The 230,686-nt window shown below is 44.7% G+C and carries 201 protein-coding genes, 1 tRNA gene, 6 pseudogenes and 1 riboswitch (2 of these 209 running past the window's edge); of the genes and pseudogenes, 36 read left to right on the forward strand and 172 right to left on the reverse strand.

Annotation, left to right across the window (positions count from 1 at the left end):
* Positions 1–854 carry the 3' portion of a PucR family transcriptional regulator gene (locus tag MWG26_RS18585; RefSeq protein ID WP_044926905.1) on the forward strand. The gene continues 55 nt to the left of window position 1, outside the view, so 854 of the gene's 909 nt are visible here — the last part of the coding sequence; its start codon lies off the left edge, out of view; its stop codon occupies positions 852–854.
* A gap of 1 nt (position 855) precedes the next feature.
* The gene (locus MWG26_RS18590) at positions 856–1,356 is read left to right on the forward strand and encodes a DUF6106 family protein (protein ID WP_025656129.1); all 501 of its coding nucleotides are present in this window, start codon (positions 856–858) and stop codon (positions 1,354–1,356) included.
* Positions 1,357–1,641: 285 nt separating this feature from the next.
* On the opposite strand, the gene trxB is transcribed toward MWG26_RS18590, so the two are convergent.
* The 9 genes from trxB to MWG26_RS18635 form a co-directional block, all read right to left on the reverse strand.
* Positions 1,642–2,544 carry a thioredoxin-disulfide reductase gene (trxB, locus tag MWG26_RS18595; protein ID WP_025656128.1) on the reverse strand — a complete coding sequence of 301 codons (903 nt, stop codon included), beginning with the start codon at positions 2,542–2,544 and terminating at the stop codon, positions 1,642–1,644.
* Positions 2,545–2,847: 303 nt separating this feature from the next.
* Complete coding sequence (locus MWG26_RS18600; protein WP_117441100.1) at positions 2,848–5,214, reverse strand: ribonucleoside triphosphate reductase; 2,367 nt, start codon at positions 5,212–5,214, stop codon at positions 2,848–2,850.
* Between the two features lie 253 nt (positions 5,215–5,467).
* Positions 5,468–6,163: an anaerobic ribonucleoside-triphosphate reductase activating protein gene (locus MWG26_RS18605; RefSeq protein WP_025656126.1), complete on the reverse strand. Its 696-nt coding sequence runs from the start codon at positions 6,161–6,163 to the stop codon at positions 5,468–5,470.
* A 4-nt stretch (positions 6,164–6,167) separates the two neighbouring features.
* The gene (locus MWG26_RS18610) at positions 6,168–6,761 is read right to left on the reverse strand and encodes a TetR/AcrR family transcriptional regulator (RefSeq protein WP_025656125.1); all 594 of its coding nucleotides are present in this window, start codon (positions 6,759–6,761) and stop codon (positions 6,168–6,170) included.
* 210 nt (positions 6,762–6,971) lie between these two features.
* On the reverse strand, positions 6,972–7,766 hold the full coding sequence (proC, locus tag MWG26_RS18615; protein WP_025656124.1) for a pyrroline-5-carboxylate reductase: 795 nt from the start codon (positions 7,764–7,766) through the stop codon (positions 6,972–6,974).
* A gap of 25 nt (positions 7,767–7,791) precedes the next feature.
* Complete coding sequence (locus MWG26_RS18620; protein ID WP_025656123.1) at positions 7,792–8,091, reverse strand: acylphosphatase; 300 nt, start codon at positions 8,089–8,091, stop codon at positions 7,792–7,794.
* A gap of 120 nt (positions 8,092–8,211) precedes the next feature.
* On the reverse strand, positions 8,212–8,694 hold the full coding sequence (locus tag MWG26_RS18625; protein ID WP_025656122.1) for an ureidoglycolate lyase: 483 nt from the start codon (positions 8,692–8,694) through the stop codon (positions 8,212–8,214).
* 81 nt (positions 8,695–8,775) lie between these two features.
* On the reverse strand, positions 8,776–11,151 hold the full coding sequence (hypD, locus tag MWG26_RS18630; protein ID WP_025656121.1) for a trans-4-hydroxy-L-proline dehydratase: 2,376 nt from the start codon (positions 11,149–11,151) through the stop codon (positions 8,776–8,778).
* Between the two features lies 1 nt (position 11,152).
* Complete coding sequence (locus MWG26_RS18635; RefSeq protein WP_025656120.1) at positions 11,153–12,061, reverse strand: trans-4-hydroxy-L-proline dehydratase activase; 909 nt, start codon at positions 12,059–12,061, stop codon at positions 11,153–11,155.
* 335 nt (positions 12,062–12,396) lie between these two features.
* Between MWG26_RS18635 and MWG26_RS18640 the strand changes: the two genes are divergently transcribed.
* From MWG26_RS18640 to hydF, 4 genes are all read left to right on the forward strand, one after another.
* A complete protein-coding gene (locus MWG26_RS18640; RefSeq protein WP_025656119.1) occupies positions 12,397–12,645 on the forward strand; it encodes a TM1266 family iron-only hydrogenase system putative regulator in 249 nt (82 codons plus the stop codon).
* Between the two features lie 105 nt (positions 12,646–12,750).
* On the forward strand, positions 12,751–13,833 hold the full coding sequence (gene hydE, locus MWG26_RS18645; RefSeq protein ID WP_025656118.1) for a [FeFe] hydrogenase H-cluster radical SAM maturase HydE: 1,083 nt from the start codon (positions 12,751–12,753) through the stop codon (positions 13,831–13,833).
* Between the two features lie 57 nt (positions 13,834–13,890).
* Complete coding sequence (gene hydG, locus MWG26_RS18650) at positions 13,891–15,312, forward strand: [FeFe] hydrogenase H-cluster radical SAM maturase HydG (RefSeq protein ID WP_025656117.1); 1,422 nt, start codon at positions 13,891–13,893, stop codon at positions 15,310–15,312.
* Between the two features lie 23 nt (positions 15,313–15,335).
* Positions 15,336–16,547 (forward strand): [FeFe] hydrogenase H-cluster maturation GTPase HydF, encoded by a 1,212-nt coding sequence (gene hydF / locus MWG26_RS18655; protein WP_025656116.1) that lies wholly within the window; start codon positions 15,336–15,338, stop codon positions 16,545–16,547.
* A 75-nt stretch (positions 16,548–16,622) separates the two neighbouring features.
* Here the strand turns inward: hydF and MWG26_RS18660 are convergent, their stop codons facing one another.
* The 15 genes from MWG26_RS18660 to MWG26_RS18730 all read right to left on the reverse strand — a co-directional run bounded on the left by MWG26_RS18660 (position 16,623) and on the right by MWG26_RS18730 (position 31,061).
* Positions 16,623–17,555: a type II CAAX endopeptidase family protein gene (locus MWG26_RS18660; protein WP_025656115.1), complete on the reverse strand. Its 933-nt coding sequence runs from the start codon at positions 17,553–17,555 to the stop codon at positions 16,623–16,625.
* Positions 17,556–17,678: 123 nt separating this feature from the next.
* Positions 17,679–19,883: a sensor histidine kinase gene (locus MWG26_RS18665; RefSeq protein WP_117441101.1), complete on the reverse strand. Its 2,205-nt coding sequence runs from the start codon at positions 19,881–19,883 to the stop codon at positions 17,679–17,681.
* Complete coding sequence (locus MWG26_RS18670) at positions 19,855–20,553, reverse strand: response regulator transcription factor (RefSeq protein ID WP_025656113.1); 699 nt, start codon at positions 20,551–20,553, stop codon at positions 19,855–19,857. The genes MWG26_RS18665 and MWG26_RS18670 overlap by 29 nt, the downstream gene beginning before the upstream one ends.
* 59 nt (positions 20,554–20,612) lie before the next feature.
* Entirely contained in the window at positions 20,613–21,239 is a 627-nt protein-coding gene (locus tag MWG26_RS18675; protein WP_181969596.1) for a lysophospholipid acyltransferase family protein, read from the reverse strand.
* The gene (locus MWG26_RS18680) at positions 21,172–22,482 is read right to left on the reverse strand and encodes a glycosyltransferase (RefSeq protein WP_025656111.1); all 1,311 of its coding nucleotides are present in this window, start codon (positions 22,480–22,482) and stop codon (positions 21,172–21,174) included. Before MWG26_RS18680 ends, MWG26_RS18675 begins: the two co-directional genes overlap by 68 nt.
* Positions 22,483–22,544: 62 nt before the next feature.
* Entirely contained in the window at positions 22,545–23,054 is a 510-nt protein-coding gene (locus MWG26_RS18685; RefSeq protein ID WP_117441102.1) for a DedA family protein, read from the reverse strand.
* Between the two features lie 95 nt (positions 23,055–23,149).
* On the reverse strand, positions 23,150–23,716 hold the full coding sequence (locus MWG26_RS18690) for a CDP-alcohol phosphatidyltransferase family protein (RefSeq protein WP_117440615.1): 567 nt from the start codon (positions 23,714–23,716) through the stop codon (positions 23,150–23,152).
* 67 nt (positions 23,717–23,783) lie between these two features.
* Positions 23,784–25,190 carry a glutamate synthase-related protein gene (locus MWG26_RS18695; protein ID WP_025656110.1) on the reverse strand — a complete coding sequence of 469 codons (1,407 nt, stop codon included), beginning with the start codon at positions 25,188–25,190 and terminating at the stop codon, positions 23,784–23,786.
* 192 nt (positions 25,191–25,382) lie between these two features.
* A complete protein-coding gene (locus MWG26_RS18700) occupies positions 25,383–26,084 on the reverse strand; it encodes a 3'-5' exonuclease (RefSeq protein WP_025656109.1) in 702 nt (233 codons plus the stop codon).
* Between the two features lie 16 nt (positions 26,085–26,100).
* Positions 26,101–26,727 carry an HAD family hydrolase gene (locus MWG26_RS18705; RefSeq protein WP_173005778.1) on the reverse strand — a complete coding sequence of 209 codons (627 nt, stop codon included), beginning with the start codon at positions 26,725–26,727 and terminating at the stop codon, positions 26,101–26,103.
* A gap of 37 nt (positions 26,728–26,764) precedes the next feature.
* Positions 26,765–26,938, reverse strand: coding sequence for a hypothetical protein (locus tag MWG26_RS18710; RefSeq protein ID WP_173005776.1), 174 nt, complete (start codon positions 26,936–26,938; stop codon positions 26,765–26,767).
* Positions 26,939–27,014: 76 nt separating this feature from the next.
* Positions 27,015–27,596 carry a xanthine phosphoribosyltransferase gene (locus MWG26_RS18715; RefSeq protein ID WP_025656107.1) on the reverse strand — a complete coding sequence of 194 codons (582 nt, stop codon included), beginning with the start codon at positions 27,594–27,596 and terminating at the stop codon, positions 27,015–27,017.
* A 52-nt stretch (positions 27,597–27,648) separates the two neighbouring features.
* Positions 27,649–28,272 (reverse strand): YesL family protein, encoded by a 624-nt coding sequence (locus tag MWG26_RS18720; protein ID WP_025656106.1) that lies wholly within the window; start codon positions 28,270–28,272, stop codon positions 27,649–27,651.
* 414 nt (positions 28,273–28,686) lie between these two features.
* A tRNA-Gly gene (locus MWG26_RS18725) sits at positions 28,687–28,757 on the reverse strand.
* 147 nt (positions 28,758–28,904) lie between these two features.
* Positions 28,905–31,061 carry a sensor domain-containing diguanylate cyclase gene (locus MWG26_RS18730; protein ID WP_025656105.1) on the reverse strand — a complete coding sequence of 719 codons (2,157 nt, stop codon included), beginning with the start codon at positions 31,059–31,061 and terminating at the stop codon, positions 28,905–28,907.
* 350 nt (positions 31,062–31,411) lie between these two features.
* Between MWG26_RS18730 and MWG26_RS18735 the strand changes: the two genes are divergently transcribed.
* Together MWG26_RS18735 and MWG26_RS18740 are read left to right on the forward strand one after the other, a co-directional pair.
* Entirely contained in the window at positions 31,412–31,975 is a 564-nt protein-coding gene (locus MWG26_RS18735) for an NAD(P)H-dependent oxidoreductase (RefSeq protein ID WP_025656104.1), read from the forward strand.
* A gap of 85 nt (positions 31,976–32,060) precedes the next feature.
* Positions 32,061–32,318 (forward strand): DUF6465 family protein, encoded by a 258-nt coding sequence (locus MWG26_RS18740; protein ID WP_025656103.1) that lies wholly within the window; start codon positions 32,061–32,063, stop codon positions 32,316–32,318.
* Between the two features lie 43 nt (positions 32,319–32,361).
* Here the strand turns inward: MWG26_RS18740 and MWG26_RS18745 are convergent, their stop codons facing one another.
* A complete protein-coding gene (locus tag MWG26_RS18745) occupies positions 32,362–33,276 on the reverse strand; it encodes a helix-turn-helix domain-containing protein (protein WP_162149270.1) in 915 nt (304 codons plus the stop codon).
* 201 nt (positions 33,277–33,477) lie between these two features.
* On the opposite strand from MWG26_RS18745, the gene MWG26_RS18750 reads away from it, so the two are divergent.
* The gene (locus tag MWG26_RS18750; RefSeq protein WP_025656101.1) at positions 33,478–34,617 is read left to right on the forward strand and encodes a PTS sugar transporter subunit IIC; all 1,140 of its coding nucleotides are present in this window, start codon (positions 33,478–33,480) and stop codon (positions 34,615–34,617) included.
* 173 nt (positions 34,618–34,790) lie between these two features.
* Here the strand turns inward: MWG26_RS18750 and MWG26_RS18755 are convergent, their stop codons facing one another.
* The 3 genes from MWG26_RS18755 to MWG26_RS18765 all read right to left on the reverse strand — a co-directional run bounded on the left by MWG26_RS18755 (position 34,791) and on the right by MWG26_RS18765 (position 37,884).
* The gene (locus MWG26_RS18755) at positions 34,791–36,200 is read right to left on the reverse strand and encodes an amidophosphoribosyltransferase (protein WP_025656100.1); all 1,410 of its coding nucleotides are present in this window, start codon (positions 36,198–36,200) and stop codon (positions 34,791–34,793) included.
* A gap of 127 nt (positions 36,201–36,327) precedes the next feature.
* Positions 36,328–37,119, reverse strand: a complete 792-nt coding sequence (locus tag MWG26_RS18760; RefSeq protein WP_117440614.1) for a tyrosine-protein phosphatase — start codon at positions 37,117–37,119, stop codon at positions 36,328–36,330.
* Between the two features lie 102 nt (positions 37,120–37,221).
* Positions 37,222–37,884, reverse strand: coding sequence for a Crp/Fnr family transcriptional regulator (locus tag MWG26_RS18765; protein WP_025656099.1), 663 nt, complete (start codon positions 37,882–37,884; stop codon positions 37,222–37,224).
* A 132-nt stretch (positions 37,885–38,016) separates the two neighbouring features.
* Here MWG26_RS18765 and MWG26_RS18770 point away from each other — a divergent pair, with 132 nt between their 5' ends.
* A complete protein-coding gene (locus MWG26_RS18770; RefSeq protein ID WP_025656098.1) occupies positions 38,017–38,718 on the forward strand; it encodes an ATP-binding protein in 702 nt (233 codons plus the stop codon).
* Between the two features lie 150 nt (positions 38,719–38,868).
* Here the strand turns inward: MWG26_RS18770 and MWG26_RS18775 are convergent, their stop codons facing one another.
* A complete protein-coding gene (locus tag MWG26_RS18775) occupies positions 38,869–39,633 on the reverse strand; it encodes a MerR family transcriptional regulator (RefSeq protein ID WP_117440613.1) in 765 nt (254 codons plus the stop codon).
* 501 nt (positions 39,634–40,134) lie between these two features.
* Between MWG26_RS18775 and carB the strand changes: the two genes are divergently transcribed.
* A complete protein-coding gene (gene carB / locus MWG26_RS18780) occupies positions 40,135–43,353 on the forward strand; it encodes a carbamoyl-phosphate synthase large subunit (RefSeq protein ID WP_117440612.1) in 3,219 nt (1,072 codons plus the stop codon).
* A 125-nt stretch (positions 43,354–43,478) separates the two neighbouring features.
* On the opposite strand, the gene MWG26_RS18785 is transcribed toward carB, so the two are convergent.
* From MWG26_RS18785 to MWG26_RS18835, 11 genes are all read right to left on the reverse strand, one after another.
* Positions 43,479–44,399, reverse strand: coding sequence for an aldo/keto reductase (locus MWG26_RS18785; RefSeq protein ID WP_025656096.1), 921 nt, complete (start codon positions 44,397–44,399; stop codon positions 43,479–43,481).
* 315 nt (positions 44,400–44,714) lie between these two features.
* Positions 44,715–45,146 carry a hypothetical protein gene (locus MWG26_RS18790; protein WP_025656095.1) on the reverse strand — a complete coding sequence of 144 codons (432 nt, stop codon included), beginning with the start codon at positions 45,144–45,146 and terminating at the stop codon, positions 44,715–44,717.
* Between the two features lie 194 nt (positions 45,147–45,340).
* Entirely contained in the window at positions 45,341–45,847 is a 507-nt protein-coding gene (locus tag MWG26_RS18795) for a GNAT family N-acetyltransferase (protein WP_025656094.1), read from the reverse strand.
* A gap of 2 nt (positions 45,848–45,849) precedes the next feature.
* Entirely contained in the window at positions 45,850–46,422 is a 573-nt protein-coding gene (locus MWG26_RS18800; RefSeq protein WP_025656093.1) for a TetR/AcrR family transcriptional regulator, read from the reverse strand.
* 208 nt (positions 46,423–46,630) lie between these two features.
* Positions 46,631–47,236 carry a thiamine phosphate synthase gene (locus MWG26_RS18805; RefSeq protein WP_025656092.1) on the reverse strand — a complete coding sequence of 202 codons (606 nt, stop codon included), beginning with the start codon at positions 47,234–47,236 and terminating at the stop codon, positions 46,631–46,633.
* A gap of 18 nt (positions 47,237–47,254) precedes the next feature.
* Positions 47,255–48,472 carry a 2-iminoacetate synthase ThiH gene (thiH, locus tag MWG26_RS18810; RefSeq protein ID WP_025656091.1) on the reverse strand — a complete coding sequence of 406 codons (1,218 nt, stop codon included), beginning with the start codon at positions 48,470–48,472 and terminating at the stop codon, positions 47,255–47,257.
* A gap of 9 nt (positions 48,473–48,481) precedes the next feature.
* Complete coding sequence (locus tag MWG26_RS18815) at positions 48,482–49,261, reverse strand: thiazole synthase (RefSeq protein ID WP_025656090.1); 780 nt, start codon at positions 49,259–49,261, stop codon at positions 48,482–48,484.
* A gap of 48 nt (positions 49,262–49,309) precedes the next feature.
* Positions 49,310–49,930 carry a thiamine biosynthesis protein ThiF gene (thiF, locus tag MWG26_RS18820; protein WP_025656089.1) on the reverse strand — a complete coding sequence of 207 codons (621 nt, stop codon included), beginning with the start codon at positions 49,928–49,930 and terminating at the stop codon, positions 49,310–49,312.
* 7 nt (positions 49,931–49,937) lie between these two features.
* Positions 49,938–50,135: a sulfur carrier protein ThiS gene (gene thiS / locus MWG26_RS18825; protein WP_025656088.1), complete on the reverse strand. Its 198-nt coding sequence runs from the start codon at positions 50,133–50,135 to the stop codon at positions 49,938–49,940.
* A 250-nt stretch (positions 50,136–50,385) separates the two neighbouring features.
* Positions 50,386–50,489: riboswitch (TPP riboswitch) on the reverse strand.
* Between the two features lie 97 nt (positions 50,490–50,586).
* Entirely contained in the window at positions 50,587–51,654 is a 1,068-nt protein-coding gene (locus MWG26_RS18830; RefSeq protein ID WP_025656087.1) for a helix-turn-helix domain-containing protein, read from the reverse strand.
* 185 nt (positions 51,655–51,839) lie between these two features.
* Positions 51,840–52,655 (reverse strand): hypothetical protein, encoded by an 816-nt coding sequence (locus MWG26_RS18835; protein WP_025656086.1) that lies wholly within the window; start codon positions 52,653–52,655, stop codon positions 51,840–51,842.
* 292 nt (positions 52,656–52,947) lie between these two features.
* On the opposite strand from MWG26_RS18835, the gene MWG26_RS18840 reads away from it, so the two are divergent.
* From MWG26_RS18840 to MWG26_RS18850, 3 genes are read left to right on the forward strand one after another with little or no spacing between them, the layout of a single operon-like run.
* The gene (locus MWG26_RS18840; RefSeq protein ID WP_240285537.1) at positions 52,948–53,058 is read left to right on the forward strand and encodes a hypothetical protein; all 111 of its coding nucleotides are present in this window, start codon (positions 52,948–52,950) and stop codon (positions 53,056–53,058) included.
* Positions 53,059–53,098: 40 nt separating this feature from the next.
* Complete coding sequence (locus MWG26_RS18845) at positions 53,099–53,749, forward strand: nitrogenase component 1 (protein ID WP_276519071.1); 651 nt, start codon at positions 53,099–53,101, stop codon at positions 53,747–53,749.
* A complete protein-coding gene (locus MWG26_RS18850) occupies positions 53,638–54,804 on the forward strand; it encodes a nitrogenase component 1 (protein ID WP_025656084.1) in 1,167 nt (388 codons plus the stop codon). Before MWG26_RS18845 ends, MWG26_RS18850 begins: the two co-directional genes overlap by 112 nt.
* Positions 54,805–54,902: 98 nt before the next feature.
* On the opposite strand, the gene MWG26_RS18855 is transcribed toward MWG26_RS18850, so the two are convergent.
* The 3 genes and pseudogenes from MWG26_RS18855 to MWG26_RS18865 form a co-directional block, all read right to left on the reverse strand.
* Positions 54,903–55,778, reverse strand: coding sequence for a D-psicose 3-epimerase (locus MWG26_RS18855; protein WP_025656083.1), 876 nt, complete (start codon positions 55,776–55,778; stop codon positions 54,903–54,905).
* A 53-nt stretch (positions 55,779–55,831) separates the two neighbouring features.
* A complete protein-coding gene (locus MWG26_RS18860; protein ID WP_147324092.1) occupies positions 55,832–56,194 on the reverse strand; it encodes a hypothetical protein in 363 nt (120 codons plus the stop codon).
* Positions 56,195–56,672: 478 nt separating this feature from the next.
* Positions 56,673–56,865, reverse strand: a pseudogene (locus tag MWG26_RS18865) (recombinase family protein); the annotation flags it as partial.
* Positions 56,866–57,029: 164 nt separating this feature from the next.
* Here MWG26_RS18865 and MWG26_RS18870 point away from each other — a divergent pair.
* From MWG26_RS18870 to MWG26_RS18885, 4 genes are all read left to right on the forward strand, one after another.
* Positions 57,030–57,284, forward strand: a complete 255-nt coding sequence (locus MWG26_RS18870) for a hypothetical protein (protein ID WP_025656081.1) — start codon at positions 57,030–57,032, stop codon at positions 57,282–57,284.
* A 204-nt stretch (positions 57,285–57,488) separates the two neighbouring features.
* Positions 57,489–57,926, forward strand: coding sequence for a MarR family winged helix-turn-helix transcriptional regulator (locus MWG26_RS18875; RefSeq protein WP_025656080.1), 438 nt, complete (start codon positions 57,489–57,491; stop codon positions 57,924–57,926).
* A gap of 45 nt (positions 57,927–57,971) precedes the next feature.
* A complete protein-coding gene (locus tag MWG26_RS18880; RefSeq protein ID WP_025656079.1) occupies positions 57,972–59,705 on the forward strand; it encodes an ABC transporter ATP-binding protein in 1,734 nt (577 codons plus the stop codon).
* A complete protein-coding gene (locus MWG26_RS18885) occupies positions 59,698–61,521 on the forward strand; it encodes an ABC transporter ATP-binding protein (protein ID WP_117440611.1) in 1,824 nt (607 codons plus the stop codon). The genes MWG26_RS18880 and MWG26_RS18885 overlap by 8 nt, the downstream gene beginning before the upstream one ends.
* Positions 61,522–62,092: 571 nt before the next feature.
* Here MWG26_RS18885 and asnB (MWG26_RS18890) read toward each other — a convergent pair.
* Positions 62,093–63,631, reverse strand: a complete 1,539-nt coding sequence (asnB, locus tag MWG26_RS18890; protein WP_025656077.1) for an asparagine synthase (glutamine-hydrolyzing) — start codon at positions 63,629–63,631, stop codon at positions 62,093–62,095.
* Positions 63,632–64,190: 559 nt separating this feature from the next.
* Here asnB (MWG26_RS18890) and MWG26_RS18895 point away from each other — a divergent pair.
* From MWG26_RS18895 to MWG26_RS18905, 3 genes are all read left to right on the forward strand, one after another.
* Positions 64,191–65,033: a carbohydrate ABC transporter permease gene (locus MWG26_RS18895; RefSeq protein WP_244062765.1), complete on the forward strand. Its 843-nt coding sequence runs from the start codon at positions 64,191–64,193 to the stop codon at positions 65,031–65,033.
* An 87-nt stretch (positions 65,034–65,120) separates the two neighbouring features.
* Positions 65,121–65,954: a carbohydrate ABC transporter permease gene (locus MWG26_RS18900; RefSeq protein WP_025656075.1), complete on the forward strand. Its 834-nt coding sequence runs from the start codon at positions 65,121–65,123 to the stop codon at positions 65,952–65,954.
* 13 nt (positions 65,955–65,967) lie between these two features.
* The gene (locus MWG26_RS18905; protein ID WP_025656074.1) at positions 65,968–67,260 is read left to right on the forward strand and encodes an ABC transporter substrate-binding protein; all 1,293 of its coding nucleotides are present in this window, start codon (positions 65,968–65,970) and stop codon (positions 67,258–67,260) included.
* A 46-nt stretch (positions 67,261–67,306) separates the two neighbouring features.
* On the opposite strand, the gene MWG26_RS18910 is transcribed toward MWG26_RS18905, so the two are convergent.
* A complete protein-coding gene (locus tag MWG26_RS18910) occupies positions 67,307–68,029 on the reverse strand; it encodes a GntR family transcriptional regulator (RefSeq protein WP_025656073.1) in 723 nt (240 codons plus the stop codon).
* A 233-nt stretch (positions 68,030–68,262) separates the two neighbouring features.
* Here MWG26_RS18910 and MWG26_RS18915 point away from each other — a divergent pair, with 233 nt between their 5' ends.
* From MWG26_RS18915 to MWG26_RS18930, 4 genes are all read left to right on the forward strand, one after another.
* The gene (locus tag MWG26_RS18915; protein WP_025656072.1) at positions 68,263–69,867 is read left to right on the forward strand and encodes an amidohydrolase; all 1,605 of its coding nucleotides are present in this window, start codon (positions 68,263–68,265) and stop codon (positions 69,865–69,867) included.
* A 22-nt stretch (positions 69,868–69,889) separates the two neighbouring features.
* Positions 69,890–71,143, forward strand: a complete 1,254-nt coding sequence (locus MWG26_RS18920) for an MFS transporter (protein WP_025656071.1) — start codon at positions 69,890–69,892, stop codon at positions 71,141–71,143.
* Positions 71,144–71,170: 27 nt separating this feature from the next.
* Positions 71,171–72,154, forward strand: coding sequence for a sugar isomerase (locus MWG26_RS18925; RefSeq protein ID WP_025656070.1), 984 nt, complete (start codon positions 71,171–71,173; stop codon positions 72,152–72,154).
* 143 nt (positions 72,155–72,297) lie between these two features.
* The gene (locus MWG26_RS18930; protein ID WP_025656069.1) at positions 72,298–73,170 is read left to right on the forward strand and encodes a PfkB family carbohydrate kinase; all 873 of its coding nucleotides are present in this window, start codon (positions 72,298–72,300) and stop codon (positions 73,168–73,170) included.
* Between the two features lie 127 nt (positions 73,171–73,297).
* On the opposite strand, the gene MWG26_RS18935 is transcribed toward MWG26_RS18930, so the two are convergent.
* The 28 genes from MWG26_RS18935 to MWG26_RS19070 form a co-directional block, all read right to left on the reverse strand.
* Entirely contained in the window at positions 73,298–74,107 is an 810-nt protein-coding gene (locus tag MWG26_RS18935; protein WP_025656068.1) for an SDR family NAD(P)-dependent oxidoreductase, read from the reverse strand.
* On the reverse strand, positions 74,104–75,027 hold the full coding sequence (gene garR, locus MWG26_RS18940; protein WP_117440610.1) for a 2-hydroxy-3-oxopropionate reductase: 924 nt from the start codon (positions 75,025–75,027) through the stop codon (positions 74,104–74,106). Before garR ends, MWG26_RS18935 begins: the two co-directional genes overlap by 4 nt.
* Before the next feature lie 28 nt (positions 75,028–75,055).
* A complete protein-coding gene (locus tag MWG26_RS18945) occupies positions 75,056–75,994 on the reverse strand; it encodes a transketolase family protein (RefSeq protein ID WP_025656066.1) in 939 nt (312 codons plus the stop codon).
* Positions 75,995–76,006: 12 nt separating this feature from the next.
* Complete coding sequence (locus MWG26_RS18950) at positions 76,007–76,831, reverse strand: transketolase (protein ID WP_025656065.1); 825 nt, start codon at positions 76,829–76,831, stop codon at positions 76,007–76,009.
* A 98-nt stretch (positions 76,832–76,929) separates the two neighbouring features.
* Entirely contained in the window at positions 76,930–78,180 is a 1,251-nt protein-coding gene (locus MWG26_RS18955) for an alpha-L-fucosidase (RefSeq protein ID WP_025656064.1), read from the reverse strand.
* A gap of 15 nt (positions 78,181–78,195) precedes the next feature.
* Positions 78,196–79,026, reverse strand: coding sequence for a carbohydrate ABC transporter permease (locus MWG26_RS18960; RefSeq protein WP_025656063.1), 831 nt, complete (start codon positions 79,024–79,026; stop codon positions 78,196–78,198).
* A gap of 14 nt (positions 79,027–79,040) precedes the next feature.
* The gene (locus MWG26_RS18965) at positions 79,041–79,916 is read right to left on the reverse strand and encodes a carbohydrate ABC transporter permease (protein ID WP_025656062.1); all 876 of its coding nucleotides are present in this window, start codon (positions 79,914–79,916) and stop codon (positions 79,041–79,043) included.
* 128 nt (positions 79,917–80,044) lie between these two features.
* Positions 80,045–81,409, reverse strand: a complete 1,365-nt coding sequence (locus MWG26_RS18970; RefSeq protein ID WP_025656061.1) for an ABC transporter substrate-binding protein — start codon at positions 81,407–81,409, stop codon at positions 80,045–80,047.
* 307 nt (positions 81,410–81,716) lie between these two features.
* Entirely contained in the window at positions 81,717–82,403 is a 687-nt protein-coding gene (locus MWG26_RS18975) for a FadR/GntR family transcriptional regulator (RefSeq protein ID WP_025656060.1), read from the reverse strand.
* 344 nt (positions 82,404–82,747) lie between these two features.
* Entirely contained in the window at positions 82,748–84,661 is a 1,914-nt protein-coding gene (locus MWG26_RS18980; RefSeq protein WP_025656059.1) for a hypothetical protein, read from the reverse strand.
* 32 nt (positions 84,662–84,693) lie between these two features.
* Entirely contained in the window at positions 84,694–87,162 is a 2,469-nt protein-coding gene (locus MWG26_RS18985) for a glycoside hydrolase family 38 N-terminal domain-containing protein (protein ID WP_117440609.1), read from the reverse strand.
* A 79-nt stretch (positions 87,163–87,241) separates the two neighbouring features.
* Positions 87,242–87,925 carry a D-lyxose/D-mannose family sugar isomerase gene (locus MWG26_RS18990; protein WP_117440608.1) on the reverse strand — a complete coding sequence of 228 codons (684 nt, stop codon included), beginning with the start codon at positions 87,923–87,925 and terminating at the stop codon, positions 87,242–87,244.
* A gap of 13 nt (positions 87,926–87,938) precedes the next feature.
* Positions 87,939–89,102, reverse strand: a complete 1,164-nt coding sequence (locus MWG26_RS18995) for a uroporphyrinogen decarboxylase family protein (protein ID WP_025656056.1) — start codon at positions 89,100–89,102, stop codon at positions 87,939–87,941.
* 49 nt (positions 89,103–89,151) lie between these two features.
* Entirely contained in the window at positions 89,152–91,179 is a 2,028-nt protein-coding gene (locus MWG26_RS19000) for a uroporphyrinogen decarboxylase family protein (protein WP_025656055.1), read from the reverse strand.
* Positions 91,180–91,217: 38 nt separating this feature from the next.
* Positions 91,218–92,156 (reverse strand): 3-hydroxyacyl-CoA dehydrogenase family protein, encoded by a 939-nt coding sequence (locus MWG26_RS19005; RefSeq protein ID WP_025656054.1) that lies wholly within the window; start codon positions 92,154–92,156, stop codon positions 91,218–91,220.
* 34 nt (positions 92,157–92,190) lie between these two features.
* Positions 92,191–93,228: a uroporphyrinogen decarboxylase family protein gene (locus tag MWG26_RS19010; RefSeq protein WP_025656053.1), complete on the reverse strand. Its 1,038-nt coding sequence runs from the start codon at positions 93,226–93,228 to the stop codon at positions 92,191–92,193.
* 18 nt (positions 93,229–93,246) lie between these two features.
* Positions 93,247–93,891, reverse strand: a complete 645-nt coding sequence (locus tag MWG26_RS19015) for a carbohydrate ABC transporter permease (RefSeq protein ID WP_243142730.1) — start codon at positions 93,889–93,891, stop codon at positions 93,247–93,249.
* 188 nt (positions 93,892–94,079) lie between these two features.
* On the reverse strand, positions 94,080–95,057 hold the full coding sequence (locus tag MWG26_RS19020) for a carbohydrate ABC transporter permease (protein ID WP_025656051.1): 978 nt from the start codon (positions 95,055–95,057) through the stop codon (positions 94,080–94,082).
* Between the two features lie 11 nt (positions 95,058–95,068).
* A complete protein-coding gene (locus MWG26_RS19025) occupies positions 95,069–96,259 on the reverse strand; it encodes a trans-sulfuration enzyme family protein (RefSeq protein ID WP_373596034.1) in 1,191 nt (396 codons plus the stop codon).
* Positions 96,256–97,308: a uroporphyrinogen decarboxylase family protein gene (locus MWG26_RS19030; RefSeq protein ID WP_025656049.1), complete on the reverse strand. Its 1,053-nt coding sequence runs from the start codon at positions 97,306–97,308 to the stop codon at positions 96,256–96,258. Before MWG26_RS19030 ends, MWG26_RS19025 begins: the two co-directional genes overlap by 4 nt.
* 90 nt (positions 97,309–97,398) lie before the next feature.
* A complete protein-coding gene (locus MWG26_RS19035) occupies positions 97,399–98,874 on the reverse strand; it encodes an ABC transporter substrate-binding protein (protein ID WP_240285541.1) in 1,476 nt (491 codons plus the stop codon).
* Between the two features lie 76 nt (positions 98,875–98,950).
* The gene (locus tag MWG26_RS19040; RefSeq protein WP_025656047.1) at positions 98,951–100,486 is read right to left on the reverse strand and encodes a response regulator transcription factor; all 1,536 of its coding nucleotides are present in this window, start codon (positions 100,484–100,486) and stop codon (positions 98,951–98,953) included.
* A gap of 14 nt (positions 100,487–100,500) precedes the next feature.
* The gene (locus tag MWG26_RS19045) at positions 100,501–102,237 is read right to left on the reverse strand and encodes a sensor histidine kinase (RefSeq protein ID WP_025656046.1); all 1,737 of its coding nucleotides are present in this window, start codon (positions 102,235–102,237) and stop codon (positions 100,501–100,503) included.
* Positions 102,238–102,521: 284 nt separating this feature from the next.
* Positions 102,522–105,350: an ABC transporter permease gene (locus MWG26_RS19050; protein ID WP_240285544.1), complete on the reverse strand. Its 2,829-nt coding sequence runs from the start codon at positions 105,348–105,350 to the stop codon at positions 102,522–102,524.
* 3 nt (positions 105,351–105,353) lie between these two features.
* On the reverse strand, positions 105,354–106,076 hold the full coding sequence (locus MWG26_RS19055; RefSeq protein ID WP_025656045.1) for an ABC transporter ATP-binding protein: 723 nt from the start codon (positions 106,074–106,076) through the stop codon (positions 105,354–105,356).
* Positions 106,077–106,173: 97 nt separating this feature from the next.
* Positions 106,174–107,100, reverse strand: coding sequence for a sensor histidine kinase (locus MWG26_RS19060; protein WP_025656044.1), 927 nt, complete (start codon positions 107,098–107,100; stop codon positions 106,174–106,176).
* Between the two features lies 1 nt (position 107,101).
* Complete coding sequence (locus MWG26_RS19065) at positions 107,102–107,767, reverse strand: response regulator transcription factor (RefSeq protein ID WP_025656043.1); 666 nt, start codon at positions 107,765–107,767, stop codon at positions 107,102–107,104.
* 122 nt (positions 107,768–107,889) lie between these two features.
* A complete protein-coding gene (locus tag MWG26_RS19070; RefSeq protein WP_025656042.1) occupies positions 107,890–109,047 on the reverse strand; it encodes a uroporphyrinogen decarboxylase family protein in 1,158 nt (385 codons plus the stop codon).
* A gap of 272 nt (positions 109,048–109,319) precedes the next feature.
* Here MWG26_RS19070 and MWG26_RS19075 point away from each other — a divergent pair, with 272 nt between their 5' ends.
* The gene (locus MWG26_RS19075) at positions 109,320–110,183 is read left to right on the forward strand and encodes an AraC family transcriptional regulator (RefSeq protein WP_025656041.1); all 864 of its coding nucleotides are present in this window, start codon (positions 109,320–109,322) and stop codon (positions 110,181–110,183) included.
* A gap of 179 nt (positions 110,184–110,362) precedes the next feature.
* Here MWG26_RS19075 and MWG26_RS23090 read toward each other — a convergent pair whose 3' ends face one another.
* From MWG26_RS23090 to MWG26_RS19205, 26 genes and pseudogenes are all read right to left on the reverse strand, one after another.
* The gene (locus tag MWG26_RS23090) at positions 110,363–110,815 is read right to left on the reverse strand and encodes a DUF3795 domain-containing protein (RefSeq protein ID WP_025656040.1); all 453 of its coding nucleotides are present in this window, start codon (positions 110,813–110,815) and stop codon (positions 110,363–110,365) included.
* A 272-nt stretch (positions 110,816–111,087) separates the two neighbouring features.
* Positions 111,088–112,410 carry a sensor histidine kinase gene (locus MWG26_RS19085; RefSeq protein ID WP_025656039.1) on the reverse strand — a complete coding sequence of 441 codons (1,323 nt, stop codon included), beginning with the start codon at positions 112,408–112,410 and terminating at the stop codon, positions 111,088–111,090.
* Positions 112,391–113,107: a response regulator transcription factor gene (locus MWG26_RS19090; protein ID WP_117440607.1), complete on the reverse strand. Its 717-nt coding sequence runs from the start codon at positions 113,105–113,107 to the stop codon at positions 112,391–112,393. The genes MWG26_RS19085 and MWG26_RS19090 overlap by 20 nt, the downstream gene beginning before the upstream one ends.
* Positions 113,100–113,945, reverse strand: coding sequence for a phosphatidylserine decarboxylase (locus tag MWG26_RS19095; protein WP_117440606.1), 846 nt, complete (start codon positions 113,943–113,945; stop codon positions 113,100–113,102). Before MWG26_RS19095 ends, MWG26_RS19090 begins: the two co-directional genes overlap by 8 nt.
* Positions 113,942–114,580 (reverse strand): CDP-alcohol phosphatidyltransferase family protein, encoded by a 639-nt coding sequence (locus MWG26_RS19100; RefSeq protein ID WP_025656038.1) that lies wholly within the window; start codon positions 114,578–114,580, stop codon positions 113,942–113,944. Before MWG26_RS19100 ends, MWG26_RS19095 begins: the two co-directional genes overlap by 4 nt.
* A 103-nt stretch (positions 114,581–114,683) precedes the next feature.
* Positions 114,684–115,271 carry a TVP38/TMEM64 family protein gene (locus tag MWG26_RS19105; protein WP_025656037.1) on the reverse strand — a complete coding sequence of 196 codons (588 nt, stop codon included), beginning with the start codon at positions 115,269–115,271 and terminating at the stop codon, positions 114,684–114,686.
* Positions 115,261–116,259, reverse strand: a complete 999-nt coding sequence (locus tag MWG26_RS19110) for a hypothetical protein (protein ID WP_025656036.1) — start codon at positions 116,257–116,259, stop codon at positions 115,261–115,263. Before MWG26_RS19110 ends, MWG26_RS19105 begins: the two co-directional genes overlap by 11 nt.
* Positions 116,246–117,835 (reverse strand): MBOAT family O-acyltransferase, encoded by a 1,590-nt coding sequence (locus tag MWG26_RS19115; RefSeq protein WP_025656035.1) that lies wholly within the window; start codon positions 117,833–117,835, stop codon positions 116,246–116,248. The genes MWG26_RS19110 and MWG26_RS19115 overlap by 14 nt, the downstream gene beginning before the upstream one ends.
* Before the next feature lies 1 nt (position 117,836).
* Positions 117,837–118,040, reverse strand: a complete 204-nt coding sequence (locus MWG26_RS19120; RefSeq protein ID WP_309295991.1) for an acyl carrier protein — start codon at positions 118,038–118,040, stop codon at positions 117,837–117,839.
* The gene (locus MWG26_RS19125; RefSeq protein ID WP_162149268.1) at positions 118,030–119,241 is read right to left on the reverse strand and encodes a diaminopimelate decarboxylase family protein; all 1,212 of its coding nucleotides are present in this window, start codon (positions 119,239–119,241) and stop codon (positions 118,030–118,032) included. The genes MWG26_RS19120 and MWG26_RS19125 overlap by 11 nt, the downstream gene beginning before the upstream one ends.
* A 10-nt stretch (positions 119,242–119,251) precedes the next feature.
* On the reverse strand, positions 119,252–120,757 hold the full coding sequence (locus tag MWG26_RS19130) for an amino acid adenylation domain-containing protein (RefSeq protein WP_025656032.1): 1,506 nt from the start codon (positions 120,755–120,757) through the stop codon (positions 119,252–119,254).
* 72 nt (positions 120,758–120,829) lie between these two features.
* On the reverse strand, positions 120,830–121,240 hold the full coding sequence (locus tag MWG26_RS19135) for a hypothetical protein (protein ID WP_025656031.1): 411 nt from the start codon (positions 121,238–121,240) through the stop codon (positions 120,830–120,832).
* Between the two features lie 439 nt (positions 121,241–121,679).
* On the reverse strand, positions 121,680–124,304 hold the full coding sequence (locus tag MWG26_RS19140; RefSeq protein WP_117440605.1) for an FtsX-like permease family protein: 2,625 nt from the start codon (positions 124,302–124,304) through the stop codon (positions 121,680–121,682).
* Positions 124,297–124,983: an ABC transporter ATP-binding protein gene (locus tag MWG26_RS19145; protein ID WP_117440604.1), complete on the reverse strand. Its 687-nt coding sequence runs from the start codon at positions 124,981–124,983 to the stop codon at positions 124,297–124,299. Before MWG26_RS19145 ends, MWG26_RS19140 begins: the two co-directional genes overlap by 8 nt.
* A 222-nt stretch (positions 124,984–125,205) precedes the next feature.
* A complete protein-coding gene (locus tag MWG26_RS19150; protein ID WP_117440603.1) occupies positions 125,206–126,054 on the reverse strand; it encodes a sensor histidine kinase in 849 nt (282 codons plus the stop codon).
* Between the two features lie 3 nt (positions 126,055–126,057).
* Complete coding sequence (locus MWG26_RS19155; protein WP_025656028.1) at positions 126,058–126,738, reverse strand: response regulator transcription factor; 681 nt, start codon at positions 126,736–126,738, stop codon at positions 126,058–126,060.
* A 267-nt stretch (positions 126,739–127,005) separates the two neighbouring features.
* Positions 127,006–127,659 (reverse strand): GNAT family N-acetyltransferase, encoded by a 654-nt coding sequence (locus MWG26_RS19160; protein ID WP_025656026.1) that lies wholly within the window; start codon positions 127,657–127,659, stop codon positions 127,006–127,008.
* A 1,091-nt stretch (positions 127,660–128,750) separates the two neighbouring features.
* Positions 128,751–130,688: a glycoside hydrolase family 127 protein gene (locus tag MWG26_RS19165; protein ID WP_117440602.1), complete on the reverse strand. Its 1,938-nt coding sequence runs from the start codon at positions 130,686–130,688 to the stop codon at positions 128,751–128,753.
* A 30-nt stretch (positions 130,689–130,718) separates the two neighbouring features.
* Positions 130,719–131,549: a carbohydrate ABC transporter permease gene (locus MWG26_RS19170; RefSeq protein WP_025656024.1), complete on the reverse strand. Its 831-nt coding sequence runs from the start codon at positions 131,547–131,549 to the stop codon at positions 130,719–130,721.
* 1 nt (position 131,550) lies between these two features.
* Positions 131,551–132,456, reverse strand: a complete 906-nt coding sequence (locus MWG26_RS19175) for a carbohydrate ABC transporter permease (protein ID WP_025656023.1) — start codon at positions 132,454–132,456, stop codon at positions 131,551–131,553.
* Between the two features lie 73 nt (positions 132,457–132,529).
* Positions 132,530–133,807 (reverse strand): annotated as a pseudogene (locus tag MWG26_RS19180) (sugar ABC transporter substrate-binding protein).
* Between the two features lie 149 nt (positions 133,808–133,956).
* Positions 133,957–135,168 carry an ABC transporter substrate-binding protein gene (locus MWG26_RS19185; RefSeq protein WP_117440601.1) on the reverse strand — a complete coding sequence of 404 codons (1,212 nt, stop codon included), beginning with the start codon at positions 135,166–135,168 and terminating at the stop codon, positions 133,957–133,959.
* A gap of 11 nt (positions 135,169–135,179) precedes the next feature.
* Entirely contained in the window at positions 135,180–136,703 is a 1,524-nt protein-coding gene (locus tag MWG26_RS19190) for a response regulator transcription factor (RefSeq protein ID WP_117440600.1), read from the reverse strand.
* Positions 136,700–138,523, reverse strand: coding sequence for a sensor histidine kinase (locus MWG26_RS19195; RefSeq protein ID WP_025656020.1), 1,824 nt, complete (start codon positions 138,521–138,523; stop codon positions 136,700–136,702). Before MWG26_RS19195 ends, MWG26_RS19190 begins: the two co-directional genes overlap by 4 nt.
* Positions 138,524–138,628: 105 nt before the next feature.
* Positions 138,629–139,801, reverse strand: a complete 1,173-nt coding sequence (locus MWG26_RS19200; protein WP_000195429.1) for an IS256-like element IS256 family transposase — start codon at positions 139,799–139,801, stop codon at positions 138,629–138,631.
* 148 nt (positions 139,802–139,949) lie between these two features.
* Entirely contained in the window at positions 139,950–140,258 is a 309-nt protein-coding gene (locus tag MWG26_RS19205; protein ID WP_025656019.1) for a hypothetical protein, read from the reverse strand.
* A 107-nt stretch (positions 140,259–140,365) separates the two neighbouring features.
* On the opposite strand from MWG26_RS19205, the pseudogene MWG26_RS23100 reads away from it, so the two are divergent.
* Positions 140,366–140,624: pseudogene (locus MWG26_RS23100) on the forward strand (transposase); the annotation flags it as partial.
* A gap of 148 nt (positions 140,625–140,772) precedes the next feature.
* On the opposite strand, the gene guaA (MWG26_RS19215) reads toward MWG26_RS23100, so the two are convergent.
* Positions 140,773–142,065, reverse strand: coding sequence for a glutamine-hydrolyzing GMP synthase (gene guaA / locus MWG26_RS19215; RefSeq protein ID WP_025656018.1), 1,293 nt, complete (start codon positions 142,063–142,065; stop codon positions 140,773–140,775).
* 397 nt (positions 142,066–142,462) lie between these two features.
* Between guaA (MWG26_RS19215) and MWG26_RS19220 the strand changes: the two genes are divergently transcribed.
* From MWG26_RS19220 to asnB (MWG26_RS19230), 3 genes are all read left to right on the forward strand, one after another.
* On the forward strand, positions 142,463–143,362 hold the full coding sequence (locus tag MWG26_RS19220; protein ID WP_025656017.1) for a dipicolinate synthase subunit DpsA: 900 nt from the start codon (positions 142,463–142,465) through the stop codon (positions 143,360–143,362).
* A 65-nt stretch (positions 143,363–143,427) separates the two neighbouring features.
* Positions 143,428–144,006: a dipicolinate synthase subunit B gene (locus tag MWG26_RS19225; RefSeq protein WP_025656016.1), complete on the forward strand. Its 579-nt coding sequence runs from the start codon at positions 143,428–143,430 to the stop codon at positions 144,004–144,006.
* Positions 144,007–144,081: 75 nt separating this feature from the next.
* Positions 144,082–145,929 (forward strand): asparagine synthase (glutamine-hydrolyzing), encoded by a 1,848-nt coding sequence (gene asnB, locus MWG26_RS19230; RefSeq protein ID WP_025656015.1) that lies wholly within the window; start codon positions 144,082–144,084, stop codon positions 145,927–145,929.
* A 294-nt stretch (positions 145,930–146,223) separates the two neighbouring features.
* Here the strand turns inward: asnB (MWG26_RS19230) and MWG26_RS19235 are convergent, their stop codons facing one another.
* The 6 genes from MWG26_RS19235 to MWG26_RS19260 form a co-directional block, all read right to left on the reverse strand.
* Complete coding sequence (locus MWG26_RS19235) at positions 146,224–146,892, reverse strand: YoaK family protein (RefSeq protein WP_044926935.1); 669 nt, start codon at positions 146,890–146,892, stop codon at positions 146,224–146,226.
* Between the two features lie 683 nt (positions 146,893–147,575).
* Positions 147,576–150,233: an ABC transporter permease gene (locus MWG26_RS19240; protein ID WP_025656013.1), complete on the reverse strand. Its 2,658-nt coding sequence runs from the start codon at positions 150,231–150,233 to the stop codon at positions 147,576–147,578.
* On the reverse strand, positions 150,230–150,937 hold the full coding sequence (locus MWG26_RS19245; protein ID WP_025656012.1) for an ABC transporter ATP-binding protein: 708 nt from the start codon (positions 150,935–150,937) through the stop codon (positions 150,230–150,232). The genes MWG26_RS19240 and MWG26_RS19245 overlap by 4 nt, the downstream gene beginning before the upstream one ends.
* Positions 150,938–151,032: 95 nt before the next feature.
* Positions 151,033–151,956 carry a sensor histidine kinase gene (locus tag MWG26_RS19250; RefSeq protein WP_309295992.1) on the reverse strand — a complete coding sequence of 308 codons (924 nt, stop codon included), beginning with the start codon at positions 151,954–151,956 and terminating at the stop codon, positions 151,033–151,035.
* Positions 151,957–152,021: 65 nt separating this feature from the next.
* Positions 152,022–152,693 (reverse strand): response regulator transcription factor, encoded by a 672-nt coding sequence (locus tag MWG26_RS19255; protein ID WP_025656010.1) that lies wholly within the window; start codon positions 152,691–152,693, stop codon positions 152,022–152,024.
* 613 nt (positions 152,694–153,306) lie between these two features.
* Positions 153,307–155,838, reverse strand: coding sequence for an FAD-dependent oxidoreductase (locus MWG26_RS19260; RefSeq protein WP_025656009.1), 2,532 nt, complete (start codon positions 155,836–155,838; stop codon positions 153,307–153,309).
* Between the two features lie 153 nt (positions 155,839–155,991).
* Here MWG26_RS19260 and MWG26_RS19265 point away from each other — a divergent pair, with 153 nt between their 5' ends.
* Positions 155,992–157,407 (forward strand): MATE family efflux transporter, encoded by a 1,416-nt coding sequence (locus tag MWG26_RS19265; protein WP_117440599.1) that lies wholly within the window; start codon positions 155,992–155,994, stop codon positions 157,405–157,407.
* Between the two features lie 98 nt (positions 157,408–157,505).
* Here MWG26_RS19265 and MWG26_RS19270 read toward each other — a convergent pair whose 3' ends face one another.
* From MWG26_RS19270 to MWG26_RS19310, 9 genes are all read right to left on the reverse strand, one after another.
* A complete protein-coding gene (locus tag MWG26_RS19270) occupies positions 157,506–158,024 on the reverse strand; it encodes a nitroreductase family protein (RefSeq protein ID WP_025656007.1) in 519 nt (172 codons plus the stop codon).
* A 237-nt stretch (positions 158,025–158,261) separates the two neighbouring features.
* A complete protein-coding gene (locus tag MWG26_RS19275; RefSeq protein ID WP_244062766.1) occupies positions 158,262–158,603 on the reverse strand; it encodes a TipAS antibiotic-recognition domain-containing protein in 342 nt (113 codons plus the stop codon).
* Between the two features lie 67 nt (positions 158,604–158,670).
* Entirely contained in the window at positions 158,671–159,978 is a 1,308-nt protein-coding gene (locus MWG26_RS19280; protein ID WP_025656005.1) for a putative ABC transporter permease, read from the reverse strand.
* Positions 159,979–160,140: 162 nt separating this feature from the next.
* Positions 160,141–161,388 carry an ABC transporter permease subunit gene (locus MWG26_RS19285; RefSeq protein WP_025656004.1) on the reverse strand — a complete coding sequence of 416 codons (1,248 nt, stop codon included), beginning with the start codon at positions 161,386–161,388 and terminating at the stop codon, positions 160,141–160,143.
* A gap of 1 nt (position 161,389) precedes the next feature.
* Positions 161,390–162,277 carry an ABC transporter ATP-binding protein gene (locus tag MWG26_RS19290; RefSeq protein WP_025656003.1) on the reverse strand — a complete coding sequence of 296 codons (888 nt, stop codon included), beginning with the start codon at positions 162,275–162,277 and terminating at the stop codon, positions 161,390–161,392.
* A gap of 45 nt (positions 162,278–162,322) precedes the next feature.
* Entirely contained in the window at positions 162,323–163,120 is a 798-nt protein-coding gene (locus tag MWG26_RS19295) for a hypothetical protein (protein ID WP_025656002.1), read from the reverse strand.
* Positions 163,104–163,685: an RNA polymerase sigma factor gene (locus MWG26_RS19300; RefSeq protein ID WP_025656001.1), complete on the reverse strand. Its 582-nt coding sequence runs from the start codon at positions 163,683–163,685 to the stop codon at positions 163,104–163,106. Before MWG26_RS19300 ends, MWG26_RS19295 begins: the two co-directional genes overlap by 17 nt.
* A 314-nt stretch (positions 163,686–163,999) precedes the next feature.
* Positions 164,000–166,120, reverse strand: a complete 2,121-nt coding sequence (gene recQ / locus MWG26_RS19305) for a DNA helicase RecQ (protein ID WP_025656000.1) — start codon at positions 166,118–166,120, stop codon at positions 164,000–164,002.
* Between the two features lie 48 nt (positions 166,121–166,168).
* Positions 166,169–166,534, reverse strand: a complete 366-nt coding sequence (locus MWG26_RS19310; protein ID WP_025655999.1) for an MGMT family protein — start codon at positions 166,532–166,534, stop codon at positions 166,169–166,171.
* Positions 166,535–166,984: 450 nt separating this feature from the next.
* Between MWG26_RS19310 and MWG26_RS19315 the strand changes: the two genes are divergently transcribed.
* Positions 166,985–168,322 (forward strand): MATE family efflux transporter, encoded by a 1,338-nt coding sequence (locus MWG26_RS19315; protein ID WP_044926929.1) that lies wholly within the window; start codon positions 166,985–166,987, stop codon positions 168,320–168,322.
* 291 nt (positions 168,323–168,613) lie between these two features.
* Positions 168,614–169,909, forward strand: a complete 1,296-nt coding sequence (locus MWG26_RS19320; RefSeq protein ID WP_025655997.1) for an MFS transporter — start codon at positions 168,614–168,616, stop codon at positions 169,907–169,909.
* A 134-nt stretch (positions 169,910–170,043) separates the two neighbouring features.
* On the opposite strand, the gene MWG26_RS19325 is transcribed toward MWG26_RS19320, so the two are convergent.
* The 5 genes from MWG26_RS19325 to MWG26_RS19345 all read right to left on the reverse strand — a co-directional run bounded on the left by MWG26_RS19325 (position 170,044) and on the right by MWG26_RS19345 (position 173,113).
* Positions 170,044–170,235, reverse strand: a complete 192-nt coding sequence (locus MWG26_RS19325; protein ID WP_025655996.1) for a hypothetical protein — start codon at positions 170,233–170,235, stop codon at positions 170,044–170,046.
* A gap of 224 nt (positions 170,236–170,459) precedes the next feature.
* Entirely contained in the window at positions 170,460–171,146 is a 687-nt protein-coding gene (locus MWG26_RS19330) for a DUF2461 domain-containing protein (protein ID WP_025655995.1), read from the reverse strand.
* A gap of 10 nt (positions 171,147–171,156) precedes the next feature.
* A complete protein-coding gene (locus MWG26_RS19335) occupies positions 171,157–172,005 on the reverse strand; it encodes an RNA polymerase sigma factor (RefSeq protein ID WP_025655994.1) in 849 nt (282 codons plus the stop codon).
* Between the two features lie 213 nt (positions 172,006–172,218).
* Complete coding sequence (locus MWG26_RS19340; RefSeq protein ID WP_025655993.1) at positions 172,219–172,437, reverse strand: hypothetical protein; 219 nt, start codon at positions 172,435–172,437, stop codon at positions 172,219–172,221.
* A gap of 193 nt (positions 172,438–172,630) precedes the next feature.
* Positions 172,631–173,113: a hypothetical protein gene (locus MWG26_RS19345; RefSeq protein WP_240285545.1), complete on the reverse strand. Its 483-nt coding sequence runs from the start codon at positions 173,111–173,113 to the stop codon at positions 172,631–172,633.
* A gap of 504 nt (positions 173,114–173,617) precedes the next feature.
* Here MWG26_RS19345 and thrS point away from each other — a divergent pair.
* Positions 173,618–175,579, forward strand: coding sequence for a threonine--tRNA ligase (gene thrS, locus MWG26_RS19350; protein ID WP_025655991.1), 1,962 nt, complete (start codon positions 173,618–173,620; stop codon positions 175,577–175,579).
* Between the two features lie 171 nt (positions 175,580–175,750).
* On the opposite strand, the gene MWG26_RS19355 is transcribed toward thrS, so the two are convergent.
* Complete coding sequence (locus MWG26_RS19355) at positions 175,751–176,242, reverse strand: cysteine hydrolase family protein (protein ID WP_025655990.1); 492 nt, start codon at positions 176,240–176,242, stop codon at positions 175,751–175,753.
* 157 nt (positions 176,243–176,399) lie between these two features.
* Between MWG26_RS19355 and MWG26_RS19360 the strand changes: the two genes are divergently transcribed.
* Complete coding sequence (locus MWG26_RS19360; RefSeq protein ID WP_025655989.1) at positions 176,400–177,332, forward strand: helix-turn-helix transcriptional regulator; 933 nt, start codon at positions 176,400–176,402, stop codon at positions 177,330–177,332.
* A gap of 99 nt (positions 177,333–177,431) precedes the next feature.
* Here the strand turns inward: MWG26_RS19360 and MWG26_RS19365 are convergent, their stop codons facing one another.
* From MWG26_RS19365 to MWG26_RS19490, 26 genes and pseudogenes are all read right to left on the reverse strand, one after another.
* Positions 177,432–177,689 (reverse strand): TfoX/Sxy family protein, encoded by a 258-nt coding sequence (locus tag MWG26_RS19365; protein ID WP_025655988.1) that lies wholly within the window; start codon positions 177,687–177,689, stop codon positions 177,432–177,434.
* Between the two features lie 113 nt (positions 177,690–177,802).
* A complete protein-coding gene (locus MWG26_RS19370) occupies positions 177,803–178,495 on the reverse strand; it encodes an ABC transporter permease (RefSeq protein WP_025655987.1) in 693 nt (230 codons plus the stop codon).
* 77 nt (positions 178,496–178,572) lie between these two features.
* The gene (locus MWG26_RS19375; protein ID WP_117440598.1) at positions 178,573–179,424 is read right to left on the reverse strand and encodes an ABC transporter ATP-binding protein; all 852 of its coding nucleotides are present in this window, start codon (positions 179,422–179,424) and stop codon (positions 178,573–178,575) included.
* Positions 179,408–179,905: a hypothetical protein gene (locus tag MWG26_RS19380; RefSeq protein ID WP_025655985.1), complete on the reverse strand. Its 498-nt coding sequence runs from the start codon at positions 179,903–179,905 to the stop codon at positions 179,408–179,410. The genes MWG26_RS19375 and MWG26_RS19380 overlap by 17 nt, the downstream gene beginning before the upstream one ends.
* Positions 179,906–180,346 (reverse strand): LytTR family DNA-binding domain-containing protein, encoded by a 441-nt coding sequence (locus tag MWG26_RS19385; RefSeq protein ID WP_025655984.1) that lies wholly within the window; start codon positions 180,344–180,346, stop codon positions 179,906–179,908. It abuts the gene before it with no gap.
* A gap of 337 nt (positions 180,347–180,683) precedes the next feature.
* Positions 180,684–181,649, reverse strand: coding sequence for an N-acetylmuramoyl-L-alanine amidase family protein (locus MWG26_RS19390; protein ID WP_025655983.1), 966 nt, complete (start codon positions 181,647–181,649; stop codon positions 180,684–180,686).
* Positions 181,650–181,777: 128 nt separating this feature from the next.
* On the reverse strand, positions 181,778–185,059 hold the full coding sequence (locus MWG26_RS19395; protein WP_025655982.1) for a UvrD-helicase domain-containing protein: 3,282 nt from the start codon (positions 185,057–185,059) through the stop codon (positions 181,778–181,780).
* A 25-nt stretch (positions 185,060–185,084) separates the two neighbouring features.
* The gene (locus MWG26_RS19400; protein WP_025655981.1) at positions 185,085–185,792 is read right to left on the reverse strand and encodes a hypothetical protein; all 708 of its coding nucleotides are present in this window, start codon (positions 185,790–185,792) and stop codon (positions 185,085–185,087) included.
* 63 nt (positions 185,793–185,855) lie between these two features.
* Positions 185,856–186,320, reverse strand: coding sequence for a low molecular weight protein-tyrosine-phosphatase (locus tag MWG26_RS19405; protein ID WP_025655980.1), 465 nt, complete (start codon positions 186,318–186,320; stop codon positions 185,856–185,858).
* 160 nt (positions 186,321–186,480) lie between these two features.
* Positions 186,481–187,374 carry a Fic family protein gene (locus tag MWG26_RS19410; RefSeq protein ID WP_025655979.1) on the reverse strand — a complete coding sequence of 298 codons (894 nt, stop codon included), beginning with the start codon at positions 187,372–187,374 and terminating at the stop codon, positions 186,481–186,483.
* A gap of 280 nt (positions 187,375–187,654) precedes the next feature.
* Positions 187,655–188,076: pseudogene (locus tag MWG26_RS23230) on the reverse strand (IS66 family transposase); the annotation flags it as partial.
* Positions 188,077–188,134: 58 nt separating this feature from the next.
* Positions 188,135–188,331, reverse strand: a pseudogene (locus tag MWG26_RS23110) (transposase domain-containing protein); the annotation flags it as partial.
* Between the two features lie 160 nt (positions 188,332–188,491).
* Positions 188,492–189,379, reverse strand: a complete 888-nt coding sequence (locus MWG26_RS19425; RefSeq protein WP_025655976.1) for a Fic family protein — start codon at positions 189,377–189,379, stop codon at positions 188,492–188,494.
* A 77-nt stretch (positions 189,380–189,456) separates the two neighbouring features.
* Positions 189,457–189,567: pseudogene (locus MWG26_RS19430) on the reverse strand (protein adenylyltransferase Fic); the annotation flags it as partial.
* A gap of 48 nt (positions 189,568–189,615) precedes the next feature.
* On the reverse strand, positions 189,616–190,482 hold the full coding sequence (locus MWG26_RS19435; protein ID WP_025655975.1) for a DUF6615 family protein: 867 nt from the start codon (positions 190,480–190,482) through the stop codon (positions 189,616–189,618).
* Complete coding sequence (locus tag MWG26_RS19440; RefSeq protein WP_025655974.1) at positions 190,482–190,916, reverse strand: UPF0158 family protein; 435 nt, start codon at positions 190,914–190,916, stop codon at positions 190,482–190,484. The genes MWG26_RS19435 and MWG26_RS19440 overlap by 1 nt, the downstream gene beginning before the upstream one ends.
* A 106-nt stretch (positions 190,917–191,022) precedes the next feature.
* Entirely contained in the window at positions 191,023–191,631 is a 609-nt protein-coding gene (locus MWG26_RS19445; RefSeq protein ID WP_025655973.1) for a class I SAM-dependent methyltransferase, read from the reverse strand.
* A 57-nt stretch (positions 191,632–191,688) separates the two neighbouring features.
* A complete protein-coding gene (locus tag MWG26_RS19450; RefSeq protein ID WP_025655972.1) occupies positions 191,689–192,858 on the reverse strand; it encodes an HNH endonuclease domain-containing protein in 1,170 nt (389 codons plus the stop codon).
* A gap of 85 nt (positions 192,859–192,943) precedes the next feature.
* Complete coding sequence (locus MWG26_RS19455; protein WP_025655971.1) at positions 192,944–193,753, reverse strand: DNA-3-methyladenine glycosylase family protein; 810 nt, start codon at positions 193,751–193,753, stop codon at positions 192,944–192,946.
* 20 nt (positions 193,754–193,773) lie between these two features.
* Entirely contained in the window at positions 193,774–194,412 is a 639-nt protein-coding gene (locus MWG26_RS19460) for an endonuclease III domain-containing protein (RefSeq protein ID WP_025655970.1), read from the reverse strand.
* A 624-nt stretch (positions 194,413–195,036) separates the two neighbouring features.
* Positions 195,037–196,302 carry an MFS transporter gene (locus MWG26_RS19465; protein ID WP_025655968.1) on the reverse strand — a complete coding sequence of 422 codons (1,266 nt, stop codon included), beginning with the start codon at positions 196,300–196,302 and terminating at the stop codon, positions 195,037–195,039.
* Positions 196,303–196,399: 97 nt separating this feature from the next.
* The gene (locus MWG26_RS19470) at positions 196,400–197,059 is read right to left on the reverse strand and encodes a TetR/AcrR family transcriptional regulator (protein ID WP_025655967.1); all 660 of its coding nucleotides are present in this window, start codon (positions 197,057–197,059) and stop codon (positions 196,400–196,402) included.
* Between the two features lie 154 nt (positions 197,060–197,213).
* A complete protein-coding gene (locus MWG26_RS19475) occupies positions 197,214–197,576 on the reverse strand; it encodes a nucleotide pyrophosphohydrolase (RefSeq protein WP_025655966.1) in 363 nt (120 codons plus the stop codon).
* 1 nt (position 197,577) lies between these two features.
* Positions 197,578–199,443, reverse strand: a complete 1,866-nt coding sequence (locus MWG26_RS19480) for a DUF2075 domain-containing protein (RefSeq protein WP_025655965.1) — start codon at positions 199,441–199,443, stop codon at positions 197,578–197,580.
* A gap of 12 nt (positions 199,444–199,455) precedes the next feature.
* On the reverse strand, positions 199,456–201,339 hold the full coding sequence (locus tag MWG26_RS19485; RefSeq protein WP_025655964.1) for a DUF2075 domain-containing protein: 1,884 nt from the start codon (positions 201,337–201,339) through the stop codon (positions 199,456–199,458).
* 140 nt (positions 201,340–201,479) lie between these two features.
* On the reverse strand, positions 201,480–201,770 hold the full coding sequence (locus MWG26_RS19490) for a hypothetical protein (RefSeq protein WP_025655963.1): 291 nt from the start codon (positions 201,768–201,770) through the stop codon (positions 201,480–201,482).
* Positions 201,771–201,887: 117 nt separating this feature from the next.
* Here MWG26_RS19490 and MWG26_RS19495 point away from each other — a divergent pair, with 117 nt between their 5' ends.
* Complete coding sequence (locus tag MWG26_RS19495; RefSeq protein ID WP_025655962.1) at positions 201,888–203,087, forward strand: AIPR family protein; 1,200 nt, start codon at positions 201,888–201,890, stop codon at positions 203,085–203,087.
* Positions 203,088–203,150: 63 nt separating this feature from the next.
* On the opposite strand, the gene MWG26_RS19500 is transcribed toward MWG26_RS19495, so the two are convergent.
* The 25 genes from MWG26_RS19500 to MWG26_RS19625 form a co-directional block, all read right to left on the reverse strand.
* On the reverse strand, positions 203,151–203,630 hold the full coding sequence (locus MWG26_RS19500; RefSeq protein WP_025655961.1) for a hypothetical protein: 480 nt from the start codon (positions 203,628–203,630) through the stop codon (positions 203,151–203,153).
* 16 nt (positions 203,631–203,646) lie between these two features.
* Entirely contained in the window at positions 203,647–204,507 is an 861-nt protein-coding gene (locus MWG26_RS19505) for an AraC family transcriptional regulator (RefSeq protein WP_025655960.1), read from the reverse strand.
* A 199-nt stretch (positions 204,508–204,706) separates the two neighbouring features.
* Entirely contained in the window at positions 204,707–205,150 is a 444-nt protein-coding gene (locus MWG26_RS19510; RefSeq protein ID WP_025655959.1) for a TM2 domain-containing protein, read from the reverse strand.
* A 302-nt stretch (positions 205,151–205,452) separates the two neighbouring features.
* Positions 205,453–206,091 (reverse strand): DUF1847 domain-containing protein, encoded by a 639-nt coding sequence (locus MWG26_RS19515; RefSeq protein ID WP_081733098.1) that lies wholly within the window; start codon positions 206,089–206,091, stop codon positions 205,453–205,455.
* A gap of 22 nt (positions 206,092–206,113) precedes the next feature.
* Positions 206,114–206,932, reverse strand: coding sequence for a hypothetical protein (locus MWG26_RS19520; RefSeq protein ID WP_330639508.1), 819 nt, complete (start codon positions 206,930–206,932; stop codon positions 206,114–206,116).
* Between the two features lie 54 nt (positions 206,933–206,986).
* Positions 206,987–207,403, reverse strand: a complete 417-nt coding sequence (locus tag MWG26_RS19525; protein ID WP_025655957.1) for a YjdF family protein — start codon at positions 207,401–207,403, stop codon at positions 206,987–206,989.
* Positions 207,404–207,681: 278 nt separating this feature from the next.
* A complete protein-coding gene (locus tag MWG26_RS19530) occupies positions 207,682–208,869 on the reverse strand; it encodes an ROK family protein (RefSeq protein WP_025655956.1) in 1,188 nt (395 codons plus the stop codon).
* Positions 208,870–208,961: 92 nt separating this feature from the next.
* Positions 208,962–210,416, reverse strand: a complete 1,455-nt coding sequence (locus tag MWG26_RS19535) for a M81 family metallopeptidase (protein ID WP_025655955.1) — start codon at positions 210,414–210,416, stop codon at positions 208,962–208,964.
* A 66-nt stretch (positions 210,417–210,482) separates the two neighbouring features.
* Entirely contained in the window at positions 210,483–211,424 is a 942-nt protein-coding gene (locus MWG26_RS19540; protein ID WP_025655954.1) for an ABC transporter permease, read from the reverse strand.
* Between the two features lie 13 nt (positions 211,425–211,437).
* Positions 211,438–212,421, reverse strand: coding sequence for an ABC transporter permease (locus MWG26_RS19545; protein WP_025655953.1), 984 nt, complete (start codon positions 212,419–212,421; stop codon positions 211,438–211,440).
* Between the two features lie 14 nt (positions 212,422–212,435).
* The gene (locus MWG26_RS19550; protein WP_044926890.1) at positions 212,436–213,923 is read right to left on the reverse strand and encodes a sugar ABC transporter ATP-binding protein; all 1,488 of its coding nucleotides are present in this window, start codon (positions 213,921–213,923) and stop codon (positions 212,436–212,438) included.
* Between the two features lie 302 nt (positions 213,924–214,225).
* Complete coding sequence (locus MWG26_RS19555; RefSeq protein WP_162149267.1) at positions 214,226–215,227, reverse strand: sugar ABC transporter substrate-binding protein; 1,002 nt, start codon at positions 215,225–215,227, stop codon at positions 214,226–214,228.
* A gap of 158 nt (positions 215,228–215,385) precedes the next feature.
* Positions 215,386–216,789 (reverse strand): M24 family metallopeptidase, encoded by a 1,404-nt coding sequence (locus MWG26_RS19560; protein ID WP_025655951.1) that lies wholly within the window; start codon positions 216,787–216,789, stop codon positions 215,386–215,388.
* Positions 216,790–216,813: 24 nt separating this feature from the next.
* Positions 216,814–217,767: an ROK family glucokinase gene (locus tag MWG26_RS19565; RefSeq protein WP_025655950.1), complete on the reverse strand. Its 954-nt coding sequence runs from the start codon at positions 217,765–217,767 to the stop codon at positions 216,814–216,816.
* 339 nt (positions 217,768–218,106) lie between these two features.
* A complete protein-coding gene (locus tag MWG26_RS19570) occupies positions 218,107–218,991 on the reverse strand; it encodes a response regulator (protein WP_162149266.1) in 885 nt (294 codons plus the stop codon).
* 17 nt (positions 218,992–219,008) lie between these two features.
* Complete coding sequence (locus MWG26_RS19575; RefSeq protein ID WP_117440596.1) at positions 219,009–221,036, reverse strand: sensor histidine kinase; 2,028 nt, start codon at positions 221,034–221,036, stop codon at positions 219,009–219,011.
* 3 nt (positions 221,037–221,039) lie between these two features.
* Positions 221,040–221,756, reverse strand: coding sequence for a LuxR family transcriptional regulator (locus tag MWG26_RS22755; RefSeq protein WP_025655946.1), 717 nt, complete (start codon positions 221,754–221,756; stop codon positions 221,040–221,042).
* 121 nt (positions 221,757–221,877) lie between these two features.
* On the reverse strand, positions 221,878–222,843 hold the full coding sequence (gene hpdA, locus MWG26_RS19590) for a 4-hydroxyphenylacetate decarboxylase activase (RefSeq protein ID WP_025655945.1): 966 nt from the start codon (positions 222,841–222,843) through the stop codon (positions 221,878–221,880).
* A 187-nt stretch (positions 222,844–223,030) separates the two neighbouring features.
* Positions 223,031–224,311, reverse strand: a complete 1,281-nt coding sequence (locus MWG26_RS19595; protein WP_244062767.1) for an MFS transporter — start codon at positions 224,309–224,311, stop codon at positions 223,031–223,033.
* Between the two features lie 64 nt (positions 224,312–224,375).
* Positions 224,376–224,630, reverse strand: coding sequence for a 4-hydroxyphenylacetate decarboxylase small subunit (gene hpdC / locus MWG26_RS19600; protein WP_025655943.1), 255 nt, complete (start codon positions 224,628–224,630; stop codon positions 224,376–224,378).
* A 1-nt stretch (position 224,631) separates the two neighbouring features.
* Positions 224,632–227,364, reverse strand: a complete 2,733-nt coding sequence (gene hpdB, locus MWG26_RS19605) for a 4-hydroxyphenylacetate decarboxylase large subunit (RefSeq protein WP_173005626.1) — start codon at positions 227,362–227,364, stop codon at positions 224,632–224,634.
* A gap of 443 nt (positions 227,365–227,807) precedes the next feature.
* On the reverse strand, positions 227,808–228,170 hold the full coding sequence (locus MWG26_RS19610) for a type II toxin-antitoxin system HicB family antitoxin (protein ID WP_025655941.1): 363 nt from the start codon (positions 228,168–228,170) through the stop codon (positions 227,808–227,810).
* Positions 228,154–228,411 (reverse strand): type II toxin-antitoxin system HicA family toxin, encoded by a 258-nt coding sequence (locus MWG26_RS19615; protein WP_025655940.1) that lies wholly within the window; start codon positions 228,409–228,411, stop codon positions 228,154–228,156. Before MWG26_RS19615 ends, MWG26_RS19610 begins: the two co-directional genes overlap by 17 nt.
* A 183-nt stretch (positions 228,412–228,594) precedes the next feature.
* Positions 228,595–230,142: a glutamine-hydrolyzing GMP synthase gene (gene guaA, locus MWG26_RS19620; RefSeq protein ID WP_025655939.1), complete on the reverse strand. Its 1,548-nt coding sequence runs from the start codon at positions 230,140–230,142 to the stop codon at positions 228,595–228,597.
* Between the two features lie 183 nt (positions 230,143–230,325).
* On the reverse strand, positions 230,326–230,686 hold the 3' portion of the coding sequence (locus MWG26_RS19625) for an MATE family efflux transporter (RefSeq protein WP_025655938.1). Its footprint extends 995 nt past the window's final position; 361 of the gene's 1,356 nt are visible here — the last part of the coding sequence; its start codon lies off the right edge, out of view; its stop codon occupies positions 230,326–230,328.

The raw sequence follows: 230,686 nt of genomic DNA on the forward strand, positions 1-230,686 counted from the left end.
GCATGACGCTCGAAGTCCGCGCAGACACGCCGGAAGAGCTTGAAAATGCGCTGACACAAGTCCGCTGTCTCGCCCAGGCATACCGGGAAAAATACAACAAGAATCATTTCCTGCAAAGCCTGATGACGGACAGCATTCCGGCATATGACATCTATGAGCGGGCCATCCGTCTCCACATCGATCCGGAATCTCAGAGGACTCTATTTCTGGTGGAAACCAAAAACGCTCTGGATGATACTGTCATAGAGATTCTTAAGAATTTGTTTCCCTCACAGGCCAAAACTAACCTTGTTTCCATGGGCGAAAAGAACCTCGTGATACTACGCCCACGGAAGTCCTCGGACACCGATGGCGACATCAGCCGGATTGCACACATGATCGTCGACACACTGAATATGGAGGCGCTGACACATGTGCAGGTCGCATACAGTGGAAGTATCAGTACGCTCATGGAACTGCCCGGCGCTTTTAAGGAAGCCAGCCTGGCGCTGCGTGTTGGGAAGCTGTTTTATTCCGAGCAGACCGTATTTCCTCACGATCAGCTCGGCATTGGAAGACTGATCTACCAGCTGCCGGTAAGCTTATGCGAAAATTTTCTGAAAGAGATTTTTGGAAGCGATATTCCGGACGCATTTGATGAGGAGACGACATCTACTATCAACAAGTTTTTCCAAAATAACTTAAACATAGCCGAGACATCCAGACAGCTGCATATGCACAGAAACACCCTCATCTACCGGCTGGAACAGATTGAGAAAAGGACAGGCCTGGACATCCGCAGATTCGAGGATGCCATGACCTTCAAAATTGCTACCATGGTCATTAACTATTTACAAACAGAAAGGAACTCCTGATATGAATGATGCTTTTTATGAACAACTTGTAGCCCGCAAATCCCGCCCGCTGGATACCGTAATCCGTATCCTCATCATCGCGGCCCTCGCCCTGATCCTCGTGTTTTCCATGATGTTCATCGGTTTTCTAGGGGTAATCATCACAGTCGTCCTCGCTTTCCTGGCATACTATTTTGTATTCCCTAAGCTAAGCGTGGAATACGAATACACACTGCTGAACCACGATATGGAAGTAGATGCCATCTACAGCAAATCTAAGAGAAAAAAACTGCTCACATTTGACATCCAGCAGGCCGAAATCATAGCGCCAAAAGGATCACCGCGCTTGAACTCCCAGCACCCGGAAAAGACCCTGGATTTTTCCTCACAGGATGCCAAAGCAAAAGCTTACTCCATCATGATCCAGCTGAACCAGAAAAACACATGCATCATCATAGAACCAGATGAAACCATGCTGAACCACATGAAATCCTGGATGGGGATGAAGCTTTATTTGGATTGAGACGGATAGGTGTGGCTAAAAGGGGCGCTGTATGGGGGCGCGGCAGGGCTCTCTGGGATGCGTATTGCGGCTGTAACACCGCAAAAGAGCATCCCAGAGAGCCCTGCCGCGCCCCCATACAGCTCGGTTCATCCAATCGGTAGATAATACTCCAAATAAGAGGGGGCTTCCTGTAACGGTGTGCGGTGTATATTTAGTTGCTGCACGGGATCTTTCTTGCCACTGGCGTCTACCGCCAGGATGCACCCGGCCTGCGCCGCATACAACATCCAAGACAGGCGGACATCAAACCAAATACTTACAAGCCGCTAAAGCCGCTACCGCCCCATCTGCCGCCGCTGTTGTGAGCTGGCGCACTTCTTTTGTACGGCAGTCTCCTGCTGCGAACACACCTGGCCGGGAGGTCATGCAGTCCTCGGAAGCCAGTATGAATCCATCCGCATCCAGTTTTACGAATTCGGCAAATACCTGGTTCTGGGGGATCTGTCCGATTGCCACAAATACTCCTGCTACGTCTATTTTGAAATCTTCTCCGGTCTTTTTGTTGTTCAGGGTCAGGCCCTCTACCATGGTCTCTCCTATGATATCTTTCACTGTAGCACTGAGCACGAATTCTACGTTATCTCTTGCCTTCAGTGCGTCTACCAGACTGCTGTCACCGCGGAATTCATCTCTTCTGTGTACCAGATATACCTTTTTGCAGTAGTTGGAAAGAAACTCCGCATCCTGAAGCGCCGTATTTCCGCCTCCTATGACCGCAACATCACGGCCTTTGAAAAATGCACCGTCACAGGTGGCACAATAAGATATGCCTGCGCCGGTGAGCTGGATCTCTTTTTCCAGTCCTAAGTGCCGGTGCGTGACTCCTGTGGCGATAATCACGGTTCTGCATGGGTATTCTTTTCCTGCAGTCTCTATGATCTTTAAGCCGTCCTCATCCCGGATACCCGTGACCTGTTCCATCACGGTCTCTGTTCCCAACTTCATCGCCTGATCCAGCAGATTCATGGAAAATTCACTGCCGCTTACACTTGCAATCCCAGGGTAATTCTCTACATTGTGGGAAGAAGTAATCTGCCCTCCGAAATTCATACTTTCAATAATTAATGTACGTTTCCCGGCTCTCTGTCCATATATTGCCGCAGTCATGCCTGCCGTACCGCCGCCGATAATTCCGATATCATACATAATCAGCCCTCCTTGTTATTTCAATACACGCCCGGTAATTTCACAGAATACGCCTACATCCTATCATGATGCGTAGATTGAACTCATGTCAGTGGGGGATACCGATTCCTCTCCGCCCGCCACTGCCGTTTATCTGTTATACTCTAGTACATCGTAAAATAAGTAACTGACTCATAAGCTGAGATAAATTCTCGAGAGTGCTGCTCCACAAACGCAGGCGTAGTGGGTTACGCTGAGGCTTGGGGAGCAGTGCTATCGGAAATTTAGGTCGGCTTATGTGGCAGTTAATTATTATATAATGTACTAGTGTGCCTCGGCATACGCTTTTATATTCGAAGCATTTGCCATTTTCTGCACGCCATCCTCACCGACTACAACCAGTGTCGGAGCCTGCATTACACCGTATTTTTTCACAAGTTCTTCATTTTCCTCTGCATCTACAATCTCATAGGCTATATTTGCTTTTTCCAGAGAACTGGTTGCAATCTTACAGTTCGGACAGGTCTTGGTTGTAAAGAGGAGAGTTTTCATTTCTCCCGCCGGAACAGCCACTTCTTCTGCCGCCTTCTGTGCCTCATGTGTCCGTATGCTCATCTTGGAATTGCTGATATCGTACACCTTGCGGTCCTTGAATTCCTGTGTCTTACCATCGTTCCAGTTCTTTACAGGACGGTAGTACCCCGTAATACGGCTGTATACTTCCGTTTCCTCTCCGCAGTGCGGGCATTTGTATTGTTCTCCGGAAATATATCCATGGTTCTTACAGATGGAATAGGTCGGTGACATTGTATAATATGGCATTTTGTAGTTCTCTGCGATCTTCTTAACCAATGATGCCGCTGCTTTCCAGCCCGGCAGTTTTTCTCCAAGGAAGGTATGGAATACAGTCCCAGATGTATAGAGTGTCTGAAGCTCATCCTGAATGTCAAGTGCTTCAAATACATCTTCGGTATAGCCAACCGGCAAATGTGAGCTGTTTGTATAATACGGTGTTCCGTCTCCCTCAGCAGCAGTAATGATATCCGGGAACTGTTCCACGTCATGTTTTGCCAGACGGTAGGTGGTTGACTCTGCAGGAGTTGCCTCCAGGTTAAACAGCTCTCCGTACATTTCCTGATAATCAGACAGTCTTTCCCTCATATGGTTCAGTACATCTTTGGTAAACTGCTGGGTCTCTGCGCTTGTCATGTCTTTTCGGATCCATTTTGCATTCAGGCCGGCCTCATTCATGCCGATCAGCCCAATTGTGGAGAAATGATTCTCAAAGGAACCAAGATATCTCTTTGTGTAAGGATACAGCCCTTCCTCCATAAGCTTTGATATGACAATACGCTTTGTATGAAGGGAACTTGCTGCAATATCCATCATTTTATCCAGGTGTTTATAGAATCCTGCCTCATCCTCGGCCAGATATGCAATACGCGGCATGTTGATGGTAACTACGCCAATAGAGCCTGTACTCTCTCCGCTTCCGAAGAAACCGCCGGATTTCTTGCGCAGTTCACGCAGATCCAGGCGCAGACGACAGCACATACTTCTGACATCGCTCGGTTCCATATCGCTGTTTATATAATTTGAAAAATAAGGAGTTCCGTACTTCGCTGTCATTTCAAAAAGGAGACGGTTATTCTCTGTATCAGACCAGTCAAAATCATTTGTAATGGAATAAGTCGGGATCGGATACTGGAATCCTCTGCCCTCGGCATCCCCCTCAATCATCGTCTCGATAAATGCCTTATTGATCATATCCATCTCTGCTTTACAGTCACCATAGGTGAAATCCTGCTGAACGCCTCCTACTATAGCAGGAAGATTTGCCAAATCCCCCGGTACTGTCCAGTCCAGTGTAATATTGGAGAACGGAGCCTGAGTCCCCCAGCGTGACGGTATATTTACGCCGTATATGAAGGATTCGATACATTTCTTTACTTCCGGATATGTCAGATTGTCTTTCTTGACAAAGGGCGCCAGATAGGTGTCAAAGGATGAAAATGCCTGTGCCCCTGCCCATTCATTCTGCATGATTCCCAGAAAGTTAACCATCTGGTTGCAGAGTACGCTCAGATGCTTGGCCGGTGCCGACGTGATCCTGCCCGTAATGCCGCCCAGGCCATCCTGGATCAGCTGTTTCAGGGACCATCCTGCACAGTAACCGGTAAGCATGGACAGATCATGAATGTGAATGTCCGCATTCTTGTGCGCTCTCCCCACTTCATCGTCATAAATCTCAGACAGCCAGTAATTCGCTGTGATAGCGCCGGAGTTGCTGAGAATCAGACCGCCGACAGAATAGGTCACTGTTGAATTCTCTTTTACACGCCAGTCGGTAATCTTCACATAACTGTCCACAATTTCTTTGTAATCCAGCAGGGTTGAATTCAGATTCCGAATCTTCTCCCTCTGTTTTCTGTATAAAATGTAACCTTTCGCAACATCTGCATATCCTGCCTTTATCAGCACGGACTCCACACTGTCCTGAATATCCTCCACGGATACCATGCCTTTTTTAATCTTTGGTTCAAAATCTGCCGTAACCTTCAGCGCCAGCAGATCGATTATGTCCTGATTGTATTGCTTTTCCTGGGCTTCGAATGCCTTCCTGATCGCCTCCCCTATCTTGGCAAGATTGAAGTCAGCTACCTTCCCATCTCTTTTTGTAACCTGATACATATTGTACGGTCGCCCCTTTCTCTAAATCAAAGTCAGATAATTTTTGCCCAACCGGATCCAGTTGGGCATCTGAAAATATTCTATCACCATATTTTTCACTTGTCAACAAAGAACAACAATATCTAGTATGCAACTTTTTCGTTTCCAACTAGATATAGATACAATTTCCTATGTAAGGATCTGACCTTTCAAGCTGCATACTCCGTCCCGCGCTACTTTAACATCCCATACAGCCTGCCTGAGGCGGTAGACTTCACTCAACTCCTCTGAGTTCAGCATTGGGAATATTTCTTTTTACAATCTCCAGAGCCTGTTCCATAATCTCTTTTGTATAAGCGCGCAGCCCCGGCCTGATCAGATCTCCGGAATCCACAAATCCCTGCAGATAATATTTTTCAGCTCCCCGAAGCCAACGTCCAATAGCTGCAAAATCTTCCCTTTTATGAAATTCCCTGACAACCGTAGTTCGAAATTCGCAGGGCACCGCTCCTGACATCAGGAAATCCACGCTCTGCAGAATATCTTCCAAATGATAACCCTCGATCCCGATCGTCATACCATATTTATTTGGAGCATTTTTTATATCCATCGCCACATAGTCAACCAGGCGCTGATCTACGAGCCGCTTCAGACGGGCGGCACTGCTTCCATTTGTATCCAGTTTTACCGCGTATCCCAGGTCCTTTACCGCTTTTATAAAGTCCTCTATATCCGGCTGTAACAATGGCTCCCCGCCCGTGATGCATACGCCGTCCAGAACCCCCTGGCGTTTCTTAAGAAAAGAAAATACTTCTTCCTCTGGTATGTTATGATTCACATCCACGTGGGTAACCAGCGAAGCATTATGGCAAAAAGGACACCGGAAGTTACACCCTGCGGTAAAAATCGTACACGCCACTTTCTCCGGATAATCCAAAAGTGTCAGTTTTTGCAAACCCTGAATATTCATCTGCTTACTCCTCAATTTTAAAATATTCCATCATGACCGGCATATATTCCCGGCTGTATTCTCCCAGTGAATAGTCCCCCCTGCTCAGGCACCAGTCTGAAATCAGCGCACGCTCACACAGAGAGTAATACTTGGTAATCTCAGTGATAGACTTATCCTGGCGGATCTCACCATTTTTCTGGCCCTCCTCCACGATACCTGTGATCAGCCGGTAATACACTCTGTTCCTGTCCAGAAGGTGTCTCTGCCCCTTAGCGGTCAGCTGCGTGGAATACAAAGATGCCAGCAGGTCTATATTGATCTTCTCCTCGATCATAGAATGTGCTCTGTAATTCAGGTACAAAAGCTTATCGTAATTATTCATATCCGGATCTATCTCCGCAGAAAGCTCTTCGTAAAAATCATCCAGCACTGTAGATAACGTGCTGAGCAATTCATCCTTTGTGTCAAAATAATAATAAAATGAACCTTTGGAAGTACCCGAAAGTTCAATGATATCGTCTACCGTTGTTTGGTCATATCCCTTATCGTGGAACAGCTGCCATGCAGCGGATACAAGCCTTGCTTTCACGCCCTTATTTTCTTTAGATTTCGCCATAATCTCCAGCCCTTCTTTGATAGAATTCTTAATAACTATTTTAACACAAAATTCAATAAGTGGAAAGAAAACCTCAAAGTTAACTCGACAGAGTCTGCAGAGGGGTCTGACCCCTCTGATGCTGATTGTTAGTTATTTCACAAAGAGCCGGATTCTTTTTACTGAATCCGGCCCTTTACAGATGCTTTAAGCAAATCTATAAAATAAAGCTCACATATTTTTTGATATCTCCGTGCAGGCTTTCATTGCCTCAATTACCGCGCTTCTGAATCCATTCTTTTCCAGGACTCTGACTGCTTCTATCGTAGTTCCTGCAGGAGAGCACACCATATCTTTAAGTTCTCCAGGATGTTTTCCCGTCTCCAGTACCATCTTGGCGCTGCCGTATACGGCCTGTGCAGCGAACTTATATGCCTGTGCCCTCGGCATGCCATCGGCAACTGCAGCGTCTGCCATTGCTTCAATAAACATAAATACATAGGCCGGTGAACTTCCGCTTGTAGAAACAACAACATCCATCAGTCTCTCCGGTACTACTTCCACTTTTCCAAACGCACTTAAGATACTGACTGTATACTTCAGTTCCTCTTCTGTCACGTACTCATTCGGACAGGCAGCCGTCATCCCCTCTCCTACCATTGCCGGCGTATTCGGCATAGTACGGACTATTTTTACCTTTTTGCCAAACTGTTCCTCCAGCCAAGCCAGTGTTTTTCCCGGCGCAATCGTAATTATGATCTGGTCATCCCTGACGATCTCTTTGATTTCCTCAATTGCAGATGCATAAAACTGTGGTTTTACAGAAAGGACAACTACCTCTGACTTCTCAACAACTTCCTTGTTATCTGCTGTTACGTTAATTCCATATAAAGATCTGGCCTTTTCTCTTCCCGGTTCAAAGACATCCGAACCGATAATCTCTTCAGCACTGAAAATCCCCTCTTTAATAATGCCGCCCATAATAGCGCCTGCCATATTGCCTGTTCCAATAAATCCTAATTTCATAGTTGTCCTCCTCGTTTAATTTTTATCAATCATGGTCAAAGGGGTCAGACCCCTTTGACCGCACGGTGAAACCGCTTTCTTTCTCTGTAGGAATTTCTTCCGTATCCATCCATTCTATTGTTATGAAATGTCCCTGGTTCAATCCCACCAACAATTTGTTTATCATTGGTTCCCGCCCCTGGATTTCCATGGTTACCGTGCCGTCCCATTCATTTTTCACCCATCCAGTCAGCTGCAGTGACTGTGCAAGATACTTGGCTGTATAACGGAAGCCTACACCCTGGACACGGCCATAAAATACGATGCGCTTTCTAACTTCTGACATATTCCCACCTTTTTACTTTCCTCTTATCTGATACAAAGGTCAGGCCCCTTTACAGCCGGAAAAGAGACTGCACCGGAAAACCAGACAGTCTCTCTTTTATCCATGGCTGCCTGCTGTTTTCTACAGTTCAATCTCAATCCAGTCTTCCTCCGGATAATCCACCACGCAGCAGTCATTCGCATAAACCCTTTCCGGCAGAACAATCAGTACATGCACCACCTCTTCTTCTACCGGCATCGGTGCGAGGTGCCATACGCCCGTATTCAGCTTCACCACGGTTCCCTTCGGCACAACAAAGGCTTCTGTCAGCTGCGGTACCGGGTCTTTTGTCGGAGGCGCTGCATGAATCACAACATCTCCGTCCAGCGGGAGGATTCCTTCCCCCGTGTAATTATGATACTCTGCAGAATTAACGATCATCTTGTCTGCTTTTTCTGTGACAAGAGATGAGAAGGTGACCGGGACCCTTCCGGAAACAGGGAGCGCTACCTTGTCATTATAGAATGCCCCAAGTGCGTTCCCCTCCGGCTCCACCAGGTTATAAAACTCTCCATACTTTGAAAATGCTTCCGCTGTCAGTTTCTGTGCTTTGATTGTTCTCATCTTATACCTCCAAGGATCTTATATTTTTCTTATATCTTACCACTTAATCCTCAAAAGTGAAACCTGTCATCAGACGAAATATCAGTGAAAATTCTGTTCCGTCCTTTCAATAATCTCATCCTGCAGCGCTTTACTCAGATTTCTGAAATGGTCGCTATAGCCTGCCACACGCACAATCAGATCCTTGTAATCATCGGGATGCTTCTGTGCCTGGATCAGGGTTTCTCTGTCAATCACATTGAACTGTATATGGTGTCCATCCATGTTGAAATACGTGCGCACTAGATTTGCCATCTGCTCCAGCCCCTCTTCTCCCGACACCACGCTTGGAGTGAACTTCTGGTTCAGCAGTGTCCCCCCTGTCTGCAGGTGGTCCATCTTCGCGCAGGACTTCACGACAGCTGTCGGTCCGTTGGTATCCGCTCCCTTCTCCGGAGAAATTCCTTCGGATACCGGTTTGTGCGCCAGACGCCCGTTTGCGCTCGCCATCATCACATCACCAAAATACACATGGCAGGTCGTCGGCAGCATATTAATCCTGTACATTCCCCCCAGCATATTGGGACGCCCCGTTACCTGGCTCCTGTAATACTCAAACACAGAGCGCATAATATCATCCGCATAGTCATCGTCATTCCCGTATTTTGGGGCCTTATTGCGCACCAGATTCGCAATACGGTCATGCCCCTCGAAGTTATCATCCAGCGCCTGCATCAATTCTTCCATGGTAAATGTTTTATTATCATAAACATGGTATTTCACAGCGGAAAGGCAGTCTGTAATCGTACCGATGCCCACACCCTGCAGGTACTTCGTATTGTACCTTGCACCGCCGCCATTATAATCTTTTCCCTTGGAAATACAGTCATTCGTAATAATTGAAAGAAACGGCACGGGCATATATTCGGCGTAAATCTTTTCGATCACATTGCTTCCCTTAATCTTGATATCAATGAAATACTTCATCTGCTTCTTAAATGCTTCAAACAACTCGTCATATGAAGCAAAATCTGCCGCATGGCCCAGCGTTAACCCCAGCTGCTTACCGGTCATCTTGTCAAACCCATTATTCAATGTCAGCTCGAATACCTTCGGTATGTTAAAATATCCGGTCAGAATATAAGCCTCATTTCCAAAAGCGCCCGTCTCCACACAGCCGCTGGTTCCTCCGCGTCTTGCATCCTCAAGTGATTTTCCTGCGTTGAGAAGCTCCTGAACGATAGCTTCCGTATTATAAAATGCGGGCTGTCCCCAGCCTTTTCTGGAGATCTCACAGGCACGCTTCAGAAACTTCTGAGGCGTTTTTCTACTGATCTGTACATTGGAACTTGGCTGCAGCAGCTTCATCTCGTCCATACAGTCCAGAATCAGATAGCTGACATTATTCACCCCATTTTCTCCGTTCGGTGTAATGCCGCCCGTATTCAGATTTGCAAAATCTGTATAAGTGCTGCTCTCCTTCAATGTGATCCCCACTTTTGGAGGAGCAGGCTGGTTGTTGAACTTCACCCAAAGGCACTCTAAAAGTTCCAGCGCCCTGTCATCATCCAGAATTCCTGACTCCACATCCTTTTCGTAGAACGGATTCAGATGCTGATCCAGGCGTCCCGGGCTGTATGCATCCCAGGGATTCAGTTCGCTTGTCACGCCAAGATGCACAAACCAGTACATTTGGATTGCCTGCCAGTAAGTCTTTGGCTTGTGGGCGGGAACTACATCACAGTTGGCTGCAATCTGAAGAAGCTCTTCTCTGCGCCCTGCATCCTCCTCCTTTGCTGCCAGTTCACGTGCATATGCAGCATATCTTTCCCCAAGTATCATGATTGCATCGCAGGCCAGCTTCATGCCTTCCAGTTCATTCTTCTTATCAAATGCTTCCGTATCGTTCATAAAATCCAGCTTGTCGATCGCATTCTGAATATCTTCTTTGTAATCCAGAAAACCTTTTTCATAAATTTTCACAGAGCCAACCGTATGTCCCGGCCCTCTCTGCTCCATAAATTCTGTAAAAATGCCGGCCTCATAGGCGTCTTTCCACTCCGGTGTCATCTGGCGGAGAATACGGCTCCTCATAGAACGCTTTTCCCAGTATGGAATCATGACTTCTTCCTGTACTTTATAGTCTGTTTCCTTTACCCTAAAGTTAATCAGGTCTCTGTCGTTCATGACATGCATATCTTCCACTGTATGACAGCACAGCTCCGGAAATGTCGGAGCCGCCTGCGGGGAATCCCCTTTCTCCCCCACAATCAGCTCGCCCTCACCGATATACAGCGTTTTTGTTGAAAAATAATCCTTTAATACCTGTCCGCGCAGCTCCGGTACAGACAATTCGCCTTCATATTTCTTGTAGGTAGCGGTCTCACTAAGCGCCCGCTCCAGATCAATATGCGCAGGTGTATCCAGACTCAGCTTTCTAAGAGCCTTTATGCGTGCATTCATTCCTCTTTCTTCCATCTTAACCTCCTATTTTTACATCCTGGAATCCGGCTTTCCGGAATAGTTCTACAAAATGATTCATTTCTTCCCTGTCGGGTGCATGCATGTCTGCCCCTTCGTAGCGCATGCCCGCTTTTAGGTATTTACCGGAGCCCGTGTTATGATATGGCAGCAGGTTCACTCTTGCTGCATGAATGTTTTTCTCCTGAAGGTAACGGATCATCGCCTTCATCGCTTCCTCATTGCCGTTCACTTCTTTGATGACCGGAATACGGATATAGATTCTGGCCCCGTCCCGGCTCAGCTTTTCCAGATTTTCCAGAATCAGCTCATTGCCGGCCCCCATATACTTTTTGTGCAGCTCCGTATCCAATGTCTTGATGTCATACAAAAAAGTGTCCGTATAAGGCAGAATCCGTTTATAATTTTCATACGGCGCCTGCCCGCATGTATCGATCGTGACAGAGATCCCGTAGTGATACAGCTTTTTCGCAAGCGCCTCCACAAATTCTATCTCAGCCGCCATCACTTCTCCGCCGGAAAGCGTAACCCCTCCGCCGGATTCCTCGTAAAACATCTCATCTTTCCTGAGCTCCTTCACAAGTTCATTGACCGTATATTCTTTTCCCGCTATCTCCCGGAGGTTCCGGTTGCAATAATCCGTACATATCCCACAGGCCGTGCATTTCGCCCTGTCGGTAACGGCTTTTTGTCCGAACATTTCAACAGCCCCGTTCGGACAGACAGCCGCGCAGCCTCCGCAGCCCACACATTTTTCATTGTCGCACAGCAGCTCCTTCTTAAAACTCTGCGTCTCCGGATTGTGGCACCAGACACACCTCAAACGACAGCCTTTGAAAAAAACCGTCGTCCGTATTCCATCTCCGTCATGGATAGAATACTTCTGAATATTCGTTATCAGACTCATGATTCCAACCCTCGCTTGCCTTATGATGTGCTTATAAAAACGTAATTTAGACCAATGTTTGTACTTTAGTCTAAATTTAACACACACCATCCATTTTGTCAATAAAAACGCAAAGGAAAGGAAATATGTTGTTTATATTTATTTATTGTGCTATAATTTATTAAAATTCGTTCTGATTATAAAGGGTTACACCTGAGTAAGAAGGCGCACAGAGATGATTGATACGGGATTTTTCTCGTTTCCAAAAGGGGAAGTCTTCCCCTTTTTATCGCCTGCGCCTTTGGTGCAGGTATTTTTTTGCACTTGTCTATATTCTGAGGATATAAGGAGGTTTTATGGAGACGAGAATTGCTTTGATTGGAATCGTTCTGGACTGTACTGATTCGGTGGAGGAGCTGAACCATCTGCTCAGTGAATATGGACAGTACATTGTGGGCAGAATGGGCATTCCATATCGGGAAAAGAATATTTCCATTATCAGTATTGCCATGGACGCGCCGAATGATGTTATCAGCGCTCTTTCCGGGAAGCTGGGTATGCTGCCTGGTGTCAGTACGAAAACGATTTATGCCAAGACGAAGTAGGGAACTGGCAGACCCGCCCGTCAGGCCATGTGTTACGGAATGCCCTTTGGGTATAAAAGAGTCCGGGTGCCGCTTTGGCGTGCCCATTAAAAAGGAGAATTTTCTATGAAGCATTTGATTGATAAACTGGAACAGACCGGTGCGCTTTCCAGGGAAGAATGGACGGTTCTTATCCGCGGCCGCACGCCAGAACTGGCAAAATATTTGTTTGAACGTGCGCGTACAGTCCGGCATAAATACTATGGACACGCTGTGTATATCCGCGGCCTGATTGAGTTTACGAATTACTGTAAAAACGACTGCTACTACTGCGGAATCCGCAAAAGCAACCGCAGTGCCCGCCGTTACCGGCTGGATAAGAAGGCTGTACTGGACTGCTGCCATAAGGGGTATGGCCTTGGCTTTCGTACTTTTGTACTGCAAGGTGGGGAGGATGGCCGCTATACCGATGAAATTATGGCGGATATCGTGCAAAGTATACGGCAGCATTTTCCCGATTGCGCCATTACTCTTTCTCTCGGTGAGAGGAGCCGTGAGAGTTATCAGCTTCTTTTTGATGCGGGTGCGGACCGCTATCTTCTCAGGCATGAGACTTTTGATGCCGCCCACTATCGGCGGCTTCATCCACAATCCCTGTCCGCAGCCCACCGCCAGCAGTGTCTCTGGGATCTGAAAGAAATCGGCTATCAGACAGGTACCGGTTTTATGGTTGGTTCTCCCTTCCAGACGCCGGAAAATCTGGCCAGCGATATGCTTTTTATTAAGGAGCTGGATCCGCAGATGGTAGGAATCGGTCCCTTTATTCCCCACCATGAAACACCTTTTGCCGAATACGCAGCCGGAACGCTGGAACTGACACTGTTTATGCTGGGGCTGCTCCGCCTGATGCTGCCAAAAGTACTGCTTCCCGCAACTACTGCCCTTGGAACCATTGCTCCGGACGGCAGGGAAAAAGGGATTTTGGCCGGTGCCAATGTGGTCATGCCCAACCTTTCGCCCGTTGAGGTACGGGGAGATTACCTGCTCTACGACAATAAGATCTGCACCGGAGATGAAGCAGCGGAATGCCGGAAATGCCTGGAACGCCGTATGGAGTCGATCGGCTATCAAATTGCTGTTTCCCGGGGTGACTCGCTCAACACGGCGGCTCTGTCCCGCAGTCTGAGCGCTGCTGTTGCTTCAGAGTAACACCTGAACCTGTTTCTATTAAATATATCTATACAATCATAAATGGAGGATACCTAAATGTATGATGTGAATTCCAAACATGCCGAAGATTTTATTAACCATGAAGAAATCCTGGAGACACTGGCTTATGCTGACGAGAACAAATGTAATGAAGCCCTGATTGATTCTCTGATTGAGAAGGCGAAGAAAAGAAAGGGGCTTACCCACCGTGAGGCCTCTGTGCTGCTGGCCTGTCAGATAGAGGAGAAGAATGAGGAAATTTTTAAACTGGCGGAACAGATTAAAAAAGACTTTTACGGCAATCGCATTGTGATGTTTGCGCCTCTTTATCTGTCCAACTACTGTATCAACGGATGTACATACTGCCCTTATCACAGCAAGAATAAGCACATTGCCAGGAAGCAGCTTTCCCAGGAGGAGATCCGCAAAGAGGTAATCGCGCTGCAGGATATGGGGCATAAACGCCTGGCTCTGGAGGCGGGGGAGGACCCGGTCCGTAATACGATGGATTATTATCTGGAATCTATCAAAACGATTTACAGTATCAAGCATAAGAACGGTGCTATCCGCCGTGTAAACATCAATATAGCGGCTACTACTGTAGATAATTACCGCCTTCTGAAAGAGGCCGGCATCGGCACTTACATTTTGTTCCAGGAGACGTACCACAAAGAGAGCTATTTGCAGCTTCACCCAACAGGTCCGAAACACGACTATGATTATCACACAGAGGCAATGGATCGCGCAATGGAGGGCGGAATTGACGATGTAGGCGTTGGCGTGCTGTTCGGGCTGGACAAATACCGCTATGAGTTTGCCGGCCTTCTTATGCACGCGGAACACCTGGAAGCGGCTTTTGGCGTGGGGCCTCATACGATCAGTGTCCCTCGTCTGCGCCATGCCGATGATATTGATGCAGATTCCTTTGACAACGGAATCGACGATGACACTTTTGCCAAGATTGTTGCCTGTATCCGAATTGCAGTCCCATACACAGGAATGATCATTTCCACAAGAGAGAGCCAGAAATGCCGTGAGAGAGTGCTCCACCTGGGTATCTCGCAGATCAGCGGGGGATCCCGCACGAGCGTGGGCGGTTACTGCGAACCAGAGCCGGACGATGCCAAATCCGAACAGTTTGATGTCAGCGATAAAAGAACGCTGGACGAGGTTGTCCGCTGGCTGATGCAGATGGATTATATTCCAAGTTTCTGTACCGCTTGTTACCGGGAAGGGCGTACCGGCGACCGTTTCATGTCTCTTTGTAAGAGTGGCCAGATTCAGAACTGCTGCCATCCAAATGCTCTGATGACTTTGAAGGAATATCTGATGGATTATGCTTCACCTGAGACAAAGGCTCTCGGAGATAAACTGATCGATAAAGAAGTGTTGAATGTGCCTAACGAGAAAGCGCGTGCAGTTGTAATCGATAATCTGCGTCTGATTGAACAGGATAACAGAAGAGATTTCCGCTTCTAAACTAAATTACAGGGGGTATTTTTATGAGTTTAAATGCAGCACCTTCTTCAGACAGAGTACATATCGGCATCTTCGGCAGGAGAAATGCCGGGAAATCCAGTATTATCAACGCGATTACCGGGCAGAATCTTGCCATCGTATCGGACATCAAAGGCACGACCACCGATCCGGTTCTCAAGGCGATGGAATTGCTGCCGCTTGGTCCCGTGGTTATGATAGATACGCCGGGGCTTGACGATACCGGGGAACTGGGAGAGCTCAGAATTCAGAAAGCATATCAGATCTTGAATAAGACAGACATCGCGGTTCTTATCATTGACGGCACTTCCGGCATGACAGATGTAGATACGGGGATACTCAAACGGATTTTGAAAAAGGGAATCCCTTATGTAGTTGTTTTGAACAAATCCGATCTGGCGCCTGGCTCCAATACCGATTTTTCCGAACGTATGCCTGCTGTCCCCTCAGACAGAATCATCGCAGTGAGTACCGTTACCGGAGAGAATATCCACGAGCTCAAGGAACTGATTGCCCGGCAGGCGCCGGCAGAGAATGAGCGGCGGATCGTTTACGACTTGATTAAGCCATTCGACTTTGTGGTTCTGGTCGTTCCGATTGATAAAGCGGCCCCCAAAGGACGGCTGATCCTGCCGCAGCAGCAGACAATCCGTGATGTCCTGGAATCCGGTGCCATTTCCATCGTCACAAGAGAAACCGAACTGGAAGAAACTCTGGAGAAGCTCGGTAATCCCCCCGCACTCGTAATCACTGACAGCCAGGCCTTCGAAAAAGTGGCTGCTGCGGTGCCTTTAGATATACCGCTGACTTCCTTCTCCATCCTTTTTGCCCGTTATAAAGGAAATCTGGAGACCGTTGTAAACGGGGCAAAGGCTCTTGATACACTGGAAGAAGGGGATACAATCCTGATATCGGAAGGCTGTACCCACCACCGCCAATGCGAAGATATCGGAACAGTAAAACTGCCCCGCTGGATTGCCAGCCATACCGGTAAAAAAGTAAACTATGAATTTTCCAGTGGAACTGAATTTCCAATGGACTTGTCAAAATACAAACTGATCATCCACTGCGGAGGATGTACCCTCAACGAGCGGGAAATGAAGTACCGCCTGCAATGCGCACAGGATCAGAATATTCCTATCACGAACTATGGAATCGCTATCGCTCATATGAAGGGGATCCTGGATCGGAGTATCGAGATTTTCAAAGGGGTCTGACCCCTTTGAGTACCATATTCAGAATTGTTTTACAATATAAAAACCGGTTCCCGTGTATTTTCACGGAACCGGTTTTTATATTGTCTGTAAAGAAATAACACCATACACTGCAAGGCCCGCGCCACAGAAAAATAATACGGCAGAAATGACAATCAGCCCTATTACAACTCCTGGTTTTCCTTTCGGAAACAGTTTATCCCTGTACCCCGGCGTTCGACTGTGTAGCAGATAATTTCCGATGTAAATGCAGGCCGGAGCCGCCGCACACATCATCATATACACCCCTGCACTCATCATGGGGATCGATGTAGATTCGTACCCAATTTCGTTCCACACCCCGAGCTGCGCATAAACATCTTTCATTCCAAAGAGCAGAATAATGGGCAAAAGATTATTTATAAAATGAAAGAAACAATTATAGAACATATTTCCGCTTTCCAATATGATCCAAGCCATGACAACGCCGCCGATGGCAGTCGGGATAAACCGGAAAATGTCTCCGTGAAATGCGCCGAATACAACTCCGCTTATCAATATAGCTACCCATTTATACTTATGTGGTTTCAGGCTTTTTAGAAAAATTCCGCGAAAAATTATCTCCTCACAAACCGCCGGTGTGACCGCTACTATAAGTACTGCCGCCAGAAACGGTATATTCATCATCGCGGAACTCAGCCCCGCATTCACTCCTTGCATTTCTTCCATGAAGAAAATGCTCACAAGCAGAACAAGTGTCATTTCTATAAGAAACGCTCCCACCCACATCAAAAAGGTGCCAAAAACACCGGCGCCTGCCGGTCTTCTGAATGGAAACAGTTCTCTCGGATTCCCCCGGAACGCAAGAACCAGTCCCAATGCGGCAGCAAGCATCAGCCATTCCGCCAATAAAGATCCGTAGATCCCAAAGGGTGACAGGATCGTAGGTGATACTATAAAAATTACGACTGCAGCTGATGCCAGGACTACCAATCCCTGCCAGACCTTGAGTTGTTTATAATTCTTACTCATTTATTAACTCCCCCTCTAAAAACCTGCTTGTTAATCTTAAAATGTAAAACAATTCTGAAAACGGAGTTCAAGGGGGTCAGACCCCTTTGCAGAGGGGTCTGACCCCCTTAAAGCAGTTAGAAACTAATTAATTTCTCTATTTCCATCCTGCGCTGTTTCATTTTGTCGTGCTCCCTCGCCCTGAGGCTCCGATACTTCGGGCCGTTTTGGGAAGGTAATTTCCGCCTTATACAGATCCGCCTCTGTCGATATCTTTAGGTTTCCGTGCTGCAGCTCGGTAAATGTTTTCGCAATTGCAAGCCCCAGTCCTGAGCCTTCTGTATTTCTTGATGCATCACCCCTGACAAATCTGTCCGTAATTTCGTCTGTGTTGAAGCTCAGCTCCGTGGCTGAAATATTCTTCATAGAGATATACACCTGGTGGTCCAGATCCTTCATCTCCACATATACGCGGGTATGCGGCATGGCATATTTCGTAATATTCACAATTAGGTTTTCAAAAATCCTGTATGTTTTCTGGCTGTCCAGCCAAAGCACGATTTTGTGTTCCGGAAGGCTCCAACGGAAATCCAGGTTTGTTTCTTTTATTTTATTATCATATTCCAAGCCCACCTGTTTTAGCAAATCAACGATGTCGACCCGCATAAAATTCATGGTTATATTTTTACTGGTTGCTTTGCTGATTTCGAATAAATCCTCGATCAGAACCTTCAGCCGCAGGGACTTGCGTTCCAGCACGTCAATATACTCTTTCCTTTTATCATCCTCTGTTTCGTTCTTAACCAAATCCGTATACGTGATAATTGCAGTCAGAGGTGTTTTAAGATCGTGGGAAACATTGGTGATCAGTTCTGTTTTCATCCGTTCACTCTTTACTTCCTCTTCCACGGCTTTTTTAAATCCGTTCTGAATCTTTTTAATCTCTTCCTGAATGGGGTTGAATATCCCCATATCTCCTTCAATCGGTGTATCCAGATCCCCTTCTGCAAGCTGATTTGTGGCACTGAGAAGCAGCTTATACTTGGATTGGATATCATTAGAGTATTTTTTCAAAAAGAGAAATAGTACAACGGAATAAATGATGAGCGCTACAATTCCATAATACCACAGACTGCATACAACTACCAGGACAACAAAATTGATTGCGATGATCTTAAAAATCGTCCGGTTTGTTTTATCCTGGAAATCCAGGTGCATAAGCACGTCATACTGCCTTTTGCAGAACCGCTTAATCCCGCTCCATATACCGCCTGCTCCTTTCTTTACTTTTTCCCCATATTCATCACCACCTCGTTTCATCCAGCGCAGAAACCTTACACATAAAGATCTCTGCTTCCAATATTCTTTTTTCATAGTAAGCATCGCACTCAAACTGACAAAGCCCCAGAATGCTATGCCAAATGTTACAAACCACACAGCCACATTCATTATGGCTGACATTGCCGAATTCGGCGCTCCACTGCTGCCGGTTAAATACTCTGCAGCCCCGCCCCCCAGTGTAATCCAAACAACCTTGGCCGGATAATATATAGCACTTGCCAGTATGCCCAGCACAATCACAACGATTTCAAATGGAGCACTGAATACTTTCTCTCCTCCAAACGCAAAACTCTTTTTCACAGAAAGTAATACCGCTGTTACTGCCAATATGGCTGCAAACAGAAACAAAAAACCGCCGAACATAGAATTTGACATCAGTGCAGCTACCGAAGTATCGATATTGAGCCCATTGCTATCAATATAAGAATTCAAGTTCTCCTCTGTCACGCCATAAACGATCTGCACCTCTGTCGGCTCGGAAATCCCCCGCCATTCGTAATTTGTCACCTGCTGATCCAGAAGATACTGCTCAATCTCATATTCTGTCCTCTCGTCCAGCATATTCCCGTTCACCTGGATATCGGACAACTCTCCGTCATCCTGGAAAGTAAATGCCACGCGGAAGGCATAAGTGGTATCCTCTTTTTTTACCAGATTTTCTAGTACTGACTTACTGTTGCTCTCCAGAAGTGCATTTCCATCCCAGTCGAATACTTCATAATCCATATATTTTCTCAAAAGATCGAACCGGTCGCCGCCATACTCCTGTAATACATATGCTCTGTCAGTTTCCTCATATACCTCATTGTATAATATATAATTCCCCTCAATTAGCCCACCGGCTATCTGTATGACCTCATCATTACTTACCTTGCTCCCATCCAGCCTATCCTGCATTTCCCTCGAAAATACAGGGTAAGCCAGAACCATCCCCACGGAACAGATAAGCACTACCGCAATTGCCAGCAATACAGCCAGTCTATGACTGTTTTTCAATTTTGTATCCAACGCCCCACACCACCTTTAAATATTTTGGATTCTTTGGATCCACCTCAATTTTTTCCCGGATATTCCGTACATGAACCATAATCGTATCCGTACTTATAGCCTTTTCCTGCCATACCCTTTCATAAATTTCCTCCGCAGAAAATACACGCCCCGGATTCTTTGCCAGAAGCAGCAAAATCTTATACTCAATTGGTGTCATTTTAACCGAATTGCCATCCACAAATACTTCCACCGTATCCTCATTGATCTCCAGGCCGCCGATTACATGCACATTTTCCTTAGGTTCCAGTTTCTCCATAAACCTCCGGTAACGCCGCAGCTGTGAATTCACCCTTGCCATCAATTCCATTGGCGTAAACGGCTTTGTTACATAATCATCTGCCCCGATATTCAGGCCCATAATTTTATCTACTTCCTCGGATTTCGCTGAAAGCATTATCACCGGGAAATCATACTTCTCCCTCAGCTTCATCGTCATTCTGATTCCATCCATCCTTGGCATCATCACATCCACGATTGCAAGGTGAATCTCCTCTTTCTCCATAACTTCCAGGCCTTCCACTCCATCTGCAGCCTGAAACACCTTATAGCCCTGGCTTTGCAGGTAAATCTGAACACCTTCCCTGATTTCTTTGTCATCCTCTACGATTAATATATGATTCGTTTCCATAACTTCCTCCTGATATTTTTTTCAAAGGGGTCTGACCCTTTTGCAGAGGGGTCTGACCCCTATACGTTTAACAGTATACCACATTTCGGAATATTTGCATTCGTTGGAAGCTCAGGAATGTTCTTTTTATTTACTTCACCGTAATTATGAGCTGCTACAGTCACTGTGGAAAACGGCAGCGGTATCACATATTTATCCCATCTCCAGGTCATTCTGAGTTTTGCAGAATAGGAAATGGAGATACCGACAAAGTCTTCTTCTGCCTGCTCAGACAGATAAAAGGCCAATTTTTTAGGTTCATGCCTTGGCCCTAGGGGGCCGTCAAGTGCTACGGCAATGGAGCGGGTTCTTTCGTATGCGTTCTGCATGATCACTTTGAGCGCCCCGAAGCTGGCAAAACCGTCCGGCACTCTCAGGGCATGGCCGCCGCTGCGCTCTATCATATTCTGAATATAGTCTCCTCTTTTATCAGCAGTCACAATTACATCGACAGGACTGGTCTGTTTCGAAATTTCTGAAAGTATCATGTTCATGAAAAAACTGTCTTCGTGCCAGAAACCGAATATCTGGCTTCCGCCGCTTATCGAATTTTCTGCCCACTGTATTGTAACTGTTTTATTAAGAAGCCTTAAATAACCGATAAATAGATGCCCCAACACGTTCTGCCCGATTTCTCTCATTTTCATATGCGGATTCCTCTTTCTCTCTCTGATTTATACACTGTGCGTAAAGCATTTCTTCGTAAACGGCCAGTCTGGATGATCTGAATCCGGATGCAGTCAGCACGGCCTGCTCTTTCAATCTGCCATAGTTTTCTATTTGCATTGCCTCCATGATTCTCGCAGACCATTCTTCCGTGTCTTCCGCCGTCGCATAGCCGTTTTTTCCGTTCACTACAATGTCCTCCACTCCGGTAGCATTGACCGCTACAACCGGAATACCTGCTGCAAACGCCTCTGCCAGGACAATTCCCTGCGTCTCCGATTTGGAAGCAAACAAAAACAGTTCACAAGCCCCGAGAAAATGTTTCACTTCCTGATTCTCTACATTTCCTACAAATACAGTTTCCTCGGAAATCCCCAGTTCGGCAGCCATCTTTTCCAATTCGGATCTCATACTTCCTTCTCCGATAAATAATACCCGGAAGGGCTCATCCATCCGCTCTTTCAGCCTCGCGATCCCCTTCAGCATAAACCGCGGATTTTTCTCTTCCTCCAGGCGGGAAACTGTACAAAATAGGTGTTTTCTCCCCTGCAGGTACTGCTGCCTGACAGCCGTACATTTTTCTTCATCCTTTATATAAAAGGAATCTTCCAGACCTGTGGGAAAAATTGCCGTTGGAGTCCTCGTTCCGCTCTTCTTCATCGCTTCCTGCATACTGAAGGTCGGCGCCAATATCAAATCGCATTGATTTGTAAACCACCGCATATAGCCCGGCACTACCTTTTCTCTTCCCAGGCGGAATATCTCCTGCCACACGGCACTCTTGTCCTCTACGGACTGAAACGGGCGTATATAGTGAAGATAGTCCTCGTATTTTGTATGATACGTGTATATGACAGGCAAATCATACTTTTTCCCCAGATACAAAGCAATCGGACCCACAAACATCGGATGATGCACATGGATGCAGTCAAACTGTTCTTTTTCAAAGGCCTGAACGATCTCCCTGCTGACTATTCTGGGATAGACCATGCCGTTTTCCATTTTTCTGCTGCTGGTCTTGTACCGGATGACACGCTCCCTGCGTGTTTCCTGCAGATCTTCGAACTGTTCGCCTGGCCGGATGTCTTCCGTCTGTTCATATTCCGGGGCAAATACCGTCACCTCATGGCCCAGCTTCGCAAGTTCTTTCGCCTGCCTTTCAACGGAAATGGGTACCCCTCCTACGAAAGGTTTATAATTATTTGTCAACATTGCAATCTTCATTCCTAATTCCTCCTCTGTCTGCACTTCTTCTGCCTTCTCACTACGCCGCTTCGGATCCCTGTCTATGCCAGCAGCTTAATTGCTGCATCGCCGAAAAAGTAACCGGCCCCGACAAATACCAGATTCCACAGGAAAATGCCTACCGTTGAACTTACCGTATATTTCAGAAAATCCATCTTAACCATCCCTGCAGGTATGGAAATGATGGTCCGCACCATCGGCAGCAGCTTGCTGACAAACACACCGATGCACCCCTTCTCACGCAGCATATCCATCTTCGCCTCTATCACAGCCTGTTGTTTCGGAAACTTTTTAAAATAGAATCCCATCACCTTCGGGCCTCCCAGCCTTCCCAGAAAATACAGGAGCCAGCTTCCGGTCAGTCCCGCAAATACTGATAAAAGCATGACGATCGGAAAACTGATTTCCCCCTTTGCTGCCCAGATCCCTGCCAACGGCATGATCAGCCCTGCCGGGAAACCCGGAAGATTCATGTATTCCAATAAAACGATCAGGTAGATAAAAAAGGCGCCATATTCAAGAAAATATTGAGTCAATGTTTGGATATTCATAGAAACAGCCTCCTTTAACTGTTTCTAGAATAAAACAGATTTCTAAAGGAGGCTGGCATAAGAACCAAAAGAAATTCTTAAGAAGTTATAAGATTTTATGAATCACGCCCCATCTTCCAAAATACCGGAATATAGGCTCCAAAGGAATACAGCATGAATCCCCCGCAGAGAAGGATCATCCCATTCGCCGCACTCTCAGGCAGCTGCGGGAACAATATCAGCAGGAACATCACCACATACAGCACAGCAGTACACACTTTACCGAACCATTTTGCCCCATCCAGCATCTTCCCTTTCCGGAGCATAATGATCCCCATAATACCCATAAATCCCTCTTTTACCACAAACAGTACCATCAGGACAATCATATACGGATACCGGAAACATAAAGACAATACAACCGCGCCCTGGGTCAGCTTATCTGCGATCGGGTCCAGCGCCTTCCCCACCTTTGTAATCATATGGAATCTGCGCGCCACAAAACCGTCCAGGAAATCCGTGATTCCGGAGATTCCTATAATGACTGCCGCTATATAGTAATCCGTCACAGTTTCCGCTGTCACATACCGCCATACGATTACCGGGATCAGCAGAATCCGGAAATATCCCATTAAATTCGGTATTGATAACAGCTGTTTGCGTATTGGTGTGTCTTCATTCATATTTTTCCGCTTCCTCTCTGCTCATTTTCTGCCATGCTTCTCTTTCCAATGCGCTGTACCAAAGGGATCAGGCATGCCTGATATCCGTGTACTCTGAAATTTCCCTGCTGATCGTGCACAAATCATCCACACTCAGGTCATGGATATCTTCATGCCCGGTAATCCGCGCAAATGTCTTCAATTCCTCAAAACTGCAGTTCAGGAAATTCCCAACTCTCCTGGCAGCTGCATCTGACTTAAACCTTTCCCTCAACTCTGGATTCTGCGTTGCAACCCCTACCGGGCAGTTACCGCTTCCACAGATGCGGAACTGCTGACACGCGGCGGCAATCAGGCCTGCTGATGCAACAGCAACAGCATCCGCCCCCATCGCGATCGCCTTTGCAAAATCAGAGGACACCCGCAGGCCGCCAGTGATCACAAGGCTGATATCATCCGCCCCATTTTCCCTCAGATACTTTTTTGCACGATAAAGTGCATAGATGGTAGGCACGCTGGTAGAATCCCTGACCAGTCTCGGGCTTGCGCCTGTCGCACCACCCCTTCCGTCGATGGTGATAAAATCCGGCTCCGCGTAAACGCAGAATTCCAGATCCTTCTCAATGCGCCCTGCGGCGATTTTAATCCCAATCGGACGCCCGCCGGAAGCCAGGCGGAGCTGAGCCACCAAATCCTTCAAATCCTCTTTATTGTTGATTTCTTCGAACTTTGATGGGCTGATCACATCTTTGCCCAGAGGTTTATTCCTGACCGCTGCAATCTCCGGCGTCACTTTTCCTCCCGGCAGGTGGCCTCCCATTCCGGGTTTGGTTCCCTGACCGATCTTCAGTTCAATGGCATCCGCGTTCCTCAGATTCTCCGGGGTTACGCTGTATTTATTCGGCACATATTCAAAAATATACTTATGTGCTGCCGCCATCTCTTCCGGAAGAATGCCTCCCTCTCCGCTGCACATGGCTGTCCCTGCCATTGCAGAGCCTTTGGACAGCGCAATCTTTGTCTCCCTGGATAATGCTCCAAACGACATATGGGATATGTAAACAGGGCCTTCCAGCACCATGGGCTTTTCCGCATTTTTTCCGATCACCGTTTTGATACTTACAGGGGCATGTTCATCCAGCGGAGGCGGATTGAGCTGTGCGCCCAGAAGCAGGATATCGTCCCAGCACGGCATCGGCATCTTCGTACCCATTGCCTCGATAATAGGTTTTCCGCTCACTGCCATTTGATGAATTTCTTCCATATACCGGCAGGAATCGTCTTTCCGGTAGAACTCAGGAGGATACGCCAAAGGATCTACATTCTTTTCCACAGAAGGAATCTCATGTTCCTTTTTTTCCTCCGTCTCCCCTTCCCTTTCAAATACACGGACCGGCTGTCTGCAAACCGGACAGACCGTCAGTTCCGAAAAAGGAACGTCCTCCTTCTCCTCATCAAAAATAAATCCACATACACCACATTTAAACTTTGCCATATTGTATCCTCCTTATTGTTTTATCTGATTTTCCCGCCGTTCTGATACCAGTAATTAGTTCTATTATAGCTGTTAAAAATTTCCGGGTCAACACAAAACAGGAATTATTATTATTTTCATATATTTTCTGAAAATAAAGTCTGCCGCAGAAAGACAGGATCTTTCCGGGCAGACTCCTTATATAACCGGTTTTCAGATTCGTTTATTTATAATATCGTCAATCATTTTTGACGCCTCATTTTTCGTAATTGTATCGGGATCCCACTCCAGTTGAACCCCATTGTTCAGAATCAATTTCTTCAAAAAACCGATCTGTTTGGGAGTTGCAGGCATGGCTTTTTTCTGTTTATAACTTAGTGTTACCGGCTGGAAAAGTTTTGGCTCCTTCTCTTCAAAATAATGCGCCAGTGTCTGATAAAGCTTTGCCGTAGCCAGTGCGTCATGATAGGCTCGGTGGGCGGCACGATTCTCTATGCGGTAGTAATCACACAGGCAGCCCAGGCTTTTCGATTCCATATCTTTATGTACTTTTCTCGCAATCCTGAGCGTATCAATCCCGAAGCGTTCAAAATCCAGTCCTTCGGCCATAGCACCTACTTTCACAAAACTGTAGTCAAAAATAACATTGTGCCCGATCAGAATATCATCCCCGCAGAAATCCAAAAAGTCAGGAATCACATTCCTGCTGCTTCTGGCGCCTGCGACCATCTCGTTGGTGATTCCGGTCAGCTCCGAAACAACCGGAGAAATGTTCTCTGTGGGGCGGACGAATTCCATGAAACGTTCCTGCACCTTACCATGGCGCACTTTCAGTGCGCCTATTTCGATGATTTCATTCTGTTCCGGGTTCAGCCCGGTCGTCTCCAGGTCAAATGCGATATATGATTTCAGCATACTGTTTCTCCTGTATTTATCCTTCCTGCAACAGCCTCAGGACATCGAAAAGGGTGTCAAACCGATGCCATGCCATTTCCAGAATCGTCTCGTCGGGTTCTACCAGATCCGGCACCATAATGGCGCGCATCCCCGCCGCCACTGCAGACCGGATACCGGAAGGAGCATCCTCCAGCGCCACTGCATTGGCCGGGTCAACCCCGATCGTTGCGCAGGCTTTCTGATAGATCTCCGGACTTGGTTTACTGCAGGTTACCATATCTCCAAATACCGCACCGTCGAAATACTCCCACAGCCCCTGCTCCTTTAGGAGAGTGCTTGCATGCTCTCTGCGTGAAGAAGTAGCAAGAGCTATCCTGTACTTCTTATCCGCCGCATATTTCAGGAGTTCCACCACCCCAGGTTTTATTTCCAGCCCCTCTTCAGCCACAATTTTATGGTATTCTCTGCGGGTCATCACGGAAAAATCCGCCATCGGAAAATCAGGATCCACATTTTTCCTAAAATATTCTTCCCGTCTCTTTACGTTAAACCCGATCGTATGATAGATATGGTTCCCAAAATGTTCATAGCCCAGCTTTGTCCCCACCCGTTCCCAGGACCGCTGCACGACTCTTTCCGAATTGAAAATGAGCCCGTCCATATCGAAGACAAGCCCATATACTGGTGGTTGAATTTGACTACTCAAAATAAATCCCTCTGCCGGTACAGTCATTGATATAGGTTACAACTTCCTCCAGTTTCTTCACGGCCGACTGCATATCTTCCCAATCATCACCGCGCAGCTCTTTGGAGACTATTGATTTTTTAACATCTTTCAGTTTATGTATCAGTTCCTGATTCTTTTCCCCCATGAAATACAGCTCCCTTCTATACAGACATTGCCTTGTTGACACCTATTGTAACACTTTTTTCGTACAAATCCAATTCCTACTGTTCACGGAATTTGATCGTCCCGCTCTCAGCATCCATACTCTCCACGATGGCCAAAGACTCCAGCTGGAAGCCCAGATTCCTGATCATACGCCCGCCGGACTGGAATCCCTTCTCAATCGCAATTCCAATCCCTTCAACCACGGCCCCCGCAGACTGCACAATCTGAATCAGTCCCTGCAGCGCGCAGCCATTAGCCAAGAAATCGTCTATAATCAATATATGATCCTCCGGAGAAAGGAACTTCTGGGCAACGATCACATTATTCTTGCACTTATGCGTAAAAGACTCCACCTCAGCGACTAACATCTCCCCTTCCAGGTTAATGCTCTTGGACTTTTTAGCAAAAACAACCGGAACATTAAAATGCTTCGCCACAATGCATGCAATCCCAATTCCGGATGCTTCAATCGTCAGAATCTTATTAATCTGCTTATCCGCAAAGCGTTTTCTGAATTCCTTCCCCATCTCATCAAACAGGTCAATATCCATCTGATGGTTCAGAAAACTGTCCACCTTCAGGACATTCCCTTCCTTCACAATACCGTCCTTTAAAATTCTCTCTTCTAAAAAGTTCATCCTTGTCCTCTCCTATTCAAAGGGGTCTGACCCCTTTGCTCTCCATTTTCTCCTAATTCTCGTTTGTATGAAATATTTCAAAAACTTTACGCAATAAGAATGAGTTCAGCCAGGCTACCAGTGACACGCCGATGATCAGCCATACTGCAATGCCGATCAGAAGATTCCGTGTGTTCAAAAAGGTGATGATAACCGGCCCTGCCGTGATGATAAGCATTAATACGGTATATGGAAGCTTAGCCACGGATAACAGTACCGCATTTTTGAAGGTATTCTTGATCGTGTTCTCATAGCGCGCCGTCAGAGGGAATACATAGATTACCATACACAGCCAGACTACGCCGAGCACTAAGAAGATGCTTTGGAATATTGTACGCATCGTTGACTGCATGACCGCGGAAAAACGGATGTCGATTCCGATTATAATTCCCACAACCAGCAGAATCAGCCACATTATGGTGCTCTTTTTGAAGTTCTCCTTAAATGCCCCCAGAAACCCTTTTACAATATAACCTTCTTCGTTCTTTACCAGCTTCAGCATTACGGTATACATAGCGGTCGTGGATGCCCCGATTGTGATGATCGGAATGGAGCATATTATCCACATGATGTTCAGCAGCATAAAATCGCATACCCGGCTAAGCGCCCTCATTACAACGTTATCGGTCCAGTTCATTAAATCTTCCTCTTTTCTTTTTGTAGTATCCGAAAACCTCCCCCCTGAAGTATTTCGAAACGTTAATATTTTGATTTTACATAGAATAAAGTAATTATACTTTAAATGGAGTAACTTCTCAACTTCCTTTTTAAGAAAATCTATGAAATTATCTGGTTTTGAGATAAGAAATTCCGGAATTTATCTTTGTCAAAACCAAGTGGGCAAGCCCAGCTCAACTCCCCGCCCCCTTACTCATGAGGGGCTTGCACGCTTTGGCGCCGCCGCGATGCCGCTTTGCGGCTATATATCTTATCGCGGCGTGTGCATCCTCCCGGAGGGTTTTATGATATAGGAAATTCCAGAGGAATTTCCTATATCATAAAAAGCCTTATATCAAAACCGGATCTCCGTTTGATATAAGGCTGTTTTCTAAGCGGGTGATGGGAATCGAACCCACGTATCCAGCTTGGAAGGCTGGTGTTCTACCATTGAACTACACCCGCGTCATCTCTGACACGAGTGATATAATATCATACCTTCCCACAAAAATCAATACCTGTAATCTAATTATTTAAATTTTTTTAAGACTATCTCTTTAAAATCCCGTAACAGTTCCGGCCGGCCTGAACAACTACAGGCTCTCCGCAAAATCAGTCTCCCTTTGGAATACCGGCGGTTTTTCCAAACTTCTTAAAAAACTCATCCCTGGGCAGAGGATGTGAAAAAAGAAATCCCTGCCCCATGTTGCATTTAAAGCCTTTTAGAATGTTCAGCTGTTCTTTATCTTCAATACCTTCCGCGGTGGAAATAATCTGGTTCAGCTGTCTGCACATCTCGATCGAATTTTCCACCAACACCCTTACTTTTGGATTGTCCTTCAGGTTTTCTACCAGACTTTTGTCCAGTTTAAGTTCCACAAAATCCATGTTTGACAAAATCGCAAGGTTAGAATACTGGTAGCCATAATCATCCAGCGACACAACAAAATGGTATTTTTTAAGCTCGTCTATTAACGCTTGTAATGCTGAAGGTTCCATCTTGCTGATGCTCTCTGTGATCTCCAATACAAGCAGCCCTTCCGGAACCCCGTATCTCTCCCTGATTTCAGCAAGACTCTGTACAATCCCCCGCTTCATCAGGCTGATACGGGAAAAGTTTACCGACACGGGAACGGGCTTCCCTCCTGCTGCCATCCATTCTTGCAGTATCCCGCATACTTCCTCGAACGCAAAGCAGTCCAGAAATGGGATCACGCCTTCCTTTTCATACAGCGTTATAAACTGTTCCGGCAGATAATACTCTCCGTCTTCCCCTTTCTGCCGGAGCAGGGCTTCCGCCCCCACCATCTCTCCTGTCTCCAGACAGATCTTTGGCTGCAGAAACACCTCAAATCTGTCTGTCTCTATCTCCCTGACAAGCTGCCTTGCCACGGCCTTATGATAGGCTGGCTTTCCTGAGATCATACTGCCATAATAAGTCTGCTTCTCCAAATACATCATATTGTCGCTGCCGCCAATAAGCTCTTCCACATCAAAGGTACCCTCTCCAAAGTTGACCCCCATAGAGAAATCACAGATGCATTCATTTTCCGCATAGTCCTTCAGGGCTTCCAAACGGCTGTAAAATTCCTCCTTTGTGCCATTCACGTACAGCGCGATAAACTCGTCTCCGCCAATTCTGTATGCATTCTCCGGAAATGTCTGCTTTACCCCTTGTGCCACACTTCGGATCATTTTATCGCCATAAGCATGACCATAGTGGTCGTTCGCATATTTCAGCCCGTTAATGTCACAGAAAACAACACCCATCGATTTCAGTTTCTGTCCGCCCAGCTCCTTTAGTTTTTCCATATAAAAATTTCTGTTTCCGAGGCCGGTAAGCGCATCAATCCTGCCCATTTCCCCGAGTTTCATAATCATGCGCCGCTTCTGTACATCATTATATATAAAATACGCAACCGACTGAAGAAGCTTGATATGTTCCACTCCGCGCGTCGGATCATCCACGCCTATGAATCCATACAGCGTCTTCTCTCCGTCATTCTGCAATTCCGCCTCCCATATAGGTGCTGCCATCAGGCAGCCAATCCCCTGTTGATTGAGTATGGCCGCTTCCGGAGCCTTTTCCTCTACCCGGCTGCTCACAGACGGCAGATATACCGCCCCGTTATTGCGGAAAAGCTCCATCCAATGGCCGGTTACATCTCTCGGAACACGCTGCAGATTCTCCTTCTGTGGAATGACACCCTCATTGCACCACTCATATGTATTGACCAGGATGTCTTCCTCATAATTACATTCAAATATATAGGATCTGTCCGCCTGGAAAAATTCCCCGATAATACGCAGCAGACCATTGATTGACATATCAATGTCCTGATTCTCAGAAAGCATATGGATACACTGCACCAGGGTCTCTTCGATCGAAAGCTTTCTTTTCAGATTTCTATGGAGCTCCTCGCTCTCTGTGATATCCACGCAGATCTCCAGGCGGAACAAATGCCCGTCGATCTCAATCAGCTTATCCCGAAGGCTGAAATGCCTTCCCAGCTTTTCATTATAATGCTTCCATGTATAGAACTTATCTCTCATCAGATAACCATTCGTACAGAACTGGCACGGCGCACTCTGCCCCTGCAGCAGTTCATAGCAGAGTCTCCCCTGGTAGTCTTCTCCCGGTTCTAAATCCAGCGTATCCTTCATTGCCTGATTCAGATAAATGACTTCATATGTCTCAGGATCTGATATATATATAATATTTTCACTCTCATCTACGATAACGGGATAAATTTTATCCTTCTCTATCATTTATACTCACCTGTCTTTTTCAATCATTCGCCTTTGCCCGGCCCCTCCGGCGGCCGCCGTACCGGGTCTTTCATCTACGATAATTATCCCCATAAACCTTTTGCTTCATTATACAATACTTTATTGAAGTTGGATACTAAAAAACAAATGTTGCAGCCATTTTTTCCCCGGACAGCCCAGATAAAACACACTAAATAGTTAACCCATCACTTTTTCGGCTGATAAAACCATAGAAACGTTGTATTTAATCACATTATCCCTTAAGAAAGAGGTACCACTGTGCCCTATTTTGGATATAATACCTTAGATTCTTCTGAAAAGTAAAACAGGAACTATTACGGAGGAAATGTATGAAACTATTATTCGTCAACTCATGTGTGAGAGCAGAATCCAGAACATTGCAGCTGTGCAGGGCTTACCTGGAAGGCTTAAAAAAAGAATGGACCATTCAGGAGGTGGATCTGCAGAAGGAATCCCTTGTGCCATATACGGAACAAATGCTGGAAAAGAGGGCCGCAGATATCCAAAACCATGATTACTCGGCTCCCGTCTTCCAGTATGCCAGAGAGTTTGCACTGGCCGATGCGGTTTTGATCGGAGCACCCTATTGGGATCTCTCCTTTCCCTCTTCCCTGAAGGTATATTTTGAGCATATCTGCGTAAACGGAATTACATTCCGCTATTCCGAAGCCGGTCTGCTGGTTCCCATGTGCAGGGCCAAAGAACTTCTGTATATCACCACCTGCGGCGGCTATATTGGGGAATGCAATTCGGCGGATCAATATATAAGGGATCTGTGCGGGATGTTCGGTATCGGGGATGTTCGATTCTTTGCAGCGGAAGGGCTTGATATTGCGGAAAACAATGCAGCACTTATCATGGCCAGGGCCAAAAAAGAATTATGTAAATTGTAATTCCTGCTCCCTGCCATTGCTTTTTGACTTCTTGTCCCAAAAGTACTATAATTCATAAGACATTATAAAAAGGGAGCCGACAAACATGAGCAAAAGAATTGAGAAGAAAAAACAGAAGAAGCAAGCAGTAACCGCAGCGTCCGCTGTGCAGGCGGGCAAAGCCAACTTATATATTCAATATCAGAATCAGGAATACCTGGCTGATGAAGTCATCGAAATGGTAAGAAAAAAGTGCATGAGTGAGGGGTTACCCGAAATGGAGGATCTGTCCATATATCTCAAGCCGGAAGAACGGAAGGCTTATTATACCTGCGGCGGAAACAGCGGAGCAGTGGAGGTTTAGAAGCAATCGGCAGGACGGGGCAGCCGCAGACTGCTCCGCCCTGTTACGTTCCGCCAGTGTCAATCACTCTTTTATTTTCTTTTCGGTATTCCTGTGGTGTGCATTTCATGATGCTGCGGAATACCTTTGTATAATAACTCTGGCTCTCAAATCCGGCCATCTGCGCCACCTGCATGATACTGCAGTTTTTATTTTCCAGAAAATCCAGGCTTCTTTTGATTCTGTACTTCTTCACATATTCCATCGGGCTCTGCCCCACCTGCCTTTTGAACATCCTGCAGCACTCCGTATTGCTGATGCTGCAAGCCCTTGCTATATCAGTCAGATAGATTTTCTCCTCTATATGTTCCCGTATGTATTTGACTGCCTTATATATCAGCTCATTCTTAGGATTTTTCCCAGGCCTGCCTTCTCTGGCGCATAGTACTTTTTCATACAGAATCCGCCAGCATTTGAGAAGCAGTATCTGTATATCCATCTCATACCCCGCTGCCCCGGCCGCAGAATATGATTCTGCCTCCAGCAGAATCGAGGCAATTTCACTGTGCCACAGTTCCCTCCCGGTAAGACGAATATCCGTAAATGCCTGGTCTCCAGAAAAATATGGGAAGATATAATTTGCAGAGATACGCCCCGCTGCATTGTATCCAATCAAGGACGGATGGAAGATTACGACCAGATATCTGCATTCATTCGTCCTGTTCCGCCGGTATGAATGGAGTACATTTCCATTTACTAAAACCCCTTCACCTTCTGACATTGTGTACTCTGAGTCCTCTCCGATATAATCCAGGCGCCCCTCAAGAACAAGTATATATTCCAACTCTATATGCCAGTGCGACAACACCTCACTGTCTCTGTAATCCGAGATCTGCTTATAAGAAATATAAAAGGGGAAATCCTCGTCTAAAAACATTCCCGTCTCCATCTTCACTTCATTCCGCTCAATAAATTCCATAAATGTTCCCCCACAATTCAGCATCATCTGCCAGCGGTACATGAATCCTCCGCCCCAGCTTCACTTCCATACCTGCAGCGGCTTTTAAGTCCGCTTCAATTTGGTAAGATTTTTATAATATCTGTGCTGATAATTATATATTATCACTTTAAACATTATTATAATTATAATCAGAGAAAAAAGAAAGAGGTGAATAAGATTATGAAGAGATCTTTGAAAAATAACCCCTTTTCCAGATTATTTGACACCATATCCTCTTGTATGAAACCTGTAATCCCGGTACTAATGGCAGCAGGTATTTTAAAACTTCTGATCATCCTGATTGGTTATACCGGATTATTTACTCTCTCTCCACAAACCGAAGATGTTCTGTCGGCGGTCAGCAATGCCGCCTTTTATTTTCTGCCGGTTTTTACGGCTTACTCGTCAGCCTGCCACTTTAGAGTCAATCCGCTTTTTGCCATGGCATGTGCGGCGGTTCTTCTGCTGCCCGATTTTATAGAGCTTTTGAGCACACAGGAAAAGATCCGTTTTCTGTTTCTTCCGGTATATAAGGCTTCGTATGCATTTTCCGTATTGCCTGCTATCCTCCTGGTATATGTGCTGTCAAAACTGACCGGATCTCTGGAAAAAGTTTCTAACAAAACATTCCGGACATTTTTTCTGCCGGTTATTACAATAACTTTTACATCCATCATTGGAATTCTGTTCGTGGGGCCGCTCTGTACAATCATAGGAAATGGGATTTCTGCATTCATATTTGAATTGCAGGAAATCAACCCGGTTTTATCCTGGGCCGTCTTTTCCGCACTTTCCCCATTTCTGACAATGACAGGGACGAGCTGGATCTTTACGGCTATTGTGCTGGAAAGCTTAGGGAATACCGGCATGGAGATCGGCTATATGGTGAGTTCCTTCATTTGTGTGACAGCGATAGCCGGCGTGGCTCTGGGTGCCTATTTCAATGAACCCGGCTCACCGGAGCGGCACGCTTATCTTTCCGCAGGACTGGTAGCGCTGTTTGCCGGCATTACAGAACCGGCGCTTTACGGGATCTGTATTCCCAAAAAGTCTCTGCTTGCCGTGGCTTCTGCAGCCAGCTTTGCGGGAGGAATTTATCAGGGAATCTTTACACCGTGCAGTACGGTGTACTCTTTTCCATCGGTGTCAACAGTACTCATGTTTTATCAGGAAGGCAATCCCTCCAATCTCTTCCACGCAATTTCCGCCGCTGCTATCGGATTTATAACAGCCCTTGCACTGACTATTGCCGTCAAATATATCCGCGGGCCAGAACAACGCGGGCAAGCCCACAAGGGCTTCCCACCCCCTCACTCATGAGGGGCTTGCACACTTTGGCGCCGCCGCGATGCCTCCTTGCAGCTATATACCTCAAGGCGGCGTGTGCATCCTCCCGGAGGAATTTCCTATATCAAAAAAAGCCGCACACATAAGTCATCATACTTCGTGTGCGGCCTTCACCTATGTCAAGGCAGCGCCTGTCCGGCAATTTTCTATTCTTTTCCGTCAAAGCAGTACGTACAGAGTTTGCACGGTGACAGCCCAATCGATGCAACCAGATCATCCAGCCGGTGGTAGCGCAGCGTTGTAAAATTCTGGCGTCTTCGCACTTCCTCCACCATATCCTGATACCGGCTGCAGCAGGGATCTGCATACTCTTCCAGCACTTCCCCTGTCACTTCCTCTTCCCTTTCCTGGATAATCCTTCGCGTGATTAAATCCAGCTCTGACTTGGAGCGGGAGAAGTTCAGATATTTACAGCCAAACAGAAGTGGTGGGCATGCCGGACGGACATGCACTTCTTTCGCTCCGCTCTGATACAGGAATTCGGTTGTCTCATGAAGCTGGGTTCCTCGTACGATAGAGTCATCGATCAGCAGCAGCTTCTTATTCTCAATCAGTGCCTGTACCGGAATCAGTTTCATCTTGGCAATCAGATCCCGCTGGTTCTGGTTCGTCGGCATAAAGGAACGCGGCCAGGTTGGCGTATACTTAATAAATGGCCTGGCGTAGGGGATTCCGGATTCATTAGCATAGCCAATGGCATGTGCAATGCCGGAATCCGGCACTCCTGCCACGATGTCCGGTGATACGCTGTTCCCGTCCCGCTTTGCAAGCATGCTTCCGCACTTGTACCGCATCTCTTCGACATTAACTCCTTCGTAGGAAGAAGTCGGATAACCGTAATATACCCACAGGAAGGAACACATCTTCATCTCCTCACCCGGCGGGCTTACTGTCTCTACGCTCTCCGGTGTGATAAATACAATCTCAGCAGGCCCCAGTTCCTTATAATCCGTATACCCGAGATTGATGTACGCAAAATTCTCAAAGGAGACACAGTAAGCACCGTCTTTTCTGCCGACCACAAGCGGTGTGCGTCCATATCTGTCTCTCGCCGCATACAGCCCCTCCGTGGTCATCAGCAGCAGCGTCATGGAACCATCCACAAGCTGCTGGACGTACCGGATTCCCTCCACGATAGAATCCTTTTTGCAAATGAGGGATGCGATCAGTTCCGTTGCGTTGATCTGTCCGCCGCTCATCTCCTGAAAATGCGTATGTCCATTTTCATATACTTTTGACAGGAGCTCCTGCATATTATTAATCTTTCCGACCGTCGTAATTGCAAAGCTTCCCAGATGGGACTGGATCAGCAGCGGCTGTGGTTCGTAGTCCGAGATGCATCCGATTCCGAAGCATCCCTTAAGCTCCTCTACATCTTTCTCAAACTTGGTACGAAACGGTGAATTCTCTATATTATGAATCGCACGCTGAAATCCGTTTTTCCCAAAAGTTGCCATCCCGCCTCTTCTTGTCCCAAGATGTGAATGATAATCCACACCATAAAACAACTCTAACGTACAGTCCGTTTTTGAAGCTACGCCAAAAAAGCCTCCCATGTTTTTGTCTCCTTCTAAAGTAAAATTTCTTTTGCATATAACAGGCAGCGTCATGAAGCATGCCCTCACAGCCTGTTTCCGCATCCAGTTTAACACAAACTGATTCCCAGCGTAAAGACTGTGAGGATCAGTTTTCCAAATATTTATTTCTGAGCTTCTCCTTGTCCGCATCGCTGAGCAGGATCCGGCTGCGCAGGTATTCCTCCATAGAACCATACTCCCTGTCAATCACATCCAGCGCCTTAACCAAATGCTTCACCTCTGCTCCCGCCGTAGAGCGCGCGGCCTGTACCGCTTCGTCCCCTAAGCCTTTATTTCTCAAAAACTGCTCCATGGCTTTTATATTTTCCTTGTAATAGTGGTTGGTTATCTCATAATCTTCCAGAATGACGCTGCGCTCAACGCCCAGTGCAGCCAACACCAGCACAGATCCGAATCCGGCCCTGTCTTTTCCGGCGGTACAGTGCCAAAGAACTGCTCCATGCTCATTTTCCAAAAGAATCCGGAAGAACCTGGCATATCCCTTTTGGGAAAATGGTGTTGTGGCAATCTCCACATACATATCTGCCATAGCGCCGCTCAGTAAGTACTTGATGGCCTCATCCGGCGTAAATACGCCGCTCGCTGCAACTGCGGCCATACTTCCGTTCTCCTCGTCCAGAATCGGTACGTGATAATTCTTCACCCCGTCCATCTCCGGGTCCGGCGCCTTGTCCCTCTCCGGTGTCGTCCTGAAATCAACCACATCCGTCAGGCCGTATATGTCCCTAAGCCTTTTCAGATCTTCCGGCAGGGCTTCTGCCAGCTTCCCCGTCCTCAACAGCATGTCCATTTTGATTTTCCTGTTATCGGCTCCGGTGTATCCGCCGAGCTGCCTCGCATTGCCAACACCGGTAAGCCCTATTGATTTTAAATCCATATGATTCCTTCTCTGCCTCCTGTTTCCGCCACATTAACCGCATCGTATTTTATTATAGACCTTTTCCCTCTCCCGCACAAGATTCTTACATCCCACTTTTCCTTACTCCCCCTGCAAAAGGATAAAATGATTCTTATGATAGCTAAGCAGACCGTCCCTCTGCATTTTGGAGAGTTCATTGGACAGGGCGCTGCGGTCCACAGCCAGATAATCTGCCATCTGCTGCCTGTTAAATGGAACTTCAATCTCTTTTTTTCCCTGTTTTACCGCTTCAGACGAGAGGTAGGACAACAACCTTTCTCGAATGGATTTAGGCGTAATATGATTGATCTTCTGTGCCAGATTCAGATTCTTGGACGCCATAATCATAAGCAGGTTGCGTACAAGCCTGGCATGATGGCTGCAGGAGGACGCACAGCTTCTGACCACCTTTCCCACATCCAGAAACAGCACCGCTGTCTTCATCGTTGTAATAACATCCGCCATCATAGGGGCCCTCTGGCTGCACGCATAGGTCTCCGCAAACACCTCTCCCGGCAGTATATGCCCGATAATATTTTCATTTCCCCAGATATCCGGCCTCACAATATTGACGCCGCCCTCCAGCAGCAGCCCCATCCGTTCTATGTGCTGCCCTGCATGGTAAATGACCTCCCCTCGTGCGTATGCCCTCTCCTGCGCCCCCAGGCATCCCAGCATGGCTTTGGCCTCTTCCACGGTAACCCCCTCAAACAGTTTCGTTCCCACGATAAATTTATAATCCATAAATTTTCTCCGTTTCGTTGTAATAACAACTTTTTTTATATTTAAATTATAGTATAATGCCACTATAGATACAAGGAAAGGATTCAAATCCCTGAACAGTTATATACCGGCAAGTAAAAAGGAGGAATTGAAATGATAAGAAGAATTATAGAAATAAATGAAGAAAAATGCAACGGATGCGGATTATGTGCAGAAGCCTGCCACGAAGGGGCAATCGGCATGGTGAATGGAAAAGCCCGTCTGCTCAGAGACGATTACTGTGACGGCCTGGGAGACTGCCTTCCTGCCTGTCCGGCAGACGCGATCCGCTTCGTGGAACGGGAAGCCGCTGCATACGATGCCGAGGCGGTCAGGGCCCATCAGAAACACAAAAATACAGCCCCCCTGCCCTGCGGCTGCCCGGGCACGCAGGCAAGAGAGCTGAGGCCGCACACTGCTGCGAAGGCCTCCGCGCCTTCTCCGGCCCCCACAGAATCCCAACTGCGCCAGTGGCCGGTACAGATCAAACTCGTCCCGGTACAAGCGCCCTATTATGAAAATGCAGAGCTGCTCATCGCCGCCGACTGCACCGCGTACGCCTATGCCGGCTTCCATCAGGACTTCATGAAGGGCAAAATCACCCTCATGGGCTGTCCCAAACTAGACAGCATAGACTATACGGAAAAACTAACCGAAATCATCCGGCAGAATACCATAAAAAACGTCACCGTCGTCCGCATGGAAGTCCCCTGCTGCGGAGGAATAGAACAGGCCGTAGTAAATGCAGTACAAAACAGTGGGAAAAAAATCCCCTGCCAGATCATAACACTGTCAACCCAGGGAAAGATTTTATAATGGGGTGAGGGCGGCTGGTAGGGGCCGCAGGGAAATGCACAGCCAACTCCATCCGCCTCCCACTTCGGTTCCCCCACCGCTGTGTTACCAGGCGTCTGGATGCGCCCACTCTGCCGACGCATCCGCCATCTCAGGCAGTCGCCCCCTCCTCTATCCCCGCTCAGCCCAGCAAAAAACCGCCTTCTTGAGGAATTCTGCGCAGCCAGCTGTGTCTTTATCATAATATTCTGTAAACCGTGGGTCCGCCACATACATTTCAGTTATCCCGATATGCGCCTTCGGGGTATACTGCTTCCAGTTCATACCCAGCCATTCCTTATGAAGGCCTACGATGTGCCGGGCTTTTTCACCTTCCGGACTTTCTCCGGCTTTCACAGCTGCATTTAACTCCTCGCGGATTTCCTCTTCCAGACTTGTCATACGGCTGTACTCTTCTTCTGTCATATTCAGCATCCTCTTGTTAGATTCTTCCACCGCATTGTCCCCGTATTTGCGGCGGATCTCGTCTCCGTATTTTTCCTCATTGCTTTTTATCATTTCCGTTTTGAATGATTCGAATTTTTCTGCGTTGCTCATTATAATTTCTCCTTTCATTAACGCAATTGTCTTTTTAACGGCAGTTATCATATTATCCAGCCTGGCCTGCTGCAGTTCCAGCTCCTCCAGATGTTCATGGAGTGCGGCCATAACATCAAAATCGTCACTTTGAATGATCGCCGCAATCTGCTCCAGCTTCAATCCCCTCTCTTTGTAAAACAGAATCTGCTGCAGCAGCTCCAGCTCTGTCTCACCATAATAGCGGTAGCCCGATTCCCTTACACAAGAAGGTTTGAGTAAGCCGATCTTGTCATAGTAGCGCAGAGTACGTGCACTGATACCCGCGATTTCCGATAATTCTCTAATACTATATTCCATATTCATTTCCTCCTGCCGTAATTTGAATATAGCAGTTGACGCTGCGTCAAAGTCAATAGAAATCTAATTTTTATTTTATTATAATACTGCCATATCCATTATATCAGCCCATTAAACTTCTTCATACCCCGTTCTAACATCTCCTAAAACATCCACACTTTACACCCCCGCCCGTCATCTAACCCCAAAATTCGTCCGCAGGCTTTAGTCATGCGGACAAATAAGACGCCGAAAAACCGCAAAGGTCCCGAAACCACAGCCCATATACATCTACTGGGACGCCCCCATACCACCAAACGATTCAATAAGCTCTCCCTTCATTTCGCGCCCCACCCCCATCCACTCAACTAAAGCCTGCCAACAATTCTCCATTTTTTTTGGATATCCCCTCCATCTTATCAATAAATTGCTTTACTTCTTCCCCCCTTCTCTACTATAATGTACTTTGACAGGTTAAGCCTATTAAATAAAATTATTTTAAAATACACAGGAGGGCAAGGTATGTCACAGAGAACAGACATTCACAAAGTACTGATTATTGGGTCCGGCCCAATCATCATCGGCCAGGCATGCGAGTTTGATTATTCCGGTACTCAGGCTTGTAAGGCGCTGAAAAAGTTAGGATACGAGATTGTATTGGTCAATTCCAACCCGGCAACTATTATGACTGATCCTGAAACAGCGGACGTCACTTACATTGAACCACTGAACGTGGATAGACTTGAACAGATTATCGCAAAGGAACGTCCCGACGCGCTGCTTCCCAATCTTGGCGGCCAGTCTGGACTGAATTTATGTTCGGAGCTTGCTGCAAAAGGAATTCTGGATAAATACCAGGTTGAGGTGATCGGTGTTCAGGTCGATGCAATCGAACGCGGCGAGGACCGGATCGAATTTAAGAAAGCAATGAATGAACTTGGCATTGAGATGGCGCGCAGCGAAGTTGCTTATTCTGTTGAACAGGCCCTCAGTATTGCAGATGAACTTGGTTACCCGGTTGTACTTCGCCCTGCTTACACGATGGGCGGCGCCGGCGGCGGTCTTGTATACAACAAAGATGAATTAAAGACCGTATGCGCCCGCGGCCTTCAGGCGAGCCTTGTGGGACAGGTTCTTGTAGAAGAATCCATCCTGGGCTGGGAGGAGCTGGAGCTGGAAGTTGTCCGTGACAAAGAAAATAACATGATTACCGTCTGCTTTATCGAAAATATCGATCCTCTTGGCGTACATACCGGAGATTCCTTCTGTTCCGCACCTATGCTCACGATCTCTGAGGAGTGCCAGAAGCGCCTCCAAGAACAGGCCTACAAGATCGTAGAATCCGTTCAGGTTATCGGCGGTACGAATGTACAGTTTGCGCACGATCCCGTCAGCGACAGAATCATTGTCATAGAGATCAACCCGAGGACATCCCGTTCCTCAGCGCTTGCATCAAAGGCAACTGGTTTCCCGATTGCGCTTGTATCCGCGATGCTGGCAACAGGGCTGACGTTAAAAGACATTCCCTGCGGCAAATACGGTACCCTGGACAAATACGTTCCGGACGGAGATTATGTTGTCATCAAATTCGCCCGCTGGGCATTTGAAAAGTTCAAAGGCGTGGAGGACAAGCTCGGAACGCAGATGCGTGCCGTTGGCGAAGTCATGAGCATCGGCAAAACTTATAAAGAAGCGTTCCAGAAAGCCATCCGAAGCCTTGAAACCGGCCGTTATGGACTGGGCCATGCGAAGGATCTGGATCAGAAGACAAAAGAAGAACTGCTGCAGCTTCTGATTACTCCGTCCAGCGAACGGCATTTTATCATGTATGAAGCTCTGCGCAAGGGTGCATCCATAGAAGAAATTCACGAAATAACCAAGGTAAAGACATATTTCATCGAACAGATGAAAGAACTTGTGGAGGAAGAAGAAGCGCTACATCGGGAAAAAGGAAAACTTCCCTCCGATGAAAAGCTGACCGCAGCCAAGAAGGACGGCTTCTCTGATAAGTATCTGAGCCAGATCCTGGAGATCCCGGAAGCTGATATCCGGAACCGCCGGATTGAGATCGGCATAGAAGAGGCCTGGGAAGGCGTGCACGTAAGCGGCACCGAAGACAGCGCCTACTACTATTCCACATACAACGCGGAGGATAAAAACCCCGTCAGCACTGAAAAACCAAAGATTATGATCCTCGGCGGCGGCCCCAACAGAATCGGACAGGGAATTGAGTTTGACTACTGCTGCGTGCACGCCTCACTGGCGCTGAAAAAACTGGGATTCGAGACCATTATTGTAAACTGTAATCCAGAGACAGTTTCCACTGATTATGACACTTCCGATAAGCTGTATTTTGAGCCGCTGACACTGGAAGATGTCTTAAGCATCTACAAAAAGGAAAAACCGCTGGGTGTAATTGCTCAATTTGGGGGGCAGACCCCTCTGAACCTGGCAGCAGACCTGGAAAAGAACGGTGTAAAGATCCTCGGAACCGCTCCGTCTGTGATCGATCTTGCAGAAGACCGCGACCTGTTCCGCGCAATGATGGAAAAACTGGAAATCCCGATGCCGGAATCCGGAATGGCCGTCAATGTAGATGAAGCAATTTCCATTGCACAGAATATCGGATATCCGGTTATGGTGCGTCCTTCTTACGTATTGGGCGGCCGGGGTATGGAAGTCGTGTATGATGATGAGAGCATGGCAAATTATATGGCGGCAGCCGTTGGCGTTACTCCGGACCGTCCGATCCTGATCGACCGTTTCCTGAACCATGCTCTGGAATGCGAAGCGGATGCGATCAGTGACGGCACCCACGCATTTGTACCTGCAGTTATGGAGCATATCGAACTCGCCGGTGTGCATTCCGGTGACTCAGCATGCATCATCCCGTCCGTACATATTTCAGATGAAAATGTAAAAACAATAAAAGAATATACAAGAAAGATTGCCGAAGAAATGCATGTCAAGGGTCTTATGAACATGCAGTATGCAATCGAAAACGGTAAAGTTTATGTACTGGAAGCCAACCCGCGCGCATCCAGAACAGTACCGCTCGTATCCAAGGTATGCAATATCCGCATGGTACCGCTGGCTACCGACATCATTACTTCCGAGATTACAGGCAGGCCATCGCCGGTAGCCGGACTTAAGGAACAGAACATTCCGAATTACGGTGTCAAAGAAGCCGTTTTCCCGTTCAACATGTTCCCGGAAGTAGACCCGGTACTCGGGCCGGAAATGCGTTCCACGGGCGAAGTACTCGGACTTTCCGCATCCTACGGAGAGGCATTCTATAAAGCCCAGGAGGCAACCCAGACCAGGCTGCCTCTGGAGGGAACCGTGTTAATCTCCGTCAGCAGAAAAGACAAGCCTGAAGTCGTAGAAATCGCAAAAAGCTTCGCAGAGGACGGCTTCAAAATCATTGCTACGGGAACCACCTATGACCTCATCCGTGAAAACGGGATCGAGGCGGACAAGGTAAAGAAAATGTACGAAGGCAGGCCAAACGTCCTGGATTTGATAACCAATGGAAAAATCGACTTGATTGTAAATACCCCGGTGGGAAAAGACAGCGTCCATGACGACAGCTACCTCAGAAAGGCCGCAATCAAGGCTAAGATTCCTTATATGACCACCATGGCGGCGGCGCGCACAACAGCAAAGGGAATCAAATATATAAAAGAGCACGGCAGCGGAGATGTAAAGTCACTGCAGGAACTTCATGGGGAGATATCTTAAAGGTATCAGGCAGACAGAAAGTTATGCCGGTGCGTAGTATCAAGCAAAAAGACAGAAAATGCGGCTGCATTTTCTGTCTTTTTCTTATATGCCTTGTTTCAACCAACGCCCGCTAGCGCCTCCCATTAAGGCAGTATATGCCCCGCACTCAGATAAATCTCATACCACTCTTCACGCGTCAGGGTAATTTCGCTTCCAAGTGCGATCTCCACGAGGCGTGTCAGGTTCGTTGTACCCGCGATCATTTGGATATGAGCCGGATGCCTTAAGATCCAGGATGTTGCTATAGTTGTCGGAGTGACATCGTAACGCTCCGCCAGCTCTTCCAGCAGCTGGTTCAATTCGGGATACTTGTCGTCACCTATGAACACACCTTCAAAGAATCCGTACTGAAACGGGGACCATGCCTGAATTGTCATGTCTTTTAGACGGCAGTAATCCAGGATGCTTCCGTCACGGTCTATCGCTCCATCTGTCAGCATATTGACTTCCATTCCATTTGCGATCATATTCGAGAAGGGAACACTGAACTGTAACTGGTCCGTTACAATATCCTGCTTCACATACTTTTTCAACAGTTCGATCTGCATTGGTTTATGGTTCGATACTCCAAAATTTCTTACTTTACCGGATGCATTGAGCAGGTCAAAGGCCTCTGCAACCTCTTCCGGCTCCATAAGCGCATCCGGGCGGTGAAGCAGCAGAATATCCAGATAATCCGTATTCAGTCTCTTCAAACTGTTTTCTACGGACTTTATAATATGCTCCTTGGAAAAATCATACATAACTCCGGGAATAATACCGCATTTAGACTGCAGTATAATATCCTCACGCCTGAATTCTGTTCTCTCAAATGCCTCGGCGAAAAGAACTTCACATTTTCCGTTTCCATAGATATCTGCGTGATCAAAAAAATTTATTCCCAGTTCCATGCATTTATTAATATACTCCTCAAGGCCTTCCTGATCCAGGCTGTTAATCCTCATGCACCCCGCAGCGATTACCGGAACTTCAAGGCTGCTGGTTCCCAATGTCATTCTTTTCATCTCTTGTATCCTCCCGCACATTTTGATAACCCCAGTGTGTATTTCCAGACACGCTCTAAGACACCGCGCCTGGAGATAAACAAAAGACCCAACGAATTCCGCCTTTGGACGCGGCATGTCGGGTTTAGTTTCTATCATTATATGCTCTAAAAAAGAACTTCGTCAAGGACTTTGGGACAAATCCGTTGAGCTTTTGTGTTGGCGCGGATGGGGACGCTTAATGACAGAAAGGTTCTTTCAGGGTTTTCTGCTATTCTTTTAAAGGAGCGTCCCCGTCCGGCTGCGTGACTAAAGATCGTTAACTAAATTCCGATTTTACAGGAATGGCTTAAGATCTTTCATAAAATTCTCCAGCTCTTTCACCAGTCTTTTAGCCGCGGCTTTGCTTTCCCTGGATGCCTCCGGATTATCGTTGACAGCTTCGCTGATAGACTGGATCCCCATATTACAGCCATCCATCATCAGTTTTGCAATCTGCTGGCTGTCATCCTTAATCATCAGCTTCATCTCAGTGGTAATCCAGGAAAATACCGACGCCATTTTTCCCGGCTCCTGCTCCGGCCGGCCCTCCTCATTAAGAAGACCGGCAATTTCATCATCCAGCTCCTTATATTTACCGTCGTATTTCTCGATTACATTCCATAAATCTTCATCTGTAACGTAATCTTTCACCTGTTCAATACTGTCCGTTCCCATCTTGCAGCCCTTGCTGCATTCGTCCAATAGTTTTATTGTCTGCTCTTCCACACTCTCCGCCTTCTTTCTTTTTTTATCGTTTAGTGTGGGGAAATTTCTGAAATATATACCTCTATTCCTGTTAATTGACCGGTTTTATGGCTTAATTCTCCCCCGCTGCTTTTTTCACGCTATGTATTTTCAGCATAACAAACCTCGCTATAGGCTGTACAATACAAAGCTCGACAGCGAATGATATTGAAAAATTATTTTCTTAACAGGGCATACATACAGTAATCAAACACTTTCCCGCTTTTAAAGACGCCGTTTCTCATAATTCCTTCCAACGTAAATCCATTCCTTTCCAAAACCCGGCGTGAACCTGTATTATGAGCAAACGGCTCTGCATAAATTCTTACAATATCAAACCGCTCAAAAGCCGCTTGGCAAAGCTGGCCCACGGCGGCACTCATGATCCCCTTCCCCCAGAACTCCTCCGCCAGCCAGTATCCGAGCTCCGCACTCTTTTCATAGACATCCGTCCCCAGAAAAATCCCTATACTGCCTACCGCATGCCCCTCTACAACAATTGCCCTGCACAGTTGACGTTCTCCGCTGTCCGCGGCACAGGAAAGCACATATCCCTGCGCATCCTCCCGCGTATATGGATAAGGAAATGCATTGCGCAGATTGCAGGCAATCTTCTCATTGTTTGCATAAAATGCCACGTCATCAATATACTTCTCATTCCAATTGTCCAGTACAAATTCCATAGTTATTCCCCCTTTATTATATCCTGTCTGATTTTATCCACAATAAGATCTACCGTATCCACTTTCATTGCAATAATACTGCTCCACAGGCGCACTCCCTGATATACATAAAGAATCGTCTCCGTCATCTGCCCAATATGCACCTGCCTGAACTCCCCTGTCTCCATTCCATATGATAACAGCCTCTCCCAGCGTTTCACCGCCTTCCGGTTCATTTCCTCCATATAAGAGCTGCCGCAAACCAGTGAATACTCATAAATCGCATAGCTCAATGAGCTGCCGCTGTCTTGCATCTCTCCTCTTAACTTATCCAGCTCATGATCCAGGATCCACTTCGCGCTCTCCCCTGAATCCACGGCTGCCCCAACAAAGTCCTCTGCCCCATCAGACATTCCGCTCAAGATCTCCTCAAAAATCTCCCGCGTACTCCCGTAATGCCGGTACACCCCGCCTCGGCTCATCCCGCAGGCCTCACAAATCATTCCCATCGTAACTGCCCGAAATCCTTCATTTGCAAAAATCCTATAAGCAGTCTCCCGTATCCTTTTCCGGGTCAATATTCCTTTCTCTGACATAATACCTCCTAGTATAAGCCACACTATATACCTTGCTGTTTCGCTGGCCTGATTTTCCGATAGTGCAAATGCAGAAAAGACATATGTGTCGCTTTTATTATGCGACACATATGTCTTTTTGTCAAGCGTTAAAATTCAAATACATCTAAGTGTCCTTATGTTAAGCGGCAAATCACCGCTTCTTCCCGGCTCTGGATCATACAAAAAATCAACGTATGTACTTTTCACTCTCCCACATCATGCACTCGGACATTACACAGATCCCTGCAGCGCCGCAGGCAAGCATTTCCGCCACGCATTCGATGCTCCCTCTCATCCCGCCTATCGCATAGACCGGTATTTCCACCGCAGCACATACTTGGCGCAGAAATTCTTTTCCTCTGGGAGCCAGACCAGGCTTACAGTTTGTAGAAAAGATGTGTCCCGCGATCAGATAAGCCGCCCCTGCTTTTTCTGCCTCCGCCGCCTCCTGCACCGAATGGACGGAAGCCCCGGCGGTTTGAAACCAGGTAACCGCTTCCGGCCTGGATGTTAAGATGTGCAGCGGCAGATGAATACCGGCACTCCCCTGTTGGCGCGCTGCTTCTATAAAAGTATGTGGTATACACGGCACCTCATGTCTGTGGCAGATTTCCTGTATTCTTCTAAAAAGTGACGCGTACTCATCCTCCGTCAAATCCTTCTCCCTAAGCAGAACCGCACGGGGATGCTTCTTGCAAATGGATTCGATCTGCTCCTCAAAGGGGCGGCGGCACAGATGCCTGTTGGTAACTGCTATGATATGTTTGTAAATATCCGGCACATATTGTTCCATGATTTTCCTCCTTTTTTGTTAAACATAGAGATAATCACTCATAACAGGCTGCAGGCCCAGCTTCAGCAGATCCTGGTATACCTGCTCCACGGAGCGGCCGTCGGATATCTCAAACTGTTCGTCACCCTTTTCCTGGATCTCCTCTACGTGTTCTCCGATCCCGGTGCTCACGCCTGCCGAGATCTTTGTAGCGGCAATTTTGACCAGATTATCTCTCACACGGGCACATTCCCTGGTGGATATGGTGATGCTGGCATAGGGCATAAACAGCCTGTATGCAGTCACCACCTGCAGAAGCTGCGGCTCATGTACGTCCATTGGATTGATCCGGTCATTATTTACTATGGGCCGGAGCCGCGGACAGGAAAATGCAATCTCGGCATGCGGGTATTTTCTCTGGAGCAGCCAGGCATGCATGCCGGTGGCAAATGCATCTTTTCGGAAATCGTCCAGGCCCAGCAGGGCGGCAAACCCGACGCCTCTCATCCCCCCTTTCAGCGCCCGTTCCTGGGAATTCAGGCGGTACGGGAATATCCGCTTATGACCGGCAAGATGCAGTGTCTCATATTTATCTGCATGATAGGTCTCCTGAAAAACGGTCACGTAATCGGCGCCGCATTTATGCAGATATGCATACTCATCGGTATTCATGGGGTACACCTCGAGCCCGATTACTCTAAAATATCTGCGTGCGATCCTGCAGGCTTTTCCTATATATTCCACATCTGATTTTGCCCGGCTCTCCCCCGTCAGGATCAATACTTCCTGCAGGCCGCTCTTTGCAACGGCCCTCATTTCCCGATCGATCTCCTCTTCGCTCAGCCTTGCCCGGTTTATCTTGTTATGGCAGTTGAATCCACAGTAGATACAGAAGTTCTCACAGTAGTTTGCAATGTAAACCGGCGTAAACATGTAGATGCCGTTCCCAAAGTGTTTTCTGGTCTCCCTCTGCGCACGCTGCGCCATCTCTTCCAAAAACGGCAGCGCGGCAGGTGACAGCAGGGCCCCAAAGTCTTCCGGAGTACGCATATCCCGCGCAAGGGCCCTGCGCACATCATCTGCAGTATACCTTGTATAATCATAGGCATTCATGGAGGCGATCACCTGTTCCTGGATCCCGGACTCCAGAACCTCCATCCCCGGCAGATAAGTCATATGGTCAATCCGGTTTTTCTTCTGCAGTTCCTTTATCTCTTCATTTAAAATACTTTCATTTACATGATTTGCTGTACTCATTGCCGCCTCCTAATCCTGCAAAAATCCGGTGAGCGGTGAAGAAGCGCTTGCGCCTTTGTCAATGACCCGGGCCATACCGGACAGATACGCGGTACGCCCAGCTTCAATTGCCTTTTTAAATGCCTCCGCCATGGCAGGGATATCACCGGCCGTGGCGATTGCAGTATTGGCCATCACGGCCGCTGCACCCATTTCCATCGCCTCGCATGCCTGGGACGGTTTCCCGATCCCTGCGTCCACAATAACCGGAAGATCGATCTCATCAATCAGGATCTGGATAAAATCCCTGGTGCAGATCCCTTTGTTGGAACCGATCGGGGAGCCCAGAGGCATAATACAGGCAGCTCCAGCATTTGCCATGTCCCTGGCCGCATTTAAATCGGGATACATATAAGGCATAACAACAAAGCCCTCTTTTGCCAGAATTTCCGTGGCCTTGATCGTCTCATAATTGTCAGGCAGCAGATATTTTGAATCGTGAATTACTTCGATCTTTACAAAATCTCCGCATCCCAATTCTCTGGACAGACGCGCAATACGCACAGCCTCCTCCGCATTTCTGGCGCCGGATGTATTCGGGAGCAGCGTCACATTTTCCGGAATATAATCCAGAATGTTTGCCATGCCGCCTTCATTGGCACGGCGGAGTGCCAATGTGATAATCTGGGCGCCGGCCTTCTCTACCGCTGCCTTGATCAGATCCAGCGAATATTTTCCTGAGCCCAGGATAAAACGGGACTCAAATGTATGCCCTCCCAGGACAAATGAATCATTTTTACAATTTTCCATTTCTAAACTCCTCCTATTATTCTTGTTTTATTTGAATAGCTTTTCATGTTATCTCAGTATCAGCTCCGTAATGAGGTTTGCCTCGTGTGCTGCACAAACTGCCACTCTGGGGGCCATTAGCCCATTGCCGTATGATGGTTCTGTTTTTTCGTCCCCGCACAGATAAAAATGTTCTGTTATCTTCCGCGTGTGGATCGCATTGCTTTCTCCATATCCTGCCATACCGGAAGCAGCAATCAAATATTTTTCCGGATACAGCTCCAGTATCCCGTTTGCCAGCATTGCCTTAGCTTCCGGGTCATCGAAGGCTTCACATATCATATCATCCGCCGCAAACAAAGCTGCTATATTTTCTTCTGTCACTTTTATACAGTCTGTGGTAATGTCCAGGTATGGATTGATTTCCGCCAGCTCCTCCTTCAGCGCCTCGGTTTTGTACATTCCGATATGGCGCATAAAGTATTGCTGCCTGTTCAAATTGGTAATGTCTACCCGGTCAAAATCAAGCAGATGCAGGTGCCCTACTCCGATTCTGGCAAGGAAGAAAGCCACATTAGAGCCGAGCCCTCCCAGACCTGCGACCGCCACTTTTGCCTTTGAAAGCCGCTCCTGTATTTCTTTTGTATGGCGCTCTTCCAGCGCACACCTTATCTCTTCCCTGGTCAGCATCTTTCCATCAACCTCCTCCTACAAAACTGACAACCTCCAGAACATCGTGGTCTTCAACCAGTGTCAGGGACAGCATTTTTCTGGGCACAATCTCACCATTGCGCTCTACCGCCACCCGATTAACAGGGAACCCCTGCTGTTCCAATAGATCTGATATTGTGGTATCAGGCTTGAAATCGATTTCTTTGCCATTCACTTTCAGCATATCTTCTCCTCCTTTTTATGCAGTTACTATTCAACAAAGTGTGCATCCCGCTGGGAAGCAAAAAAAGAGTTCATGAAAGAACTACACCCGCGGTGGTGCACCCCTTCATGAACTCCTGTTCACTCTCATCGGTATTGCTTATGTAATTATGCCGCTGCTATACACGGGGACGTGCATAGTAACATTATGTAAACTCCGGAAAGTCGGTATAAGAAAACCCAAAAACGGGAAGCGCCATCGGCACTTCCCGTAAATATCTTACATCAGTCCCTACGTTGGCATTATCCAAATCAGGTATATGGGTCGAAGTTCTCAACTTCCTCTCAGCCTATCTATAAGCTCCCCTGTTTAGTTTACGTGTATAAATATACGCTGTTTCTTTTTATTTGTCAATACTTAAAAATATCCGATATTGGGGGCTGAACTGTAACGTTACTATGCGCGTCCCCTCTCATCGTAATCCATCCCGCAGCGTATTTATTGCTTCCTGAAATCTTCCGTCCTCCCGGATTTCTGCAACTGCCCCATCGGTAAGCAGCCCTTCCAGAATCATCTGTCTCATTTCCTTTGACGCAGCCTCCTGCCCTTCCTTTACTTTGACAGCCGCCGAGAATAAAAGCGGATTTGGCAGCATCACCTGCCCCGTAATAGCATCTACAAAACGCACAATGCTGTCCAGCGCCTTTTCTTTCTCTCCCGCCCGCAGAAAGACCTCAGCAAATATTCCGTCGCTCATTCCTCTTGTACAGCCAAATATTTCTTCCATCTTTCGGTAAACTTCACAGATTTCCAGCCCTTTTTCTGCATCTGGCTGTACCTTCTCGTCCGCCAGAAGCAGCAAGCAATTCTGCATCTGCCCTACAAGGGTGAACAAACGCTTCTGTATCACTTCCACAGCTTTGTCCTTTTCATCCCGCTTCAGATATAACTGCGCCCACAGCATCGTAGTATCCGCAGTATATTCCGGTATTTCCTTCAGAAGCCGTTCTCCCGTTTCCAGTTCCTCCTCTGCCAGCGCCATAGATGCAAGCTGGATGACCGCTTGGTCGCGGTATGCGGGAATCCCGTTTACCCGGATATATTCCAAAAGCTCTTTTCTCTGCTGCTTCCACTGTATTTTCTTTTCTTCTGATGCCAGCGGAAACATCATCTCGAACATGGTCAGCACCGCCGAAGCATTGTATTTCAGCGGTACACTTGCCGGATACTGATGAAGCAGCTTCTGCAGCATCTCCTCCGCCGCCTCCTGCCCCTGTTCTCTGCCGGTTTCAATTACTTTATTAATATGTTCTGCAACCTGCTCATCAGGCAGTGACTCTTCAAACTGCAGTAATGTATCTAAATTGGTGCCCAGCGCTCTTGCCAGGGGGCACAGTAATGTGATATCCGGGCAGGAACTTTCTGTCTCCCACTTACTGACTGCAGGCCCCGAAATCCCCAGTGCCGAGGCCAGCTGCTCCTGCGTCATACCTTTTGCTTTGCGGAGGGCGGCTATATGCGCTCCCAGATTTTCTTTCATAAGCAAGATCTCCTTTTCTGATATTTGTCCGGCCTGACAACTTTAGTATAGCCTCTCATGTACCGTCATACAAGAGAGGCTTCGTTAACGAAAGCTCTAAAATTATTAACCATGATTCAAGTCTTTATAAACTACAGAAAGAAATCATCTCCACTCAATCCGTATATGCGCGGCCGCCATTGCATTTACCGGTACATATAATGGATTAAATCCTTGGTCACAGCAGATTCCCGCCAGTAAACTCCTGTCCTGTTTCCGGCTTCCAGAATCCTTTTCAGCACCTCTTCTTCTACTCCATTTTTTATCAGAAGCCCCGCTGCCGGAGTATCGCTCCTGTTCTGCAGCAGCAGCTGAAAATAGCGGTATGCCCCCCACAATGATACATGGGAAAAATCCTGCCCGCTTTCCCGGAAGATCAAGTATGGAAATGATCTAGGTATCCACATACCACACAGGTCGCAGTAATTGTCCCCCCGTTGATATCTTGTCAATCGCGGATAACGGAAATAATCGTGATATATTCCAAAAACTTTTGCATATCCCAAAAGAAAGTTTTCCAGTTCCCTTGCTGTTACCCCGAAGATCTGCCTCTCAATCGCATCCACCGTTTCTTCCGCCATCTCACCCTGTTGAAATATTCCATACCAGGTATCCGCGCCAGTGGGATACTTTACATGAATAGGCAGACGTTTAAACTTTTCATCGCCGTTATATATCTCATCAATAAAGTCATCCAGAATAATAGCCCCCTGGTCAAGCCTGAAAAAGCCGTTAATCTTGCTCTTAACAGATCTATCACCGGAGTGCTTTCCCGTAAAATAGTACGGACTCATTTCCAGCATCAATTCCGGCCTCTCCTCTTTCATACAAACGCCTGTATAACACAATAGTTTACGCTCTGATACAAATGCCCATGTCCCATGTTCCGGAATAACGATTTCCCGGGCAGGTACTGATTCCGTGTTTACGCTGTCATAGATTGCTTTTATTATTTCATCCATGTCTATACCTCGTACTTTCCTTTTCCATGTTCATCTGGTATTTTCTGCCGATACCGGATTACAGTTGTTGTGTAATGGGGTGATTTTTCAGGGTCCTCCTCATAACCCACTTTTTTTATAATTCTATCACTAATTTTCCTTTTTCACCATACCCCTCCTTCCATTTGGAAGCCTGTCAGCTCTCCCTTTATCTCGCGCCCCCAGCCGCATACAACACTATAGCTTGTATCTGCAGAAGGTTTGGGATAAAATGACTACAGAATATAAATTTTCACAAGCAGGAGGTAGCATATTGAAAGAAATTGCCATTTACGGCAAGGGAGGTATCGGCAAATCCACACTCAGTGCCAACATCTCTGCCGCCCTTTCCATTCAGTTCCGCTGGCAGGCGAAGGCTTTTTGAGAGGGGAACGCTACTGCCCTCGTCACTCTCCCCCAATATCATATCCACAGATATGAACGAGGATGACATGGTATTTGGCGGAATGCAAAAGCTCACCGATACCGTAACTGCCATACTAAGAGAGAAGCCAAGGCCGCGCGCCATCGTCATCATCAGCTCCTGTCCCGCCGGTATCATAGGGGATGATATTGATATGGCAAAATCTCTGGCAGAACCTGGTATTCCTGTCATTACAATTAAGACAGACGGCAACCTCTCCGGCGATTATCTGCAGGGCATGCTCATGTGCTATACCGAACTGGCCAGGCAGATCATTGACCCAAATGTGCAGCCCGAACCTAACACGGTAAACATTGTTTTTGAAAAAGTGGTTGCTAAAAATACGGAAAATAACTTTCATATAATCCGGGATTATCTGGATAAAATGGGAATCCGGGTAAACTGCAGATTTTTATGCAATACATATTACGATGAACTGAAGAATTTCCGCAGCGCTTCGCTCAATCTGCTGGCCCATAAAGACTATACAGGGAAAAATTTTACCACTCAGCCACCACCGATAACCAGACACTGCGCCAGATGGAATTTGATCCGCTTAATTATCCCGAACTGTGGTATTTTGGGCAGCCCCGGGTTCCCTGCACCTATCTCGACAAACGGGATTATGTATATGGCAGCAGGGATAAACTGACAGAGGCGCTCCATTTTCTGGAATCTAATATGAACTTTGATCTAATAGTGATCGTCAATTCCCCGGGGGCCGCCCTGATCGGCGATGATGTCAGAGATATTGCCATGGATGAGATTCAGGGTACTCCGGTTTTTACGGTGGAGACCCCCGGCTATTCCAGGGATATATGGGAAGGGTACAGCTCTGCATGCTGCCAGATTATCCGAGAGCTGCTTCCTGACGCTCCCCTCCCTGTAAATACGGGCACACGTAAAAAAGTGAACATCCTTGGGATGTCCATATTCCACAAATATTACCAGGGAGACTGCCGGGAGTTTACGAGGCTTCTGGATCTCTGCGGCATTGACGTGTCCTGTATTCTTTGCTGCGAATGTACTTTTGAGGAAATCATGGGCATGAGAAATGCAGATTTGAATATCGTAGTGGATACGATCTATGGAATGGATGCCGCCAGACTCCTGGAGGAAAAATATCAGATCCCCTATGTCTCCTGTCCCGGCGTCCCGGTAGGATTCTCCGCCGCCGAGACCCTGATTCATCAGGTATGCAGTCTCCTCAATGCAGACTCGGCCGCCTTTGTCACTGAGAGTGAAAAATCCAGAGCGCGCGCCTATATTTATCTCTCAAGACTGAATTCCCTGACCGGCCTTCCAAAGGGGGTAAAATTCGCGGTCCATGGCACCTGTTCCCAGTGTTACGGGTATACCGCCTTTCTCATCCGGTACTTCGGCATGACCGCGGACTGTATCTCGGTTCTGGATCCCCCCGGCGCCAACAGTCCTCCAGCCCCCGAATATGAGGAACTCTGCCGGCTGCTGGAGAAAACATCCATGAGCGGCGCCCTTCATAAAGACATCTTGTCCACCGATGCCGAACTTGTATTTGCGTACGGAAATATCATCGCAAAGCTGAAGGCGATGCATCGTGACTTCAGCGGAATCGAGATCAGTCTGCCCTCGATGGGCTATACCGATGTCATTCCTAAGACACACCTCGGGCTTTCAGGCGGACTGCTGTTGTGCGAACAGATCATCAACGGGCTGATGTTCCGATAAGAAGTACGGCAGACAGTCAAATCGACTGCCTGCCGTACTGCATATTTTTCTTGTATAGCAATGCATAGAAATCGGTAAAAAAATCCTAATTCCCAACTTTAATTTCCAAATACATGCCGTAAAAATTCAACCGCTCCCCTGGCGTCGTTGTCTAACATTTCTTCTGTAGCATCCGGCGCCAAGTCCCTCCAAACTTTAATTTCCGATCCCACAGTTCCGCCGCTCATCACAAAGGGCTCCATTACTACCGCGCCCTGGTAATCAATATCTTTCAGCGCCTGACCGATTTCCGCCCAGGGAAGGCTTCCTTTTCCCGGAACCCGCCTGTTCTGCTCTCCCACATGGAGATGCCCAAGCTGACGTCCTGCTTTACGGATAGCCGCCCCTATATTGTCTTCCTCTATATTCATGTGAAAGGTATCCAGCATGATTTTTACATGGGAACTGTCTACCGCATTCACAAACTCAAGCGCCTGCTCACAGGTGTTCAGCATGTACCCCTCATACCGGTTCAGAACCTCCATTCCCAGAGTCACATCACAGTCTTCCGCTATTTTTGAAAGTTCTTTCATATTTTTTATTGCGCGCTCTAAATCTGCTTCTTTGTCCATCGGAGCCGCCGGATCCAAGGGCCAGTAAGAGTATAAGCCTCCGCCCAGCACCTTTATGTCCATGAGCTGCAGACGAGGCAGCAGTCCCTTAAAAAAGTCCATTCCCCTCTTTACAACAGCCGGGTCGCCGGAACAAAGGTTTTGTTCCTTTGTCGGCCCGTAGCCTGCTGTCATGATAATCCCTTGATCCTCTGCACATTTTTTTAAGTCCAGAAGCTGTTCGTCTTTCAAGTACACGTTCCGCAGCGCCATACAGGAAATCTCTAATACATCAAATCCCAGCTTTTTAACTTTCTGTATGTAATATTTGTAATCTGCCTGCCATTCCTTTGTCCAATATGCAAAATATATTCCATATTTCATAATTGCGCCTTTCTCCTTAAGTTTAAGATTTAGTTGGTTGCTTATATTCTGATCTATTCCGCAAAATAGATCCAAATATGTCCGATTATACATAGAGCCATCACCACAGTTAAAAAACGGTGCACAAGAAGATTAAGGCGTTTATTCTTCGTTATGGTATGGCACAGTACAATCAGCAGTACCATGACAGCCGCAGTCAGTGCACCAGTAATGAACACACCTATATGGTGTACCTTTATCATAGGAAACACGAATATAAAGTGCAAAACAGCGATAACGAGTATTGCAGCACTTATGTACTTATGCGCCTGCATAAAAAATACATCCGCCTTTTTCAGATGCAGTTTTCGCGTCACCGCTTTCACCAGCAGCATTAAAAAACATAAAAGACATAAATAACCCAAAATAATACTCATAAAAATCCCCCCAGTACTTAAATCCCTCCTGCCTCATATGGCAGCTTTCTCTCCTGGCAGCATCCTTTTTTCGTTCCGGTCAAATCCTGCCTGTTTATTCATTATATACCTTATTCTGCAGCTTTGCTGCAGACCCGCCCGCAGGGCATGAGTTACGGGGTGCCCTTTGGGTATACCTTATTCTGCAGCTTTGCTGCAGATCCGCCCGCAGGGCATGAGTTACGGGGTGCCCTTTGGGTATACTTTTCTCCGCACGAACTCAATCTATCCTGCCCACCATTTTCCATGTAATGTTCAAGCTGTCGCTTGTAGCGGCTACGGTGGTAATCATCAAATCCACCACCCGCCGTTTATCGTCAAAGGATACGCTTCACATAAGAGAGCAGGACATTGTTTGCGCCTGTCAGACTGTCCGCCAGCTTAACACCCGTTCATTCCCGTAAAGTCGGCGGCGTCATTGACGATGACCGTCCCCTGGCTTGTAAACAATGACCTTTGCAATCAAACCCCGCTTAATATCCCGCACCAGTTCCTGAAACTTTGGGCGGTCTGTGTTCTTGCCGCTGTACCCTTTGTCTGTGTATTCCTTGCAGTTACCGGCTTTCAATGGAAATACTGTCCTTTTTGTCTACCGATTGTCTTGCATAGATCGCGTCTATCCTGTTATTCATTTTGTCGCTCCTTTTCTTAAAAAAGAAACGGAGCTGCTGACATGATTATTATACCGCCAGCAGCCCCACAAATCAACGATGGCTTCGGAAAACCTTACGCCCCGGCTTCCTCATTCTGCCGCCCACAGTGGAGCAATTCCACTACCTCACAGATGGGATAGGGTGTGTTCCTTGCTATCCTGCGGGATATTAAGAAAGATATGGAAAGCGGAAAACAGCCGAGTGAAGCTGTGACCGCCGCCATGTTCCAAACCATGCGGAACGCATTGGCGAAGCGGAAGCAAATCCCGTTTTCCATTGACGATGTAACGGCAATGGTTGCCGGACAGATCGGACAGCTTGCGACGATGGACGAGGAAGCCGTTGATCTATTCCAACAATTAGCAAAAAAAATGATTACGCAAACAGAGAAAATGTAACTATCTTGTCACTATTAACAAATAGATATCTGACATTTTCCCAAGTGAAACTGGGGCGTGGTGGTCTTTTGACTGCCGCGCCCCGGTTTTTCTATATTTAATAAAAAATTCATAGTTAAGTATGAAAACATACTTGATATAAGTACGATTTCATACTATAATAGTAGTCGTGCAAGTATGAAAACATACTAAGGAGGTAAGACCATGCAGGAAAAAATAAATGAATTGTTGATGGACTTTAATAAAATCAACAAGGAGTGCGACGAACTATATCACAAAGTGGCTTCAAAGATGGGGATTTCAGACAGCGCCTTTTCTATCTTTTATACCCTTTATGACTTAGGCGATGGCTGTCTGCAAAAAGACATTTGCTATGAGTTTTTTGCAAATAAACAGACGGTTAATTCTTCTATTCGGAAACTGATACAGGAGGGATATATTTATCTTGAACAGGGTGTTGGCCGGGATAAGCACATTTTTTTAACCGAAGCTGGAAAACAGTTTGTTGAAAAGTACATTGTGCCAGTCATCCAAAAAGAAAATGCGGCCTTTACCGCCTTGAAAGAGGCGGAACAAAAGGAACTTTTACGCTTGGCAAATATTTATATGGAAAGTTTGAGGACAAAATTAAATGAGATTTGATCGTATTTTCCATAGCAGATTACTGAATTTAGGAGGTAACACAGAATGAAAACAATTTTACGGTTCATAAAACCGTATAAGTTGCTATGCTTTTTTACATTACTTGTTATGTTTTTAGATGTTGCGGGTGGTTTGCTAATTCCGACCATCACAGCGGATATGATAAATGCCGGTATCAATGGCGGCAATATGGACTACCTGATCCGCAGCGGAATACTTATGCTGATCGTAACAATCGTTACCAGCTCTGGCGCGTTGTTGGGGAGTTATCTCGCCGCAGACCTTTCCTCTAAAATTGGCCGGGATATGCGGAACGCTCTTTACGATAAATCGCTCACCTTTTCCTCTTACGACTTTGAACAGTTCGGAACAGGCTCTATGATTACCCGCACATTGAACGATGTAAATGTGGTTCAGCAAGGGATTGTTTGGTTTATTCAAATGGTACTGCCTGTTCCGGCTGTCTGCATTATGGGAATTGTTATGGCATTTACGATTGATACCATGATGGGCGGCTTATTGATTGGCGCAACGCTGTTTATCCTGCTTCTGGCGGTTTTTGTAACCCGTAAAGCCTCATTGATTTTTGCCAAACTGCAAAAATTCCTTGACCGCATGAATGTTGTTCTTCGGGAAAATGTTACGGGTGTTCGTGTTATTCGTGCTTTCAATAAAGAAAAGTATGAAGAAAAGCGAATGCGGAAATCTTTTGAGGATTACGCCGAGGCATCGATCAGCGCAAACCGCCTGTTCGTTGGATTGGAAAGTATTGCCCTGTTTGCAATTAACCTTATCATTGTCGTTATCCTTTGGCTAGGTGGAAACCGGATCGGCGCGGGATTTATGGAAATTGGCGATATTACTGCTCTGACACAATATGCCATGATGATCCTTTTTTATATCATTATGGCCCAGATGGTGATGATCTTAATTCCCCGCGCTATGATTTGTGTTCGGAGAATTTCAGATGTGCTACATCTTGCGCCGGAAATTCAAGATGGAATGCCGTCTGTTGATAATAACCCCAGTCAAACGAAAGAAGTTATACGGTTCAAAAACGCAAGTTTCCGCTTCGCAGACGCGGACGAGAATACCTTAGAGGATTTGGACTTTACCTGTAAAAGAGGGGAAACGACTGCTATTATCGGCAGCACAGGCAGCGGAAAATCTACGATTGCAAAATTGATTTTGCGGTTTCACGATGTTACTTCCGGCTCTGTCCTTCTGAATGGCAAGGATATTCGCAGCATGACGCAGAAAGAATTAAGGGAGCATATTTCTTATGTGCCGCAAAAAGCATGGCTGTTTTCCGGCACGATTGCTGACAATCTTCGGCATGGAAATGACCGTGCAACCGAACAGCAAATGAAGCACGCTTTATCGGTTGCACAATCCGAATTTGTTTATGATCTCCCTGATGGTCTTTACTCCCGTGTATCACAGGGCGGTACAAACTTTTCAGGCGGGCAAAAGCAGCGTCTTTCGATTGCGCGGGCATTGGCAAAGAAAGCCGCTCTCTATATTTTTGACGATAGCTTTTCCGCTCTGGACTTTAAGACTGACGCAGCGTTACGGAAAGCCCTTGCAGATGAAGTAAAAGACGCGGCGGTGCTGATTATCGCCCAGCGGATCAGCACGATTATGAACGCGGAACAGATTATTGTGCTGGAAGAAGGGCGGGTTGTCGGAATTGGCAATCACGATTTCCTAATGCAGACCTGCCCTGTTTATCAGGATATTGCAAAATCTCAAATGAAAGGAGATGTGAACCATGAGTGAGAATAACAACAATGCAGAAGTTCTTACAGAAGAAATGGATTTTGAAAAGCCGGGTCATGCGTGTCAAACACTAAAAAGGCTGTGGCGTTCCACGGGCGATCAGCATAAGCGGTTAGCGGTTGTGCTTGTATCGGTAATCCTTTATACTTTTCTTTCTATTATTGCGCCGCTGTATAGCGCGCACATCGTAGATTTGCTTTGGAACAACATTAAAGAGGCGATTACAAACGGCGCAGTCTTTCAAGTTACATGGGCAACAGGTGGCCGGGATATCGTATTTTTATTGTTGATCTATCTGGCAACGGCTCTGTTTTACACCCTTCAATCGTTCCTTATGTCCAGCTTTGCGGAAAATCTTAATCTCCGGCTACGGACGGAAATCAGCGAAAAGCTAAATCGGCTCCCACTCGCTTTCTTTGACCGCACCAAAACCGGGGCAATTCTCAGCCGGACAGTGAATGACTTGGATAAAACAGCGGAAGCCCTGCAATCAGGAATGTTGAAGCTGTTTACAGCCGTTGGCATGGTAATCGGCTCTCTGGTGATGATGTTCCGCTTTAGTATATTATTGACGCTTGTTTTCTTGGTGTTTACAGGAATTGCACTGGCAGCTACAAATTTTGTGGCGGCAAAAACACTGAAATCCTCCATGAAACGGCAACAGTGTGTGAGTAATGTAACCGCACAGGTAGAAGAAGCATACAGTGGCCGGGTTATCATAAAAGCATTTAATCAGGAGGAAACCAGCTCTGAAAATATGCACAAGGCCACGGAAGAACTGGCCGAGGCTACCAAAAAAGCGGACTTTATGATAAACGCAATCAATCCGGCGATCCGCCTGATTAACCGTTTCGGTCAAGTGCTGATTGCGGTATTGGCTGGAAAAATGCTGCTGGAAGGAAGATTGACCGTCGGTGTGTTTCAGGCATTTTTCCAGTATGTAAATCAGGCTTCGGAACCGCTCACGGAAGCTGCCTATATGGTAAACAGTATGCAGTCCGCTTTAGCTTCTCTGGAACGGATTTATAAGCTGTTGGACGAGGAAGAACTTTCGCCGGAACCCGCTCTCCCCGCTATTGTGGATCAGGCAAAAGGGACAGTAGAATTTCAGAATGTCCAGTTTGGATATACGCCGGACAATATCTTAATGCACAACATCAACTTCTCTGTAAAGCCAGGACAGAAGGTTGCAATCGCCGGCAGCACAGGAGCCGGAAAGACAACGCTTATCAATCTGCTTATGCGGTTTTACGAGTTAAACGGTGGAAAAATTACTTTAGACGGAACCGATACAAAGGATATGACCCGTTCAAATTTAAGAAGCAATTTTGGAATGGTGCTGCAAGATACATGGTTGTTTGGCGGCACGATTGCGGAAAATATCGCTTACAGCAAGCCGGACGCTACCCGTGAAGAAATCGTAGCGGCGGCAAAAGCGGCCAGAGTGGATTTCTTTGTCCGCACCATGTCGCACGGATATGATACGGTTTTAAGTAACGACGCGGAAAATATTTCTATCGGCCAGCGGCAGCTTCTAACCATAGCCAGAGTATTCCTTTGCAATCCAGCGGTTATCATTTTGGACGAAGCGACTTCCAGCGTCGATACCCGCACGGAAATTGAGATCGGCAAGGCTATGAAAGCCCTGATGAAGAACAGAACGAGCTTTGTAATCGCTCACAGGCTTTCGACTATTATAGACGCTGATTTGATCCTGTTTATGCAAAACGGAAATATTATCGAACAAGGAACACACGAAACTTTGTTAAAGGCAAAGGGGGCTTATGCCGATCTGTATTATAGCCAGTTTGCGTGATGCCTTTGTCACAAAATAAAGGCAGAAACAGTCCTATATAATGAAATTTTCCGGGACACACTTTGTCCACAAGTAGGAGCGTAGGACGAGAGGCGGGGGCTTTCATATACGCCCTGTATGCTGATGAAACCGGTCCTGTGCTTGATGTTCAGCCTTTATTTTGTTGTCAGCAGCCCCCGTTTCGTGGTCTGCGTGTAGTTCCTTGTAAACTGACATAATCTCTAAAGTAAACTACAGGACTTATAAACTGGAATATGCGCTCCCTGCATAAGCCATTCTCCCAAATTTAATCGACGTACGCTTCATAAATTTGTGCGCAGCTGGCAAAGAACCATCTCGCAAAGCCAGAGAACAAAGAGTTTCCGAGAGTACTCTATTTTTCAGACGTTTCCGCGGCATTTATGTATATACCTACTGCAAAGAATATGCTGTTTTGTAAAAACAGCGCCCAATTTAATTATGGGTCTATCCGACCCATAATTAAGACCGCCGCTTCACAGATATCACATCTGTTTCGCAGCGGTCCTATTAAGTTCTCCCGCAAGCATATAATGGAGCTAAATTTTTATAGTTAACATTTCTCAAAATACAATTCATACCAAACCAAAAACGTATAAATGGTCCAGATCTTTCTCCAGTTATCCGAATTTCCGGCGATATAATCATCAAAAATCGCATTAATCTCATCAACCTGAAAAAACTTCTCCGCAGCCTCACTGCGGAACTTCTCCCTGACATCCTGATTATATCTGTCGTCTGCCATCCAGATACGAATCGGCACGATAAATCCCAGCTTTTTGCGGAAGGCGATCTCTTCCGGCAGTACTTTCGCCGCTGCAGTCCGAAACGCCACTTTATTCTGCTCCGCATTTACCTTATATTCAGAAGGCATCCGTGAGGCAATATCAAAGATCCTGGTATCGGTAAGTGGCATTCTGATCTCTAATCCCGCGGCTGTACTCATCTTATACACATTGAAATAAATGTCCCCCTCCAGCCAGATCTGGATATCCACATCCGACATCTTCGTAAGCGGATCCAGCCCCTGTGTTTCCTCATAAATCCCTTCCGCCAGCTCGATTGGAAGAACATCGGGATCATACTTTTTCAAAATCCTCTGTTTCTCATCTTCCTTCATAATATTGGTATTACCTACATAGAAGGTTTTCAAATTCTCGCCATAACGTTCCGCATTGCGGTACATATTATACCCGCCAAAGAACTCGTCCGCCCCCTCTCCGGAGTAACATATCTTCGTATGTTCGGCCGCCGCCTTACAGCCGATTGCAAAAACGATGGCTGAAGCATCGCCCAGAGGCTGTTCCATATTCTCCATCACATAAGGCACTGCCGCAAAATACTCTTCCGGCGTAATCAGGCGGCGGAACGTCTTTCGTCCAAGGATATCGCCCGTCTTCTGTGCCAGTTTTGATTCATCAAACCGTTCTTCTTCGTACCCGCAGGCATCCGCCGTCTCTGCATCAGACATTGCCAGTACATAAGAAGAATCAACGCCTCCTGATAAAAAGGATTCTGCCGTCTCATCCGGGGTTTTCACCTCGGTCATGATCCGGCCAAGCGTGGTATGGATCTCCTCCGCCCATTCTTCAAGGGATTTGCTGTAATCCGGATGAAATTCCGGCTTCCAATAGCGTTCTATCTTAAGCTGCCTTCTCTGCCAGGTCAGAAAACGCCCGGGCATAAGCTTTTTCAGGCCGCGGAAAAATGTAGTCTCTCCCGCCACGTATGTAAAGGTAAGATACAGCTGCAGCATCTCTTCATTCAGTTTCTTCACAAATCCCGGCTGCTCCATGATCTTACGAATAGAGGTACCGTACAGAAGCTTGCCGTCCGCCGTTTCATAATAATAAAAAGGCGTAGTTCCAAACTGATCTCTCAGACAAAACAATTTCTTCTCTTCATCGTCCCACAGGGCAAATGCAAACATGCCGTGCATATGGTTTCCCATATCATATCCCCAGGTTTCGTATGCCTTTACCAGAATTGCCTGCTCACGCTCCTCCCTGGACAGGGAACCATCAATTCCCAGTTCCTCACAAAGAGCTTCCCAGTTGCGGATATGACCACTGTATTCTTTTATTATTATCATATGTATGTCCTCTCGTATTAAAATTTTATTGTAACAGACTGCTTTTTATAGCAGACTTAATTCATTTATTTTAGCATAATATAAAGCGGTCAGCAATAACTAGAGGAGAACAATTAGCGGCGGGGTTCCGTCTTGTTACTATTCACGGGGCCGTGCACCCCGCTGCACGGCATCCGAGCCAATAAAATGATGGAGCCGGGCATCTGGGTCCTCGCCCTAGGCGGCTTTAAATGGCCCAGATGCCGTTACTATGCGCGGCCCCTGGGCCGTGAATAGTAACTCCATCTTAATGCAAAGAGGGGGACGCTTAATAACAGGGAGGTTCTTCCGGGGGCTTTCGCGATTCCTTCATGAAGCGCCCCCCTCCTCTCGCGAGACTGAAGCTCGTTCATTAATTCTTATATTTGTTTTGAAAATATCCATAAAAAAAGTGATAGAAAATTGTACACAATCACGATAGATAAATATGATATATAACGTTATAATATTATGTAATAACGTTATATCCGAGAGGGGAATAAGAATGCTTAAAAGAAATAAAATAAAATACGTTTTTGTTATGCCCGCAATTTTATTACTGATCGTATTCGTCTATTATCCGGTTATAAAAAATATGATCTACAGTTTCTATAACATGAGTGCATTTTCGGTTCATGAGCATTTTATCGGGTTAGACAATTATCGATCGCTGTTCGCGGATCCGGTTATCAGGACTGCTTTAAAGAATAACTTTATTTATGTATTCTGGTCTTTGTTGTTTCAGGTTGGCGGCGGCCTTTTGATTGCGCTGTTTCTGGAAAGCAGCTTTATAAAAAGAGGAAAAGTTTTCTTCCGAACCTTATTTTTTATCCCTTCTATTATTTCCATTACAGTGATAGGCGCGTTGTTTACTTTTATCTATCAGCCGGACATCGGCCTGCTGAACAGCCTTCTGAGATTTTTGGGATTTGACTCACTTGCGGCTGGCTGGCTGGGCAATTCACATACTGCCTTATACGCAATCATTGCCATGAGCCAATGGCAGTACACCGGTTATGCGGCTATGCTGATCATCGTGGGGATACAAAGGGTTTCTCCGGCAGTTCTAGAATCTTCAAAGTTAGATGGCTGCGGATTCTGGCAGCAGGCGAGATACATTATCATCCCGCAGATAAAGGATACGGTCACGATTGTGATCATCATTACACTCAACTGGGCGATGCAGGTCTTCAATGAGATTCAGGTAATGACGGCAGGAGGCCCTGGCAATGCAACTCAAACACTGGGAAACTACATGTATACGGCTGCCTGGTCTTATGACAAATTCGGGTATGCCTCCGCCATCGGTAACCTGATACTTATCATTACAGTCGTACTGGCATTTCTGCAGATGAATATCAGCGGGTTTGGAAACGAGAGCTGATACGTGCGGGAATCCGCCTGCAGGTCATTTCCTCAATCTATCTGATAAACAAAGGAAAACAGTTCAAGAGTGAATGGAGAGTACATTATGCTGAAAAAATCTGAGTTTCATTTGAAACAGTTCGTTCTATATTTTATTTTTATACTATTTTCATTATCAATTATATACCCATTATTTTGGATTTTGTCCAATTCTTTGAAAACAAATAAAGAGTTTTATAATAATACATTCTCACTGCCCGGACATCCTGAGATCGGGAACTATCTGCAGGCATGGAAAGAGGGCATATCCTTATACTATCTTAACAGTATCATCGTCACTGTCATTACGGTTATCTTAATCCTTTTGGTTTCTACACTGGCGGCTTATGCAGTTACCAGATTCCCTTTTAAGTATAAAAAGATACTGCTGGGGATACTGCTTGGAGGAATGTTTGTTTCTCCGCAGACTGCGGTGCTTCCCTTATATCATCTGCTCAGAGATTTAAGAATATACGATACCTATGTGGCTATGATTATTCCCATACTCGCATTCCGGATCTCGTTTTCAATCTTTCTGCTGTTCCCGGCTTTTCATTCCTTTCCAAAGGAACTGGAGGAAGCGGCTGTTCTGGATGGCTGCAGCAGTTTTGAAATTTACAGGAAAATCATGCTGCCGGTATGCCGTCCGGCGGTTACCGTGTGTCTTTTATTAAATTTAATATATACCTGGAATGAGTTTACTTTCTCTTTAAACTTTATAAGTACGGAAAAGTATTATACGATCCCGATCGGCCTGATGTCATTTTCACAGGCTTTATACACGGACTGGGTCGTTCTGCTGTCGGGTATCGTACTGGCAATTGTGCCTGTGCTTGTGCTCTTTATTGCCTTTCAAAAATATTTTGTAGCCGGGCTTACAGTGGGCAGCGTGAAAGAATAGGGGGACCCAAGATATGAAACGAAGAATAAAAATAACTCTTATACTGGTATTTACCATGTTACTGACGGGTTGCGCCGGACCGGCTGAACAGGAGGACAAAGTCACGTTAACATTCATGCACCGGTGGACGATGGAACCGATGAAGTCTGCCACTGAGGATATGATAAAAGAGTTTGAAAAGGAAAATCCGGACATAAAGATCAATGTAATCACGGCTACAAATTCGTCTTATAAGCAGAAAATAAAGACCGTAATCAATTCGTCCGCACCGCCGGATATATTCTTTACCTGGGGTGACGAATACCTGAATAAGTTTGTAAGAGAAGGCTTGGTACTGGACCTGTCTTCTTATATGGAAAAGCACCAAACTTTAGAAGAACTTGTTCCAGGGCAGACGGCGGCCTTTCAATATCAGGGCGGGATCTACGGCATACCGCTGAAAATCGACGCCAAATTATGGTTTTATAATAAAGAAGTATACAAAAAACTTGGACTGGCCCCGCCCGGCACGTACGAGGAGTTTTTACAGCAGTTGAAAGTAATACAAGAGGCCGGGATTACTCCGATTTATTTCGGAAACTCCGACCCTTATGCAGGCGCGCATTATTTAACAACATTAAACCAAAAATGTGTTCCTGAAGAGACCTTAAAAGCTGACTATTCATTAGAGGATGGTTCTTTTTCGGATCCGGGTTATCTGCAGGCGCTTACGATTTATGAAGATCTTCACCAATATATGAATGCAGACACGGCAGCTTACGACTGGAGCTTTTCTTATTCAGGGCTGATTAACGGAGACTGCGCACTGGTATACGACCAATATGTTACCATCGCAGATTCTATGGAGATGGATGCAGAATTCACAAAAAATAACTTGGGTATCTTCCCCTTTCCCACCATAGAGGGGGCAAGAGGAAATCAGTCCATTATCACTGGAACACCCGACGGCTATGCTGTCAGCAGTAAAACCAAGCATCCCGAAGAGGCCTTTCGGTTCCTGCAGTATATACTCTCTAAAAAGAACACTTTACGTTATTTAGAGAGCAGCTATTGGGTGAATGCTACAACAGACCTGTTTGAAAATATCGGCCAATATACAGACATCGAGCCATTAATAGAAGGCATAAAGTATATAAAAACCTCACCTTCTACAACCCCCTGGTTAGATACGGAACTCGATCCGAAAATCGCGCAGACTTATTTAAACGGCCTGCAGCAGATTGATACCGGGGAGGCAACACCGAAGCAGCTGTTAAAGCAGATTCAGTTAGCTGCGAAAAGCGCAAAATATGATAAAGGTAATTAAATGTAAGAGTTCAGGCAGGCCTGAACTCTTACATTTAAACTTCCCTTTATGCATTTTCATAATTAAACCGGTACCTGGATGCAACAATATACTCCTGCCCGATATAGATTAGTTGATTCTGGGTATCGTATATCTCTGTATACAGCAGGAATAACGGATCGCCAGGCGCAATTTTTAAAAGCTGCGCCTGTTTCGAATCCGCCTTTAATGCATCAATATAGGAGTTCTGGGAACATCCCACTATAATACCATGGCTTTTTAACAGATCATACAGCGACCCTTCCAAATCATCCGTGAGAAGAAATGCATATTGGGTAAAAGGAAAATAATTGTTTTCCAACATGACAGGTATCTCATCCGCATAGCGGACGCGCTGTATGTATAGTATGGCATCTTGGTCAAGGCTTGGATGCGGTACCCGTCCGGGTGAGTTCTTCGTGAGAACCGTTCTCTGGGTAACTACAGCCGATGGGGTCATGCCATTCACAATGCAGGAATTTGAAAAACTCATATTATGTTCTATTTTACGGAAAATCTTCCGCTCTTTTACAAAGGTTCCCTTCCCCTGATTTTTAACAAGAAGACCGTCTTTGCAAAGTTCTTCAATCGCACGGCGGATGGTGATCCTGCTCACATCGTATTGTTTAATTAGTTCGACCTCTGTGGGAATCTTAGATCCGGCCGGATACTCTCCGCTTTTTATCCTGGCAGAAATATCGTCTTTAACCTTTTCAAAAAGTGGACGCGTCGTATTATTTTCAATATTCATCTTATTACCTCAACTATATCATTATATGTCATGGAACATTTTATCATATTCATTATAACATTACAATACGAATATGGTATACATTATAACAAAAAATGTGATTAAGTGACAAAAATTTATTTTTAAACAAGCAATTAATTGTTCATGATGACAAATTTTATTTCATCTCAGATCCCCTATTGATTATATCGTATTATGATGATATGATGAATTTACGAAAGGAAGGTGAGTAAATGGATATGGCATGTGATAGAATTCTGGTTTCATCAAGCATATACGATTCTGTTTCAAAAGAACCATACCAGGGCTATATTGTATTAAAGGATGGCCGCATTAGTGACGTAGGAAAAGGAAAGCTGCCCGCCGCTTATACCGCCGGGGGACTGAAGGTACAAGACTGTAAGGACGGCACGATCTGTGCCGGATTCGGGGACACGCATACGTTCTTTACCGGATACGTCATCGACAGTCTTGGTGTGAATCTTTCCCACTGCAAAACACTGAAAGAGTTGAGAGACTGCCTGGAATATCATATGGAAACAGCAGCAGGGAAAGGGGTCCTGTTCGGCAACCATCTGGAGAGCTGTTTTCTTCACAACAACAGTGTCGATACCATGTTGGAGGAGATCGGACACGACACCGAGATTGTTCTCTTTGCGCCCGGTCACGGAACTTGTGCAATGAACCAAAAGGCAAGACAGGCGTTTGGTTTTGACCCCCAACACTGCCATGCAGAGGCTCTTTACAAGATCATGGGGCTCTATCTGAATGACAGACAGTTTATCGACCGGCAGATCGAGGGTTATATGAAACTGCTCAACAGCCGCGGAGTTACATCTGTAAAAGAAATGGGGTTTGACGATTTCTATGGTTTCACAGACGTTTTAAAGGAACTGGAGGAGAATGAGAGACTGACACTGAGAATATCCTTCATGTCCCAGCCCGTCGGAAAGCCCGCTGATATTGAGTTTGGTCTGAAAATGAAGGAAGCATTCCAAGGGGATTATGTAAGATTTTCGGGTTTTAACCAAATGACCGATGGATTGATTTTAAAAATGGAAGGCCATCTTCGTCAGCCGTACGAAGGGACAGACAGCGTATGTAACAAGGACATTGACTATAAGCAGCTGGAAAAAGAGGTGCTTCTGGCCGATAAAAACGGCCTGCGCTTTACGCTCCATTCCGAAGGAGACGGTGCATTCCATGAGATCTTAAACATTTACGACCAGTGTGAGCATATCAACGGACGCCTCAAAAACCGGCACGGCATTACAGATCTGGAATTAACTGAACCGGAGGATGAAAAGCGGATGGCCAAAATGGGGGCATTCGGTGAGATCTATGCGCAGGTATATGCGCTAGATACTTATGACGGCTATGTCAATGCCTATCGAGATGTGATAGGCGCCCGCCAGGAGCGATATTTAAACTACCGTTCTCTGGCAGACCATGGAGTACGGTTGTGCGGTGCAACGGATCTGCCATTACTGATTCCCAGCATACCGGAATCTATATTTTATGGATGCGCTAATTTCGGCAGTGATAAGCAAAAACGTATCAATCCACAGAATGGCCTGACTATTTCAGAGATGCTCGACGCCTGGACTGTGAACAGTCAGTTTGCTATGGAGAGAGAGGATGAACTTGGCACATTGGAAGCCGGAAAAAAGGCAGACATCGTTATTTTTGATCGTGATCTGTTTAAGGTTCCGATGGACGAGATGCTGAATGTCCAGGTAAAGGAAACGATAGTAAATGGAAAGACCGTATATACCCAGAGGGTACCACATCATGCATGCCCTGCGGACAGGCCGGCAGAGCTGAAAAATAAGGAATGAGAATAAAACAGGGAGGTTCATTATGTCAGAATCAAAAAAAGGAAAGTTAGGTGCACGAACACTATTCATGTTATTTATTTTTGGATTTGTTAACGCAATCATGTACTGTTTCCCCTATGTAAGATACGTATTTTATGATCAGCAGATTGCGGCAATGGGAATTACAAATGAACAGTCAGGAGTTCTGATGTCCGCATACTCTTTTGCCATGATGGCTGCGATGATTCCGGGAGGAATCCTGGCAGACAAAATTTCAGTGAAAAAAGCAATGCTGCTCTCAATATTAGGGTCGTTTGTGCTGATTATCATTTATGCGCTTACAATGGACTTTAAAATTGCCTGCGTCATTTGGTTTTTTGCCGGATTGACAACCAACTTTGTATTCTGGTGTGCAATCACAAAGGGTGTCGGTATGATTGGCACAGAAGAAAACCAGGGAACCTGCTATGGAATCTACTATGCGTCATCCGGTATCATTTCCGCAATTTTGAATGCAATTTGCCTTTGGGCTAGCGGATTCGGCAGTGATGAAACAAAAGCTTTCATTATTGCAATGTGGGTTATGGCAGTGGGAACCCTGATCGCATTCTTTTTACTATTAGTCTTCTTCAAGGAGAAAGAGGTAAAATCTGATAATCCGAATGACACGTTCCAGATTAAGCATATCGGGGTGGTATTAAAGAATCCTATGACCTGGATGTTTTCGATCATGGTACTCTGTGCTTATGGGTTGTATACAAGCTTATCTTATTTCTCCCCATACCTGACAGATGTCCTGGGAGTACCTTTAGTAAATTCATCCTTAATCAGCATTGTACGAAGTAATTTAATGAATCTGCTTTGCCCTCTCGGCGGATATGTCATTGACAAAATTTTTAAGTCCGCAAACAAATGGTACGTCACTGCATTTACAGCCATGATTATTATCTATGCAGGCGTTATGATCATGCCGGGTACGGTAAGTTCCGGCGCAGCAACTTTTGTCTCCCTGCTTCCCGCAGCAGTGGCGATGATGCTGTACGGCGTCATCTGGTCCGGTTTAAAAGAATGTAAGTTTAAAGCGGCATATACCGGCACCGTAATCGGTATTGGTTCCGTGCTTGGCTATGCTCCTGACTTCTTTTATTTTCCAATATTCGGAAAATGGATGGATACATACGGAAATGGAGCTTACAAAATGATTTTCGGCTTTTTGATGGTTACTGCTGTAATCGGTATCATTATGGCTATACTGATGAAATTAAGAATTAAAAAAATGAGTGTTTCAGAAAAATAATGTTCGTATAAAAGGAGATTATGTATAATGTTTATAGAAGATTTTGATGCAGGCAAGATGGTGGATGAGATCCAGAATAAAAACGGCAGAATTACAGAGGTTTATTTTGTCGCATGCGGAGGCTCTCTTATTGATTTATACTCCAGTAATTATTTTGTAAATAAAGAATCCGTTACCATGGTCGGGGAGTGGATTCCGAGCAAAGAATTTGTCCTGACACCGCCAAAGCGTCTGGGCAGCCACTCGTTAGTCTTTATCTGCTCACACGGAGGACATACACCGGAAACTGTGGAAGCCGCCGATGCTGCCGCCGATGCAGGGGCATTTGTGATTACTTATACGCACGACGCCGAAAGTAAATGCGCAGACAGCAAATACCATGCTATTGTATACAAATGGGTCGACGAGACCTTGCAGAAGGATAAACCTATGTGTATAACCTATGCGGTTTTAAATGAATTGATCCACCGCCAGGAACCCGAATATAAGCTGTATGAGGCTATGAAAGACGGTATTGTTAAGTGTGACCAGATCATCCGGGATGCCACAAACAAATATCAGAACAAAGCATGGAATTTTGCTGAACACTATTATCAGGCGCCGTTTCTATATATCATGTCCTCGGGAGCTGCATATGCACAGTCTTACGGTTTTGCTATCTGCTCGCTGCAGGAAATGCAGTGGATGGACTGCTGCTACCTGAATTCGGCGGAATATTTCCATGGCCCGTTTGAGGTTACAGATGAAGACCACTTATATATTTTGATGATGTCTGTCGGCAAAACACGGGAAATTGATCTGAGAGCCAAGGCATTTCTGGATAAATATGCAAAGAAATATGAAATTATCGATGCGGCGGAGTGCGGACTTGAAGGGATTGCCGCGGAATGCGTGGACTACTTCAATCCTCCTTTGTTCTACGAGATGAGTGTATTGTACAGAACAGCAATTCAAAATAAAACCGGACACCCTCTGGATATGAGACGATATATGGGGGTAGTGGAATATTAAATAACACGGCTTGTCCCGGAGATCATTCGATGATTCCGGGATGCCCGTTTTAATTGCAAAGGGGTCTGACCCCTCTGCTCAGGATTAACTGCAAAGGGGTCTGGCCCCTCTGCACACCCTGCACAGGATTGGAGGTTAAAAACATGAAATACGATGTTAGTGTAGTTGGGTTTGGAGATAATGTGGTGGATATCTATACGCACACGAACACACAATATCCCGGAGGAAACTGCGTGAATTTTGCAGTATACTCAAAAATGTTCGGCGCCCGCAGAAGCGCATACATGGGATATTTCGGCGATGATCTGAATGCGGATCATGTAATATCTGCTCTGCGCACGGAACAGATCGAGCTGGTCAAATGCAAAAAGATTCACGGTGAAAACGGGTATTCCCGCTGCAAATTGGAAGATGGCGACCGGGTGTTCCTGGATTATAACGAAGGCGGCGTAAGAAGCAGGCACATCTACGAATTGGACGAGTTTGATTTGGAATATCTGGCACAGTTTGATTTGGTTCACTGTGGAAACTACTGTTACATGGAGAGCCAGTTATCTAAGATCAAGGAGGCCGGTATTCCGCTATCGTTTGATTTCTCGGATGATTCAACTGATGAGTATTATGAAAAAAACGCCCCACTCGTAACCTATGCCTTCTGTTCATTTGACGGAACGGATAAAGAGGTGCGTCAGCATTTAAAAAAAGTAGCGGCATTTGGGCCGGAAATCGTATGCGCATCCCGGGGAGCGCAGGGCTGTATGCTTTATTCAGACGGGAAGTTCTATACGCAGAAAGCGGCGCCCCTTGAAAAGGTTGTGGATACAATGGGCGCAGGGGACTCCTTACTAACAACATTCATGGTCGGATATCTGGATGCGGTGAAGCACGGCGCGGATCGGGAAGAGGCACTGACCGGAAGCATAGCAAAGGCTGCCGGATTTGCAGCAAACGTCTGCCAGATGGAAGGCGCATTTGGCTATGGAAAAGAAGTGCTGATCGATAAATTGAGAGCTTAGTAAGGGTATAACTCTGACAGATAAAAACGTTTAAATTAGATAGAAATAGAGGAAGCGGAATCCGCTTCCTCTATCTTTTATGTTCTCTGCTGCCCCGTCCGGATTGCAGGGAATTCCCTGACCGCAACTAAAACTCCGTATCGTAGTCCCACGGCTGTCCTCCGGCGATACACCCTCCGTCAACCCGGATTTCCGTCCCGGTAATATAAGAAGATGCATCCGATGCCAGCATGATACACACCCCTGTAATATCTTCCGGATATCCCGGCCTGTCTAAGGCAATCCTTTCCAGCAAATACTTGGAGCGTTCCGGATGCTCCCAGGTAGGTACTGTCAACGCAGTCTGAATATGTCCGGGACTTACACAATTAGCCCGAATATTGTATTTGGCCCATTCTACAGCCATAGACCGCGTTAAGGACAGAACACCGCACTTTGTAGCGCCATATACAGAACAGCCGCCAAGGATACTTCCCGTATTATGGGAACCAATATTAATGATACTGCCTTTTCTTTGATTTTTCATTAATGGGGCCACTGCCTGGGTCACCAAAAAAACACCCTTCAGGTTAATATCCATGATCCTGTCATATGTCTCTTCCCTGACATCCATAAACCCTTCCCGTTTATTGATCCCCGCGCAGTTTACCAGCACATCAATCTGACCATAGGCTTTGCCGATCTTATCGATGCATTCTGTTACGCCAGCCTTATTTGTTACATCCAGCAAATAGCTTGATGCCTTACCGCCCGCTTCTGTTATTTTATTTTGAATATCTGAAAGCAGGTTTTCATTTATATCGCAAAGAGCAATCCGGGCGCCGGCACATGCCATGCCCAATGCAATGGCGCTGCCGATTCCACCCGCTGCCCCGGTAAAAACTACTACTTTATCTTCTAATGAAAACATCTTCTCCAGGTTTTTCCCTACGTTCATTCTTGAATGCCTCCCTTGGCCTTAACACATACATCCGCTGTCTTTTCATAATATTTTGCTATCGCGCTGTGATCCTCCTGTCCATGTCCATCGGCATGAAGCTTTTGAAGCATCTCCATCACACTGGCTGTTAAGGGAAGCGGAACTCCAATTTCATGGCCTGTATCTAAGGCATTGTTCAAGTCCTTAATATGTAAATCGATTTTAAAACCCGGCTTAAAATTCCGCTCCATAATCATTGGGATTTTCGCGTTCATGACCGTAGAACCAGCCAGGCCGCCCTTGATTGCATCAAACACTTTTTCTGGATCAACACCCGCTTTTGTGCTAAGCATAAAGGCCTCGGAAACAGCCGCGATGTTTAATGCAACAATAATCTGATTTGCAAGCTTTGTTGTATTCCCGGCACCAATCTCCCCGCAGTATACTGCACTATTTCCCATCGTCATCAGTATATCATATACTTGTTCAAATACTTCCTTCTTGCCGCCTGCCATGATTGACAATGTTCCATCTATCGCCTTTGGCTCACCTCCGGAAACAGGGGCATCCAACATTTCAACCCCCTTTTCTGCGCATGCGGCATAAATCTCCTGGGAAGCTAAGGGTGCAATTGAACTCATATCCACTAAAATGCTTCCGGCCAATGCGCCTTCCAGTATCCCGTCTTTCCCCATAACGGCCGTTTTCACATGAGGCGAATTTGGCAAAACCGTAATTATAATCTTACACTCCCCGGCAACCGCCTTCGCAGATTCGCCTTTTATTGCCCCATACTTTACCATCTGTTCCATGTTTTCTTTTATTACGTCGTAGACAACAACTGTATGTCCTGCTTTTAATAAGTTTGCAGCCATTGGTTTTCCCATGATACCCAGCCCGATAAATCCTATTTTCATGTTAGACTCCTTCCGATCCATCCTCATTGAACAATTTTTTTGTACGCATCTACCCGGCTGCCTGTAAATCCATCTCCTCAACCACTGTCTTAATATGCTCTTTTGTAAGCCCATGATATGCAAGTACATCCTGGTAATTATGCGCGCTGCATCCAAAAGTATCTTCTATTCCTACAAATTCTATTGGGATGCATTCTTTTTTTAGTACCTCGGCTATAGCGCTCCCCAGTCCGCCGACAATGCTGTGTTCTTCTGCCGTAACTACGCCTTTACAGCCTTTTGTAATCTGAATAACTGCATTGGCATCCATAGGCTTTATGGTACTGACATTGACCACTTTCACAGAGATACGGTCCTCCAGTTCCCTTGCCGCCTGCATTGCAAGACCAACCATATATCCGGTAGCAAAAACCACCACCCGGGTTCCCTCTTTTAAAACTGTTGGCTTGCCAATTTTAAACTCCACTCCCTCTTCCGTTACATTTTCGTAGTCATTTCGATTCAGTCTGATATAACATGGGCCTTCCATTTCTGTAACTGCCTTTACGGCAGATTTTGTCTCATTGGCATCTGCCGGTGAGATGACCGTCATATTCGGAATCGCCCTCATAATTGCAAGATCCTCAACCGCCTGATGAGTCGCTCCGTCGCCAAAATCGGAAAGTCCCGAAGAAGAACCACAGATTTTAACATTCAGATTCCCAATGGCAATGGTCTGGCGGATCTGGTCAAATGCCCGCCCTGCGGCAAACACAGCGAAAGAATTGGTAAATGGTATCTTTCCTGTCTGTGCTAATCCTGCTGCAACCGATGTCATGTTAGCCTCTGCAATACCCATCTCATAATGCCTGTCAGGAAATTCTTTTTCAAACATCTTTCCCATTGTGGACCCGCCCAAATCTGCATCCAGCACTACAATGTCCCTATTCTCTCTTCCAAGTTCCACTAACGCTTCTCCATAAGCAATCCTTTGATTTTTACAGCTCATAGCCATCCTCCTCTATGCCAGTTCTTCTAATGCCTGCTCGTAAGTCTCGGCTGTCAGCATTCCATTATGGTAACCGACAACATTTTCTGCAAAACTGATGCCTTTTCCCTTTACTGTATTGGCAATTATCACCGTAGGCCGTTCTCGTTCCAAATCGGCTTCATCCAGAGCCGTAAGAATTTCCACCATATTATGGCCATCAATATCCAGTACATTCCAGCCGAAACTTCTCCATTTATCCGGCAGGGGATTGGAGTCCATGCGTTCCTTTACGATGCCGTTTGCCTGCAGGTTGTTCTTGTCTACAATCGCAATCAGATTATCCGCTTTATAAAATCCTGCTGCCATTGCAGCTTCCCATATCTGCCCTTCTGCCAATTCACCGTCCCCGATCAGTACATATACATTCCTGTCTATACTGTCTGCTTTCAGCCCAAGGGCCATTCCAAGCCCAATTGACAGACCCTGCCCGAGCGAACCGGTTCCGGCCTCTATTCCTGGTGTCTTTCTGACATCCGGATGCCCCTGCAGATAAGAACCGATCTCTTTCGTATTCTTTAGATCTTCCACCGGGAAAAATCCCGCTTCAGCCAAAGCCGCGTACTGCAGAATAGCCACATGTCCTTTGCTAAGCAAGAATCTGTCCCTATCCGTCATTTTAGGATTCCTGCTGTCATAGTGCATCTTATAAAAATAAAGTGCCGCCACAATATCTGCTGAAGAATTGGAGCCTCCGATATGCCCCGCAACCCCGATTCCCATACTGATAATTACATCACGCCTTAATACTTTTGCCTGTTTTGTAAGCCTGCTAATCAGCTCTTCACTGTATTTCATTTTCAAACCCCCTTTTAAAGATCATCAATACTTTCGTATACTACAATTTTTGTACGGACTGTAAAAACAGTGTACAGCCCTTTATTGAAAAGTTACCGTTATTCTAATTTTTGTATTTCAATCTCCCCCTCATATTCCGCACAGAGAACCATATCCTTATCCAGCTTCCCATTCTTGGGCAAAAGAACCCTGAATCGGTATTCATCCCTCGCCGGCTCATAGCTTTGGAAAAACTGCAGCTCTTCACAATTGTCTAATATCGTTACTTTCTTTATCTTTGTTTTTAAGCCGGTTATCAGAATTTCATACGGAAATTCCGGGTATTTAAATACATGTAAAAACATCTTGCTGTCATTGCCGGTTACTCTCCCCCAGCTTATTTCATACTGGAAGTCCATATTTAAATTGCACTTATAGATACTTTCGCCATTGAGGTCAAGCCACCGGCCTGCTTCATCCAGTACTTTACAGCTGCCTTCCGGAACCTTCCCCTTCTCGTCCGGCCCGATATTTAATAACAGGTTCCCGCCTTTTCCTACTACATCTACCAATTTATACAGCACGTCTGCAGCGCTCTTCCAGTTATGATCTACCCGGGAATACCCCCAGGTATCATTCAGGGTCATTGGAGTCTCCCAGTCACCCGGGAAAGAAAGAACCGGGATTTCATTATCCGACATCTGTCTGTAGTCGCCCAGTTTATATCCAATCCGCCCGTTAACCAGGCAGTCTGGCTGCAGGCTCTTTGTATACGCCCTCAATTCCTCACATAATTGGACCGGCATCACATACGGAGTATCAAACCACATAATTCCAACCTTTCCATAATTTGTAAGCAGCTCTTTCACCTGTGGTTTTACTTTGTTATAGAAATATTTTTCAAAATCCTTCTCTTTATCCGGCTTGAAATCCCATTCATTCCCCCATCCATTTTCATCTTCCCAGTCCTGCATCTGAGAGTAGTAAATGCCTAGTATAATTCCCTGTTTTCGGCATTCTTCTGCCAGCTCTTTCAATGGATCCCGTTGAAAGGGCGTGTTCATAATGTTATAATCAGAAACTTCTGAATGGTACATTGCAAATCCGTCGTGGTGCTTTGCTGTAAATACAATATACTTCATCCCCCACTTTTTTGCTTTCCCTACAATATCCTCTGCGTCAAAATCCACAGGGTTAAATGTTTCTGCCAACTTCCTATATTCCTGAAGAGGAATTTCCGCATTTTTCATAATCCATTCTGCCCCATACGGAATCTTTTCCCCTTTATAGACGCCACCAAGCATGGAATAAATTCCCCAATGAATAAATAAACCGTATTTAGCGTCCTTAAACCAATGATCTCTTGCCATTTTCCTTTCCTCCTTCTATCCTTTAACTGCGCCGGACATAACGCCGCTCTGGATTTGATTATGGAATAATACATATATAATAATGACTGGAATAACCGATAAAATAATAAAAGCGTACTGCGGTCCCATCTGCGCCGAAAATTCTCCCCAAAAGGACAGCATCGCCCTTGGAACTGTATACTTGGCCGGATCAGAAATCAGCGTAAGTGAGAAAACAAGTTCACCGTATGCATAGATAAAAGAGAAAATCGCTTCTGTAGCAATAATCGGCTTGCATATTGGCAGTAAAACAGAACGTAATAACCGAAAATCACTACACCCATCTATAATAGCCGCCTCATCAATCTCTCTGCTGACAGAGTCCAGAAATCCGGTGAACAGAAAGATTCCCTGTGCAAGATTAAAGCATACATAAACTAAAACAAGGTAAGCGAAATTATTTTTCAGACCCCAGCTTGCGGCCATAGATGATATGGGAATTAATGTTGAATGGATCGGTACCATGACTCCTACTACAAATAGCATGTAAGCATGTCTCGCAAAGAAAATATTTCTTTTCCTTGAAATCGCATAGGCTGCCATCATTGCTACGATTACTTCTATCACTGTTGTCGACAATGCCACAAGCAGTGAATTCCCAATCGAACGGAAGGAATGTCCCAACTCATTCGCCACCACATAATTCTCTATTTTCCAGTGTATCGGCAGATTCAACGCGCTTCGATACATCTCATCATTTGTCTTAAATGACGAAATAAATACATACAGTAATGGAATAATTGTCGCAAGAAGCCAGACTCCGGCTATTGCATATAATATCAGTTTTTTCCAACTTCTTCTTTTCACTCTTATACCCCCTCTCAATATTCTTCCTGCTTAAATATCTTGTTGCAGCAGATACTTAAAACTACTCCCAGTATTAAGAGTATCATTGCGATCGCTGCACTGCGCCCCATCAATTTAAAGGAATAGGCATTTAAATACAGCAGGATTCCAGGGGTGGAACTGGCCGCATTCGGACCTCCGCCTGTCATAGCCCAAATCATATCAAATTGCTTGATACAGCCTGTAATACATAAGATTGAATAGACCTTAAAAGAATTTTTACATAAAGGAAGCGTAATATAGCGGATTCTCTGCCATGCCGAGCAGCCGTCTATGACTGCCGCCTCATTAAGTGCTTCCGGAATTGTCACCAGGCCGGAACAGAAAATCAGCATATTATAGGCAGCCGACTTCCAGCAGTTTACTAAAGCAACAATCCATACATTTAACCCTGGGGTGTTCAGCCAGTCAAAATCCATGGACTGCAGGCCCAGGTTACGGATAATCTCCATAATAGCCCCATAGTTTGGGTTAATAAGGTTCTTCCACATAACAGCAACAATCGTAGTCCCCAGAATTACCGGAAGATAATAAACGGTTCTAAAAAGGTTTTTCCCCCTGATCTTAGATGTTACCAGAAGAGCCAAGCCATATGAAAGCGGCATCTGTATAAAAAAGCCCACTATAAGAAATATCCCCGCGTTTCCCAGTGAACGCCAAAAAGTTTTATCTGAAAAAATGAATCTGTAGTTTTCTATACCAACAAAAGACTTTTTAACACTAAATATCCCATTCCAGGACTGAAATGATAATATGGCATTACTGATAATAGGATATATTACAAATATAACAAGAAGCGAAATTGCCGGAAGTAAAAACACCGCAGCAATCCAGTAGTCCTTTCTTTTCATACTTTTCCTCCTCATATGAATACATTCAGCCAATGAAGCCGGAATGGATATCACAATTCAAATTCTCTATGAAGAGGACCTCCATTTCTGCCATGCAGCCACACTTTTCATGGAGGCCCTTCCTCTTCTTATTCGTAATTTGCCAGGTTATCCATAATCTCTTTACTTACCTCTTCGGCTGATGAACCGCTTCCCAATAGCTGGAGGGCATTTCTTACCACTGTGAGTTCCGCCGTATTTGTACTTGCCTGTGCCAGTTCCGCAACATAGGCCTCTGTTTGGGACATCAACTCATTACACTCCTCAAACATATAGTTATCAATAATGCCTTCTGATGGGATTACGGAATATGTATTCGCATACTCTTTTACCAAACCATCAACAAACTCCTGGCTTGTCAGCCATTTCACCACTTTTAAGGAAGCCTTAATCTGGTTTACTGATTTATTCATTGTACAGATAAAATAGTTCTGAGAAGCGCCTCCCATATTGGCCGTTTCATATTGAGCATCAAAGTATGGTATCTTAGTCGCATGGATTGTCTGCTTTTTAAAGCACTCGGAATCAGACAGCAATGCCCCGCCCCTGGATAGGTCGATCATGAATGCACAGTCACCTGCGCCAAAATAGGAACGTTCTGCATTTACGTCAACACTTAAAACATTTTCTCCAAAGTATCCTTTGTCCTGCATATTTTTAATCTCCTGAATCAGGCTGACGATTTCAGGACTTTCATATGTAAACTTTCTTTCTGCCAGCTCATTTTCAAAATCTGGTCCATATGACTTTACCGCCATTGCACTCAGAAGATGCCCATACCGGTAATTATCAGATTCCCCTACCATAAAAGGCTGATAGCCATTGTTCTTCAGCACTTCACAGCAATTCACAAGTTCCTCCCAGCTCTTGGGGACTTCCAGATTACATTTATCTAAATATTCCTCGTTATAGTATAAAAGAAGTTCAAATGCTGACCATGGCGCGCCATAAAGACCTTCATGCCCATATCTTCCATAATCGACCATATTCCAATTCGCTTTTACAATTCCATTGTACCAATCCGGATCAGCTTCAAAATATGGCTCAAGGTTTAATACAATGTCAGATTCTACATAGTCCAGGCAGTTGGTTCCTCCATACTGCATAAAGATGTCCGGCGCGTCTCCTGATGCGAGATCTGTTGAAAGCCTGTCGAGGTAGTCATTTTCTTTCATAATAAAAATCGGCTCGATTGTAATGCCATTATTGGATTCATTCCACTCATTCACCTTATCAATAAAATATTCACTCTCCGCATCTCCGCCGTCAGCATTGATACGATGATATAATTTTACAGTTGTTTCTTCTACTTCCATTGCATCAATATCATACCCTGCATCCGCAATATCTCCCTGCGCTTTTTCCTCTTTTTTTCCGCTTCCGCATGCGCACAGCCCGACTAATACGGAGACTGACAGAAGACAAGCTATAATACGTCTCATTCTTTTTTTCATTCTATTCTCCTCCTTTTCCTTTAAAAAGTGCCTTTATACAAATCATCTGTATGTCGCTGTAAACCGTTTTCCCTACTCTTAAAGCCTCTCCTCCCTTCTGTTAAACTCTCACAAATAAGTCTGCCAAACGTTTGAACTGATAGCTCCTGAACACCAATCTGTTATTTGATTGTTGTTAGTTGATACTTGTATTACAGGTATGAGTAGAATATAACATACACTATCATTTTTTTCAATATATTTATTTTATCAAATCTATTTTTGGGTATATTGCACAATCCATTTTTGTTAGTATTCGGTTTCTCTTTCAGTTGAAATATTCATAATTCTTTTCAATGTGTGCATTCATCATTTTTACAGCCTCTTCCTCATTACGGTTTTCAAATGCTTTTATAATCTGCTGATGATAATAAATACCGTTCTCAAACCCCATTTTATCAATTACAGTATCCATTGACTGCTCTAAAACATCCTGCAAAATACTATTTGTTTTTATGAAAAGCGCATTCCTTGTAATCTGGGCGATCTTAAAGTGGAACTTTAGATCTGCCTTGCTAAACCCTTTGATATCAGATTTATCTTTGCACCCCACCATTTCTGCTAGAATAATCTTTAGTTCTTCAATATCTTTTTTCGTTGCCCGGTTCACGGCCAGCTTTGTACAGCCTGTTTCAATGATCTGCCTGAATTCAAACACCTGTGCATCTGACTGGTCTCCTAAATACATAACAGGTATCAAAGCATTCATACTATCTCCGATATCCAGATTCCTGACATATGAACCATCACCAAGCCTTGTTTCGATCAATCCTAATGCATTCAGCTTCTGCAAAGCCTGCCGTACAGTAATCCTGCTTACTTCAAACAGCTCCGCCAATTCATTTTCTGATGGAATTTTGCTTCCAGGCGCCCACTCGCCATCAATCAGCATCTTCTTTAACTGTAATAATACTTGTTCACCTACATTAACCCTTTTAATCGGCTTAATCCCCATCCTGCTACCTCCCATGATCCATAGTTTTTATTCGTCATGCATATTAATAAATCCAGATTGGTGCCGGGATTTTAATTAAATGCATTTGATCCTTGTATGCTGTAATACAGCTAACACTATTATTAATGATTTCAGTTCAATTGTCAATCATTGGATTCAGTTAATAAAATATTATAGGGCTTTAAAAGTAGTGATGATCCATAGAATGTCAAAAATATTTACTCTTACTAAAAAAAGGATGGCCTCAGCTATCCTTTTTTAACAGTTTACGTTTTTATTGGCGACGGTTTTAGCCCCTTATTCCGGATCATCAAAACGGGTTTCAAATCTCCGGTCCGACCATCTTACCTTTTTGTTGCTCCCGGAGTTTCAAGTTTCTTCTCCCCAATTACCTCAGCTAATACCAGTAAGTTACTTGTCTCCGGCCAGCAGCTTCCGTTAAAGACGCCCCCGATACACCTTTCGCTTTCCCAGTCTGACATATTGACTCGCTCACAAATATAGCCCTGCGGCAGTTTTTCCGGCTCTGCCTTAACTGAATCATCATCTAACAGGGCGGCATCCTTCGGTACATCCCACGAATAAATTGGCCGTTTATCTGTAGACATATACTGGCTAATTGTTAAGGTGACGTCTTTGGCAAGCTCCAAATACATGGGATTTTTTGTCCACTTATACACCTTAAATAAGCTATCCCCTGATAACGTACATATTCCTGGGGCTGCATGTTTATTTTGTACGTTAGCAAATACAGCGCCTACCGTCTTCATATCCTTTCTTTCAAATTCACAGTTTTTTGGAAATTTGTAATTATATGAGACAACCCAGCTGCTGCAAAAATTCACCATATGCTTTGCATATTCCAGCCACTTTTCTTCTTGAATCACTTCATAAAGAACTACATAACTTTCCAGCAGCGCAAAAGCTGATTCGCTGTCAGGACACTGGAGTACTTCTCCCGGTCCTCCTGTTGTAAAGCCTTCCATTACAAATTTATCCCAATACATATCCGCACTTTCTCTCGACACTCTCAGATATCTCTCATCAGAAAAGAATTGATATGCAGATGCCAGCGCCCCTGGAACTAATGCGCCTGCAGTCGATCCGCCTACTACAATGCAGCCCGAATTACGATTAATAAACTGCCCAAATTGTCCATATGTATCCCACATTTTTACAAATGCATCTGCTAATTTTTTCGTTCCTTCCAAAAACGGCTCTGGAATCTTAACATTCCGTTCCTTCATCAAACCAAAATGCTTAAATAGAAAATATAACGTATCTGCGCTTCTTCTAATCAGATGCCATTTTTCGGATGCACTTGTTGGATTGCTGGCAGGATTTCCAGAAGAATCACATTCATCCATAAAAAAACCGCTTTCCAGCTGTGTTTTAAAAATATGCTCTAATGTACATATTCCTCGTTTCCACTCCAGCGCCCCTCCCAATTTCATCAATGCGTAGGAAGCTGCCCCTCCCCCTACCCAACCAAGCTGCCACATCTGCCCTGGTTCTTCTACTGTTCCAACGCCGTAAAAGCCACCTTCCGCCCTCCAATTCATTTTATTAAATTTTTCTATTTGTATTTTCACCTGCTTATCAAATGGAAGTGTCTCCGGCCTGTCCGATGGCAACCCCATGCATTTCCTATTTGTGAAAAAGAACTGAAAAAATTCTTGTATATCTCTACAGGGAAATTCAAATATTTTATATGGAATTTCTATTTTGCATCCTTTATTAAAAGCACGTCCCCGATCTTCTTCCTTCCTCATAAAGGGCCATCTATAAATACTATTTCTTCTCATATGTGGATAAGTAATTCCAATTTGTCCATTTTCATAAGATAAACCAAGATTAATTCCATCAATCTCTTGTATCGTATATAGAAAGGCCGCCTTCTTTTCCTCATTTGAATATACTGCTACACATGGAACGCTCACATCTCCAGTAGTTATCTCAATTTTCCCTTTTCCGTCTTTCTTTAACCGCGGAACATCGGTAATTATATTCTCTATGTTTACATCAGCCTCTTCTTCTGTAAACATAGGAGGATAGTTCTTTTTCATGACTGAAAACTGATTCCCTTTATAACAGCATGAAGGAAAAAGCACATATTCATTACCTGTAATTCTCATATTTACTTGATAAGAAAGTTCAATATATGTATCTTGAACATCAGCGTTTACTTTTATATACATCGTATCTTTTTTTTCACATTGCATTACTGAAAAATTATCATTAGATTTTAGCAGAAGCATATCTTTCCCCTCTTTTTGATTTTACTATTATTCTAATTACTCATGGAGCGCTCTATAAATATTTTCTCCTTTGCATTTATTTTAAACGTTTTTATCTCATACTTTCCAAACAAAATTTGTTGTTTAAATCCTAAATATGGAATTTCTATTCTTGTTTCCGCCGCATGGCCGCTGGAATTATAAAGTCTTAACGTGTATTCCTCACTTTCTGTTTGTTTATAAAAAGCCCCCAGTATAATTTCCCTATTTTCAATTATAACTGACGGCTGCACTTCTTTTCCTGCTCCAGAAGGGAAAAAAGAAACGACAAACGGCGGCTGATTGAATCTCGCTGCATCAGAGCTAATATACTTTCGCCGCTCTGTGCAGCACCCTGGCTGCACCTCAAAATGAAAATGACGTTCCCCTTGATCAATTCGGGGGATAGCTCTGTCATCTGTAAGTAATTCCCTTCCTTCTATCGGATGCGCTGAATATGCCGCCGAATGAATCAATGACATCCGCATTCTGCCATCTTTATAGTCACTTCCATATGTGCCATCATTGATGATGGTAAAGCCCATGTCATCCTCTACAGAAAAAATCCCATTCCAGCTTTGAGAAACCATCTCACTTCCATCTGCTGTAAGCTCTTTAACTCCATATGCAGTTTCCCCCATACAGATCCCCTTCTTCAAAGTGGTTGGTATTTCCATCTTCAATACTTTTCCCTTTTCCCCCCATTGGACAGCCACATCGATTCCAATCTTAGAACCTTTCTTTGGCAATTTGTAATGCATTGTCAGATATGAGCTCCCGTATCCCATTACTGCCTCAATTACTGTCCGAACTTTTCCGTCCTCAATCACACGGACATTTGAGATTGTTTTTTGGATTCCAGAATAGAGTTTTCCCTTTTCATCTTCTAAAAGAACAAATCTTCCTTCTTCTTCTCCATAACGGTCGGCTCTCATTCTCCATGGGTCATTGTCACCTTCCAGCACAATTGGACAGAAAGAATTCTCTTTTACAAATTCTTTTCCAAATACTTTCAAACTGTCTATAAGTCCCGTTTTCGCATTGACAATTACTTCTAAATCCTTTGTTATGAACTTGTAATCTTCTTTTATACCAAGACTGAAATCTGGCTTTTCTTTTATATTTTCCAATCTGCAGTCAAAACGGTTCATTTGAGACGGCTTCAATTTTGCATAAAATGAAATCTTCTTGATCCAGTCCAAATTAATATTACAGGATTCTTTTTCTACTTGTGATAACAGTTCCCGTTCTCCCTGAAAAACTCTAGGTATAACATAAAAATCATCCCAATTTTGATCCTGTAGCTGAAATTCACATTCAAATATTCCTTCTAATTCATACGGATGTGGATTGTAAATTAAAATGGGAATTTCCCCTTCCTTCGCAGCTGCCTGCCCTGCAGCCAGCTTGAAAAAAGCTTTTATTTTTAATTTTGACAGTATTTCCAGCCCATGGTCCATAAGCCGAAGCCCCGCCTCTTCAACCGCAGGAATTGCTGAGCCTGGAAGAATATCATGAAACTGGGCTGTCAATAAGTCTTCCTGTGCAGTATGTATATCTATTAATGGATATTCCAAATCCCCGTGTAAACAAGCATGGGAAAACATTCTTTCAACCATGAAAAGTTCATTTTCCAATCGCCTGTGCTTTTGTTTTATACGTATTTGTGAAGTATAACAACCGATCGCCCAACTGTTTAAATCCTTTTCCACAATCGGATATATGTTACCATCTTTTCTCCTTTCGTCAAAAAATTGTTCCGGGGTCGAATGTTTTACTATACGTTCTCTCTGCTCTTCCATAACTTTTTTTAGGCCGGCCATATCAACTCTGGATGGTCCGCCGCCATGATTACCAACGCCCCACAGCAAAAGCCCGTTTTCGGTTTCCTCATGTTCAGTGATCCATTTTCGCGCCTTTTCCTCTGCCTTCCCCAACAGGGAATTATAATGTTCACTGGAGCGGTGAGCCATGATTTGAGAATCATCAAATCCGCACCAAATAAAATCATCATTTGGAAGAAAACAGTTGTCCTGCAGCGGACGACAAAAAACATAAGAATCATAACCACTCTTCTTTAAAATTTGAACCAGCCCTCTGCTGTGTCCAAACGGATCAAAATTTATGGCCGTAGTCGGCTTAACCCCAAATTTTTCCCAAAAATACTTTCGTCCAACCTGAATCTGCCGAATCAAGGACTCGCCGCTTGGCATATTACAGTCTGGCTGAAGATACCAGCCTCCTATGATATGCCACTTCCCCGCCTTTACAAGTTGTTGTATCTTATGGAAAAGCTCAGGCTCGTATTCCTCTACCCACTGGTATAATATTGCTTCATTATGATTAAAAATAAATCCATCATAATCCTCACAGAATTTAGCCGCTGTACGAAATGTTGAAAGCGCTGCCGCGATTCCATCTTCCCAATTCCATAACCATACCGGATCCAAATGAGCATTACAAATTAAATGTAGCTGTTTCATAAATCCACCTGCCTTATCTTTTTCTTATCATTTCATTTTTTATACTTGGTTATTGTCAGATGTCGACTTGTAAAGGACTTTATCCAAGTGCTTCCGGATACTCATTGCACAATAATCTATATGGTTCTTCATCTTCTTCAATGTCTGGAAATCGACCAATCGGCTCATAAAATCGGTTGTCAGATGTATCATCATTACACATAGAGACTTCGCCCAATAAAACTGCACCTGTTCCTTTTTCGGCCTCAAATGCATGATACAAACCTTGATATATAGTAATACTCATGCCTGGAGTCAATTTGATTCTCGTTCCTGCGGGTACATAATATTCTCTTCCGTCACTCAAGACACGGACATCATCCGTTCCCAAACCCTCTTCTGGTGTAGAATTATAAACGATAATAAAAACATTTCCCCCGCCCCGATTGATGATATGCTCCATTTTATTCCAGTGAAAATGCATGGGTGCTTTCTGACCGTCTTCTAACATCAGCAGCTTCTCAGCATATGGTTTCGTATACTTCTCGTCTTTCTGGTTCCCATTTCTCAGTGTAATGAGCGCAAAACCAGTTTCCTTAAAATTATTTAAACCAAAATCAGTAATATCCCATCCCAGCATATTATCCTTAATTTCCTGATATTCTTTCCCCTTTGCATTCCATTCACTAACAGACCAATTGCAAAAAGGGGGAAGTTTATATCCTTCCTTTTTGATCAACCTCTCCATATTTTTTATTATTTTATTAATCTCTGATCTCTTCATTTACGTTTTTTCCTTACCTGCTTTCAAATTTCCCAAACTCTGTTACCAGTCTGTCTACTGTTCTGATCCGCTCAAATGTTGTCCCTGGCACCACTTCATCAGCAACTCCCAAAACAAATCTGTTATCTTTCCTCATCAGGTCTAATACCTTCTTTACCCACTCTTCAAAATCAGTATCTGAAAAGCTATCTGCAAAAAAACCACTGGGCAGTCCGCCCCATATTATGGTTTCCTCCTTTACATGTTTCCTTAATTCCTCCAGCTTAATATCTCCTACATGATAAGGTGTGACTGCTTCAATGACATCAAATCCTGCATATGAAAGTTTGGTCAATAGCGGGATCAGTGTTCCATCCAAATGCACCATTGATTTTTTTCCCGCCTTTCTAATTCGTTCCGTCCAATCCTCGTGGATAGGTTTAATGTACTCATCGTAAATATTTCCCCCAACCAATTCACTGCTCAGATTATCAGGCACAAAAATACACCCTGCGGGTGAATCAATTGCAATCTGTGCTGCCTGCGTGTGCTTCTCCGCCATACACTTCATCAATTCATCGAATTCGTTCGGTTCTTCTTGCAATAACTCTGTAATAACCGTCTCAATCCCTGCCTTTAAAGCCACAAGTTCCATCATAGGAGATTTGGGCGTATAAGATACATTAATACCATTTTCACCGATAGACTTCATCCGCATTTCAGATAAAGCATAATCCGGCACATACTCAATATCCTGGTACAAATATTGTAAGGCTTTCAAATCCTTGCTGCTTTTTACCAGATATTCTACGGGGGCTGAGCTGTGGGAACTCTCTACATATCTCCACACCTCCCGCAAAGTTCCATAAGGCGTTTTATAATAAGTGATTGTATCGTTCTTATTCTTAGTAATTTCTACACTGGCATTATGATAGATCTCCTGAAACGGAAAATATCCCTGCAGATAGAAGCCTGCCCCCAAGTCCTTATGCAATTGCTGCAGGCCTTCTTCTGCCAATCCTCCGGCAAGTCCATCGACTAGATTTCGGGTATAATTGCTCCCCATGGCTAAATATTCTTTAGGTATCTTCTGTTCATCTCTTAAATAATTTAGCCAATATGCCAGATCTGCAAACCATGGAACGAATTCAGGTTCCTTACCTTCCAGAACTTTGAGCACATCACTTCTTTTACTCATATGTAAATTCTCCTTATTGTCTTATTTTCAACAAATGCGCACTCATAGATCAAGATATAATATTGTGTCTGCCAGAACCTTCCATTATCTTTTTATTTAGAGAATCGTATGCTGCATATGCTTCCAGCACATTTTCCGGATTTGCGCCTGGTCCAAACTCAAGCTGCATAATCCAGCCCCCATTTTTCCACAAACACAGATATACCTGTTCTACTGCTTTCCTCACTTCTTCTGCTGTACCGTTAACCAGGATGTGCTGTCTGTCAATTTCTCCCCAAAAACATATCCTGCCTGCGTATTTCCTCAGATTTTCTAAGCCCATACAAAAAATCTGACAGTTTAATAAGTCGATTCCTATTTCGATTAGGTCTTCAAGGATCAGCAAGATATTACCATCCGAATGCATCAAAACTTTTTTTCCATACCGCTTTGCAATTTGGACATAGTCTTTATACATTGGTTTGAATACTTTCCGCCATATCTGAGGATTGATAAGCAGTGATTCCTGTGATCCCCAATCATCCATTAACATAACTGCATCTATATCGGTCTGACACCATTTTTCAAGTAATCTGCAATAAAAATCATGCATTTTGGTAACAAAAGACAACATTTTTTCCGGCATAAACATCAAGTCCATGTATAATAACTCTGTTCCTCTAATGAACTGAAGCTGTTCAAATGGACGCACAACACAATCTGCTCTTATAAATCGATCTTCATTCTCTTTACACCATCTATTTACTGTTTCTATATCAAAGCTCAAAAGTTCTTCCGGAATATGGATTTTAGATGTATCTTCCCATTCATCATCCGTTAAATCTATTAACGGCCTTTTCACCTCTCCAATAACTCCCGGTTGGATATTTTCAAAGATGCATCCCCATTCGTCCATATACTCGCCATATGTAAAAGGGTTACCACTGGCTATTGTTTTTTCCGTATATCCACACTCCATTACATTTGTAATCAACGCATACTTTTGTTTTAGTTGCTTTACTAGATCAGGAAATCTGTCTTCCGCCCATGGCAGTGTCCATATATCGCTCGGTATCTGTATTGGATTTTTAAATTCTAATGCCGAGTAAATAGCATTCTTTCTGTTTACCCCTAAGTATTTAAAGGCATCGGCAGTATCTTTTAAATATTTGTCAGTTATACCTATACTACGGGGCTGCGGGTATGCTTTTGCAATAAATCCGCCGTTTTGTGTTGAAAATAACCGGATCATTTGTTCCGCTTTTTGAAACAGTTCTTCTCTGTTTAAACTTAAAGTTCTCTGTATATCTAATGGGCAGAAAAAGCATATGCGCCCCTTATAACGTCTGGAAATTTCCTCTATCCCCATGTTATCCTGCTGATCCAAATTAATTACATCACAGCCTGCCTGTATGAATTCTTCTATAAGGTCTAAGGTATACCCACAGCTGTGGATAAATGTATCCATACCATAATCGTGAATATGTTGATACATTTTTTTAAACCGGGGTATAAAAATCTCTCTGAATTTTTCTATAGAAATCATTAGCCGATCCTGCAGAGCCGTGTCATCAATAGTTATTATCCCATCAACTCCCAACGCCGCCATTTTATCTATCACTTCCAGGTTTATCTCCAGAAGCTGGTCTACCGCCTTTTCTATTATTTCTTGATTAACTGCAGTATTTACCAAGAAATCTTCAAAACCAAATAAATCAATTAAGTGTTGGAAAAGCCCGCAAGGGAGCATTCCCAATACATATTTCTCCTTTACATTATTCCGGATCTGGTCTTCCATTCTTTTATATCGCCAATCTTGATTAAATTTGGGAAATTTATATGCTTTTAAGTCGTCTGAGTTCCCGCACTCTTTTAATGGAAAATACTTAGGCTCTCCAAAAGACTCGTCCACGCTCTTATAAATGACCCCCCATTCGTTTTTTCCATCTATCGGAGGCTTGGACTCCACAAATACCCACATCATATCTTCCCCATAATATTTTCCATCCTGGGGAGTTCTATTAGAGTCGAAATTATATGGAATTCTTTCTGGGGTTTTAAAATGAATGGCTGCTTTAACTAATTCTCTGCTCGTCATTTTCTAATCCTCTTTTCTAGAAAATATGGTAATTTTCATTATTCAATACAATTCAATAATTGAATGATTTTAGAGTCCCTGTCTTTCAAGAGTGCATGATCCATTTTTTTATCATATTCGTATATGCCTTTTCCACTCATTATCCCAATATTGCCGTCCTCCACACACTTTTCAAATAAGTGATTGATGTTGTTATTATTACATAATTCAGGATACAGGTACTTTGCAACACTATTAAAAATTGTAAGCCCTCCCAAATCTGCAATTTGAAAGGGACCTGAGCATACATAGCGCAGCCCATTTCCATACTTGATTGTCCGGTCTATATCCTCCGGAGATGCGATTCCTTCTTCCACCAGATAAGTAGCTTCTCTTAATAATGCAAACTGCAGGCGATTTGATAAAAACCCTTTAATATCATGTTTTACTAAAACAGGTTTTTTCCCTAATTGTCTGAAAAAATCAACAAGCCTTTCACATACACTACCGTCCGTAGATTGCCCTTTTATTACCTCCACCAAGGGGATAATGTGCGGAGGGTTCAAAAAATGTGTTCCGCAGAAACGTTTTTTATTAGTCACATAATTACTTAAAAGATCTATTGAAATTGCGGAAGTATTCGTTGCTATAATGGTATCCTCTTTCGCGCTTCTGCATATCTCTTCATAAAAATTGGCTTTTATATTAATATTTTCAGGAATTGCTTCAATAATTAAGTCAGCATCTTTCATACATTGTATATCTGTTGTAAATTTAATAGACCTTTGTATTGCCTCCGCCTGGTTGGCATCTATGACCCTATTTTCCACTAAAAAATCCAGATTATTTTTTAATACTTCTTTTGCGAACACAAAATCGCTTTCTTTAATACTATATAATGTTGTCTTAATTCCTACTCCCGGAAACATCTGGCTGATCCCAGCCCCCATAAGCCCTGCACCCGCAACAACAACGTCCTTGATATCCGATTTTTCCATATGTATCACCTTTTAAAATATAAAATATTTTATATTACTTTAAAATGTTTTCACTGGCTTTTATCATTGCCCACACGTTTTCAGTAGGAATGCTGTCGATCATTGTATTGCATGTAGACAGAATAAAGCCGCCATTTTTATTGGCTGCCAGTATCGTTTTCCTGACTGACTCCGCCACCTCCTGCGGTGTGCCAAAACACATGATCTGATCTAAATCAATATTTCCCCACAAACAGAGCTTATGGCCATATTTGTTTTTTATATCTGCAATATCCATACCGGCTGATGGCTGAAGTGATTGTATTCCATCGAATCCGCACGCAGTTATATCCTCCATAACTGTATTGATATTACCGTCCGTATGCAGAAATACTGGTATTTCCTTATAACTCTTAATTTCTTTCAGCATCTTCCTATACAGAGGGAATACAATTTTTCCCATGATATGCGGCGGCAAAAATACTCCAGTATTAAAAGCTATATCATCTGCTATCAGGATTCCATGGGCTCCCTTATCTATAAATATTTTTGCCTTTTCTATTTCATATTCAATCACCTTTTCAGATATCTCTAGCACTTCCTCCGTGTTAGTCAGGCAGTATACCATGTAATCTTCCATCGTATACATTTCATCTACCATAGAGACGGGTCCGCCTATCTGGGCAAACACAAAAAATTCAGTTTCTTTTACATACCGTTCTACTAATTGCCCTGTTACGAATTGACAGTCGGGCTTTCTGTAATTTTCTGCATCTTCTATATCTATTGCCTCTTGAACTATATGTTTTGTTTTATCGGTTATTTCATAAATTTGCCCATATATACTTTGAACAAGTTTATGTCCATTTTCCGAAACTCCTATCTGCCATTCCGGCCATTCTCCCACATTCACGAGATCCATATTCAATTTCTTTCTTATCGCAACATCTCTGTCAAAATCCTGATAGTTCAAAGAATAAGTCCTTCCTAAAATCCTATTTGCCAATTCCGGTTGAATATAGACTTCTCCTTTTGGTACACGGTCTGCTTCTTTGTGTAATATGGCATTCTGTACTCTTTCTCTGCTCTTCATTGCTGCCACCCCTTTTTACTATTCCTTTACTGCCCCTGCAGTAATGCCTTCCACAACAAATTTTTGCATTACCGCAAATAGAATTCCTGTAGGCAGCAATGCTATTACACCGCCTGCCATTAAGACGCCCCATTCAATATTATTTTTTCCTATTAAGGCTTTTAACGCAACCGGTATTGTCCAGTTCTCCGCTGTACTTACAAAGATGGTTGCTCCAATGAGTTCATTCCATCCTCCCAAAAAGCCAAATACAAACACTGATGCAATACCAGGGAGCATGATCGGCAAAACAATTTTTATAATCGTCTGGATTTTCCCGCATCCATCTACCATTGCAGCTTCCTCCAGCGAGTCCGGGATCCGTTGAAAAAAGCTTCTCATTGTTATACTGCAAAAGGGTAGATTTCCGCATATATAATAAACTAATAGGCTAAACTTCGTGTTAATCAAGCCCGCTTCTGCGAAAAAAGAATACAGTGGAATCAGTACCAAGATTCCAGGAATAACCTGAATAACAAGGAAAAAAAGCAGAATTAACCCTTTGCCTTTAAATTTATATCTGGACAGTGCATAGCCACTTAAAATTGACAGAATTGTAACAACAAGTGCTGTCAGCAATGCTACAATAGTGCTGTTTTTAATATAAACTCCATAATCCATCATCCTGAACAATGTACTATAATTCTCCGTCGTAAAAGTATGTGGAAAATATGTAATAACACTTCTGTCCAGAATCTCGGCACTTGGTTTAAATGAAGTAATTACAACCCAATATATTGGAAAGACAACTATCAGAAAATAAAAAGTAAGTACGATTGCCTTAAACGAAAACAGAAATTTCTTTTTACCTCTCATAAATTCTCTCCTCCCTTCTTTCTTTTTGATATCGCTAATCCGGAAATTGCCAATAAAGAAATAATTAACATAAATGCAACCCCTAGTGCAGAAGCAAATCCAAAGTCGTATTTTGCAAATGCTCTTGAGTACATATAAGAAGTAATCGTATTCGAAGTATTTGCTGGTCCTCCTCCTGTGATAATCATGATCAGATCAAAGGAATTTAATGACCAAATTGCTCTCAGTGAAACCGTTGTAACGATCGTAGGTTTAAGATATGGTAATGTAATAGACCAAAACTGACGTACCAGCCCGCATCCATCTATTGCAGATGCCTCGTAAACATCATTTGGTATCGATTGAAGCGCTGCTAACAACAGCATTGCAAAAAAAGGAAATCCAATCCAAATAGTTGCTATAATTACAACAGCCAATGACCATCCTGGCGTTCCCAGCCATGCTATTTTTTCATTTATCGCCCCTATTTTCAAGAGAAGATCATTCACCACTCCATATTCTCCATTAAATGACCACCTGAACATCAAACCGATAACACACCCGGAAAAAGCCCATGGCAGAAAAACAATTCCCTGATATAAGCCCCTGCCCCTAAATTTTTTCCGCAGGGTCAATGCTAAACCGAGCCCCAGTATAAACTGTCCGATAATGGAAGTCAGTAAATATACTACAGTATTAGTAAACACTAATTTAGTATCTTTTTCTGATAATAGTTTGACAAAATTATCGAGTCCATTGAAAGTTATATTATTTGGATCCGTTAGTTTATAATTTTGAAAAGCCATTATAAAGCTGTTGATTAATGGATATCCAAATACTAAGACCAGGCTAATTATAACCGGCAGCATAAATAAGTAAGCCTGCTTTGTCCTTGTTCTGCTCCGTCCTTTTGTTTCTTTAAATATACAATAAAATATTCCAGCCGTTACTATTATAAAAATAATAAAAAATAGAATTGTACTCACATTTTTCATAGGTTATCTCCTTAAATTGCTTCAAAAGCCTGCCGTAAGTCTTCCTGTAGGTTTTCAGTACCTTCCAGCCCGCAGTGTATTCTGATCAAGCCTCGTTCTTTTTCTGTTAATCCCATAAACTGCAGGTCTTCAGAAGCAATATTTTTTACAGGACATAAGGCCAGACTTTCAAATCCTCCCCAGGAACATCCCTTTCCAAATAATTTCAAATGGTCTATAAATTCCACGGCTTTGGATGCGTTCTCTTTTAATAAAAAGCTCATCAGTCCTGTATGCCCTGTCATCTGTTTCTGAATAATTTCATGCTGGGGGTGGGAAGCAAGCCCTGTATAATATACCTTCTCTACTTTAGGATGATTTTCTAAATATTGTGCAACTGCCATAGCTGTTTCCTGATGCTGTTTCACTCTCAGGGGAAGTGTACGCAGTCCCCGTATCGCCAGCCACGCTTCCATCGGGCCTAAAATAGATGCAAAATATTCCCGGTAATGCAGCTGCACATTATCCATTAGTTCAGCATCCTTTGATACCAATACCCCACCATTGATATCACTGTGGCCCCCGATATATTTCGATATTGAATGCATCACAATATCTATTCCCAGGTCTAATGGCTTTGAAAAAATGGGTGTACAAAATGTATTATCTATATATGTTTTTATACCATGTTTTTTGGCTATGCCTGCTATTGCTGCTACATCTACCACTTTAAAAATAAACGTTGCAGGGCTTTCTAATATAATCAGACTGGTGTTCATTTTTATAGCATTTTCCAGTTCTCTGATATCATCGCCGGCAACATATGTAACCTCCATTCCCAGCCTTTCCACGCAATATTCATCTAATAAACGCTTAACCGGAAAATATACATTTCTCATGCAGATGATATGATCCCCTGTCTTTGCGATCGAAAAGACAGCGGCGGTTGCGGCTCCCATACCACTGGAGAAGGCAACTGCTTTTTTCCCATGCTCAAGCGCTGCTATTTTCTTTTCCAAGATAGTTGTTGTTGGGTTTGCCGTTCTCCCATAAACAAAATCCTCTTTCAGATTAACCGTACTCTGTTTTTCATAAGTATCAAAAACATGCAGCGAGTTCATAAATACTGGCGGTACTACAGCGTTCATATATTTATCCGGATTTTCACCTAAATGAGTTACTGTAAGTAAATCTTGATTCATAACTTTATCCATTCCTTTCACTGTTCTATTTTTCCAAATAGCCGATTATATGCTGTTAACACAGCATCCTGCCTTCCGCCCTGTAAATTGCTTGATATGTATATAATTGTAGGATATTCCGGCTTCCAACAAGTTTTTATCTTTTCAAGAAATTCTATTTCTGTTCCAATTTGTGGATTATCTCCGTGCTGATAGTGCGGCAGTATTACTGCTTTCCCACCAAAATAGTCATATATACTGCTCATATCCGATGAATACTGTGATGCAAAATTAACGGATCTGAGACTTTCATTTTTTATTATTTTCCCAAAGTACCTTTCATTCATGGTACAGCTATGCAGCATCAAGCCTCCAAATTCACGGCTAATAATATTGTTATATTTTACTCCAAATTCCTCATACATTTCGGGTGAAACCATAGACATTGTATCATCAGCTATATAAATGCCTTTTTCCTTAGGCGCCCAAATAAGAGGCCATGTTAGCGGACATAAATTATCACATACTGCTTTCATTGCGTCGATATATTCGATTACTGTTTCACACAATAGTTCCAGTAATTGGTGGACTTTCCCAGGATGTTCGTATAATGATATATAAAAGTCATTCGTCTCCCATATCATTTCCGCTAATCCCAATGGATTTTGAATATCTCCTACTCTTATTGGTATTTTGCCGTTTGTCTTATTTGCAAAATATTCTATCAGCCGGATCTGTTTTCCTAAAAGTCCATCCAAAATGTTCGGCTTTTTTATGTTGTCTACATCATCTACCGAATAAATAATAGGATTTTCCAAGTATTTATGCCCATCTTGAAAAACCCGTTCCTTTCCGCCTAACGCACATGGAATGATATGTGTCCCAATCCCCGTTACCAGTGAATTATAATTATCATCTCTCCCTTGCAGCGTTGTATTATATCTATGTATAGCAATTTGGTAACATCTTTCCATATCATCTGCGTTCCCTGCTATTTGTAATGGAGCATCTTCCGTCTCCTCTAATATTAATGCCGGTCTCTCTGCTTTTCCTAAATTCCATATTACTTGCAGCAGTTCTTTACCTCTCAATTTTTCACTCCTTTAATGATTTAGCAATAGGCAACATTACGTTGCCCATTGCTTCTAAATATCTGCCTGTCTATAAAATGCGTTTCACATTTATTGAATTACAATAGGTTCCGGAACTTTAGATCCAGGATTTTCTTCTAAGTGTTTCTTCATACGGCTGGATAGCTCATTTGAAAGGATATCCAATGTCTCCTGCTCTGTCTGCTCTCCTAAAAGGCATTTCTGCATTTCGACGTGTAATGTTTCTTGATGAAGGTCTGTTACATCAAAAGGCCCGTAGTTTGTTGGGAATATTGCGTCCTGCTGATTTAACTGTGCAACAAATGGAGCATATATACCATCCTCACCATAATTTTCATCATCTCCAACATCAGCTTTAACAGGAATTGCCCCTGTCTGTAAACAATACTGCATGTTATTATCTGTACGTGATAAGAAATCAATTAATTCTATTGCTGCTTCCTTGTTCTTAGTCTGGGATGAAACGACATATGAGTACGGATTAGAAGTTCTTATAATCCGGGTTCCGTCCTTGCAGACTGGTACGGGAAGCACGCCCCATTCATCGTCTGACATTTTTTGGGATAATGTTAATGCTACTTCTGAATCGTTCCATAATGTCCCTGTCAAGCCACTTGCAAAATTATCTACCATTTCGGCAAATCCCCAGTTCACAGAATCTTCTGGAACATAGCCATCCCTATATATATCACACCATTTAGCAAACGCATCCACGCACTCAGGGCTGTTCAATAAGCAATTGCCCTCTTCATCATACATTTTACCTATAGTAATTCCTTGTAAATATCCCTGGACACAATCAAATCCGCCTCTTGCCCCTCTAAAAGAATTGCCGTATCGATTCTTCTCTTTATCTGTTAATGCTTTGATCAGCTCTAAATATGCATCCCATGTCCAATCATCCCCTGTCGGGATCTCATAACCGATTTCTTTCGCCCAGTCTTTTCTATAGTAGATCCCCGATACCTGAAATGCATCCGGTACTGCATATACATGACCGTAAAGCTGGCGTTGTTGTTCCCATGTATATCCCTTTACCACCTCATTATATTCATCCTCATGTTCTTCAACATACTCGTCCAGCGGATAAAGCCATTCCGCTTCAGTAAATTGTCCAAACCAGCTTTCTGTAAAAGTCAATACGTCCGGCAATTGTCCGGCCGTACCAAGAACCGTCAGCTTATTTGCCGCATCATCCCACGGAACGCTTTCATAAATAACCTCTATCCCTGTCTCCTCCTGAAACTTCTGGAATGTGTCCTTATAATAATTTTCCCTTGCTTCACTAGGCGACACATCCATAAAACGTATTGAAGTACTCTCCTCAGTATCAGCTTTCACATCTTCTTGTTTTTTTCCACCACATCCGCCCATCATTCCCATGACTGATGCAGTTACCATGACAACTGATACACCTCTTCTTAATATTTTCTTTTTCATCATTTTCTCCTTTCTTTTTTTGAGGTTTATTGCTAAAGAAATTCTATCATACGAAACAGATACTATAGAATAGATGTATTTATTATTATTTGTATATTTCGACATATAAAAACACAAGTACTCTTTATTCTTGTTATTAATAAAAGAGTCCTTGTGTTTTTTTCACTTTTTATTAACTTTTTTACCTTGACCGAAACTCACTTGGATTTATTCCCGTATATTTAATAAATACTGTAGTAAAATATGCAGGATCCTCAATACCGACCGCTTCTGCCACTTCATATATCTTCATTGTAGTATCCTTCAGGAACGTTTTTGCTTTCTCTACCCGATATCTGTTAATTGTTTCTATTATAGTCTTTCCTGTTTTTTGTTTATATATTCGACTAATATATCCAGAACTCACCTCCAGGTCATTTGCCATTTCTGCTATAGTAAAGCTATTTTTATAATTTTCCGCAATATACTTATCTATTAATTTTACTAAATAATGTTTTTCATGTTTACTTTTCATGACATTATCGACATATATCATCATTTTCTCTACTCCATCATATACCTGATATGCAGTAGTAGCCCGCTCTATAGCTAAGAATGTCTGTTGTTCATTTTCCTCTGTATCCTCATCATAATAATTTGAATTCAGGTGTCTATATGCTATAGATATAAAATTGAAAACACTTATTTTTAATTTGTCAATAGGATACTGTATTTGTGAAAGTTGTTCTGCAGTCGCTTTTAGAAGTTGAATTGCATAAGGGAGGTTTCCTTCAATTAAGCAAGTCCACATTTCATGAAATCTTTTTTTGCAGTTTATTTCTATAGAATTTATTTCAGATATATAGCCAATGACTTCATTCTCACCTGTCCAGGCCTGATTTCTAGCAGTCATTGCCTGTCCCCAGGCCAGTGAAAGTAAATCCAGAGCATAAACAACATCACTGACACCTATCTTAATGATCATTCTCATGAATTCTTCCGCCATCCTAAGCGTTTGGTTGCATATACTTAGGATTCCCTCTTTTGTTACTTCTTTTTTGTTGTTTCCACAAAATACAATTGCAATTTCCTTTTCTTGTATTTCTATAAAATAATACTCCTCCTCTATGTCCAACGCTTTGAACAAATTCTTAATCATCATAAGAATGTTGTCCTTAGAATATTTTTTTTCATTGTAAATAGCTATTAAAGAACAAACACAGTAGTTTTTCTCTTCCCTTTTTAGGGATTCCAGCTCTTTTTCAAGCTGTGGTGCACAGTTATTACCTTTGATCAGCATTCTAAGCAGCATTTCCTTTAGGTAACTGTCTTTTTCTTCTTTTTCCTTTCGGCTTTTATTTTCTTCTTCTTTTTGTTCAATCAATCTTTTCATTGTTTGTGGTAATTCTTCGATAAAATCATTTTTTATAATAAAATCAGATGCCCCTTTGCGTATTGATCTCTGAATTAGTTCGAATTCTGAATATGCAGTCAGAATCACTACTTTTATTCCTTCATATAAATCTGTGATCTTTTTTGCCAATTCCAGTCCATCCATAACCGGCATTTTTATATCCGTAATTACAAAATCCACATCATTGCCTTGAATAAACTCCAAAGCTTCTCTGCCATTTTTACATGTCTTGGAAATCGTACAATTTAATTCATTCCAATCAATTAACGTTTTAACGCCTTGCTGAATTATGCTTTCATCATCCACAATAATTACCTTGTACACTACTATATCCCCCTCTAATATTTTGGCAGTTCAAACCAAATAATTGTCCCTTCTCCTATTTTACTTTCAATATGTAATTCACTGTTATACAGTAGCTGTAATCTTGTACCGGTATTCCGCAATCCTATCTTTTCTCTTTTTAAACTATGACAATCATCTGTATGGAGAGATTCCACATCAAATCCGATTCCATTATCACAAACTTCTATTCGTATCGCATGTTCCGCCTCTTCTACTTTTATCTTAATCTCCATACTCCTGTTAAGATTATTCATACCGTGGATCACTGAATTTTCAACTAACGGTTCAATCGTAAGACGTGGCAACTCATATTTTCCCAAGTGTTCCGGCAGTGAAATCGAGTATTGAAGCTGCTCTTCAAAGCGTTGTTTTTGTAAATACAGATAAAACTCGGTATATTCCAATTCTTTTCCGATTGGAATTCTCGCATTTTTTTCTGAATATAGAGATGCACGTAAAAAGCCTGAAAGTGCTTTCAACATATGATATATTGTATCATCCTGGAGCATTTTCGCTTTTATCTGTATTATCGTCAATATATTGAAGAGAAAGTGTGGGTTTACTTGCTGTTGTATCATTTCCAGCTCTAATTCCTGGTACAATATCTTAGATTTATACTCTTCATTAATGAGTTTTTCCATTTTCATAGTCATATTATTAAATGTTTCACTCAAATCATTTTCTGCCTTATTTGAATATGGTTTCAGCCTTATTGCATAATTCTCGTCTTTAATAGCCTCCATTGCATCATCCAGATCTTTTATAAACTGTGTATTTCTCTTAGACATGCAAAACACTACGATTATTGATATTAAAAATACCAGACATATCATATATAATATAATAGTTAGCTCTTTCAGCACCATTTTATTTATACTATTCTTAGGGATAACATTTACCAGGCTTAGGTTCACTGTTTTGATATTTTTAGTAATACATTCGTATTCAACTCCTTTATAGAAAAATATACTTTCATTTACGTCTTTATATTTTGCAACTTGTTTTATAAATTCGTCGTCTTGCATATCACGGGAATACAAATTTTTATTATCTTCGTCCAAAATAAGTGTTAGCATTGTATCATATTCAATTTTGCCTTCATACGTATTTTCTATCGCATCATTATTAATCCCTAATAAAATAATTAAATTACTCTCCCGCTCCTTTGGTGCTGCTATTTTGAGAGCAGCATACATCGTGTCGTCCTTAGGAACTGGTGATAGAAAATAATACAATCCCGTATTATATATATTGTTGATTTGTTCACTATCGTATACTTCTTGTAAATGCCTCTCTATAATAATGTCTTTTTTAGGAACCGTATATGTATATAACAATAACTTATCATTTTCAAATACAGAAATGTATGCTATCCCCCTATTATTCCAAGCTGAGCTATAGTTAAAAACCTTTTTAAGTTCCTCTTTATATCTGTTCCGATTAAAAACATAGTTTTCATTTTTTTCTTCAAAATAAGAAGGGTCCTTACACCATTCAAGAACACTCGTTTCTGTTGCTGCTAAAACTATTGTATTTGATACAAACTCAAATGCTTCTTCTAAATTACGTGCCGTTTCATTTGTATACGCATTTATTTTTTCAATATTTATTTTATAGACCCGGTTATATTCGTTAGCAATGATGGAAATTCCCAATAGAACTATAATACAAGATAGTAAAAAAATCATATTTTGTTGAATCGTACGTTTTCCATCTTTTTTCTTATTCATAGCTCACCTATTTATATTTTCCAATACACAATTTTCTATTACATAATATAATTCTAGCATAAATACCTTTTAATGTACCTACAAAATTTTTGATATTTTGTTATTATTTTCGATTCCGTTTCAAAAAAATTTCATAAGTGCCATTAGCGGTATCTTTCAATAGGCAGACGGCGTTAATATACTCGCCTGCAGGATATGAACAGTAACGCTTTTGATCCAACTTTGATCTAAAAATCCTAACTTAAAAAGGGTACTTGAAAAAATCAAGTACCCTATGGATTATATCATTCCTTTTTCTGCCTGCGAAACATCATCTCCGGTATTACCAGGCAGATCCCCGCCAATCCGGCAACCAGTACAATTGACCATCCCACCGGATATCTGGACACATAATAGGAAAGCCTTTGCTCCATATAGATACAAATCAGCTTCAAGATCCCGCTTCCCACCGTCAACATCAAACCTGCCGCAATCAGGCAGTAATACAGCCCCTCCGCCGCCAGCATCCTTCGCTCCTGCCGCCGGGTCATCCCCACATTCTTCATAACCTCCAGTTCTCTTTTCCTGGACAATATTCCGGTGATCATAACATTAAAATAGTTCGTCAGCCCTGCAAATAATAAGACTGCGCTGATGCTTCCAAGAATCAGCCGGTTCCCTCTGATATAATTGGCCGCCTCTGCCAGCAGGTCCGATTTGCTGATACAGAAGATTCCTGCCTCTCCGTTCTCCTCGTCTGCTCCTGTTCCTGTCATCTTTTCCCGCCTCCGGTTCTCCCGGGATATCATATTTTGAATCTCTGTCTTTATTTTTGTCTCCCTTTTTTCATCCACATTCAATTCCATATAAAGCGTTTTTTTCTCCGTAGGCAGCTTATCAAAGCCCTCCCTGCTGATCAGATAATAAACCAGCCCCTCTGCCCCATGCCAGGTCTGACGTATATCAGGAAATCCCTCCGCCCGGTTATCCAGATAGCCGCTTAAAGTGAACATATCCGACTGTATTCCTCCAAGTGCCTCTTCTTCTATTACGCTGTCTTTCTCCTTTGGACTCAGCTGATCCCAAATCATCCAATCTTTCTTAGACCGCATTGTTGTAAAATACAGCGGTTCTCCCACACTCTCCTTTGCCAGCCTCTCCTGTTTTGGTGAAAGCTGATGGTCATGGAGAATCATCACGCCTGTTCCATTTTCCAGACTGTCCATATCCACCGGCAGTTGATTGTCCTCCACATACTGCCGCAGAGCGGTGATCTCCCCGTCATTCAGAATCTGGACGACATCTTCAAGCCCGCCTTCAATCATGGCATAGTTTTCACCATATCCGGCGCCTTCTATTACCGGTGCGTTTTTATTAAATGAATCTCTTTTATCCAGTAAGGGCATCACTCCTTTTCTGGAAATAGTCGAAGTCATATAAGCCCCCTCCATGATGTACGACTTCTCTTGATCCACCCCGTCAAGGCTTAACAAGGCTTCTCTGACCTCTGAAGAAATAGGGGAAAACTCATCATAGGAATTGCCATATAATAAGTATAAAATATCCCCTTCTGTCAGCATCGGATCTTCACCCACATCTCTCGATTTATACTCCAGTCCGTATCCCTGTTCCTTCCCCCACTCACTGAATTCACCGGCAATCAGAAAATCCGGACGCTGCTCGATCACATGTATATAATCACTGCCCTTAGTAATAACAACAGCCCCCAGAAAGGTCTCCATCCCAAGAAACAGGGAAAACACCGTCAGTAAAAATCTTCCCCGATGTCTGGTCAAATTCTGCCATGCCATGTACCACAGTTCCCCGGCAGCGCTTCTTTTTCGCCTCTTATGTTTTATTCGTACCAGTTTCTTTTCTGTCTTTCTCCATTTTGCCTTCTTTTGCCTGTTTCTTACCAGACCGGTATAATTCATACTCTCCACACAGGATATATTTACGATGTGGTGAATGACACCTGCCGCTGCGCTTACGGTGAGCATCACTGTAAATACGATGGAAGCCGCCAGAAGCCCCGGCCGAAAGATCTGCAGTTCTTTCGCGCCTCCATATCCGCTTAAGTATTGATTCCCCAGTATCTCCGATATCACTGCCAGCAAAACAAAGGCCGACAGAAGTGTCCCTGCCAGCACCCCTGGAATTAAGATTCTAAGAATCTGTCCCAAATAAATTCTATGCATCTGTTTTTTCGTTGTCCCAACCGTATTTAAAAGCCCCATCTGGCGGATGTCTCCTGCCATAGAGATCTGCATCACATTTTGAACCAGAAAAAACATACCGCACAGGATGAGAAGCGCACCAAATGCGGCCATGCCATACCCTCCTGCCAGCCGATTGACTGCATCGTAGGCATAAGTATTGGCAGCAGTAATCTTCGCTTCAGACGCCTTTCCTGATACATCCTGATATAAACGCTCTTCCGTCTCTTGCCAGTCCATATGATCTGACTGACAGATCAAAATATCTGCTTCTTCCCAGACATGATACCCCCAATCCTCCACTTTCTGCTCTGATATATATCCCACTGCAGAATTGGACGTCTCACCCACATAGTCTGTATACCAGCCGCTGAGGCGGAATTCTTCCTGTTTCGTACAAAGCAGTCCGAGACTTACCGTAAGGCCGATCCGCATCCCCTTCTCCGGATGATCAATACCCAGACTTTTCAGCGACCTGGCAGAAAGCATGATCTCCTGCTTTTCCTTTGGATAGTGTCCGTGAATATTCGTATAAGCCGGTTTCCTAATCTCCTCCCACGCCGCATCATCCAGCGCCTGGATCTTGCAGATATACTGATCACCGTCGGCCGCCTCTCCCAGAGTTACACACCTTCCTGCCCGCTTCACATAACTGAGGGAACAAACCTTCTCATACTGAGACTGGTCCGCATCCCCGATGCAGACTGATGCTGCGGTTCCTGCCGCCCTTACCGCCTTTGTATATTCTGCCTGAACCTTTCCGAATGAGATTCCAAATACCATGGTCAGCGTAACAATACACAAAATAACCGTTCCCAGGAGAATCCGGTTTCTGCCCTTATTGCATTTGCCAATCTCCCTTGAAAGCATTTTAACTACCTGTTTGTTTTGATTCGAGGTAAATCCTTTTCCTGCCATAACTTACCCCTCCTGCCCACTGCTTGTGTCGCTGTTCTGTATACATTTCCCACAGTCTGTCCTGCTGCAGATTCTGCCGTCCTCCATCCGGATGACACGGTCTGCCATCTGCGCCACTTCCTCCTGATGGGTCACTACGATTATCGTCTGATGGTATTTTTCCGCACAGGATTTTAAAAGCCCCACCACCTCAGTACTTGTGGCGGAATCCAAATTACCGGTAGGTTCATCGGCCAGCAGGATAGCCGGCTTGGCCAGAAGCGCCCGGGCGATTGCCACTCTCTGCTGCTGGCCGCCGGACAGGGTCTGGGGCAGCCGCTCTAATTTCTCATGGATTCCAAGAAGTTTTGTTACCTCTTCCAGCAATTCGCAATCAATCTCTGCTCCATCCAGCCGTAACGGGAGCACAATATTTTCATAGACACTGAGTACTGGCACCAAATTATACTGCTGAAAGACAAATCCAATATTCCTTCTGCGAAATACCGTCCGCTCCTCAATCTCCATATCCTTCAGGCTGTTCCCGCGAATCCAGACACCGCCCTCCGTAGGGATATCCAAGCCTCCAAGCATATTCAGGAGCGTTGTTTTTCCGCTTCCCGAGGTTCCGACAATTGCCACAAATTCACCGTCTCTCACCGAAAGAGTCACCCCGTCCAGTGCGTGGACCTCATAAGTATCTGTGATATAATATTTTTTCAGACTGGCGGCCTTCACGATTTCCATAAATTCTTTTCTCCTGCTCTGTATTTGGCAGCTTACATATCATAGCCACAGAAGCCTGATTCAGTTTTCTGCCATACGACTAGTATACGGAGTAAATCTAACAAACTTCTAACAATGTGGAAGGAAAACAAAGTTCAAGCATCAGCCCCGGATGCATTCTCTTCGCCACCAGAAATCCTCCGTGTCTGTTCACGATCTCCCGCGACAGATAAAGGCCGATCCCGAATCCTTCCTGGGTGGTAATACCTTGTCCACGGTAAAATCTTTGGAAAATCTGATTCTCTTCCCCTGCCCCGATGCCGATTCCATAATCTCTTACCCGGATCTTCAGGTACATCTCATTTTGTGACATGGATACTTCCACCCTGCCTCCGGCTTCACTGTACTTCACAGCATTTTCCAGAATATTTAAGACTGCCTCTCCCAGCCAGTTAGGATCATGCAGGAAAGCTGCATTTTCCAGGAGAGAGATGTCAAACTGAATCCCCTTTGTTTCTGCCTGTGGTTGAATCTGTCCAAGGGAATTCCGGAGCGTTTTCAGTATATCCTTTTCTTCTTTCTTAATCTGGATGATATGCTGCTCCAGCCTGGACATTTTGATAAAACTTTCTACAAGAAAATGTAATTTTTGCTCGCTATTCTCAATCGCAGCCGCATACTGCAGAGACTGCCCGGCAAGATTTTCCTGCAGGAACCCAAGATATGTCTCCATGTTCATCAAAGGCGTCCGCATCTGATGCGCAATTTCCGCGATCAGTTTCTGTATCTCATCGCGGCTCCTTTCCGCTGCATCTTTTCTCCCCTGCATCAGTTCCTGGACCCGCACCAGCTGATGTTCAATCCTTGCGTACAAAGTCTCTTCTCCCGAAGCAGAGGCTTTTATTTCCCGTTCATTCAGAATCTCATGGGTCAGCTCTATTATCTTATTCAGTTCCTGCTCCCTCTGTTTTCTCTGCAGGCAATACATACCGATGCTGCCAAACAATCCCCCTGCCAGAACGGATATGGTCATGATAAAATACATACTATCTGCCTCCGATCCGATACCCCAGCCCAAATACATTATGAATATACTCCGGCTGTTTTGCATCCGGTTCTATCTTTTTTCTAAGCCGGTTAATTGTGACACTGACCGTATTATCCACCACAAACTGGCCATCCAGACCCCAGATCTGCTCCAGGATATTTTCTTTTGTCAGCACCTGGCCCTGATTCCTCATCAGATACTCCAACAGCTGATACTCCTTCGCGGTCAGCGCGATCTCCTGTTCCTTTAAGAAGACTTGTTTTCTGTCTGGATACAGCGCTATATCCCGGCAGGAAAGCATCTGCTCTTCGCTGCTGCGTTTGAATACCGCGTTGATTCTTTTCAATAGCACTTTCATAGAAAATGGTTTCACCACATAATCATCCGCACCCATGTCAAACGCGGCCAGCATGTCCTGCTCTTCATCCCTTGCCGTCAGAAAAATGGCGGGAATGTCCCGTTTTTTTCGGAGGTCCTGATACAGTGCGATTCCATCCCCGTCCGGGAGTCCGATATCCACTAATAGCAGGCCCTCCTTCTTCCCCAGCAGGGACAGGGCCTCCTTCTTTGTATGTGCACATATGGTATGAAAGCCTGCATGTTGCAGGGCAATATCCAAAGCCTGATTCAATAATAGATCGTCTTCTATAATTCCAATTGTCATTGCACTTCTCCTAATGATTTCTTTTCGTAATGGTTCAGGCATGCCTGAACTGTTACTCTTTTTCATTTATTCTACCATGAATGGCAATAAAATGCGGAGCAGTTTCCTGCTCCGTGCTTATTTTACTTATAGTACCCATAACGCCGTACCGCCTCATGCATCGCAGACAGATTTTCCGGCGGTGTCCCCGGAGACAGGTTGTTTGCCTCCTTGATGATAAACTTCCGCGTGAAGGGTTTGACAGCTTCTAAAATAGTTTTCACCGCATTGGCGACTTCCTCCGCCGTGCCGGCACGCAGCGTCTCGACATGGACACCACCTTTAACCGTGATATCAGGTCCCAGCTCGCGAACTACCCTGCCATGGTCAATGGGGAAGCCCGTATCGAAAGTACCGGCGTTCAGTTCCCTCACCAGTGTGGGGAAGAACCGGGAAGCGTCCCCGCAGAGATGGATCCAGCCCGGCTCCTCCCCTGTACACAGTTCACGCATCATCTTTTTGTGGAAAGGCAGTATCAGCTCTGTATAGGTATCCAGGGACAGCAATGCAATGCTGTCGTCGGCAAACCCAAAGGATTTTGATTTTTCCGGCTGGCCATAGCAGCGGCGCAGGGCCTTATTCCTCGCAATAACCGCCTCCGTAATATAATCCAGCAGCTCCATCATATAATCCTGATCCACATAGAGATCCATACAGGCCTGCGTAGCGCCGATCAGGCTGCACGCGATGGTAAAGGGTCCATCTGTTCCCATCCCCGCCATCCCCGGGCTGCCCAGGGGCTTTCCTTTGTACGTGTATCCTTCCTCCCGCTTCTTTTTAAAAAACTCATAGTGGGACAAAAGTGTACTTACAATTCCGCCGAGAGGATCCGTCAGGGGACGCGTATTTTTTAAAAGTTCATATTTCGTCGTTTCATCCGCGCATACTTTTGTGCCTGGTTCATTGCACCCATGGAATGCAATCTCACAGCCCAGACAGGCCCCTTCCAGAACATTTTGAAAATCCGGGTACGGTGTTATCTCCTGCAGATTCTCAAAGCCCATGATGCGGTCGCTTATGAGTGATTCCGCACAGTATTCCTGGAACTGGCATTGAATCTCCAGCATGATCTGTGGATTCTTTAAGTATTCCTCAAACGTAATCCGGCGCGGGTTTAGCATTGGATCCGAGATGATCATCCGTGGATTCATCGCAAGCTCCATCATTACACGCTCACATTTGCCTTCTTCCGCCTGCTGCAAAAGTCTGCGGACTTCCTCATTATGCTTTTCATAGTTCATGTTAACACGCTCCTTCTCTACACTGTATACTAACAGTTTATACAGGAATCCACAGCGCGTCTTCCAAGATATGATCATCCTTTGATTCTGTACATTTTTTCGGCCAAATTGACATTTCTTTTATCCCATGATACAGTAAAACGGTATCCCAAAGGCATGGAAAACAGGATGTCCTTTGGGTAAAGCTGATCAAAATATCTGCTGCCGCAGGCTTTGCCGAGTAAATAAACCATTTTATACGTCTTTCCAGAATCTGTCAGGAGGTAATCCAGATGAACTCCCAGAATGTTCGAATAACCACAGATTTTTCCGGGTTGGATATTCCCAACCTTCACCTGATGTCCCGCGTCGAATACCGGGGATCTGACAACGCTCCGCTGAAGCCGCACCTGCATAAGGATTGTTTTGAGCTGTGCTACCACTTCGAAGGCCGGCAGCACTATGAACTGGGGGGCCGCCTGTATGATGTGCACAGCGGCGATATCTTTATAGCCATGCCGAACGAACTGCACAGTACCGGCTTATGGACAGAAGAAAAATCAAAATTTTACTATCTCATCTTTTCCTGTATGCCTGACACCCGAAATTTCCTTGGTCTGGACGACGCTGCATCCGATTGTATCCGCGACACGCTTTATTCAATCCAGACACGGTTATTCCGGGGAATTCCCATTTTGAAGAAGCTGATGGATGAACTCCTATCCATCAGTACGACTCCTTCTCCATTTTGCCGGGCACGGACGGTCAGTCTCCTGACTGAGCTTTTTTATCACTTATCCAGGTTATTGCAGACAGAGAATACCGGAACCGATACGATCCCAGAGGATATCCGGACTATTATCGACTATATGGGCGCACATCTTGCCGAAAGCTGCCGTTCGGAATTCCTGGCCGGTCTGATCCATCTCTCACCGCCCCAGTTTCAGCGGAAATTCCGGAGGAGTACCGGCTTTTCACCTTATGACTATTTACAGCGCCTAAGAATTGATAAAGCCCAGGAACTGCTTGCCGGTTCTGAAATGTCAGTTACCGATATTTCGCACTCCCTCGGCTTTTCTTCCAGCCAGCACTTTGCCGGTGTATTCAAACAGTATACGGGGCAGACTCCATCCGCGTTTCGTCGGAAATTAAGATAGCTGATTCCCCCTGAATTGAGCGGGAATTACTATTATCTATATAGTCGATTTTCCAACTGCCGATCAGCTTCCCGAAAAAATTAAATTCTTCAGGCAGCGCCGCATTTTTACTTTCGCTTGTCAATGTTTTGAGAAAGTTTTGCATTCGTTATTTCCTCCGTTAATCCTAATAAGATCTGCTACAAATTCCGCTTAAGTTCGTCCACAACGGTATTCTCCACTTTCATGCTTTCCTGACACTCACTGCATTCTCTGTCATGGACAGAAATAATACCGCCGCATTTTGGACACGTATATTTCCGTTTCTGCATTTCCATAAACCTTTCCAACCCGTGTTGACGAACAACTTCACTATTCTCCATAAGGCTCGCCTGATACCTTTTGTTGTAGCTTTTTTCAAGGTTTTTGATGGGCTTACAGGGATATTCGGAACATGCAAAACAATAAGACAGCCCTTTCGCCTTGGCACAATCTTTTATCTTGCATTTGCGGCAGTGTTCAGGCTTCCCCGTATCGCTGTTTAAACAACCCGCGCAAGGCTTTTTATGATAACAATGCTTATAACAAACCATACAGTTCATACCACAGGGAGCAAACATACCCTTATTAATGTTTTCTGTTGGCATTTTCATCACACACACCCTCGTCTACCTTTATTCTTTCTGGTTTCAACTTTATCACATTTCCACCCTTTTAAATAGAAAAACCACCCTTGAAACTTTGGCTAGGTGTCAGGGTGGTATTTTCTACTTCTTTCACAGGTCGAACCACTCGTGGGCGGTTGTTCCCTTTTCTGTATAGATCATAACAGATTCCAGACATTTATTCAAGATTTCTTACAACATGTTTGCAGTCTTGCGGACAGATAGGGACTACACAGCACCGTAAAGGGACAAAACTTTTCCTAACATTTATTTTCTAAGCAAGGAAACAGCAGCACTAACCGGAACTGCTTTTCATCTTCTTGAACAATAGATTTTCCACCCATTTTCTGCATCATATTATTTATATTCTGTATTCCAATCCCAGTGCTTTCCGGCTTTTTTTCTGACCTCTGAATACTGTTTTTGACAGAAAAACCGACCATATGCTCTTCCTGAACGGAAGAAATCTCCACCGGTGCTGACGGGTCGGCATACTTCACAATATTAGAAGTCACATTGTCTAAAATCCGCATCACATAATCGGTTGAAATCTGTATAACACAGTCCACCCAGTCCACATGAAATACAACCAGAAAACCTTTCTGCTCAAGAAAGCTGCATATTTCTGAAAACAAATCGTAAAACAAAACTTCATACTGCTCTGGTTCTTCCAGCTCTATCTCGCCCCCGCCTGCAATCAGAGAATATTCAAAAAGGTGGTCTGTCAACTGTTTCATGCGATGAGCTTTCAGGTCAATCTTATCCAGATACTCTTTAAACTGTACCTCACTCTTATACTTTCCCTTCTTCAAGATTTCCGTATAAAGCATGATAGAGGTTACTGGTGTCCGCAGGTCATGGGACATCTCCGTAACAATCCTCTGATTTTCTCTTACCATCTCGGCTTCCTGCTGTATCAGGCTGACAAAAGAAAGCCGCATGCTGTCCAGTCCTTCTGCCAGTTCAGATAATTCATCTTTTCCCTTTACCGTAATCTTATAATCCAAACTACCACTCTCTAAAATTTCAATCTCATCTCTTAGTTTTCGAATATAATCCATTTTCCGACGAATGCCTAAAAGGACAAGCAGAAGAAACAGGACAAAAGAAAGTATTATCTCACCTATCATAACATAATTATAAAACTGATAGATATATGCGCCTGTTATGATGACTTCCACCGCACCATCTGAAAATTCTACCATATAGGAGCTCTCCCATTCATAGTTTTCAGCTGCAATCTCTTCCTCCCATATTTCCTGCCCCGGATATTGTGAATTGAATACCTGTATTTTATCTTTATACATACGGATGAACAATAACTGCTGCTTTTTTACCCACTCATTCAACTTACTGGTATCTCTGGTTGAGAGATTTTGCTGCTCAACATATTCCTGAAGTTTTACCACATATCTTTGATTCTTCTTTTCAACGTAATTTGTCCCTTCCACATAATAGTCAGTTAAGTATTGCCCCGCAATATCCAGAACACAAAACATGGCCAGCGCTGCAACTGCTGATACAATCAAAAGACGCAGTAACTGTGTATAAATGGAATTTCTTCTACTCGTTTCCCGCGTCAAACTTATACCCCTTTCCCCATATGGTTTTGATGTACTTCGGGTGTTTCGGATCTTTCTCTATTTTTACCCGGAGTTTCCGGATATGCACCATTACCGTGCTGTTACAGGAATAAAAATACGGTTCTTCCCACACACTTTCATAGAGGTTCTGTGCCGAAAATATTTTTCTCGGATGCTGCATCATTAACAAAAGCATGTGGTATTCAATATCCGACATTTCTTTTTCCATACCATCGACATACACTTCATTAAAAGTTTCATGTATCTTAATACCTCCATTTTCTAAATATGGCTCTTCTTTACCCATTTCCGGCACATTTCTTCCCATATAGACGTTGTACCGGCGCAGCAATGCCTTTACCCTTCCCAGAAGCTCCGCATAAGAGAAAGGTTTCGGCAGATAATCATCCCCCCCTGCCATCAATCCTATTAACTTATCTGACTCCTGTGCTTTTGCGGTAAGAAAGAGTACCGGAACATTAGAAACCTTCCTGATTTCTTCACAGGTCCGCAGTCCTGACAAACCAGGCATCATTACATCAAGAATAACCAAATCCGTATTTTCATCTAAATGTTCCAGACCCTGTCTGCCATTCTCCGCCTCTGTAACGCTGTAATTTTCGCTTTCTAATAAAATGCGGACACCTTCCCGGATATCCGCATCATCTTCCACAAGCAGTACACGTTCTTTACTCATATACTGTACTTCCCCTTTCTTTTTGAATGCTGCCTATCTGTTCTCCCAGATACACTTCTGTTTCCTCATCACGCTGGGAACGTTCCTGTATTTCATTCTTTATTTTTACGCGGTTTTTTTCCAAAAGTATAACGATGCTGGAACCGCCAAACTCAAAATACCCTTTCTCCTGTCCCTGCAGCACTTTAGAACTGCAGGGGTAATTCTGAATCCTTCCTACTAAAAGTGCTCCGATTTCCATCTGTATTATATGTCCTAAAAAGTCAGATTCTATTTCCACATATTCTCGGCAGTTTTCTATAAAAACCGGTGTCGAAGTGTATGCCACCGGGCGTACACAATGCAGCTTCCCTTCTACTTTCCGGCATTCTCGCAGAATCCCTTCACAGACATAGCAATACCTATGGTAATTCTTCGGCGTTAACCGAAAAATCAAACACCATCCACCGGAAAAATGTTTCGCCAATTCTCTGTTCTCCAGCAGTTGTTCTAAATGATACTCAATATGCTTGATTCGATAAGTGCTGTTTTTTCCAATTGGATATACGGTCAGATACCCATCACAAGGGCTGATTAGGTGCTCCGGTGTGATATCAATCCGTGCTGCACGCCGTCTGCGTGTAAAAAAGTCATTAAAAGAGGTATAGTTTTCCTTTTCATACCCATTTAAATCAATCCGATACTTTCTCACAAACAGCGGTACAAGCCATCGGGAAAACCTGGAATTCAAAAAAATACTCACTTTTCTTGATACCTGGGGTTTTACAATTCTTTTCAAAATGCTCCGTCCGGGAATCGTATGATATAAAAATCGGATAAACAGCGTATCTTTCTTCATACTTCTAATCCCAGCCCCAATAACAGGATAACAAATTCTACCACTCCCGTAAATATAATACCAATTTTTCCTGCCAGATACGGTTTCTTTATTTTAATAGGCAGTACAAATGCCACAGCCATCATGACAAGAACTGTCTGCAGAGTTCCTCCATAAGCCAGTTTATTTTCTATCATATAGCAGACAGGCACAACCAATGCTGCTGCAGTAACTGGGAGTCCCAGATACCACGCCCGTCTACCGCCTTCTTTTTCCTGCCTTTCCTCTTCCATAACATTAAAATATGCCAAACGAATCAGTGCACATAACACATACAAAGCTGCTGTCAAAAAAGAAAGATATGTTTTGCCGCTGATACTGTATGTAAGCAAAGCCGGGAGAATGCCGAAGCAAATCAGATCGCTTAAAGAATCAATCTGAATCCCGAACTGTTTTTCCCTTACATCCCTTTGTTTTGTCGCTGCAACTGTCCCATCAAACATATCGCAGATTCCGGAAATCATCAGGCAGATAACTGCCTCCCGGTATTTGCCTTCAGTTACAAGCACAATTCCTGTAAACCCCATAAGCATGCCCAAATAAGTCAAAACGACCGTATAATTATAGTATCCACATAGTTTTTTTCTTTCTTCCATCTCTCTTCTCAACCTTTCCCTGCGGTTTGCAATGACAGCTTCCTTCTGCCATATGGAGTGCCCATGCTTATCCGCAGAATTCCCCTTTTATTATATATCAGTTCTATCTACCGAGTGAGCCGGAAAATATCAAGCTGTATACAAAAATACACCAGGGTTTTCCCAAAACAATAATCGTCACAAATTTGCGGACACTCATTTTGGTAATTCCGGTAAAATAGCAAAAATAATCGTCTGGAAACAACGGCAGCACCATGCCAAGAAATAGAATCCCGGTATAGGATTTACTTTTAGCTGCCCAGTCCGCCCACTTTTCATACCGTTCCCCCGGAAACATTTTGCCGACTAATCCCCGCCCATATCTTCTTGCCAGTAAAAACGCAATAATAGATCCTGCGGAAATTCCAATATAATTGCACCAAAAACCACCCATACAACCAAACATGACGGCTCCGACAACGCATCCTAAGAATCCTGGCAGAATCGGCAGCACTACCTGCGCTGCCTGAATGGCTGTCAGAATGACCGGGGCCATCAAACCAAATCCCGCGACGTACTTTTGCAGAGTATCAACAGAGTCGAACTTTCCATCCAAATATGCTTTAAAAAGCAATGCACAAAAGACCAGACATACAAGCAGAAATAGCGCTGTTGTCCACTTTTTCCAGCTTTCCGTTTGCTTAATTCTCATTATTCCTAATCACCTTCAACGATTTTTCCATTTTCTTTGTATAATCTTCCGCTTCTTTCATCCATGCAGTATAGAACCTCTCGCCCCTGTGGTCAGGGAGCGCATACTGCTTAACTAAAAATCCTCCCAGATATTGTGTAACCTTCCTGGCACCCGACAGATTCAGATGATCACCTTTATCCAAAGTGTCAGTATTCCAGTCAATCTCAACTTCTTTTAGTTTCATATTCATATCCAGATATTCCAGATCGTGCTCCTTTGCATATACATCAATGCTATTGTGCCTCCGATAGTTATAATTCAATGGAGACGGCGTTCCCAATAGAAGCAGTTCGGCCCCATTTTGCTTGCAAAGGCTTATGATAATCTCCATATAATTTATTACCGTAGGCGGAATTTCCTCTTTCTGCTCGGTCTCCAGCATATAATCGCCTTTTTCATATGGCTGTATGCCGCACCGTAACGCAAAACCTTTGAAATTTTCTTCTGGATACTCTTTATCCATCACAAAAGATTTCCAGATATCATGCCCCCGGAAAATAGGGATATAGTTGTTCGCCCATTCTTCCAGTGTTTCTTTTAGGTTAGTCAGTTCCTGCCCCAATCTTCCCCTGAACATAGTATTTGTTTCCAATATAACCAGCTTGGGCGATTGTGCAGTAAATGCATTTTCCAGCATATGGTATGTTTCCTGTATCTTTTGTCCTGATTGGCCGCAAACATAAGCAGTAATCCCATGATTCTTCCACAAATCCATTGGCGAGACTGATGAATAACTAAGACTATCACCTACAACAATCACATCTATGCTGTTCTCCGGCTCCCTTAAAATCCGAAAGGTACTTTTATTCCTGCTCTGAACCAAATTATCATTTTCTATGTATGTCAGTTCTATTTTTTCTGATACACCTACTAAAATTACAATCAGAACCGTAAAAAATACAAACCGTTTTCCTGCTCTTTTTCGTATTCTTTTAAAATCCCGCATAAATCATGTCCACCTGCTGATAACCGCTTCCGTAGGCTCCAAAGATTACCACCGCCAGAATGAGTCCATAATAGACCGCCCATCTGAACGGAAGACACAATTTCCCGATTCCTTCTTCACCCAGCAGACTCCTTTCTTTTATCATTCCGACCACGGCCACCACCATACACCCAGCTATAATGGCATAATAGTCTGCCTGGTCCAATCCAAAGGTAAGCAGCGTCCCATCCCATAATTTCTGCAACTCGAAATTCTGAAACATACTTCTAAACATCCGAAATCCGGCAGCCAGACCATTTGCCCGGAAAAACAGTTCTCCAACAAATATAATAAGCCAAGTTTTTAAAATCTGGGGAACCTTATAATAAAACGCATGCTCATTCAAATGGGTATATTTTATGATTCTATTTCTGATCGGCTCAAGAGCGACTCCGGCCAGGAGAATCACAAAATAATACATCCCATAGAAAATATAACTCCACCTTGGGCCATGCCACAGACCGTTAAACAGCCACACTGGAAATAGGCAAAACGCAGAGACACCAAGTTTTGTGATGTACTTCCCCAAATGTTTTTTCCCAAATTTATTCCATTTTTTTACTGCTGCAGATACCGATACCGGATAAAAAATATAGGTTTTAAACCATACGCCCAGCGTGATATGCCACCGTCTCCAGAATTCTGCTGCATTTTTTGAGGCAAAGGGCTGACAGAAATTTTCAGGCAAAGTCATACCGAACATTCTGCCACTCCCTATGATGATATCCATACACCCCGAAAATTCCATATAGAGCTGGATGGTATAGGCCACAGCCGCAACTGCAATTATCACTCCATGATAATTCTCATAATGCTCAAAAACAGCCTGTACCAACACATAGAGACGGTCTGCAATGACCATTTTTTTGAATAATCCCCACAGAATCCTGATACAGCCTTTAGATATATTTTCTCCTCTTAGGGAAGTCCCTGCCCAAAGTGTATCTGCAGTCTGGGAATACAGGCTGATTGGTCCTTCCATAATCTGTGGAAAAAATCCAAGGAATAATGCCACCTTCCCTGGATGCTGCTGTCCGTCGATTTTACCCCAATAGACATCTATTATATAACCGATAGCCTGTAAGGTGTAAAAGGAGATTCCAATGGGAAGCACCAGTATTTTAGCCTCTAGTAAAAGTTGGCTTCCTACACCATGCAGTAGAATATTCGCATTTTGTATGAAAAAATTATAGTATTTTAGATATGCAAGTACAGATACCAGTATAAAAATTCCGCCAGCCAGTATTCGTTTCTCTTTTTTCTTATATTGTTTCTTAATGGCATGGCTTTCTTCTCCGTGCAATCCTGCTATATTCATTTTACACTGAAGCTTTACTAAAGAAATCCATATGCCTATGTAATGGGTTACCAATGTCGTCCCCATCAGATAGAAAACCAGTTTCCCGCTGACCGTCCAGAAAAACGTATAGCCACATAGCAATAATGTCATCCATCGGAACTTTTTAGGTGTCAGCTGATAGGCAAGAAGTGCTGCCGGCAGAAAGAGGAATAAATATATGGACGTATGATAAGCCATATCAGTTCCCCTTTAACCTCTGCACCATTTTCCATATAGCATCCGCAGAGTTCAGATTCTCAGGAACAATTTCCTCCGCCTCTATTTCAATAGCAAATACTTCTTCAAGCTCCGAGATAAGAGAAATTACTCCGAAAGAATCCAACAGCCTGTCGTCAATCAATGAATTTTCCTTCTTCCAATCAATACTTTCATCAATTTCCATTAAAATGTTCATCAATGCTTCCATCGTCTATCTTATCCTCCATATTCCATTTATATGTCTCCAGTTTTTTCCTTGCCAGCTTCCATCCCATTTCTTTACTATAAAACGCAGCCTGCGGTAATTCATGGCTTAAGAACATCGCCATTCCCTCCGTCATTGCATAAGCTCCCACACGTTCAAAAATCAGCACATTGCCAACCCTTAAATTTTTAATTGCCACATTCTGCACCAATATATCATTAACCGTACAGAGAGAACCGCAGACGGTATATGTTTTTTCTATCCCATACTCGTGCGCTGGGATTACCTGAAATTTCGGACAATACATACCTCTAATCTGTCCATCATAATAAATCTGATGAATCCCCCCATCTACGATACAATAATTCCTGCCGTTGTTCCGCTTAATATCTTTAACGCTAGTCAGATAGTATCCACATCTTGCTGCAAGTGCACGACCCATCTCCAGCATGACACTTCCTTTCCATTGCATTGCCAGAATTTGAGCGGCAATCATACGGATGTTCTCCTCCACCATATCCTGCTGTCCATCAAAATATGAAACAGGAATTCCAGGTCCATACTCCAATTCTTCTATTTGAAATCCGGATCTTTTTTCCAGTTCCCTAAGAAAAACATCCAGATATGTCAACTCCTTTTTTATCTTTTCCATTGATTTTTTCTGTGTTCCGGAAAAGTAATGAATTCCCTGAATTTTCAGAAACGGACACTTATCTCTCATGGAAACTATATTTTGAATGATTTCCGCCTCCATGCCAAACTGATTTCCACTAGTCAGTCTGAGATATACATGAATCACTTCATTATTCGCATCACACCAATCTGCAAAGGCGTGGAACTGATTCAAAGATTCAATGGTATAGGTACATGCTCCCTTGTAATATCTCAGAATTGAATAGATGTCCTCTTTTTCTTTCAGCACCCCTGATATCAGTATTTTTTCAGGCTCGATTTCAAGTTTTCTACAAATTTCAAATTCTCCCATTGAGCAGACTTCAATCCGGTCTATTAGGGCAGTCATCTGCCTTGTTAGAAATGGATTGGCTTTCATAGCAAAACAAAGCCCTGCCTTCCCTGCCAGTTCATTCCGAATGCACAATACCGTGTCTTTCATTTCGTCCATATTGAATACATAGAGAGGTGTACCATATCTCACAATTCCATATTCCAAATATTCCATATCCATTTCATCACCCCAATTTCTGCCGGAAGTATTCCCGGTCTATTTTTCCATTTTTGTTTAATGGCATCAAATCTGTTTTTATCAACTTATGAGGAATCATATAGGCCGGGAGTTTTTTCTTCATCTGTTTCAAAATCTGTTCCTTACTGACATTCCCCATATAAAATACCACCAGTCTGTTTGTTCTCTGATCCATCAGGCATAAGCCTCTCTCCAGACCATCAATCTGATCCATTGCATGCTCGATTTCTTCTAGTTCAATTCGATGTCCCATGTGTTTAATCTGAAAATCTTTCCGTCCAGAGAAGTAAAGTTCACCATCTTTTCCGTAGAATCCCAAATCGCCGGTTTTATAACAACGTCCCTCCCCCTCTCCACCTCGCAGATAAAATATAAATTTCTCTTTTGTTTCCTTGGGATTGTGATAATATCCTTCCGACAGCGATTCTCCTGAAACACAAATTTCCCCAACTATTCCCGGAGATATAATTTCTTTATCACTTTCGTCTAAAAGGAACACCTCCCTACCCGGAAATGCTCTTCCAATCGGAATTTTTTCTCCGTCATGCAACATTTCTTTTACCCGATAATACGTGCAGTTGCAGGTAATTTCCGTAGGTCCGTATAAATTAACAAATTCTGCACTTGGTAAAGCCGCCTGCCATATTCTGAGCTGTTTTACCGGCATGACCTCTCCGCTGAAAAGAATCTTTTTTACCGTCAGAGGCACTTGATAGGTAAATCCTTTTAATGCCGACACCAAACTGAGGGCGGATACTGCCCATATAAGTGCGGTTACTTCCTTTTTACAAAGATAATTAAGCAGTACAGGCGGCGTAGAAAACATTTCTTTTGGAATAATAACAAGCTCTGCCCCAGTAAACATGCTGGTATAAATATCTTTCACCGACACATCAAAATCAAAAGGCGCCTGATTTCCTATCCTGTCATGAACTGTGAATCCGAATGTCTCTACAAAATGTGTAATAAAATCCATTGCTGCCCGGTGGCTGACTACGATTCCTTTCGGTTTTCCAGTTGAACCGGAAGTAAAGATTCCATACAGGATATCCATATCCCGACAGTCACTCCGGATTTTTTTAAGTATTTTCCAGTCTGTCTGCTCATTCATGGCATCTTTTACCAAATATGAGTTCCTCTTGTAATCTATTTGTGCTAGGAGTTCCCTCGTCCTGTCATTTGTCACAATAAGCTCCGGTTCCAACACGTTCAGAATCTCCTGTATCCTCTGCGCTGGCTGCGAAGGGTCAACCACAACATAGAAACATCCGGCATATACCGCTCCAAACATGGCTGCCAGAGTGACCGAACTTTTTTCTGCCAATATGACAATTGGCTGCCCTGGCTCTGTTTTTCCTGCAAATGCTGTCCCCATCTTCCTGGATATTCCTGCCAATTCTTTCCAGGTAAATGCAAAGATTCCGTCGTCCAACGCTGTGTGACAGGGGTATTGCTGTTCTGTCTTTTCCAAATATTCTAGTATATTCTTCATATTGTTTTCCTTTCAGGAAAAATGGGCCGCATGTTCCCATGTGGCCCATTATGCTTAATTATTCTTTTTGTCTTATGTTGTCGAACCACTTTTATTGGATTTCTGTACTGTGCTGTTTTTCTTTGTTGAATTTTTTTTAGTTGAATTCCTTTGGGTTGGCTTCTTTTGGGTTGAATTCTTTGTGTCAGACTCTTTGTCTGCTCCATCCTGCGCCTTTGTATCGTCTGTCTTATTCTGATCCGCTCCGGTCGTATTCTGTGGTTTTTCAATATCTGCATCATCCTTTTTCTCTGTCTGGGAAGATGGTTTCTTATTTGTCTTTTTATTTTTAGATTGCTCAGTTTGTGTTTTCGGCACTTTTGTATCTGATTTCTTATCCTTTCCACCACAGGCTACCAACCCTAGTGCCATTACGCCAATCATACAGAAAACAAGCCCTTTCTTTAAAAATCCTTTCCATGTCTTATTACGAAAATTATTCATGGTTAAACTCCTCTCTAAATTGCGGCATATATCTTACTCGTCATCATGGTTTCCCCTATTGGGATTCTACTATGTACTCCCTTTTTCTGTCGGCAATTTCTCTGCCAGACAAATAAATCCACTGGCTTTCTCCTTTTATCTCCTTTCCACAAATTTCAAAAGCTGTTCCTTTTGATAAGTACATTATGGCAGTAATATCTTATCTGTTTCTAAATGAATTCTAAACAAATCTAAACTCTCATTCTTTTTTCGTCTGCGGGGCCTTTGCGCTTGGTGTCGGCAGTGATCTGGCGGATAGAAAGCTGATTATGAATGGGGAATATTCCAAGATTAGTTCTATTGCACAGAAGTATATGGATGTAGCTAACAAATATGCGGTCTAAGAAAGATAAATGCATTAAGGGGACTTGAATGAACAAGTCCCCCATGCCTAAATATCCTAATCAACTTTCTGTAATTCTTCCACCACACTGCCGGAATTTCCAAACCGGAACGCTAGATATGGAACCAGTACTCCAAGTAATATCAGAACCGGGAATACTATCAGCATCGGGGTAATAAGGAATTGGTACTTCATAAACCACATTCCCTCCGACAACTTCCTGACTATAGTCAAAGAGAAGATACAACCTGCTGCCAGAGAAAATACAATGGTCAGCAATGCATAGTAAAGCCCTTCCACAATGACCAGTTTTGTCAGCTGGCGCCTCGTCATGCCGATTGCCTGCATCATAGCAAATTCTCTCTGTCTTGAAATAATTCCTGTCAGTATGGAGTTGATAAAGTTTAGTAATCCAATAAATCCAATGACAAATGCAAGTGATCCCCCAACCATCAGGAACATTCCTGTTATAGATGAGAATTGTTCTACATACTGCAGTTTTGAAGAGTAATCCATCAGTGGTTCACTACTTTCCGTATAGCTTTCAATCCAAGCATCCACATCCCTATCTTTCCCTTCCTCCACGTTGAAGGAGTAACTCATAAGATACTTGTCAGATAGTATTTCCTTAAAGAAGTCCGCGCTTACATAGTAAGTAAATTCTGAGCTGATACGGTTGGTTAGGTTCCAGTAATCATCTTTTATTACCGAGAGAACCGTAACCTCCTTCTCTTTATATTCTCCATTCAGGTCCGTATAAGAGAGTATAATCTTATCCCCGGGCTGGTGCAGGACTTTATCTTCATACACTTCCCCTTTATCATCAACCAATGTAGAATAGATGATGTAATCGCCCGTGGCAAGCTTTTCCCTGATCGTATCTACATCACTCTCGCCCTTCCATACTTTCATCTCGTCCACAATAAAGTCCTCCACCCCATAAAACATGGAGGAATAATCACCATTTTCTGTACTTGGGATTGGTATGAAATTCTTTCCATAGTACTCACCCGGTTCTCCGGCTTCATTTACATCATATCCTTCCGGAATCGTGACCCCCTCTTTCTTAACTCCCACCTTCCCATTGGCAGCATAGATTCGCCCGCCTTCTTTAAATCCGTTAATGCTCTGGCATGCCTCTATAAAGGATTCTGTAAGGTTTTCCTCGTCAATCGTTGCTTCGTTGCTTCCATGATAATATTCCGTATTGAAATATTTGGCATTGGCAATTAAAAAGTCCGAGCTCGTAAAGCTTCTCAGAAACAGATCCATGTCAAAAGAGTTCGTGACTGTAAATACACTGTTTAAAAGCACAACCGCCAGTGACAAGGATACAATGATAATCGCTGTCTTTCCTTTACTCCTTCCCAGATTAGAAAGTGCCATGCGCCAGATTTTCCCTCCGCCGGAAGAACGTTTCCCCTTCTTTTTCTCCTTCTTCCCTTCCGTAAAACGCAGCGCCTCTATCGGAGAGACCTTTGCCGCCATTTTCGCCGGATGCCCGGTAGATATAAATACCGTAATCAGTGAGAATACCGCCGCACCGATAAATATCCACGGGCTGACCGGAATATGTGTCTCCCCCTGTGCGACTGTCCCTGTAGAATTCAAGATAGCAGGAAGCAGTGCTTTTCCCACGAAAAAACCGGCCAGAAGTCCAATGGGGATCCCTATGGCAGAAAGTTTCAAAGCCTGCCTGCGGATGATCTTTTTAATCTGCCGTCCCGTCGTCCCGATCGTTTTGAGCAATCCATAATAACGAATATCTTTCATAATGGAAATACGGAAAATATTATATATGATCAAGTATCCGGTAATCAGGATCAGCACAAGAGCTCCCGCTACAGCGCCCACGGTGGCAGGATCCGCGTCCGCCCCGTCAGAAACATATGCCCAGTTGGCATTGCAGGCTATATAATTGTCATCTCCCGGTTCCGTTGAGAATCCGCTTTCCGTCAGCACCTGATCCAGCTTTTTCTGGATCCCCAGACTATTGGAAAATATAACATCCATACGGATGGCGCCCATAGTGGATCCGGTGTCATCCTGCCCCTTATACTCAAGTTCCTGTGCATATTTTTCTACGTAGGCCTGGGATACCAGGGCAAATCCCACATCGAGAGCCGGATCTGATTTGATAACCCCGGACACGGTAAATGTGCGCTCTGTTATGGTTTCATCATAATTGTGCAGCTGCAGGTCCAGAGTGACTTTCTGTCCAGGCTCTTTTGGAAGACCCAAAAGCTCCAGAGAAGTCTCATCCAGGAGGATTTCGTCTGCCGCTTTCGGTGCTTTTCCTTCTATGATGTCTATGAAACAGTGCGGGTAGGCTTCTTCCGGATAGTACCAAGCCTCGGCATGGCGTTTTAAAAATTCGGGATTCCGGACATAATCCGCCACAAGCCGGCATGGCATGCTCTCCTTAATCAGCGGGTGTGCTTTAAGTTTCTCATACTCCTCCTGTGTAAGTTCTTTGAATACCCCGTGTGCATTGCCGCCGGACTGCCTTGCCGTCTGTCTTTGGAAGGTATATACGGTCCCAATGCCTACGGAAAACAGTGCCGAGAACAGCATTGACGTCAGCGCTATTGCAACCACGGCTATCAGATTCCTTGTCTTATTAACTTTAAAGCTTTTGTCCGACAGGCGGCGGATCACCTCTTTGTTCTTCACCTTACGCATGGCTTTCACCGCCTTTACCTCTCACCTTTCCGTCCTCAATCCGTATAATTCTGTCTGAAAGCTGGGCGATCCCCTCATTGTGGGTAATCATTACCATGGTTTGCCCGTACCGCTGGCTAGTAATCTTCATCAGGCTTAGTACGTCCTGACTCGTGGCAGAATCCAGATTTCCCGTAGGCTCATCCGCCAGGATAATGGCAGGCTTGGATGCCAGTGCCCTTGCAATGGCAACCCTCTGCTGCTGTCCTCCGGAAAGCTGTGAGGGCAGGCTGTAGCATTTTTCTTCCAGTCCCAGTGTTCTGATGACTTCTTTTACAAACGCCTTATCAACCGGGTTTCCGTCCAGTTCAATCGGAAGTACAATATTCTCATACACATTCAGTACAGGAACAAGGTTAAAACTCTGGAAAATGAATCCGATCTTGCGTCTGCGGAAAATAGTCAGTTCCTCGTCCTTCAGGGCGAAGATATCTTTTCCGTCCACGTATACCGTCCCCTCCGTTGGGCGGTCAAGCCCCCCCAGCATATGCAGAAGCGTGGACTTTCCGGAACCGCTGGTTCCTACAATCGATAGGAATTCCCCTTTCTCTACGCTGAGGTCTACCCCGTCCAGGGCTCTCACAAGAATTGCATCTTTCCCGTAATATTTTTTCAGATTCTCTGTCTTTAATACAGCCATTTGTTTTCCTCCTTCTGATGTTTCAATAATTGTGTTACGACTCACGGCCTATGGTCTGTGAATAATAACACAATTCTCTCATATGACTGAAAGGGCCATATCTCCTATTGATATGAAAAGATTGCACCGAAATGCAATCTCCTTTCGTATCTTCTATATTACAGGGCAATCCTAACTATATTCTGTCTGAATCCTAACAGTTGTGATAGAATTTCACAATAATCAAACTCCCTTCCCCAGATAAATTTCAAAAACCGATCCCTTCTCTGTACCGGGCCCAACTTTGATATATCCATCATTTTTTCTCACAATTTCCCTGGCCAGGTAAAGGCCGATGCCGACGCCTTCCTCCTGCTGGTTGCCAGCTCCTCTGTAGAAACGACTAAATATCCTGCTCCTTTCCTCCTCCGGGATACCAGGACCTTCATCGGCTGTTCTGATGCACACATACATTGGATATTCGATTACAGATACTGTTAATGTGCTGTCATTGGGCGAGTATTTTATCCCATTGTCCAAAATATTAAAAAGCGCTTCTTCCGTCCATTTCAAATCAAAGACCGCCTCAATACTGTCAAAACCTGGTTCCAGGATTGTGATGGACTTTTCCTGTGCATGAGCTTTTGCATCCCTTATGGCATTTTCAACCAGAGGCCTGAGCGGTTGTTTCACCGGAACAACTTCCAGGATATCACTCTCAAGCCTGGACATCTTCACCAGGGCTTTAATCAGGAATTCCAGCTTTTCCGCCTGGACATGAAGCTGCTCTGCAATCACCTCCCCCTCCTCGGTTAGCGGCTGCTCTTTTAAAAGCTCGCTGTATAGAATGATATTAGCAAGCGGTGTTTTTGTCTGATGTGAAATATCTGAGAGAATGGACTTGATGTCCGCTCTCTCTTTGCGTGCTGCCTCAACTGACAGCTTAGAGGTGGAAAGATACTGTTTCCATCTGGATTCCAGCCTTGAAAGCTCTGTCTCGTCATAATTGACTTCCTGAAATGTACCTTCCATGGCCTCATCAAGCATCTGTTCCAGACGTTTCATCGTTTTGTTCGTTCTCAATATGCCCATCGTCTATTCCCCTTTTTCCCACACATACCCGATTCCATAGACAGTCCTGATCGGACTTTCCTTCTCTTTCAGTTTCAGTTTTTTCCTCAGCCTGCCCACAGCAACCGACAGAGCATTCTCGTCGATATAATCAGATCCCTCCTGCCAAATTCCCTCGTTTAATATTTCCCTAGTTAATGTCTGTCCCGGATGCGATATAAACATGCGTAGAAGCTTCTGCTCCGTACGGCTCAGTTCGATCGGGTTCCCCAGAACTTCGAACACCTGCCTGTCGAACGCGAAGAAATAACCGTCTTTTTGATAACTGCTTCCCGTATCATTTTCCAGGCGCGCAAACAGGCGCTCCACTCTGGCCCTTAAAACCATCAGGCTGAACGGTTTCGTAATATAATCGTCGGCCCCCATCTCGATCCCCCTGACCTCATCGATCTCCATATCGTTGGCAGTAAGCATGATAACCGGAACACTGGAAGCCGTACGCACATGCCCAAGAAAATCATATCCGCTGCCGTCCGGCAGGTTGATGTCCAGAAGCACCATGTCCACTTCTGCTGTCTCCCAGTATTCCAGACCTTCCTTCAAAGAAAAGGCTTGCAGAAACTTCCAGTCAGGTTTCCTTAAAGCCAGTGCCACGCCTTGGTTTAGGCCCTTGTCGTCTTCTATAATTAAGATTATTTTTCCCATTTTTTCTCCTTCAAACACACTATAGGCCTCCACTGTTTTCTGCATTCACTTTCCTTATTACCAGACCATTTTTTTCATTCCATTCAGAATTAATGATATGGATACTACACTCTGGTGGAATATACTCTGCATTGCCACTCTCTGAATCATATACTACAAGCAAAAAGCCCGGCGGCATAGCCCCCCGCAGCCCTATCTTTTCTTTTGATGCACTTTTTTCCACAAAAGCCTGTACTTCTAAAATTAATTTCTTACTTATTGTTCCGGTTATAGAAAGTGATTATGTGGATCGCCATCAATCACATCATTTACTTGTCCTTTTGTAAGTGGATTGTCTTCGAATTTCTCCACAAAACTATTGTGATACATATTCCAATACTTTTTATACACAAAATCATCATTACCGTCAAAGTTGAGCTGATACATTCTAAATATGACAGGAAAATTTTTCGGCTGCCATTGCTCTTCATATGAATAGCAGTATTTCATACCTAACTTCTTCATAACATTGCCGCTTCTCGGATTGTTTCTGTCATGTGTTGCGGTAATATATAGCAAACCATCTTTCTTCACTTGATCAACAACAGCTTTGCCCGCTTCGGTAACAATTCCCTTATGCCAAAATTCCTTACGAAGTCCGTAACCAAAATCATGATGTTCCTCCATAGCTACATTGATATAACCTATAGGAAAATTATCTTCTTTAAGGCAGATAGCATACGCATAGGCTCGCGGCTGTGCATATTTTGAAATGTATCTTTCCTTATAAAATTGCTTTGTTTCTTCAAGGTTTTTCACGGCATACCATGGCAGGAACTTATTAACTTCTTCATCTTTCAGAATAAGAAAGAGCGCCTCCATATCTTCTTCTGTAAATTTTCTTAAAATCAAACGTTCCGTTTCTAATACAGGTGTATTCATGCTATTTTCACTCCATGATTTCTAATTTCTTTGATCTTATTAACATGCCTCCGCCTTATTCTCTGACAAACATCCTGCCGTGCTCAGGAAGTCCCGTTTCATCAGACACATACCTCTCCACTTTCATATGCAAGCCATATTTTTCACGCAATTCAATAATCTTCCCCATCGTGGGTGATTTATGGTGTACATCATAATAAAAAGGCACTTTTCAAAATTTGCTGCTATTAAAACTTTGTGCTAAGGTCTGTCTCACTCATGTCCTGTCCCTAGATATTGCCTCCAAGAACATTAGCTGGCACTCTTTTATTTACGCTATTAATACTTTGCTGATGATTGGTTTGGTATGTCATTCCAAGTCTAACCTTGATAAATAACTAGTGTCACCAGTTGTCCGGTACCGAAACAATCATAGCCAATGCAACCTTTCATTTTCTGCTTTTTAAGTTGCAAATGTATTTTACATCGGTAATCTTTTAACAAATTTGTACATGGTTGCCCTGATACTTTATCTTTCGGAAAGCCATCAATTTTTGAAAAAACAGAGCAGTACAACACAATCCCGAACAGTTTGAACAATCTGACTTCATATGTTCCAATATTTTATCATTTCTTTCATGTATCATCATATACTTTTAGCTCCTACAACTTTCGATTTGCTATTCTAATTATAACACTTCCACTACCAAGTATCCACAACCATCTGGAGCATGACAGCAAATGCCATGCCCCTACTCCATACTGCACCAATGACCTCTCAATCCCATATCTTTTTATGATTTTGGCCATATAAGTCATACTGTTTTCTAGCTTTTGCATTAGGTCAGTTTACAAGGAACTACACGCAGACCACGAAACGGGGGCTGCTGACAACAAAACAGGCTGAGTATCAAGCGCCGGAAAAGTGCGAGATATTCAGCCTGTTTTTTTGTTCGGGGTTTCCAAAGGGGCTTGCCTCTTGGAGCCGACATCAGACGCTTTGTAGGTTGCACTTATTAAACTGTTTTTTTCCAGCCGTAGCAGTCATGGATAAATAGAAGCATCCTCTGTTCTTCATATCGTCTTTAACCTTTTCCTTTCCCGTCCGTTCTTCAGCCTGAGATCAGCTCTTTTATCCACACAGACATCTCCCCCATCCCCCGGTTGTTCCAATAGGCATAAGGAATCGCTTTCAATGTTACATCTGATAATTTTACAGGATATTCTCCATACAGCACTTTTTCATCCCAGGCACTCTCTTCCATTCTTTTCCCTTGCAGCACCAGCTCTGTGATGCCGCCAAATAGTTTAGATGATACTTCCTGTATTGCCTTCTCTGTATCCACATACAACTCTGCCAGATTTTTCCCGTTATCAATTTCCTCCAGGCAATACACAAGGGGACCTTTCACCATTGCCGTTTTGCCGCAGTTGGCGCGTACTTTTGGATTTGCACGTACAAATTTTGCCGGTGCTTCAAAAGAAACACTGATATCTGAATCCTCTGTAAGTACAAGATACGCATACCCTTTTTCTTCTTTATATTCCAGAAGTTCTCCTTTTGCGGTCACCTGATACATTCTCGCGTATTCCGGTATTCTCACTGCCAATGTCATTCCATCGGCCGGCACACAGCCGACTTTTATCTTCACCAAGTTCTCAAAAGGAAATTTTGTTTCTACAGAAACTGTGATCTCCCCTGTCTTCAACTCGATGCATGCCTCGTTTGAAATAAAGAGATTGACATACAGAGCTGTCTCACCAATAGAATATATGTACTGCCCCATAGAGGCCAGAGTTCTGGCTATATTAGGAGGACAGCAGGCAACACCGAACCATTTCTGGCGGATAGGTTTCACATGTTCTTTTGAGGTGCGTTCCATACAATTATCAGGCCACACTTCCAGAGGATTTACATAGAAGAAACTTTTACCATCCAAAGCGATCCCCGCCAGAACCGTATTATACAGGGCACGCTCCACAGTATCAATATAAGAGGCATCCTTTGTTATGTTTGCCATCCTGATGCCGAACATAGCCAGACCGATGGAGGCGCAGGACTCCGCATAGCTGCAGTCATTCGGCAGATCATAATCTACTGTAAAACGCTCCAGAATACCGGATGCGCCAATGCCCCCCGTAATATACATCTGTCTCTGTACTATGTTATCCCAGAGCCTTTTACAGGCTGCCATCAGATCTTCGTCCTGATATTCATATGCCAGGTCCGCCATAGCGCTGTACATATAGACTGCTCTTACAGCGTGCCCCTCTGCTGCTTCCTGCTCCCGCACCGGTCTGTCAGACTGGGAATACTCGGGACGGTAATCTGAAAGCTCCGGAAATATATTTCCGCTGTCGCCTCTGCTGATTTCCTGTAGAAAATAGTTCTCTCCTGTTCCACGCGCATCAATAAAATACTTTGCCAGATTCAGATATTTCCGTTTTCCAGTTATATGGTATAATTTGATCAGACCAATTTCCACTTCCTGATGTCCTGGATATCCATGGTTTTTCCCATCCTCACTGCCAAATGTATCACAGAGCAGATCCGCTAATTTTTCCACAACACCCAGGAATTTATCCTTCCCTGTTCCCTGGTAATATGCTACTGCCGCCTCCATCATATGCCCTGCGGTATATAGTTCATGGCCTTCCCGCAGGTTCTTCCACCTTTTTTCCGGCTCTTTTATAATAAAATAGGTATCCAGATACCCATCCTCCTGCTGCGCCTCCGCGATGAAATCTATGACCGCATCTGCGGTCTTCTCCAGCTCAGGATTTTTCTCTGCTGCCAGAGAGAAGCCCACTGCCTCCAGCCATTTGGCTATATCTGTATCCTGGAATACCGCGCCGTAAAATTCCCCCTTTTTTCTGCCTGCCGCAATCGCGAAGTTTTCCAGGCAGTGGGACGGCTCTGCATCCGGGATACGATCATTCATAGCATCCCACTGATAGGGAATAATTGCTTCTTCCACCAGTTTTACATGCTTTGTCCAAAATGGATCCTGAATTTTTATTTTTTTTAAATTAATAGAATGTAGTTTCATTGTATTCCTCCCAGTCTCCCAGAATAAAGCCTATGCCTTGACTGCTCCGTTGGTCAGACCGCTGACAATATATTTCTGCATGAAAATAAAGATAAGTACCACCGGCAGAATCGCTATGATACCAAAAGCCATAGTAGCGTTCCACAATGTCTGGTATTGCTGCACATAATTGTAAATGCTGGAGGTGATGGGTCTTTTCATAGGATCTGTCATAAATGTGATTCCATAGATCAGATCGCCCCATGCGTATACAAAAGAGAATACGGCAGCCACAATAACGCCCGGTTTTGCTATGGGAAGCATGATCTTCGTAAAGGATGTAATGCTGTTGCAGCCGTCGATTTTTGCCGCCTCATCTAGTTCCTTCGGTATGGAGAGGAAATAGGTCCTCAGGATAATAATACTGAACGGGATTCCAAGGGTGGCATCTGCCAGGATGGGAGCCAGATAGGAATTCAGCAGCCCCATCTTTGAGAACATGATATACAGGGATGTCAGGATCAGGGTTGACGGAAGCATCTGTGTCATCAGGAAATATAAAATCAGAATCTTTCTCCCGCTGAATTTAAACCTTGCCAGCCCATAAGCGGCAGGAATGGACAGGATGGTAGATATCACTGTGGCTCCCACTGCGATGATAATACTGTTTTTAAAGCCCCTAAGCGTATCGCTGGATGCGGAGAACTGGTCTGCAAATGCGTCCAGAGTCAGATTCTTTGGCCAGAGAGGCGTGGGAATCTGGAAAATCTCCACCTGTGTTTTCAGCGCTGTGACCACCATCCAGTATAATGGAAAAATAAAGATCACAAATACAATGGCTCCGATGATAAAAAATTTCAGGTTTCCTTTTTCGTTCTTCATCTCACATCACCTCGTCTTCATCATTGATCAGTTTAATATAGAAAATACCAACCACGAACAGGATCAGGAACAGAATATTGGCTGCCGCCGCACCCTTACTGAACTGAAACTGGTCAAAGGACAGCTTGTAAGCATAGGTTGATACCAGCTCTGTGGAATTGACCGGTCCGCCCTTTGTCATGACCCACACCAGGTCGAACACTTTGAATGTATATACAAATCCCAACGTCAGCACAGACATGATAGCCGGCTTTATCATGGGGATCGTGATCTGGAACAGTGTCTGGAATTTATTTGCCCCGTCCAGACGTGAGCTTTCATAGATCTCCTCCGGAATGGTGGTGAGTCCTGTGATCAGAAGCATCATGTTAAAAGGAATACCAATCCAGATATTTGCCACTACAATGGCTATCATAGCCAGTTTCGGGTCCAGCAGCCATTCCAGCGGCGCGTTGATCAGATGCAGGGACATGAAAAGCTGGTTCATGATACCGCCTTTGCTGGCAAACATGAATTTGAACAGCAGACCTGCAACCGTGACTGGAAGAAGCCAGGAGATCATGGTCACACCTCTGAAGAAAGAGCTTCCCTTAAATTTTTTGCTGAACAGAAGTGCCAGCCCAAATCCAATAAAGAACTGAAAGAAAATAGACGCTACTGTAAAGATCAGTGTATTTCTAATGGCTGTGGTCAGAATCGCCCCACCACCTGAAAACAATTCCTTGTAATTCTCTAGTCCTACAAACGCCTGTTTTGACGCATCCGCAAAGGAATATACATCCACGTTTTTGAAGCTGAGGATAAAGTTCTGTATCATCGGGTATCCCACAAATATCAGCATGTAGATGGCGGCTGGAAGCGCAAATAAAAATCCAACCTTCGGCCCGAGAGTTTTCCCTTTTTTCATTATTTTTCATCCTTTCTTATGAGCAGTTATGGGGTTAAAAAGGGACAGGGGGTTCCTGTCCCTTTCCGGCTGTTTATTTTTCTGATGCCTTCACCTTATCCACTGCTGCCTGTGTATCTTCTGCTGCTTTTTCAGGAGTCTTCGCTGAGGTCATAACCTCCTGGAACCCTGTCTGCAGTGCATCGGAATATTCCGGCCAGGAAGCGCTTGGGCCTCTTGGGATGGATGTCTGAAGCTGTGTGATGAATTCTTTCTGGATTGGGTCGTCCGTCCAGTATGAGTCCTGTGCCGCCTCTGTTTTCGGCGGGAAGGAACCGTACTGTTTCATAGCGTCTACCATCACCTCTGTCTTGTCATAGTATTCCATGAATGCAGTGGCTCCGCCCATGTCATCCTGTTTTACAGCCCCCATATTCTCACCGCCCAGAATGGAGGTTGCCTGGTCAGAATCCCCGTCTTTTTTTGGGAGTACCGTCACACCGTAGTTCAGATCGGGAGCATCCTTTTCGATTCCCGGAATCTGCCATGGTCCGTTCTGCTGCATAGCCAGGTTGCCTGCCACAAAGTTGTTATTTACATCCGACTGTGTCCAGTTCACGCAGTCCTTTGACCAGGAACCGTCAGCTACCATTTCCTACATAAGGTTGTAGGCATCAGTACCGCCTTTTACATTCTGATAATCCCCACCTGCTGTGTATAACCACTGCAGACACTGGAAGGTTCCCTCATCTGTTCCCGTGGCAGCATTGCCGAAGCCAACCACACCATCTTTTGTCAGCGCTTTTGCCATCTCATGGAAATCTTCCCATGTGGTGTTTTCATTGGGATACTCCATACCTGCCGCATCGAAGATATCCTTGTTGTAGAATAGTGCTGTACAGTTAGTGGCAAAGGGAATGCCGTAATGTTTTCCGTCCGCCATGGTGGATTCCATGGGGCCTTCCAGATATTCATCCCATTTGATATCCGCATCCGATACATCCCCGAAAAGGTCCATCTGGATGAAAGATGCCATGCTGCAGCCGTCCAGTATGACCAGGTCCGGGAGTTCCCCGGATGCCATGCCCAATGTCAGTTGTTTTTCATAGTCCGCAAAGGGTACATACACATGGGATGCCTCGTATTCCTCCTGTGATTCATTGAAGCCGTCAATGATGTCCTGCATCATGTTCTTCTGGGCATCGGTCTCAAAGTAATCCCAGATGACAACCTCTTCCTTTCCTTCGGCAGTCTTCTTACTGCTGTCCGTCCCCGCTCCCGCGGAAGCTGTTCCTGTGTTTCCTCCGCATCCTGCCAACATTGTGGCTGCCATAGCCATACAGAGCATAGCGCTCACTACTTTTTTCCTCATTTTGTTTCCTCCCTTTCGTACGTTTCTGGTTCTTTATTTGATATCTAAAGTATAAGAGAATACCGCCCTGTCTTATAGTCTAAAAAATTAAACAGGGTGGAAATTCTTCAACTGAATTTCCACCCTGTCCATGTTCTGCATCTATTTCTTTATTGTTTCAGAGCTTCCTGTATTCTGCTGCAAACATCCTCCGGCGTGCTCATTCCTGTGATGATCTCATACTGCCCTTCTGATAACTGTTCTGACAGAACTGACCAGTTCTCAAAACTGGTCCTTGAGATGCAGCTTTCCATCTGCTCCAATATGATCCCGTATTCCGGCTTTGCTTTCAAAAACAACTTCGCTACGTCTTCCCTGGGAGGCAGAGAGTTTGCCCTCAGATTCGCATTCAACATTATGTTGATCTGGCTGTAATATTTTAAAAATGCAACGCTTCCCTCTTTGTTTTTCCCTTTCAGCACTGCTATGTTCTCTCCTCCACGGACCCCCATATATCGTTGATCCCCGGGGAATGCCGCAACACCGTAGTTGATGCCAGCCTCATCCAGGGCGGGAAATACCCACGGTCCGTTCTCCATCATAGCGCACTCCCCCGCGATAAAGGTCCTTGCCACGTCATTCTGGGACCAGTTTACACATTCCCTGGACATCAAGCCCTGCTCCACCATATTCTGTATAAACCGGAATGCTCTCTGAGTCCCTTCCCCGCCTGCCTGCTCCAACTCATCACCGGCTGACAGCATAAAGGAAGCAAATTGGAAAGCCCCTTGTTCACCGCTGACCGCAGACATGGCAAATCCGAAGCGCCCCTCCTCTGTAAGGCTTTCGGCCGCCGCCTCAAGCTGCTCCCAGGTTTCAGGAACCTCTATATTCTTCTTTTCCAAAATGTCTTTATTATAGATCAGTGCCACATTGTTGCAGCAAAAAGGCAGTCCATAATAACGGCCGTCATATTCCACGGATTCCATGGCATTTGGAAAATACTGATCTAAATCCGCTATCTCTTTTACAGCCTCGGTAATATCCTCCAGTTTATCCATGTTGATGTAGGAGGGCATATCCGGATTATCGATGATCACCATATCGGGAAACTGGTTCTGGGTGATTCCGATCGCCAGTCTTTTGCTGAATTCCGTCACCGGCCCGTGATATTCCCATGTGAGGTGATACTTCTCCTGAGAGTCGTTAAATCCCTCTGCCAGTTCATCCATGGATGTCCTCTGATTCTCCGTCTCATAATAACTCCACAATACCAGTTCCTCCCGCTCTTCTGAATCACGGACTGCTTCACTGCTGCCCACAGAACATCCGGCCAGGCACAAGGCACAAAAAACAGCGATCATACTGCGCATAGCTTTCATGTTTATTCCTCCTAATTCATCTGCCTGTATTCACCTGGAGATACGCCGGTCTCCTCTTTAAACACCCTTTGAAAATATTTGGGATCATTATATCCGGTGGCTTTCGCTATCTCATAAATCTTCATGTCGGTTCCTTTTAACAACCGCTTGGCATGGCTCAGACGGAACTGCTTCAGAAAACTGGTGAATGTGATTCCCATTTCCCTGTTAAAAAGGGTGCTCAGATATTCCGGCGTAATTTCCAGTACCCTGGAAACTTCCTCCTGCGTCAGCCCTTCCTGGTAGTGCTGCCGGATATAATTGATTGCTTTTTTTATCACGTAATTGCTGATATCCTCCCTCTTTACCCTGGTACTGGTGATGAGCAAAATGACATCCATGTATGCGTTCTCTAATTCATGCCATGTAACAGCTGCCTCAATATTTCTGAGCAGGTTGGCACTTTTCAGATGTTCAAAGAGAGCCCTGTCTATATCCTCCAGGGTATCCCCTATCATATAGTAATTCTTTACAAATGCCCTGCGGATATCGTCTGCATCAAAATGCCCCGTTTTTATATAGCGCAGAAATTCCTCCGCACCTTCCTTCACTTTTTCCGTATCCCCCTGGCAGACAGCATTGCGTATGCGCGTAGAGATATCCGCAGGCGGCAGAAAAGCCCTGGACTGGTATGCTTCCACAGCCTCCCTGGTAAGCCAGCCCTTCTGGTCCCATATAAGGGAAGAAGAAATAAGATCATCCAGATCCTGTGCCGTTTTCTTCAGATCTCTCAGACTTTTGAAAGCCTGTCTGGTCCAGATTGCCCGCTCGTCCTTATCCTGATAATGGAAGATCAACCGGTTGTAAAAAGATTTTTCCAGGTCCGAAAGCCTTTGAAACCCTACATCTGCGCAGGCCAGAATATAGAACTTCTGCAGATTTTCCATATAAAAAGCGTACCACTTCACCTCACGGTACTTTTCTTTCAGTTCATCCAGCGCTATCTCCGCATATTCCCTATAGGAAGCGGGGGCAGAACCTGTGTATCCGGCAAAAAGCAGATATTCAGCCTGTTGTGCCAGACCGCAGACATTCTTCAGTATAGCATACTGATTGTCTTCCTCATGCTCTTCCCCGTAGAGCAGATTCCTCAGATGCGTCTCGGGGGTCCCCTGGGTAAGCTGCTCTTTTTTGATCCTATCCTCAATCTTTACCAGCATATCCTCCACGTCATCCACTGACAAAGGCTTCAGTAAATAATCATCAACTCCATACTTTATAGCCTTTTTGGCGTACTCAAATTCGGAATATCCGCTCAGGATCACTGCATGTATCGGTATTTTTTGTTCGTGAAGATGACGGATCATCTCCAGTCCATCCATTTTCGGCATACGAATATCTGTGATCACCAGATCCGGTTTGAAACGGAGGATCAGGTCAAGGCCTTCCTCCCCGTTGGAAGCCTCTCCAAGGACGATATGGTCTGTCAGCGATTCGATAAGTTTCCCCATACCTTCGCGAATTTTTATTTCATCTTCCACGATTATGATCCTCATTGGCTCCACTCCTTATCCTGCATTGGTATTTTCAGTGTAATAATTGTCCCCATATCCTGTATGCTCTTTACATCCCATGAAACCTCCTCACCGTAGTACATCCGCATTCTGGCAAACGCATTGTTCAGGCCAATGCTCCTGCCGTCGTCTCTGACTGCTGTCTCGGGATCATTAAATATATCTGCCATGCCGGGCGGCATGCCTTTTCCATTGTCTTCTATGATAATATCCAGTTCTTTTTTGTTCTCTGACATGATGATATCAACCCGCAGGATTCCGCCTCCCTCAATGCCTTTAAAGCCGTGCAGAATCGCATTTTCAACAAAGGGCTGAATGAGAAGCTTATGGATTCTTATGTTTTTCGCCTCTTCGCTCACATATACCTCACAGATAAAAGCATTGTTGAAACGCATTTTCTGAAGACTGACATACTTTTCAAGCCAGTCTGCCATCTCTGCGATGGTTACCATCTGATTGCTTTTATTTATGCTGTACCGAAGAATAATACCGAGGTTGCGCAGCATTTTACTGATTTCATATTCTTCCTTTTCAATCGCCATCCAGTTGATAGAGTCCAGTGTATTGTACAGAAAATGTGGGTTGATCTGAGCCTCCAGTGCCCGTATCTCAGCGTTTTTCTGTTTCTGTGTGATCTCGGTCACCTCGGCAATTAGATTCTTAACTTTTCCGGTCATGGTATTAAAGTTATCCGCGATCTGTCCCATCTCATCCTCTGTATCCACATGCACCTGGATGTCCAGATTGCCGTTCTGCACCTGCTGGATCCCCCCTACAATGTTTCTTGTAGACTTCTCGATCAGCCTTACCGTATAGCGTATCAGCAGAATGGAGGCTGCAAACAGCAGCGCGCCGATGAAAATGGTCAGATACTGGATCTTTGTCACATCACGCAGCATGTAATCCCTATCATAGGCATTATAAAAGATCCATCCGAGCAGTTCGTCCTCATAACGGTTCACAGCAATATTCCTGCCCTTCAGTTCCCCGGTATTTTCCACAAAATCCTTGATCGTCTTATTGGAATTGATGGCTATACCGGAGTAAAATGAGTTGGGATATGTCAGTACATTGCCGCTTCGGTCTGTGATGAAATTAACCGCGTAGATCTCTGAACCGTCCTCGGTCTGACCCCTGCCGCACACTGCGTTTAAGACAGATTCATTGACGCTGGTCACCACAGTGGCAATGGGACCCTGCTGGATATCTTTGAAGTCATACATCTGCTTTGCTATATGGAAGATCCGTTCCTCCTGGTTCGCCCGCAGAAAACGCTGGGTGGGAGATATGATCATATTCGTTGCATCCTGCGCCTGGCGGCAGGGTTCTATAGACGTCATATCCTCATAGCTGTTCCAGAGATTATCTACAGCGGAGGCCATACCAAAATCATATGTAATATCCTGCCCGTCCGGCAGGATAATGCTAATACACTCAACCCCATAGACAGAAGTTCCGTACTGCTGCAGTTTGTCACAAATTTCCCGGCAGATCCTTGCCTTCACCTCGGAATCTTCTGCCTTATAAGATTTGATTCCCTCTATAATCTGATTATCCGCATAGATCTGATATACAAGATTTGTATAAATATCCAGCGTCAGATTCGTCCTCTCTGATATCTGGGCAAGCTGGTTCACCATAAGGGTGTTTACCTTTTCTTTCATGTTGTTTACAATGACATAGAGCATCAATATCTGTGCCACCAGAAGCGGTATGACCGATGCAAGAATGAAGGTATATAAAATCTTCCGGCCTAATTTTTGGTTCTTGAACCATTGTAAAAAACCTTTTTTTCGTCTCATTATTATCTCCAGGTTCTTTTTAATAACAAAATGACAAATATCATAACAGCATCTGAGTCAAGTCCAGACTCCTGTGTAAAATGCTATACAATGTTTTTACCATTTCTACTTATCAAAATTGATGTATTTTCTTGAAGAATAAATCCATTCATCATGTAGGTCCATAAGAACGGCTCCAATTAAGCGATTGGCTGATGTTTGATTGGGGAAGATGCGAATAATCTTTTCTCTTCTGCGTACTTCTTGATTCAGTCGTTCAATTAGATTGGTACTCTTTAGTCGATTGTGGGAATTTCCTTGTACGGTATATTGAAAGGCGTCTTCGAATCCATCATCCAATGATGCGCAAGCTTTTGAATATTTTGGTTGATCGATATAATCATGAATCAATCGATTTTTAGCCTCACGCGCTAAGTTAATATCTGTGAACTTAAAAATTCCTTTAACAGCTTCTCTGAAAGATTTTGAATTTTTTTTAGGAATGGTGGTAAAGATATTTCTTAGGAAGTGAACTTGGCATCTTTGCCAACTTACGTTGGTGAAGGATTTTCTAATGGCAGAGACTAATCCTTTGTGCGCATCAGAAATAACGAGTTCCGTACCTTGTAAACCGCGTTCTTTTAGGTATTCAAAAAATGTTGTCCAGGTCTCTTCGCTTTCGCCACTTTGAATCATGAAGCCGATAATTTCACGGTCGCCATCTTTGGTTATTCCAATCGCTATATGACAGCTTTTTGAGAGTACTCGATTTTCTTCTCGTACTTTTATATAGAGTACATCGGTCATTAAGTAAGGATAATTTTTTTCTGATAATAAACGATTCTGCCACTCGTTAACCATAGGTTCTAGCTGTTCTGTTAAGCTAGAAACGAAGGACTTAGAGACGGATTTACCACAAAGTTCTTCCACAATTTTTGATACTTTACGAGTTGAAACGCCTGATACATACATTTCCAACATTGAAGCCATGAGGGCTTTTTCGTTTCGTTGATAACGTTCAAACACTGTGGGTGAAAAATGGCCATCACGTGTTCTGGGTACTTTTAATTCTAGCGTGCCTACACGTGTCGTAAAGCTGCGCTCATAATAGCCATTTCGTTGACTTTGTCGGTTTTCTGTTCGTTCATATTCTTTTGCTTGAATATATTCTGTTCGTTGATTTTCCATTAGTTGATTAAATACCGTTGTTAAAATATTTTTAGAAACGTCATCCTTTACAGAATATTCAATAATGCTTTGAATCTCTTCGCTTTTCAGTGTAAAATGTACTTGGGTCATGTAAAAGTCCTCCTGGGTATGTTTTTGTCGTTAAAAACATTGTACCGTAAAAGGACTGTTATATGGCCTTTTTACTTTTACACAATTATACGGACTTTATCAGCATCTGACATGAGTTTTATTTAAATTATTATACTTAAAATACTTCTTACAAACAAGCATAATTTAAATGGAAGAAAAAATCGTCTGTATGCTGTGTTCCAAGTATCATTCCCCCTGTTTTTTCAAAGGTATCGGTAAATCCTTCTATACCGGGAGTTCCTATCTGAATACGATTTCTATAAATGTGCAATACTTCTATGTACTCATCCTTGATCTCCCATAAGAGTTTGGTTCTGAAATACGCGTTGTTACTGCTGATATTTTTAATAAACTGATGTTTTAGTTTATTAAGCCTCATTTCTGTAAACACCCTGAACTTCTGTTCCGTAAAGCTTTCAATACTTTCTCTTCTCATATATATTCAACAGCTTGCTTTCCTCAATTGGTCTGAAAAAATATTCATACATCATATTATCCAGTCTTCCATTGTCTCTCAAAATACCTGCATAATCAGAAATAACAATTATGATGTATGCTGTAGTTACCTATGCAAATATGCGTGGGATACGGACTGTTGACCGTATTGTTGAATTGTGCGAAAGAGTCCTTGCTTTTATCTGGCTTACTGCAGGCCAGAAGCCCAGGCGGGATGCTTTTTATGATTTTAAAGGTAAAAAATAACCGATGAAGTCTTGGATGACCTGAACTGCCAGTTCCTGCGTCGCTTAAAAAGGAAAGGACTCATCACGCTCAAGGAGCTTTTATTGACGGTACAAAAATTCTTTTGCGGCCCCAAATAAGCTTCATTAGAAAAAATAAGAATATGCCGTGGAAAATTATGTGCTGGAAAGCACCTAATTCCACGGCATCTTCCTATTCTTTGGTAAAGGACTTAAAAATCGGTATTAACCGACAGCCCCTTTAACCCTCTACTCAAACTCAATAGTAGCCGGCGGCTTAGGAGACATATCATAGCAAACCCGATTCACATTCTCCACCTCGCCCAATATCCTCTCGGTTATCTTCTCCAGCACATCCCAGTCTACCTTCTCAATCGTAGCCGTCATAGCATCGATCGTATTAATAGCCCTCAGTATAACCATATACTCAAAGCATCTCTCATGGTTCTTCATCCCCACAGATTTAAAATCCGGTACAACCGTAAAATACTGCCAAACCTTCTTATCCAGCCCGGCTTTCTCAAACTCTTCTCTCAGAATAGCATCCGACTCCCTGACCGCCTCCAGCCGATCTCTCGTAATAGCGCCCAGACACCTCACACCAAGTCCCGGCCCCGGGAATGGCTGGCGGTATACCATACTCTCCGGCAGTCCCAGTTCAATACCGCATGCGCGCACTTCATCTTTAAACAACTGTTTCAGAGGCTCGACAAGAGCAAACTGCAGGTCCTCCGGCAATCCGCCCACATTGTGATGAGATTTTACCATCTTAGCCGTTTTCGTTCCGCTCTCAATAATATCCGGATAGATTGTGCCCTGTCCCAGGAACTTAATCCCATCCAGTTTCCGTGCTTCCTCTTCAAATACACGGATGAATTCCCCGCCAATAATCTTTCTCTTCTCCTCCGGATCTGCGACTCCTGCCAGCTTATCCAGGAACCGATCCGTTGCATCCACATAGATCAGGTTCGCATGAAGCTGATTCCGGAAGACTTCCACAACACTCTCAGACTCATTCTTCCGCATCAGTCCATGGTTTACATGCACGCATACCAGCTGCTGCCCGATCGCTTTGATCAAAAGCGCCGCTACTACAGAAGAGTCAACACCGCCGGAAAGAGCAAGGAGGACTTTCTTATCCCCGACCTGGCGCTTCACAAGCTCCACCTGATCCTCAATAAAGTTCTTCATATTCCAGTTTGCTTCTGCTTTGCACTGGCCGAAGATAAATTCCTTCATGGTCTCGTCATCCGGAAACTGATCATACTGCTTCTCACATTTTGCGGTCGGATGGTCTACGGAAATCACCGGATATCCGCACTCGTATAATGCCGGGCTGACATCGACTGCCTGTCCGTCGACAATGCGGTTCTCACCGCCGTTTAATATAATTCCTTTTACATTGTCCAGTGCATTCAGCTCGTCCACGGTGATGTCGTGAGGGTGAATCTCACTGTATACGCCAAGGCTGCGGATTTGACGGGCAAGCACGGTATTGTTGGTACTTCCCAGATCCAGAATAACAATCATGTCCTGTTTCATTTGTTTTCCTCTCTTTCTTATACCATGAACCCAAATCGGATTCCCCGTGGATTTCGGTTCATAATATATTCGTACATTATTTCTTTCTGATTTTTCTATGAGCGATACATGCAAACTATGTTTCATGGTCCGCTCTGTATGCGGCTCCCGCTCATATCATAGAAGGTCAAAAGTTGATCCAACGGCTCCATACTTTTTTATAGCTACGAACACTTAGCGGCTGTATTTTGGCCGCTTACGTGCGATGCATAAAAAATAGTTGGCAAGATCCTTTCGAGCCTTACTATTTTTTATTATAACTGAACCCGTCTTTATTTTCCATCTAAGAAATAGAAATAACACATATTTTTCTCTCTGCATATAATAATTAAAATTGTATTTTGTCAGGAGTTTCACAATGGAATATCCCCAATACGATTATGCGGTCATTGGAGGAGATATGCGGCAGGTATATCTGGCGGAAGAACTGGCCCACCATCAGAACCGTGTATGCTGCTATGCCCTCATGGCCGCGCCCGACGAGCGCAGGTACTCCGATGCCTCCGTTGTAAACGCGGTTTCCGGACTTCGGGAGGCCTGTGCCGGATCCCGCTGCGTCATTGGTCCCATTCCGCTCAGTAAAAACGGTCGTGATATCAGCCAGAATGCGCTGGAGGGCTGCCTGCATCTGGATGCTCTGCTCTCCTCTCTGAACTCCGGCTGCCATTTCTTTTCCGGCTGTATTCCGGAATCTTTTAAAAATGCGGCGCTGGAAAAGGGCGTTTCTGTCCATGATCTGATGGAACACAGTTCCCTTGCTTACTACAACACGATAGCCACAGCGGAGGGCGCTTTGTGCGAGGCTATTTCCAGAAGCCCGCATAATCTCCGCCAGAGCAGTTGCGCGGTCCTTGGATATGGAAAATGCGGCCGTACACTTGTCCAATATTTAAAAGCCCTGTGCTGCCGCGTCTTTGTCTTTTCTATTGATGAACAGGAATGTGCCCAGGCTGCTGTTGCCGCCGATACTGCGATGCCCCTGGATGCTCTTTTGAAACACATCGGGAACTTTGATTTTATTTTTAACACGGTTCCCGCTTTGATTGTTACGGCGGAAGTACTGGAAAATGTGAAAAGTTCCGCCACGATCATAGACATTGCGTCCGCCCCCGGCGGAGTCGACTTTGCAGAGGCGCAGAGGCTGGGAATCACGGCCGCTCTGTGCCTTGGGCTGCCCGGGAAATATGCCCCTTCCTCCTCAGCGAAGGCGGTAAAGGAAACCATCGAATCCCTGCTCTCTCAGGAGAATACGTGTTAATATTCACGGCCTAGAGGCCGCGCATAGTAACGAATACGTCTCAAATTCATAAGGAGTGATTAAATATGTCTTTAGAAGGAAAAACAATTGGAGTGGCCCTGACGGGCTCATTCTGTACCTATGAAAAAGCATTTGAAGGAATTCAGAATCTTGTAGACGAAGGAGCTCTGGTCCAGACTATTTTTTCAGACGCTTCCGGCACCATTGACAGCCGCTTTGGCAGTGCGGAAAATTTTCTAAAAAGAGCCGAGGACATCACGGGTGTCCGCCCCATGATGACCATATCCGAAGCAGAGCCGATCGGCCCCGGCAGTCTGCTGGATATCCTCGTACTATTCCCCTGTACCGGCAACACGATTGCCAAGCTGGCGAACGGCATCACCGATACACCAGCCCTGATGGCGGCAAAGGCCCACCTCAGAAATAACAAACCGCTTCTCATCTCCATTTCCACCAACGATGCCCTTGGCATGAACATGAAAAATATCGGCCTGTTATTAAACGCCAAAAATATCTATTTCATCCCGTTTGGCCAGGATAATCCACAGAAAAAGCCCAACTCCATGATTGCACACACCGAGTTTCTGATTCCTGCACTGGAAGCCGCTTTGGAAGGACGTCAGTATCAGCCTGTCATCCTTTAAGCCTAAGACGCTTCGTCATGATTCTGAAAAGTCTGGAAGAAGATATGACATTTATATGAAAAAGGAGAAGAAAAAATGTGTGGAATTGCCGGATTTTTTAACCCTTACATGGATTACAAAGCGAATGAACCAAAGTGGAAACATATTCTGGAGGATATGAACCGCGCGCAGAAACGCAGGGGGCCCGACGATGAGGGTACTTATCTGAGCTCTCTGTGCGGGCTGGCACATGTAAGGCTCGAGATCATCGACCTGGCAACGGGGCATCAGCCCATGATCCGCAGGTCACAGAACCGTGAATGTGCGATTGTATTTAACGGTGAGATCTACAATATGGCGGAGCTGAAAGCGGAACTGATCCTGGAGGGAGCTGATTTCTGTACGTCCAGCGACACAGAAGTCATCCTGACAGGGTATATGCTCCATGGAAAAGATTATATCAAGAAACTGAACGGCATCTTCGCTATCGCACTGTGGGATTCAGTTCCCGGTGAACTCTGTCTGTTCCGTGACAGGCTGGGCGTCAAACCGCTGTTTTACACCATGACCGGGGAAACCCTTGTATTTTCCTCGGAAATCAAAGGGCTGTTTGCTTATCCCGGCGTAGATCCGGTATTGGACCGCGCCGGACTCTGTGAGATCTTTGCCCTGGGGCCTGCCAAAACATACGGCAAGGGCGTTTTCAAAGATATCCTGGAAGTTCTGCCGGGCCAGTGCATCACATTTGACCGGACCTCCTGTACGGAGGAGTTCTATTGGATGCTGGAGAGCCGTCCCCATGAAGATTCCATGGAAAAAACGATCGAGAAGACTGCGTGGCTTGTGGAGGATGCGGTCAAAAAACAGATGCTTTCCGACATCCCCATCAGCACCTTCCTGTCCGGCGGCGTGGACAGCAGCCTTGTGACCGCGATTTGTGCCAGGGAGCTGAAAAAACAGGGGAAAGTATTAAATACCTTTTCCTTTGACTTTGTGGATAATAACCGCTACTTTCGTTCCAATTCCTTCCAACCCAGCCAGGACCGGCCCTACGTAGATAAAATGGTGGAATATGCCGGTACGAACCACCGGTACCTGGAATGCTCCAATCAGGATCAGCTGGACTGCCTGTACAAAGCCGTGGATGCAAGGGATCTTCCCTGCATGGCGGATGTGGAATCCTCCATGCTGTACTTCTGCTCCCAGGTGAAGGACTACAACAAAGTCACCCTGACCGGTGAATGCGCAGACGAAATCTTTGGCGGCTATCCCTGGTTCCACAGCCGGGAAGCCTTTGAAACCGCTGCCTTCCCCTGGTCCCGCAGCATGGAACCAAGACAGACTCTTTTGGATGACTGCCTGATCCGGGATCTGCGCATGGAAGAATATGCCCGAGAAGCATACGAGAAAACAATACAGGAAACACCACGCCTCCCCGGGGACACCCCTGAGGAAAAAAGACGCCGTGAGATCGCCTGGCTCAATCTGCGCTGGTTCATGGTAACACTGCTCGACCGGATGGACCGCACCAGCATGTATAACGGTCTGGAGGCAAGGGTTCCCCTGGCGGATCACCGGATCGTAGAGTATATCTTCAATGTACCCTGGCAGATGAAATGCCCCGACGGCATTGTAAAAGGTCTGCTTCGGCACGCGGGAGAAGGGCTTCTCCCCAGCGAAATCCTCTGGAGGAAAAAAAGCCCCTATCCGAAGACATACGATCCCGCATACGAAAAACTGCTTGGTGACCAGCTGAAAGAAGTTCTGGCCGATCCCAATGCGCCAATCCACAGCTTGCTGGATACTAAGAAAGTCTATGCATTTGTAAACAGCCCGTCCGACTATGGGAAGCCCTGGTACGGACAGCTCATGGCCGGTCCCCAGATGTTGGCCTACATGCTCCAGGTCAACTACTGGCTCGCACATTATAAAATTCGATTCTAAAAAAGAGTAGGCGCACCGGGAAATAATAGCGCATAAATAAGACAGGAGACCTTACCGTTGTCTCCTGTTTTTTATGCCGAAATTCAAGTACGCCTCGGCGTACTTGCGGCGAGACGCGCGTCATGCTCCGCATGACACAATACCTCAGCACGTCTCCTCCATCCGCCGGCGGCTTTATTTTGGAAGGATATTGGACTCCCGCCAAGACAAAATTATTACTTACCCGCTGCCTATAGAGGTGGGAGTCTTATCTGCTTTCAAGATAACACTCCTTGCTAAACAGGCGGTTCACTCTCATTCTTCCCTGACAAACATAAGTACAAATCCCCCCGCCAGCAGAGCCCCGGCTATCCATATAGAATGCAGCCCAATAGCCCTGCTCATAACCGCCCCGGCCGCGGCACCAACCGCAAAGATCAATATCACAAAGTAATAATGCATACTTTTCTTTCTCAGCGTAATATCTTTTGTAATATGATACTTACAGAGCATTTCTGTGGCACTTCGCATATTGCCGATACACATGGTAGTAGCACAGGGAATTCCCCTGAATTTACGGAAACTGTTCACCTGCATGGCACAGGCAAAAGACATCAGTACATTAGCCAGTACATCAAAAGAATGCGGCAGAATCCCCACCACGGCAAGCAATATCACCTCCACAATAAGGACAATCTGCCGCCAGTGTATTCTCTGATAATCTTTATATAAATGGTGTACCCATTCCGTCACATATACTCCGCTGATAAAAGCAGCCAGCGGCATCAGATAATGCAGTGCCGTCCCCCAGTTTCCCTGGGCCAGATTCTGCCCCAGCAATACAATATTCCCTGTCTGGGCATTGGCGAACACCTTCCCTCTGCAGTTGTATGAATATGCATCCTGAAACCCTCCCGCCAGCGTCAGTAATACCGCCAGCACCATAGATTCCGACATCTGCTGCTTTGCTTTTAACTTAATCATCCGTCTAACCTCCAGCGTAAATAAAATCATATCCTCCACCATTATACGACCTTCTCCCCCAAAGTAAAGAGATTTAGGATACAAGATTTGGAATATCGGGGGCGGGGCGCCAGAAGTAAAATCTCATTTCCCGGTTGGGATCTCAGACCGAAGCAACGGATGTGCACTGGCGACGCGTAGTCGTTCATCTACAAAAATGGATTTCGTGCCGCTTGCCGAAAAGAGGTTTACTATTTTTAATATAGCGAAAAAACTCTTTTTCAACCTACTGGGGATATAAAAGTTACGCCAATTCTATTCCATCCGCTGCCCCGGTCTGGAATCCAACCGGGGAAAGAGTTCCTTCCTATCGGCGGATGAACCTAGCTTACCGTGAGCCGGGACGGACTGTGAAAAACACCTGTCCTGTTGGAAATGCTTTTAGCGAGCATAGCGGCAGTAAGAGGAAATCCGCGAAATCAGCCTGAAAAAAGCTGCTTCCAAAGCAGCTTTTTAGAACACCTGAGGCGTTTAATCATCAGATTAAACGGTGAATGTGTTCGGTTCAGGCTGATTTTGCGGATTTCCTCTTACTGCTGCTTGGCGCAGCGGCTGTATTTCCAACAGGACAGGTGTTTTTCACAGTCCGTCCCGGCTCACGGTAAGCGTCCACCCCATCCGCGCCCAAGATTAAAACTCGTTCCCTAAATTTCTTCGATGATCTGTTCTTTTAGTACAGATTGTCCCGAGATGAGTACTGCTACGATACAGATCAGGATATTGACCGCTGCCATCAGCAGAACAGTCAGCGGGGACATGCCTGCCTTAGGATGCAGGTACAGATACACATGAACCATAAAGTAATACAGGATTTTCTGTAAGATCAGGTACATCACCACCATGACAAGGCTGGAATACAGGCCGTATCTCACGCCCTCTTTTACCAGCATTTTCCGGAATCCCGCATCTGTGATACCCATGGCCCGCAGGATGCCGAATTCGTGCCTTCTTGCAGCCACCAGATACTGCATACTGTTCAGGATGTGGAGAAAACTGATTACCAGAAGAATCGCTCCCACACCGTAGAAAAACAGCATTTTCTGAGCAAGGTACTGGTTCTCTTGTTTGATCTGTTCCGTGTAATCTTTTACAACACATTTCTTAATTCCTAACACTGCCTTGCGTATCTCGTCAGATACTTTCGAGGCGTCTGCCCCTTCTTTCAGGCTGATGCTGATTGTCCGGTAACCGCTGACTCCAAAATTCTTCTCCATCTGCTCATTTGTCATGATGATATCAACCCGGTCCCTGCCGTCATCCTCTATAAATGTATCCACCTTTGCCAGCGGCCGGCTTGCTATCGCGGCTGCATGGAAGTCAGACTGTCTGTACCAAGACTCCTCTGACTTAAAACGCAGCACTTCCTGGGCAGCTTCTGGACTTGCAGGCGTTTTCAGAGTGATCTTATCCCCTGCTTTGATCTCGATTCCGTCATAATTCCCCTGCCCGTCCATGATGGTCTTGAATATCATACTGTTCTCTGCACGCATCCTGTCCGGATCAATTTCTCCCTCCAGAAGATACTCGTTCAGACCTTGAAGGAGCTCATCGTCATACCCGTATATATTTGCTTTCAGCAGATAATCATTCTCTCCGATCTGCACAGCTACGCCATTGTACTTCTCCATCAGTACCGGATCTGGTTTGATATCCCCACTGTCCGCAGTTTCGGGATAATAGGAATTCCATTTAAATGCCCCATCCAGGAATGGCACTTCCCCCAGCATATACCTGACTGCGTTCATGCTTTTGATTCCCTGTATCTGTTTCAGATCCTGAACCGTCCGCTCGGGGATGACCGTCCCTAATGCATCCGAATCTACATAGATCTGGATATCTGAACCCAGGCCGTCGTCAGCCTTGAAGGTCAGTTCATTATTAATTCTGGTATTTTCAGATACATATGCCGCCCCCAGAAAAAGCAGGCCTCCTGCGGACAGAGAGAACAGAATTCCCAGAAACGCCCCTTTTCTTGCAAACATAAACTTTTTTGTTAGAACCCCTGTGAGATTTGAAAGCTTTATGCTGTATATTTTTCGGTTCTTTCTTTTCTTCCCGCCCTCTTTGGCAAGCAGCTCCCTAAGCGTCAGTTTGTGCATTCTACGCACCAGTATGAAACTGATCAGAAAGATTAGAATAAGGAAGAATACCGCTCCTCCCGCAATGACATCTTCGGATATATAAAATGTTCCGGGGGCAGGCAGGCTCACGGCTGTCTGTCTGGTATCTCCGCTCTGGTGTACAATAAAGTCTTCCGGATACACAAAAATCTGCCCCTGGGCTCTATAGATCAGTGAAGCGGCAGCATTTCCCAGGATACAGCCCAACGGATACCCGGGCAGAAAAATCATAAATAATTCTGCCGCAAGAATACCGAATGTACTCTTCTCCCCCATTCCCACGGTCTGGAGAATGCTGTACTGGGACATTCTTCGGATAACAGATACCTGGAACAAGCTGTACATGATAAAAATGCTGAACAGCCCCAGTGCAGCCATAACGACCTTTTCGGTAAGATTCCAGTTTTCATTCAGCATGTACCAGATATAAGGCAGACCGGTCCCCTTCACCGTGACCCCCGTCTTAATCGTATTCAGCACAGACGTGCCGCCCTCTCCGCCCAGATACTTGAGCATTTGATTATTTCTTTTCAAACCGGATTTTTCAATTCCAAATGTATCTGCCATTCTTGCAGCCTGCTTATACACCTTGCGGGACTCATCAAACTTTATATAAAGAAAATCTCCATTTGTCCCGTAATCAAGATCCTTGTCAACCAGCACTTGCATGCTGTCCGCATCCGGCATGCTGGAAATGATGCCGCACAAGGTAAATTCTTCATTGTCCAGCTTCATCCGGCTTCCTATCTGCGCCGGAATATCCAGATTTCTGAGCGTGTAGGTATCCATTGCCACTTCATTTTCCTGCTGTGGATAGTGTCCCTGTTCCAGCCTGCGGCCCATGATATCCAGATAACCTGAGTCTGCATATGCCATGGTAATCTCGTAGGGCTCTTCCAGGACTTTCCGGATCGTCAGAACCCCAAACTTCTCAACTTTGTATCCCTTTCCCTCGGTATGCCCCTGAAATTCCCTGAACCATGGGAAATCGCAGCGCACATAATAATGCCAGTCTCCTGCCTTGCCTCTGGCATTTTCAAGCGTGGCATTTCTCCCGCTCCCCATCAGAGAGCCTATACCGGTAAGTATGGACGCAGAAAGAAGAATCCCCAGAAACAAAGACAGCGTTTGTTTTTTGTAATATTTTAAATAGGCAAAAGCCAGCCGGATGGTATTTTTCAATGCATCTCACCGCCTTTTGCGTAAAATTCTCTTTCGCCGTCATACAGCCGTCCGTCCTCGATACGTATCAGCCTGTCACAGGTCTGAGCAAGCGCTTCGTTGTGTGTCACCATTAAAATTGTCTGGTTATACGTTTTGCTGCTGGACTTTAAAAGCCCCATCACTTCGATAGCCGTACGGGAATCCAGATTACCGGTGGGTTCATCCGCCAGTATGATGGCTGGTTTATTCGCCAGCGCCCTGGCAAGGGCCGCCCTCTGCTGCTGGCCGCCGGACAGTTCATTGGGGTAGCTCTTTCTCTTCTCCCAAAGTCCCAGCTCTTTCAGCAGATCCTCTATATAAGCGTGATCCATATATTTTCCTTTGTCAAAAGTGACCGGAAGAGCCACGTTATCGTATACGTTAAGCACCGGCATCAGACTGTAATTCTGGAAAACGAATCCGATATTGCGGCGCCGGAAAATCGTCAGCTCTTTCCGCTTCAGCTCTGCTATATCGTGGTCCCGTATGATCACTTTCCCCTTTGTAGGTATATCAAGCCCTCCGATCAGGTTCAGCAGGGTGCTTTTCCCGCTCCCGCTTGCCCCCACAATTGCCGCGAACTCGCCCTGTTCCGCAGAGAAACTCACGTCGGACAACGCCCGGACCGGGATATCCCGGGAGCCATATACCTTATCTACATGCTGTATGTCTAAAATCTTCATCCCAAACACTCCTTTCCTGTTCATTCTGATTTTATCAGGACGTGCTTACATACATCCTACAAATAAAAAAGAAATTCTTACAAAACTGTCAGAAATCAATTTCCACAGTTCTGTAAGAAAACAGAAAAGCAGCTTCCCTTCCCATGCTCAGAAGCCACGTTCATATATCCTTTCTCCTTTTCCAGAATCAGCTTGGACAGATAGAGGCCAATCCCGGACCCATCCATATTTTCCGCATCCTTGCTCCGGTAAAAGCGTTGAAAAATCTTTGTCAGCTCCTCTTTCGTGATTCCCATCCCTGTATCCTGAAACCAGATCTCCGAATACATCTCATACCGCCTCATCCCGATCGTAATACGCCCTGACTCCGGCGTATACTTTACGGCATTCTCCAGAATATTGGCAAAAACCTCTGTAGTCCATTTGGGATTATGATACAGGAGACAGTCCGGAAAATATTCGGTCTCTATCTCAATCCCCTTACGTTGTGCCTTCTCGTAAACCAGATTCACCGCGTCAAGCAGCGTCCGGCGTATCAGTGCCCCCTCCGCCTCAAATACAATCACATTCTGCTCCAGCTTCACCATCTTAAACAGAGAATTCAGAATCCACTCCACCTTTACCGACTGCTTCTTCATCTTACCAAGGAAATTCTCCTGTTCCTCCCGTGGAAGCGATCCATCCTCCAGAATTTCCTCATACATCATAATGTTTGCAAGAGGAGTCTTCAGCTGATGAGACATATTGGAAATCAAACTCTTTACCTGCTCCTTCTCTCTCTGGGCGCTGCCCACCTCAGCCTCCAGTTTTTCCTGGATACGCCTCGCCTTCCCCGCAAGCGCAGACACCTCGCCCTCACTCAAATCCGTCTGCTCAATCCTTTTATTATCCAGAATCCGGTCCATCATCCGGTCAACTTCCTGGTAAAGTCTCTGTTTCTTCCACTTAAACCACAGCGCTGCTCCGGCGAAAACAAGAGCCAGCCCGCCAAAAATGCCCATCCACAACCATTCCATCATTCTCTACCGCCCTGTTTCAATCCACCCTCATATGCATGATCAGTCACTCATTATTATCCGATGTACTAGCTCTCTTTCCATATGTATCCCAGCCCATGCACCGTCTTAATACAGCCAGGGGAATCGGGGTTCTCCTCAATCTTAGCACGCAGCCTCCGAATATTCACAGAAACCGTATTCTCATCCACAAACCGTCCGGAACTGTCCCAGACATATTCCAAAATCTGTTCCTTAGACAAAACCTGATTCCGGTTTTCCAGAAAAAACAACAGCAGCTTATACTCCACCTTACTCAGCAGAACTTCCCCACCATCCCGAAAAACCCTGCACTCCCGCAGATCAACCCGTATCCCATTAGACTGGACAGCCTGTCCCCCATCCCGCCGCATAACCAGCCGTTTCACCCTTGCTTTCAGAACCGCAACTGAAAAAGGCTTCGTCATAAAATCATCCACCCCCAGCTCCAGAGCCATCACCTCATCCAGCTCCGTATCCCTGGCCGTCAGCATCAATACAGGCACATCACTCTCCGCCCGAATCTCCCTGCAAAAATCAAACCCACTTCCATCCGGCAAATTACAATCCAAAATAACACAGTCATACCCGCCCCCAGCCAGCATCCGCCGCCCGTCCCGGATACAAACCGCCAAGTCCGCGACATACCCGTCCGCCGAAAAAGCAAACCCAATCCCTTCCCCCAAATCAACATCGTCCTCAACAATCAACAAACAAGCCATACTCAATCCCTCACTTCACAATCCCAGCAGTCACCAACATCCACACAAAAAATCCCCCTGCTGACCATATCTCATTTTAATATTCTATCATAGTAAAAAACTACTGTAAATCCATTCCAGCAATACCATTCCCACACGTACTCCTACAACAAATTCTCCCTTACTACTTATACTTCCAATCCAACTAAATCCGCCTCCCCCAATAATACCTACCAATCCAACTTACTTCACCTTCCCACAAATTTCCGCACATCCAACTAAATCCGCCTTGCCTCGCAAATGCCCTCCTTTCCAGCCCAATCAGCCTCCCTCGTTTCATTCACTCCCGAGAAAACCACGCCCTTCCTCCCGCCCGGATGCGCCCAGCGGTTTTGGCGGACAGACGGGAAGCAGCCTTCGGGTACACATGCCGGAAGAGAATGCTCAGAGTGCATTTACGAATTCTTGAAGCAGACAGGCGGGAAAAAGGGGAGACACCGTGATTCCGAATCACGGTGTCTCCCCTTTTTCCCGCCTGTCTGCTTCCTAGAATTCGTTAATAAACGGCCGCATTTCCTTCCGGCATGTGTACCCGAAGGCTGCTTCCCGTCTGTCCGCCAAAACCGCGGATCCCTTATCCCTTCATAACCTCCCCATAAGCCATTCTCTTCTCAACTGCCTCCCCCATTTTTCCCATCTCAGCCACGTCCCCGATCAGGATAACTCCGCAAAGTCTATTATTAAGGAAGTAATACTTCTTATACTGTTTTCTCCCCATATCCTTAAATTCCACCGTCTTATACACAAGATTCGGGTTCTTCCCCGTATCTCCCACCGCATAAAGCGCGGTATTCATCCCGTTAAATGTAAGCGCCGCCGGCACCTGCTCATACTCAACTTCTTCCCCTGCCGCATTGGCGCCTGCCACTTTCCCCTGTTCCACGGCTTCCGGCCAGATTGCATAATTGACGTTCTGGTATTGCGCACAGTCACCGCATGCATATACATCCGCCATACTGGTTTCCATTCTGCCGTTCACCACCACGCCGCGATCCGTCTCCAGCCCCATCTGTTCAGCCAGCCCGATATTGGCGCGGACTCCGCTGGAGATGATAACCATATCCGCAGGGATTTCCTCCCCGCCGTTCAGCCGGACTGCAGTTACACGCTCTTCTCCCAGAATCTCCTCTGGCTGTACGCCGGTCCTGATATTAATTCCACACTCTCCGCCAATATCTTTTAACAACTCTCCCGCTGAAGCATCCAGCTGACGCCCCATCAGAACAGGCGCGATCTCCAGTACCGTAACTCTGCACTTTGCCTTCTTCATCTCCCAGGCGGCTTCCAATCCCAGTACGCCGCCGCCAATGACAACGACATTTTTAACCTTAGGAAGAAGATCGGCAATCTTCCTCGTATCCTTCAGTCTCCGGATAGCTACGACTGCTTCCTTGTCACTGCCGGGAATCGGAGGGATAAAGCACTCCCCGCCCAGAGCATAAATCAGCTTTGTATATTTCAGGCGTGTTCCATCCTCCAGTGATACCTCTTTCTCTTTTGTATCCACGGAAGCCACTTTTTTACCCAGAACCTGAACGATTCTCTGTTCCTGATACCATCTTTCATCCTGAATGGCAATCTGATCCTCATCTAATTCCGCCATGATAGACTTTGTCAGCATGGGCCGGTTGTAAGAGCGGTAAGGTTCATCAGAAATCATCACAACGGAAGCCGTCTTGTCCCGGTCACGGATGGCTTTTGCCGCCTGATAACCCGCCGCGCCATTTCCCAGAATCAGATAGAAGTCTTCCGTATCTTTTCGGTAAGAGCTCTCCTCCACTTCCACGGGAACAAAGTTTTCCTTCCCCACCCCGCAGACCGGGCAGATCTCCAGTGAGGCATCGAATATCTCTCCGCAGACAAGGCATTTTACAAGGCCGCTCTCTGCGGTTTTCTTCTTTGTATTTGGTCTGTCCAGAAGGATACACCCAAAATTATATCCAAAATCAAAGGCGTCCTGTCTGTCCGCCTGATCCGGTCTGAAACGAACCTGATACCCTTCCACCACCTGCATCCGCAGCTGTTTGAGGCGCTCTTCTATATGGGGAACGCCTTCGCCGCTCCATCCGTAACTGCCGAATACGCCTGCAAGCTTGCCGCCATGGGTAACCGGCGTCATAGCCAGCGTCAGATCCCAGATCGGTTTCAGCGCCTCCCCCACAATCGTAGGCGTCCCGAACAGAATCCCGTCTGCGAATCCCAGTTCCTCCACGGCTTTGCCCGGGTCTGCCTCTACCATATCATAAAGGCGGATATCAATATCCCCGCATTCCCGGATCCCTTCCGCAATGTTCTCTGCCAGCTCTTTTGTATATCCGTAAGCACTGACATAGGCGATAATAACGGTTTTCTTCTGATTAGGATTGCGGACGTCACACCATTTCTCATACCATTGGTAGATCTGCTCCAGCTTTGTATCCAAAACCGGCCCGTGACCGGTACATATCATCGTAATATCCAACTGACGCACCCGCTCCAACGCCTTGATCATATAGGACTTAAAGGGGCCGATGATACAGTCAAAATAATACTTCGTAGCCTTTTCATAATCCTCCCAATTCTCCACTCTGCTCAGCAGCACATCATGAAATCCATAATGAGAGCCAAAAGAATCACAGGTTACGAGGATCTGCTCCTCCTCAATGTAAGTGTACATCGTATCCGGCCAGTGCAGGTTCGGCACAGCCATAAAATACAGAGTCTTATTCCCAATCCGCATACTCTGCCCGTCTTTAACCACAATTCCCGTAAAATCCCGGTTCACGATCTCTTTCAAAAAACCGTTTGCAGTCCCGGTAGAAATAATTTTCAGATGCGGACACATATCCAGAAGCCGCTCTACGCTTCCCGCGTGATCCGGCTCCGTATGACTTACGACCAGATAATCAATCTCACTGACCGTAGTCACTTCTTCCAGTTTTTCCAGGTAATCATCCCAAAATTTCTCTTTAGCTGTCTCGAACAAAATTGTCTTATCCCCGGCCTTTAATACATACGAATTGTATGTAGTTCCAAACTCCGTATACATAATAATGTCAAATACACGCAGGGAATCATCCACAATTCCGGTCCAGTAAAATCCTTCTCTTAATTTCAGGCTTTTCATTGCACATCTCCTTTCAGGAAACAAATGTCTTTTTCTTATAATACCACAGAAATCATTTTCTTAAACCTTATAACATGATTTCCGGATAAACGTTTAAAATATGTAACAGTTCAGGCACGCTCGAACTGTCACTAAAATATACTTATAATCTTTATGAACTTAGCAATACTAATTTTACTGATTTTATTACTGAAAGGTGCCACACTCATGAATAAAGAATATTTAATAAACCAAAGGCCACTAAAGGCACTTCTTGTCTTTGCCTTTCCTATTATGATCGGAAACCTGTTCCAGCAGTTTTATACTATGGCCGATTCGGTCGTCGTCGGACGGTTTGTCGGCGAAGATGCCCTGGCTGCAGTCGGGGCATCTTATTCACTGACCAATGTATTCATTTCTATCGCCATCGGCGGCGGCATCGGTTCCTCCGTTGTTACGAGCCGACTCTTCGGTTCCCGGGATTATACGAAGATGAAACGCTCTATATCCACCGCACTGCTCACATTTCTTGGCCTGAGCATCCTGCTGGGCGCTTTCGGCTTATGGCAGAGCAGCGCAATCATGCTGTTTTTGAACACGCCGTCCAATATCATGGGACAGGCCGCAGAATACCTGAATATCTATTTTCTAGGGCTTCCCTTTTTATTTATGTACAATGTGCTGTCTTCCATGTTCAATGCGCTGGGGCGCTCCCGTATTCCGCTCTACCTGTTGATATTCTCCTCTGTTTTTAATATTCTTCTGGATATCTACATGGTATATTCCCTGGATCTCGGGGTAGCCGGAGTCGCATGGGCTACGCTTATAGCCCAGGGCATCTCTGCAATCACCGCCTTTATTCTGTTTTTGAGAGAACTGAAGGCATACCCCGCTGCGCCTACTGTACCGTACGGCAAAGAGGAACTGAAGGCAATGACCAGAATCGCGCTTCCCTCTATCCTTCAGCAGTCCACGGTCTCCATCGGCATGATGCTGGTACAGTCGGTTGTCAACAATTTTGGTTCCGAAATCCTGGCCGGATACTCCGCTGCCATGCGCGTCGAGGCCCTGTGCTTCGTCCCCATGGCCGCAATGGGCAATGCCATGTCCCCCTACACAGCCCAGAACATCGGGGCCCGCCGGTTCGACCGGGTACAGAAGGGCTATCACACTGCCTATGGGATCGTTGCCGTATTCGCCGTATTGCTCTGCCTCACGCTGCAGTTGTTTTACCGTCCGATCATCACCATGTTTCTCGGGGAAGGCGGTTCTGCACTGGCTTTGGATACCGGCATCCGCTGTCTCAGATTTATGGGCTGGTTCTATGCCCTGATCGGCCTGAAAATGATCACAGACGGTTTGCTGCGCGGAGCCGGAGATATGAAAATGTTTACCGTTGCTAACCTGGTAAATCTGGGAATCCGGGTCTGTTTTGCCGCCGCTATGGCTCCTCTTTTCGGCATTTCCATGGTCTGGCTGGCAGTCCCCATCGGCTGGACGGCTAATTATATGATCTCATTTATGGAGTACCGGACGGGGAAATGGAAAAAGCTGCATCAGCAGGAATCGGTTTCCCGGACATCAAGATAAGCACATTGGGAGGTTTTTACCTTACCCATTGTGCCAGTTCTTTCTTATACATCTTTCAGCCATTCTTGTATACATGATACGAGCCTGATTCCAGGCTTCTAAGCACGGATCACATAGCCAGCCTTCCTCGGCTTCGCCTGCCCCTGTTCCGCCGCATATCCCAGAATACAATGCCCCACGCCAATATACCGTTCCGGATCCAGGCCCCAGCCTGCCAGAATCTCTCTGCCCTCTTTCCCGTCAAACACCTCTCTCGCCCGGTGAATCCAGCAGGATCCGATTCCAAGTGAAGCCGCTGCATTCAGCAGATTCCCAATAACCAGACTGCCGTCCTCAACGCAGGTTCCCCTGGATCTGTCTGCCAGCACGACAATCACCGTAGGAGCCCCGTAAAAAGGATCGCTTTCTGTCCCCATAACCTCCGCATTCAAAGCAGAAAGCCTTCGGATCATATCCGCATCCTGCACAACTACCATCACCGGAGACTGCAGTCCCATCCCGGTGGGCGCATACATCCCTGCCTGTAGGATCTGTTCCAGAATCTTCTCCGGAACCTGCTCTCCCGTATACTTACGAATACTCCTGCGTTCCTCCAGGCACCGCAATGTTTCATTCATTCAAATCACTCCTTCATACACTCCTAAACATCACAAATGGTTCCATCCCCATTGTACCATTTATATTTCTGTAATGAAACCCTATATGCCCGCATAGCGAGCTAGTCGTTACTATGCACGGCCATAGACCGTGAATAGTAACCCCTCATCTTAAACGCTTCTCATATGCGTCAGTTCTCCCGATAATTTGGGCTAGTTTAACAGACAGCTGCTTCTTTTACAATTTTCCAACACTCTTTAGCAGTAAAAAGCCCGGATTGCCCTGCACAAATATTCCGCTGTTCCGTCTCCATAAGCCGTATCATAGTATTGGGCCATCCCCTTGTCCGTCTCATACATCTCTGCCAATTCCAACATCATAGCGCTCACATCGTCCATCTGATACAATTGTCTGGAAACAAAATCCAGCTCCCCTACAATCTGTTTTACTTCAAACGTGCTTACATCCTTTCCCTTTAATTCCGCAAGTTTTTTATAAAGTGTTTCGCTTCTTTTCTCATAGGCATTAAAAACCTCTTCCGGCAGGTTATCTTTTACCTCGTCCATTGCTTTGTCTTTGCTGCCATACCATTCAATCATCTTCTGATAATTTTGCTGCGCTTTTTCGGAGCCCGCTCTTTCCAGAAACGATGCTTTAAATATTTGACTATTTCGTAATTTTCGCATTTGGATAGATTCTTTCCATCCTGCTGTCCGGAAAATGCTCATCCAGGAAGTCTCCGACTGCTGACTTCTCCGTTTTTCCGGTATTTCTCTCCGTGTACCTTCCCAGTGCCATACCCGAAAGCAGCATATTGACAATCATAAATACGATCATTACATTGCAGATCACCTTTCCGGCGCGCATGGGAATCTTTTCAATCCACCCCGAAATCTTCGGATAGATTCCCTTCATCCAGATAACGGCTGCGATCCCCCAGAAGAAACAGTACAGCAGATTAATCCGCCCGCCCAGATTGAATGCAAAGTCACTGTAATCCCAGAAAACGGTTCCAAATACCAACTCCGTAAATACACTGCAGATATACTCGTAGGCCCCGCCCAGGACAGTTCCAAACAGAAAGATGAAGCTGTCGCTTTTCTCTCTGTATTTATAAAGTATCAGTGTCAGAATCGCACAGGCCAGCCCCCATACGATGCTGAAAGGCCCATACACCACACTGCTGCGGCTCATCAGTTCCCCGCTCGTTATCAGGCAGAAGATGGTTTCCACAATGTCTCCCAGAAATGCGCCAATAAAGAACAGGGAAACCAGCTTGTAAAAGCTGCACCCCTCTGCGAACACTTCCGGCCTTTCCTTTTCCTCCGCCGTTGCCGCAGCAGGCTCAATATCCGGAAATGCTTTCAGCATACGGTTCTGAATCCGGCGTGTAAGTGCATTTTCCAGAAATTTTGAAGTCTTATGTAATTCTTCCGTGATCTGGCTGATCCGCTTGTTTTTCTTCAGCCCCAGAATTGCAATTGCTGAGCCGATACTGTCCACTGCAAGCAGGATCACCGCCGTCCAAACAAGAATCACTCCCGCCAGTTCCGGCACCAGAGATACAACCCGTAGCAGCAGCGGATTGATAAACCGGAGAGTCAGAACTGCACAGATTCCCCAGAGTACGGAGCTTTCCAGGCACACATAACCTTCGATATGGAAACGCCGTTCTGAATAGTTCCACCATTTTTTATGAAAAATCTTTTCCATCAGCCGCCCGGTCATATATTCTATGAAGGAGGCCAGTATCAGTCCGCCCAAAAACAGAAAGAATACGTGGTTCTTCAATTCCGGCAGGAAAACGGCAAATGCGGCAGCACCGGCTCCGTATATAGGGCAAAGCGGGCCGTTCACAAATCCCCGGTTGATAAACTTATGTTTTTTAACTGCTGCAACGGCAACCTCGCCGCACCATCCCACAAAGGAATAGATAACGTACAGCCAGAGCAGTTCATATCCTGTGTATTCCATGATTTCTCCCATCTTTTTCAGTAAATATTTTCAGCCTGCGAGACACATTGTAGCACAAAGTCTTCTGAATTACAGTGGATTATAAAAAATTTATCCCCAAAGAGTATGTACAGAGGGTACTCTTTGGGGATATCAATCATTTCAGGCGAAAGCACCTATAGTCTAACTTCTATGCCTGCAGTAAGAAACGACTGTCAGGATGGTAAACAGCACTGTGTTCACAGCTGCAGCTGCCACCATGACACAGGGCGTCCAGAACGCCTGGCTTCCCAGATATAAAAACCGGGTATCCAGCAGTGCATATAAAAAGCTGTTTCCCATCCCGGTTCCTCCGGAAGGCAGGATCGCACAAATCCATTCTGCCAGGCTGCCACCCCAGAAATTGCTGAGAAATATGGGGAGGATACAAAAAATCAGCGCCGTTATGGCGGAGGCAAATACACTTTTTAGTCTGCTGGATAAAAACAGGGTAAAAAAGATTGTGGCAAGTAATGTCAGATACCCTATCCCAATAACAAGCATCTGCAGCCGTCCTACCGTCATTTCAACAAAAGTAATTGCAGAAAATGCAAACTGGATATCCGTTTGTCTGGCTTCCCATCCGAATGCCGAATTGACTGTTACTGTGAAAATTGTCATGCAGACTGCATATATTATGGTCAGAATCGTAAAGCATGCGAGCAGTTTCACCGCTGCAAGACGCCGCCTTCCGTGCCGGGTACAGCGCAGGATCTGGTCGGATTCTGTCTGGTACTCTACCGAAAATATGGGGGCCGTAATTACCACTCCAACTACAGCCATTAAAAACACCATAATCCCAAAATATTCTATGGCATTCGTGTCCGTGCCGGGATAATAGGCAAATGGTTTCTCTACCTTTTCATACATGGCTGTTGCTTTTTCCCTGGCCTGCGGGTGGTCCGGCTGCTCCATATTCATCAGATCCACCAGATGCCGGCTGCACTGCTCATAAAACTTTCCTGCCTCTTCTGCCGTCAGATCCATCGTCTCTGCCGCAATTCCTGTTGTATCATCTGCGTACACTTCAGCCAGTTTACTGACAATAAACGAAACCGGCGCTATTTTTTTATTGTATTCTTCCACCGGCATTTTTTCATCATAAACCCCATTTTCATACTGTCCGGCGCATTCCTGATATTGCGCCAGAGCTCGGACAATCATCTCCGGCGTAATGATTCCCGAATACTCCGCCTGCTCTGCCTTGACCAATTTTATGGCCTCCAGCCCTTTTACCTTTACCTTATTCCCGGCCTCATCCTGATACGTATATCTTACAAAGCTGATCGGAGCATACGCAAGAAGGGCAGTCAGCACAATGGCTCCCAATATCACGATCAGCACAGACCTCGTTTTCAGAATTCGCTTTAGTTCCATCAGATAAAGTCTCATATCAGCATTCCTCCTTTCCCGATTCCTCCTGCGGGAAAAGCCACAGATACAAATCTTCCAGTCTCGGACGGGCCTTCACTGACTCCGGGAAAACCGGCTTTTCAGACAGATAACGGACGGAAACCGAATCGCTGTTATCATTGCGCAGGTTTACGATTCTGGCCTTCTGCTCTGCACGGTGCACATCATAGGGCGGGATCTGTGCATTCCAGACCTTTCCTTCCATCATCCCCACCAGCTCTTCCGTGGTGCCTGTTGCCACAATATGCCCTCCTTTCATTACCGCATTCTGGAAGGCGATATATTCCACATCCGGTACGATATGTGTAGAGATCAGCACGATCCTGTTCTGAGCAAATTCAGAGAGCAGATTGCGGAAACGCACTCTTTCCCCCGGATCCAGGCCGCTTGTGGGTTCATCCAGTATGAGAATTTCCGGTTCATTTAAAAGAGCCTGGGCAATGCCCACCCTCCGCTTCATTCCTCCGGACAGCTTTACGATCTTTTTATTTTGTACATCTTCCAGCGTAAGCGTTTCCATCAGTTCTGCGATCTTCCGTCTTGTCTCCTTACGTGTCAGCCCTTTTAGCACTGCGACATATTCCAGATAATCTTTTACGGTAAATTCCGGGTAAAAACCAAATTCCTGGGGCAGATAGCCAAAAATATTCCGGTAGGCTTCCCCCAGCGCGCCAATTTCAATATCGTCATACTTCACACAGCCGGATGTAGGCCTCATGATCCCCGCGATCATTCTCATCAGCGTCGTCTTACCTGCCCCGTTTGCGCCAAGCAGCCCCCAGATCCCCGGAGTAATTGTCAGACTGACATCCTCTACGGCTGTCTTATCCTTATATTTTTTTGTAAGGTTTTCTATTTTCAGTTCCATTTCTGCTCCTTTCATTTCCGTTGCCTACTTTGCTGCTCAATGGATTCAACAGGATGCCGGTCCATCCGCAAAGCTGTTCGTCTTCCAGATCCGCCTGAGCTGATATGCACAGACTGCAAGGCAGAATATACATGCCGTCCACCCCACAGCCGCCGGCAGATCCGCCAGACTCCCTGTCCCGGTCCGGTCCATTATAAAAATGAGGGCAAGAATGCATACTACCGCCGCGTTGCAGCTCTTTACATAAGACTGAATCCTGATATGTCCGAGCAGACCGATGCAGAGACCGCTCACAGCCAGAAATGGCAGCAGGCTCGAAAAAACAATCTCCCGGAAATGGTATACATTTTCTGCTGCCGTCAGGCCCATCATTCCCCCGATCAGTACAACAGCCCCCGCTTCCGTAATCAGCAGCCTGGCCGCCATCAGCCGTCCTGCGGAGAACAGCGAGGCACTCTCGATCTCTGACATCCGGTAACGGATACTTCTTCCCATCATCGGAACTGCCATCCACGCCAGCATCACAGCCATCGCAAATAGAAGATAGGGCAGATGCCTGGAGGCCGCTTCCATATTCCCTAAAATAGTATGAAGAGCACAAAACATTCCAACCAGCGCCAGCAACTGTAAACACCATATTTTCCAGCCGATAAATCTGACCTGGCGCAGAACCAGTTCACCAAATCCGATCCTTCTGGTCCTGGACAGGCTGTTCTGCCTGCTTGTATAAATAGTTTTCACCATACCGGCCGTTTTTTCCAAATGTTTTTCACAAATCTCCGGTTGTTTTTCCCGGAACTCTTTTCTAAGCTCCGTTATAAATGCATCATTTTTCATCTCCATCACCCCGCCATTCCTGCATATTTTGCAATGTTCCCTCTTTGTCCTGCCCTGCAGCAGCCGTCTTTTTCAGCCTTTTCAGTGCATAACGAAGCTTTGACTGTACCGTTCTGACTGGCAGCCCGGTAATCTCCGCAATTTCCCGCAGTTTCATCTCCTGTCCATAACGCAGAAAGACCAGTTCCGACATTTCTTCTGGAAGCTGCCTGACAAGCCTCAAAAAGTCCGTATCGTCCTCTGTCTCCTGGAAGGAGGGATCCGCCAAAGGCACTGCCTCCAACACCTCGGCCTCCACGGGCACCTCACATTTGCTACGGCTCATATCAATGCATGTATTCGCAGCAATCCGATAGAGAAATGCACGGAATCTGCCCCGGTGGGCATACCTGTCCATATAGCGGACAGCCTTCAGAAATGTCTCCTGCACCGCATCCTCTGCATTTGCCTGGTTAGAGGTATGCCAGCAGCAATACCGGTATATTTCCGGATAATACATACCGACCAGCTCATCCAGCCCCTCCATATTCCCCTGTTCTATTTGTTTAAAAATTTCATTTTCGCGCGTCAATTTTTCCTCCTCAGGGCGTCCCCTACTAATAATAACGGATGGGATTCCTGAAATGATTTAAATTTTCTAAATTAAAATAAATATTTTTTAAGAGACAGCCAAATCGTAGATTCTGCCGCCTAAGCCGAGTATACATTCCGCTTTCCCGCCGCCTGTAATCTTTCATATCCTCCCATATCTCCTGCGGTCTGTCAACTTGGTGTATCAGACAGACAAAAAAGCAGACAAAAAGAAGGCATATCCCTGGTTAAACATGATAACCGGGGTATGCCTTTTTTTATCTGTTACTTTCTTTATTTTTCAATTTCCTGCAGTTAAAGAATCATTCCCATCTTCTTCAGCCTGCTGCGTATTCCGCCCTCTGAGCGGTGATGCACTTCACTGATCTCCTTAATCTTCATACCGGATTGGTACTCTTCCTTCAGCCGCTCTTCCTCTTCTTCGGTCCATGCCGCGTACGCCTGCACAACGCCCTGTGAGACCAGGCTGTCCCTGTATGCCTCAAATCCGTCTTTGATGGTTACTTTCTTTTTACCCGTCTTTTCGTCCAGTTCCTCTTCCGGCTCTGTCTTTGGCTCTACTTCCTCCGCCCGGATCCCTTTTTCTTCCATATATGCCTTAACCATGGCCATAAATTCTTCGCCGTACTTTTCATATTTATTTGTTCCGACCCCGTTAATCTCAAGCATGGCCGCCTTATTAGAAGGAAGATAAGTACTCATCTCTTTCAGCGTCCTGTCCGAGAAAATGATATACGGCGGCACATGGTTCTCCTGTGCTATCTCATACCGTTTCTGACGAAGTCGTTCAAACAGATCCGGATATTTCACGTCAACCACTTTCTGCTTCTTTTCCGCCTTCTGCTTTGCAGGTGCTTTTTCCACTTCTTTGGGAAGTTTGAGGATCACCGGTTCCGGAGTCTCCTCCCAGACCAGATTCCTTCCCATTTCTGTCATTTTCAAAACCGGGTATTCATTCGTGGTCAGGAACAGATAGCCCTTCACCAGCAGGTCATTCATAATCTGCCGGATGCGGATCAGCGTAACTTTTTTCAGCGTACCGTAATAAGGATTTCTGTCCAGCCTGAACTGGCGTACTTTTGCATTTTCAGATCCATGAACCGCATCGATAATCGCGTTGATGCCATACCGTTCTCCGCTTGTCCTGACCAGGTTGATCAGACTGACTGCCTCCTGCGTCACATCAATATCCTGAAATTCCATCAGGCAGTTCTCACAATTTCCGCAATAATTACCGCCGTATTCTCCAAAATAGCGCAGAATATAATCGCGCAGACACTCATTTGTAAAACAGTAAAAGGTCATTTTCCTGAGCCGCTCATTGTCCCGCTCCCGTATCAGTTCCCGCTCTTCATAATCCAGATCTTCGTTCTCTGTCTGCCTGCCGATCAAAAATTCATTGATCTTCACATCCTGCCCGGAATACAGAAGTATGCACTCCGACGGCTCCCCGTCACGCCCGGCACGCCCAGCCTCCTGATAGTAGCTTTCAATATCCTTGGGCATATTGTAATGGATGACAAACCGCACATTGGACTTGTCAATCCCCATACCAAACGCATTCGTCGCCACCATGATCGGTTTAATATCATAGATAAAATCTTCCTGATTTTGTTTTCTCGCGGAATCCGACAGGCCTGCGTGGTACTTTGCCGTCATGTAGCCTTCCCGAAGCAGGGCTTCGTGGACCTCTTCTACATTTTTTCTGGTGTTGCAGTAGATAATTCCGCTCTTATCCCCATTCTTCTGAAGATACGACAGCAGCTCCGCCATCTTATTTTTAGGCTTTTTCACCGCAAAATAGAGGTTCTTTCTGTCATACCCCGTAACCATGACCGTCGGTTCCTGCAGTCCCAGAATACAGACAATATCCTCCTTAACTACCTTGGTGGCAGTTGCCGTATAGGCCGCAATAACCGGTCTTTTCGGCAGCATATTGATGAAATCCACGATCTTGAGATAGCTGGGCCTGAAGTCCTGCCCCCATTGGGATATACAGTGCGCCTCATCCACAGCCACCATGGAAATATTTACACAGCTGACCAGCGATAAAAAGGACTCCGTCAGCAATCGCTCCGGCGCCACATATATGATCTTGTACCTGCCGTTTCTGGCATTGTCCATCGCTTTTCTGTATTGAACCTCCGTCAGGGAACTATTAATGAAAGCGGCGTGAATCCCCAGCTGGTTCAGCGCCGTCACCTGATCCTTCATAAGAGAGATCAGGGGGGATATGATGAGGGAAATCCCCTCAAACAATAACGCCGGGACCTGGTAACAGATCGACTTGCCGGCCCCGGTCGGCATGATCCCCAGGACGTCTCTTCCCTGCAGTGTGCTTTCAACCAGTTCCTCCTGTCCGTCACGAAATGAATCGTATCCGAACACTTCTTTCAAAACTTTATATTTATCCATTCATTTCCTCTTCCTGTAAATTGATGCCATTGGCTATTACATAATCTGTCAGATGTTCCTTCTGTCGAATTCTTCCCGCAGCCATAAAGCATCGTCTATTGTATTCTTCCAGCCGTCCCGTTTTAAATCAACCCGCCAGCCGTCTTCTGTCCAGAGTACCTCCACGCCCTCGTTTTGCAGCATCTGCTTCTGTAAATCCGGCGTGGCAAATGCCGCGGCTCCGCTTAATATCCCTCTCGCGTTCACCACACGGTGAGCCGGCGCATCCTCCCCCGCGAGCCCGCGGCTCAAGGCATACCCAACCTGCCTGGCATGCTTCGGTTTTCCGCACAGCAGCGCGATCTGCCCATATGTAGAAACTTTTCCTTCCGGAATGATTGAGCATACCAAAGCCGTTCTTTTATAAAAATCCATAATCACACCCGCTACTGCCTTTAATCTTGTTAAAATCCCTTTAGCTTTTAGTATATATCACTCCTTGTGAAACTGCAATATCGGGATTTGAGGACGAATCTCGGCGTAGATGGGGTGCGCCAAGCGAACTGGAAGCGGCTATTCGTGTTGCGCATCATGCTAAAATAGACTTTGAAGTTTTTATGTATGGGATCTTTGGAATGTTTACGGATGAAACTAGGAAATTCAAACCTATTTTCTAAAATTTTTTTATACAATCTGAAGAGCTTCGATAGATATTGGGACTTCTGTTTGATATAATGATATAATATGAAGCATAGATGAACGAAGTTGTGTCTTCCTGGCGGTATAATTCCGCTATGCTGTGAAATAAGTTCTACATAACAAACAAATTACAAAAAGGAAGCGATTGCATTGCACAGTAATACATCTCAGGATGAAAAATACCGGATGATGACGGAGGCGCCCATCCCCGGATTGATTGGCCGGCTGGCTGTTCCAACGATTATCAGTATGCTGATTACCTCATTTTATAATATGGCCGATACATTTTTTGTCGGCCGGATCGGCACCAGTGCGACAGCGGCGGTAGGGGTAGCATTTCCACTCATGGCTGTGATTCAGGCGCTGGGCTTTTTTTGCGGACACGGGTCGGGGAATTCTATTTCCAGAAGGCTTGGTTCTAAAGATGCGGATGCAGCGGGGCAGCTGGCGGCCACGGGATTTTTCCTGGCTCTGTTCCTCGGTTTTGCAGTAATGGCACTGGGACTGATTTTTCTGAAACCGCTCTGCATTGTACTTGGTTCTACGAAAACGATTCTGCCTTACACGGAGCAGTACCTTGGGATCATACTGATTGGCGCCCCCTATATGACTGCACAGCTTGTATTGAATAACCAGATCCGTTTTCAGGGAAATGCTTTTTATTCCATGGTCGGGATTACCATCGGGGCGGTCCTCAATATCGCGCTGGACCCGCTTTTTATCTTTGTCTTTCACATGGGGATCTCGGGAGCCGCCATTGCCACGATACTCAGCCAGTTCGTCAGTTTTATTCTCCTGCTGGCCGGCATCCGGATCTCTGGGTGTATCCCCATCCGGTTCCGCAGCGTCCGGTTCCGAAAAGAACGGCTGCGGGAGATCCTGGGCGGCGGGCTGCCGTCGCTTTTCCGGCAGGGACTGGGCAGTGTCGCTACCATGACGCTTAATATTGCCGCGAATCCCTATGGGGATGCCGCGATTGCCGCCATGTCCATTGTGAGCAGGATTACCATGTTTGCCAGTTCGGCTCTGATCGGGTTCGGACAGGGATTCCAGCCGGTCTGCGGATTTAACTATGGCGCTAAAAAATATGGCCGTGTCAGGGATGCTTTCTGGTTCTGTGTGAAGGTCTCCACCGTGGCCCTGTTCATCCTGGCGGTCACCGGTGCGCTGCTGTCCGGCCATCTGGTCGGCATTTTCCGAAATGATTCGGAAGTCATCCGGATCGGAACGACGGCGCTTCGGTTCCAATGCCTGACTTTTATACTGAACGGATGGATTATTATGAATAACATGATGATGCAGACCATGGGGAAGACTGGATATGCTTCCGTGCTTGCCTCCGCCCGGCAGGGGCTTTTCTTCATCCCGGCACTGCTGATTCTGCCCCGGCTCTTCGGCCTGTTTGGCATCCAGATGGCGCAGGCAGTGGCTGATGCATGTACCTTTGTCATCACAACAGTCTTGTACCGCATTGTGATGAAGCAGATGCGTGGTGAGGAATTAGTAAGCAAAACTGACCGTTAATAACAGCAAGTTAATGATTATTCGAGGTACTCGCCTGAATACATCAATTCTTCGAGATATTTTATATGCTTCTGAGAAAGGAGGAACTTCTTATGATACTCTGCATTGACAGAACTCCATGCAAGGTCTGATACGGACGAAACTGCATGGAGATAAGAATAGGAAGCGTTTCATCTCTGCACTGTTTGACTGATGCACTGGTGCAGCAGCGCTTGACTATTTTTCGTCCAACCGGACTTTGCATTTTTAATATGACGATTTCAGTGAATTATTAAAAAGGAGCAAAGTCAAATGAAAAACTTTAAAAAATTATTTCAGGGATTACACTCATTCATCCTTCTGTGGGCAACCCAGTCATTTTCAGAACTGGGGAGTTCCATGACCAGTTATGCGCTTGTTATCTGGGCTTACCAGCAGACCGGATCCGCGCTTACATCCGCTCTGCTGACGGTGTGTTCTTATGCCCCCTACGTGCTGCTGAGCATCTTTGCAGGCGCTTTGAGCGACAGATGGGATAAGAAGCGCACCATGCTGGTATGTGACAGTCTCGCGGCAGTCAGCACCTTACTTGTTTTCTTTCTGCTTGGGACGGGGCGCCTGGAAATCTGGCATTTGTATCTGATCAATGGTTTTAACGGATTGATGAACACCATCCAGCAGCCTTCCTCGGACGTAGCGGTCAGCCTGCTCACGCCAAAGGAACAGTATCAGCGGGCCGGGGGGATGCGTTCATTCTCCAATTCCCTGATCACAATCCTGTCCCCGGTCATTGCCACCGCCATTTTTTCGCTTTTCGGAATGACGGCTGTTATTGTCTTTGATTTTCTGACGTTCGGGACTGCTTTTATTACACTGGCATTTTTTATTCATATTCCTGCCGTTAAGGTATCCGCCGGGAAAACGCAGGAATCAGTCCTGAAAGCCGCGGGGAAAGGACTTCAATATCTGGCCCGGAATCAAGGGATCTTTTACCTGATTCTTTTTCTTTCAGCCATCAACCTGACCGCCTCCATGTACAACGCGGCGCTCCCGGCAATGCTTTTGTCACGTAATGGGGGAAGCGAGGCCGCCCTTGGGCTGGTCAATGCCTGCTCCGGAATTGCAAATGTAGCGGGAAGCCTGATTGCTTCTTTTGCTTCGAAACCAAAAAGCCGGGTAAGGGTGATTACCAATTCTCTGCTTTTTTCCATGAGCACAGAGAATTTTTTGCTGGCACTGGGACACAGTACACCCGTATGGTGCCTGGGCGCACTGCTTGGATGGCTGTTCATCCCGATTATGAATACGAATATGGACGTACTGCTTCGCACCCACATCCCTGTGGAGCTCCAGGGACGGGTATATGCCATCCGCAATACCTTTCAGTTCTTTACCATTCCGATTGGATATTTTCTGGGGGGGATCTGCGTAGATAAGGTGTTTGAACCATACATGAGCCAGAAGGCGGCTGACAGCCTGCCGGGGCTTTTATTCGGCACCGGGAAGGGAAGCGGTGCCGCAATGCTGTTTTTAATACTGGGATTTATCGGTGTGATAACCTGTCTCATATTTCGGAAAAACAAACACATCTGGGCGCTTGAAGAATAGCCGGCTGTGCGGATTTTAAATCAGAAAATGCCTCTCCTGATTCAGCATCAGGGAGAGGCATTTTCCACTTCGTCATCGTTCGTACGTCCGCTGGAAAACGTAAAAGGCTTTTCCAGGTAGTACCTGTTTGTTAATCAGACAGACCTGCAGCCTTCTACCGTGATTTGGGGCATCTGGAAATAAGTCGTAAAGCCGAGCTTCAGGATATCCCCAAACTCTATTTGCTCGGGCGGCAGATAGACATGTCCCAGTTCACTGGGTACCTTTTTGTATCCATTTTCTTCGAGTTTCTCATCCTTGCCGGCAAACCTTGCCAGCACCTCCACATAGGAGCCGCCTCATGTGCTGCACGCGCCAAGGAACAGCACGAGGTCTTTCTGACCCTTTTCGTTCATGTATTCTTTCAGATTATTACTCATTATAACCTTCATAACATGACCTCCTTTTCTTTAATGTTATCATTGTACACCATCTGTCTGGAAAAATCTGTGATTAAGTCACATAAAAGGGGTCTGACCCCTTTGCCCTCCGTTTTCAGAATATTCTGAATTTATCTCTGGGGCATTTTGAATTCTTTCAGCGCCTGATTTAAATATTCATTGAATGGAGCCATAAGCCGAAATCGTTCAGCCGCAAACTGGATGAAAGTATCCTTGTTCTCTAGTCTCTCATCATTAAAGTTGTCTTCAATATACCAGCTTTTGTTTTTTAAGTACTGCGCCATAGGGTGTTCGGCGTTGTACCCTTTTGGGACGTTTTTTAACGCACTGCCTTTGATTGCAAAACCTGCCTTGCTGTCTTTGAATTGAGGGGATTCCACGATCTCCCGCAGCTCTGCTCCGTGGCCGTTTATATAGTCTCTTACCATGGCTGTGGCATCCCGGAACATGTCAGCAAATAATCCGCCCCCTAGAAATGATCGGTCTCCCGGGCGGATACACAGGAAATATCCGACCGGCACGGGCAGCTTGCCGGCAGGGGATATATGGCATCGAAAAGCCGGATTGTACGGGGACTTGTCATTGCTGAACCTGGTGTCCCTCATCAGCTTAAATGTAAGTTCCTTGGGCTGGAAGTTCAGGATTCTGGCATCATCTTTGCCAAGCTTAGCCATCAATCCGGCGATGATCTCTTCAAACTCCCCGAACGCCTCCTGGTACTCCGCCTTATGGGAATGAAACCACTCGCGGTTATTGTTCTGTTCTAATTTACTAAGATAAGTAATTATTTTTGACATGGTGCGCCTCCTAATATTCCTGAATCTTTTTCATCTGAGAAGAATTCAATACCATTACCATTCTTTCCTTTATCGTCTCCGGGGTCTGGTACATCGGAAGTTCGTCAAATACAAGCGAAAGCTCGTCCAGCTTTTCCATCTCGTCTTTGTACTCTTCCAGCACCTTGTCTTCAAGGGGATGGAGCTTGAGATACTCCAGGCGCTCCGGGCTGATTCTCTTCTGCCGGACCGCATATTCCACCCGTTTCCTGCAGGTGCACATTCCCACGCCGGACAGCCCGCAGTATTCTGCAAGAAATGCGGCTACCTTCCCGCGGATTCTGGAAAGTTTCTGCCGGAAATTCTCTGGAGACATCTGCAGGATCTCCCCCGCGGTACGACTGTTGATTCGAAACATTGTGCCCAGAATAAAAATACATCGGCTCTCTGCATCGAGACATTGCAGCATCACATTGGTACAGGACAATTTCAGTTCCTCCGCCATCTGCTGCCTGCTCTCCTCCTCAATCAACCCCTCCGTCTCATCCAAAACCGCGTATTTGATATCATTTCCATAAAATTCAAAATCCAGCGGCTGGTGCGCAAACATGGACTTTTTATAATTCAGCAGATAATTCACAGTAATCCGGTACACCCATGTTTGAAAATCGCTTTCCCTCCGAAATGTCCCCAGATTCGTCATAACACGTACCAGTATCTCCTGGGCTGCATCCTCCGCATCCGGGATTGTCCCCAACATCCTCAGAGACAGATTAAATACCATATCCTGAATTCCGGCCAGAAGTTCCTCCAGCGCATCTGCATTCCCACCGACTGCAGATTCTATAAGCACATTTTTGTTATCGTTTGCTTCCTTCATCTTATCCTTCTCCTAACTGTGTATTTTTTCTTACTTTAAATTAGACACCAATCGCTTCATGGTGTGACAGATATTCTCAAACTTTTAGCATAATAAATATATTATATCATCTTTCATGAATTCATCTTCCGTATCCCATTTGTATTTTGGTTATTTACACACGATCCATTCCCTGCACTTCTTAATTATAATCAAGGCAGCAGCAATTCCACTCTATCTATCATCAAATGTCTTTATATAAATCTGGGAATCTCTTCTTTTTTTTATTTCTTCAGACTCTTTTTCTTCTTCATCAAGTTCTTGAACCTGCGCATCACCTGTACCTGAAAGAGCTTCAAGCATCTTGGCTATCTCATTCATGGCTATGGGACCTGAACCCAAGGACAGGATCACCATTAGGGTGATAAAAAACTTATATATCTTTTTCTTCATTATATTCCTCCAATCCAATCTCTGCTTCGCTCTAATAATAGGTATGCGGTTTATACCCGCTATCTATTTGCATACAAAAAAGAAGCCATTGTCTGATTCTATAAATGACTTATAACCACCAGCACACTTGCAATAAAGGATTCGTATGGTCGTATATATTTATGCTTTGGCCATGATTTGGGAAGGAATTGATTCAATTGTCCAGACGTACCTTATGATTAATTAATGTCCATTTATCAGGCAATAATATAAATAGGGTCAAAAAGAAAAAAAGAAAAACTATAATAAGAAAAAGAAGCAGGCCCATTGCTTTTGGGATAGCTGTAATCATGAGTATTGAGCATCTATTCTTTGTTATAGTTTCATTACTAGAATTATTTTTGTTCAAAAATAAAGTCCTAAAACAGGCAGTATTATTACCGTCTTCATTGGTAACGATACTTTCTGAAATTTTCCACGTCTCAGAAACAGTTGTCTTATCTAATAGTTCATATAGATTGTAAGCACTACAAAAAAGCGCATTCACAGTTATGCACACAGCAAAAAGAAACATGATGAAAAAGACTCTAATACGAGATAGCTGATTTTTCTTTATATTTAATACCATTCCTGTTCCCTTCTTAGCTGCCGCTGCGACTAATGTGGTTAACTTAAGCTGCATTGCTTTTGATTCCATATCTTGAAATGTTGGAAAATTTTAATTTATTTAATTATACCAGAGTAAAATGAAAAAATGAAGCGCTGTATATTTATACTACGAATAGACATTGCGTTCTGAACAGTAGCCTTGTTATTATAAAAGACTTTGTCTACTGTATGAACAGTTCCGGCAGCCCCGAACTGTTCAGCCAGCTATGGCCTAATATCCGCACGGCCGCTCCCCCTTGACTTTTCATTAAGAAATGATATACTAAAAAACAGGTTTATCAATACCGTTAACGCGAAGACAGGAAGAGTAAGCTGAACAGCCACACATAGAAAAATGCATCTGCTGAAAGTCCATTTCATGGGACATCATCCGAAAACCACCCTGGAGCGGCTTTAATACAGCCCGGCCGACACCGTTACCGTCTAATGAATGGCACTTGCAAAAAGGGTGGAACCGCGGTATCATAGTCTATCGTCCCTGAACAGTTTTCAGATTGTTCAGGGGCTTTATTTTTTAAGGAGGAGAAAACAAATGAAAGTTACACTGAAAGATGGATCTGTAAAAGAATACCCAGAAAGCAAATCCGTCATTGATATTGCTTTTGATATCAGTGAGGGGCTGGCAAGAGCGGCATGTGCGGGAGAAGTGGACGGAGAGGTCGTTGACCTCAGAACAATTATTGAAAATGACTGCACTTTGAATATCCTGACCGCCCGTGATGAGGCAGGGCTCCGGGTTGTGCGCCACACCTGCTCCCACGTATTGGCCGAGGCCGTAAAAAATCTATATCCAGATGCAAAGCTGGCAATCGGGCCTGCAATCGACACGGGATATTATTATGATTTTGATTCTGCGCCGTTCTCCAGGGAAGATCTGGATAAAATAGAAAAAGAAATGAAGAAAATCATTAAAAAGGGCGCCAAATTGGAGCGTTTTACACTTCCAAGAGAGGAAGCCATCTCTTTTATGGAAGAAAAAGGTGAGCCGTATAAGGCAGAACTGATCCGTGATCTCCCTGAAGATTCCACCATCTCATTCTACAGACAGGGAGAGTTTGTGGATCTGTGCGCAGGCCCGCACCTGATGAGCACAAAGGGAATCAAAGCATTTAAACTGACTTCCTCTTCCGGCGCATACTGGAGAGGCGACTCCAATAAAGCCATGCTGCAGAGGATCTATGGGAGCGCTTTTGCCACAAAGGACGAGCTGAACGAGTATCTTCAGTACCTGGAGGAAGTGAAAAAACGCGATCACAACAAGCTGGGCCGCGAGATGGAGCTGTTTACGACAGTAGATGTCATCGGCCAGGGACTCCCCCTGCTGATGCCAAAGGGCGCTAAAATCATCCAGACACTCCAGAGATGGATTGAGGATGAGGAGGACAATAACTGGGGCTATATCCGCACAAAGACGCCGTTGATGGCCAAAAGCGACCTGTATCAGATTTCTGGTCATTGGGACCACTATAAAGACGGCATGTTCGTGCTTGGAGATGAGGAGAAGGATAAGGAAGTCTTTGCCCTGAGACCCATGACCTGCCCGTTCCAGTACTATGTATACAAGGCGAGCCAGAAGTCCTACCGCGATCTTCCGCTCCGCTACAGTGAGACCTCGACCCTGTTCCGCAATGAGGAGTCCGGGGAGATGCACGGCCTGACCCGTGTCCGCCAATTCACAATCTCCGAGGGGCATCTGATCGTCCGCCCGGACCAGATGGTAGAAGAATTTAAGGGCTGCCTGGCCCTGGCTAAACAATGCCTGACCACCCTGGGCCTTCAGGATGACGTCACTTACCACCTGTCCAAATGGGATCCGAATAACACGGAAAAATACATTGGAGATGCAAAAGTCTGGGAAGAAACCGAGGGCCACATCCGCAATATCCTGACCGAGCTGGACGTACCATTCGTGGAGGATGAGGGGGAGGCCGCATTCTACGGCCCCAAAGTCGATATTAATGCCAAAAATGTATACGGCAAGGAAGATACCATGATCACAATCCAGTGGGATGCACTGCTTGCCGAACAGTTTGATATGTACTACATTGACCAGAACGGCGATAAAGTACGCCCCTATATCATCCACAGAACCTCCATCGGCTGCTACGAAAGGACCCTCGCCTGGCTGATCGAAAAATATGCCGGCATGTTCCCTACCTGGCTTTGCCCGGAACAGGTTCGTATCCTCCCTGTCTCCGATAAATACCTTGATTATGCAGGCAAAGTGGAGAAAGAGCTTAAGGCAAATCATATCCTCGCCACGGTTGACGGCCGTTCCGAAAAGATCGGGTACAAAATCCGTGAGGCAAGGCTTGCCAAGATCCCTTATATGCTGATTGTCGGGGAAAAGGAAGAAGCGGAAGGCACCGTATCCGTAAGAAGCCGTTTCCTTGGAGATGAAGGCGCGAAAGGCCTTTCGGAATTTATCGACGCAGTCTGCCGGGAAATCAGAACAAAAGAAATCCGTAAAATTGAAGTGCAGGAACAGAAATAATTGCTGCTATTTGAGATACGCCGGCAACTTGCATAAACACTGAGTTTTGCAGGCCGCCGGCGTTTCTTTTATGCCCGTAAGCGGGTAAAAAAATAGCTCTCACCGCATAGTAAGCACAGACGCATTAAGAAGAAGGATACAACGCCAGAAAATACAGATTTTTATCTGTGATTACAGAAGCAGGTCATTCAAACACATTATGCGGCTCCCTTTACTTTCATAATAGCGCAGCATTTCGTCGATTTTTCTTTTATCATAACTGGTAATACAATCTGAAAGAACAGCAACGCCGTAATTCGCTTTGCATAAATTGTAGCAGGTCGATTTCACGCAGGCAGCAGCATCTGCCCCTGCTATATAGAAATCACATATTTCATTCTTACGAATAAAGTCTGAAAATTCTTCACTGGTTAATGCGTTTCCCTTGTATTTTGTAAAAATATTATTTGATACTATTTTCAAGTCTGAAGCTAATTCCGCCCCATGCGTATTGGGTTTGAAAGTCCTCGTGCCTGCTGATAGATTTTCATGCCTGATATAAACCACATGAATATTATGATTGTCTGCCCAATCGACAGCTTGATTGATATTGTCTATAATATCTTTGTAATTTTTTGTGATGTCATTTTGAATATCAATGATTACTAAGGCTTTTTTCTGCATAGTGTCTCCTCCTGACAGGTAAATTAATTTGTTTGCTTTATTATGATAACATCTAATTGTTGACAACATTATGGCAACAATCTATATTAAAAAAAGAAGTTGTTGAGTAACAGTTCAGGCCTGCCCGAACTGTTACGTTTTGAAAGGTGGTTCTCACATGAAAGTTGACAGGCTTATTAGTATTATTATGATACTCCTTGACAAAGAGCGGGTAGGCGCACAGGAGTTAGCAGATATATTTGAAGTTTCTCCCCGCACAATCTATCGGGACATAGACGCGATCAATATGGCAGGTATTCCTGTCCGCGGGGCATCGGGAGTCGGCGGCGGCTTTGAAATCATGCAGAATTACAAGGTGGATAAAAAGGTGTTTTCGACTACTGACCTTTCCGCTATCTTAATGGGACTTTCCAGTCTTTCCAATATGATGAGAGGCAGTGAACTGATAAATGCCCTTGCGAAAGTCAAGAGCTTTATCCCCGCCGACCAGGCGAAAGACATAGAATTAAAGGCAAATCAAATATATATAGACTTAAGTCCGTGGATGGGCAGCATAAACATACAACCCTATTTAGAAATAATCAAAACAGCTCTACAGGAAAGCAAACTGGTTTCATTTGACTATGCAGACCGCTACGGCAATAAAACCGCAAGAACAGCCGAACCATATCAGCTTGTATTGAAAAGCAGTCATTGGTATTTGCAGGGGTATTGCCATAAAAGAAATGCTTTTCGCTTATTCAGACTATCCCGTATATCAAATCTGCAAATGAACGAGGAAACTTTCACACCTCGGGAATATCAAAAACCGCAGTTAGATTTTGCTGATATTTTGGCATCTATGCAGACCAAAATCAAAATTCGTATTCATAGCTCTGTCATGGACAGGGTACTTGATTATTGCACTTATGAAGACTTATCGCCGGACGGTAATGAACATTACATTGTTAATTTTCCTTTCATAGAGAACGAATATTACTACAATGTTCTTCTCAGTTTTGGAGACAAATGCGAGTGTTTAGAGCCGTTACATATCCGTACAGAAATGAAGCGCAGATTATATAATATCGCTGCCATATACGAGAATTAATACACAAAGAAAGACAAAAAAAGCCCGCCAAAACTATATCACTCAGTCTGGCGGGCCATTTTAATGCAGTCCAGTTCATCTTATATAAATCTTTGTTGATTACATTTTAAAATGATTATAAAAATCCTTCAGATCCTCTTTTACATCCGGAGGCAGCTGTGCCTTTTTGATCCCCCGTATTGCGCCCTCCAGCGAATACAGACGGTGGATACAGGCGGATGAATCGATCTCCTGTATTTTCAGCCAGGCCTGTTTACTTCCCATCGCCCTGAGCTGATCAAACGTAGTAATGCCGGCCTCCCGAAGCTGTTCTTCCACCACCGTGCCTATATTGGGCAGTTTCGATAATTCTCCCATCATCCCTTACCTCCTGTCATTCGAATATTATACTTATTATACATCAAACAGACAAGGTGCGCCAGCCATTTCTATCTGATAACCGTTACTTCATCGGCTTCGAGACCGTGCAGCTAAGACTCCTCAGCCAGTCTCCGGTAAACATATATAAAAACTACCGTTAAAATACCGAGATTCACTAAAACAGTCCCCCAGGCCTTTGCTGTGCCGCCATCGTCCGTTCCGCTGATAATCAAGTAAATCTGCTGTGAATAAAAAACGGCAGCTATTTTCTTAATTGTATCGTTAAACGCAGACAGCATTGGTAAGAAAGAGAGCACCATCATAACCGGCACTGTCAGGGAGGTTGCACTCATCTGGCTTTTACATGCAGTTCCGATAATTGCACCGATCAGAACGGACAGGATTATTCCCGTCATCATTACGCCGCAGAACTTCAAAAATGCCATGCCGGAAAGTCCAGCCGTCAAACCGAAGCACACCGTGCCTGCCAGACACGCCAGCAGGACGCACCCGCCCACTGCGGCCAGATACTGAGGCATTCTGACATTTGCCATCAGCAGCGCCTTTAATGTATGTTTTTCCTTTTCTTCTGCCAGAACCTCCGTCGTAGCAATAAGCGGCGCCATTCCAATATACATGGACGCAAACATATAAACAAAATAATTTCTCGGCAAGCCCGGCATCTTCACTGCAAACGTCATAATAACCGCTAATACAGGAAACATGACAAACTGGATCAGTACATTTTTATTTTTCAGGGTATCCTTCCATTGTTTTTTCAGAATCGCGGTTACATTTCTCATATCTGCCTCCTAATATATCGTACAGACCTCCCTGCAGCGCTTCTTCAATATCAGTTTTTGCAAGGTGACTGCCTGTTTCAGCCTTTCACCAGGCTTCTTCCTGTCAGTTTCATAAATACAGTTTCCAGATCCGGCTCTGTTGAATGGATGCTCTCTACCTCTCCCTGCCGGAAGGAGGATGATATCGTGTCAGCAGCCTCTGGAGAATTGGGCAGAGTCAGCATCTCTCCGTTTTTAAATAAAATTTGAATCTGATTCAATTCATTATACTTGCGGCACAACGCGTCCGGTTCACCGTATTCCACAATCTTTCCCTGATGGATCAGCGCGATATGGTCACACAGCTTTGCCGCCTCCTCCATATTATGAGTAGTCAGAAATATGGTAGCGCCTTTTTCTTTCTGCTCACGAATCAGCCCGTGTATTTCCGCCGTCATGGCCGGATCCAGGGCACCGGTCGGTTCATCCATGAATAACAGCTTTGGTTCCTGCAGAATCGCCCTGGCGAAGACCAGACGCTGGCGCATCCCCTTGGACAGGCTGGACGCAGCCGTACGGCCTTCTCCGTCCAGGCCTACCTGGCGCAGTACTTCCCGAATCCGGCTTTTCGGAATCCCGTGGATATCAGTAAACAGCTTCAAATTGTCGTAACAGCTCAATCTTTCATAAACACCTGAATCATCCAGCATAGCCCCCATCTGGCTGTAGATTTTGGTCCGCTCAGTAACCGGCAGCCCCAGTACCCGGATCTTCCCCCGGTCCGCCTTTAACTGACCGGTAATTAACTTAATCAGCGTCGTTTTCCCAGCTCCGGAAGGCCCCAGCAGGCCAAAGACTTCCCCCTTATGGATCTCTATAGAGATCTCTCTAAGCACTTGCTTTTCGTAAAATGATTTGCTGACCCCTCTGATACTAATCGCGTTTTCCATCCTGATCCTCCTTCCACCTTTCCTTCAGATGCTCCAGGCTTTCCTCCAGTTTTTCATTTTCCATCCGGTTCTTAACAGACATAATCCAGACACTGGCCCCAAAACATATTGCAAAGCATAAAACAAACATCACCCAGGCCTGCCACATATGAACCGGGAACCATCGAAACAGAATAATAAAAAGTACAATTACCAAGACAGAACAAAGCAGCATCAGGCAGATCCGGTACAATTCCGGCATATATTTTGCCGCCCTTTCTGAAAAGAAAAGAAACCTTATCCCGGTGATCAGTACGGCTAATCCCAGATACTGGCACATCGTAGCCAGCGCAATCCCTCTCCCGCCCAGCCTGAACATCGTGGAAAGAGTGCGGGTCTCTTCTCCGAAAGCAAAAGTAAAGATCAGCATCAGGATCATCATAAACCCAAATGTACAAAGTACATTTTCCGCAAAGTCAAAAAAATTCTTTTTTTCTTCCATTTATTTCACCCCCAGTTTCTTTCGCACATAGTCCGCATACTGCCTGGACACGGTCAGCTGCTCCCCGTTTGTCATCGTTACCCGCAGCTTCCTGTCCAGATCCGCACGGATCTTCTGGATTTGCCGCAGATTAATAATGCAGGACTTTCCTGCCCGAAAAAAATCGAACTCTTTCAGTTCCTCCTCAAGCTCATACAATTTTAAGCAAGATTCAAAAACATCGTCCTTGGTATACAAAAAAGTTTTCTTATCTGCCGTGTCAATATAAAGGATCTTAGAAATGTCCAGTATATGCGCTTCTCCGTCCTTCTCTCCCAGCAGCTTAAAATCTAAAATGCGCAGGATCGAAATCACCCGCTCCAGCTGCGGAGTCAAATGCCGGCAGGTAATCTGTATCTCAGTCTCATCAATCTGGCTGTCCGTATGAATCGAGATTTTCAAAAAGCCCTCCCCCTTTCAATTTCTGTATTAACTATACTTGCTCAAAGTTGGAAAAACAATCCCCATAAACTAACCTGCCCAAATAAGGGGCTGAGTTTCCATGTGGGGAAGATGAAAGTGAGGACGCCTGGCGTGGGACGGGACGCAGACGGAAGCATCTTTCTGTTGGGGATTCTGACCGCTGTGCTAAACAGCAGTAAAAGAAGACACACAAAATCAGCCGGCAAAAATTGAACTATAATCAACTTTTGCCGGCTGATTTTGTGTGTCACCTCTTACTATTCTTGAATTTGCAGACCAAGAAAGGATCCCACTCCTCATCCGTTTCATCGTCAACTCATTCTCTAATGTATGACTCAATACCGTTTGCTATCCCTTCAGCCATTTTTTGCTGAAATTCCGGATCTGCCATCTGCATATCATCCTGCTGGTTGGTCATAAATCCCATCTCAAGGATTATAACCGGAACCTGGCTCCAATTGATTCCGGTCATGGTATCGTCTGTCTGAACGCCTCTGTTATAAATACCGGTGGCTGCGCAGTATGAATTCAGGACTTTCTCTGCGAGCCGGAAACTCTCCTCGTACAGGCCTCCCGCATAAGGATTATCCGGTGACATAACCAGACACAGGGCACCGGCACTCTCTGGACTCTCACTGCCGTTTGCATGAATCCTTACACAAAGTTCTGCTCCGGATTCATTTGCAATCTTTGCACGGTCCTGGTTGCTGACCGATGTTTCATGGTTTTCGCGGGTCATCACCACCTGGAAACCACGTTCAGCCAAACACGCTTTTACCTGCTTGGCTATATCCAGGTTGAGCTGATATTCGGCAAGTCCGGTAAAACGGCCTGCAGTGCCTGATGTTGTCTTCGCCTTCATGATACCGGAGCCCGGTCCGTCCTCTTCTTCTCCCATCATTCCCGCATCCGGTCCCTGATGGCCTGGATCCAGCGCTATGATGATCTGGTCCTCTGTTTTCTCAGGTTCTGTTGCAGGATCTGGTTCCTGAGTGTCCGATTTTACAGGATCTGATTTCTTGGTATTTGATTCTTCAGTATTTGATTCCTCCGTGTATGATTCCGCTAAGCCAGCTTTGGGAGTGTCTCCGTTATTAAGTTTCTCAGCACCGGCTTTCGGAGTTTCTGTCTGTGATGAAGCCTGCCGGCTGACCTGATCGGCCATTACCTGCTTTCCTGCTGCCCGTTCCGGCTTCCTGGCCGAATAGATAAAGACTCCGGCCGCAGCCACTGCTAACACAACGGCTATTCCCGCTATTCCTCTGATTTTCTTCTTGTCCATAATTCTCCTTTTCAGCCGCATTCCCGGCACTATTACAAATATGAGATATTATATGCCCTGCTTGTCCAAATTATGAACAAAAGAAAGTTTTAAGACACCCTTTTTGAGTGTTTATCCGCTGTCCGGTTTTATAGAAAATCGAACAGACTCATCTGTTTCCCACTGTCCGCATTTTTACGTTTGTCTGCCCGCTCCCGGCAGATTTCCTCCTCAGGCAGTTCCGCGAGAAATCCGGATTCTTCCTGGGAAGTTGTCAGTATCAGTTCGTCTTTCGCCCTTGTCATACCAACATAGAAAAGCCTGCGCTCCTCTTCTGTATCAACAGTATCGTCTTTTTCAAAGGGGATAAGCCCTTTTCTGACACCATAGATGAATGTTACAGGAAACTCCAGTCCTTTTGCCCCGTGAAGCGTCATAAGCGTGACCGCCTCGCCTGTATAGCGCTTGTCACCGCAGCGTTTTAAATCGCTCTCCACACCCATGCTCAGCGCCTCCATAAATTCATCCATATTTTTATAGAACACCGTCATGCCCGCAAGTTTTTTCATCGCACTGCTATCCTGCATCTGCATTTCTTCTATCCATTTCTCCAGGAACTTCTGAGTTCTGCTTTTTGCATAGAGGGGTCTGAACTTTTCTGCCATTGCCTGAAATACGCCTTCTGCCACCACATTGATTTCCATATCCCATAACAGCTTCAGGGATATTTTCTTAGAAAACTCATCCGCCGGATTCGCCAGGCATTTGAAGAAGGATATGCTCCCTCTTACTTCATCCTCAGCCAGAAATGCTTCTCTTCCCGCTGTAACATATGGGATTCCTTCTTTTCTGAGGCATCTCTCCAACAGGTCAGCCTGCCGGTGTGTGCGGTAGAGCACGGCGATGTCACCGAATCCCCGTTCTTTTCCGCTTCCGGCGCCAATCTCCTGGGCTTCCAGCATGCCGATTCCGCCTGTAAGCCTATTGATCTCCTTTGCTGTAAATATGGCCTCTGCCATCTCGCTTGCTGCTTTTACTACGCGTACCGGCATTTCTTCCTGCCTGTGGGGCAAAAGCCGTCTCTCCGGTCCCGGATTGTGTGAAATAACAGACGCAGCCGCATGAAGTACGGAAGGTATACAGCGGTAGTTCCATGCAAGCCGGATCTCCTGCATATCCGGATAATCCTGTTTCAGCTTTTCAAAACAACGCGCATCCGATCCACGGAAACCATAGATGGACTGATCCGGATCCCCAATTACAAACAGCTCCCTTCCGCCTTTGTTCCAAGCCTGAATAAGACGGTACTGTATGGGACTGATATCCTGAAATTCATCGACAAGCAGATAGGAAAACCCTTTTTCCCATCCTTCCTGCGCGACTCCCTGTTCCATTCGCTTTAATGTCTCCAGAAGCAGGTCGTCAAAATCCAACAGCTTCTGTTCCTGAAGAATCCTCTGGTACGCATCCGCTCCTTCCTGCCAGTTCAGAGGCATATCCGTCTCCTCTTCATCCGCACCGTTTTGCACCAGCCTGGTCTGCATCTCTTCGGGGGACATTCCCGATTTGAGAAGGGAAACCACCCGGAGCAGTTCTTTTGGCTTCATCTTCAGCCCGGTTTCGTCCAATGCCCTTCCTGCCGCCTCCATTGAGGCCGCATCATCCGCCAGTGAAAATTCGATCCCCTGTTTTTTCAGGAAATTCAGGCAGATCGCGTGGAAAGTCCCTACCTGCATTTTGTTCAGATTTCTGGTTCTGCCAATCGCCTTTTTGATTCTTTCCATCAGCTCCCCTGCCGCCTTATTTGTAAATGTAACCGCAGTAATTTCAGAAGGCTTTACCTTTCGCACCTCCAGCATATGTAAAATCCTTGATATCAGAGTCTTTGTTTTTCCGGTACCTGGCCCGGCAACCACGGCAATTGCGCTGCCCACGGCACGAACTGCCTGTTCCTGTTCCGGGTTGAGCCCCGCCGATTGGTTCTGGCTGTCCGCTTCCCCTACAGTTTTCTCACCGTCTGCCATGCTCTCTGGTACAACATTTTCCGCCCCTGTTTCCGCTGCAGTCTCCTTGCCGTCACCGGACATCTGTGGCTTATCAGCCTGATTCCCCTCTTCGTTGATGCGTTTCTCTACCGTCTCTGCTGCCTGGATACAAAGGGCATCAAAGAAACTCATTTGCCCATCCAAACGGTCGATCTCGTCCTGCGTAAATAATTGAATTGTCCCATACTCTCCATCAAATCCCGGATTGCGCTCTACCTTCCCATCTCTCAGTCTTCGGATTCCTTCCGCAATCAGATGACCCGATATTTTTTTCACTTCTTCCTCAGGAACCGTCCGCAGTATTTCGAACTCCGGTCCCAATGTACGCAGCATATTCTGATACTCCTTCTGTACTTTTGTACTCGCCGCAGAGTGCCCCAGGGATGCTCCAATCACTTCCGGCAGAGGCACCAGGCTCTCAAAACCTTTCGCCCCAGTCCGAACATAGCCTTCTTCGCGGTCAGCCAGCTGTTCTACCCGATGCGACACTCCGATTGTCAGCTTTCGGCCGCATACGGGGCAGACGCCCCCATATTTTATCGTCTCCGCGGGCGTCAGGCAGATGCCGCATTTTCGGTGGCCGTCGTAATGGTATTTTCCTTCTTCGGGGAAAAACTCAATCGTTCCATGCAGGCCTTTTCCGGTCTGTATGGCCTCCCTGAGTTCTGTAAACGAAAGCCCGATATCCAGCAGATTAGCTTCACGGCCCAATTTAGCCGGGGAATGCGCATCTGAGTTGGAAATCAGCTGATACTGATCCAGCGCAGAAATCCGCCAGTTCATCGGCGGGTCAGAGGACAGGCCGGTCTCCATAGCATGGATATGTCCTGCTAAATCCCCAAAGCACTCCTCCACCGAATCGAATCCTGAGAAAGCACCGAAAAGGGAAAAATGAGGTGTCCAGATATGAGCGGGCACATAAATTGCACCGGGACACAACTCCAACATAATTTCCAGCAGATCATGACAGTCCAGCCCCAGGATCGGCCGCCCGTCTGAATGGATATTTCCAATGATCTCCAGCTTTCTTGCCAGTATCTCCGCGTCCTCCAGGCCCGGCAGCAAAATCAGGCTGTGTACCTTCCGGACTCTGTCGTACTTCTTATAGATAGAACTGATTTCTCCTGTGATTACAAACCTTGGGATCATCACATCCGCTACAGAGCCGTCTGATATGCGGTATTCTTCTTTCAAAGTGTAAAGCCCTTCTTCCGCCGGCTGGAGCTTTTCCAGCATTTCTTCCCGCCAGGCCGGATGGGTAAAATCACCGGTTCCGACAATGTGGATTCCCTTTCGTCTCGCCCATAAGTCCAGGTTTTCCAGATTACAGTCCCTGCTGGTTGCACGGGAATAATGGGAATGGATATGCAAATCTGCTATGTACATATAAACACCTTCTCTTCTGAATACTTTATGAAATTACTTGTCCGCTTTTGTATCTTTGCCGTTCATTATAACATGTGATATCGTCGGAAATCCAGTCTATCGCATCATGCCATGTATAGAATATGGTCCTGCCCTTCCTCCTCATCAGCTGAGAAAAATACGTGCTTATTATGGCCGCCTGGCCCCGGCTTCCGGGAGGGGGCATTACTGGTACTATTGGAAATCTGCTGAGGATGTCAGTGTAACGCGTTTTCTGGTAAATCGGATTTCTGCTGGTGAGAAGTAATATTTCCCGGTATTTTTCCTGTCCGTTTTGGTTCGGATAATCGTATATTTCGAAAAATAGTTCCAGGGCTTTTTGTACTAATTCCGGGGAACGGTATACACCGAATGAACAGGATAAGACTTCTCTTGTATCTCTGCTTAGAAGAACACAGAGATAGATGTTTCCATCCATCTCTGTGTGATATTGTCCTATGCCGACACACAGCTTGTGCGGGGACGGGACCTTTACGCACGGCTGATTGCACGGCTGATTTGGTATTGGGACGCCCTCTGTTGTATATGGCCGCTTGTCTAGCTGCGGACTCTCGGCTGTTTGAATCTTCTTGGCGATCCGGAGCCATCCGGCCCCTTGCTGCAGCTCTGAATCATCCTTCCAGAGGAGAATGTCTTCAGGTATGTCTTCGTAATCTTCCAAGTGGAGTACGGGATTTAACTGCTCTAATCTCATACTTAATCTCCTAATTCTGGTGATTTTATGTTACGGTGAAAACAGGCGGGATCTGTTTCGCAGCTAAATTTTTTCATTTTCCAGGATATGTAATAGCAGACCTTCGCATCCTTCTACTATATCGTCGTACGTTCTGTCGAAATTGCCTGTGTACCAGGGGTCGGCAATATCACGGGGATTGACGGTAAAGTCTAGAAGGCGGTGTACCTTGTGGTCTGGGTCGGATCCTATGATGCGGTGGATGTTACGGATATTGCGGTACTCCATGCCTATGATGTAGTCGTATGCGGCGTAATCCTTCTTTTGCATTTGAACTGCATATTTGCCGGCTGTACTGATGCCTTGGGTCTTTAACTTTTGGACTGTACCGTAATGGACTGGGTTGCCTTCTTCCTCGCGGCTTGTGGCTGCTGAGGCTATGGAAAATGAATTGGCTAATCCTCTCTTTTGGACCATGTCGCGGAAAACAAATTCTGCCATGGGGGAACGGCAGATGTTGCCGTGGCAGATAAATAGTATTTTTTTCATCTTGATTATATTCCTTCCAGCTTTTGAATAACACATTTCAGGTTAATAAAAAATAGGCTATCTTTATCTAATATACATTCAAATACATTCTTAACATTCAGTTCATTATCAAAGCCAAAGTATTCTGAAACAAACATTTTTATCTCCCATACAACAATATTTATTCTTTTAGCATTGCTAAATAGCTGTCCAGTCTTTCATTCACATACCCCGCAAATAATTTCTCCATCGCTCCCCAATTATGCTTCACATGGTATTCGTCAAAAGCACTGTAATACGCAATTCGATCCGCAAATTTTATATCGATCGGTGGATATCCTGCTTTCATCAATTCCAGATTCACAAGCAAGCGCCCCGTGCGGCCATTACCATCGATAAACGGGTGAATGCCTTCAAATTCAATATGAAACCAGGCAAGCCTGGGAATGATATGCTCTGGGCTTTTTCTATAACCCTCCAGCAACTGCTCCATCTTCGGCTGGATTAAATACGGCTGTACAGGCTCATGTTTTGCCCCCATAATTCTTACCGGAACTTTTCTGTATACACCCTTGTCATCTTTTTTATCAGCCAACACTAAATAATGAATTTGTTTAATGATACTTTCTGATAATGGTGACTGTTCTTTCACTAATTCCCTCACAAAATCAAAGGCTTCCTTATGTCCAACCGCCTCCATATGATCTTTTAAAGGCTTCTGATCAATGGTCAAACCGCGCAGTACCATATCAGTTTCACGGAGAGTCAGCGTATTCCCCTCAATGGCATTGGAATTATAAGTGAATTCAACCACAAATTCCTCTGTCAGCCGCTCAACCTCTCCCTCAGTCAAAGGACGTCTGGAATCCAGTTCTATTTTCTTCCTATCAATGTTCTCAAGCAGGCTTTCCGCAGACTTATACCGGCCATCCTCCGGTTTTTGCGCCTCTGCTGGAACCTTCCAACTGCGCCCCTCACGAATAACACCTGGAATTTTCCCCTCTGAACATAATATTCGTACTCTTCTATCTGAAATGCCCCATTTCTCTGCGGTCTGTTTTACTGACATATACATATTTCTGCACCTCGCTTCAAACAATAGTATACCCAATTATCGGAATAATAGCAACGCTATCGGAATAATATTACCCCTTTTTCGGAACAATGCAAAAGCTCAAAAGCTACTTTTTCCAATGTAGGTAAGTAGGTAATCATCCGGCAGTTTGGCGGATCATGGAAGAATATCCAACATCTCTTCATTTGCCGGAAACGCACCGAAATCTTTCATTTTTCCCATCATATGTGAGAGATAGTTGTATGGCTTCAGTCCATTCATAAGCGCAGTTTCTGTGATACTGAACACGGGTTGCATCTCCATGGGCATACCTGCCCTGGAGGAATTCTTCCTTTATCAGTCCATAAAATGGCTGCAGATACCGTTCCGCACACTGAATGATCCAATTCGCCATGGTCTCCGCAGAAAGGTTCAGGCCATAACGGGCAAATTCCCGTTCCTGACGCGCCAGGGGCATGCCATTGACATACTTTGCGTTCATGATGCCTGAAACCAGGAATGGTGTTGCCACACTGCCTTTAAGAAGGGAAGGCCTCTTTTCCGTTTCAAAGGCGGAAAGGTCTTCCGCCTATTTGCCGGGACACTTCTTTTATAAGAAGACGAATGGATTTCCTCCATTTCCGGCTCCGGCGCATCCGGATCTGTTTCCTGCTCTGCCTCGTTAAAAAGGCTCAGCTAGTTATATCCATCCGCGTATTTTTCGTATACGGTAAAACATGAGTACTGGCTCATTTTTTACCGCCGTTTCCGGCGGCCAGGTCTACACATTGGTTGTTTTAGATTTGCTCCGACAGATCTCCGGTAACTGATCGAACCATGGAAGCAGTTCTTCAATAAAGCTGTAATCTGTATCATCCTGATGGACCTCAATACTGTCAGGATGTGGGGCAGATAACGGAACGGATTCAGGTTATTCGCCTTAGCTGTTTCCGTTATGCTGTAGATGATCGCACTGTTTAGCTTTTTACCGCAATGATTCCAAACATCATCTCTCAGTCATTGAATATCATTGTTTTGATGAATTTAAAAATTGTCAAAGTCACTTTGTCCCTTTGCAATATTTCTAAAGTATCAAGTTGATACTTTAGGATAAACCTGTGGTAATCTAAAGATACTCTTAATACTCAATCCTGAAATAATCCAGATAAACTTTATATTTATCCTGCGCCGTCAGACAGGTATCTGTCAGATACCCCTTCTCATTATCCCACTCTTTCAATCCTCGATAATAAATTAGTTTTAGATGATCCTCGATGATAAACGGAACAATATTATATTTCAGACACTCTTTAAACATAATCAGTCTGCCCACACGGCCGTTTCCGTCCTGAAATGGGTGGATTCTCTCAAACTTCACATAGAAATCTAAAATATCCTCAAAGGTCTTTTCTTCTTTCGCATTGTACTCTGCCAGCAGGGCCTTCATTTTGTCGACAACTTCTTCCGGAAGTACGGTTTCCATGCCGCCCACCTCATTTGGCAGTTTCTTATATTCTCCCGCTGCAAACCAGTCTTTTCTGGAATCACTGGTTCCGCTTTTTAGTATCAGGTGCAGTTCCTTAATAAGCTTTTCCGTCAAAGCGAATTTTGCATGATCAATGATCATATCAATACAACGAAAATGATTTGCTGTTTCAATCACATCATCCACATTGAGAACTTCATTTTCCACGCCGATAGTATTAGTTTCAAAAATATATCTGGTCTGATCGCGAGTCAGACGGCTGCCTTCCATATGGTTTGAATTATATGTTAAATCAATTTGAGTCTTATGGTAAATTCCATCTGAATATTTACTTGCCTTCTGTCCCTGCAAAATATCCAGCAAAGTTATCTGTTCTTTTCTCTTGTTGGATCGCTCTGGTTTTTCAGCATCTTCCGGAATGTTCCAGGTCTTGCTGGTAAGAAATGCGCCTTTTACACGCCTATGAGCGTAATAATTTCTCACACTTCGCTCCGATATATTCCATTTTTTCGCTGTTTCATTAACTGAGAGATATCGCATATTTCCTCCGTTTATATCTGTCTAAGTTTTCCAAACCAAAATCTCCTTGAATTTTTGTTCAATAACTATCTCCACGCTTACCGCTTTGTTAATTCTTCGGTCTTGAAAACATAATAACCTTCATAATAGTAACTGTGATCAATGCCCTTCATATAAATTTTACGGTCATAAATATTATCAGTCAGGGCATTTATTTCACGTCCCCTTCTATCTTTAAGGCACCGATTTCGCCCGTTTCACTCGCGTAGGTCAATAACAGCTAATCCGCCAATCTCTTTTATCTCGAACTTCATTTCTCTCTCAAGCCAACCAAGGTCTTGTCCCTGGTGCTCAACAAAAAACTTTAAGTAATTCGGAATTCCTCTACTACTATGCTTAATGCCATATACCCCGCCATTATATTTAGAGTCCATTCCACCAAGTTGTATCAATCTCTGATTGAATTCATTCAATAAATGACCGCTCTTGCTTCGATCCTGAAACAATTTATCTAAAAGAGATAATTTCCATGAATGATTTACGATCTCTGTATCAAATATTTTATGTCTTGGCAAATTAAAAAGAATCTCACTAATACTTCCAGCATCTAATAAAAAACATCCGTTATTACAGTCTTCACACCATCGGAGTGTTTCTTCCTGTATAAATTGAATATTTTTTATTTGTTCTGTTATGTCCGGTTGTGTTGTCGTGTAAAACATATATAATGGATACGAATTTCTATACCTGGCTTCATTCAAAAGTAAATCTATCTGGAAGCCATTTTTATTACCATAACTTAATAATGAATAATTATCCTGATTATTTGGCCATAACTTTTTAGCCTGTACCAAAAATCTATACCCATTATACTTATCTTTATAAAAAGGATCCGTCGTTAATATCCACCACTCCCAATCTGCTCCATTCTCTGATTCTTCATGGCGTGAAAATGCCTTATAATAAATATTCGGATTGCTGCTTGATATATCATATAACAGCCAATCCGTCAAAGACTCTTCTTTTACATGTGCCTGCTTCAGTAACCATTCATAAATAAAAGCTGAACACTGATGAAACACAAGCGCTTCTTCCTCTTCCCCAATAAATACTACTCTTTTCATTAGTGCCTTTCCTCCCTGGTGGTATACGGAATCTCATTCTCTTCACACCATTCTTCCGCAATTTTACATAGCGCCTGGAATCGGTATGCGTAGTATTCTTCATCAATACCTAAGTTTATAATTTCATCTTTAAAATGGCGATAAGCCTTTCTTCCATGCAGTGCCAACAAAAGCCGCTCCTGTTTTCTTTCCGATGTCACTCCCAGCGCAAACGTCTCCATAATCTTCCACTCATGTATTTCATATTGGTTCGGAAGACGTTCATAACTATCCGAAGCATCAATCTCTTCCTCTAATTCTTCATCCCGGTCTACCCACATGCCATCCGACAACGCCACTATTTCACCGGTTTCGGTATTTAAAAACTGTTCCCAGCTATCTGTACATGCCTCTAATTCTTCAGCAATATCTTCTATACATATTTGTTTCTTCATTTTCTATATTTATCCTCCGTTAGAATAAGGCACTCTGTTATAAAAAATATTTTGACAGTTTAATTGACTGATTGTATATCTCTGTCTGACAGTTAATTCGAGATATTTATTTTATTTTTCGATTACTTTTTCTGATAATAACATTCAGCCACCTTTCAGATTTATGCTCTACCCGCACATCCTCTGTAATCCACCATTCCTCTAATATATATCCACCTTGTTCCGAGAGTATTTGTGACAGTTCTTCCTGTGTAAGATCGCAAAAATACCGGTCACCAGACCATCTTTCAGAAAGCCCGTATTTCCATGAGGCATATAGGACGCCTCCCTCTCTTAAGGCAGTCATCATTTTCCCGATTATCTCCGGTAACTTATCTCTCTTTACATGCAGCAAAGAGGCGCAGGCCCATATACCATCAAACGCCTCTTGAAAATCCATATCCTCAAAACGGAACTGCACTACCTGCTGGCCGGTCAGTCGTTCAGCAGCTTTACACATCGACTCCGATGCATCGGCAACCGTCACCTGGTATCCCTTTTGCATAAACCAATAGCTATCGCGTCCACTGCCGCAGCCCGCATCCAATATATGCGCACCTGGCTCCATGTATTTTAAAAAGCGGCCGTAAACTTCTGACATATCAGCCTTCCAGGTGTTTTCTATAAATTCCTCTGCATGCTCATTATAATAGGTGATTGTCTTACTATCTTCCATCCGTATTTCCCGCCTTCCATAAACTTTCTGGATTTCTTATTTATTTCAAGGAAGCAGCTACAGAATCAAATCCGCAGGACATTTCCATAATCCATATCCCTGCAGCAAGGCGGATTCATGCAGTGGTTTTAAATTATGTTCAAGTATATTCGTAAATCTTTCCTCCGTGTTTCCCTCGATAAATAAGGTTTCACTTGCCCATATTGCATTGAGATTATCTCTCCTGCAATTTTCGAATTTTTTACGGATACCGGGATTGCTGAAAACAATTTTATATAAGTAATACTGATTGCCAGCCAGCCCCGGAAAATAGCTGTCCCATTCCGGAAGTCTGTTATTCTTGCTGGAATTCAGCCTCTTCTCCATTGGCGTTAAGTTCCATAATTCGTCATTTGCGATATATGACCGTGGAACAAAGTGATCCAAGTCATAACTTTTAAGATCCAATTCTTTTCCTGAGTAGATATCATATATCGGGGAGCCGCCTATTTCGACCGCACTTTTCCATAGTTCTCTGGCGTGATGCAATTTCCGGATCTTGTTATTCTCGCGCTCTAATTTATATATGATGCCGGGAACTCCCGGGTTACGGTCCTGCAGAAAACGGATTTTCTTTAATTGGATCCAGCTGTATATTACAGGATAGTTATCTAGTATCAGCTGCCTCCAGTGGGGATTAATCCGGATCTTTTTCTGCAGTCCTTTTCCATCAATAATGGTGTAGAGAAGCGATGTTTTTTCATTCATCCGATTGATATACTCAATCAGCCTCCCCCGCTGGTTCCAAAGTTTATTCCCGCCCCCGAGTTCATCCAGGAAAGATGACAAAAGCCTGTACGGAACGCAGTTCGTAAGGTTCGTTTTATCACTTCTCAGTTCCTTTTCATTCAGCTTGATGGCCGCTATAATGTCTTCCCTTTCTGCATCTTGTGATAAATCCGAGTTCTTAGCCAGAGTGTTAATGGCATGTTCAAGAAAATTCTCTGTTTTGTTTTTTATAACCGGTCCCAGATGAAGGTGAAAACAGGTGACTGTATACCAGGCCCCGCAGATCATTTCATTAATAATAGCATCAAAACTTACCACTTCATTATCCCTAATTAAATTCAGGATTGCTTCGAGCCAATAGAATTTATAACACTGGGAAGGGTCATCCAGCATTTTTGCAAATTTAATTGTATCTAGATTATTTTCATAGATAATTTCTGAATCCAATTTTAATTCCATACTCATGTTTCCACCAATCCCTTACCCGACAAATTTACCGCCGCTCAATCCGTCATCGATCTTCTTTTGTATATGAACCAATCCATTATTTTCCCAGAAGCTCATAATAGAATATATACTGCTGCATAACCCCTTCACAGCCCTTATACCGCCTTTTCGGAAAACCCTTCGGATAATGCTGCTTTAAAGCCTGATTAATATGAGTGTCTACTGGAAATGCCTGGAGGTGGTGGAGCGCAAACAGACAGATACAGTCAGCCACCTTTTCGCCCACGCCGAATAGCTTCAACAGCTCTTCTTTCGCCTTTTTATACGGCATCTGCCTGATCTCATCCAGGGATATATCACCATTTACCACGCTTTTGGATGTCCTGACCACATATTTGCTCCTGTATCCCAGATTGCAGGCCTTCAGCTCGTCCTCATCCAGGCAGGCCAAAGCCTCCGGCTTCGGAAACGTATCATAAATGTTTCCGTCAGCATCCTGTTTTCTTTCCCCGTACTTTTCGCTGATATTTTGTATGCATCTTCTGATCCGGACAATATTATTCTGCTGGGATATCAGAAACGACACGATCATCTCCCACAAGTCCTGATGCAGGATGCGGATGCCGCTGCCAAATTCTGAGGCAGACAACAGATATCGGTCACGCTGGCTGATACATTTTTGATAGTCTTCATAGTCTGTATCCAGGTCAAAATAGTGCTTCCAATAATTTTCGTATTCTGCTTCATCACAATAAAATGTGCATTGGTTCCCGCTCTGCCGGATTTCCAGATATCTTTCCCCGGCGATCACGGAATATGTATCTTCCCCCTTCTGGCTCATCCGAAAACACTGTCCGGAATTGCAGATCTGGGATATATCAAAATAATTCAGTGTTTTTTCAGTCATTGCTTTCATCCGTATCTCTTCTACTCCACTCCTGACTTTGCGCAGATATCCGCAAGACAGCATTTATCACAGTGCGGCTTTGTCCGTGCCGTACAGACATCCCGTCCGTGGTATACAAGCCTGTGGCAGAAGTCACTCCCTTCTGCCGGCGGTATCAGTTTCCACAAGGCCATCTCTACTTTTTTAGGATCCTTTATTCCGTCTACCAGTCCAATGCGGTTTACCAGGCGGATGCAATGTGTATCTGTCACAATCGCCGGCTCACCGAATACGTCCCCCATGATTAGATTGGCGCTTTTTCTTCCTACCCCCGGAAGCTTCAGCAGCTCATCAAAGGTTTTAGGAATGCCGCCGCCATATTGTTCCTTTAATATTTTCATGCAGGCGCTGATGTCTCTGGCCTTGCTTTTGCCAAGCCCACATGGCTTTACGATTCGCTCAATATCTTGCACATCTGCTTGGGCAAGCGCATCTACATCCGGGTACTTTTCATATAAATCTTCTACCACCACATTTACCCGGGCATCAGTACACTGTGCTGCCAGACGCACACCCACAAGCAGTTTCCATGCCTGGTCATAATCCAGGGTACAGTCCGCATCCGGATATTCCTTTTTCAGACGTTCTATGATTTCCAATGCTAATTCTTCTTTTGTCATCTTGATCCTCCAATTAAGACTTTATTGAAATCTGTTTGCCTGCCCTCCGCCTATAGATATGGAAGGCTTATCCGCTTTCAAGATTAATCTTCTTCTATTATAACAACCTTGCACATTGCTTTCCAGTTATAATTCACTACGTTTCTATTATAGATCAAAGTGTACAAACCCCACCCCCTCACTCGTGTGGGGCTTGTACACTTTGGCGCCGCCGCGATGCCGCTTTGCGGCTATATACCTTATCGCGGCGTGTGCATTCCCCGGAGGGTTTTTATGTAATAGAAAAGTGCTTAGTACTTTCCTATTATATAAGAAACAGAGCCGCAGCTCCATAGAAGTTTCTTCCACTATGAAACAACAGCTCTTAACTTTTTTTATGAAATGTCATAAGTACTTTATCTCTTCCATCATAGCCGGCCTGTTCCGATACTTATATCTCCAGGATTCCACAATCCGTTCCACGGTTTTCGGCCCAGTAATCATAGCCTCTTTCTAATATCTTGGAAGAAAACAAATTTTCCCATCCCTCATATATCATATGTACTGCCTCCATATCACTTTTTTTAATTATATCACTCTGTGTGATGGAAATCAGCATGCTTCTGCAATATATTCAGTTGAAACTCAGAATATTGGCTGCATTTCACCCCCAAGTTCTCCTGACGCTTTCCTGCTGTACCACGCAATCAGAAGTCCAAGTGCAGCTGCCGCGTAAAAGATAATAAACACCCCATGATCCAGCTTCTCAAACAGAAAACCATAGACCATCTGCCCAACCGGCTGTGCACAGGTTGATACCGCAATGATCCAGGATATTACTTTCCCGATCATTTCCTGCGGCACTGTCATTTGGATATAGGACATAATCTGTATACTGTAAATAGAAGATAAAGCCATGATAACCATTCCTACTGCCGTCAGCAATGTATAAGTCAGATATGCCGGACCGTCTATCATTAAAATAACTCCGAGGGGCACCAGAAGAATTCCGCAGTATGCCAACAGTTTCCAGCTTTTGTCCACCCTCAGTTTTGCCCCCAGCACGCCGGCCCCTACTCCTCCTGCCAGTCCGCCGACCGCCAGAGCCGCCTGCATGAATCCATACAATCTGGATGCTTCGCTCTCTGAAAACCTCAGCAGCTGCATAACGATTACGGGAAGCCCTATAATCATCAGGGAGGACATCACCAGATTTACCCCGGCACAGCAAAGTGTCAGCTTTCCGATCTCAGACTTCTCACGGCTGATATAAGATATGCTTTGTTTTAAATCCGCAGCTGCCTCACGCAGAACGGAGACATTCCGCGTTCTCCGTGAAGAAGGGATATGAATAAAGAGTTCCATGACCGCCGATAAAAAGAAACATCCTGCCGCCATAGCCAAAACCGGGTAAATCCCCCATAAACTGTATGCAATTCCTCCAAGTGCCGGCCCCAGAAGGCCTGAAAGCGAAGATACCATATTAATGACTGCATTTGCCTGCATCACTCTTTCACCGGACACCAACACCGGTATGCTGGCCTGCACGGAAGGCTGGTAAGCGCCGGATATGCCGTAAAGCATAAACAGCATCACCATAACAAGCCCCGTTATATTAACTTTTCCGTAAAATAGTAAAAAGAGGATTGTCAGGGCCGAAGTAAAAAAGTCCAGAAATACCATGATATTTCTCTTATTTACCCGATCCGCTATGATACCTCCGATTGGTGACATTACTGCCAGAGGAATAAATGCGCACCCGGAAACTACACCAAGTACCGCCGCCGAACCCGTTACGTTCAGCAGATGAATAGGCAATGCAAATCTCATAACCGCATTGCCGAACAACGAAATAATCTGACCGGTCACGACCAGCCAAAAATCTTTTGAGAATCCTTTTTTCTGATTCATATATTCTGCCTCCATTTTTTATTTTAGATACCGACCGTTGGTATGTATATGTCCAAAAATTATCTGTCCTGTCTGGACAGGACAGATTGTGAACATCCTAACTATTTTTGTTTTTCTGATATATAGCTGCATATTCTTCCAAAGCAGCCAGCACTTTATCGTCAATAACATTGATCCCAAATGATTGCAGTATTATGTGATAAAATTTTACTTTCTCAATCATCTCCTCCGGACCGCAATGATAAATCATCGGGTTGAGCCATACATTTCCCAGCAGCATAATAACTTCCGCCAGCTGCTTTGGATAATCCGTCTGAATGGAACCGTCTTCGATTCCCTCCTCGATCACTTTCCAGACCATTTCCGTCGCCTCTCTCTGGACAGAGTCACGCAAATATAGCACGAGAAGCTGCGGGTTCTTCAGCATATCCGGAGCCACTTCAAACATCTCCTTCTGTGCAGGATTGAAAGCAGATACCCTGAAAAGTTCCTTCAGCTTTTCCATCCCGCTCAGATCTTTTCTATTGGAGACTTTCATCATCTCTGACTCAGAGCCAAGATACATCTTATCTGCTACTGCCATCATGATATCTTCTTTTGACTTAAAATGATGGTATATAGCCCCCTTGCTTAGACCGCCCAGGTGATCGATAATGTCCTGAATGGATGTATGGTCATACCCCTTCTCACTGTACAGACGGGCAGCGGTATCAATGATTAAATTCCTGGTTTCTTCAGGATATTTGTTTCTTGCCATGTCTCACTCCTATTTCTACGTAACATACTAACGGTATGTTTATTTTACATACTTACGGTATGTATGTCAAGAGATTTTTATGTTTTACTGGATAGGATATAAAAGTAATTCCCTATATCCCGCATTTTATTGCCTAGCTTCTTTACTTATTCACTTATTTATATTCATTATATTTAAAGTTTTTACCCCTCACTTCATCGGCAGGATACTTTTGGCCATTCTTCTGTATTTTACTGGTCAGTATATCCTTAAGATCCATGTGATTCATCTGAGCAAAACGCAGTACAAAAAACAGTACATCTGCCAATTCCTCTTCAACATGCCGGCGCTTTATTTCATCGTTCATGATTTTTTTCATTTCCTCTTCGTTTTTAAAGCGGAATATATCTAAAAGTTCATTCGCTTCTGTTGAAATCCCAATTGCCAGATCTTTAGGATTATGAAACTGATCCCAGTCACGCTCACTGCAGAATGCTCTTACTTTCTCCGTTAATTCTTTCACTGTATAATCTTCCATTTTACTGTAATCTTCCTTTCAGGTATTCTGCCAGATTTTTGTCAACACAGTAGACATAACATCCCTTCATGCCACGTGTCATCAGTGTCCGATATGTGTTTTTAATTAATTCATCCGCAACTTTTACTGCATGTTCCGGGTCTTCTCTGCTCATTTTCTTAATTCCCTTAAGTGATTGATCCGTTAAAGCTCTTTTAGTAAAGTCAGTAACGATATGGCCGTTTTCAAAGCGCATATCATTGCCAATGATAACCCCCGCATATTCGAATTCGAGCCCCTGGCATGTATGAATACAGCCAGCCTCATTAACAGAGTTTTCGTCGATTGCAAATGTGGTGGTGTTCTCCAGATTCCAGCTGATTTCAAAATCATCAATTTTTATGTCATGCACCTCAGAGTTATTTCTGCCCTTTTTGGGCCAGTCCCAACAATATCCGGCAAGTATTCTGGCATGGTTGGCACTTCTGTTTTTTTCAATGATTATTTCATGTACTTCCTTTGGGGAATCCAGAATTTTGATATCATAATTCAAATCCTGCAGATCGTAATTAGCAGTTGGGCGGATCTCCAGCACGTCATCCAGCCAGGCAAGATACCCTTCGGACCCATTGCATCTGAACTGTGAGGTCAGCTCCATTTCAAAGTATTCTGCTTCCTCTTTTTCTGCCCACCGTTGAATCTCAGCTTTACTCCCGATATCACTGATTGTTACCCTTTGACTTTCGTCAATAAAAAACACACTGCATTTTGCGGCATGTATAATCTCCATGATTTGGTTAACTCCCTGATTATGAAGCATACCGGACTTTTCATTTAGGCGGTGGGCCTCATCCACAAGCAGCGTGTCCATGCTGTCTTTCGGCATCATAGTATAGGCGCCTGACCCCTTAAACATATTATCAATACTGCTTCTCTTCATGGTTCCCTTCAATTTCTTTAGATAAACATTTCTCGGTGCACTGTTTTTCGAAACATACTGACAAAACTGCTCTTCATATGTCAATTGTGCCAGCAGATTAACCGCTACAACCGTCTTGCCCGTACCCGGACCTCCCTGTATGACAATTACCCGTTTTTTTTGATCTCTTTGGGACTGTCTTGCTAATCCAAGAATCTCTTCATATACTACCTTCTGATCATCTATCATGACAAATTCCTGATTCCCCTTAAGCATATTAACAATGGAGTCCTGCAGACTCTTAGACGGTTTTATTCTGCCACTGTCAATATGGTAGATTAGGGTTTTGTTATCACCGGCAACAATCCGCTTTTTGATAAATTCCCTAAATTTTTTAACCTGCCCCCGTGTAAATGCAGGAGCTTCTTTTAGATACTCCAAATACTGCACTGCATCTAATGGATCATCTGATTTTCTTCTGTAATTGTGAAGATACGAACAGGGAAAGAGACGAATTCCTTCGTTCTGGACAGATTGATTATAATCCCCAATCAGCATTGCATATGACCATGCCTGATAGGAGGGATGCACCACACGGCGTACTGCATTTCCTGTGTAGGTTTCTACCAGTCCGTCTCTTCCATCCACCGCTTCAAGATTGCCCCACTGTTTTAATTCTATAATAATCACATTTCCTTTGTTCTGTAAATCATAACCAGAGATCAAAAAGTCCACTCTTCTGGATGTGTGAGGAATGTTATACTCAATTGCAATTCCGGCATTTTGAGGAATTCCTTCATCATTCAGCACTTTATACATATATTCCAGCGAATTTTCCCAGGCCCGAAATTCATTGGATGCCGTATGCCTGTTCATCTTCTGATACATGCCCGCTTCTATTTCCAGCGCTATTGTATCTTCTTCCACGCTTTTCAAAAAATCCGTTTTTGTCCCATTGTAAATTATCATCGTATCTCATCCTTATATTCCCCGATTCACTCCACTGGACTTTGAAAGTCTGTCTTTAATATGTTCTCCCAAAGCTTTGTCCATGCAGTATACTTTACACCCTCTTGTCCCTCGTGTCAGCAATACCCTGTATGTATTTTTTACAATATCCACTTCTCGTTTCATTGTCGCTTCTATTCCAAACTTACGTAAGAATTTTTCTCTTGCACTCTTGCTTACGGTATAGTCATCAGTTGCCCTCTTACTAATATCCGTAATTATTTTCCCATTTTCATATCTCAGATCTTCTCCGATAATGACTCCCACATAACAAAATTCTAATCCCTGACAGGTATGAATACAGCCAATCTGATCAAATGTTTCGCCTATAGCCCAGCTGACAGGATCTATCTTGTCATCATTATTCCAGCGCAGATTTTCATTTTCAATATTAAAATCATATAGCTTCTTTGTTCGGTCATTTCGCGTCTTCCACTCCCAGCAATATCCTGCAATAATTCTGGTATTTAGATTTCTTCGGTTCATCTTTTCCAGAGAACCTTCAAATTTTTTAAAATTATCTTCTACCTGGATATCATACTTGAGACTGACTGCCTCTCCTTCCTCATTCTCCAAAAGTGCGTCAACCCATTGGATATAGTCTGTCATTCCCCTGCACCTGAATTGTGCCTGCAGCTCTCCTGCATCGATAATATCCGCATCCTGACGCTTTGCACATTCCATAATTACTTCTTTCGTTCCAATATCTTCAAAGGAAACAATCTGTCCCTCATCTATAAAGAAAACGGAAACTACCGCAGCTTTTATAATAGACACAATCTGTTTTTCCTCGCTTAGTCGATGAGCTTCATCAACGGTAATGACACTGGCTTTATTTCTTTCGAGTTTTTCGAAGAAAGGAGGGTATACGATACTGCTGCTAAACCGTTCCATTCCTGCTATTTGTCTTAAGTCAAACCTCAAAACTGCTCTGAGTGCTTTATTTTTCGCAGTATAATAACAGTTCATATCCGTATGCTCACACAAACATGCTGCCAAGATTTTCAAAGCTACTACTGATTTACCCGTTCCCGGACCGCCCTGCACCAATACTACTTTTTTACGTTTATCGCGTTTGGCAGTATTCAGCATTTTCATGACTGTTCCCTGCATTCTTTGCTGTTCTGCATTTAATCGCAGGGAACTGTCATTTACACTCAATTTTTTTAACAATTCTAAAAGAGTCAGGGAAATACCACAGCATTTTGTTTCAATATAAGTCAATACGCTTCCATTATCACCGCTTTTAATTTTCTCTGCCAGATAAGACTCTAGTTTCTCATCCTCTCCTTTAAAAAACACGGGGATATTTAACATATAATTTTTATACCCATTTTGAAAAAGAGGATCTTCATTTTCCTGTAAGCAGTAATTATGTAATACTACAGCCGGGCATAAGTGCAGGGGGACATCCTCTTTACTAATACCTCCTGCTATTGCATTTTTATAATAATTAATCTGATAACATGGATGATCCCTCAATTCACTCCCGCCGCTCATTGGGATCTGCACTTTATAGCTTACTGCACTGTCACAGCATTCTATGGCTGACCACTGTTTCAGTTCTATTAATATTGCAGTCATTTCTCCATTATCATCAAATCCGGTTATTATCAGGTCTACCCGCTCGGAAAGCCCGGGTACCTGATATTCAACAGCGATCCCGGCGTCTGCTGGGAGTCCTGCCTTCTTAATAACCGCGTACATATACTTCTGCACAGAATGCTGCCATGCACGGTATTCACCGGTCTGAACTTTCCCTGCTAAAACTCTGTAATTTTTCTCCAATGTTGCCAGAAAGGTTCTATTTTCTACATCATTTATGAACTCTCCAACTGTTTTTGCATATATTTTCATAGTTTATCTCCACAGGCAGCCCCTGCCTGTTTGTATTCTTATATATCCTGACTGCTCTCACTCTAGTGTACCGGAAATACAGATCTTTTTCAACAGACCTGGCAATAAATCATGAAAGCTGCGTTATTTTACTGTATTCCCTATTCCTTCCCCAAATAAGCATCCAAAATTTCTTCAAACAACTCCACCGGATTTTCTTCCAAAGCATTTGCCAATACAATGAGCTTCTCAATGCTAATCCAATTTTTCCCCAGCTCTACATTTGCCAGGTGCCGCGGGGAGATCCAGGGTTCTCCCCCAAACAGTTCCTCGCTTCTGAGGTCTATGAAGTTTTCTCTGTTCTTATACTGTTCACCAAGGCCTTTTCTCTTGCCCGACAACAGTTCGCCCACTCTGACCAGCGCCTGACTGTATTCTTTTTTCTCCGCCATGATTTTTCCAAATATGCACCATGGTGCATTTATTTTTTATAGATTTTATATTACTCTATTTTTATAATAAAGACAACCGCATGGAAGCATTTCTGGCATTCTAAGGAGGAATTATTTATGAAGAAACCGCTGAAGTTTAAAGTCAACTCCCTTCGAACCCTCGTCTCTCCCTATAAAAAAGGAGCGAAAGATGAAAGTACATATGAGACTATTTATTATTTATTGGTGGACATGAAGGATCTGCCCGAAAACATTCCCCTGGATGTAAACCCAAGGGAGCCAAAGATGACCACCAATGTTGCCAAAAGTCTGTTGGCCGCGGTCACGGAACCCGAGACGGACTTTTATATCAACAACCGCGGAATCGTAATCGCTGCCAAATCGCTTACTTTTAACAGCACAGATTCCGAAGTTACGATCGATATTGGTGATCAAGACAATGAAAATGACCGGTTTGTTTACGGAATTCTGGACGGCGGCCATACCTATACTGCAATTATTAAAAAGCGCAATGCAATCCCTGCAGGAATCACAAAATATGTCCGCATCGAAGTTATTACAAATGTACAGAATATCTCCCGGCTATCCGATGCCCGGAATACCTCTGTCCAGGTATCGGACATTGCACTATTTAATCTGGATGACAATTTTGAGGAAATAAAAGACGCAATCAGCAGCCAACCGTATGCCAGCCGTATTGCATACAAAGATAATGAAAATAAACCCATTAATATCTCGGAATTGCTCCGCCTGATGTATGCCTTTGATATCACCAAATATCCTGACGATTCTGCGGCCCCGGTGCAGAGCTATTCCGGAAAGGCTCAGGTCTTTAAGCGCTATAAGGAAGCCTATAACACCCCCTTTTATAAATCTCTGACCAGACAGATCCCCAAGCTGGTTTCTTTATACGATGTTATCGAACATGAACTGCCTGTCAAATACCAGGAGTATAAAAAGGCATTGGGCGTCAGCGTCCCCCGGTTCGGCAGCGTCCGCGGGATTGAATCACTGGAAAAAAGTGCCAAGACGGAATTCCTGTGCACGGATACCAATTACGTTGTATCCAGCGGATATATTTACCCTATTTTCGGGGCATTCCGCAGTCTGTTGAAATATGACGTAATCGATCAGGAGGTCTCCTGGCTGTTCGATCCTATGGAAATATGGAACGAAGTTGGGGTAAATATCGTGCAGAATACGTTCGAAACCTATACGAATCCACAGTTAGCAGGTAAGGACAAACAATTATGGCTGTCTAACTATAGAATTGTAGAAACGCAGAGCCTGAGAAAACTGCTAAGCAATGCGCGCTAAAATCACAAAAGCCGCAGCTCCCGCTGGTTATGAAGGGACTGCGGCTTTTGATAAACTGCTGCTTTATGCCAGTGCTCTGGCTTCCAGCTCTTTTTCTAAAAACTGCCTGATATATGCGTTGTTTTCCTCATTCAGTGTGGGCATAAATGCCATATACCTGCATTTTTGGAAGCTTTCTCCATCCAGGCTGAAGGAATATCCGGTCACACATTTTGGATTACAGTCATCCGGATTTAACAGCCTCTTACATACAGAGGATTTCCGGATATCCTTTTTCATCTTCTCGGGCAGAATATTAAGAAAATCGGCATACTTTCCAAGATTCTCCGGATAGATACGCAGTTTTACTCCGGTTTTCCGGAAAACAAACGTTGCCAGTGTTTTCTTCGTATCGCAGAAAACATAGGAAACAACAAACCCGCTCTTTGCGGATTTTATATCACATTTACAATTGTTCTGTGTAAGATAATCATTCAATTCCTTTACAAAGCCCTGGTTTTTACTGTCAACACTGGCTAGAAACTCTTCAAACTTTTCGTCCATAATATACTCTCCTCTTTTATTTTTCTTCTATCGGTATCCATATCTGCGCCAGATAATCCTGATCATAGGGGTTATTGCTGCTGTACCACTCCAGCTCCGGGCAGTCTGCATGCGCAAAGGGATAGCTGATCAGCCATTCCTCTGTCAGGTACTTCCACCCATTTTGAATCCCCTGCGGCACCGGCCCTCTGCAATCGAAGACAGCCCATGCTGCCTGTGGAATTATCATTTCATGGAATCCCTGCGGAGCCTTTCTGTCTGTGACGGCCATGATCGAATAATCCACTTCATCCGGTGAATCCCCCGGTTCCTCAACCAGGCCAAACAGGCCGCGGGGTTCTCCCTGATCCATCGTTGCCAAAGCTGCGAAGGTACCGTCTCTTTGACACTCACTCCAAAATCCGGGAATTTTAACCAGATGGGCATCATTCTCCCGTGATATGCGGGTACGCCTTCCAACCAGACGGAATGCTTCCTTTTGTTCCAGCCTCCAGGAATATTGCTGTTTTACGGAAATCTGCATCTTAGGCAGTATCCGCAGTTCACTCTGATCACGCCTGGCCTCCATGGGTGATATACCATGAAACTGGTGAAACGCCTTTGTAAATGATGTGGGAGAATCATAGCCGTACTTGTAGCTGATATCAACTACTTTCATGTCTGTACTTTTTAAATCGTAGCCCGCAAGAGTCATTTTCCTCGAACGGACATACTCCGCAAAACTGATGCCATTCATATATGAAAACACCTTTTGAAAGAAGCCATATGAGCAACCCGCTATTTTTGCTATCTCCTGAACGTCAACAGGCTCCTCTTTCCGCTGCAGATGATGCTCCACATAGTCGATAATGATCTGTAATTTTTCATTCCATTCCATATAGCTGCTCCTTTAACATGCGGTGATATTATTCTAACATTAATGTAATAGGGCTTCATCTTATTTTTAGTACTCACTGGATAGTGTCTGATTTTGTGGACAAATATATTCTTTTTTTAATAATCTTCTATAGCTTTTTCCTATATAGAAAGGGACAGAGCCTAAAAAACGGCCCTGTCCCTTATCAATCATACTTATACTATCTCTTTAATGGCAAACCGGTATTATCTGTGAAGGATCCTATGGCAATCATGATAATGTCAACAACCCAGCCAAATCCGAAGCACCCTGCTGTCACAAACCACACGATGCCTGTCCCGTATTTCCCCACATAAAACCGGTGTATGCCCAGATACCCTACCAGGAAGCATAGAACCAACGCAAGCATCTTGCTCTTTGGGCTGCAGGCCTCTGCATATTGCTGATTCGGATATACGGGCACACCATTTGTAAACACTTCTGTACCATACCCATTATTATTAGCCCCCTGTGGATTGGCATATCCATTATTATTCACATCCTGTGGATTCACATATCCATTTTCCATTCTACTGTTCTGTGTCTCCTGCGGTTCTACATAGCCGCAATAAGAACAAGTTGCCCCTTCCAGAGGCGCGCCGCAGCGCGGACATTCCCCACCCATAATATTTTCTCCTCCTAATTTTTTCCATATTCAAGTACGCCAGGGCGTACTTGCTGCGAGGTCGCGTCATGCTTTGCCTGGCATAATACCTCTGTACGCCTCTGCCATCCGCCGGCGGCTTTGGATCTAATCATTTTTCCGGTGCCTGCAGATGTAACACTGTACAATACAGACTTCTTCCGATTTCCATGACTGTTCATTCCCATACCGTTTGCAAATTTATTTTCTCATAATATGAGTATAGCAAATTAATCTCCTATACTCAATCAAAATCTGTACAGGGCTTCTGTTTCTTCGTCTCCTTATCGGTCTCCCATGATCTTCCCGTAGTATGAATCTGCGGTATAAAGCGCCGCCGCCGGATTATGCCCCAGTACGCGGTCTTTCACCACCAAAGTAGTAACAGGGGCTTTCGAATACTTATAAAAAAGACTGTCATGACCCACACATAATCCAATTAAAATATTAAGATCCGTTTCTTCTTTATTCAGTCTCATGGCCTGATGAATTGGATTGCACATAGTAGCTCCAACCCCCTTACATTTTTCGGGAATTCCCACTTCAGTTTTATCAACCGCCCCCGCCTTACACGCAACCCCAAACACTTCAAAACCATGACTTCTTAAAATCCGTGCTAATATTCTGGACTCATTAATCAGGCCTGCACATGTGGCAATTCCCAGTTTATAATAATTCATTCTCTTTGCAAATTCTATCGTCTCTTCTACTCTGGTCATTTTACAGTAGAATTCATACTCAACTTCTGCGGCATTAAGCATAATCTGCTTATTCTCTTCTTTATCATATTCTTTTATTGCAACATCCAGCAGTTCCTGGTCGCTGTTCTCTGTTGTCAGACAGAATTTAGGATAGACTTTATTCTGTGAACCACAGTTGGCAGTTCCACAATCTATACAGCTTCTTGTAATTTCATCTTTCATTTTCTGCATATCCCCCGCTTTTTTATATTTCCTTATAAGTACAGGGCGCGTAGGTAACACATTTTCCACAGACCTCGCTGCCCGCTGCATTTACTTCGCCTGCACTGTTTAGATAGGAACTGCCGAACTCTGTGTGTTCCTGCGCATTTTCCCTGCACATGGCATAGCACTTCTTTCTGTCATATCCTTCATATGTAAGTGCATTCACAGGACAGTGCTTCACACAGACCCCGCAGGTTTTCTTCTGTTTGTACAGGCACTGCTCCGTTTTCATGGGTTCTCCCGGTTCCACATTCAGGTTTGTCACAATTGTTGTTAGACGCCCGCAGCATCCGGCCTTTGTAATTAACATATTGTTCAGCCCAAATGTTCCTATACCGCTGGCATATGCAAAATGCCTGTGTGACCAGTTGCTTTTTAGTATCTTATTATCAAACACTAATGATTCCGGCGCAGTCATTCCGTTGTACCCATACTCATTCAGTATCTCTATTATCATCTTATTGAGTCTGGGAAACATTGCATTTGTGAGCTCATAAGCCTGAGCCCATTCCGCAGATGCAAGATGATCCGTGTACTTATTACTTCGCGCTGTCTTTTTGGTAAATGGAACAAAACAGCATAATACAACAGATGCATCCTGCATAATATCTTTGGGAAGCTGATGTGTACTTCTCACAATGTCAGGCAGCCTCCGGATGTATGGATGATTTACATCTGCGTAACCAATAATAGGCTGTCTCCAGAGTCTTCCTGCTAGGGAGTCACACTGCCTGTCGTACGCATCTATAAAATCAGCTATTTTAGATTCCAGTTTTTCTTTCATCGAATTATCATACATAAGTAAATGCTCCTGCTATTAATATCCGGTAATACTATAGCATAAGGACAGGTTTTACCTGCCCTTATGCTTCTCTTTTCTTTTTTGCTGTTTCAGTTCAAACTGCCGCTGTTTCTCTGCTTCCCGCTGTTCCCGGCCCACAGTCCTGCGCTCAGTTTTCCTCTGCTCCTGCTGTAATTTTAAAGCTTGCTGCGATTTGGTGCCTATACCGGTGTTTTGAACCTGTTTGTGCACCTCCCGCTGTACCCTCTTGGGATTGCGGCCGGATTCTTTTACATCAGCAGCCACGGCCTGGCTAAATCTCAATTGATCGTAATTTTTCAGAATAAAAGCATACACTTCATAATCTTTGGGTTCAGCCCCAAACGTAATCTTACAAACCGATAGCTTTCCCTCTGATATCCGTTCAAAAACACCGATCCAGAAAGGTTCCGCAAAAAATACTGTCAATTTTACCGATACTTTGTCCATGACAATTCCTCCTTCATACCTTGCGGCTGTCGCAGTATTCGGCGAATGCTCCTGTAAACAAAGCATTATCCTCTTTACCTGCAAAAATTGTGATGCACAAAGAACGGACGACCCAAGGAGGGAGGGTTACTTACACCAAAACGGTGCGGCCGGACTACCTACCGGCTCTGCGGGATGATAACCGCGTTGTGTTTTTATCTCTGTTTCTTGATTTTACCATATCCTTTCTCTATTGGTCAAACTGGAATCATCAATTATATTTATGAAATCAGGCAGCTCTATTCTGCACAAAGCATCTGCTCCAAAAAAGCTTCCTGCGCCGCAAATGCCGCGCCTGCTCTGCTGTTATCTCTTTCTTTCACCATTTCTATCTGGAGTCCCTTTCTTAAATTATCATGCAGCAGCCCCGACACTTTCCCCTTTGTCACATGGAATAATTCTGGAAAGTCCGTTACAATTGCGCCACCCACGAGGATATATCTGGTATTGTACATATATACAAGATTTCGTATCAGCATAGCCAGATACTGTCCCTGACGCTCAACGAACTCGCTGGCCCAGCCTTCCTTTCTTCGGTATGCCTCGTATATCTGATGCACGTCCTTCACCTCATGTCCTTGTTCCCTGCATTGCTCGATTAAGCTATTTTTTGTCAGGTATGTCTGCACACAGCCTGTACTGCCACAGTCACATAGCCTTCCGCTGGATTCCAGGATAATATGTCCCACTTCTCCTGCCGCATTATCGCTTCCCCGCACAATACTGCCTGCATACATGATAGCAGAACCCACGCCTGTGCCTATTGACAGATATGTCACATCCTCATGCCGGATATCCTTTCTGCGATGCGCCAGCCCAATCAGAGACGACTTCATATCATTGTCTACATAAACCGGTTTCTGGAATTTTTCCCGGGCCATCTGTCCCAGTTCCACATCCTTCCATTGGAACTGAGGAGCGAAAAATACAGTTCCGGTTTTGTAATCAATATTCCCTATACAGGAGATACCCACTGCATCTATGTCCTCCATCCGGCAGGATGAGTCCGCGCACAGCCCAAGGCAGCCCTGGTATGCAATTTCCAGGATCTCCTTCGCCTGATACCCCGTTCCTTCAAGCCTGATCCTCTTATGGGCTGTAAAGTCATCCACAAAATTCAGGATACATATGCCAATGTAGTCCGAATCTATTGAAATCCCCAACGTAAGCACTGCATCCGTCTCCACCTCTAGCTTGATCCCATTGCGCCCCACATTTCCATTTGCCACGCTCTCTGACTGCCGCACGAACCCGGAGGCCATAAGTAACTCCGTAATCCTGGTAATGCTGGTGGCGCTCATCTTTGTTATCTTGGCAATATCTGCTCTGGAAATGTTAGAATTCTGATTATCACGTATAATGTTCAATACTAACTTACAGTTATTTGCCTTTATATCGCTTTGGCTCTGGACACTTCGCTTTTGCAAATTTATCCACCTCTTCCTTATTTTTCCTGTATTTGCTCCTATTATACCATAAGCAAAAACCGTACACAAACGGATTAGATCCGCATTTCAGCTTAATATGTTTCCGTAAATGGCCACAGTGTCCAGGGAAGCTTCGTATATTTGTTCCGGATTGCTTTCAAATCCTGATAAGTAGCTCCGGGAGTAAGCGCTATGATCTGTTTTTTTGCAAACTTAACAATATCAGGAAATTGATAAGCCTGCTTTACGACAACTATATCGTAATCCTCAGCCCTAAAATTACCGACTCTGCACTGTTCCATATCTGTAAAGGAATCCGCCACTTCACAGATTGTAACATCCACATCCCCCAATGTAACCGTGACAAGTCCGCCTGCGTATGTGTTAAGGCCCGAACGCATGGGGTGGTACACCAGAACATGCCCCTTTGATTTTACTTTCCCCTGGATCCGTACCGGCAACGACCATTCATCTACCCCCGTACCCAGCATAATATCAAATTCTTCACCGTCTGCCATATCCTTCAGCTTATGGTACGCATCTCTGTCATAAATCGTAGAGACCAGCACTTTTTTCCCATTGAACCGTCCTTTTTCCAAAAACAATTTCAGGAAATAAGTATTCATGCCCGTGCCCCCTGCTGTAGTATTGTCCCCGGAATCCGAAATCACAACCGGATATGCCTCGCTCTCACAGGCCATTTCAATTGCTTTTTCCGGTTCCACCAGCTCTCCCTCGAATCTGAATTCGTGTCTCCTGTCATAGATTTCCTCTGCAATCTCTCTTGCCGTCTTCATGGCTTTCCCGTAATCTTCCTGATTCCTGGGTACGATAACAACGGCCGGGTAAGTGTTCTCTGTGTTTGCCGAATGCATGGAGATAAAAAATGACGCACACGCCGATTCCCCTGACGCCTCCATATTTTTAAATCTGGAGATTACAGAGCGCAGAGGCTCGTCCCTTGTAAGGGCAGTATCTCCGCACAGCAGCATGGGCAGGCGCACAAGTGCTGGCTCAATCTTAACCCCCCGTTTTGAAAAATCAATAAGTGCCTCCGCTGTTACGCGGTAAGTATCCTGCTGATCCTCATGGGGTGCCGTGTGGTAGGCCCGCAGGATATTTGCATATTTCGTGATATCCGGAGACAGATTCCCATGCGGATCCATACCTATGGCGATGGGGATGTCATACCCTACAACGCTTCGGATCTTCCTAAGCATGAACAATTCTCCGCACCCGATATTCTCTGCATAGATGGCGCCGTGGAGCTGAAGCCAGATTCCGCTTATGTTGTCCTGGGCGCGAATCTGTCCGACGATCTTATCCACATAATACCGGTACGCGCTTTCCTCTATCACTCCAGACGACATCCAGCCTGCAAACGTGCAGGGCACTACTTCCGCCCCCGCCTCTCGGAATGCAGACACAGCTCCCGGAAAGTAGTCAAGGAGTTCCTTTCCAGTTACTTCAATAAAATCTTCCTTCTTAGTAAGGATAGGATTAAAAGTATTGGACTCATGATAAAAACCTGCTATTAAAAATTTCATCTTCTTTCCCTCTTTCTTTGTGCATGAAAATTTGCAGAGGGGTCAGACCCCCCTGGGTTTATGAGGTTAAATTTTCTTATCCTTATTTTCAATATATTTATCTGCCACTACGATAATCAAAAGTATCGCGCCTTTAATCAGGTTCTGGATATTTACATAAATATTAAACATGCTCATGATGTTAAATATCAAATTCATCAGCAGGATTCCTGATAGTGTTTTAACCATACCGCCTTTTCCGCCTGAGATGGCAGTCCCGCCGATTACAATCATAGGTAGCACGGAGGGCATGGCATCCTCGCCCACAGAAGGAGAGCCCGAACACATACGGATTGCAAGAAGTATTCCTCCCATACCTGCCATAAAGGAGCAGAAAGTAAGGGACAGGCATTTATATTTTTCTACATTCAGGCCATAAGCCTTCGCCACATCCGGAGCACCGCCCACTGCATACATATTTCTTCCGGTCTGGGTTTTCTTTAAGAATAATTCAAGTACAGTCACACAAAAAAGCAGGAAAAGGAAGAGTACCGGTATTGGACCGATTGAAGCCATACTTAGCCTTAGCACAAGATCAGACATGATCCCCACTGGCTTTTCGCCTGCAACTGCCAGCGCCACGCCGCGTACAGAAACCATCACCGCCACAGACACCATAAAAGCGGGAAGCTTTTTGTATGCCACAAAGTATCCATCTATCAGCCCAAACAGTGCAGAACCTGCCAATGCAATTAGAATTGCTGCAGCCATCGGGAGTTTTTCAATTGTAACGGCAAAGGTAACACTGGAAAATGCCATCACCGCACCAATAGAAATATTAATCTCACCGGTGATCAAAGTCATGGCAAGGCCAAGAGCAACCACGCCATAAGTAATCATGGATGCAAGGATGCCTTCTATATTATTCATAGATAAAAAAGCTGGTTTCATAATTGGGACGATCAGGAAGGCCAAAACACTGACCAGCCAGATACGATATTCGTTTAACACTTTTTTTACGATTGTCATGCTCCGGCCTCCTTTACAGTTTTTTCAGTCGGTTTGTATACAGCGCCACGAGGAGAATTACACCTTTCACGATCGTCTGTATTACCGTATTAATATTCATTAAGTTCATAATGTTGGTAATCAGCCCGAGTATCAACACACCGGTCAGCGTTTTTACGATACTTCCCCGCATGCCGCCTTCCCGGTTTCCACCGATAATGGCTGCAGTGGCCGCGTCAACCTCATAGCCATAGCCGGTTGACGGAGACGCGACTCCCGTCCTGGCCGTCAGCATAATGGCTGCAATCCCCGCACACAGACCCGTCATTGCAAAGGAAAAAATTTTAATATTGTGGGCGTTGATACCGGACATAAACACCGCTACCCGGTTGCTGCCGCTAAGCTTTATTTTTCTCCCGAGGGTGGTCTTCTGCGTTATAAATTCCAACACGGTCATAACTGCAAACATGATGATAACAAGCACCGGTATTCCCAAAAACATTCCTTTGCCGATAAAGCGGTAAGACTCCATGCTGTTATCGCAGTAGATATTGAACCCGCCACTATATGTATACGCACAGCTCTGGGCCAGAAGCATGGTGCCCAGGGTTGTCAGAAAGGAATCACTACTGTTTCCTTTGATAATCTTGATCAGTATTCCGTTGAACACGCCAAAGAGCAGCCCGATGGCCAGCGCTGCCGCAATAGCCAGAAATGTATTCTTCGTAGAATTTAGGGTTCCAACCGCCACCACTGCACAGATAGAAATAATTGTACCAATAGACAAATCAAATCCATCTGCAAGTATAACGATGGTAAAGCCTGCTGCAAGTACGCCGTTGATGCTTACTTGCCTTAACACATTTGAAACATTGTTCCAGGTACCGAAGTTATCAGAAAACACGATTCCAAATACAATAAGAAGGAATAAGATTACCCAATTCAGGTTCTCTACAATGAGCTGTCCCGCTGTTTTAAGTGAAATTTGTTTTGTCATTACATTCTGTTTTCCACTCATATTCTTCACCCTCCTTATATAGCATATTCCATGACGGTCTGGGCATTTTTATCATTCCCGGTCAAGTCTGCCGTGATCTTCCCTTTATTTACAACAAGCACCCTGTCACTCATCTCCAGTACCTCCGGCATTTCGGAGGAGATCATAATGATACTCTTGCCATCCCTCACCAGCTGGTTCATAAGAAGATAGATTTCATACTTGGCACCTACATCAATCCCCCGTGTAGGCTCATCAAAGATAAAGACCTTAGCGTTTGTGTTCAGCCATTTGCCGATCACAATTTTCTGTTGGTTACCGCCGCTCAAATTCATAGCATACTGTTCCTTGGTCGGTGTTTTTATCTGCATTGCCTCTATCATTTCGTCGGCAATCTTTTCATCTTTTTTAAGATTTACCATACCCATGGAAAGGGTGTTATGCATATTCGCCATACTAAGGTTCCATCTAACAGAGGATTTCAGCACAAGGCCTTCCTGCTTCCTATCCTCGCTCAAGTATGCAATCCCTGCATGAAGGGCATCTTTGGGGCTGGTAATTTTAACTTTTTTTCCCTCCACATACACGTCGCCCGAGTCTATATAGTCAATTCCACAAATTGCCCGGCCGATTTCTGTACGCCCTGCCCCCACCAGGCCGGCCAACCCCAGAATCTCGCCTTCCCTCAGAGTAAAAAACACGTCTGATAGAACTCCCCTGCGGGAGAGGTTTTCAACCCTCAGCACTTCTTTGCCGCCTGCTTCAAAGTCTCTTTTTGGGAATTTATTTGTAATCTCACGCCCAATCATTTTCGAGATAATTTCTTCTTTCGTAAATGTTTCTATTTTTCCGCTGTCAATGATCCTGCCGTCCCGCAGGATTGTCACCCATTCGCACAACTCATTTATCTCTTCCAGCTTATGGGAAATATAAATAACAGAAACCCCTTGTTTTTTAAGCCCTCTCACAACTTCAAACATTTTTTCACACTCTTTTGTCGTCAGTGTAGCGGACGGCTCGTCCATAAGAATTAATTTTGTGTTTTTATAAGAAAGTGCTTTTGCAATCTCAACCATTTGTTTCTGTGCAACACTTAATTTTTCTACCAGGGTTCTGGTGTCCATCTCGTAGCCGATCCGCTCCATCAGCGCATCTGCTTCCCTGTACACCTTCTTCCAGTCAATCAGCCGTTTTTTCCCTTTAAACAGCCGGCCCATAAAAATATTCTCTGCTACAGACAGATGCGGCACCAGGTTCAATTCCTGGAAGATAATACTGATGCCTAAGTTTCTTGCGTCGTCCGGACATTTGATATCCACATTTTGTCCGTCAAATATAATGCTGCCGCCATCCTTTGCGTAGTTCCCGTTCAAGATCTTCATTAATGTAGATTTCCCGGCTCCATTCTCACCTATAAAAGCGTGGATCTCTCCCTTATGTATTCTCAGCGTAACATGATCCAATGCCTTGACGCCCGGGAATATTTTCGATACATTGTTCACCTCTAAAATATATTCTTCCATGCGGTCTCCTCCCATGCTCTTCCCCTAAGGTTGATTCTGCAATCTGCTGTAATGCAAAAATGAAACGGACAAGCTTTCCTGACTTTCTTTCCCATCGCTGCCACACAGAGAGCAACAGTTCAGACGAGACTGAACTGTTACCACAGAGACCTTTTTTTAGAATTCTCTGTCTGAGATTCCCCTAAGAATACTTGAAATAGGGAACGGGATTACTTATATCAAAGAAACTTGTCCGCTTTATACATTTTTGAAATCAACCCTGTCCATTCTGCTGTACTTATTCCGGTATGCCGTGCGTTATTTTAGTAGTCTGCCTGATCCAGAGATGCTGTCTCCTGTGTCATATAGGTTGGTTCTACGCCGTATATCTGATCAACATTCCTGCCATCAAGAAGGTCATGCAGCATATCTACTGCGGGGGCTGAGAATGCTTTTGGCGGGCAGCCGATACAAGCGTACATTTCACCGTCCATAACCATCTGCACGGTCTGTGATGACGCATCAATCGTTACAACTTTGATATCCTTACCCGAATTCTGAACCGCTTCCAGAACACCCCATGCCATTTCTTCACCCATGCAGTAAAAAGCACCGATATCCGGGTTTCCGGTGATCATATCTTCTGCCGCATTCATAGCCACCGCACGGTCCCAGTCACAGTTAATTTCATTTACAACTTCAATGCCGTTGTATTTTTCTTTGATCTGTGTCCTGAATCCTTCCGACCTCTGGGTGGTATTGTCTGCGCCCGCAAGGCCGGCAATTATACCGACTTTGCCTTTTCCGTCCAGTGCCTCTGCAACCGCGTCTGCCGATTTTGCTCCAGCCGCCTTGTGGTCATAATCCGCAAAAAATACATTGTCATAGGATTCGAGTGCGTCCTTCATGTCCGTCATCGTAAAGACATAAAGCCCTTTTTCCGCCGCCTGTGTTAAGATCGGTGCGATCGCTTTGCTGTCAACGGTCTGAATATAAAACCCATTAACGCCTTGGCTGATGCAGCTCTGTACAAGGTCAATCTGCTTCTGAATGTCATTCTCCGGGTTCATGGTGATGTGCTCATATCCGTACTGCGCGCAGGCATCTTCCCCTGCTTTTGCCAGTGTCATGGCCCAGTCATTGTTGGTAACCATAATGGTGGCAAATTTCACATCGCCTTCTGCACCGTTCTCTGTACTTTTTTTGCTTTCTGTGGTGCTGTCCTCTGATTTCGCGGGCGTGCCGCTGTCTGCGCAGGCTGCAAGCTGTAATGCCAATAGTGCTGCAAACCCAAGTGCCGCTAGTTTTTTGATTCTTATTCTCATACGCTTCCTCCTTACTTTTTCCTCATTGGTTACTTTTTCTGGCTTCATAATTTTTCGCACCGTATTCCTATAAAGCCATAGATATATTTTTCTTTTCCCCGCTCCAGCGTAAGCGGGCAAAAGTATATCTCCTTTACCTTACCCTGTCGCACATATGTCTATCTGCATGACACATGCAAGGCCATTTGTTTATTCAGAAGATAGGGTCTGATATAGCCGCACAGCCCCGACATTGGCAGGACATCTTCGGATAATGGGATTCCTAAAGTCTCTGTCATATATTTCCTTCTTTTTTGCATACGCCCCCACATATCCGGATACTGCACTGCAATTTGCTTTCTTAATTCTTCATCTGCCAGCAGGATCCCATCCTCTGCATTTGCACCTGCATATCCCGGTACAGAAACGATGATATCCATTTGAAACATCATCCCGCTCTCCAGCCTGATGTCAGAATCCTGGTAAAACGGAGAAGAGAGCCATTCTTCTCCTGAGACAAAGTGCCCCGGATTTAAAGACCATCCAAAAATTGCCTTTGGTATTGTCCGTTCTACTGCCTCATAGATATCCCCGCCGGTAATCCCTGTTCGTATAGTAGAATACCAGGTTGCGAGGGCCGCATAGTACGGCTTCACAACATGTTCCAGATATTCTTTCTGTGGTTTTGGCAGCTCAGTCTCGTCGTGGGCAATAAATCCTGTTCTGCATGAAAGGCCTCCCCTGAGCCCTATTGTCATGGAAAATTTATCTCCCAGGGCCGTGCGCTTATTTCTAGGGGCTGTTACTGCGTTGGTAAATCTTTCCCCCGTGGCGCAGATCGTCTGTACGGCCAGGGGCTGCCCTCCCGGATTTAAATATCCGGCTAATTCAAGCTCACTCTTTCCTACCTGGATCTCTTCCATCAACCGCATAATACAAGCTGCCGCGTTGGAGGCACCAAACTCATAGTGGGCTGCCTCATTTGCGTTCACACGGGTACGCACACCGTATCCGGGATGGATAAACAGGTCACTTTTATTGCAAATTTCCCCTGTCTGGCCTGTCATATCTTTTACAACATTGACAAGAAAATAAGGCGCGTCAAATATTTTTTCGTTATTTTCATACCTTGAAGTAAACATCTTCCATCCGACCACTCCTCCCCGCATGCCTTCTTTGATTCCAGCCTGCCTGATCAGCTCCTGCAGCGTATACTTTGTCTCCATGGGCTGGTTTGGGAGCGAAAAATGAGGTACATGTATCACATCTGCTTTAATTCTTGCACAGCCTCCCATTTTCAGACTCTCATTTCCTAGCAGAAGACAAGCCTTCCCGTTTTGATGGATGACTAGCACAGCCTCCTCAAATCGGGGCTCAAAACCCGTCAGATATCCAAAATTCCCTCCATGTTCCCGATCTGCATATACAAAGAGGAAGTCCAGATTATCACACTTCATTTTTTCCAGGATTTTATGTCTATGATCTTCCATGGTCTTATCGGTTAAATCTACCGGGAACGATGCGGCCTCTGCCTCGGGTTTCTGTATGTAATCATATTTTATCTGCTGCCTTTGTATTAACATATTTGTTTCTCCTTCATTTGCTTCTCATCTGTGTTCCAGCCTGTCAAACACCATCTTCGCCGCCCCGTATATTCCGGCGTCATTCCCCAATTTGGCAAGTAAGACCGGCGTCTTTTTTTTGACTAACGTTGCTTCTTTTTGATAATGCCTTTGAATCATGTCTGTCAGAATACGCCCACCCTGGGAGACTCCTCCTCCTATGACAAACACCTGGGGGTCTATCACATAACTGACGTCTGCCAGACATTTTCCAAGGAAACTCATGCAATAGTCTAAGATCATATATGCAAGTGTATCTCCCTCCCTGGCAGCATCCACAATAGACTTTGCGCTCAGCCTTTTTGTGTCTCTCAAAACAGAGGCTGCGTCCGTAAACTCCAGCATCTGCCTTGCCATACGCTCTATGCCTTTGGCTGAGGCGATCTGATCCAGACACCCCCGTTTCCCGCAGTTGCACAAATCTGTCTCATATGGATTGACAACAATATGCCCGATCTCACCGGCAAGGCCTTTGGAGCCGTTCGCGATCCGGTTGTTTAAGACTACCCCTCCTCCCACGCCTGTTCCCAACGTAATGAACACGATACTGTCATAACCTTTTCCCCCGCCTTTCCATAGTTCTCCAAGCGCTGCTACATTCGCATCGTTTCCGACATTTACGGATATACCGTTCAGCATTTCTGTTAGGACAGCCTCAGGATACATATCCTGTAAATTCAGGTTTACACAGTTCTCTACTCTTCCATCCGTAAGAACCGGCCCCGGCATTCCGATGCCTACGCCTGCCGTCTGATATTTTTCACCTTTAAGCGCTTCCTCTATATGAAAAACTGTTTTCGCGATCTCTTCCATAAAGAGCCTTCCGCCATTCGTGCAGTCTGTTGGCGTGGACAGTTTTTTTATAAGTTTTCCGTTTTCTGTTAATACGCCGTATTTTGTGTTGGTTCCTCCCACGTCAATCCCAATTGCTATCTTCATTCTATTCTCCTGTTGAACCAGCCGGGTGTGCCTGTCAATCCATTTCCTCTTAGACTCAAAGTTCAAATTATATTGTCGGTTTTTTTGCCTAGTATTTATTTCTCCTATGATGTTATTATTTTAGCACTGAATCTATATGATCGTCAATTATCTAAATTTTACAACAATATCGAACTATTTTTAGAACATTTATACAACATTTGTTCCCACATCCCAAAGTTTAGCATACTCCGAAAGGCCTTTTAACTTAATCAGCGAACTTTTCTATTAAGTAAAAAGGCCCCCGCCCAACGGCGAAGGACCAACTTTCTTCCAACCTCTTATAACCATAGATTGTTCTCAAATACTCTCTTTTCCGGATTTCAGATTCTCCATAAATTTTTCTGCACTGATTTGACGCTTTAGTCCATCCAGCAGCTCTTTGTCCGCCCTGGGCACCATGACCGCCAGTGCAGACAGCGCCTCCTCATTGTTTTTTCCTTCCCGCTTAAACTCACAGAACTTCTCAACAATCCGGAGCACTTTTACATTTTTCTGGTCCGGATCAACGAACATTTCGCTCTGCTCGTCTCTCAGATATGGTACAATCCGCCCTGAGAGCTTCAGTGGTGCAATCATGTCTTCAAGCTCATCTCTTGTTATTCCATGAGACATTACAAATTCCCCAAATACATGAAACGCGATTCCAAGTTCAATTTCCACTCTTTCATTTTCTGAAAAGTTTAAAATATGCAGCAGACGGTCGCAATATCTTTTCACTTCTTTGGCCTGGCTGTATAGTTCCGAATCCATATACCGTACCAGGTTTAAAATGAACTGACAAACACTCTCCGCCTTTTCCATGTCTGCAAGCCTCTTTTTCTTCCCCAGCAGATATCCGATCTGCTTTCGGAGTTCCTTGTAATTCACGGGCTTGCTCAGGAACAGATCGGCGCCCACATTGACCGCCTGCATCCTGTCGCCTACATCACTTAATACCGTAAGTAATATAACTGCAATATGTTCTTTCTCCGGGTCGGATTTTATTCGTCTGCATATCTCAAAACCGTTCATGCCGGGCAGCATAACATCCAGCAATACCAGATCCGGCTGAAACTCATCCACAAGCGGCAGCGCTTTCATTCCCTGATATGCTTTTTCGACACAAAACCCCCACTCATTCAGTACATCATACAGCATATCGCAAATCACTTCATTATCATCTATCACAAGAATTTTTTCCATCTCATGCGCCCCCATATTTATATTTCCTGCTCTTCTGCTGCCGGCAGATAGAAGATGGCCTCTGTCCCCACATTCACTTTGCTGTGCAATTCTATCTTCCCTCCCTGGACCTCCACCCATTTCTTGGAAAGCGGCAGTCCAAGGCCGGTTCCGCCATATTCTCTTGAATAAGAATTGTCTGTCTGTTCAAATTCGAGAAATACCCGTTCCAAATCCTTTTCATCAATTCCTATCCCCCGATCCAAAACACAGAATTTTACATACTTTCTGCCGTTATCCGGACAATTGACGTTCTCTGCTGAAATAGTGACCGTACCGTTTTCATGAGAAAATTTGATCGCATTGGACAGCAGATTATAGAGAATCTGCTTCAGCAGTTTCTTATCCGCCCATACTTCCAGATCATCCGGTGACACCGATGTAATCAGTTCGATAGATTTCTTATATGTGGTACTTTTTACTATCCCAATTGCTTCTTCCAACACCTCATTGACAAGACATTCTGCAGGATTCACATTCAGTTTCCCTGCATTTATCTTAGATAGATCCAGGATATCATTGATCAAAAGTAATAACTGGTTACTGGAGAGCCAGATGTTTTTTACATACTTGGTCTGCCGTTCGTTGAGCGTACCGAAAAGCTCATCCAGCAGCAGTTCCGATGCATTAATGCTTCCGGTCAGCGGCGTCTTCAGTTCATGGCTTATGTTTGCAAGAAACCGCGATTTCACCTGATTTGACTCTTTCAGCTCTTCAATCGTCTGCTGGAGTTCTATGGTTCTTGCGTCAACCTTTTGTTCCAGAGTAGAATTCATCTCCATCAGCTGCTGGGAAAGACTGTCTGCTTCCTGATGCTTTTTCACAAGCTCATCTATGTACTGCTCAATATCCATTTTGTTTCGATAAAGAGTTTCAGCCATTTCTTCCATTGCAACCAGCAGTTCCTTCGTTTCACGGCTTTGATTATTCATATTCCCATAGCCGTGCGCCACTGTAAAATCTCCCTGGCAGATATTCCGTGCAATGTCGGCACTTGCCCGGATTGGTTTCGTGATACTCTTTCCGAATAGAATACTGGATACCAGGATAATAAAAAATGTAATACAGATTACCGTAATTACAATCTTCCGGTTCACAGAAAGCATCTCTACAAATATAGTTTCTGGAATCCCCACGCTGAGATATCCCTGAAAGTCATCAAAATATCCCTTCAGAGGTTTATAAAGAAAGTAATAATTATCTCCGATCGGCGCATATTCAGAACCAAAATAGATCTCATTCCCCGTCTTTGTCCCCTGTGTAATATCCGGTATTGTTGTCCCTGTATAATCACTTTTATCTTCCGAAAAAATGTTGGAACATATCCTTAGATCGTCAAGAGATATGGTAAGATAAGAATCCGGTATAATCTCAGTGTACTCTGTGGTATAGTAACTGTTCTTATTGATGATATCCCCCAGCATCAGATATCCCAGTACCTGCCCATCCGTATCCTTGACAGGGAAAATTACGATCGCCACAAGGCCGTCATAACTGAGCTCTCCTGTGGATTCCAGCGTAACCGCATAGTTTTCTGCCAGGCCGCTTCCCTTCTCAAATATATCGCGCAGGTCTGCCACGCACTGTGTTTTGATCACACGGCCCGGGGCCTGTTCTATATAGGGGAGCGATATCTTCCCCGCACGATCCGCGTTTTCTACCATATGTGCCAATACATTTCCCGATGCATCCACGAACATGCCCAGATCAAGATACTCGTATTCTTGTTTTAAGTCTGATAAACTTGCGGCAAGCTGCTCCTGATTCCCCGCCTGGTAAAACTCTCTGACATCATCTAAACGGATAATTAGAGAGGCCCCTTTTTCCATCTCATTCAAACGGGCATCCCGAATCTCCATTGCCGCGTACACAGATGTATTCAGATAATTCTTTACAGAATTATCCAGCATCTTATTCAGTGCACGATTGGAGACCAGCAGGACAAGCAGCATGGACAGGATCATGATTACAGAATTAAAAATTATGAGCCTTTTATTAATAGACATGCGTCACCTCTTGATTTCCTCAGCGTCCAGTTCCTGACAAATCAACATCACATCAATCCGGTTCTTTACATTCATCTTTCTTATAATGTTACTTACATGTGTCTTTACAGTCTTTTCACTTATAAAAAGACTTTCGGCAATCTCGAGATTACTCTTTCTTTTCATCAAAAAATCGATGATGCTTATTTCCCGATCTGTTAGGCCGTATCTTTTCATCAGCTGAGTGTATAGGTGACTGTTGTGAGCTGCGAAACCACCCGCCGCTTCCGGCATATGGATCATAGCAAGAATACTGGAGAGAAACTTTAGAATATTCTCCAGGTCAGATTTCTTCATATAATTAACAGAAAACTTTTCGTAAATTTCATTTTTTTCTTCTGAAAGCGAAACCATGCCGCCGATGAAAAAAGCAATAATGTCGTTGTCATAAAATATCGGATACAAAAAGTAAGCCAGGCCCGTGTAACAGTACTCTATAATCGGTTCCCTCTTTTTGAGCATTGCTGCAATAGACTCTTTTCTGTAGGAAATGCATTCTGTGGAATTGTTTTTTTGAAGCTTATAACATAACAAAGACTCATTTGACCAGACAGTCAACGGTTCTCCGTCTATCGAAAGAAGACACAGGCTGATATTGTAACTTGCCGCAAAATTATCCTGAAAGGTCTGTACTTGTTCTTTTCCAATAGACTGAAGCCACCTTAATGCAATTTTATCCATATGACACCTTTCTATGTTTCGATACGGTTATAAAGTTATACAACAAATATAGCAGAAATCCAGATTGTTATCAATAATAGCAATCTGGATTTCCGCTCCTTTCTTTTAATTTCATGAAATTTTACTTCTGTATGGCAGATAAATTATATACAATATCCGTATCGAGATAACAGGCAATTCCTTTATCGAAATACACATCCTGAAGGTATTCCAAGTCCTTTTTTGACAATGCTTCCTGGTGCTTATACTTATATGCCGTGCCAAGCTGCTCCCATTTGGATGTTCCCAGTCTGTGGAACGGCAGAAGATTGATTTCAAAAAATCCGTTCTCATTCATAAAATCTGCTGTTTTTTGGGCATTTTCCACACTGTCATTAAATCCAGGAATAATCGGTGTACGTAGGATTATTCTTCCGTTCCAGCCACTTTTTTTGAGTGCCCGAAGGTTTCTTAATGTAACCTCGTTTCCCACGCCTGTTTTTGCCTTATGTGCCTGCGAGTCCATGTTCTTGATATCTACAAAAGCAAAATCAATATACTCTAATACCTTTAGGAATATGTTTTCATCCGTATAAGCGGATGTCTCAATTGCCGTATGCATGTTATTTTTCTTACATTCCTTCAATGCCTCTAAAAGAAATTCCCACTGCACGAAAGGATCCCCGCCGCTAAAGGTGACACCGCCATCGGTTCCCCAAAAATCTTTATCCCGCTTTAACACATCCATCAGTTCCTGCAGTGTGTAATACGTGCCTGACACCCGGAGCGCTTCATAATTACACGCATTCGTGCACTGATACTCTTTACAGTCGACACAGTGCGCCCGCTGGATCTTCGGTAATCCGCTTTCCGGATCCATGGTAACCGCGCCGCGCGGGCACGCAGCCACGCAGCTTTTACAATGATTCTGCACTGCCTTGCATCTGCCGGAAGTAAATAACAGATTCTGTTTCAGCTTTTTCCCCTCGGGATTTGCACACCACTCACAGCGAAGCGGACAGCCGCTTAAGAATATAAGAGTTCTGTCTCCGGGACCGTCATGTACAGAAAATCCCTGTATGTCAAATATTAAACCCTTCTTATCCATAACAATCCCTCCTGAACACTAGTACATCATATAATAATTAACTGCCACTTAAGCAGACCTAAATTTCCGATAGCACTGCTCCACAAGCCTCAGCGTCAGCCCACTACGCCTGCGTTTGTGGAGCAGCACTCTCGAAACTTTATCTCAGCTTATGAGTCAGTTACTTATTTTACGATGTACTGGTAACTTATTTTTTTAACTTATCCGGCAATTTTGCAGCTTTGGGAAGTGTGAATGCAAAGATTGCAGATAAAAGAAACATAATAGTAGCCACGATGAAAGACACCTTATAGGATCCGAATACATCATATAATTTGGCTCCCAGGTAACTTCCGACTGCAGGTCCGATACCCATAATGATCAGAGTGGCAAGTCCCCAGATTTTTGGGAAACTTCTTCCGAATATAGATCCCATATATCCTGTAACCTGCCCCGGCATTCCCTGCCAGTATGCTGCAAAAAAGATACATGCAACAATTGTAATAAAGATGGATGTCTTGCCTGCCAACAGGCAGATCATACCGAGGACTCCGCTTGCAGCCGCAAAGAACATCAGAATTCTTCTTGCTTTTGTCTCGTCACCTACTCTGCCTGCATACTTATCGGAGAAGGTTCCGAGAAGCGGTGCGAATACACACCCGAGAAGTCCGACAAACGCATAAAGGTTCGTACTCGTTCCCATAGAAAGGCCGACGTCTGTCTGCCAGTAGCGAACCAGCTGTGACCAGATCAGAAATTCAGAGAAGCAGGAACAGAAGAAGGACAGAATTGACCCCCATACAAAATATGTTGAAAATGCTTCTTTTACTGGCCATGCGTATCCAGCCGTTTCTGATGCGGATTTCTTGCCGCCGATCATCTCACCTTTTGGTTCCATGCCATATGACTGCGGCGCCTGTTTTGTAATCAGCGTGGCTATCAATAACAGTACCAGCGCAACAGCACCGAGAAGCTTCATCGCCACACGCCAGTCCATTGTCAGGAGAACCGCTTTCAGCCCAAGTGTCAGTATTACCTGTGCGATACATGCACCTGCAGCCGCAAACCCAAACGCTTTCCCATAGGCATTTCCGATAAACCAGCTTCTGATCGTAGATACTGCCGGAACAAAAAGCATACCCGTTGCGGTACCTGCAAAAATAGAATATGGAAGCAGATACATCATATAGGAATTTGCATAGCTTGTAACGAAATACCCCAGAAATCCCGCAACCGTCGCAATACCAAAGCAGAACTTCGGCCCGAATTTACTGAAGATAAGCCCGGAAAAATAAGATACAACCGCATAGATCAGCATCATGATAGAATACCCTGCCGTTACACTTGCTGTATCCCATCCCATATCCGTAGTCATTGGGGTAAGTAAAACAGAGAAAGCACTGCGATATCCAAAAAATACAAAATAAACAAGAAAAGCTGCCGCAATTACCATTAAACCATAGTTTTTAGAGTTTGACTTCTCATTCATATATAAGCCCCCTTTTCATGATGCAGGCGCTAAAGCGCCTGCATGGCCAGATAACCTCAATTATCTATTTTGTCTCATATCCTTCACATGTCTTAGCATCCATATCTTCGTATGCCCAGTATTCAGACTTCAGCCCTTTGCACATGCCGATCCCCTCTTCATTCACCCCACAAAAATGGCTGCAGTTCCTGCATTTTGCTTTTTCTGCAAAAGCCGGACAGATATCGGTATCGATCAACACAAAACCACCATTTTTTCTACAAAAGCCTTTAAATACATCAAACTGAACAAAGTTTTTACAATCGCTATGTTTACTCATATCAGATACCTCCTTCAAATTCTGTCCGGGCAATTACTTCGTCCTGAACCGGTTTGCCTGTCTCTACCCAGTACTGTGTAAATCCAGAAACTCTGACTAACAAATCCCGGTTTGCCTCCGGATGTTTCTGTGCCTCTTTTAACATTTTAGAATCAACAATGTTAAACTGAACATGGAATCCGCCCTTATTCATAAATGCTGAAATCATGGTCAGTAACTTCTTGCTCCCGTCAAGTCCGCGTACTGCGTTTGGATGGAATTTCATATTAATCTGCGAGTTCTGGGATTTGCTCTGATCCCAACAGCACCCGGAAGCCAGTAAAGCATATGGCCCCTTCCGGTCTGTACCAGGATATGCAGACATGGAACCATCTGCAAATGCCGTATTGCACAGGCGTCCATCCGGTGTTGCAAATGTTGCCATACCCACTGCAGCATGCAGCGCCACGGAGATCTGACATGCATACATTGGTTTTGCATACAGAGATTCGTATGTATTACAGAGATCGCAGAACCAGTCTTCATACTCTTTCAGAATCTCTTTCACGTAGTCCTCATCATTCCCATGTTTTGGGGCTTTCAGGCAGTCGCCATGAATCTCATCATATTTTGTAACATCTGGCTTTTTAATCTGCTCGCCCAATGAGAATGCTTTTGATTCTACTGCTGTATAGAAGCCAAAGTTATCCTTGATCGCATCTCTGAAATCATCCAATGTGTACTTTTTCTCTTCATAAACAAGCTTCTTCAACGCCGCAAGTGAGTTAACCATATTGATCGTACCGCAGGACTCGATATTATAGGTCGCATTATACCTGGTTCCCATATGTCCGATATGATGTCCGTTCTTCAGGCAGTCCGGTTTGAACAGGGAGTTTACAATAGACATATTTCTGTCACGCCAGATGTCATGCTGGATATTCCCCGCTTTTACAGTCGGCTCCAATGTCTTTGCATAATACTTTTTATACTGATCCCAGAAATCCTCATAGGTCTTAAGCTCTCTGTTGTGCGGCGGAAGTACCTGTATGCCGGTTCTTGGATCCACACCGTTGAACAGTACCATATTGATCATCTTCGGATTCGATACAAAGTGTACGCCTACCGAAGTTGTCTGGCTTGCGCCTGCCGGAATATAGTGTGTCTTTCCGTTGAAATGAAGAGGCATGAAACAGCCAGGCGCAGTCTCCAGACATCCGCCGATTGCCACTGCGCGTGCCTCAGATACCGTCATCCCCTCTGCGCCGTACTGATTCATCATAAAGTCCATCGCAACCCGGTTATTCATCCATGCCGGGTATCCAACCCCAGTCTTGGTACATTCCACACACTTAATCAGGAAATCCTTCGGAAGTCTCTCATCATATAATACCGATAAAGTCGGCTGTGGAGACTGATTTGTCATACCCGCATGAAGAATAAGCCACTCCAGTCTGTTTCCACAGGGTGCGCCGTCTTTATCAAGGCCTCCCACAGAAAGGTTGTTAAATGTATTGCCTGAAATACCTCCCGAGATTCCTGTGCTTGCGAACAGCTCAATTGTACTGAATTTGAAACGATGTACTTCCAGAAGCTCAATGACTTCTTCTTCTGTAATAGTTCCATCTGCAATATCTTTTTCAAAATACGGATAAAGCACCTGCCCGAGACGTCCCGGAGAGTATCCGGAGATTGCATCTTCATTCAATACTGTAATATGGATCAAATAAGTAAGATGCAGTGCTTCTCTGAAGTTTCTCGGTGGATTGTGGGCGATCCATTCCATCTGTTCTGCAAGTGCAAGATACTCTTCTTTCTGAGCTGCATCCGGCTCAATCTCAGCAACGGTTCTCAATTCTTTCACATAATTCATCCAGAACTGCTGAATACCGCCTAATACAATACGTGCCGCCTCGTAGAAATACAGGCGTTTCATACCAAGGATTCCGTCGCCATCTGCAAATCCTGCAACTTCCAGTTTCTTTTCCTCGCAGAATCTGATCATTCCGTCAATTCCATATTCCAGTGGGAAATAGTAGCTTGCAACTTCACGTCCCTGCGGAATTGTATAGCCGCTGTCACAGAACACCAGAACGCTCTTCATGATATTTGCCTTGTCTTCGTAGTCAGACATCATCTTCTCATACGCAAGACCAAGGTCTTCTACCGATTTTCCGGCCCACTCTCTCGCCAGTTTCGTAAGTACCGGTACTTCTTCCGCCCTGATCCCGAATTTACCTGCAAGAGAAACAACTTTTCCCTGATTCTTGGTTACGTTTCCGCCTCCGGTTCCAAGCGCTGCAATCTCATCAATTGCCGTCGTTCCACTTGCTGCCGCACTCTTCAATTCATCTTCTTTTGCAAGGTAGAATGAATTGGTAAGCCATGGCATTGGAAAACCGCCTCTTAAATAATCTGTTTTTCCGCCCGGAAGTAAATCTTTGGGATAAATACTCGGGGTAGAATGAGCATATGCGCATGCAAGCGCTTTTGCACGGCGGACTTCCAGCACATCTCCGTCACATTCTGCAAACTTTCTGCTGTACCAGTAAGGGAACTCAACACTTGCGCTTGAAAATGCCTGGTAATACAGATCCATTAAGTATTCTGCACGTTTTGTTTTTTCCAGCTTAATCTCTCTGTCAACAATCTCTTCGGATTGCTGTAAGTCATCACTGCCGTACGCTAAACCCATTGACATTCCTTTTTCTGCCAGAATCTCTTCCAGCCGTTTTCCTCTCTCAATAGCGTCCATACAATTCTCCTCCTTTTGAAAATAATCGTTGTCTTCAGCCTTATAGGGGCTGCTTGATATATTATTATCATAGTATAAGAGGCCGTGGATTCCTATTGACCAGGGGGCTCTTTTGGGGTGTATTTTTAGGAGGGCTCAGACTTTTTTAGTTCTTTTCTCGGGCGGGGGGCTTAAAAAGGATGTAGAGGTGGGGAAGGATGTGAGGGGTGGTAAGTATTTGACAATAATAAGAGCCCAGAAATCCGCATAAATGCTGAATTTCCAGACTCTTTTATATTCAAACTCGGTGTGCCCTTTATTGTTATTAAATATATTTGTTTAAGTTTTGTACAAATACACACCATTTATTACTTCAATTACATCACTTATTCTGCCTTACTGATTTTCTGCTGCCAATATGTTGCCATATTTTAAACGTCTTTTTTCACATCATACTACCTTTTTCATCTTGGATAAACAGCATCGTTTCGAGAAAGGAGATACACACAATACTGATTCATACTGATACCTTCTCTTTTGGAATGCTCTGCTAATGAGCGGTGCAGACTGCGAGGTATTCTCAACTTAAACTGTCCAGAATAATCTCCTAACTTATCCGGCTCATGAATCGGAATCCCATCTTCAAGTGCAGCTTCAATCCATACTTTTTTTGCATCCAGTGCATTTGCTACCGCAGATTCTACTGTCTCACCACAGGTAATACACCCAGGAAGGTCAGGATAGGAAACCACAAATCCACCTTCATCCTTATCCTCTACAATCTCCATCCGATAGGACATTGCCATATAATCATTCAGCGTCTTCATCGTTTTTCGCCTCACTTTCTACAATTTGCTTTACCAATTCTACATATACTTTTTTAATCGGTTCATGCTTTGGTATCGTAAGCGGCTGACATCCCGATTTCCGAAATGTATAATGACTGCTTCCACTCCTCGGAGCGTTCATTTCATATCCATAACTTTCTAACACTTTACGTAATTCATTGAACCGGAGGTCTTTAGATAAAGAACAAATACGTGTTAATAGTTTATCCCACTTTGACATCTTGAATACCTCCTGCTTATATTATATGTGGTGTCGTATTTGGTGTCAACATTTTTATGCGTCAATTTTCTGATATATTCTGGCAACAAAAAATTCTGTAAATAAAACTAATAAAATAATACCTAATATGGCAAGTAATCCACAGACTACCTGCCATATAAAATAAACTATATTAAATTGAAATTACTCGAACTCTATCGTCCCCGGTGGTTTCCCCGTTAAATCATAGAACACCCGATTCACATGCCCCACTTCATTCACAATCCTGCTGGTCACCCGGTGCAGCACCTCCCAAGGCACTTCCGACGACTCCGCAGTCATGAAATCTATAGTATTCACCGCCCGCAGCGCCACTGCATAGTCATAGGTTCTCTCATCCCCCATAACCCCCACAGACCTCATATTGGTCAGAGCCGCAAAATACTGCCCCACAATCTTATTCATTCCGGCAGCATCCATTTCCTCACGGTAAATAGCGTCTGCATCCTGCACGATCTTCACCTTTTCAGCGGTAATCTCGCCAATAATCCGTATTCCCAGACCCGGCCCAGGGAATGGCTGCCTGAACACCAGTCTCTCCGGTATCCCAAGCTCCAGTCCCGCCTTACGCACCTCGTCCTTAAACAAGTCTCTCAACGGCTCTATGATCTCTTTAAAATCCACATAATCCGGCAGTCCGCCTACATTGTGATGGGATTTGATCACCGCGGATTCCCCTCCCAGGCCGCTCTCTACTACATCCGGATATATCGTCCCCTGCACGAGAAAATCTACCGCCCCGATCTTCTGAGCCTCTTCCTCAAATACACGGATAAATTCTTCTCCTATAATCTTCCGTTTCTCTTCCGGCTCGACAGCTCCTGCAAGCTTGCTGTAGAATCTCTCCTGCGCATTAACCCTGATAAAGTTCAGGTCATAATGCCCTTCCGGTCCAAAGACAGCCTCTACTTCGTCCCCTTCATCTTTCCTTAAAAGGCCATGATCTACAAATACACAGGTGAGCTGTGATCCGATCGCCTTGGAAAGCAACACTGCTGCCACAGAAGAATCCACGCCGCCCGAAAGCGCGCAGAGCACTTTGCCTCCGCCAACTTTTTCCCGGATTGCCTTGATCGTCTCTTCTACAAATGCATCCATCTTCCAGTCTCCAGCACAGCCGCAGACATTCTTTACAAAGTTATTAATCATCTTTGTGCCTTCCGCCGTATGCAGCACCTCTGGATGGAATTGTATCGCATAGAGGCCGTCCTGGGCTCTTTCCGCTGCTGCTGTAGGGCAGTCTGCGGTATGCGCTGTGACTTCAAATCCGGGCGCCGCCTGGGAGATGTAGTCAAAGTGGCTCATCCAGCAGATTGTGGGGGTGGAAACATCTTCAAATACCTTGGAGTCCGGCTTGTCGATGAGCACTTCTGTCTTTCCATACTCCCGTACATCCGCACGTTCTACCCGGCCTCCCAGCACATGCATCATCAGCTGCGCGCCATAGCACAAGCCGAGAACCGGTATGCCAAGCTTAAAAAGTTCTTTTGTATAAGTCGGGGAATCTGCCTCGTAGCAGCTGTTCGGCCCTCCTGTCAGAATGATTCCTTTCGGATTCATTGCCTTTATTTTTTCTATATCTGTCTTATAAGAATAGATCTCGCAATACACGCTGCACTCTCTGACGCGCCTTGCGACCAGCTGATTATACTGCCCTCCGAAATCCAGGACAATGACTAATTCATTTTTCAAATTTATCCTCCTGTTGAACACACAATGTCTAAACCTATTTTAAATTTACTTTCCTATTATAAGGGAGGGTTTTGCGATTTACAAGACTCTCTTTTAAAAAAACGCGCATCCACGTCTGGTTTTCAGGCCGCATTTCCAGGGAAATCCATCGCCCTACACTGTATAATCTGTTATTTTCCCTGCTTATATACTCCGCATCAATTTCCATTTTCCGCCATAATACCTGACCATCATGAAGACGGCCCGGAAGCACCAGTCGATTACCATGGCCACCCAGACTCCAAAGACGCCGAGTCCCATATATCTTCCCAGTATATAACTGAAGACAATTCTGAAGATCCACATAGAGGCAATGGATATTATCATGGTAACTTTCGCATCCCCGGCAGCCCGCAGAGTTGCAGGCAATGAGAAGGCAACCGGCCACACGATCATACAGCTGATGCTGTGGAAATATAATATCTGCTTCGTTGTCTCCGCCGTAAGGTCTGATAAGTGGTATGCCTTCAATATAAATGGCAGCAGAAGGAAAATGACTGCGTTC

Origin of the sequence: Faecalicatena contorta (genome assembly GCF_022835095.1) — a bacterium.
GTDB classification, from domain to species: Bacteria; Bacillota; Clostridia; order Lachnospirales; family Lachnospiraceae; genus Faecalicatena; species Faecalicatena contorta.

What these genes read in the sequence shown, in the direction of transcription:
- MWG26_RS19370 (WP_025655987.1), bottom strand. Translation starts at nt 178,495, where the DNA reads ATGAGAAATGTAACCGCGATTCTGAAAAAACAATGGAAGGATACCCTG.
- MWG26_RS19405 (WP_025655980.1), bottom strand. Translation starts at nt 186,320, where the DNA reads ATGAAAAAAATACTATTTATCTGCCACGGCAACATCTGCCGTTCCCCC.
- MWG26_RS19315 (WP_044926929.1), top strand. Translation starts at nt 166,985, where the DNA reads ATGATGACGGAGGCGCCCATCCCCGGATTGATTGGCCGGCTGGCTGTT.
- MWG26_RS19365 (WP_025655988.1), bottom strand. Translation starts at nt 177,689, where the DNA reads ATGGGAGAATTATCGAAACTGCCCAATATAGGCACGGTGGTGGAAGAA.
- hpdC (WP_025655943.1), bottom strand. Translation starts at nt 224,630, where the DNA reads ATGAGTAAACATAGCGATTGTAAAAACTTTGTTCAGTTTGATGTATTT.
- MWG26_RS19055 (WP_025656045.1), bottom strand. Translation starts at nt 106,076, where the DNA reads ATGGAAATCGTGAAGGCCGCCAGTCTGAAAAAATATTATATCACAGAT.
- thiH (WP_025656091.1), bottom strand. Translation starts at nt 48,472, where the DNA reads ATGAGTACAGCAAATCATGTAAATGAAAGTATTTTAAATGAAGAGATA.
- MWG26_RS18695 (WP_025656110.1), bottom strand. Translation starts at nt 25,190, where the DNA reads ATGGCAAAGTTTAAATGTGGTGTATGTGGATTTATTTTTGATGAGGAG.
- MWG26_RS19220 (WP_025656017.1), top strand. Translation starts at nt 142,463, where the DNA reads ATGGAATATCCCCAATACGATTATGCGGTCATTGGAGGAGATATGCGG.
- MWG26_RS18795 (WP_025656094.1), bottom strand. Translation starts at nt 45,847, where the DNA reads ATGGAATTTGTACTGGACAATTGGAATGAGAAGTATATTGATGACGTG.
- MWG26_RS18730 (WP_025656105.1), bottom strand. Translation starts at nt 31,061, where the DNA reads ATGATAGAGAAGGATAAAATTTATCCCGTTATCGTAGATGAGAGTGAA.
- MWG26_RS19150 (WP_117440603.1), bottom strand. Translation starts at nt 126,054, where the DNA reads ATGGGCATATTGAGAACGAACAAAACGATGAAACGTCTGGAACAGATG.
- carB (WP_117440612.1), top strand. Translation starts at nt 40,135, where the DNA reads ATGTCACAGAGAACAGACATTCACAAAGTACTGATTATTGGGTCCGGC.
- MWG26_RS19205 (WP_025656019.1), bottom strand. Translation starts at nt 140,258, where the DNA reads ATGAGAAGAGAAAGTATTGAAAGCTTTACGGAACAGAAGTTCAGGGTG.
- MWG26_RS18735 (WP_025656104.1), top strand. Translation starts at nt 31,412, where the DNA reads ATGAAACTATTATTCGTCAACTCATGTGTGAGAGCAGAATCCAGAACA.
- MWG26_RS18660 (WP_025656115.1), bottom strand. Translation starts at nt 17,555, where the DNA reads ATGAGTAAGAATTATAAACAACTCAAGGTCTGGCAGGGATTGGTAGTC.
- MWG26_RS19410 (WP_025655979.1), bottom strand. Translation starts at nt 187,374, where the DNA reads ATGTATATGTCAGTAAAACAGACCGCAGAGAAATGGGGCATTTCAGAT.
- MWG26_RS19270 (WP_025656007.1), bottom strand. Translation starts at nt 158,024, where the DNA reads ATGAATGAAACATTGCGGTGCCTGGAGGAACGCAGGAGTATTCGTAAG.
- MWG26_RS18715 (WP_025656107.1), bottom strand. Translation starts at nt 27,596, where the DNA reads ATGAACTTTTTAGAAGAGAGAATTTTAAAGGACGGTATTGTGAAGGAA.
- MWG26_RS18800 (WP_025656093.1), bottom strand. Translation starts at nt 46,422, where the DNA reads ATGTCAGAGAAAGGAATATTGACCCGGAAAAGGATACGGGAGACTGCT.
- guaA (WP_025656018.1), bottom strand. Translation starts at nt 142,065, where the DNA reads ATGAAACAGGACATGATTGTTATTCTGGATCTGGGAAGTACCAACAAT.
- MWG26_RS19395 (WP_025655982.1), bottom strand. Translation starts at nt 185,059, where the DNA reads ATGTACATAGCAGATTTGCATATCCATTCCCATTATTCCCGTGCAACC.
- MWG26_RS19165 (WP_117440602.1), bottom strand. Translation starts at nt 130,688, where the DNA reads ATGAAACTACATTCTATTAATTTAAAAAAAATAAAAATTCAGGATCCA.
- MWG26_RS19280 (WP_025656005.1), bottom strand. Translation starts at nt 159,978, where the DNA reads ATGGAATACACAGGATATGAACTGCTCTGGCTGTACGTTATCTATTCC.
- MWG26_RS19610 (WP_025655941.1), bottom strand. Translation starts at nt 228,170, where the DNA reads ATGAAGACGCTGAATGATTATATGGCAATGTCCTATCGGATGGAGATT.
- MWG26_RS18720 (WP_025656106.1), bottom strand. Translation starts at nt 28,272, where the DNA reads ATGAACTGGACCGATAACGTTGTAATGAGGGCGCTTAGCCGGGTATGC.
- MWG26_RS18880 (WP_025656079.1), top strand. Translation starts at nt 57,972, where the DNA reads ATGAAAACAATTTTACGGTTCATAAAACCGTATAAGTTGCTATGCTTT.
- hypD (WP_025656121.1), bottom strand. Translation starts at nt 11,151, where the DNA reads ATGGAAGAAAGAGGAATGAATGCACGCATAAAGGCTCTTAGAAAGCTG.
- MWG26_RS19255 (WP_025656010.1), bottom strand. Translation starts at nt 152,693, where the DNA reads ATGGCTTGTTTGTTGATTGTTGAGGACGATGTTGATTTGGGGGAAGGG.
- MWG26_RS19450 (WP_025655972.1), bottom strand. Translation starts at nt 192,858, where the DNA reads ATGGAATTAAAATTGGATTCAGAAATTATCTATGAAAATAATCTAGAT.
- MWG26_RS19235 (WP_044926935.1), bottom strand. Translation starts at nt 146,892, where the DNA reads ATGATTAAGTTAAAAGCAAAGCAGCAGATGTCGGAATCTATGGTGCTG.
- MWG26_RS18680 (WP_025656111.1), bottom strand. Translation starts at nt 22,482, where the DNA reads ATGAAGATTGCAATGTTGACAAATAATTATAAACCTTTCGTAGGAGGG.
- MWG26_RS18995 (WP_025656056.1), bottom strand. Translation starts at nt 89,102, where the DNA reads ATGAGTAAAAGAAGTGATGTGCTCAAAGTTCTGGAAGGTAAGGAACCT.
- MWG26_RS19110 (WP_025656036.1), bottom strand. Translation starts at nt 116,259, where the DNA reads ATGCGGGATTTTAAAAGAATACGAAAAAGAGCAGGAAAACGGTTTGTA.
- MWG26_RS19130 (WP_025656032.1), bottom strand. Translation starts at nt 120,757, where the DNA reads ATGAAGAATATACTAGAATATTTGGAAAAGACAGAACAGCAATACCCC.
- proC (WP_025656124.1), bottom strand. Translation starts at nt 7,766, where the DNA reads ATGAAATTAGGATTTATTGGAACAGGCAATATGGCAGGCGCTATTATG.
- MWG26_RS18935 (WP_025656068.1), bottom strand. Translation starts at nt 74,107, where the DNA reads ATGAACGTAGGGAAAAACCTGGAGAAGATGTTTTCATTAGAAGATAAA.
- MWG26_RS19555 (WP_162149267.1), bottom strand. Translation starts at nt 215,227, where the DNA reads ATGAGAATAAGAATCAAAAAACTAGCGGCACTTGGGTTTGCAGCACTA.
- thiF (WP_025656089.1), bottom strand. Translation starts at nt 49,930, where the DNA reads ATGCTGACCAGGGAAGAGATAAGGTGTGCGCTGGAAGAGCGCCATACA.
- garR (WP_117440610.1), bottom strand. Translation starts at nt 75,027, where the DNA reads ATGGATCGGAAGGAGTCTAACATGAAAATAGGATTTATCGGGCTGGGT.
- MWG26_RS18950 (WP_025656065.1), bottom strand. Translation starts at nt 76,831, where the DNA reads ATGAAATACAGTGAAGAGCTGATTAGCAGGCTTACAAAACAGGCAAAA.
- MWG26_RS19185 (WP_117440601.1), bottom strand. Translation starts at nt 135,168, where the DNA reads ATGAAAGCTATGCGCAGTATGATCGCTGTTTTTTGTGCCTTGTGCCTG.
- MWG26_RS19005 (WP_025656054.1), bottom strand. Translation starts at nt 92,156, where the DNA reads ATGGAAAAATCGGATATCAAGGACGTTGTTGTTGCGGGTGCAGGGCTT.
- hpdB (WP_173005626.1), bottom strand. Translation starts at nt 227,364, where the DNA reads ATGGACGCTATTGAGAGAGGAAAACGGCTGGAAGAGATTCTGGCAGAA.
- MWG26_RS19120 (WP_309295991.1), bottom strand. Translation starts at nt 118,040, where the DNA reads ATGGAAATTGATGAAAGTATTGATTGGAAGAAGGAAAATTCATTGATT.
- MWG26_RS19170 (WP_025656024.1), bottom strand. Translation starts at nt 131,549, where the DNA reads ATGAAGAACGAAAAAGGAAACCTGAAATTTTTTATCATCGGAGCCATT.
- MWG26_RS18675 (WP_181969596.1), bottom strand. Translation starts at nt 21,239, where the DNA reads ATGAAAATGAGAGAAATCGGGCAGAACGTGTTGGGGCATCTATTTATC.
- MWG26_RS19225 (WP_025656016.1), top strand. Translation starts at nt 143,428, where the DNA reads ATGTCTTTAGAAGGAAAAACAATTGGAGTGGCCCTGACGGGCTCATTC.
- MWG26_RS18985 (WP_117440609.1), bottom strand. Translation starts at nt 87,162, where the DNA reads ATGAAACAGCTACATTTAATTTGTAATGCTCATTTGGATCCGGTATGG.
- MWG26_RS18965 (WP_025656062.1), bottom strand. Translation starts at nt 79,916, where the DNA reads ATGAAAAGAAAGGACTACTGGATTGCTGCGGTGTTTTTACTTCCGGCA.
- MWG26_RS18955 (WP_025656064.1), bottom strand. Translation starts at nt 78,180, where the DNA reads ATGGCAAGAGATCATTGGTTTAAGGACGCTAAATACGGTTTATTTATT.
- MWG26_RS18835 (WP_025656086.1), bottom strand. Translation starts at nt 52,655, where the DNA reads ATGGATGAAATAATAAAAGCAATCTATGACAGCGTAAACACGGAATCA.
- MWG26_RS19260 (WP_025656009.1), bottom strand. Translation starts at nt 155,838, where the DNA reads ATGAAAAGCCTGAAATTAAGAGAAGGATTTTACTGGACCGGAATTGTG.
- MWG26_RS19105 (WP_025656037.1), bottom strand. Translation starts at nt 115,271, where the DNA reads ATGAGAATTAAGCAAACGGAAAGCTGGAAAAAGTGGACAACAGCGCTA.
- MWG26_RS19195 (WP_025656020.1), bottom strand. Translation starts at nt 138,523, where the DNA reads ATGAGACGAAAAAAAGGTTTTTTACAATGGTTCAAGAACCAAAAATTA.
- MWG26_RS18760 (WP_117440614.1), bottom strand. Translation starts at nt 37,119, where the DNA reads ATGGATTTAAAATCAATAGGGCTTACCGGTGTTGGCAATGCGAGGCAG.
- MWG26_RS18900 (WP_025656075.1), top strand. Translation starts at nt 65,121, where the DNA reads ATGCTGAAAAAATCTGAGTTTCATTTGAAACAGTTCGTTCTATATTTT.
- MWG26_RS19535 (WP_025655955.1), bottom strand. Translation starts at nt 210,416, where the DNA reads ATGAAATTTTTAATAGCAGGTTTTTATCATGAGTCCAATACTTTTAAT.
- MWG26_RS19320 (WP_025655997.1), top strand. Translation starts at nt 168,614, where the DNA reads ATGAAAAACTTTAAAAAATTATTTCAGGGATTACACTCATTCATCCTT.
- MWG26_RS18975 (WP_025656060.1), bottom strand. Translation starts at nt 82,403, where the DNA reads ATGGGGATTAAGCCGATTAAAAGGGTTAATGTAGGTGAACAAGTATTA.
- MWG26_RS18625 (WP_025656122.1), bottom strand. Translation starts at nt 8,694, where the DNA reads ATGAGAACAATCAAAGCACAGAAACTGACAGCGGAAGCATTTTCAAAG.
- MWG26_RS19160 (WP_025656026.1), bottom strand. Translation starts at nt 127,659, where the DNA reads ATGAATACACCTGTATTAGAAACGGAACGTTTGATTTTAAGAAAATTT.
- recQ (WP_025656000.1), bottom strand. Translation starts at nt 166,120, where the DNA reads ATGGATAAATATAAAGTTTTGAAAGAAGTGTTCGGATACGATTCATTT.
- MWG26_RS19100 (WP_025656038.1), bottom strand. Translation starts at nt 114,580, where the DNA reads ATGGAAGAAAGAAAAAAACTATGTGGATACTATAATTATACGGTCGTT.
- MWG26_RS18590 (WP_025656129.1), top strand. Translation starts at nt 856, where the DNA reads ATGAATGATGCTTTTTATGAACAACTTGTAGCCCGCAAATCCCGCCCG.
- MWG26_RS19295 (WP_025656002.1), bottom strand. Translation starts at nt 163,120, where the DNA reads ATGGAGATGAAAAATGATGCATTTATAACGGAGCTTAGAAAAGAGTTC.
- MWG26_RS19570 (WP_162149266.1), bottom strand. Translation starts at nt 218,991, where the DNA reads ATGGAAAAAATTCTTGTGATAGATGATAATGAAGTGATTTGCGATATG.
- MWG26_RS19190 (WP_117440600.1), bottom strand. Translation starts at nt 136,703, where the DNA reads ATGAGGATCATAATCGTGGAAGATGAAATAAAAATTCGCGAAGGTATG.
- MWG26_RS19075 (WP_025656041.1), top strand. Translation starts at nt 109,320, where the DNA reads ATGAACTCCCAGAATGTTCGAATAACCACAGATTTTTCCGGGTTGGAT.
- thrS (WP_025655991.1), top strand. Translation starts at nt 173,618, where the DNA reads ATGAAAGTTACACTGAAAGATGGATCTGTAAAAGAATACCCAGAAAGC.
- MWG26_RS19455 (WP_025655971.1), bottom strand. Translation starts at nt 193,753, where the DNA reads ATGACTGAAAAAACACTGAATTATTTTGATATATCCCAGATCTGCAAT.
- MWG26_RS19445 (WP_025655973.1), bottom strand. Translation starts at nt 191,631, where the DNA reads ATGGAAGATAGTAAGACAATCACCTATTATAATGAGCATGCAGAGGAA.
- MWG26_RS19400 (WP_025655981.1), bottom strand. Translation starts at nt 185,792, where the DNA reads ATGAGATTAGAGCAGTTAAATCCCGTACTCCACTTGGAAGATTACGAA.
- MWG26_RS19275 (WP_244062766.1), bottom strand. Translation starts at nt 158,603, where the DNA reads ATGATTGAATGGTATGGCAGCAAAGACAAAGCAATGGACGAGGTAAAA.
- MWG26_RS19550 (WP_044926890.1), bottom strand. Translation starts at nt 213,923, where the DNA reads ATGGAAGAATATATTTTAGAGGTGAACAATGTATCGAAAATATTCCCG.
- MWG26_RS19135 (WP_025656031.1), bottom strand. Translation starts at nt 121,240, where the DNA reads ATGAATAATTTTCGTAATAAGACATGGAAAGGATTTTTAAAGAAAGGG.
- MWG26_RS18600 (WP_117441100.1), bottom strand. Translation starts at nt 5,214, where the DNA reads ATGTATCAGGTTACAAAAAGAGATGGGAAGGTAGCTGACTTCAATCTT.
- MWG26_RS19515 (WP_081733098.1), bottom strand. Translation starts at nt 206,091, where the DNA reads ATGAAAGATGAAATTACAAGAAGCTGTATAGATTGTGGAACTGCCAAC.
- MWG26_RS19560 (WP_025655951.1), bottom strand. Translation starts at nt 216,789, where the DNA reads ATGTTAATACAAAGGCAGCAGATAAAATATGATTACATACAGAAACCC.
- MWG26_RS19485 (WP_025655964.1), bottom strand. Translation starts at nt 201,339, where the DNA reads ATGAAAATATATGCAAAAACAGTTGGAGAGTTCATAAATGATGTAGAA.
- MWG26_RS18970 (WP_025656061.1), bottom strand. Translation starts at nt 81,409, where the DNA reads ATGAAAAAAAGAATGAGACGTATTATAGCTTGTCTTCTGTCAGTCTCC.
- MWG26_RS18640 (WP_025656119.1), top strand. Translation starts at nt 12,397, where the DNA reads ATGGAGACGAGAATTGCTTTGATTGGAATCGTTCTGGACTGTACTGAT.
- MWG26_RS18905 (WP_025656074.1), top strand. Translation starts at nt 65,968, where the DNA reads ATGAAACGAAGAATAAAAATAACTCTTATACTGGTATTTACCATGTTA.
- MWG26_RS19290 (WP_025656003.1), bottom strand. Translation starts at nt 162,277, where the DNA reads ATGGAACTGAAAATAGAAAACCTTACAAAAAAATATAAGGATAAGACA.
- MWG26_RS19000 (WP_025656055.1), bottom strand. Translation starts at nt 91,179, where the DNA reads ATGACGAGCAGAGAATTAGTTAAAGCAGCCATTCATTTTAAAACCCCA.
- MWG26_RS18685 (WP_117441102.1), bottom strand. Translation starts at nt 23,054, where the DNA reads ATGAATATCCAAACATTGACTCAATATTTTCTTGAATATGGCGCCTTT.
- MWG26_RS19495 (WP_025655962.1), top strand. Translation starts at nt 201,888, where the DNA reads ATGAAGAAACCGCTGAAGTTTAAAGTCAACTCCCTTCGAACCCTCGTC.
- MWG26_RS18670 (WP_025656113.1), bottom strand. Translation starts at nt 20,553, where the DNA reads ATGGAAACGAATCATATATTAATCGTAGAGGATGACAAAGAAATCAGG.
- MWG26_RS19285 (WP_025656004.1), bottom strand. Translation starts at nt 161,388, where the DNA reads ATGAGACTTTATCTGATGGAACTAAAGCGAATTCTGAAAACGAGGTCT.
- MWG26_RS19245 (WP_025656012.1), bottom strand. Translation starts at nt 150,937, where the DNA reads ATGAAGATTTTAGACATACAGCATGTAGATAAGGTATATGGCTCCCGG.
- MWG26_RS18815 (WP_025656090.1), bottom strand. Translation starts at nt 49,261, where the DNA reads ATGGAAAATTGTAAAAATGATTCATTTGTCCTGGGAGGGCATACATTT.
- MWG26_RS19265 (WP_117440599.1), top strand. Translation starts at nt 155,992, where the DNA reads ATGAACTTAGCAATACTAATTTTACTGATTTTATTACTGAAAGGTGCC.
- MWG26_RS19595 (WP_244062767.1), bottom strand. Translation starts at nt 224,311, where the DNA reads ATGAATGAGAAGTCAAACTCTAAAAACTATGGTTTAATGGTAATTGCG.
- MWG26_RS19125 (WP_162149268.1), bottom strand. Translation starts at nt 119,241, where the DNA reads ATGGAATATTTGGAATATGGAATTGTGAGATATGGTACACCTCTCTAT.
- MWG26_RS19115 (WP_025656035.1), bottom strand. Translation starts at nt 117,835, where the DNA reads ATGGCTTATCATACGTCCATATATTTATTCCTCTTTCTGCCGGCAGCA.
- MWG26_RS19520 (WP_330639508.1), bottom strand. Translation starts at nt 206,932, where the DNA reads ATGTATGATAATTCGATGAAAGAAAAACTGGAATCTAAAATAGCTGAT.
- MWG26_RS19155 (WP_025656028.1), bottom strand. Translation starts at nt 126,738, where the DNA reads ATGGGAAAAATAATCTTAATTATAGAAGACGACAAGGGCCTAAACCAA.
- MWG26_RS18705 (WP_173005778.1), bottom strand. Translation starts at nt 26,727, where the DNA reads ATGGACGGGCTCATTTTCAATTCGGAAAGAGTCGTGCAGCGGTCCTGG.
- MWG26_RS19250 (WP_309295992.1), bottom strand. Translation starts at nt 151,956, where the DNA reads ATGATGGAATGGTTGTGGATGGGCATTTTTGGCGGGCTGGCTCTTGTT.
- MWG26_RS19050 (WP_240285544.1), bottom strand. Translation starts at nt 105,350, where the DNA reads ATGGCAGGAAAAGGATTTACCTCGAATCAAAACAAACAGGTAGTTAAA.
- MWG26_RS18860 (WP_147324092.1), bottom strand. Translation starts at nt 56,194, where the DNA reads ATGAGTATTATTTTGGGTTATTTATGTCTTTTATGTTTTTTAATGCTG.
- MWG26_RS23090 (WP_025656040.1), bottom strand. Translation starts at nt 110,815, where the DNA reads ATGAAAATGCCAACAGAAAACATTAATAAGGGTATGTTTGCTCCCTGT.
- MWG26_RS19200 (WP_000195429.1), bottom strand. Translation starts at nt 139,801, where the DNA reads ATGACCCAAGTACATTTTACACTGAAAAGCGAAGAGATTCAAAGCATT.
- MWG26_RS19540 (WP_025655954.1), bottom strand. Translation starts at nt 211,424, where the DNA reads ATGACAATCGTAAAAAAAGTGTTAAACGAATATCGTATCTGGCTGGTC.
- MWG26_RS19490 (WP_025655963.1), bottom strand. Translation starts at nt 201,770, where the DNA reads ATGGCGGAGAAAAAAGAATACAGTCAGGCGCTGGTCAGAGTGGGCGAA.
- MWG26_RS18740 (WP_025656103.1), top strand. Translation starts at nt 32,061, where the DNA reads ATGAGCAAAAGAATTGAGAAGAAAAAACAGAAGAAGCAAGCAGTAACC.
- MWG26_RS19425 (WP_025655976.1), bottom strand. Translation starts at nt 189,379, where the DNA reads ATGCGATATCTCTCAGTTAATGAAACAGCGAAAAAATGGAATATATCG.
- MWG26_RS19510 (WP_025655959.1), bottom strand. Translation starts at nt 205,150, where the DNA reads ATGGGTGGGGAATGTCCGCGCTGCGGCGCGCCTCTGGAAGGGGCAACT.
- MWG26_RS18700 (WP_025656109.1), bottom strand. Translation starts at nt 26,084, where the DNA reads ATGCTGAAATCATATATCGCATTTGACCTGGAGACGACCGGGCTGAAC.
- MWG26_RS18610 (WP_025656125.1), bottom strand. Translation starts at nt 6,761, where the DNA reads ATGGCGAAATCTAAAGAAAATAAGGGCGTGAAAGCAAGGCTTGTATCC.
- MWG26_RS18690 (WP_117440615.1), bottom strand. Translation starts at nt 23,716, where the DNA reads ATGAATGAAGACACACCAATACGCAAACAGCTGTTATCAATACCGAAT.
- MWG26_RS19375 (WP_117440598.1), bottom strand. Translation starts at nt 179,424, where the DNA reads ATGGAAAACGCGATTAGTATCAGAGGGGTCAGCAAATCATTTTACGAA.
- MWG26_RS18915 (WP_025656072.1), top strand. Translation starts at nt 68,263, where the DNA reads ATGGATATGGCATGTGATAGAATTCTGGTTTCATCAAGCATATACGAT.
- MWG26_RS18910 (WP_025656073.1), bottom strand. Translation starts at nt 68,029, where the DNA reads ATGAATATTGAAAATAATACGACGCGTCCACTTTTTGAAAAGGTTAAA.
- MWG26_RS18990 (WP_117440608.1), bottom strand. Translation starts at nt 87,925, where the DNA reads ATGAAGAGATCAGAGATTAATAAAATAATAAAAAATATGGAGAGGTTG.
- MWG26_RS18785 (WP_025656096.1), bottom strand. Translation starts at nt 44,399, where the DNA reads ATGAAAAGAATGACATTGGGAACCAGCAGCCTTGAAGTTCCGGTAATC.
- MWG26_RS18855 (WP_025656083.1), bottom strand. Translation starts at nt 55,778, where the DNA reads ATGAAATATGGAATATATTTTGCATATTGGACAAAGGAATGGCAGGCA.
- hpdA (WP_025655945.1), bottom strand. Translation starts at nt 222,843, where the DNA reads ATGGATAAGAAGGGTTTAATATTTGACATACAGGGATTTTCTGTACAT.
- MWG26_RS19065 (WP_025656043.1), bottom strand. Translation starts at nt 107,767, where the DNA reads ATGACAATTGGAATTATAGAAGACGATCTATTATTGAATCAGGCTTTG.
- MWG26_RS19060 (WP_025656044.1), bottom strand. Translation starts at nt 107,100, where the DNA reads ATGTATTTTATCATGACCATATCCGTTCTGGCAGGGGGATTGTTTGGC.
- MWG26_RS19310 (WP_025655999.1), bottom strand. Translation starts at nt 166,534, where the DNA reads ATGGATTTTTATAAAAGAACGGCTTTGGTATGCTCAATCATTCCGGAA.
- MWG26_RS19475 (WP_025655966.1), bottom strand. Translation starts at nt 197,576, where the DNA reads ATGGAAGATTATACAGTGAAAGAATTAACGGAGAAAGTAAGAGCATTC.
- MWG26_RS19615 (WP_025655940.1), bottom strand. Translation starts at nt 228,411, where the DNA reads ATGTCAAAGTGGGATAAACTATTAACACGTATTTGTTCTTTATCTAAA.
- MWG26_RS18750 (WP_025656101.1), top strand. Translation starts at nt 33,478, where the DNA reads ATGAAGAGATCTTTGAAAAATAACCCCTTTTCCAGATTATTTGACACC.
- hydG (WP_025656117.1), top strand. Translation starts at nt 13,891, where the DNA reads ATGTATGATGTGAATTCCAAACATGCCGAAGATTTTATTAACCATGAA.
- MWG26_RS19145 (WP_117440604.1), bottom strand. Translation starts at nt 124,983, where the DNA reads ATGGCTGTATTAAAGACAGAGAATCTGAAAAAATATTACGGGAAAGAT.
- MWG26_RS19545 (WP_025655953.1), bottom strand. Translation starts at nt 212,421, where the DNA reads ATGAGTGGAAAACAGAATGTAATGACAAAACAAATTTCACTTAAAACA.
- MWG26_RS18925 (WP_025656070.1), top strand. Translation starts at nt 71,171, where the DNA reads ATGTTTATAGAAGATTTTGATGCAGGCAAGATGGTGGATGAGATCCAG.
- MWG26_RS19330 (WP_025655995.1), bottom strand. Translation starts at nt 171,146, where the DNA reads ATGTCAAAAATAATTACTTATCTTAGTAAATTAGAACAGAACAATAAC.
- MWG26_RS19525 (WP_025655957.1), bottom strand. Translation starts at nt 207,403, where the DNA reads ATGGACAAAGTATCGGTAAAATTGACAGTATTTTTTGCGGAACCTTTC.
- MWG26_RS19505 (WP_025655960.1), bottom strand. Translation starts at nt 204,507, where the DNA reads ATGGAATGGAATGAAAAATTACAGATCATTATCGACTATGTGGAGCAT.
- MWG26_RS19565 (WP_025655950.1), bottom strand. Translation starts at nt 217,767, where the DNA reads ATGAAGATAGCAATTGGGATTGACGTGGGAGGAACCAACACAAAATAC.
- MWG26_RS18850 (WP_025656084.1), top strand. Translation starts at nt 53,638, where the DNA reads ATGGAATTTGATCCGCTTAATTATCCCGAACTGTGGTATTTTGGGCAG.
- MWG26_RS18830 (WP_025656087.1), bottom strand. Translation starts at nt 51,654, where the DNA reads ATGAAAGAAAATCTGGGAGCGCATATAGCCGCCCTCCGCAAAGCAAAA.
- MWG26_RS19010 (WP_025656053.1), bottom strand. Translation starts at nt 93,228, where the DNA reads ATGAAGAGCAGAGAAAGAGTACAGAATGCCATATTACACAAAGAAGCA.
- asnB (WP_025656015.1), top strand. Translation starts at nt 144,082, where the DNA reads ATGTGTGGAATTGCCGGATTTTTTAACCCTTACATGGATTACAAAGCG.
- MWG26_RS19045 (WP_025656046.1), bottom strand. Translation starts at nt 102,237, where the DNA reads ATGAATAAGAAAAAAGATGGAAAACGTACGATTCAACAAAATATGATT.
- MWG26_RS18755 (WP_025656100.1), bottom strand. Translation starts at nt 36,200, where the DNA reads ATGGGAGGCTTTTTTGGCGTAGCTTCAAAAACGGACTGTACGTTAGAG.
- MWG26_RS19435 (WP_025655975.1), bottom strand. Translation starts at nt 190,482, where the DNA reads ATGAAAAGAGTAGTATTTATTGGGGAAGAGGAAGAAGCGCTTGTGTTT.
- MWG26_RS18980 (WP_025656059.1), bottom strand. Translation starts at nt 84,661, where the DNA reads ATGCTTCTGCTAAAATCTAATGATAATTTTTCAGTAATGCAATGTGAA.
- hydF (WP_025656116.1), top strand. Translation starts at nt 15,336, where the DNA reads ATGAGTTTAAATGCAGCACCTTCTTCAGACAGAGTACATATCGGCATC.
- MWG26_RS18805 (WP_025656092.1), bottom strand. Translation starts at nt 47,236, where the DNA reads ATGGAACAATATGTGCCGGATATTTACAAACATATCATAGCAGTTACC.
- MWG26_RS18605 (WP_025656126.1), bottom strand. Translation starts at nt 6,163, where the DNA reads ATGAATATTCAGGGTTTGCAAAAACTGACACTTTTGGATTATCCGGAG.
- MWG26_RS18765 (WP_025656099.1), bottom strand. Translation starts at nt 37,884, where the DNA reads ATGGATTATAAATTTATCGTGGGAACGAAACTGTTTGAGGGGGTTACC.
- MWG26_RS18710 (WP_173005776.1), bottom strand. Translation starts at nt 26,938, where the DNA reads ATGGGGGAAAAGAATCAGGAACTGATACATAAACTGAAAGATGTTAAA.
- MWG26_RS18875 (WP_025656080.1), top strand. Translation starts at nt 57,489, where the DNA reads ATGCAGGAAAAAATAAATGAATTGTTGATGGACTTTAATAAAATCAAC.
- MWG26_RS18930 (WP_025656069.1), top strand. Translation starts at nt 72,298, where the DNA reads ATGAAATACGATGTTAGTGTAGTTGGGTTTGGAGATAATGTGGTGGAT.
- MWG26_RS22755 (WP_025655946.1), bottom strand. Translation starts at nt 221,756, where the DNA reads ATGGATAAAATTGCATTAAGGTGGCTTCAGTCTATTGGAAAAGAACAA.
- MWG26_RS18745 (WP_162149270.1), bottom strand. Translation starts at nt 33,276, where the DNA reads ATGGAATTTATTGAGCGGAATGAAGTGAAGATGGAGACGGGAATGTTT.
- MWG26_RS19335 (WP_025655994.1), bottom strand. Translation starts at nt 172,005, where the DNA reads ATGAAGGAAGCAAACGATAACAAAAATGTGCTTATAGAATCTGCAGTC.
- MWG26_RS19480 (WP_025655965.1), bottom strand. Translation starts at nt 199,443, where the DNA reads ATGATAATTTACAATGGGACAAAAACGGATTTTTTGAAAAGCGTGGAA.
- MWG26_RS19035 (WP_240285541.1), bottom strand. Translation starts at nt 98,874, where the DNA reads ATGTCGAAATATACAAATAATAATAAATACATCTATTCTATAGTATCT.
- MWG26_RS19070 (WP_025656042.1), bottom strand. Translation starts at nt 109,047, where the DNA reads ATGAACTATGAAAAGCATAATGAGGAAGTCCGCAGACTTTTGCAGCAG.
- MWG26_RS19015 (WP_243142730.1), bottom strand. Translation starts at nt 93,891, where the DNA reads ATGATGGATTATGGAGTTTATATTAAAAACAGCACTATTGTAGCATTG.
- MWG26_RS18770 (WP_025656098.1), top strand. Translation starts at nt 38,017, where the DNA reads ATGATAAGAAGAATTATAGAAATAAATGAAGAAAAATGCAACGGATGC.
- MWG26_RS19020 (WP_025656051.1), bottom strand. Translation starts at nt 95,057, where the DNA reads ATGAAAAATGTGAGTACAATTCTATTTTTTATTATTTTTATAATAGTA.
- MWG26_RS18945 (WP_025656066.1), bottom strand. Translation starts at nt 75,994, where the DNA reads ATGAGCTGTAAAAATCAAAGGATTGCTTATGGAGAAGCGTTAGTGGAA.
- MWG26_RS19340 (WP_025655993.1), bottom strand. Translation starts at nt 172,437, where the DNA reads ATGAAGAAAAAGATATATAAGTTTTTTATCACCCTAATGGTGATCCTG.
- MWG26_RS19345 (WP_240285545.1), bottom strand. Translation starts at nt 173,113, where the DNA reads ATGGAATCAAAAGCAATGCAGCTTAAGTTAACCACATTAGTCGCAGCG.
- MWG26_RS19460 (WP_025655970.1), bottom strand. Translation starts at nt 194,412, where the DNA reads ATGACAAAAGAAGAATTAGCATTGGAAATCATAGAACGTCTGAAAAAG.
- MWG26_RS19380 (WP_025655985.1), bottom strand. Translation starts at nt 179,905, where the DNA reads ATGGAAGAAAAAAAGAATTTTTTTGACTTTGCGGAAAATGTACTTTGT.
- MWG26_RS18885 (WP_117440611.1), top strand. Translation starts at nt 59,698, where the DNA reads ATGAGTGAGAATAACAACAATGCAGAAGTTCTTACAGAAGAAATGGAT.
- hydE (WP_025656118.1), top strand. Translation starts at nt 12,751, where the DNA reads ATGAAGCATTTGATTGATAAACTGGAACAGACCGGTGCGCTTTCCAGG.
- MWG26_RS18635 (WP_025656120.1), bottom strand. Translation starts at nt 12,061, where the DNA reads ATGAGTCTGATAACGAATATTCAGAAGTATTCTATCCATGACGGAGAT.
- MWG26_RS19440 (WP_025655974.1), bottom strand. Translation starts at nt 190,916, where the DNA reads ATGAAGAAACAAATATGTATAGAAGATATTGCTGAAGAATTAGAGGCA.
- MWG26_RS19575 (WP_117440596.1), bottom strand. Translation starts at nt 221,036, where the DNA reads ATGTCTATTAATAAAAGGCTCATAATTTTTAATTCTGTAATCATGATC.
- MWG26_RS18920 (WP_025656071.1), top strand. Translation starts at nt 69,890, where the DNA reads ATGTCAGAATCAAAAAAAGGAAAGTTAGGTGCACGAACACTATTCATG.
- asnB (WP_025656077.1), bottom strand. Translation starts at nt 63,631, where the DNA reads ATGATAATAATAAAAGAATACAGTGGTCATATCCGCAACTGGGAAGCT.
- MWG26_RS19175 (WP_025656023.1), bottom strand. Translation starts at nt 132,456, where the DNA reads ATGAAAAAAGGGAAAACTCTCGGGCCGAAGGTTGGATTTTTATTTGCG.
- MWG26_RS18775 (WP_117440613.1), bottom strand. Translation starts at nt 39,633, where the DNA reads ATGGAATATAGTATTAGAGAATTATCGGAAATCGCGGGTATCAGTGCA.
- MWG26_RS18895 (WP_244062765.1), top strand. Translation starts at nt 64,191, where the DNA reads ATGCCCGCAATTTTATTACTGATCGTATTCGTCTATTATCCGGTTATA.
- MWG26_RS19355 (WP_025655990.1), bottom strand. Translation starts at nt 176,242, where the DNA reads ATGCAGAAAAAAGCCTTAGTAATCATTGATATTCAAAATGACATCACA.
- MWG26_RS19500 (WP_025655961.1), bottom strand. Translation starts at nt 203,630, where the DNA reads ATGGACGAAAAGTTTGAAGAGTTTCTAGCCAGTGTTGACAGTAAAAAC.
- MWG26_RS19360 (WP_025655989.1), top strand. Translation starts at nt 176,400, where the DNA reads ATGAAAGTTGACAGGCTTATTAGTATTATTATGATACTCCTTGACAAA.
- MWG26_RS19090 (WP_117440607.1), bottom strand. Translation starts at nt 113,107, where the DNA reads ATGAGTAAAGAACGTGTACTGCTTGTGGAAGATGATGCGGATATCCGG.
- MWG26_RS19465 (WP_025655968.1), bottom strand. Translation starts at nt 196,302, where the DNA reads ATGAATCAGAAAAAAGGATTCTCAAAAGATTTTTGGCTGGTCGTGACC.
- MWG26_RS19140 (WP_117440605.1), bottom strand. Translation starts at nt 124,304, where the DNA reads ATGCGTAAGGTGAAGAACAAAGAGGTGATCCGCCGCCTGTCGGACAAA.
- MWG26_RS19095 (WP_117440606.1), bottom strand. Translation starts at nt 113,945, where the DNA reads ATGAAGAAAGATACGCTGTTTATCCGATTTTTATATCATACGATTCCC.
- trxB (WP_025656128.1), bottom strand. Translation starts at nt 2,544, where the DNA reads ATGTATGATATCGGAATTATCGGCGGCGGTACGGCAGGCATGACTGCG.
- MWG26_RS18620 (WP_025656123.1), bottom strand. Translation starts at nt 8,091, where the DNA reads ATGTCAGAAGTTAGAAAGCGCATCGTATTTTATGGCCGTGTCCAGGGT.
- thiS (WP_025656088.1), bottom strand. Translation starts at nt 50,135, where the DNA reads ATGCTGAAAGTGAATGGCAAAGAAATCGATTTCAAGCCTGATACCACA.
- MWG26_RS19390 (WP_025655983.1), bottom strand. Translation starts at nt 181,649, where the DNA reads ATGGACAAGAAGAAAATCAGAGGAATAGCGGGAATAGCCGTTGTGTTA.
- MWG26_RS19470 (WP_025655967.1), bottom strand. Translation starts at nt 197,059, where the DNA reads ATGGCAAGAAACAAATATCCTGAAGAAACCAGGAATTTAATCATTGAT.